Source organism: Cryptosporangium sp. NPDC051539, assembly GCF_044454545.1.
Taxonomy (GTDB): domain Bacteria; phylum Actinomycetota; class Actinomycetes; order Mycobacteriales; family Cryptosporangiaceae; genus Cryptosporangium.
In genome coordinates, this window is record NZ_JBITDV010000001.1 from 369697 (window position 1) to 596534 (window position 226838).

A 226838-nucleotide genomic window follows, 5' to 3' on the forward strand; every position below is an offset into this window, starting at 1 on the left:
AAGGGCCCGGACCGGCAGGGCCCGGACCGGCAGGGCCCGGACCGGCAGGGCCCGGACCGGCAGGGCCCGGACCGGCAGGGCCCGGACCGGCAGGGCCCGGACCGGCAGGGCACGCAGTGCCAGGCTGGGCGCGGCCGCGTTCCGGCGGTCGTCCCGGTCGGCGGCCGGGCCGTGACGCCGGCGCTCCTCGACGCGGATCCGGCTGCCTTCGACCTCGATCACCCGCCCGGTGACGTCCCCGGCGGTCACCGGCGACACGTTCCGCGGGTACCTCCGGCCGAACCCGTCGCCGGACGCGGCCGTGTCCGGGGCGAACACCTGACCGGTCATCCGGGTGCGCGCCGACGGCGCGAGCGTGTTAACCCTGACCCCGTACGGCGCGAACTCGGCCGCGGCCACCGGCTTCAGACCGGCGATCCCGGCCTTCGCCTCCGTGTGCCGGTACGCGCCCGCGTGGCGCCGCACGGCGAAATGCCTTTTCCGGTGGACGCGGATCACCGCGTCGCGGTCTTCCTCGGCGACGTTCCGCGGCAGGGCGGCGGCCTCGTGGTCGGCGAAGTCGGCGACGCCGGCACCGTCCGCGACCCCAGGCCCGTCCGCGACCCCAGGCCCGTCGGTCACGGCGTCGCCCTCGGCCGTGCGGATCGCCGCGGCCCTCTCCCGGGCGGGCGCGGACGAGTCGCCTCACCGGCGCCGGACGTCCCGGGGCCGGTGACGATCACGGTCGCGTCCTGGCGGGCCGGCTCCAGGGGGTGCTCGCGGCGCGGCCTCCGGCCGACGCCGGTGACGATCGCGACGCGTCCGTCGAGGACGCCTGTCATGTGGGTAGTTTACCAAGCAATCGCTAGGTTCGGAACGCCGCATGCCACTGACGACCCGCTCGTCGGCGCTCGATCGCGGTCGTCACCGAGGACGTTCCGGCCGGCCCGCCCGACCGGCATCCCGGCCCGGCGCTCTCCGACGGCGAGGAGTTCCTGAGGGCGCCGAGCCGCAGCCGCCCGGCGGGACGGCCGCGGACGGCGGGGTCGTGGAGAGCCGGCTCCCTGCTCGACGTGCCGGCCACCGGCCGGCGCCACAGCACGATGGGCGCGAGCCAGATCGACCGGTTCGGCAACCAGAACATCTCCCGGTTCAGCCCGGACCCCGGCCGCCCGGCGCGCCGGCTCATCGGCGTGCGGGCTCGGCGGCGTGCGGGCTCGGCGGCTCATCGGCGCGCGGGCTCGTCGGTGCCCCGCTCATCGCTGCCCGGGGCGCGCCCGGCAACACCGTCGGCCACCGCACCGGCGCCTGGGCCGCCCGGCACTCTCCGCGGGTGTACGTCGAGACCGTCGACGTGGTCTGCGGCGTCGGCCACGACCGGGCCCGGGCGCCGCCGGAGCTCGCGGCGGTTCCACGACCTCGGGGTGGTGACCACCGACCTGGCCGTCCTCGGCTACGACGCGGAGGGCCGGCCGCGGAACCGGAGCGTCATCGACCCCCGGGGCTGCGAGGTACGGGGACGAGCCGGGGCCCGGGGATCATCCGGGACGCGGGGATCAGGTCGTGAGGAGGCCGCCGTAGAGCATGGCGAGGTACTGGTCGGCGAGTTTGGACTGGGTGAGTTTGCCGTCGGGCTTGAACCAGCCGACCGACCCCCACACGCTGTCGCGGATGAACCGGTACGCGACACCCGGCACGAGGTCGGCCCGGAAGTCACCGGCCTCGACCCCGGCGCCCAGCACGCCGAGCCAGAGCGCGGTGATGTCCTGGCTGGTGCGCTGGACGAACGAGAAGTCGGGCAGGTGGGCCAGCAGCGCCGACTCGTTCTGGTACAGCGCCACCGCGTGCGGCCGCTCGGAGATCGTCGCGAACGAGAACCGGATCAGCCCGTCGAGCCGCTCGCGCGGCGACGCGGACCCCGCGACGATCTCCGCGAACGCCTCGTGCAGGCCGCCCATGAAGTCCCGCAGGATCTCGTCGAGCATCGCCTCTTTGGAGTCGAAGTGGTGGTAGAGGCTCCCGGACAGGATGCCCGCGGCGTCGCCGATGTCCCGCACCGTCGTGGTCGTGTAGCCCTTGGTGGCGAACAGCTCGGCGGCGATGCGCAACAGCTCGGTGCGGCGCCCCTGCGCCTTCGACGAGCTGGCGCGGCGCTTCGAGCGCGGCACGGACTCCGTGGTGGCCATGACTCAGTTTACCTATCAAGCAATTGCTCAGGGCGGTAGCCATGCGGACCGTCCCCGAGGTGCGCCTCCGCGGCGCCGGGCGGTACGCGGGTCAGGGACGACGTGCGGCGCGCTCTCCCACCCGGCATGGGCCGCGGGCCGAGCGTATCTGGCCGCGGGTGCACCGACGCGGACGGCCGGGTGAGCATCACCGGCCGCGTCGAGGAAGTGTTCATCGTCGGCGGGTTCACCGTGTACCCGGCGGCCGCCGAGGCCGTCCCCGGTGTCTGCCCGGGCCAGGCCGGCCGCGTGGACCTGGAACGCGTGGACCCAGAACGCGTGGCGTGGGGCGTCAGCTGTGGTCCTCGACGTACTCGTCCGGGTCCTTGTCGACGGCCTTGACGCCGTCGGCGTGTTTCGCCTCGTACGCGGCGAACGTGACCGCGATCCGGTGCCGGGTGTCGAGGCCGGCGTGGCGCCGGAAGTCGGCGAGGCCCTCGTGTTCCTCCTCGCCCATGTGCTCGTCGTTGGCCTCCCGGGCCGCGTTGACGCCCTTCCACCAGCCGTTCGAGCCGACCTCGTGCCGTCCGGCCTCGATGATGCCGTCGCGGATGTCGTTGTGGTCGCCGATCGCGTCCTTGGTCTCGTCGACCTCGTCGCCGCCGGTGTCGCCCTCGTTCGTGCGGCGCTGCCCGAGTTCGAGCAGCGCCGGGTAGAAGAAGAGTTCCTCGGCTTCGGCGTGGACCTCGAGCATCGCGGCGAGCCGCTCCCAGAGCGAGCCGAGCGTGCCGGTGTCGGCGGGGTCGACGTCGTCGAGCATCGCGAACAGGCGCCGCTGCTCGTGGTGGTCGCTGAGAATCAGTTCGGTGATGTCCACGGGTAGACCCTTCCCCGCGGAGGCCCGTGACATTCGTGGGTCCTCACATTCGGCGGGCCGGCCGGTCGAACGACGAGGCCGCGGCCGTGCTGTGTCCGAGCCCGGCGACCGTGCGGACGGACGTCAGCCGTCTGCCGGCCGAACTGGGCGCCCGGGACCGCGCGCAACTGGTCGTGCTCGCCGGTGAGACCAGCCTGGTCCGCGCGGGGCGGAGCGCGGCCCGCGGCCGTACGGGCGCGCAACGGGGATCGATGCACCGGGATTCTCGGAACAGGTCTAAATGGACCTTAAGGCAGTCAGATCGGTAGTTTGGCTTCGGATCCCACCACCGTAATCGGGCATAACGTCGTCGGATGCCCTACGTCTCCGCGCGCGAGCTTCCTCCCGACGGGTTCCGCGGCGGCCACCGCCGCCCGGCGCCGCGGACGGTCCGGAAAGCGCGGCGGGCCGGACTGGCCGGGCTGGTGGCCGTCGCGATCGCCGTCACCGTGGCCACGTTCACCCCGGGCTCGGCCCAGGCCGCCGGGCTCGCGGTGACGTACGCGCAGACCGCGCGCTGGAACACCGGGTACACCGGCACGTACACGGTGACGAACACCGGCTCGGAGGCCGTCGACCACTGGTCGCTGGCGTTCGAGCTGGCCCCGGGCGCGCACCTGCGCAGCGTCTGGAACGGCCGGGCGGCGGTACGCGGCACCCACGTGACGATCTCCGACGAGACCTGGAACGGGCGGCTCGCGCCGGACGCCTCGGTGGTGGTCGGATTCGTCGCCGAGGCCAGCGGGTCCGGGCAGGCGCCGCCCGCGCAGTGCACGATCAACGGTGTGACCTGCGGCAAACCGGCGGCCTCGGCGCTGCCCACGGCGACCCCGCCCCCGACCAGGGCCGTCGGGTCCGACGCGCTCCCGCCCGAACCGGCGCCCCCGGCCTCGGCGTCCGACGCGCCCCGGGAGGCCCCGGCGTCGTCCCCGGCGGCACCACCACCACCGCCCAGCCCGCGAGCGGACGGCCCGGCGTTCGCGCCCTACGTCGACGTGCTCCTGCACCCGCCGTTCGACCTGGCCGGGTCGGCGCAGAACACCGGCGTCCGCCGGTACACGCTCGGGTTCCTGGTCGCGGCCGACGGCTGCAACCCGAGCTGGGGTGGCGTCGTGCCGGTCGGCGATCCGGGCCTGGACGGCCGGATCCGCGAGTTCCGCGCCGCCGGCGGCGACGTCCGGATCGCGTTCGGCGGTGCGAACGGCCCGGAGCTCGCGACGGTCTGTCCCGACGCCGCATCACTGGCCGCGGCCTACCAGCGGGCCGTCGACGCGTACTCGGCGACGAGCGTCGACTTCGACGTCGAGGGCGGCGCACTCGCCGACACCACCGCGAACGACAAGCGGGCCGGGGCGATCGCGATTCTTCGGGAGACGGCGGCCGCACGCGGTACCTCGCTGGACGTCTCGGTGACCCTGCCCGCGCTCCCCCAGGGCCTCACCCAGTCCGGCGTCGACCTGCTCGCCGGAGCGGCCGACGCCGGGATCGGATTCGACGCGGTCAACCTGATGGCGATGGACTACGGCGACGCCGCCGCGCCCGGCCCGGACGGCCGGATGGGCCGGTTCGCGATCGACGCCGTGACCGCGGCCCAGGCGCAGGTCCGCAGCGTGTTCGGGCTTTCGGACGACGACGCCTGGCGGCTGCTCGCGGTGACGCCGATGATCGGCGTGAACGACGTCCCGGGCGAGGTGTTCACCCTCTCCGACGCCCGCGACGTGGCCGCGTTCGCCCGGGAGAAGAAGTTGGCCTGGTACGCGATGTGGTCGGCGACCAGGGACTTCCCCTGCGCCGACGGCCCGAAGGACACCGCCGGCCCGTCGTGCTCGAGCGTCGCGCAGTCGCCGTACGCGTTCACCCGGGCGTTCCTCGGGGAGTGACCGCACCCGGCGCGGGCGGTGGGTACCCGGTTCCCCGCCGTCCGATCGGGGACCGACACCGGCGCCCGCGGACCGCTACGCCCGGTGCACGACCGTGAGGGCCATCGACGTCACGACCGAGCGGAACGCGTCCGGGGGCGCGGGGTCGGTCGCGCCGCCGAGGTCGGTGACGACGTTGTGCGCGGCGTGCACCAGCAGCCGGGCGTCCGGGGTGGACAGCCCGGGCCGCACGCTCTCCAGGAGCCGGACCCACTGCTCGACCTGCTCGCGCTGGATGCGGCGCAGTTCGTGCCGGTCGCGGTCGGGCAGGTTGTTGTTCTCGGCGAGGTAGACCGCGACCAGGTCTCGGTGGTCGAACGTCAGCGCGACGAAGCCCTCGACCAGGCCGCGCAGCGCGGCCTGGTCGTCGTCGCCGGCGACGTCCAGCGAGGTGGCGGTGCTGGCCGCGACCCGGTCGGCGGCCCGGTGGTAGGCCGCGGCGAGCAGGTCGCTCTTGCCGGGGAAGTACCGGTACAGGCTGGAGGCGCGCAGGCCCGCGGCCCGGCCGATGTCCTCCATCCCGACCGCGTGGTAGCCGTGCTGGTGGAACAGCCGGATCGCGGTGGCCAGGACGATCTCGCGCCGCGAGTCGGGAGTGGCCGGACGGCTGCCCGCGCCGGTCGCGGGGCCGGCCGGTTCCGGAGGGTCGGCGCGGAGCAGGGCCCAGCCGGCCCGGCGCAGCAGATCGGTCGCGCGGGCGCGGGCCGCGGGCGCGCGGTGGGTCGACAGGCTCGCGATCGCGCTGAACGCCGCCCGGGTGAGCAGGCGCGCCTGGACCCGGTCCAGCTCCGGGCGCACGGCCCGCACCCGCTCGCCGACCCGGTCGATGAGCGCGGCGAGCCCGCGCCGGAACTCGGTGCGGTGCTCGGCGGTCAGGTACCGGTTCTCCCACTGGTAGAGGCCAGTGACCCGCCGTTGCTCCAGGCTGAGGACCGCAAGTGCCTCCAGCACCCGGTCGACCTGCTGCTCCGCGTCTCCCGTCCCGTTCAGCGCGGTGTCGACGGCCGTCCGCACGGACAGTCCGAGCTCGCGCGTGGCGTGGACGAGCATCGCGTACTTGTTCGGGAAGTGCCGGTAGATCGCCGGGCCGGTGATGCCGACGACGCCGGCGATCTCGTCCACTCCGACCCCGTGGTAGCCGCGTGCGCAGAACAGCTCGGCCGCCGCCAGGGCGATCTGAGCTTTCCGATTCTTCGGACGCTTCACAGGCGTCTGCCGCACCGCGTCCGTGTCGTCCTCCGGGCGTCGCGCGTGGTCGTCTGGACGCCTCGAAGTTACTCGCCGTCGACCGCGGGAGGGGAGACCGGCCCCGCACGAGCACGTCAGATCAGCGGGCGTCCTTTTTTGATGCGCTGCCGGACGTCCCACAGGAGGTAGTTGAAGGGAAAGGTCCGCAGCGCGGCCGGCTGGCGCCGGGACAGGGTCCCGATCGCGCGCATCAGGCAGTCGAAGCGCCGCTGGCGGCGCGCGTCCCAGTCCAGGCGCATCGCGTCCCGGAACTCCGGCGGGAGGAAGCCCGTGGTGACGAACGTGGTGAACGCGGTGAACGGCGCGGCGAGGGCGCACGGGAGATAGCTCAGCCGGACGACGTGCAGCAGGTGCTCGCGGATCGTGTCGTCGATGTCGACGTGGGCCAGCTCGGCGTCCCAGTACCGCTGGAACGCCTCGCGGTCGGCGGGCCACATCGATTCGCGGACCTGCAGCGTGGTGCCGAGCGCGCGCGAACGGCGGTAGATAGCGGCGGCTTCGGCCGCGGTCAGCCGGCCGCCGAGGGCCGTGTGGACGTCCTCGAAACCGCGGTAGAGGCAGGCGGCGACCCACAGCTGGAGCCGGGGGTCCATCGCTGAGTACCGCACCGGGCTGTCCGCGGTCGAGTACACCTGGCGGTGGGCCACGGTGACCGCGTCGCGGTAGGCGGCCTTGTCGTCCGGCGAGCCGAGCAGGGCCACGGCGAGGTACGAGAGCGTGGTCCGGGTCCGCTTGACCGGGTGGTCGAACAGGCGCCCGCTCTCGACCCGGCTCTCGGCGACGCCGTATCCGACGCCGGGCCGGGCCAGTTGCATGATCACGTTCGCACCGGCGGCCAGCAGGCCGACGCCGGTCACGATCACGCGCAGGTCGATCGCGGTGTCGTCCGTCGCGGACGTCATCGGCCCTCCTCCGGCTCGCTTCGCCGACTCGCTTCTCCGGGCGCTCGTCCGTCGTGAGAAGGCATTCGGGAAACTCTGGCTAGGTCTGTTATCAGATAGCTGACGTCCGGAGGTCAAGTTGGACACCGGGGCTGGAGGGCACTGGGCGGGCCCGCGACGCTGGCCCGGAGCCCCACAGGGCCCTGCTGCTATTCGTCCGCTCGCCTGGGGTCGGCCCGGTCGTGGCGGCGCGGCGGGCGGAGTTCACGTGCGGTCGTCGGGCTGCTCACCGCCGAAGCCCTGGTGTTCGCGCGGATCGAGGCGCACGCCGCGCGTCGAGGTCGCGGCCGAGCCGTGGTCGGCGGCGGTGCGCAGATCCTCACGTCCTGGCGCGGCCGGCAGCGGGACGGGCCCGCCGGCGTCCTGGTCGATCAGGGTGTCGCGATCGCCGGTGAGCGGCCCTTCGCTGTCGCCGGGCCACTGTGGATCCCCGCATCGGGAGCGGCAGGTGGCGGACACGTCAGGCGCCGCCACCCCACGGACCGCACGGATCTGGAACTACCTGCCCGGCGGCGTCGACGACGACGCGGCTGACCGTGCGGTGGGGCCAAGATCGTCGTCGGGCTTTCCCGAGAACCCGCCCTTTCCCGGGCCTCGGTGCCGCGAACAACGAGGCCGTGAAGATCTGGAATTGCCGGCCAAACCCACGGACCACCTGCGCAGCGGCTCGCGGCGCGGGTTTGACGCTCTGGACGTCGTCGAGCTCTGGACCTGATCGAGCCCGGTGCGCGCTCATGCCTGGGCGGTCGGGCGGATAACGATCTCGTTGACGTCGACCTCGGGCGGTTGACCGATCGCGTACGCGATCGCCCCTGCCACCGACTCCGGGGGGATCGCGATCCGGTCGCGGGCCGCGAGCAGGTCCGCGCGGACCTCCCGGTTGCTGGAGGCCTCGGCGAAGGGAGTGGCGACGAATCCCGGCGAGACCGTCGTCACGCGCACGTGCTCGCCGGCCTCCTGCCGGAGGCCCTCGGTCAGGACGCGGACTGCGGTCTTGGTCGCCGCGTACACCGCCATCGTCGGCACGATCCGGTAGGCGGCGGTCGACGCGACCGTGACGAAGTGCCCGCGGCCCTGGGCCCGGAAGACCGGCAACGCGGCGGCGATCCCGTGCAGTACGCCTTTCAGGTTGACGTCGATCATCGCGTCCCATTCGTCGACCCGGAGGTCGTCGAGCGGTGACACCGGTCCGATCCCGGCGTTGCTGATCAACACGTCGAGGCGCCCGTAGTGGGTCTGCGCGAGACGGACCAGGTTCGCGACGTCGTCGCGGCGGCGGACGTCGGTTTCGGCGTACACGGCGATGGCGTCGGCCGCGGCGGCGGGCTCGCCGGCGGTGGCGGCGGCCGCGGCGGTGGCGGGGCCGGCCGCGGCGAGGCTTTCCACGAGTGCCCGGAGGCGGTCGCCTCGTCGTGCCCCGAGGACCAGCCGGGCGCCGCGGGCGGCCAGCAGCCTCGCGGTGGCCTCGCCGATGCCGCTGCTCGCACCGGTGATCGCCACGACGGTGCCACTCATGTCTGTCGTCATCAGTTCCACTCCCTGACTAGGTACGTTCGACGCTAGGAAGGGAGGTGCTGCCGGGCCATGCGCGATCGTTCGCACTCTGTGCTGAATCGTCCGTTCCTCGACGACCTGGTCGCGAGCACGAGCGAGGCGACGCCGTCCGTGCTGCACGCCGACGGAGACTGGGCCCTGCGATTCGGTGGGGCGCGGCACGCGAAAGTCGTCGGTGTCGCCGCGGGCTCGTGCTGGATCAGCCCGGCGGGTACGCCGCCGGTCCGGGTCCGGGCTGGTGAGGCCTGGCTGCTGGCCGGCATCGACACCTACGTCGTGGCGAGCGACCCCGGTCTGGCGCCGGGCTCCGGGCCGGCGACGTTCACCGGCGCGGGCGCGGGCGTGCACCGGTACGACGTCCGCGGCGGAGGCGAGGAGCGCAGCGCACGCAACAGGGGCGGTGAGCGCGCCGGCCTCGGCGGGTCGGCTGAGACACGACTCGTCGGCGGTGCGTTCCGGCTCGACGACGGTCCCGGCGCCCGGATGCTGCTCCGCGCCCTGCCGGGCACCGCGCGCCTCGGCGCAGCGGCTCTCGGCACGCTCACGCTGATCGCGGCCGAGGCCGCCACGCCCGGCCCGGTCGGCACCGCCGTCCGACGGCACCTCGCCAAGGTCCTGTCCCTCCAGGCTCTGGGGACGCTCCTCCAGCCGTCGTCGGCGGCGGCCACCGACCCTGCGATCGACGCCGCCCTGGACGCGATGCATGGCCGGCCCGCGCACCGCTGGACGGTCGCGACGCTGGCGGCGGTCGCCGGAATGTCCCGCACGGTGTTCGCCGCGCGATTCGCCGCGGCCACCGGCGTCACGCCGATGGAGTATTTGCTTCGGCACCGCATACGGGGCGCGGAGACCGATCTCGCCGGCGGCCTGACCGTCTCCGCCGTAGCCCGGCGCTGGGGTTACGCCTCGGAGAGCGCGTTCAGTGCCGCCTTCAAGCGGACGACGGGAACGTCGCCGGCGGCATCCCGCGGCTAGGGCGCGGCGCGGACGAGCGACCGCAGCGCGGCCGAGGGCTCGTCAGCGCCCTCGGTCGGGGTCCGTCCGTGCGACGGCGCGATCTCCAGATCGTCCGTGCTCGGCGACCACTCGACCGCACCTCGGAATACGCGATCGTCCGCGGCTCGGCGACCTCGAATTGACAGGCCACGGCGCAACTCCGTGACGACCGGCTGAGCTCGTCGCGCACCGGGCGACGACCGGATCGTCACATCGTCGTCAGGGCCGGGTTGGCGACCTCGCTCACGACCCGGGCGAGGACCTCGTCGGCATGAACGTTGTCGATCTGGCAGCTTCCCGCGTTCCGGTGCCCGCCACCTCCGTGGCGGAGCATGACCGCCCCGATGTCAGTCGGCGACGATCGGTCGAGGATCGACTTGCCCACCGCGAGGACGGTGTTCATGCCGCCGCGCCCGGGCAGGACGTGCACCGAGATCCGGGCGTGCGGGAACAACGCGTAGACCATGAACCGGTTGCCCGCGTGGATGACGTTCTCCTCGCGGAAGTCCACGATGAGGACGTCGTCGACCATCCGCCCGACCCGGCGAAGCTGGTCGGTGAACGCGTTGGCTTGTTTGCGGTAGACGTCGACGCGCTCGGCGACGTCCGGCTGGGCCAGGATCTCGGCCGCGGTCGGACTTTCGGCGCACAGCGTGATGAGGCGCATCATCAGCTGGTAGTTCGAGATCCGGAAATGCCGGAAGCGACCGAGCCCGGTACGGCTGTCCATCAAGAAATTCAGCAGCGTCCAGCCCTGCGGGTAAAGAATCTCGGTGATGTCGTAGGCCCCGGAGTCGCCGGCGTCGACCGCGGCCAGCATCTCCTGCGAGACCTTCGGGAAACGGGACGCGCCGCCGAAGTAGTCGTAGACCACCCTCGCGGCCGACGGGGCATCCGGGCGGAGCACGTAGTTGCTCGCAGACGACCCGACGCGCAACGCCTCCGAATGGTGGTGGTCGAACACGAGGTGAGCGCGCGGCGAGTACGGCAGGTTCGTGAGAATGTCGCGATCGGTGATCTCGAGAAGCCCGTCCTGCACCGGCTTCGGGTGCACGAACACGATCTCGTCGACAAGGTTCAGCGAGCGTAGGAGAACAGCGCATACCAGGCCGTCGAAGTCGCTGCGGGTCACCAGGCGGTAGGTCATCGCTGTTCCTCGCTCGGCGCGGCTGAACGAACCGGTGTCTCGTTCGTTCATCGGCCGAACCAGCGCCGTCTGGAGGTGTTGCAGCGGTGCAATTCAGTTGTACCGCCCCAGTACGGTCGTTCCACACCACGCGGGGGTTCATCCTGTCTTTCCCGGCGTGTGGCCCACCGCAGGGAGGGTAGAAAGCACGGGCCCGAGCCTCTACGAGAAGGAGCACGATGGCCAACACCCGCGGTCACTGGGACCAGCTCCCGGGATGGACGCCGGACCCCGAAGACACCGCCGACGGCGCGGCCCCCGGCTTCGGCGGTTACCCCCACGCCGAGGACATCCCCGACCAACGTCCGGTCGACCCCGAGGACGCCGTCTTCGACGCCGGCCGCCCGGACGTCGAGGAATACCTCCCCATCTGACCCTGTCTGGCCGCGGGACGGCGACCACGGCGCGCTCCGTAGGCTGGAGGCCATGGCCGGGCCGAGCATCAACACCCTTGGGGAGTACCTCCGGGCGCGGCGAGAGCTCGTCGACCCGGCCGACGTCGGGTTGCGCGTCACCGGCGCGCGGCGCGCGCCCGGACTCCGCCGGGAAGAGGTCGCGACCCTCGCCGGCATCAGCGCCGACTACTACCTCCGACTGGAGCAGGGCCGCGACCGCAACCCGTCTCCGCAGGTCCTGCAGGCCCTCGCCCGCGTCTACCGGCTCGACGCGGCCGCTGCGCGATACCTGGTCAGCCTCAGCGCGGGCGCCAAGAGAGTGCCCGGCCACCCCCGGCCCGAGAACGTCCCGACCGGGATCCGGGCCCTGCTGGACTCGGTCGGCCTACCGGCCTTCGTCGAGAACAGGGCCTTCGACGTGCTGGCCGCGAACTGACTGGCGACGCCCTGTCGCCGCGAATGCGGCCGGGCCGCAACCGGCTGCGGGATGTCTTCCTCGACGAGGACGAACGCGCTCTTTTCCCCGACTGGAACCGCGAGACCGTCGTGATGGTCGCCGCGTTCCGCGCCTCCCTCGGTACCGATCTGGACGCTCCGCGAGTCACGTCGCTGGTCGACGAGATGTCGCAAGCGAGTGAGCGGTTCCGGGAGATCTGGGCGCGGCACGACGTGGTGGCATTGGCCGGTGGTGTGGCCGGCTGGGAACATCCGCAGCTCGGACCGCTGGAACTGCGCCGCGAGAAACTGGCGATCGGTGATTCGGACGGTCAACTGCTGGTGATCTACCACGCCGAGTCCGGGTCGGACTCGGCGCGCGCGCTGGACCTGCTGAAGTCGCGATCGGAACCTGCGCCGGCCTCGGACCCGGTCTCCAGCGGCGAGGCCGCGCTGACCGACTTCTGAGGCGTCCGAGTCGACGGAAGCCGTCCCGGTCTCCTGCCGACCGAGCCGTATGCAGGCATGCCGGTACCCAGGCCCACATCCTGCCGTGTGGGTCCGGTGACCGTGCCGCGGTCTCTCGCGCCAAGCCTCAGAAGGGTGGCGGGTCGTCGTCAGCTCCCGCGTCACCGAGGGGTGCCTCTACTCCGTCGACCGTGCCGACCGTAGCCGTCGCGAGCGGCGATTCCCGATCGGCCACGTCGTCGGCGTCGCCGCCCGGCCGCAGTTCGTCGTCGTCGACCTCGCGCGTGGGTGCTTCGACCGTGTACGTGTGGCCGGCCGGGCTCGTCCACGTGCAGGTCTTCCGCTCTGCGTCGGGCCTGACCTGCCACCCGCCTTCGTCCTTGGCGCGGTGGTGGCGGCGGCACAGCGGCACCAGGTTGTCCGCGCTGGTCGCCCCGCCGTCGATCCGCCGGACGTTGTGGTCGAGGTCGCACCGGTACGACGGCTGCGAGCAACCGGGGAACATACAGGTCGGATAGGTAGCGCGGATCAACGCGGCGAGCGGTGCCGGCGGCCGGTAGACGGTACGGCCGAGGTCGGTCACGACGCCCCGCCCATCGGCGAGCCATTTCTCCCAGTGCCCGTCACCGGCCAGCTCGCGTGCCACCGCCGGCGGGACCGGGCCGTAGCCGGTGAGGTCACCGGGCTCGTGCGTGCCGCCGAGCACGGTGCTCAGCGGCGCGACGAGAGCGACCCGGGGCGCAGCCGCCCGCTTGCCCATGATGATGCCGGCCACCGCTCCGGCCCACCGACGCGCGCGACTCTCGCCCTCCGGAGGAGTGTCGCCCTCGCCGGACTCCTCAGCCCACGTCGGATGATCCGCCGCCAGCATCCCGAGCTCCGACAGCGCGACGAGTGCGTCCGCGCGGCGCTGGTCGATCGTGCGTTTGTCGCCGTTGAACCGCGAGCGTCCGGCGAGTCGATCGAGTGTGGTCCGGACCCGGGCAGCGCCCTCGGCCGGGACGAACGCGCGGATTTCCATCATCGAATCGGGAAGCGGAATGAAGTCCACCCGCCGGCCGGTCCGGGCCCGGCGCCGACGCTTTTCCGCCCCGTCAGGGTCGGCCCTGATCACTTCGCGGCGAGCGCGTGTGCCGGTCTGCGCCGGGGTCCTCTTCCGCGCCGCGTCCAGCAGGCGACGCTCCGCCGCGGCCGCCGCTTCGTCGTCTTCGAGGGGCTCGAGGCCCTTGACGATCTCCGCTGCGTGCCGGTAGGTGATCTGGCCCTCGGCCAGCGCCCGGCCGGTCTGGAACCGGCGCGTCGCGAGTACCCGGGCCACCTCGATGCGGTCAGCCGCGCCCTGATCGGACATCCGCAGCGCCGAGGCGACTTCCTCGCGGCCCCAGTCTTCGATCTCGTCGGAACCGGCCCGGCCGTCCCCGGTCGGCTCGTGTCCGGCGATGTCGAGGATCACGGCGTTCATCCGCGCATCGACCCACGCCGCCAGCCGCTGCCAGGCCTTGGCGATCACGACCTGGGCCGCCACGTCGGGGAGCAACTCCGGTAGGACGACGCCGGCCGGATCGCTGCGCCGCGCCGGCGGCTGGGGACGCACCGCCTCCAGCGCGAACGCCAGCTCAGGACCGGGCCGCATGCCGGCGAGCGAGTCGAGATCCAGGGTGTCCTGCATGGCCCGGACGCTAGGGCGCTCGCCCAGCACCGAACCGGTCGTCCACAGCCTCGCCGGGCGTCCGATCGAATTGTGGACGACGGCCCTCGGCGCCATGCCCAGCCCACGGCGGCCGACCTTCACGGCGTCCGCCAAAACCCAGAAGCCGACCACCGTGCGCGGCGAATCCGCATCGGTCAGTGGCACGAGCGGGGTCGTGGACCTGGAATTTATCCTCGGCCGCCACGGCACCGTCCGGGCCGAACGCGAGGAAAAGAGTCACAAAGCTCGCCGATTCCTATATTTGATATCGTGATGCCCGACTTTCCGGCCGGAAGGATCCCTATGACGAGGCCCGCCCCCGCCGGCTCACCGGGGCGGAGCCGTGCCGCCGGGCGCCCGACCCCGCTGGCCCGACCCCAGCTGTCCGAGGAGGTCGTGGTCTACCTCCGTGACCTGATCATGTCCGGCGAGCTCCGCCCCGGAGAGTTCATCCGGCTCGAGGACGTCGCGGCCACCCTCGGCGTCAGCATCACCCCGGTCCGGGAAGCGCTGCTGACGCTCCGCGGCGAGGACATGGTCGAGCTGGAGCACCGCCGCGGCTACCGGGTCGCGCCGCTCTCCCGCCAGGACGTCGAGGACATCTTCGCCCTACAAGCGCACGTCGCCGGCCGGCTCGCCGGCCGCGCGGCCTCCCAGATCAGCGACGACGAACTCGACGACCTGCGCGCCCAGCACGAGGCCCTGCGCGGCGTGACCGACCCCGCCGACGTCGAGCAGCGCGAGTTCGACTTCCACCGCACACTCAACCGGATCGCGAACGCCCGCAAGCTCTCCTGGTTCCTGCACACCGCTACCCGATACACCCCGGCCCGGCTCTACTCGTCCGACCAGGACTGGCAGACGTCAATGGTCACCGCGCACGACGAGCTGATCGCCGCGTTCGCCGCGCGCGACGGCGCCCGGGCGACCGACGTCATGACCCGCCACTTCGCCGACGGCGCCGAGCAGCTCAAGGCGCACCTCGACGGCATCGGTTTCTGGGCCGACCGGTAACACCGCTCAGCCCCTGACCTGCCGGAACCGGAACAGACGCCACGTCCTCGTCACCGCGCGAGGCGACCGGTCGAAGCGCGTCCGGTGTTCCGGCGGGAGCTCCCCGCGACGCAAGGCCCCCGCACCACGGAAAGCACCCCCACGAAACCCCGCCCCCGGACCCGGGCGCCCCCCTTTCGTGCCCTCCCCCTTGCCCGCGAATCCCCCCGCTCGTAACGTCCATCTCGATAGCGGAACACCGTGTTCTATTATCGAACAGGAGCCGCCACATGGCGACGAAGCCGTTCGCGTCCTCCGCCGACCTCGGCGTCAAGGAACAGACCCTGGAAGTGCTCGCCGACGGCGTCTACGCCCTGACCGCCGACGGCGACCCGAACGTCGGGGCGATCGAGGGCGAGGACTTCCTCGTCTGCTTCGAGGCCCTCGCCACGCCGGTCGCGGCCCGCCGCTGGCTCGCCCGGCTGCGCGAGCACACCGACAAACCGGTCCGGTACCTGGTGCTCTCCCACTACCACGCGGTCCGCGTCCTGGGCGCGAGCGCGTTCGACGCCGAGGTCATCGTCAGCTCCAGGCCCACCAGGGCGCTGATCGCCGAGCGCGGTCAGCAGGACTGGGAGAGCGAGTTCGGACGCATGCCGCGCCTCTTCGAGGAACCCGACTCGATCCCCGGCCTTACCTGGCCGACCGTCACGTTCACCGACACGATGACGATCGATCTGGGCGGCGATCGGGGCTCCCTGGAGCTCAGGTACCTCGGCCGGGGCCACACCGAGGGCGACATCGTCGCCTGGCTCCCCCGCCCCGAAATCCTCTTCGCCGGCGACCTGGTCGAGTCCCAGGCCGCGCTCTACACCGGCGACGCGTTCCACTTCGACTGGGCGTCCGGCACCCTCGACGCGGTCAAGGCCCTCGGCGCCCGGCAACTCGTCGGTGGCCGCGGCGCGATCACCCGCGACCACTCCGGGACCCGGGCGGCGATCGAGCAGACCCGCGACTTCCTGCTCACCATGCAGCGCACGGTCGGCGACGCCCACCGCGCCGGCGCCGGCGTCAAGGCCGCCTTCGCGGCGACCCACGAAGCCCTGGCCCCGGCCTACGGCCGTTGGCCGATCTTCGAGCACTGCCTCCCGTTCGACGTCCAGCGCCTCTGGGACGAACTCGACGGCATCGAGCGCCCGGTGATCTGGACCGCCGCGCGCGACCGCGAGGTCTGGGACGAACTCCAAGGCGCATGATCGCGGTCATCGGCGCCGGTCCCGTCGGCCAGACCGCGGCGCTGCTGCTGGCCCGCTGGGGCCTGCCGGTCGTCGTCCTGGACGGACGCCCGGGACGCGACGCCGTGGGCAGCAAGGCCATCTGCCAGCAGCGCGACGTGCTGGACGTCTGGGACTCCGTCGGCGTCGGCCGGGCCGTCGCCGACCGGGGCGTCACCTGGACCATGGCCCGCACGTTCCACCGAGACCGGGAGTTGTTCAGCGTCGGCTTCGCCGACCGGGGCCGGTCGGTGTTCCCGCCGTTCGTCAACGTCTCCCAGTGCGAAACCGAGACCCTTCTGGACGCCGCGATCGCGGACCAGCCCCTGATCGACGTCCGCTGGGGGCACCGCGTCACCGGGCTCGACCAGGACGACGACGGGGTCACGCTGACCACCGGCACCGGCCAGGACCTACGCGCCGACTACGTGGTCGCCGCCCCCGGCGCCCGCGGGGACGTCGTCCGCCGGGAACTGGGCGTCACGTTCGACGGCGAGTCCTTCGACGACTGCTTTCTGATCTGTGACCTGCGGACCGACCTCCCGGGCTGGGAGACCGAGCGGCGGTTCTACTTCGACCCGGTGTGGAATCCGGGCCGTCAGGTGCTGATCCACCCCTGCCCGGACTCGACGTACCGGATCGACTGGCAGGTTCCTCCGGATTTCGACCTGGACGCGGAGGAGGCGTCGGGCGGGCTGGACCGGCGGGTCCGGCAGGTGATCGGCGACCGGCCGTACGAGCTCGTGTGGAGATCGGTGTACCGGTTCTCGTCGCGGGTCGCCGACCGGATGCGGATCGGCCGGGTGCTGCTGGCCGGCGACGGCGCGCACCTGGTGTCGCCGTTCGGCGCGCGCGGCCTGAACTCCGGGGTGCTCGACGCGGAGAACGCCGCCTGGAAGATCGCCTACGTGGCCCGCGACACCGCCCCGGACGGCCTTCTGGATTCGTATCACGACGAACGGCACGCGGCGGCTCTCGAGAACCTGGAGGTCACCGGCGCGACGATGCGCTTCCTGGTGCCCGGCACCGACACGGAGGCCCGGCACCGCCGGGAGATCCTGCGCCGCGCGGTCACCGATCCGGCGGCCCGTGCCCAGGTCGACTCCGGACGGCTCGCGGAGCCGTTCTGGTACGTCGACTCCCCGCTCACCACCCCGGACGAGCGGCGTCCGTTCCCCGGCCGCCCGACGCGCGGGGACGTGCCGGTCCCCGCTCCCGGGATCCTCGTCCCGGACTGCCCGGTGACCGTCCCCGGCCGTCCGGACGTCACCCGCCTGCGACAGCTGGCCCGCGAAGGAGTGACGGTCCTGCGCGGCACCGCCACCGACGTCCCGGACGTCGAGGCCTACCGCTTCGACGTCCTCGATCCGACGCCGACGCTGCGGGAGGCGCTGGGGGCACGCGACGACGAGTACTGGGTGCTGCGCCCGGACGCCCACGTCGCCGCCGTGCTCACCCGGGCCGGCGACGTCGCGCCGGCCATCGCGCGGCTTCTGGGAGGCCGTCGCCCGGTTTCGAGGAGGTTCGGATGACCTACTACCGGCAGGTGGGCAGCGTCCCGCCGAAGCGGCACACCCAGCACCGCCGTCCCGACGGGGGCCTGTACGCCGAGGAACTCATGGGCGAGGAGGGCTTCTCGTCGGACTCGTCGCTGCTCTACCACGCCGGGATCCCGTCGGCGATCGTCGACGCCCGCCCGTGGACGCCGCCCGGGCCGGAGCTGACGCCGAACATCCCGCTGGTGCCGCGGCACCTGAGGCTGCACGAGCTGGCGTTCGCGCCGGACGCCGACGCGGTCACCGGCCGCAGGCTGGTGCTCGGCAACGCCGACGTGCGGATCTCCTACGCGGTGTCCGGCGTCCCGTCGCCGTACTACCGCAACGCCGTGGGCGACGAGTGCGTGTTCGTCGAGCGGGGCGCGGCGGTCGTCGAGACCGTGTTCGGTGCGCTGGCCGTCGGTGCCGGGGACTACGTGGTCCTGCCGCGCGCGACGACGCACCGCTGGGTGCCGTCCGGTGACGAGCCGCTGCGCACGTACGCGATCGAGGCGTCCTCGCACATCACACCGCCGAAGCGCTACCGGTCGACGCACGGGCAGTTCCTGGAGCACGCCCCGTACTGCGAGCGCGACCTGCGCGGGCCGGTGAGCCCGCTGGTCGAGGACGGCACCGACGTCGAGGTGTACGTCCGGCACCGTGGCGGCGGCACGATCCACGTGGTGCCGCGGCACCCGTTCGACGTCGTCGGGTGGGACGGGTGCCTGTACCCGTACGCGTTCAACGTCGCGGACTTCGAGCCGATCACCGGCCGGGTCCACCAGCCGCCGCCGGTGCACCAGGTCTTCGAGGGGAACAACTTCGTGATCTGCAACTTCGTGCCGCGCAAGGTCGACTACCACCCGCTGGCGATCCCGGTGCCGTACTACCACGCGAACGTCGACTCGGACGAGGTCATGTTCTACGTCGACGGTGACTACGAGGCGCGCAAGGGTTCCGGCATCGGCCGGGGCTCGATCTCCCTGCACCCCGGCGGGCACTCGCACGGCCCGCAGCCGGGGGCGGTCGAGAGCAGTCTGGGCGCGGAGTTCTTCGACGAGACCGCGGTGATGGTCGACACGTTCCGCCCGCTGGACCTCGGGGAGGCCGGGCTGGCCGCCGACGACGGCCGCTACGCCTGGTCCTGGTCCGGCCGGGGCCCGGAGAAGTGACGATCCACGAGCCAGAGTCTCGACCTCCACTCGGCGGTGAGGCTCAGGTGCCCGCAGCGGATAACCGTCCCGCGCGGGCGGCGGCATGACGAGAGGAGCGAATGTCCCGATGGCCGAGGAGAGCGCGCCGGCGTCGCAGACGCTGGACCGGGGCATCCGCCTCCTGGAGTACCTGGTCCAGGTCGGGACCCCGGCGCCGATCGCCGACCTCTGCGCCCACCTCGGCGTGCACCGGTCGATCGTCTACCGGCTGCTGCGGACGCTGGAGGACCACCGCCTGGTCGAGCGCGACCCGGCCGGGCGGTACCGGCCCGGCACCGGTATCGCCGGGCTCGCCCGGGGCGTCCGCAACGACCTGCGGACCGCGGCGCTCCCCCAGCTCGACGCGCTCGCCGCCGAGCTGGGCATGACCGCGTTCGTCGTCGTGCGGGCCGGCGACGAGGCGGTCACCGTCACCAGCGTCGAGCCTCAGGACACGGCCGCGCACGTCGCCTACCGGCCCGGGACCCGTCATCCGGTCGATCGCGGCGCGCCGGGCCTGGCGCTGCTCGTGCCCGACCCGCCGTCGCCGTCGGACCGTCCGGAGCTGGCCGAGGCCCGCCGGGCCGGCTGGGCCACGTCGCACGGCGAGGTGATCCGGGGGTTGAGTTCGGTCGCCGCCCCGGTGCGCGGTCCGGACGGCCGGGCCCGTGCGGCCCTGGCCGTCGTGTATGTCGACGACGACGTGGACGTCGAACGGATCGGCCGACGGCTGACCGACGCCGCCGGGAAGGTCGCGGCCGCGCTCAGCTAGCGGCGGGTTTCCAGCCGATCGCGGGCGCGACGTGCTCGGCGATCGTCGCCAGCATCCGGGCGTTGTAGGCGACGCCGAGCTGGTTCGGCACCGTGAACAGGACGTAGTCGGCCTCCTGGACGGCCTGGTCCTGGGCCAGGTCGGCGGCGATCACGTCCGGCTCGCCCGCGTACGTGCGGCCGAAGCGGGCCCGGACGCCGTCGAGGACACCGACCTGGTCGCCGTCACCGGAGTCGCCGAAGTACGTCCGGTCGATGTCCTCGGTGATCGGCAGCACGCTGCGCGACACCGACACCAGCGGCGGACGGTCCCAGCCGTGCCCGTCCCACGCCTCGCGGTACTGGCGGATCTGCTCGGCCTGGAGCTGGTCGAACGGCACCCCGGTGTCTTCGGTCAGCAGCGTCGAGCTCTGCAGGTTCATCCCGAGCGACGCCGCCCAGACCGCGGTCGCGCGGCTGCCCGCGCCCCACCAGACGCGGTCGGCGAGGCCCTCGGAGCGAGGCTGGATCGGCAGCCCGGCCCGGACGCCGGAGCGGGCCGGGTCGGTGGTCGCGACCGCCGCGCCCTGGATCGCGGCCAGGAACAGTTCGGTCTTCGAGCGGGCGAGGTCGGCCGTCGTCGTCCCCTCGGGGGCGCGGTAGCCGAACGACTCGGCGCCGTTCAGTGCGGTCTCCGGTGAGCCCCGGCTGACGCCGAGCTGGAGGCGTCCGCGGCTGATCAGGTCGGTCGCGGCGGCTTCCTCGGCCAGGTACAGGGGGTTCTCGTACCGCATGTCGATCACGCCGGTGCCCATCTCGATCGCCGACGTGCGGGCGGCGATGGCCGCGAGCAGCGGGAACGGCGACGCCAGCTGACGCTCGAAGTGGTGGACCCGGACGAACGCGCCGTCGATGCCGATGTCTTCGGCGGCCTGGGCGAGGTCGATGGTCTGGTGCAGGGCGTCGGCGGCCGACCGGGTCTGCGACCCGGTGACGTCACGCCAGTGCCCGAAGCTGAGGAACCCGATCTTTTTCGTCATGACGCCCGCAACAATAGTTGATCAGTCAACAATCCCGGTGAAGGACCAGCCGCTCCACCGGGTGACGCCGATCTCGATGACCGGGCCGTCCGGACGCTGCGCCCGGTACTGCGGATACTTCGCGACGAGCCCGTCGAGGCCGTCACCGGCAGCCGCGGCGTCCACCACCCGGGCGGTGCCGTCGGCGCGCGCCCACCAGAGCCGGGCCCAGTCGTCGTCGTAGTGGTCGGCCAGCACCGAGACGTGCGGGTTCGCCGCGACGTTGCGCAGCCGCCTGAGGTTGGTATGGCGCTTCGGTTTCGCGTCGACCGCGATCACGATCGCGTCGCCGCGCACCGCGAACGTGGCCGGCACCACGTGCGGCACTCCGTCGGCGTCCGCCGTCGCCAGCCGGACGACCCGCGCGCCGGTCAGCCGCCGCCGGGCCTCGGCCTCCGAAAGCTGCATCACGCCATCCTCGGCCCGGCCCACACCCTTGTCGAGGCAACCCTCGCCGCAGCAGCCCCGCCGGGGCCGGTACTCAGCCGTCGCCGGGCTCGCGGAGCGTCACCCGGCCGCGCCCGGCGCGCCAGCGGTAGGAGCTCCAGGACGTCGGCGCGCCCAGCGGACCGCCGTCGTTCAGGGCCGTGCGGTAGTGCCCTTCGCGGGCGGACAGCAACTCCAGCGCGCGGTGCCCGGCCGGCGTCCGCGGGTCGCGCACCCCGCTCCGGGTGGTCGGCACGACCTCGGACAGCCACTGCGTCAGCATCGTCAGCGCCGCGGTGCCGCCCACCAGTAACGCCAGGCAGGCGGTGCCCGCGGCCAGCGCGCCCGACGCGGTCCGGTGCGCCAGCGCGTCGAAGACGACGACCGCCAGCCCGCCCAGCAGCACGGACGAGAGCGCGACGGTCCCGAGCACGACCAGCGTCGACCCCGGGCCGCGGTGCGACGCCCGGTAGCGCAGGCGCCGGGTCAGCAGGCCCGCGCGGCGCAATTCGCCCCACGCCGCCCGTACCTCGGCGCTCCGCGCCACGGCCGCCCGCACCCCGGCACCCCCGGCGCCCCCGAGGCCCACGCCACCCGCGGCGCGCTCCGGGCCGCCGGCGAGCAGCGCGACCGCGACCGGCGGCGGGTCCGTGGCCAGCCAGGCGCGGGCGCGGTCGTCGGCCGCGGAGGCGGGCGTGAACCACATCGGCGGGTCCTCAGTCGTCACCGGCGAATTGCAGCACGCCGGACGCGCGTTCCCGGCCGCCGGACCCGATGTTCACCGAGCCGTCGCCCGGTGGCACTCCCCGGGTCAGATCCGCGCCGTGCGGCGGCTACGCACCGCGAGCAGACCGTCGGCGAGCGTGGTCAGGGCCAGGTCCGGGTTGGCCGCCGCGAGCCGGTCGAGGATCGGCGGCGGGACCGAGCCGAGGCCCGCGTGGGCACCGACGACGGCACCGGCCATCGCCGCGATCGTGTCGGTGTCGCCGCCGAGCGAGGCCGCGTGCCGGCAGGCGTCCCACAGATGGCCGGGGTGCAGGGAGGCCACCGCGAGGGCCGCCGGAACCGCCTCCTGAGTGGCGAGCCCGGTGCCGACGAGCCGGGCGATCAGGTCCGGCGCGTCCGCCCGGCCGGCGACCAGGCCGCGGGCCCAGACGATGCGGTCGGCCACGTCGGCGCCGGGGGCGTAGGAGCCGCGGGACGCGCCCAGGCGGGCCGCGGCCACGGCCAGGTCCAGCGACTCCGGCAGCGCGGACCCGGCGATTCCCGCGCTCACCGCGGCCGCGATCGCCGCCGCACCGGCGATCGCGATTCCGGTGTGGTGGGTCGCGCGGCTCGCCTGCTCGACGGCGTCCACCAGGCGCGACAGCGGTTCGGGGGGCACGCCGACGCCGACCGGCGCGATCCGCATCGCGGCACCGTTGGTGTCGCCGGTGCGGCCGGTCTCCTCCGGTGGCACACCGGAGGAGAGCGACACCAGCGCCCGGCGCGTCGACGGGCCGAGCAGGTCCAGCGACCCGGCCCGTCGCATCCGGTCCTCCCAGGCGAGGAGCGCCTCGGCGAACCGGAGCGGGTCGACGGACCCGTCGCCGGAGACGAACAGCGAACCGAGGATCACCGCCTGGTCGGTGTCGTCGGTGACCCGCCCGGCCGGCAGCCCGCGGCTGATCTCGTTCTCCGGCGGACCGGGGTGCAGAGCGTCGAGGACGTCGCCGTACCGGGCGCGGATCGCGGACCGGGGCAGGTTCTGCGTCGGCATCCCGAGCGCGTCACCGAGCGCGAGCCCGGTGAGCGCGCCCAGGGCCCGGCCCACGGGATCTACAGGTACGGGTCGAGCAGGACGCGGTCGGCGGCGCTGAGGCGCTCCGACGCAGTCGCCCGCTGGTGCCAGTACGGGTAGAGCAGCGGCGGGCGGCTGACCTCCTCGAGCTGCGCCACCTCCTCCGCGCTCAGCGTCAGCGACGCCGCGGCCAGGTTGTCGGCCAGCTGCTCCTCGGTGCGCGCGCCGACGATCAGCGACGTCACCGCCGGACGGGTGAGCAGCCAGGCCAGCGCGACCCGCGCCGGGGACGCCCCGTGCCCGTCGGCGATCTTGCGCAGCAGGTCGATCGTCGCGAACAGCCGGTCGGGCGCGTCGATCGGCGGCTCGCTCCACTCGGTGAGCTGCCGGGTCCCGGCCGGGCCCTCGACCTGGCCGTCCGCGCCGCGGCTGAACTTGCCCGACAGCAGGCCGCCGGCCAGCGGGCTCCAGACCAGCACGCCGAGGCCCTGGTCGACGGCCGCGGGAAGCAGTTCGTTCTCGGCGTCCCGGCACTGCAGCGAGTAGTAGATCTGTTCGCTCGAGAAGCGCGGCAGCCGCTCGCGCTCGGCGACCCCGAGGGCCTTCAGCAGCTGCCAGCCGGCGTAGTTGCTGACCCCGACGTAGCGGACCTTGCCCTGCTGGACGAGCGTCTCGAGCGCGCCGAGCGTCTCCTCCAGGCGGGTGTGACCGTCCCACTCGTGGACCTGGTACAGGTCGATGTAGTCGGTCTTCAACCGGCGGAGGCTGGCCTCGGCGGCGCGCAGCACGTGGTGCCGCGACAGGCCCGCGTCGTTCGGGCCCTCGGCCATCGGGAACCGGACCTTCGTGGCGACCAGCCAGTCGTCCCGGCTGTCCCGGAGGGCTTCCCCGACGATTTCCTCGGACGCCCCGGCCGAGTACACATCCGCGGTGTCGACGAGGTTCACGCCGTGGTCGCGGCAGAGGTCGAGCTGCCGCTGGGCGGTCTGCACGTCGGTGGTGCCGACGTTGGCGAAGTTCCCGGAACCGCCGAACGTCATCGTGCCCATCGTCATCGTCGAGACCCGCAGGCCCGAGGTGCCCAGTTGGCGGTACTCCATGTTCCCCACTCTCTCGAGGTACTGACATGAAGAGCATTACCCGTTACGGCGAGACTATGAATGCTTGATAGTCCCGTGGAATTGCGCGAGAGTTCCGGCGTGACCGCTGATCCCCTCTCCGATGCGCTCGCGCTCGTCCGTGCCCGCTGCGTCATCACGGGCGGGTTCATCGCGTCCGGCGACTGGTCGGTCCGCTTCCGGCCGAGCGCCGCGCTGAAGCTGAAGGGTCTCGTCCGCGGTCGGTGCTGGCTGCTCGCGGCCGGACGTCCGCCGCGGTTGCTGACGAAAGGCAACGTCGCGACGTTCAACCGCGTCGAGTCGTTCGTCCTCTGCAGCGATCCGGCGATCCCGCCGGTTGAGGAGCCGGAGGCGCTCCGGCCGGGCCCCGGCCCGCTGGACCGTTTCGGCGCCCCGCACGACCGAAACGACCGGGCCGACGAGACGGAGCAGGCGGTTGTCGCGATCGGCGGGCACATCGACCTGGATCGCAGCGGCGACGAACTCTTGCTGTCGGTCCTGCCGAGGCTCACCGTGCTGGCCGGTGAATCAGCCGAGGCCGACGAGGTGATGCGGCTGCTGGAGCAGTTGCTGGAGGAGCGGTCGGCGCCCCGGCCGGGGTCGAACTTCGCGGCCGATCAGTACGCGCAGTTGCTGCTGCTCCAGGTGTTGCGGGCGGTGCTGGAACACGGGAGTTCGTCCCGGCCGGGGTGGCTGACCGTGCTCGCCGACCCGGACCTGCGGCCCGCGCTGACGCTGATGCACACCGACCCGGGCCGGGCCTGGGGGCTGGACGAGCTGGCCCGGGCGTCGGCGATGTCGCGGAGCCGGTTCGCGACCCGGTTCAAGCAGGTGTCGGGGCAGCCGCCGGTCGCCTACCTGACGCGGTGGCGGATCCGGCTGGCCGAGCGGGCGCTGCGGGAGACCGACACGACGGTGGCGGCGCTGGCGTCGGAACTCGGTTACGCGTCGGAGAGCTCGTTCAGCCACGCGTTCGCCCGCACCGTGGGGGTGTCGCCCGGCCGCTACCGCAGATCCGTCCGGACGCCCGCACCCGGCGGGGACCACCCGGTCAGCGAGGACCACGCGGTCAGCGGGGCCTACGCGGTCAGCGGGGCCTCGTAGCGGGTCCAGCCGCCGGCGCGGGTGCTCTTGCGGTGGTACATGGCCTGGTCACCGGCGCGGATGAGGTCGCGGACGCCCACCGGGCCGCCGGGTTCGGCGACCGCCACGCCGACGCTCACGCCGACCGTCACGGCCTGGCCCTCGACCTCGACCGGAGCGCCGATCGACGCGACGACCCGGTCGGCGGTCGCCTCGACCAGTGTCTGGTCGTCGACGCCGGTGAGCAGGATCGCGAACTCGTCGCCGCCGAGCCGCGCGACCGTGTCGGTGTCCCGGACGCAGGACCGCAGGCGCCCGGCGATCCGGCGCAGCAACTCGTCACCGGCGGGGTGCCCGTGGACGTCGTTGACCTGTTTGAACCCGTCGAGGTCGAGGAGCAGGAGGGCGACCGAGCCGGGCACGGCGGGCGCCCGCCCGGGCCGCGCGGCCGCGTCCGGGCGCAGCAGCGCCTCCTCCAGCCGCTCCTCCAGCAGGGCCCGGTTGGCCAGCGCGGTGAGCGGGTCGTGGTAGGCGCGGAACGTCAGCTCGGCGTTCAGGTCGAGCCGGTACAGGGCTTCGGCGACCCGGGAACCCCAGGTCGCGAGGCTGGTCCGGGTGTCGGCGGGCAGGCGGGCGTCGCCGGAGATGCCGAACACCCCCCGGTAGCGCCCACCGGCGCTGACCGGCACGACGAGCAGCCCGCCGGATGCGTGCGGGGCGCCGGTGACGTCCCGGATCTCGCCGATCTCCTCCGGGGTCAGGTAGGCCGGGTGGGGCGGGGCCAGCCGGGCGCGCAGGGCCGGCCGGAGCGCGTCGAGGTGAACCAGGCGCCCGACGTCCGCGGGCGGGGTGCCGTGCCCGGCGACGACCCGGAGGGGGCCGTGCGAGCCGGTCGCCCGCGGAAGCCGGTCGCCGTCGTCGTAGAGCGCGAACAGGACCCGGCGGTCGCCGGTGGTGTCGGCGAGGCCGGCCGCGGTCTGCACGGCGACCTCGGAGAGCGCGTCGCGGTCGGCGGCCGCCGCGAGGCGTTCGGAACCGGCGAGCTGCAGCCGCTCCCGGGCGAGCAGCCGGTCGTTCTGCTCCGCGATTCCGCGCAGCATCCGCATGAGCAGCGGCGCGACCAGGCCGAACACGATCGCGGCGCCGAGCTGGGCCGGGTCGGGCGGCCCGAGGCCGGACAGTCCCGCGGCCAGCCGGACGCCCGGCACGAGCTGGGCCAGCACGAGCCGGACCCGGAGTTCCCGGGCCGAGCCGTAGAAACTGCGGAACAGCAGTGCGCCGAAGTACGCGCCGCTGTCGGCGACGCTGTCCAGGACCAGGCCCGGCGCGGCGACGATCAGCCACTCGATCAGCTCGAGCCCGGGGGCGAAGCCGCCGCGCAGCCAGCCGAGGAGCCAGTAGCAGGCCAGCATCGCGAGCGCGGTCGCGAGTGCGGCCCGGCCCGCGTCGCTGCCGGCGTCGGACGTCAGCACCGCGGCGATGCTCACGCCGGTGCTGCACAGTGCCCAGACCAGGAAGATCCCTCGCAGGCGGGACACCATCCGCCCGTCCATGCGCCCGCCTCCTCCGCTCTCCCCCCTGTCGGCGGCGGGCCGGGGCAGCTGAGTCAATCGGCGCCGGCGGCGGGGAGCCTCAGGCCCGCCAGGACGTGAGGACGCGCTCGATCCGGGAGCGGATCCGGTCGCGGGCCTCGCGGCGGGGCACGCCCGCCATCAGCAGCGAGTCGTAGTCGGTGTCGAGGTGGCGTACGGACGCGACGACCGCGAGCGTCACCGCCTGCGGATCGAAGACCTTCGCGGCGGCCGAGCGCCCGACCCGGCCGCTGCTGCGCTCTCCGGCGTGCCGGGCGATCAGCGTGGCCCGCTCCGGCGGGCATCCCGGGAACAGCCGCCGGATCTCGTCCGCCATCACCGCGGTGTACGTCTCGTCCGCGGCCGCGCGCCGCACCTCGTCGCGCTCACGGCGGCGCTCCCGGACCTCGGAGTCGGCGAAGCACTGCTCCTCGGCGCGGCCGAGCGCCGCCTCCTCTACCAGGATCCCCTGCCGCTCGTAGCGCTTCCGGCGCCGGTTGAACGTCACCACGACGGCCGAGAGCCCGCTCTCCTTCTTAGCCCGCCGGGACAGCGCGGCGTTCCCGGCGGGCAGGTACGCGAGGTGATCCAGGTCGGCGCAGGCCAGGCACAGCGTGTCGTCCCCCTCGGTCACGAAGAACCCCGCCGGGCCGCCGCAGCCCGTGCAGGTCCGGGGCTCGTCGGCGACGTGGGCGACGAGGTCGGGCGCGGCCCGGGCCCGTTCGGTGAGCGTCGCCCGGCGGGCCTCGGTGAGACCCGGCGCCAGCCACTGCACCCGGAACGCCTGCTCGACCGCGTCGCTGCCGTCGCGCGTGAACCGCAGCGTGCGGCGGTCCCGGCTCGCGGCCGTGTAGGTGGCGTCCGCCGGTGACAGGCCGCTGCGCTGCGCCCATTCGCGCAGCGCGGTCACCGCGTCCACGAGCTTCGCGGCGTCGACCGCCGTCGTGTCCTCCAGGGCGCCGACCCGCCCTTGTTTCCACGTGTCGACCTGCGCGCTCTTCACCCAGCGCAGGCCCACGACGACGTCGATCGGCGTCACGACCTTGCGGGTGGCCAGCGTCCGCCCGGCGACGTCGGCCACCCGCCGCGAGAGCCCCGCCATCAGCGAGCGAACCGATCCGCCGCCCGGCCGGCGACCCCGGCCGCGTGACACCGGCATCCCCCGTCGACCGGCCCGGGCCCCGGGGACGCCACCGCCGGGTCCGCGGCTCCGACGCCGGCCGCCCCGCTTGTCCGGCCCGACGGCACAACAGCAGCCGTGACGGTCGACGCGGTAACGCCGGTGACCAGAGGTGAGGCCGCCATCGGGGGCGTCGCGCAGGGACACGACCGGCTCGCCACGCCAGGAATTCTGGCACAAACCCCGAAAGCCCCGACCGCCGGACGTCACCGGCCCGCCCCACGAGCGACACCGACAAGGTCCATTCCCCGGAATATCCTTCCACGGAACGCGCTTGTGCCAGTCATGACGACGACGATGCGCGCGGTCGTGCTCACCGAGCCCGGCCCGGTGGACCACCTCGAACTCCGGGACCTGCCGATCCCACCGGTCGCTCCGGGACACGTCCGGATCGCGGTGCGGGCGTTCGGCCTCAACCGCTCCGAACTGCACCTGCGGCTCGGCTACGCGGACGGGGCGCGGCTCCCGATCGTGCCCGGCATCGAGGCCGTCGGGGTGGTCGACGCCGCGCCCGGCAGCGACCTGCGGCCCGGCCGGCAGGTCGCCGCGCTGATGGGCGGCATGGGCCGCACCTACGACGGCGGCTACGCCGAGTACACGGTCGTGCCCCGCAGCCAGGTCGTCCCGTTCGAGTCCGCGCTGCCGTGGGACGTCCTCGGCGCCGTCCCGGAGACCCTGCAGACCGCGTACGGCTCCCTGACCGTCGGACTGAACCTGCGGAAAGGCCAGACGCTGCTGATCCGGGGCGGCACGTCGGCGCTCGGCTTCGCGACCGCGGCGCTGGCCCGCGATCTCGGCGCCACCGTGCTGGCCACGACCCGTCAGCGCGACCGGCTCGGCGTCCTGGCCTCGCACGGCGTCGACCATCCGATCCTCGACGACGGCGACGTCACCCGGCAGGTGCGCGGGATCGTCCCGGACGGCGTCGACGCGGCGCTCGAGCTGGTCGGGACGCCGACGCTGCCCGACACCCTGGCCGCCACCCGCGTGCACGGCACGGTGTGTTTCGCCGGCATGCTCTCCAACCGGTGGACGGTCCCGGACTTCTACCCGATCGACTACCTGCCGCGCGGCGTGCGGCTGTCCGCCTACGCCGGCGACGCCTCCGACCTGCCGGCCCCGGTGCTGCAGCGCGCACTCGACGACCTCGCCGGAGGGACGTTCGGACTGGGCCCGGTCCGCACCTACCGGATGGACCGGATCCGCGAGGCCCACCAGGCCCTGGAGGACAACACCGCCGCCGGCAAGATCGTCGTCCTCACGTCGTGAGCACGGTCCTCACGTCGTGAATTGGGTGCGCGTTCGGGCGGGTGGACGTCAGCCCCCGTACGCGCCCCAGCCGTGCACGCTCGTGATCTCGCCCCGGACGCTGACCCGGGGACGCTCCCGGTCGGGGTAGCGCGAACCGGTGTAGTGCGTCGCCAGCGCGTCGATGTCGGCCAGGTCGGCGTCGTCGGTCAGCGCGGAGACGACCAGTTGCAGCGCGACGTGCGATCCCCAGTCCGGGAAGTCCAGCACGTCCAGCGCGAAGCGCGGGTCACGCCGCAGGTGAGCGAGCCGCACCCGCCGGGCGTCGAGGTTGAGCAGGATCCGGCCGTCGTCTTCGAGCAGGAACCAGGTCGTGACGGCCACCGGGCGCCCGTCCTTCGCCAGCGTCGCCATGACGGCCGGTTTCGGCTGGGCCAGGAACGCCTTGACGGGGTCGCTGAGAACAAGGGTCACCGCGGGAGCCTAACAACCGCCGCCGCCCCTCCCGGCGGCCCGATCCCCCGCCGGTCACCCGGCCGCGGACCGGCCCGGAAGCCGGGCGCGGGACCGGTCCGGAAGCCGTCGGTCGCGGTGATCAGCGCGTCGAGGATGCCCGGCTCGTCGAACGCGTGCCCGGCGTCGCCGACCACCACGAACGTCGCTTCCGGCAGGGCCCGGTGCAGATCCCAAGCGGTGACGATCGGCGTGCAGAGGTCGTAGCGGCCCTGCACGATCACCGTCGGGACGTCCGCGAGCCGGCCGGCGTCGGCGATCAACTGGCCCTCGGTGAACCAGCCGCCGTGGCGGAAGTAGTGGTTCTCGATCCGGGCGAACGCGGTCGCGTACCGGGGGTCCTGGTAGCGCCGCACGAGCTCCGGGCGGGGCAGCAGCGTCAGGTTGCTCGCCTCCCACGTCGACCAGGCCACCGCCGCGGGCCCGTGGACGGCGGGATCGGGGTCGGAGAGCAACCGCCCGTAGGTCTCGACGAACCGGCCCGGGACCGCGCCCGGCGCCGCGGCGGCGTAGGGCTCCCACAGGTCGGGCACCAGCGTGGCCGCGGGTCCTTCGTAGAACCAGTCGATCTCGCTCCGGCGCAGCGTGAAGATGCCGCGCAGCACCAGCTCGGTCACCCGGGCCGGGTGCGTCTCGGCGTAGGCGAGCGCGAGGGTGGAGCCCCAGGACCCGCCGAACACCTGCCAGCGGTCGACGCCGAGGTGCTCGCGCAGCCGCTCGATGTCGGCGACCAGGTGCCACGTGGTGTTGGCACCGAGGTCGGCGTCGGGCTCGCTGACGTGCGGGACGCTGCGCCCGCACCCGCGCTGGTCGAACAGGATGATCCGGTAGTGCTCGGGGTCGAACAGCCGCCGGTGGTCCGGCGAGCACCCGCCGCCGGGGCCGCCGTGCAGGAACACGACCGGCTTGCCACCGGGCGCGCCGCACTCCTCCCAGTAGATCGAGTGGCCGTCGCCGACGTCGAGCAGGCCGGTCCGGCGGGGGTCCAGAGGAGGGTAAAAGGTGCGCACCGCCTCGAGACTAGCCAGCCGGCCGCTCAGAGCGGGAGGACGCAGGTCGGGGACCCTACCGCGGTGGGCTCTCCGGACGGCACCGGGACACCGTCGTCGAGGCGGAAGTACGTCAGCGTGTGGGAGCGTTCGTTGGCCACCACCAGGCCGCCGTCGAACAGCGCGAGGTCGCGGGGCCACGCGCCCCCGCAGGGCACCTCGGCCAGCGGCACCGCGGCGCCGGACGCGTCGACCCGGAACGCGGCGATCGTGTCCGCGCCCCGGTTCGCGAGATAGAGGTGGTCGCCGGAGCGGACGAGGCCGCTCGGCTGGTTGTGGCCGTCGGACGCGGTCGCCGGCACCGACGCGACGACCTCCCCGCCGGCCACGGTCAGCAGCGCGGAGCCGAGCTCGGCCGCGACGTACCGGCGTCCGTTCGGGTGCGTCACGACGTGCCGCGGGCCGGAGCCGGGCGGCAGGGCCGTCTCCCCCAGCCGCCGCAGCCGGCCGTCCTCGAGCCGGTAGTCGACGAGCCGGTCGGTGCCCAGGTCGACGACCGTGACCACGCCGTCGGCCCCGGGCACGATCTGGTGCGTGTGCGGGCCCTCCTGGCGTCCGGCGTCCGGCCCGGCGCCGGAGTGCCGCACCAGGTCGGTGGAGGATCCGATCACCCCGCCGGTCACCGGATGCACCGACACGCTGCCCGACCCGTAGTTCGCCGCGAGCAGGTAGCCGTCGATCAGCGCGAGGTGGCACGGCCAGGTGCCGCCGGTCGAGGCGGTCGACAGCGGCCGCAGGTCGTCGGCGGCGAACGACGACACCGTGCCCGCGCCCTCGTTCACCGCGTACAGGACGGGGCCGGACGCGATCACGTAGGACGGGGACGGGGTCGCCACGGTCCGGCCGCCGGGCAGCATCAGCAATCCGTCTCCGGCGCCGCCCATGTCCGCGGTGTACGTGCCGACGACCAGCCCGGTCATGTGCGCTCCTCCGAAAGGACGATCATCGCCGCGTCGCGCTCCCGGTCCCACCGGACCGGCAGCCCGGCCGTGGTCAGGTGCGCCCCCGAGTACTCGGCGTCGCCGTCACGATAGATCGCGCCGGCGCGCAGGCCGCGCAGCGGGAGCCGCACGTCGCGGCCGGGCACCGCGCCGAACCCGTCCGAGCGGCCGGTGTTCCAGGCCAGCACCACCGTGCGCGGCCCCAGCGTGTACTGCACGGCGCACCGGTCGGCGTCCGGTGACCCGATCCGGTGCACGGTGCCGCCGGTGATCACGTCGCGGACGCCGAGGTAGCGGGCGATCCACCGCCGGGCGGTGTCGCGCTGCGACGGTGACCACGAGGCGATGTCGGCCCCGATTCCCAGCACCCCGGCGCAGGCGAGCACGAACCGGAAGTCCAGCGACCGCGGCCGGGTGTCGAACAGCCCGGGGGCGTCGGTGACCCACGAGCTCATCAGGTGCGGCGCGTGCGCGGCGAGGAACCCGTGCTGGATCCGCAGCCGGTCCATCGGCGCGGTGTTGTCCGACGGCCACAGCACGTCGGTCCGGGCCGCCATCGCGAGGTCGGCCCGCGCTCCGCCGGCCGCGCAGCCCTCGACCCGCACGCCCGGATGCGCGGAGCGCAGGTGGTCCAGGATCCGGTACAGCGCGGCCACGTGCCGGCCGTCGGCCGACGGCGACTCCGCCTCGGTCCGCGGCCGGTTGAAGTCCCACTTGAGGTAGTCGATCGGGTAGGACGAGAGCAGCGAGCCGAGCGTGGACCGGACGAACTCCTCCACGTCGGGGCGCCCGAGGTCGAGCAGGTACTGGTGGCGGATCGTGGTCTGCGGGCGTCCGTCGATCCGGTACACCCAGTCCGGGTGCTCCGCGTAGAGCGCCGACGCCGGGTTCACCATCTCGGGCTCCACCCAGAGCCCGAAACCCAGGCCCTTGGCCCGTACCGCCTCGACGAACGCGCCGAAGCCGTCCGGGAACTTCGCCGGGTCCGGCGACCAGTCGCCGAGGCCGCCGGTGTCGTCGGTGCGCCCGGTGAACCATCCGTCGTCCACGACGAACGTCTCCACGCCGAGGTCCGCGGCGACGTCCGCGAGCGCCAGCTGGCCGGCGGCGGTCACGTCGAACGTCGTCGCTTCCCAGGAGTTGTAGACGACCGTCGCCGGTCCGGGGCGCGCCGCGCGGCGCTCGTGGTCGTGCCAGGCCCGGGCGAGGCCGTCGATGCCCTCACCGCTGAACGCGCCCGCGGCCACCGGGGAGGTGAGGGTCTCGCCGGGTGCGAGCGTGATCGGCCCGTCGGACAGCCGGCGGCCGGCCCGCACGCGGGTGGTACCGGCCGCGTCGGCCTCGGCCGTGATCTCCCACGACCCGCTCCAGGCGATCTGGACGCCCCAGGTGGCGGCGTCGTCGAGGCGGTCCTGCACGGCCAGGTAGGGCGAGAACTGGTGACCGGTGACGCCCTGGGCGCTGCCGATCGCGAACCGCCCGCGCGGCAGGTCGAGCGTCGCCGCGGTGAACTCCTGTGCCCACTGGCCGTGCAGGTAGTGCAGGCGGGCGCCGTGCGGCGTCGGCACCGGGAAACCGGCCGACCCGAACGCGGACAGCGCCACCGGTGCGGTCCCGTCGTGGTGCAGCGTGACCCACCGCTCGACGACGTCGGTCCCGGGCGCGAACCGGTAGCACTGCTGCGACCGCAGGCCGGTCAGCGTGTCCGCGAACGTGACCCGCAGGCCGTCGCCGGACTCGGCGGAGACGAACTCCCAGCGCAGGCCGGACGCGTGCAGGTCGGCGCCGAGGAACGGGCGCAGCCCGTCGGTGGCGTACTCGACCGGGGCGACGTCGCCGGGCGTCAGGTACTGGAGCCTGCCGTGCCACGCGAGCGGCGACGGTCCCCGGGAGATCCCGTGCGGGCCCCAGGAGTGCAGCTCGAGCCACTCGCGGGACGCGGTCACCGTGTACTCCGTGGTGGCCCCGGTGAGCGTCCAGCGGCTCATGCCAGGAATTCCGCGTTGAGCCGGCGCTGCAACGACACGTCGTTCCACATCGGGTGCTGCGGGGCGGCGTTGGAACAGACGATCGTGCCGAGGGCACCGAGCTCGCGGCTGCGGCGGACGGCGTGGGCGCAGATCTCCGCGCCGACCGGGCCCTCCTCGAACGTGCCGTGCAGCGGGGTGTAGCCGACCCAGCCCTCGCCGAAGACCAGCGGGACGTCCCGGGACCGCGCCAGGTCGGCCGCGGCGTCCAGCCAGAGGTCCAGCACGGCGCGCATCGCGACCCGGTGCTCGCCGTACCGGTCGTAGAGCCAGCGGTCCCACTTGTCCGGATCGCACCAGTCGTGGGTGTAGAGCTCGCGCGGCTGCATGACCGTGGCCTCGAGCGACCACCGGCGGCCGGGCGCGGGCTGCCACTCCTCCAGCGGGGGCGCCCCCGCGCGGAGCAGTTCGGCGTAGGCCCGCTCCTGCGGATACGGCCGGGACACGTCCCGCAGCGCGAACTCGTCGACCAGTTGGCCGAGCACCCCGTAGACGTAGGGGTGGAAGACCGCGACCTCGATGTTGCGCGGGACACCGCGGAGCTGCTCGATCGGCACGTGGGCGATGTTGACCGTGCACGGGACGGCCGGCTGGCGTTCCTTGAACCGGGTGATGCCCCGTTCCAGGGCGTCGCGGATCCCGAGCAGCGACCCGAACGTCCCGCCCTCGGTGAGCCCGCTGTACTGGACCTCGTTGTGCAGTTCGATGAACGCGACCCGATCGTCCAGGCCCTCGGCGCGCAGCAGGTCGATCAGGTCGGCGTGGGCGTCGGCCAGGGCCGACGGCCGGTCGGCGACCGGGACGGCCCGCAGCGCGCGGTGCCACGAGGGATCACCGGCGAACGACGGGCTCTGCTGGTATTCCCAGCTCGACACGATGACCCGCACGTCGTGGCGGGCCGCGGCCCGGAAGAACGCCAGCAGGTGCGCGCGGCCGTCCAGCGTGGTGGTGGCTTTCACGTCGTACCAGCGGGTGCGCTGGCCGTACTCGCCGCCGAACGACGTGAACGTCAGCGCGGACGTGTCCAGACCGGACCGGAACAGCAGGAACGGCATCGCGCAGATCCGCACGGTGTTGTAGCCGCGGTCGACGGCGGCCGCGAACGCCGCGTCCAGGTCCGCGAACGGCTCCCCCGGCCCGGTGCGGGTGTACCAGGTGAAGTCCCACAGCGTGAGGGCCAGCGTCATTTGTTCGCCCCTACCAGCAGACCGGACACGAAGTGCCTCTGGAACGTGAAGAACACGATCGCGGTCGGCACGGCGGCCAGCACGGACGCCGCCGCGACGACGTTCCACTGGCTCACGTAACCGCCCTGGAGGTTGAGCAGCGCCGCCGTGACCGGCAGTTTCGCCTCGGTGCGCAGCACGGTGATGGCCCAGATCAGGTCGTTGAAGATCCAGGTCGTGGCCAGGGCCGCCAGCGCGGCCAGCGACGGGCGGCAGAGCGGCATCACGATCCGCGCGTAGATCTGCACCGGCCCGGCCCCGTCGATGCGGGCCGCCTCGGTGAGCTCACCCGGCAGCGACCGCATGAACCCGTACAGCACGAACGTGTAGAACCCGAGGCCGAATCCGACGTGGATCAGCACCAGCCCGGTCAGCGTGTCGTAGAGGCCGATCGACTCGGTGATGCGGGAGACCGGGATCAGCAGGATCTGCGGTGGCAGCAGGTTGCCCGCCAGCATCGTCAGCAGGATCGCCCGCCGTCCGGGGATCGCGTACCGGCTCAGCGCGTACGCGGCCATCGACGCCAGCCACAGCGTGAGCACGACCGCGGGCACCGTGATCTTGATGCTCGTCCAGAGCGAGCGGGTCATCCCGCCGGTGCCCAGCGCGGTCCCGAAACCGTCCAGCGAGAAGCTGTGCGGCAGCGCGGCGGTGCCGTGCGCGGCGATGTCGTCGAACGTCCGCAGCGCCAGGACGAGGACGAACACCATCGGCGCGATCCACAGCAGCGTGATCGGGGCCATCACCGCGTGGAAGAGCCATCCGCGCCGGCGTCGGCGGCGCGGAGCGGGCTCGGCCGCCGCCGGCGAGGCCGGCGCGGCCACCAGGGTGGCGGTCATGCCGCGGCCTCCTCACGCGTCGCGCGGACCAGGTACGTGATGATGAAGACCAGGGCCAGCACGAAGATCACCACGGCGATCGCGGACGCGTAGCCGAGGTTCAGGAACTTGAAGCCCTGCTGGAACATGTACGTGCTGAGCAGCTCCGACGAGTGGTATGGGCCGCCCCCGGTCATCGCCCAGACGATGTCGAACGTCCGCAGCGAGTCGATGACCGTCACCGCGAACACGACGGTGTTGACGCCCCGCAGCTGCGGCCAGGTGACGAACCGGAACCGCTGCCACGCGGTCGCGCCGTCCACGGCGGAGGCGTCGTCCAGCGTCGGGTCGGTGCCTTTCAAGCCGGCCAGGTAGAGCACCATCACGTACCCGACCTGCCGCCAGACCGCGGCGACCAGCACCGCGTACAGGGCGGTGTCGGGGTTCGCCAGCCACTGTTTCTCCCACGAGCCGAGCCCGACGGAACCGAGCAGCGTGTTGATCGACCCGTCGGGCTGGTACTGCACCCGCCAGAACAGGCCGGTCACCGCGAGCGAGAACACCATCGGCAGGTAGATCGCGCTGCGGTAGAGCCCGACGCCGCGCCGCGGCCGGTTCAGCGCCAGGGCCAGGGCCAGCCCGCCCAGCACCGAGAGCCCGCCGAAGCCGACCGCCCAGATCACGTTGTTCTTCAGCGCGCCGGTGAACACGTCGTCGCCGAACAGCTGGGTGTAGTTGTCCAGGCCGACCGGCTGGGCCGCGCCCAGCCCGTTCCAGGTGGTGAACGACAGGTAGAAGCTGTTGAGCGCCGGCCAGAACACCATCCCGATCTCGACCACCGCCGGGACGGCGAGGAACACCCAGACGACGGCCGGGATCCGGCGCGGGCGCCGGCGGACCGCTACCGCCGTCACGACCCCAGGACCTTCTTCGCCGACGCCTGCCACTCGGCCAGGATCGCGTTGACGTCACCGGGCTTGTCGAGGAACTTCGTCAGCGCGGTGTCGGCGGTGGTCTGCAGTTCGTCGCTGGAGTCCCGGTTGAAGAACTGGGTGATCTCCTTCGTCTCGTTCAGGTGCGTGATGCCCTTCTGCACGAGCGGCGAGAACTTGCTGGTGTCGACCTCGGTCGAGGTCGGCAGGTTCGACGACTTCGCCCGCTCGATGAATTGCTGCTGCTGCTTCGCGCCGGCCAGGTAGGCCAGCAGGTCCAGCGTGCCGGACTTGTTGCGGGTCTTCGCGGCCGCGAAGTAGCCGTCGGTCGGCGCCTCCTCGGCCACCGGCACCGACGTGTTGATCGCCGGCACCCGGAAGAAGTCGATGTCGTCGACGGTGTCCTGCGGCACCGAGCTGGTGAGGAACGCGCCGATCAGGTACATGCCGGCCTTCTTGTTCACCAGCGGGGTGATCGCGTCCTGGTAGGAGTACGAGCGGCCCTTGGGGTCGAGGTACTCGATCAGCTGCCGGTAGTGGTCCATGACCTGCTTGACCTCGGGCGAGTCGAACGAGTGCTTCCCGGCGAGGAGCTCGCGGTGGAACGTCGCGCCGTTGATCCGCAGGTTGAGGTAGTCGAACCAGCCGGACGCCATCCAGGCCGTCGAACCGGTGCCCATCGTCAGCGGGTAGACGCCTTTGCTCTTGATCGTCTTGCAGACCGCGATGAACTCGTCCCACGTGGTCGGCACCTGCACGCCCCACTCGGCGAACGCGGACTTGCGGTAGAAGACGCCCCACCAGTAGTAGTTCGTCGGCACGAAGATCTGCTTGCCGTCGGCGGCGGTGGAGAGTTCTTTGAGCGCGGGCGAGAACTTGGCGCAGGCGCCGTCGCCGGTCCACATCGAGGAGACGTCGAGCAGGAAGCCCTTGCTCGCGTAGTCGCGGGCGACCGACCCGGCGTACCAGGTCAGCACGTCCGGCGGGTTCGCCGAGTTGAGGTACGTCGGCAGCTGCGCGCGGAACGTCTCGATCGCGATCGTGTTGAGCGTGACCTTCTGCTTCGTGTAGCCGTCGACGACCTGCGTCAGGGCGGCCTTGGGGTCCGCGTCGGACTGCGAGTTCTGGAGCGTCAGCGTGCTCGAACTGCCACCGCCGCTGGAGTCGCTCCCGGTCGCGCAGCTCGCGAGGAGAGCGGCGGCACCGAGGCCTCCGACACCGGCCAGGAATCCTCTGCGGCTGACTGCGGTGGTAGCCATGTGAACCCTCCGGGGGGACGAGAGTCAGCCGCGGCGTCTTCGGCGACGCCGCGTTGCCGAAAGGTTGCCCGCCGATGGCAGGGCTGTCAATATATCTTCGTAATTAATGGTTAGTTCGACACGGAGGGGCGCCCATGGGCGAACGTTTCGCCGGGAGAACGGCCGTCGTCACCGGCGCCGCCGGAGGGATCGGTGCGGCGTGCGCGGTCCGGCTCGCCTCCGAGGGCGCCTCGGTCGTGCTGACCGACGTGCGGCCGGCCGAGGAGGTCGCGGCCGCGATCCGCGCGCAGGGCGGCCGCGCCACCGCGATGGTCGCCGACGTGTCCGACGAGGACGACTGGCAGCGCGTCGCCGCCGCCTCCGGCCCGGTGGACGTCCTGGTCAGCAACGCCTGCCTGGTGGACGTGAAGCCCGCGCACGAGACGAGCCGGGAATCCTGGGACCGGCAGCTGGCGGTGTCGCTGACCGGATCGTTCCTCGGCGTGAAGGCGCTGCTGCCGGCACTGCGGTCGGCCGTGCTCATGTCGTCCGTGCACGCGCTGGTGGGGCTGCCCGGGCGTCCCGCGTACGCGGCGAGCAAGGGGGCGCTGGTCTCTCTCGGGCGTCAGCTGGCGGTCGAGTACGGTCCGTCGCTGCGGGTGAACGTCGTGCTGCCGGGGCCGATCCTCACCGGCGCGTGGTCCGGCCTGAGCGAGACCGACCGGGAGCGCAGCGCCGCGGCCACGGTCGCCGGCCGGCTGGGCGACCCGGCCGAGGTGGCCGCCGCGGTCGCGTTCCTGGCCAGCGACGACGCCGGCTACGTCACCGGGACGACGCTGCTCGTGGACGGCGGCTGGTCCGCTACTCGCCACTCCTCATGAGGGGGCGAACTTCTTGACGAACGGGAGACCTCACCGGATGCAGCAGTACGTGGCGCGCGGAGTACACGGCCAGACGGTCGAGGTACTCGCCCAGCGCATCCTGACCGGGCAACTCCCGGAGGGTTCGACACTCGACATCGGCGCGCTGCAGACCGAGTTCGACGTGAGCCTCACCGTGCTGCGCGAGGCGCTGCGCGTGCTGGCCGCCAAAGGCATGGTCGACGCGCGCCCCAAACGCGGCACGTTCGTCCGCCCGCGGGGCGACTGGAGCCTGCTCGACCCGGACGTCCTGCGGTGGCAGTTCTCCCGCCAGGCCCGGCCCGGACTGTTCGCGGACCTGCACGAGGTGCGCAGCATCGTGGAGCCGGGAGCAGCCGGGCTCGCGGCCGAACGGGCCACCGGCGAGGACCTGGCGGCACTCGACGCCGCGCTCGGCGCGATGGCCGCGGCCGGCGTGGACGCGGGCGCCGCGGTCGACGCGGACCTCGCGTTCCACCGCGCGCTGCTCGCCGCCACCCACAACGAGCTGCTGCAGCGCATGGAAGTGCTGATCGAGACCGGGCTGGCCGAGCGCGACCGGATGGTGCACGGCCACGGGCCGGGCGACCCGGTACCGGCGCACCGGGCGGTCGTCGACGCGATCCGCGCGCACGACTCGATGGCGGCCGCGGACGCGATGGGACGCCTGCTGGAGAAGGCGATCGAGGACGTGGCGGCGCTGGAGGCGGCGGCGGATGAAGATCGTTAGCGTCGAGACGTTCCTGGTCGCGCCACGCTGGCTGTTCTGCCGGATCGGCACCGACGAGGGCCTGGCCGGCTGGGGCGAACCGGTCGTCGAAGGGCGGGCCGAGGTCGTGCGCGCGGCCGTCGACGTGCTCGCCGAGTACCTGCTGGGCGAGGACCCGTTACGGATCGAACAGCACTGGCAGGTCCTGACCAAGGGCGGGTTCTACCGCGGCGGCCCGGTTCTCTCCAGCGCGGTCGCCGGGATCGACCAGGCACTCTGGGACATCGCCGGGCAGGCCTACGACGCCCCGGTGCACGCGCTGCTCGGCGGCGCCGTCCGCGACCGGGTGCGCGTGTACGCGTGGGTCGGCGGGGACTCCGCGGGCGAGATCACCGACGCGGTGACCGCGCACGTCGAGGCCGGGATGACCGCGGTGAAGATGAACGCGAGCGGTGTGCTGTCGCCGGTGCCGACACGGGCCGAACTGGCCGGCGTCGTGTCCCGGGTGACCGCCGCGCGGGAGGCCCTCGGCGACTCCCTCGACGTCGCGGTCGACCTGCACGGGCGGGCCACGTTCCCGGCGGCGCGGATGATCCTGCCCGCACTGGCCGACCTGCACCCGCTGCTGGTGGAGGAGCCGCTGCTGCCGGAGCACTCCGACCGCCTGGCCGAACTGGTGGCGTGCTCCGCGGTGCCGGTCGCGACCGGCGAGCGCCTGTACGGGCGGGCCGACTTCCTCCCGGCGCTGCGGGCCGGGGTGAGCGTCGTGCAGCCGGACCTGTCGCACGCCGGCGGGATCTCGGAGGTGCGGCGGATCGCGTCGCTGGCCGAGTCCCACGGCGCGCTGTTCGCGCCGCACTGCCCGCTCGGTCCGATCTCGCTGGCCGCGAGCCTGCAGACCGCGCTGGCCACGCCGAACTTCCTGATCCAGGAACAGAGCATGGGCATCCACTACAACGTGGGCGCGGACCTGCTCGACTACCTGGCCGATCCGGAGCCGCTGCGGATCATCGACGGGCACATCGGGCGGCTGTCGGGGCCCGGGCTCGGCATCACGGTGGACGAGGCGGCGGTCCGGCGGGCCGACCGGGCCGGGCACGCCTGGCGCAACCCGGTGTGGCGGCACGCGGACGGATCGTTCGCGGAGTGGTGAGCGTCGGGACCGATCCGGCCCACGGCGGCCGGTGGACGTCGCTGACGTCCCGGGGACGGGAGTGGCTGTGGCGCCGGGAGGACCCGGCGCGGCACTCGGTGCGCCCCGGGGACGCCTTCGTGGACGTGGGCGGCGTCGAGGAGTGCCTGCCGACGATCCGGGGGGTGCCGGACCACGGGGACGTGTGGTCACGGCCGTGGGCGGCCGGGACGCACGGCGAGGAGTTCGTGCGGACCGGGCAGTTCCGGCTGGGCCGCACGATCCGGCGGCGCGGCGACCGGGCCGAGGTCGCCTACGAACTGGCGGCGCGGCCGGGGTTCCGGTTCGTCTGGGCCGCGCACGCGCTGCTGGACGTGTCGCCGTCGGCGCGGCTGGAGGTGCCGGCCGGGACACCGGTCCGGGTGTACGACCGGTCACCGGAGGTCGAGCGCGGGTACTGGCCCGACGGGCTGGATCGGCTGGGACCCGACGACGGGACGGCGGCCGGGGCGATCGTGGAGTGCGGGACGGCCCGGGTCGTCGACGGGACGGACACGCTCGCGTTCGAGGTCCGGGCGCCGGGCCAGCCGGTGTCGGTGGCGCTGTGGCGGAACCTGCGCGGGTGGCCGGAGGAGAATCCGTACCGGTCGATCGGCGTCGAGCCGATGCTCGGGCGGGTGTTCGACCTGGCGTCGGCCGGGCCGGGCGAGGCCGCGACGGTGGGGGATGCGGGGGTGTGCCGGTGGCGGGTGACGATCTCGTGACCCCGTTCGACGTCGTGTGCGTCGGCGAGTCGATGGCGCTGGTGGCGCCGGACCCGCCCGGGCCGCTGGCCGCGGGCGGGCCGATGCGGCTCGACGTGGCCGGGGCGGAGTCGACCGTGGCGTGCTATCTCGCGCTGCTCGGAGCGCGGACGGCCTGGGCCGGCGCGGTCGGGGCCGACCCGCTCGGGGACCTGGTCCGGACCCGGATCGCCGCCTACGGCGTCGACGTGTCGCACGTCGTCGTGGATCCGGGCGCGCCGACCGGCGTGTTTTTCAAGGACCCCGGCCCGGACGGCACGACCGTGCACTACTACCGCGCCGGATCGGCGGCCTCCCGGCAAGGCCCGCGGACGCTCCCGGCGGCCCGGATCGTGCACCTGTCCGGCATCACGCCCGCGCTCTCGGCGTCCTGCGCGGCGCTGGCCGACGCGGTGCTGGCCGCCCCGGACGCCCTCCACAGCTTCGACGTGAACTACCGGCCCGGGCTGTGGCCGGCCGGGGAAGCCGCACCGGTGCTGGCCGCACTGGCCGACCGGGCCGACGTCGTCTTCGTCGGCCTGGACGAGGCCCGGGCGCTCTGGGGCGTCCACTCCCCCGGCGACGTCCGCGCGCTGCTGCCGTCCCCACGGACCGTCGTCGTCAAGGACGCCGCCCACGGCGCCCACGCGCTGCCCCGCGCGGCCGGGACGCCCGCCGCGGCGGGGACGCCCGCCACGGCCGGGACGTCCGCCACGGCCAGGACGCCCGCCGCGGCCGGGACGGACGGACCGGCCGGGACCGCCCGGGACGTCGTGTTCGTGCCGGCGCCCCCCGTCGACGTCGTCGAGCCCGTCGGGGCGGGCGACGCGTTCGCCGCCGGGTACCTGCACGGGCTGCTGCGCGGCGCCCCGGAAGCCGCGCGCCTCGCGTGGGGGCACCGGGTGGCCGCCGCCGCGCTCCGCGTCCCCACCGATGTCCCGCCGCCCGGCACGACGCTCCTGGAAGGCACCCGATGACGCTCTCGCTCGACCCGTTCCTCGGCCGCACCCGGATCATGGCGATCCTGCGCGGGCTGCCCGCGGACGAGACGGTCGCGCTGGCCGAAAGGCTGTGGGACGCCGGGGTCACCGCGCTCGAGGTGCCGATCTCCCGGCCCGGAGCCGTCGACGCGCTGCGCGCCACGGTGGACGCCGCCGACCGGCGCGGGCTGGTCGTGGGCGCCGGCACCGTGACCACCCCGGACCTCGCCCGCACCGCCGCCGAGGCCGGCGCCCGCTACACGGTCGCGCCCGGACTCGACCTGACCGTGCTGGCCGCGAGCCTGCACGCCGGGCTCCCGCACCTGCCGGGCGTCGGCACCGCGAGCGAGGTGCAGCGGGCCACCGCGGCCGGGTGCCGCTGGGTGAAGGCCTTCCCCGCCGGCCCGCTCGGCCCGGGCTGGGCGAGCGCGCTGCACGGCCCGTTCCCGGACGTCCAGATCGTGGCGACCGGAGGCCTGACGCCCGCGGACGTCCCCACCTACCTGGAGAACGGCGCCGCCGTGGTGGCGCTGGGCTCGGCCCTCGCCGACCCCGGTTCGGCCGACGCGCTGCGGCCCTACCTCCGGCGACACTGACCCGCACTGATACAGTACAGACGTACTGTTCGGCCCGGGCGGGCCTCCGGGTTACTCCCCGTCACCCGCCCTTAGGCTGGCGGAGTCGGACGAACGCGGCGGCGAAGGAGCGGAGTGCCTGGTGACTGACTCGACGATCATCTACACCCACACGGACGAGGCGCCGGCACTGGCCACGTACTCGTTCCTGCCGGTGATCCAGGCGTACGCGTCGAAGGCCGGGGTCGCGGTGGAACTGCGCGACATCTCGCTGGCCGGCCGCCTCCTCGCGGTCTTCCCGGAGTACCTGGGCGAGGACCAGCGGGTCCCCGACTCCCTCACCGAGCTCGGCGAGCTGGCCAAGACGCCCGGGGCCAACATCATCAAGCTGCCGAACGTCTCCGCGTCGATCCCGCAGCTCAAGGCCGCGGTCGCCGAGCTGCAGGCGCTCGGCTTCGCGCTCCCGGACTACCCCGACGAGCCGAAGACCGACGAGGAGCGCGACGTCCGCGCGCGGTACGACAAGGTCAAGGGCTCGGCGGTGAACCCGGTCCTGCGCGAGGGCAACTCCGACCGGCGCGCGCCGGCCTCGGTGAAGGCCTACGCGAAGGCCCACCCGCACCGGATGGGCGCGTGGTCCACCGAGTCGAAGACCGCCGTCGCGACGATGGGCGCCGACGACTTCCGGTCGACCGAGAAGTCCGTGGTCATCGAGTCCGACGGTGCGCTGCGCATCGAACTGGTCGGCGACGACGGCACCACGACCGTGCTGAAGGAGAGCGTCCCGGTCGGCGCCGGTGAGGTCGTCGACGCGTCGGTGATGCGGGTCGGCGCGCTGCGGGAGTTCCTGACCGCACAGATCGCCACCGCCAAGGCCGACGGCGTGCTGTTCAGCGTGCACCTCAAGGCCACGATGATGAAGGTGTCCGACCCGATCGTGTTCGGCCACGTCGTCCGGGCGTTCTTCCCGGAGACGTTCGCGAAGTACGGCGCCGCGCTCGCGGCCGCCGGACTCAGCCCGAACGACGGTCTCGGCGGCCTCTACAAGGGCCTCGAGGCGCTGCCCGAGGGCACCGAGATCCGCGCGTCGTTCGACGCCGAACTGGCCGCCGGCCCGGCGCTGGCGATGGTCGACTCCGACAAGGGCATCACGAACCTGCACGTTCCGTCGGACGTCATCGTCGACGCGTCGATGCCGGCGATGATCCGCACGTCGGGCCACATGTGGGGGCCGGACGGCAACGAGCACGACACGCTCGCGGTGCTGCCCGACTCCAGCTACGCCGGGGTCTACCAGGCCGTGATCGACGACTGCCGGGTCAACGGGGCGTTCGACCCGTCGACGATGGGCTCGGTACCGAACGTCGGGCTGATGGCGCAGAAGGCCGAGGAGTACGGCAGCCACGACAAGACGTTCGAGATCCCGGCCACCGGGATCGTGCGGCTCGTCGACGACCGCGGCACCACGGTCCTGGAGCAGGCCGTCTCCGCCGGTGACATCTTCCGGGCCTGCCAGACGAAGGACGCGCCGATCCGCGACTGGGTGAAGCTGGCCGTCACCCGGGCCCGGGCGACCGGCGACCCGGCCGTGTTCTGGCTGGACGCCGGCCGGGCGCACGACGCGAACCTGATCGCGAAGATCGAGCAGTACCTGCCCGAGCACGACACCGACGGCCTGCGGATCGAGATCCTCGCGCCGGTGGACGCCACCGTCCTGTCGGTGGAGCGGATCCGCAGGGGCGAGAACACGATCTCGGTCACCGGCAACGTGCTGCGCGACTACCTGACCGACCTGTTCCCGATCCTCGAGCTGGGCACCAGCGCCAAGATGCTGTCGGTCGTGCCGCTGATGGCCGGGGGCGGGCTGTTCGAGACCGGCGCGGGCGGCTCGGCGCCGAAGCACGTCCAGCAGCTGGTCAAGGAGAACTACCTGCGCTGGGACTCGCTCGGCGAGTTCTTCGCGCTGGCCGCGAGCTTCGAGCACCTGGCCCAGTCGACCGGGAACGCCCGGGCCCAGGTGCTGGCCGACACGCTCGACCGGGCCACCGCGACGTTCCTCGAGGAGGACAAGTCGCCGACCCGCCGGGTGGGCGGGATCGACAACCGGGGCTCGCACTTCTTCCTGTCGCTCTACTGGGCGCAGGAACTGGCGAAGCAGACCGCCGACGCCGACCTGGCGGCGGTCTTCACCCCGCTGGCCCGCACGCTCGAGAGCGGCGAGAAGGCGATCGTCGACGAGCTGATCGCGGTCCAGGGCCGGCCCGCCGACATCGGGGGCTACTACCAGCCCGACGCCGCCAAGGCCGCCGCGGTCATGCGTCCGTCGGAGACCTGGAACGCGGCGCTCGCCGGGTTCTGAGCCGGTCCTGAGCCGGTCCTGGGCCTCAGGCGTCCCGCGGTGCTCCGGCGCCGCGGGACGCGGGGGTCGTCCACAGCCGCACGACCGGATCCATCCCGCCGGTCGCCAGCAGCCGCCCGTCCGGGCGGAACGCGCAACTGAACACCGCCTCGCCCGTCCGGACGAGCGCGATCTGCCGCCCGGTCCCCCGGTCCCACCACCGCACGGTCCCGTCGTGGCCGCCCGACACCAGGTAGCGCCCGTCCGGGCTGAACGCCAGCGCGCCGATCGTCCCCTCGTGCCCGGTCAGCGGCGCACCGGCCGGGTGGTTGCCCGGGACGTCCCACAAGCGCACCAGGCCGTCCAGGCTCCCCGCGGCGACCAGCCGCCCGTCCGGGCTGAACGCGAGGCACGTCCCGGTGCCCAGGTGGTTCCCGGTGTGCATCCGGAGAAACAGGCCGGTGCGCAGATCCCACAGCCGCGTGCAGGGATCCATTCCGCCGGCCGCCGCGAACCGTCCGTCCGGGCTGAGCGCGAGCGCGCTGAGATGCGGAAAGCCGTCGACGATCGGCCCGGCGACCCGCCGGCCGGTCGTGGTGTCCCAGACCGACAACCGGTCGTCCTGGCCGCCGGTGGCCAGGTAGGTGGCGTCCCGGTCGAAGACGGCCGAGTACAGGGAACCTCCGCAGGAGTGCGGCGGCCCGGCCTCGCGCGGGTTCTCCGGGTCGGTCACGTCCCAGCGGCACAGCGACCCGTCCCAGCCCACCCCCAGCAGGCGGCGGCCGTCCGGTGTGAACGCCACCGCACCGACGCTGGTGCCGCACCCCTGCAGCGGCGGCCCGACGAGGCGGGTCGCGGCCGCGTCGAACAGTCGCACCGTGGCGTCGTTGTCGCCGGCGGCGAGCATCCGCCCGTCGGGGCTGAACGCCAGCCGCACGGCCGCGGCGTGACCTCCGGCCAACGCCCAGGTGTCCGGCGCCCAGGCATCCGGGGCCTGGGTGCCCGGGAGCTGGGTGCCCGGGAGCTGGGTGCCCGGGGCCCGGGCGTCCGGCGCGGTGAGTCCGCGGAGCTCGTCCACGAAGCGGGCACCCGGCAGGCGGCCGCCGGTCACGTCCTCGCGGTGCAGCGACACCAGCTGCAGCGGCACCCGGCACGGCGCCAGCATCAGCGGCAGGATCCGTTTGCCCCGCTCCAGGGCGTAGTGGAGCTCGTTCTTCACCCACGCCGACGACACCGCGTCCGGGCTCAGCACGACGACGAACGCCGCACACGCGTCGATCCGGTCCTGGAGTTCGTCCGGGAACGCGTCCCCGACCGCGAGATCGAAGTCCCACCAGGCCGCGACGCCCGCGGCCGCGAGGAGCGCGGCGAGCTTCTCCACGTACGGCCGGTCGCGACGGCTGTAGCTGAGGAACACCGACCGGTCCACACGCACCAGTCTGCCCGAGCCGTCACGCGTCCCGTCCGTCGCGCTGCCCGCGGAGCGCGGACGGTCGCGGCCGCGCGACCGCTGAGCGCGGACGGTCGCGCGGCCCCGCGGCCGCGCGACCGCTGAGGTGGCCGCTCGGCAGCGGGGACCGGCCGATCCGGCCGAGCGGTAGCGTGCCTCGCGTGAAGCGCGTCCTCCCCCTCGGCGTGGCGATCGTCGCGTTCGTCCTGACCGTCGTCGTCCTCCGGGTCGTCGTGTTCGACCGCGACACCCCGCCGATCCCGGGCATCCGCGCGACCGCGGAACTCGGCCCGCTCCGGCAGCACCCGCTGGTCAACGGGCGCGACAACGGCCAGAGCGCCCGGTACGGCGACACGTCGATCTGGGTGTTCGGCGACACCGTGCTGCGCGAGCCGTGGCGGTTCCTGTCCAGCACCGGCGCGGCCACGTCCGACCTGAGAGCCCGCGACGGGATCACGATCACCTCGCCCGACGTCTTCGCGGACCCCGTCGGCGACCCGGTCGACCTGCTGCCGCTGCGGCCCCCGGAGACCCGGTTCACGAAGGCCCACGCCAAGGGGTCCTGCCGCCCGGAGACCGACGGCTACTGCGCGGTCCTGATCGGACTCTGGCCGGGGGCGATCGTCGCCGACCCGGCCCGCCGCCGCGTGCTGGTGTTCTACGCGAAGCTCTGCCGCGGAGGACCGGAGGGCTCACGCTGTTCCGGGCCGCTCGGGCACGGGCTCGGCACCGGCGTCGCCGCGATCGACATGACCACCAGGAAGGTCACCCGGCTGACCGCCACCGGTACGCGCACGCTGAGCAGCGTCGAAGGTCCCGATCCGACGTTGTTCTTCCCCGGGTCCACGCCCTGGACCGCGGCCGCCACGCTGGTCGGCGACGACCTCTACGTCTACGGCGACTGCGACGCCCGCTGCCACGTGGCCCGGGTGCCCGTAGCCTCGGTCGCCGACCGGTCGGCCTGGCGGTTCTGGGCCGGCGACGACCGCTGGGCCGCCGACGAGGGCGGCGCGGCCGCGAACCTGTCCGGGGGCTCGGCCGGCAACAGCGTGATCCACGTGCCCGCGCTCGACGCGTGGCTCAACGTCTACCTGCCGAAGCTGAGCAACACGCTGACCGGGCAGGTCGGGTCGTCGCCGTCGGGGCCGTGGTCGCGGCCGTTCGCGATCGCCGAGACCGACAGCGCGGGCGGCGGCGCGAACTACGCCGGGTTCGCGCACCCGGAGTTCGCCGAGAAGGACGGCCGGGTCCAGTACTTCAGCTACTACCAGGCGAAGACCTACCAGCAGAGAATCATCCGGGTGGAGTTCGACTGACCTCAGGAGCCGCCCGTGATCGCCGGACGCGCGGAACAGCTTCGCCGGATCGAGCACGTGGTGGCGGCCGGTGGGGCGCTGGTCGTGCACGGCGAGGCCGGGATCGGCAAGAGCACGCTGCTGGACTCGGTGGCGGCCCGGGCGTCCGGGCACACCGTGCTGCGGGCCTGCGGCGCCGAGACCGAGGCCGACCTGGCCTTCTCGGCGCTGACCGACCTGCTGGGGCCGGTGCTGCCCGACTGCGCGGCGCTGCCCGAGCCGCAGGCCGCGGCGGTACGCGGTGCGCTGGCCTCCGGCCCGCCCGGGCCCGGCGACCGGCTCACGGTCTGCGTCGCGGCCCTCGGGCTGTTGCGGGCCGCCGCGCTCCGGCGTCCCGTGCTGGCTCTGGTGGACGACGTGCAGTGGGTCGACGCGTCCTCGCGGGAGTGCGTCGAGTACGTGGCCCGGCGGGCCGGTGCGGGCGTCGCGGTGATCGTGGCGGCCCGGGACCCGTGGTACGAACGGGCCCGGGACGGGCTCCCGGAGCTGACGGTCGGGCCGGTGAGCGGGGGCGCCGCCCTCGACATCCTGCGCGAGCGGGCGCCGGACCTGGCGTCGCCGGTCGCGGCCGCGGTGGCCAGGGCGGCAGCCGGGAACCCGCTCGCCCTCGTCGAATTGCCGTCGACGCTGACCGCGGCCCAGCGGACCGGCGCCGACGCGCTCGACCTGCCGTTCGCGCCGGGGCGCCGGCTGCTGCGGGTGTTCGCCGACCGGGTCGACGCGTTGCGGCCGGCCGCGTACCGGGCCGCGCTGGTGGCGGCCGCGTACGCGGGGAGCGACCTGCGGACGATCGAGGCCGCCTGCGCGCGCGCCGGGACGTCGGCCGACCACCTCGACGCGGCCGAGGCCCGGGACGTCGTGCGGGTGCACGACGGGCGGGTGACGTTCACCCATCCGCTGGTGCGGGGGCTGGTGTACCGGCGGGCCCCGGCGTCGCTGCGGCGGCAGTCGCACGCGGTGCTGGCCGCGGTCCTCGACTCCGACCAGCGGGCGTGGCACCTGGCCTCGGCCGCCGTCGGCCCCGACGAGGAGGCCGCGTCGGCGCTCGATGCGGTCGCCGCCAGGGCCGTCGCCCGGCGCGCCTACGCCGCCGCGTCCGCCGCCGCCGCCCGCGCCGCCGACCTGACCGCCCCCACCCCCGGCGCGACCGGCCCACCGCACGGGGCCGGCCCGGCACACGGGACCGGCCCGGCACACGGGGCCGGGCCGGACGCCGCGGGCCTGCGGCGCGGGCGGCTGTACGTCGCCGCGCAGGCCGCGGCCGCCGCCGGCCGGGCCGACCGGGCGCTGGCGCTGCTGGCCCGGGCCGGTTCCGGCCACGACGTCCGGGTGGACCACCTGTACGGCCGGTTGCTGGTCTGGCGGGGACGGGCCGCGGAGGCGACGCCGCTGCTCGTGGCACACGCCCGCCGCTGCCCGGATCCCGCGGTGGCCGCCGCGATGTACGCCGACGCCGCCGTCGGCGCCACGACGATCACCGCCCACCGCACCGCCGAACGCCACGCGCGCCGGGCCGCCGCGCTGATCCCGGCCACCGCCGACCGGGAACTGCGCGGGCCGGTGCTGGCCACGTTCGCGTGGACGCTCGCCCTGCGCGGCCAGGCCCGCGAATCGCGGGCCGTGCTCGAGCGCGCCGACGAACTCGCCGCCGGCCTCGACCCGCTCGGCCCGAACGGGCCCTGGCTGCACCTGCTGCTGCGGACCCGCCTCTCGCTCACCGACTACGAACTCGCCCGCACCGCCGCCCGCGACTGGGCCGACCGGGCCCGCGACGCCGCCGCGCTCACCACGCTCGGCGGCGCCACCCTGGTCCTCGCCGACGCCGGTTTCCGCCTCGGCGACTGGCGCGCCGCCGACGCCGCGGCCCGCGAAACCCTCGAGGTCGCGCACGACGCCGGTCAGCCCGCCCTGATCGGCTACGCCCACACGATCCGGGCCCGCATCCTGGCCGCCCGCGGCGACGACGACGCGAGCCGCGACGCCGTCGCGGCCGCCCTGACCGTGGCCCGCGACCAGAACATCACGACCGGCCTGATCCATGCCCACGCCGCCGCGGGCTTCCGGGAACTCAGCGCCGACCGCCCGGCCGGCGCCGCCGACGCCCTCGTGCTGGTCGAACGGGAGGTCACCGGGTCCGGCTCCCGCGAACCCACGCTCGTCCCGTGGGCCGCCGACCTGGTCGAGGCCTCCGTCCGCCTCGGTCGCCGCGACGACGCCCGCCGCGTCGCCCGCACGCTGCGCGCGGCGGCCAGGGTGACCCGCAGCGCGCCCGCGCTCGCCGCCTCGGCCCGGTGCCACGGCCTGCTCACCGACCATTTCGACGGCGCGTTCGCCCGGGCCCTGGCCTACGACCGGGCGCGCCCGGTGCCGTTCGAGCGGGCCCGCACGCTGCTGGCGTCCGGACGGCGCCTGCACCGGGCCCGCCGCCGCACCGAGGCCCGCGTCCACCTCCGGGAGGCCCTGGCCGGGTTCCGCGCCCTCGGGGCGGATGCCTGGACCGCGCAGACCGAGGCCGAACTCCGGGCGGCCGGCGCCCGCCGCCGCGCCCCGGCGAGCGACGCGCTCACCCCGCAGGAACTGCGGGTCGCCGACGCCGCCGCGCAGGGCCACTCGACCCGCGACATCGCCGCGGCCCTGTTCCTCTCCCCGAAGACCATCGACTACCACCTGCGCCACATCTACCGGAAACTCGGCGTCCATTCGCGAGCCCACCTGGCCGCGGTCTTAAGAACCAGGTCTTTCCCCGGTGACCAGCAACCAGCGCTTTCCTACCGTTTCCCTGGTCAGAACACGAACGGGGAGACACGAACCATGAGCGACATCGTCATCAAGGACCACTCGTTCACCGCGAGCGGCATCACCTATTTCCGCGACAACATCTACTCGATCGAGATGGGCTCCTACGGCAAGAAGCACGACGTGGCCCTGAGCCCGAAGGCCTACCTGGAGGTGCAGAACCGGATCCAGCGCGACGTCCTGAAGCCCTACCTGCGCTACGGCAACTACGTGACGATCGACTGGGAGAAGCAGAGCTCTTCGGAGGTCAACGCCCAGGGGAAATTCACGTACTTCACGGCGTCGGCGTCCGGCGGGCTGACCGCCGACTACACGAAGGCGAAGTCCGAGCACCTCCGCCTGGTCTACTTCCGCATCGACAACGGGTCGATGGAGAAGATGCTCAACCAGGACGCCGACGGCTGCCGCAAGTACCTGCGCGACGAGGGCGGCGACGGCCGGGTGGTCTGCGGGTTGTGGATCGCCACCGACCACACGGTCGCCGAGACCGTCGACGCGGCCTACAAGGGCAACGGCAGCGTCTCGGTGAGCGTCGGGGCAGCCGGCCTCGACGTGTCGGCGACGGCCACGACCGGCACGAAGAAGACCGTCACGATGACCGTCGGCCCCGGGGCGTTCGCGTACCTGCTGGCCAAGGTCACCGACTGGGACTCCGACGACAAGGTCGGGACGGTCAGGGACGACAAGCACGGGCTCTCCTGAGCCGGTGCGGCCGGGCCCGCCGGCTCAGGCGGGCCCGGCCGCCGTTCGTGCTACCGCTCGCGCAGGATCCCGTCCTCGTCCGCGGCGTCGGCGAGTTCCCCGAACTCCCGGTTCCCCAGCTCCAGGCTGCTCTGGACGTCGGGCAGCGCGGCCGGCACGACCCGGAACGCCCGGCCCGGCTCGGCGTCCAGATCGACCACCAGTACCGGCTGCTCGGGACTGGCGAGCGTCACGGTGTCGGCGAGGAACGCGAACGACCGCTCCGGGTCGGCGCCGAGCTGCGCCTCCAGGTCCTCCGGGGTCGTCCCGTCGAACGACGGGTCGCTGACGACCCGGAGCTCGGAATCGGACGCGACCACGGCGACCAGCGCGTTCCACGCCACCGGATCGGTGTAGTCGGCCCGGATCAGCAGCGTCTTGTCCACAGGTAGCTCAGCCACGCCGACACCGTACAGGGGCGCCGGGCGCGGCCTTGCGTTAGAGCGCGCTCGAAGTCCTACCGTGGCCGCATGAACGAACGGACGCTGTGGAACGACGGGCCGCGCGTGGGCGCGATCGGGCTCGGCTGCATGGGCATGACCTGGGCCTACGGCACGGACCCGGACTCCGACGACCCGGCCGCGGTGATCGCCGGCGCGCTCGGCCTCGGCGTCACGCTGATCGACACCTCCGACGTCTACGGCCCGTTCACGAACGAGGAATTGGTCGGCCGGGCCCTCGCCGGGCGCCGCGACGAGGTGACGCTCGCGACCAAGGGCGGCCTGGTCGCGAACCTCCTCCCCGACGGCACGCCCGACCCGACCCGCCTCCCGTACCCGGACGGCAGCCCCGGTCACCTGCGGGACGCGATCGACGCCTCGCTGCGCCGCCTCGGGGTCGAGCACATCGACCTGTATTACCTGCACCGGCCCGACCCGGCCACCCCGGTCGAAGACAGCATCGGCGTGCTGGCCGACGCGGTGCGGGCGGGCAAGATCGGCGCGATCGGGGTGTCGGAGTTCAGCGTCGAGCAGCTCGACCGGGCGCAGGCCGTGCACCCGATCAGCGCGGTCCAGTCGGAGCTGTCGCTCTGGACCCGCGACCACCTGACGACGACGCTGCCGTGGTGCGTGGCGCACGGTGCCGGGTTCGTGCCGTTCTCGCCGCTCGGGCGGGGTTTCCTCACCGGGGCGTTCCGGGAGGCGGCGTTCGCCCCCGACGACTTCCGGGCGCGCAACCCGCGATTCCGGCCGGAGAATCTGGCGGCGAACCTGGCGATCGTCGACGCGGTCGAGGCCGTCGCGGCGAAGTACGACGCGACCGCCGCGCAGGCCGCGCTGGCCTGGGTGCTGGCGCAGGGCGAGCAGGTCGTGCCGATCCCGGGTACCCGGCGGCTCTCCCGGCTCGCGGAGAACGCGGGCGCCGCCGCGCTGCAGTTGCGTCCGGAGGATCTCGCGTCGCTCGACGCGCTTCCCGCCCCGGCCGGCGCACGCTACTGACGGTCAACGAACCGTATTAAAAGCATCTGAAGCAGAGACGTAACACCCTTCTCATGAGTCACGGTACGTAGGCATTTTTGGTGCCCACTTTGGAGGACTCATGTCACGAAAGGGTGGACGGCGCGCGCTGCGCGCCGCACTCGCCCTCGCCGGAGCGACCGCTCTGGCGCTCGGCGTCGCACCCGGGGCCGCGCTGGCCACGCAGGCCGGCCCGGGCGGCAGCCCCGGCCACGGGCACGGGCACGGCGGCTCGTTCACGCTGCCGGCCGGTGCCCCGACCCCGGGTGACGGTTACCGCATCCAAGCCGCGTACAAAGTCGTGAGCGGCGTCCAGACCTACAAGTGCCTCGACACCGGGGTGTGGGACACCGCGTCCACGCCGGAGGCACAGCTCGCGCAGTACGACGGCCGCGGCCGGATCCACCACTACGCCGGACCGCGCTGGACCGCCCGCGACGGTTCGACGCTGCTCGGCGCGGTCGCGACGAAGGTGCCGCAGACCGGCACGATCCCGTGGCTGCTGCTCACCACGACGCTCGAGAAGGGCAAGCCCCGTCAGGAGCTCAGCCGGGTCACGCACATCAGCCGGGTCAACACGACCGGAGGTGTCGGACCGACGGGGGCCTGCACCCCGGGCCAGACGCAGTCGGTGAAGTACGGCGCCGACTACGTGTTCTGGGTGCCGAAGGCCTGAGTTCCGCGCGCTGAGGGTCCTCCCGGACACCACCGGGAGGGCCCTTCGTCGTGCGGGACGGGCACGCTGCTCCGACGCCACCGCGGGATATCGTGAGTCCAGTGACACCAGTGAGCCCGACGACGCCGAAGAGCCCGACGACGCCGGCGGGCCCCGTGCGCATCGCCCCCGCCGATTCCGCCGACGCCGGCGCACTCGCCGCGCTCGTCAACGACGTCTACCGGGTCGCCGAGGAGGGGCTGTGGCCGCCCGGCACGACCCGCACGTCCACCGACGAGATCGCGGCACTGACCGCCGCCGGTGAGCTGCTGGTGGCGTCCCTCGACGGCGAGATCGCCGGCGTGGTCCGCGTCCGGACCCTCGACGAGGGCACCGGGGAGTTCGGGATGCTGGCGGGCTCACGGACGCACCGCGGGGCCGGGGTCGGCACCGCGCTGATCCGGGCCGCCGAGGAGCGGGCCCGCGACGCGGGCCGGACCACCATGCAACTGGAGATCCTGGTCCCGCGCGACTGGGCCCACCCCTCGAAGGAGTTCCTCCGGGCCTGGTACGGCCGGCTGGGCTACCGGCACCGGCGCAACGAGCCGCTCGCGCTCACGTACCCGCACCTGGCGCCGCTGCTCGCGACGCCCTGCGACCTGACCGTCTGGTCCAAGCCGCTCTAGTCCTCGTCCTTCTCGGCCTTGCGGCTCATCGCGAGTTCGAGCGCGACCACGCCCGCGAGGATCAGCAGGTCGTCCTGACCGGCCAGGACGTTCACCGCGTAGGTGTCGCGGATCCGGAACCAGCGTTTGGAGACCACCGCGATGCCCTGGCCGCCGCGCTCGATCACGAACTCGCGGTCGATCAGGTTGCCGGTCATCTCCAGGTCGTCCGGCCCGGGGACGTCGATCGTGAACTTCTCCCGGAACGGCGTGAACAGCTTCTTCTTCACCTCGGCGGCTTTCTCGCCGCCGATCCGGATCTCGTAGGTCGGGCGCAGCGAGACCAGGTGCCGGTGCACCGACGCGACCTCGTTGCCCGACAGATCCTCGATGACCGTGCGGTTGCGCAGGCTGAGGACCTTGCCGTCGACGTGCAGGACCTTGTTGCCGTGTTCGTCGGTGATGTCGTAGTCATCGCCGATGTCGAAGAACCGCTCCTTGATCAGGTACATGGCCCCATGGTCGACCCCCGGCGCCAGTCGCTCGCGGGCGGCCCGTGATCACGTGCCGGCGGGCGCCGGCCGCCGGGACCGGCGCCGGCCGCGGCCTGGCGCGGGCCGCGGCCTGGCGCGGGCCGCGGCCTGGCGCGGGCCGCGGCCTGGACGTACTCGACGCGGCCGCCGCGACGGGTTAGTTTGGCCGTGGCGCGCAGGGCGCCTCCGGTCCGCGGGCAGGGCTCAGCCCACCTGTGCGGCACGGCTGTGCACTCTCCGAGCCTCCTTTCGAGCCCGGCGACGCGGACCGCGGGCGTACCGAGAGGAGGTCGGCATGCCGACCGTCACGCTCCCCAGCGACCCCGGCCTCGAGCACCTGCGCAAACTCGCGCGGCGCCTGCAGCGCGCGGTCCGCACCGGCGACGAGCACGGGCTCGCGCTGGTGACCGCGCACCACCCGGACGGCGCCCCGGCCCACCCGGCCGGCTTCAAGCTCTCCGCCGCCCAGCTCGTCGTCGCCCGCGCCCACGGCTTCCCCAGCTGGCCGGCGGTGGTGCGCTACTTCGAGGTCGTCGGCGCGTACCGCTGGGACCCGGCCGAGCCGGCCACCGACGAGGAACCGGCCGGCCGGTTCCTGCGGCTGGCCTGCCTCACCTACAGCGCCGAGGACGGCCCCGCCCGCTGGGAGGCCGCCGGGAGGCTCCTGGCCGACCACCCGGAGGTCACCGGCACCCCCTGGGGAGCGGCCGCCGCGGCCGACCTCCCGGCGATGACCCGGCTGCTCGACGCGGATCCCGGCCACGCGACCCGCCCCGGCGGCCCCTACGGCTGGTGTCCGCTGTTCTACCTGGCGTACTCACGGCTCGGTCCGGCCGACGACGCCCCGGCCGTCGCCGCGCTGCTCCTCGACGCCGGCGCCGACCCCGGCGAGGGTTACCTCTGGCACGGCCTGCCGACCCCGTTCACGGTCCTCACCGGCGTCTTCGGCGAGGGCGAACAGGGCCCGGTGCACCAGCCGCGCCATCCGCGGAGCCTCGCGCTGGCCCGTCTGCTGCTCGACGCGGGCGCCGACCCCAACGACGCCCAGACGCTCTACAACCGCCAGTTCCGCGCCGACGACGACTTCCTCGAGATCCTGCTCGACCACGGCCTCGGCACCGGCGACGGCGGTCGCTGGCGCCGCCGGCTCGGCGACGCCACCGACACCCCGGTCGAGATGCTGCGCAAGCTGCTGATCTGGGCCGCCGTCCACGGCCAGGCCGAGCGGGCGGCGCGGCTGGTCCGCGCCGGACTGGACCCGGACTTCCGGGACCGCGACGGCCGCACGCCGGCCGAACTTGCCCTGCGCAACGGCTACCCCGCCCTCGCCGCCGCCCTGGGCGGCGCCCCGGACGCCGACCCGGTCACGTCCTGGGTCGGCGCCGCGCTGGCCGTCGATCCGTCCACCCTGGACGCTCTGGAGGCGGCCGACCCCGCGCTGCCCGAACGGGTCCGCGCCGAGCTGCCCGGCCTGGTGGTCTGGGCCTCGGCGAGCCGCGGCGCCCCCGCCGTCGACCTGCTGCTCGACCGCGGTTTCGACGTCAACGCCCGCGGACGCGCCGACGGTCCCACGCCCGCCGACTGGGAGACCGCACTGCACGCCGCGGCCGGCGACAACCACATCGCGCTCATCGAGCACCTGCTGGCCCGGGGCGCCGACCCGGCGGCCCGCGACGCCCGCTTCGACGCCACGCCGCTGGACTGGGCCCGCCACTTCGGCCACACCGAGGCGATCGCGCTGCTCGAACGGGCGTGAGCCGTCACCCCGCTCCGGCCAGTACCAGCACGCCGAGCGCGGCCAGCGCGAGCAGCAGCGCGACCGTCAGCCCCACCGCGAACCGGCGCAGCCGCTCGAGCGTGGCGGTGTTGGCGGTCGCCTGCGTGCGCAGGTCGCCCAGCGACAGCGTCGCGATGTCGATCCGCTCCCGCAGCTGGTCGGTGCCGGACGCGGTCGTCCGCACCAGATCGCCGACCTGCGAACTGAGCCGGGACCGGTCGGCCCGGTCGTCGCCGAGCAACTCGTCGAGCGTCCGCAGCCGGACGTCGAGCGCGGCGATCGTCTCGCGCAGTTCGGCGCCGAACGGTGCCAGCGTCGGTTCGACGGCGCGTTTCGTGATGTCGGTGACGGCGTCGCTGAGCAACGTCACGGTCTCCTGGTGAACGTCCCGGGTGGTGGTCAACTGTCCCCTCCGCTACAGGTTCGGGCTACGGCGTCCAGGCGCTGGAGCCAGAGCGACGCGCGATCGCGTCCCTCGGTGGCTCCGGCGCCCTCGTGCGGCGCGGAGATCCCCCCGGTCGCCGCGGCGACCTCCGCGTCGAGTTCGTCGGCGAGACGGGCCAGCTCCGCGTCGAGCTCGCCGACGAACGCGTCGACGGTGGTGGTGACGGCCCGGCGTCCGCGTTCGCGGGCGGACGGCCACTCGGTGCCGAGTCGCAGCCACTCCTCGTCGGGTGCGGTCCGCCACCGCCGGGGATCCACCAGCGCCCGCCAGCCGCGGCTGGCGTCCGGCGTTCCCCCGGCCGGGGGCAGGGGCAGCGCGAACGGCGTCCCGTCGGGCACCGGCTCGGGCACGCGGAGGGTCCCGCGCGGGATCCGGACCGACAGTTCGCGACCGACCGTCGCGCACGCCTCGGCGAGCGCCATCCCCGAGCGGTGGTTGAGGTCCTCGAGCGCGGCGGTCAGCCGCTCCCGCGCCTCCGCGGACCCGCGCCGCTCCCCGAACACCACCTCGTCCACCGGCGCGATCGCGTCGTCGACGACCGCGGCGGCGCGGCTGCGCAGCCACGGCTCGCCCCACCCGGCCGTGCGCAGCGCGCCGCGGACGTCCGCCAGCGTCACCGCGTCGGCCCGGAGCGCGCCGGCCCGGGCCACCCGGCCGCGCTCGCCCTCGGCGACCCGGTCGACCCGGCGGCCGTGCCGGTCCGCGACCTCGGACACGATCGCCCTGGCCCGGTCGATCAGGGCCGCGAGGCCGGTCTGCCGGGCCGAGAGCACCGCCTGCCGCAGGTCGTCGGCGAACGCCCGGAACTCGTCGTCCGGCGCCGTGACGACCTCGGTGAAGTAGATCGGCGGCAGCGCCGCCCCGGGCGCGGTCAGCCCCCGGGCGACGCTCTGCCTGATCCGTTCCGCGTGCGCACCGGCCGGCCCCTTCTTCGTCAGCACGACGTAGGTGCGGGCCCCGGTCCGGCTGTTGCGCAGGAACGCGAGGTTCGCCTCGTCCTCCCGGCCGGCCGGTTTCGTTCCGTCGATGCAGTACACGACGACGCTCGGGTTCCCCTCCCGCACGGCCCGCCGGACGTCGGCCCGATGCCGGACGACCGGCGCGTCGGTGCCCGGGGTGTCGACGATCGTGACGTGCTCCAGCAGCGGGCACGGTTCGCCGAACTCCAGCGTGCCGATCCGCAGCGCCAGCGCCGGGTCGCGGGCGACGTCGGCGAGCGCGCGTTCGCGGTCGGCGGTGCCCGGCCAGCGGCCGGGCGTGCTGGCGAACCGGTGCACGGTCACCTCGGCCGGCACCGACGGGTCGGTGATCCGCGGCCGGTCCGGGCTCGGCGCCAGGTAGGCGTGCCCGTGCGGCGAGCCGTTGACGTCCAGCATCGTCCAGAGGCGCTTGAGCGCGGCCGGTCCGTCGATCCCGGCCGGCGTCGGCGTCAGCGGGACGAACTCGCAGTCGCGGGCCGCGACCGCGCGGTCGCGCAGCCACCGTTCGATCGCCCGCACGTTCTCCAGGTGGACGCGAACCTGGTGCGGTTCGGCGCCGGGCGAGAGCAGCCGCAGCGTGACGGCCTCGCGCCAGGTCACGCCGACGTCCGGCCGGGCGGCGTGGCGCAGGCGGGTGACCACGGAGGTGGTCGCGTGCGCCGCGACCGGTAGCACCGGCGCGCCGACCAGCGCGTTGATCAGCGTGGACTTCCCGGCCGAGGCCGGACCGAGCACCACGACACCGGGCCGCTCGGCCAGCACCGCCGACCGCACCGCCGAGAGTGCTTCGCGCTCCGGTTCCGACGTTCCCAGCGAGGCGTCCGCCAGCGCGTTGTCGAGCAGCGCGACCAGATCGTCCCCGGTCCGGGAGTAGTGGGTCCCGAACTCCGCCCCCACCACCGTGGACGGCCCGGCGTGCGGCGACTCGGCCGTGGACGGCTCGGCGTCGTCCGTCCGGGCTTCCGCGTCGTAGGCCTCGGCCAGCGCGGCCGCGTCGCGGTCGATGGCGGCCCGGAGGTCGGCGACCGGGCTCACCTCGGCGGCCAGCAGGGCGACCCGGCCCAGGTGGTCGTCCAGGTCGATCACGGCCGGGCCGTCGCGTTCGACCGCCAGCAGGTCCGCCAGCACGTGCAGCGACCCGATCCAGTCCGGGTGCCTGGCCATCACCGCCATCGTCCGCCGCCGGGTGTACTCGGCGCCGACGGTCTCCCGGCTCCGCGCCGCCGCCGCGCTCAGCGTCGCGGCCCACCGCTCCGGCAGCGTGTGCGCGCGCAACGCCGCCACGCACCGGCGCAGCAACTCCAGCTCGGGCGCGTCCGGCCCCAGCCGGGACACGACCAGCGGCACGACCGCCCCCGGCGCCGGCACTTCGCCGACCCCGGGCGGCCCGCCCGCGGCCTCCGCCTCGCGCCGGTTCTCCAGCAGCACCGACGGCACGTGCCGCAGGGCCTCCAGCGCGTGGACGTCGAGCTCGGTCGCCCCGCGCCGGGGCAGCACGTACAGCACGCCCGCGCCCTCCCGGCGGGCCTCGTCCAGCGTCGCGCCGCCGAGCTCACCGGCGTCCGCGAGCCCCGGGGTGTCGACGAGCGACAGCCCCCACTCGTCGAGCAGCCGGGCCGGTGCGACCGCCCGTACCCGGCGCAGCTGCGCCCGCCCGGCGAAGTCCGCGAAGCCGGGCGGTACCTGCTCCCAGGTGTCGCCGACGGCGAGCCACAACACCGGCTCCGGCCCGTACACCCACTCGACCGGCACCGGGGTCCCCCGCCCCGGGCGCGGTGCCAGTCCGGGGAACAGACCGGCCACGTCGGCGAGGATGCGCGCGGCCAGTACCGTCTTTCCGGAGTCCACCGGTCCCACCAGCACCAGGGTGAACTCGGGGACGGTGCCGAGCCGGATCCGCTGGCCGATCCGGTCGGCGGCGTCGTAGGCCGCCCGGACCGCAGCCGGAAGCAGTGCGATCGAAGCCAGGTCGGGGTCAGTGGCGACAGTGGAGGGGGCGGTCACGCTTGGCGAGTGTAGAGCAGGTATGCCCCATATAAGCGCAATTGGACGGTATGTGCTGAACTTGCCTCACACCACGCTCTCCTGGCGACGGGAGCTCGTGTTGATCATCGCGTTTCTCGTTCCTTACGACCTGATCCGGATGGCCGCCGGCAGCGACCGCGGCGTCGGGATCCGGCACGCCCGCGACGTCCTCGGGCTCGAGCACCACCTGGGCCTGGACGTCGAAGCGTCGCTCAACCGGGCGCTCGCCGCGGCGCCCGGTCCCGAGATCGCCGCCGGGTTCTGGTACGCCGGGCTGCACTACCTGGTCACCCCGCTGGTGCTGCTCGTCCTCTACCGCACGGCGCCGCACCGCTACCAGCGGATGCGTCTCGCGCTGATGATCGCGACCGCGGTCGCGCTCGCCGGCTACCTGCTGTTCCCCACCGCGCCGCCGCGTTTCCTGCCCGGTTACGCCGACACGATGGTCGCCACCGCCGACGTCGGCTGGTGGACCACCAACGCGTCCGCCGGTCTCAACGAGCTCGCCGCGATGCCGTCGATGCACGTCGGCTGGGCGCTCTGGTGTGCGCTGGTGCTGAGCAGCCTCACCCGCAGGCTCTGGCTCAAGGTGCTCGCGTTCGCGTATCCGGTCACGACGACGCTGGTCGTGGTCGCGACCGCCAACCACTGGGTGCTCGACGCCGTCGCCGGCGCCGCGCTGGTGCTCGGGGCGTGGCGGGCCGTCGTCCCCGCGCCCCACCCCGAGCGGCAGCCCGCCTACGTGGCGATGTCCGGATAGGGCAGCGTGAGGTGCGACATCCGGGCGGCGTAGGCCTTCACGTACTCGAGCGGTTCGTGGTCGTGCTCGAACAGCGCGATGAACAGCGTCAGGGTCAGGAACGGGTGGGCACCCATCTCGAACAGCTTGACGTGGTCCCGGGCGACGAGCGCTTCACGCTCGTCGTCGGCGAACGCCAGCCAGGTCGACTTCTCCCCGGCCACGCAGTTCAGGATCTCGTTGGCCTTCTCGGTCTCCCACCAGGCGACCGTGCCGGCCGGGTCGTCCCGGTAGCGCTGCACCAGGTCGGGGTCCCGGTCGATCGTGTAGAGGAACTTGTTCACCAGGTACTTGCTCACAGCGAAGACCCACCCTTCGGGTACCAGGTGAAGTACGCCTCCATCGTGTGGAACAGGTCGACGGTCTCGGTGTAGTCGGCCTTGGCACCCTCGCCGGCCACGCCCATCATCAGCATGAAGTCCATGAACCCGTGGGTGGCGTTGCCCGGCTTGTGCAGGCTGTCGAGCGTCACCTCGGAGAGGGCACCCTCGATGTCGCCGGACGCGATCCACTCGACCGCCTTGCGGTCGAACTCCGGGTCCGGCCCGGTCGGGCCGAACTGCCGCGGACCGCCGAGCTCCAGCGACAGGTGACCGGTGCCGATCACCGCGACGCGCTGGTTGCCCGGCATCGACTCGACCAGCTCCCGGATCGTCCGGCCGAGCTGGACGAACCGCTTCGGCTGCGGCAGCGGCGGCGCGAAGATGTTCGTGTAGATCGGGACGATCGGCAGGTCGGCCTGCGGGCGCAGCGTGATGATCGGGCACGTGACGCTGTGGTCGATCCGCAGTTCGTTGCTGAACGCCAGGTCGAAGCCCGCGTCCAGGCCCTCGCGCAGGATGTGCGCGGAGAACGCCTCGTCGCCGGCGAGCCGCATCCGGGGCAGGCCGAATTCGCGTTCCTCGTTGTACCAGTTCGCGTCGTAGACCGGCGCCTTGCCGACCAGGAACTGGGGCATGTTGTCCAGCCAGAACTGGTGGAAATGGTCGGAGCCGACCATCACCAGCACGTCCGGACGCGCCCGGGTCAGCGTCTCGCGGAAGTTCTCGATCTTGCTGATCCACTCCGCGGCGAACGGCGGGCGTTCCTCCTCGGGCGCGGTGCTGGTCTTGTAGTAGAACGGATGGTGGGTGGACGCGATCACCGCGACCAGCTCAGCCATGGGCACCTCCGTACGGGTCTGGATCAACGGATCGATTATTGAGGTCCACGGACAGGAAGATCTCGTCGGCCACCGGGTGACGGAGCTCCTCGGCCAACTGTCCGATCAGGCCGGCCGTGCGCGCGAGCAGCGCGAACCCGCGCAGCAGCTCCAGCGGAAGGCCGAGGTCGGCCAGGGCCGCGCCGCACACACCGGCGCCGTTGAGCGGCAGCGTCCGGCCCAGGATCTCCGGGTGCACCCGGCCGATGGCCGCGAACAGGGAGAGGTGCGGGCCGTAGAGGCCCTCTTCCGCGGCGATCGCGAACAGCCGGGGTGTCCGCGGGTCGCCGTCCTTGTGCACGTGGTGCCCGAGTCCGGGCACGAACTTCTTCTCGGCCCGCTGCGCGGCCACCACCTCCCGGGCCACCGCGTCCCAGCCGGCGTCGTCCGCCGGCCGGTGTTCCAGGCCTTCGAGGACGCCGTGGAGGAAGCGTCCGCAGTCCTCGGTGACGCCCAGGAAGCGCGAGCCGCCGCCGAGCAGGCCGGCGGCGAGCGCGCCCTGGACCGAGTCCGGCGCGCCCAGATACGTCAGCCGGGTGACGATCGCGGTCGGGGTGAAGCCGTGGTCGGCGAGCGCGGCCAGCACGGCCTCGAACACCCGGGTCTCGCCCGTGCTCGGGCGCCGCTGGGTGGCCAGCCAGAACGCGAGCTCACCGAACCCGACGTGGCCCATCACGTCGTCGGCCAGGCTCTGCCCGAGCAGCGTGATCTCGTGCCGCGACGACGCGCCGAGCGCGGTCGGGTAGACCGGCCGGTCGATCTGCTCGCGGCTCTCCGGCGCGCGGTCGGTCTCAGTCACGCCCAGCCTCCGTTCCGTTCGTCGCCCCGGTGGCGGCAGTGGCGGCAGTGGCGGCGGTCGCGGGGGCCGCGGGGGCCGCGCCCGGGTGCCCGGCCGCGCCCGTGGCCAGCCAGTGGCGGATCTCGGCGCCGTGCTGATCGAGTGCCGGTGGCGCCGACCGGTAGGTCGGCGGCGTCAGCGAGAAGCCGATCGGGTTGCGCACGGTGGGGACGCCGCCGACCTCGACCACCGGCTGCAAGCCGAGGCGCTCGGCCAGTTCGACACCCCCCTGCACGGTGTTGATCGGGCCGCACGGGAGGCCGGCCTCGGTCAGTATCGCGAACCAGTCCTGGGCACTCTTCGCCGACAGGGCCTCGAGCAGCAGCGGACGCAGTTCCTCGCGGTTCTCGTTGCGCCGGCCGATCGTGTCGAAGCGGGGGTCGTCGGCCCACTCCGGGTGACCGAGGACCTCGGCGAGCCGCCGGAACTGCCCGTTGTTGCCCGCGACGACGATCAGCTCGCCGTCGCCGGTCTGCAGTGGCTCGTAGGGGAACAGGCTCAGGTGCGCGTTGCCCATCCGGGTGGGGACCACGCCACCGGCGACGTACGCGGAGGTCTGGTTCACCAGCGTGCTCAGCGCCGTCGAGAGCAGGTTCGTCTCGATGTGCTGTCCCTCGCCGGTCTCGTCGCGGTGGTGCAGCGCGGCCAGGATGCCGATCACCGACTGCAGGCCGGTCATCACGTCGAACACCGAGATCCCGGCCCGGAACGGCGGGCCGTCCGGCGAGCCGGTCAGGCTCATCAGACCGGACATGCCCTGCACCAGCAGGTCGTAGCCGGGCAGTTTCGCTCCGCCCTCGGCACCGAAACCGCTGATCGAGCAGTAGATCGTGCGCTCGTTGCGTCCTCTCACGGCCTCGTAGTCGAGGCCGAAACGGGCCAGCCCGCCGGGCTTGAAGTTCTGGATGAACACGTCGGCCCTGGCCGACAGCGCGTGGGCCACAGACAGGTCGTCGGCGTCCTTCAGATCGAGCGCGATCGACCGCTTGTTGCGGTTCACGGCCAGGTAATACGTGCCCACGTCGTCCCGCCGCGGCGGGACCCAGCCCCGGGTGTCGTCACCCGCCGGGCCTTCGACCTTGATCACCTCGGCGCCGAGATCGGCCAGCAGCATCGTCGCGTACGGCCCGGCGAGCACGCGGGAGAAGTCCGCGACCACGATTCCGGACAACGGGCCTTCCGACACTGCCATCACTCTCCTGACCGCTCTACGGACAACTGTCCGCTACTCTCGCTCGCAGGCGTGGGGGTGTCAAGAAACCGCGGAGTCCCGCTCGAGTTCGACGTGCGGCCTCGACTGCCAGAGCGCCCACTCGGCACTGACATCGCCCGCCGTGCGCAACAGCTTCGGAAGATGCCGATCGAGAAGTGTCTCGAGCGACGTCTCGGCCGCGTGCACGGTGACGTTCATCGCCGCCCGCACCCGCCCGGAACCGTCCCGGACCGGCGCGGCCACCGACCGGATGCCCGGTGCGAGCTCCTCGTCGGCCAGCGCCCACCCGCGGGCCCGCACCTCGGTCAGCTCGGCGGCCAGCGCACCCCGGCCCTTGCCGAGGTAGGGCGGCAGCCCCGAGCGGCTGGGCTCGTCGAGCACCCGCGCGGCCTCGGCCGGCTCCAGACCGGCGAGCAGCACCTTGCCCTGGGACGTCTGCGCAGCCGGGAACCGGGTGCCGATGTCGACCCGCAGCGTGATGATCTTCGGCACCGAGACCCGGGCCACGTAGACGATGTCCGACCCGTCGAGCTGGGCCATCGACGAGGACTCACCGGTGGCCGCGACCAGCCGTTCCAGGTGCGGGCGGGCGATGTCCCACAGCCCCTGCGAGCTGATGTAGGCCAGGCCGAGCGACAGCACCTTCGGCGTCAGCGCGAACCCGCCGCCGGTGACGAGGACGTACCCCATCTCCTCGAGCGTGAGCAGCAGGCGCCGGGCCGTGGGGCGGGCCAGGTCGGTCGCGGCGGCGACCTCGCTCAGCGACATGACCGGCCGCCGGGCGTCGAACGCCGCCAGCACGTCGAGGCCGCGGGCCAGCGCCTCGACGAAGTCCGGACCGGTACCGCGGTTTGCCATCTACCGAACGTACCAGTGTCCGCTGTGCGGACGGGGCAGGTGGCCGGAACTTATCTCTGTAAGGAGCCGATGACCGCGCCCGCGCCGATGCTCAGGGCGGCCAGCAGCGCCAGTCCGGCCAGCAGCAGGAGCAGCGTCCGCCGGCTCGGTCCGTCGTCCGCGTGTTCGGCCCAGACCGCGATCCGGCGCTGCACCTCGTCCGTGGAGAGCAGTTCCGACGGGCCGGACGGGTACCGGGGCGCGCCGTCGCGGTCGGGCGCCGCGTGGCGGCCCGTCCGGCCGCCGTCAGCGGCGGGGCCGGGAGCGGAGGCTTCCGCCCGGCGGGCGGACCGGGAACCGGGAGCGGTCCGGCTCGCGACCGTCACGTCCGACCGTCCGGCCCGGCCGGAGGCGGACGCCGCCGCCAGGACGTCGTCCTCCACCCGCAGCGGGCACTCCGCCCGGCTCAGCCATCCGGGCCCGAGTTCGGCCGAGGCCGCGGACGCCAGCGCCACCGCGAACTCCTTGGCGGACGCGATCCGCTCGGTCACGTCGCGCCGCAGCGCCCGGCCGATCACCTCGGCGAACCGGGGTGGCATCCCGACCGGGATCGGCGCCGACACGAAGAGCTGCTGGTGCAGCATCTCGGCGATCGGGAGGTTCTCCGGGAACGGTGGCTGCCCGCTCAGCAGGTGGTAGGCGACCCCGCCCAGCGCGTACACGTCGGACGCCGGGCGTACCGGCTGGCCGAGGATCTGCTCCGGGGCCGCGTAGCCCGGAGTGCCGACCAGCGAGCCGCTGGTCACGACGCTGCCCTCGTAGATCTTGGCCAGCCCGAAGTCGGTGACCTTGGCCGCGCCGTCCTCGGCGAACAGCACGTTGTCGGGCTTCACGTCGCGGTGGACGATGCCGCGGCCGTGGGCGGCGTGCAGCGCGTCGGCGATCGAGAGCGTGATCGCGCAGGCGGTCTCCGGACGCATCCGGACGTCGAGCCGGTCGCTGAGCGTCCCGCCCGGACAGTGTTCGAGCACCAGCAGGCAGAGGCCCTCGTGATCGGCGTAGTCGTGCACCCGGACCACGTGCGGGTGATCGAACGCGGCCATGACCTGCGCCTCGGCGAGGAATCGCCGCTCGACCGAGGGTTCCGGCATCGTGAGGACCTTGATCGCGACCCGGCGGCCCAGCGACCGGTGGCGCCCTTCCAGGACCAGACCGAAGGCACCCTGGCCGAACTCCCGGCCCACCTCGTACGACGGGAGCGCGGCGGCGATCTTCGAGCGGTCCACGAGCACCCGCAAGCTCTAGCACACCGCCGCCGCGTTTATTGAACGCGGTCTGTCGTACTCCGATGGTTCAATCTCCCCGTGACGGTCTTGGACGATACAGAGGCATCCGCACCGCCGCGGCAGCGCCGCGGCTGGCCGTTCGCCGCGCTCATCGCGGTCGGCGTCCTCGTGTTCCTGGTCGGCGGGGCCGGTGGCTCCTACCAGGGCAAACTCAGCGAGGTACAGAAGAACGACAACGCGTCGTACCTGCCCGAGTCGGCGGAATCGACAAAGGCCGGAAACGAGGCGGCGAAGTTCACGCCGATCGAGAACCTCCCCGGCTTCGTGGTCTTCCACCGCGACGCGGGCCTGCGGCCCGACGACAAGACCGCGATCCAGTCCGTCGCGACGAAGGCCCGCACGCTTCCGGGCGTGGACGCGACGGGCGTCACGGCGCCGGAGTACTCCGACGACGGGAAGACGGCCGCGCTCTACGTGCCGCTGGTGGCCACCGAGAACGGCACGTCGCTGAACGGCGACGAGCTGCTCGAGCACGAGAAACGGGTGCTCTCCACCGCGCGCGACGCCGCACCCGACGGGCTCGCGGTGCACTCCGCCGGGCCGGGCGGGCTGCTGATCGCGTTCATCGACGCGTTCTCCGGGCTCGACAGCACGCTGCTGCTCACCGCGGTCGTCGTCATCTTCGTGATCCTGCTGCTGGTCTACCGGTCGCTCGTCCTGCCGTTCCTGCCGCTGATCTCGGCCGGGCTCGCGCTCGGCCTGTCCTCGCTGGTCATCTACTACCTGGCCGACGCCGGCACGCTGACGCTCACCGGGCAGAGCCAGGGCATCCTGTCGGTACTCGTACTGGGCGCCGGTACCGACTACGCGCTGCTGCTGATCGCCCGCTACCGGGAAGAACTGCACGAGTACCCACCGGTCGACGCGATGATCGCGGCCTGGAAGGCGTCGCTGCCGGCGATCGCCGCATCGGCCGCGACGGTCACGATCGGGCTGCTCTGCCTGAGCTTCTCCGAGCTCAACTCGAACAAGAGCCTCGGCCCGGTGTCGGCGATCGGCATCGTCTGCACGCTGCTGGTGATGACGACGTTCCTGCCGCTGGCGCTGGTGCTCGTGCCGAAGCTGTGGTTCTGGCCGATCCCGCAGCTGCTCGCGTACGTCGTGCCGCGGTTGCGGCGCGCCCGGCCCGAGGGCGCCCGGGGCGTCCTCTGGACGCTCGACGGCTCCTGGGTGTTCTGGCCCCGGATCCCCCGCCGCGACCACCAGAGCGACATCGCGTCGCACGGGTTCTGGGGCCGCGTGTCCCGGTTCGTCGGCGGCCACGACCGGGCGGCCTGGGCCGGCGCGGTCGTCCTGCTGCTGATCTGCCTGCTCGGCCTGGGCGCGCTCAAGACCGACGGGCTCACCACGGCCGAGGGCTTCACGTCCAAGCCCGACGCGGTGACCGGTCAGGAGCTCTACGACGAGAACTTCGACAAGGGCGCCGGCGCGCCGGCGGTGATCGTCGCGAACGCCGGCTCCGCCGACGCGGTGATCGCCGCCGCCCGCGGCGTCGACGGGGTGTCCCGCGCGGCGGACGCGGTCTGCGTCCAGCCCGACTACGCGAAGCTGGCCGAGGCGGCGAAGTCGGCGGCACCGTCCGACGGCGGTGCCCCGCCCGCGCCCGGATGCGTGCCGGCCCAGTTGCAGGTCGCGCCGATCGACGGCCGCACGGTCATCAACGCGACGCTGGCCGACTCCTACGACACCCCCGCCGCCTACCAGACCGTCAAGCGGCTGCGGACCGCCGTCCACGCCGTCCCCGGTGCGGACGCCCAGGTCGGCGGCGCCTCCGCGGCCAACCTCGACGTGTCGACGGCATCCGTGCACGATCGCAACCTGATCATCCCGATCGTGCTGCTGGTCATCTTCGTCATCCTGGCCGGGCTGTTCCGCGCGCTGATCGCGCCGCTCCTGCTGATCGGCACCGTCGTGCTCTCGTTCACCGCGACGCTCGGCGTCTGCGGGTTCGCGTTCGAGCACGTCTTCGGATTCGCCGGCGCCGACCAGTCGTTCCCGCTGTTCGCGTTCGTCTTCCTGGTCGCGCTCGGCATCGACTACAACATCTTCCTGATGACGCGCGTCCGCGAGGAGACGCTCCAGTTCGGCACCCGCGAGGGAGTCCTGCGCGGCCTGGCCGTCACCGGCGGCGTCATCACCTCGGCCGGCGTCGTCCTGGCCGCGACCTTCGTCGTGCTCGGCGTCCTCCCGCTCGTGTTCCTGGCCGAAATCGGCTTCGCCGTCGCGTTCGGCGTCCTGCTCGACACGATCATCGTCCGCAGCGTCCTGGTGCCGGCCCTCGGCCACGACATCGGCCGCTTCATCTGGTGGCCGTCCAAACTCGCCCGCGCCGATCCGTAGCGGCGCCGGGGTGCGGCGACGGTGCACCGCCGGCCCGAGTCGCACCGGCACCGCTGAAGGGGACGCCGGTCCCGACGGTCCCCGCGGTGCTGCGGGGTCGGCCTGCGCCGGCCGCGCCACGCCGGCCGGCCGGTGCCCGCGACGCCGACCGAGCCACGTCGACCGCGTTCGCGGCGAACCGAGCCTCCAGGGCGAGCAACCCCCTGCGGCGGGCGCGGTCACGGCGGTGTGAGCCTGAGCCCGTGGCGGCGACGGCCTGTGCGCTGAGCTGGGCTCCGCCCGAATCGGAGACACGCGCCCAGCGCTGTCCCACCGGTCCCGCCCCGGCGGCTTCCCTGACTCCGCGCGCCGGCCGGGCCGGAGCATCCTCGCGCCCCGGCGACCGGCCCACCGCCGCCCCCGAGTGTGACTCCTGAGGCGGCCGGGAATTTCGTTACGCCTGACGTCGAACCAGTTGACGTATCAACCCGTCTGGGTGAGCGGGGCCGTACATCGGCGCACGACACTCGGCGGAGGACGCAGGTGCGAAAGAGATGGACCATCGGATTGGTCGTCGGGGCAGCAGCCGCGGTGATCACCGGAACGACGCTGGTGGGCGTGTCCGCCGCCAGTGACACGGCGGCGGGCAAGAGCTCGCCCGCAACGATCGTCTGCCCGGACGTCCGCACCGCGCTGCCGGCCGTACCGGCCCGCGCGAAGGACGAGGTGGAGCGCAACCTCACGCTCCTGGGAACCCAGATCGACGAAGCCAACAAGCGCCTGGCGAGTTCGCAGGGGCAGGGCGGCAAGAACTTCGTCCAGAACGCGATTCTCGGCCCGCTGGCCGACAAGCGGAAGTCCACGATCGACCGGATCGCGATCGCGATCGGGCGCGCAGCGCCCACGCCGGCCCTCGACGCGCAGAAACTCGCCACCTGCCAGGTGCAGGCGGCCGCCACCACCGCGGCGCCGTCGTCCTCCGCGGCCCCCTCCGCCTCCGCCTCGGGGGGGCACGACCACGCCCAGACGGGTCCGGTCGCCTCCGACTTCATCGCGATCCGCAAGGTGCCGGTCACCCGCGACACCGTGGCCCGGACCACCCGCCGGGGCTCCGCCGGGGTGTTCAGCGCACGCTGCGGCAACAACGAGAACGGGCACTTCAACTCCGACAACGTCATCGTCGCGCCGGGCGTCGGCAACGGCGCCCACCACCTGCACGACTACGTGGGGAACACCACGACGTCGTTCAAGTCGACCGACGACAGCCTGGCCCGCAGCGGGACCACCTGCCGTGACCGCGGCGACAAGTCCACCTACTACTGGCCGGTCACCCGCGACATCACGAAAAAGAAGAACCAGAAGCGTGTGGCGGGCGAGCTCAAGGAGGACCTCAACGTCGGCAAGGTGCTGCGCCCGACCGTGAAGATCCAGTACTCCGGCAACCCGTTCTCCAAGGTCGTCGCGATGCCGCGCTTCCTGCGGGTACTCACCGGCGACGCGAAGGCGTTCACGAACGGCGGCGGCAACGCCCACGCGAAGTTCACCTGCAGCGGGTTCACGAACCGGATCAGCACCGACAAGTACACGCTCTGCCCGGACGGCCGCGGCTTCACCAGGATCGCCGAGTTCCCGAGCTGCTGGGACGGCAAGAACGTCGACAGCTCGAACCACCGGACGCACATCGTCTTCCCGGACGCGCGGGGCAAGTGCCCGGCCGGAACCAAGGCCGTGCCGAAGCTGACGATCACGCTGACCTACAACGTGCCGACCGGCCCGTCGTTCGCCATCGACGGCTTCCCCGAGCAGCAGCACAAGCCGATCAACGAGCACAACGACTTCATCAACGTGATGTCGAACTCGTCGATGCGCTTCGTCGTCGACTGCATCAACCGGGGCCGCCGCTGCTCGTAGGGGTCCGGGGCCGTTGCCACCAGACGGAGAGGGCCACGCCGGCGAACACCAGCACGGTGCCGGCGAGCACGAACCAGACCGTGATCTCGACCTTCTTCTTCCGAAGACCGATCTCGCTGGGCAGATCACCGAGGACGTCGGCCAACTGGTCGGCGTCCTCGGCTTTGAAGTACCGGCCGCCGGTCAGGTCCGCGACCGACTTGAGCGCGGCCTCGTCGATCTGCTGGACGCGACGCCCGCCGCCGCGCGAGCCGCCGCCGAAGTTGCCGCCCCAGTTGCCGGTGGTGGCGTCGCCGCTGATCTGGTCGGCGGTGCACACCATCGGCGCCGGCAGGGTGGTGCCGAACCCGATCGTGTAGACGCGCACCCGGCGGGCCGCGGCCTGCTCGGCGGCGGTCACCGGGTCGACGCCCTGGGTGTTCGAGCCGTCGGTCAGCACGACGATCGTGTCCGGCTCGTAGTCGCCCAACGGTGTCTGCCCGTCCCCCGGCGTGGGGCTGCCCGGGGTGCTCCCCCCGCCGGACAGGTCGATACCGCTCGCCATCACGTCCGGGTTGATCTCGGCGATCGCGTCGATCGCGGTGAGGATCGCCTGCCCGATCGCGGTGCCGCGGGCGGTCTTGAGCGAGTCGATCGCGCTGAGCAGCGCCTTCTGATCGGTGGTCGGCGCGACCAGCAGCCCGGCGATGCCAGAGAACGCGACCAGCCCGATCTTCGTCCCGTTGTCCTGCGACCGGATGAACCGGCGGGCGGCCTCGCTGGCCACCGCGAGCCGGTTCGGGTCGATGTCGGTGCTGCACATCGAGCCGGAGACGTCGATCGCCAGCAGGATCGACGAGTCGTTCGTCGGCACCTGCACCGATGCCTCCGGGCGCGTGAGCCCGGCCGCCAGGGGTAACAGGCCGAGCAGGAACAGCAGCACCGGGATCCGCCGGCGCCACGCCGACCGGCCCGGGAGCGCGGCCCGGATCAGGGCGACGCTCGACACCTGCAGCGCCGTACGCCGCCGGCGCCGGGCGAACCACCACCGTGCGGCCAGGAGCAGCGGCACGGCCAGCAGCGCGAGCAGCGCCCACGGCCAGTGCACCGACATCAGACGATCCTTCCGTGCCAGCGGGACATCAGCAGCGCACCGGCCACCAGGAGCACCAGCCCGGCCCCCGCGAACGGCGCGGTGAGCTCGAGTGCCTCCTTCTTGCCGGTCAGCCGCAGATCGATCGAGCGGGTGGAGTCGGCCAGCCCGTCGGCGTCGTTCGCTTTCCGGTACTTCCCGCCGGTCGTCCGCGCGATCGCGGTGAGCTGCTGCTCGTTCAGCGCGGTGGCGAGCTGGTACCCGTCGACCTCGACCGTGGTGCCTTTCGCGGTGCCGACCCCGACGGTCTGGATGTGGACGCCGGCCGCCGCGGCCAGCGCGGTCGCGGTCTCCACGTCGACGCCGCCGTTCTCCTCCCCGTCCGAGAACAGCACGATCGACGCCGACGGCCAATAGCCCAGGTCGTCGGTGATCGGCGCGGCCGGATCCGCGGGCAGGCTCACCGGCCGCCCGATGATCGAGCTGAGCGACGCCAGGATCGCCTGTCCGAGCGAGGTGCCGCCGGTGCCGCCGACCCGCTTGATCGCGGCCAGGGCGGTGTCGTGGTCGTCGGTCGGTTCCTGGGTCTGCAACGCCTGGTCGCCGAACACGACGACGCCGATGTCGATGCTGTCGGGCTGGTGCTCGACGAACGACGTCGCGGCCTGGCGGGCTGCGGCCAGCCGGTTCGGCTTCAGATCGGTGGCCTGCATGCTGTTCGACGCGTCGAAGACCAGGATCACGGTGCCGGCCACCCGCGGGACCGTCACCTGCGCGGACGGGCGGGCCAGCCCGAACAGCAGCAACGGCAGCGCGGCCAGCGACAGCGCGTAGGGCAGGTGGCGGCGCAGCGCCGCACGCCTCCCGGAGGAGGCCGGCCCCGAACCGGCCAGCCCGGCCGCGGCCAGCGCGGCCGACCGCTGCCGCGCGAGCACCACGTACCCGCCGATCGCCAGGGCCGTCAGCACGGCGGCGAGCGCGGCCACGACCGGGTAGTCCAGGCTCACCGGCGCCTCCGTGATTCCCGCACCAGCTGGACGAGCGAGGCCAGGACGTCGACCTCGGTGCTGATCCGGTGTTCGGTGACCGCCGCCGTCCGCATCCCGGCCGCGATGTCGTCCTCCCGGGACGCCACCTGGGCCCGCAGGCGGCGCCGCAGCAGCGGGTCGCTGGTGTCGACCAGCACCTGCTCGCCGGTCTCGGCGTCCTCCACCAGGATCAGCCCGACGTCCGGCAGTTCCAGCTCGACCGGGTCGACGATCCGCAGCACGACGACCTCGTGGCGGTGCGAGAGCATCGTCAGGGGCCGGTCCCAGCCCGGGTCACCGATGAAGTCGGAGACGACGAACACCAGGCTGCGCCGCTGCGACGTCGTCGACGCGGCCAGCCGCAGCATCGCGCCGAGGTCGGTGGTGGCACCCCGGGCCGCCGCCGAGACGCGCGTCAGCTCCTTCGCCATCCGCAGCACCTGGTTGCGGCCGGTCCGCGGCGGGATGACCGTCGACGACGCGTTGTCGTACAGGATGGCCCCGACCCGGTTGCCGCCCTGGGCCAGCAGCCGGGCCAGCGCGACGGTCAGCTCGGTGCCGACCGGCCCCTTCGCCGCGCCGAACCGCATCGACGCCGACCGGTCGACGACCATCCACGCGGTCAGCTCGCGGTCTTCGGTGTACTGGCGCACGAACGGCTCGTCCAGCCGCGCGGTCACGTTCCAGTCGATGTGCCGGACGTCGTCGTCCGGGGTGTACTGACGCAGGTCGGTGAAGTCGATCCCGGCGCCGCGCCACACCGTGCGGTACGCACCCTGCAGCCGGCCGTCGACCCGGCGGTGCAACTGCCACTCGAGCCGCCGGAGCAACCGGTCGGGTGCGCTGGTCACGGCTGCCCGACCGGCTCCGGTACCCGCAGCGCCGCCAGGATCTTCCCGAGCACGTGGTCGGCCGTGACGTCGTCGGAGAGCGCCTCGTACGAGAGCACCAGGCGGTGGCGCAGCACGTCGAGCGCCAGGTCGGTGAGGTCCTCCGGGACCGCGTAGTCGCGGCCGCGCAGGTACGCCAGCGCCCGCGCGCCGAGCACCATGCTGATCGACGCCCGCGGGCTGGCCCCGAACGTCACGTATTTCGCCAGGTCCGCGAGACCGACCGAGGCGGGGTTGCGCGACGCCGCCGCGACCTGCACCGCGTACTCGATCAGCGCGGGGTCGACGTAGACCCGGTCGGCGGCCTGCTGCATCTCGACCAGTTGTTCGGGGTCGATGATCTCCTGGATCGCCGGCGTGCCGGTCAGCGCCCGTTCGACGACGACGAACTCCTCGGTCGCGCTCGGGTAGCCGACCAGGACCTTCATCATGAACCGGTCGACCTGGGCCTCGGGCAGCGGATAGGTGCCCTCGGACTCGATCGGGTTCTGCGTCGCCATCACCAGGAACGGCTCGGGCACCCGGTGGGTCTCCCGGCCGATCGTCACCTGGTGCTCCTGCATCACCTCGAGCAGCGCGCTCTGCACCTTGGCCGGTGCGCGGTTGATCTCGTCGGCCAGCAGCAGGTTCGTGAACACCGGGCCGAGCGAGACCTGGAACTCGCCGGTCGGCTGGTGGTAGACCCGGGTGCCGAGGATGTCGGCCGGGACCAGGTCGGGGGTGAACTGCACCCGGTGGAACTGGCCGCCGATCGCTTCCGCGAGCGACTTCACCGCGAGCGTCTTGGCCAGCCCGGGGACGCCTTCGACGAGGACGTGCCCGCGGGCCAGCAGCGCGACGAGCAACCGCTCGAGCAGCACGTCCTGGCCGACGATCGTCTTCTTGACCTCGTAGACGACCTGCTCGGCCGGTCCGGCCTCGCTCGGCGCCGACGACCCGTTCCACTGCGCGCTCATGGGTTCATCCTTCTCATAACGGCGGGACCCGCCCGTCACCCTCACTGGCACCCACCGCCGCGCCGATCGGCACGGCGAAGCCGACGCCGATGAACGTGCCGGCATCGGTCGGGTTCAGGAGCGCGACGACGATGCCGACGACCTGACCGGCGTCGTTGATCAGCGGCCCGCCGGAGCTGCCCGGGTTGACCGCGGCGTCGAACTGGATCAGGCCTTTCAGGGGCGCCGCCCCGCTGCGGGGCACGTTGCGGTTCAGCCCCGACACGACGCCGCTGGTCGTCGTGTCGGTCAGGCCGAGCGGGTTGCCGATCGCGACGACGTCGTCGCCGACCGCCGGGGTCGCGCCGAGTGCCGCCGGGACGATGAGGTCGGGCGGCGTCGCGGGCGTGAGCGCGGCGATGTCCAGCGCGGCGGACGAGGTCGCCACCGTCGCGGCCGAGCGCGTCCCGTCGGCGAACGTCAGCAGGATCGTGCCGGCCCCCTCGACGACGTGGAACGCGGTGAGCACGGTGCCGTCGGCGTTGGCGATCACGCCGGTGCCGAGCGCGGCCGACGACCGCGTGCGGCGGCTGTGGTCGACGTCCGAGGAGCCGCCGCTGGCCTGGATCAGCACGACCGAGGGCGCGACGGCCTGGTAGACCTGCGCGGGCGTCAGCGGCCCGGACGGCGACGGTGAGGGCGACGGGCGCGCGACCGGCGCCGCGGGATCAGCTCCCCGGAGGACGACGAACGCGGTCAGCCCCAGCGCCCATAACACGGCCAGCACGAGGAGCACGCGGCGTCCCCACGGACGACGCCGCCTCTCCGAGTCGCGCTCCTCCGTCACCTGCCGATCGTAGGCAGATGATGGTGGACTCTCCTCTCCTTCCGGGTTCAGAGTTGCCTGTACGGGTGGCCAGAATCTGCCATAACTTCACTTCCCCGCCGCCCGCACCACCCGAACCGCCCAGCTCACCCGCCTCCCGCGGCGGACGAGACCAAACGATTCGTCCCGGGCTCGGCGCGGGCTCTTCCGCGATAGTACGTTCGGATGTCAGCATGTCCGAACAAGCGTGAGTGCTCGACGAGGAGACCCCATGACGCCACCGTCCTCCGACCGCATCGCCGGCGCCCCGATCTCCTGGGGCGTGTGCGAGGTCCCCGGCTGGGGCTTCCAGTTCCCGGCGGAGCGCGTCCTCGACGAGATGCGGTCGGTCGGCCTCACCGCGGCCGAATTCGGCCCGGCCGGGTTCCTCCCGGACGACGGCGCGGAGCGCCGCGCCTGCTTAGCGCGGTACGGCCTGACCGCGGTCGGGGGCTTCCTCCCGGTTCTCCTGCACGACGCCGGTCACGACCCGCTTCCCGAGGCGGACGCCTACCTGAGCGACGCCCTGGCCGCAGGCGGACGAGTCCTGGTGCTGGCGGCCGGCACCGGCGTCGACGGTTACGACGACCGCCCGGTCCTGGACGACGCGCAGTGGGCCACGCTGCTGGGCAACCTCGACCGGATCTGCGCGCACGCCGGTGAGCGCGGCGCGACGGCCGTCCTGCACCCGCACATGGGCACGATGGTCGAGAACGCCGACGAGGTGCAGCGGGTCCTGGCCGGTTCGTCCGTGCAGCTCTGCGTCGACACCGGCCACCTGGTCGCGGCCGGCGCCGACCCGGTGGCGATCACCGCCGCGGCCCCGGAACGGGTCGGCCACGTGCACCTCAAGGACGTCGACGCCGGGCTGGCCGCGCGGGTGCGGGCCGGTGAGCTGTCGTTCTCGGCCGCGGTGGCCGCCGGGCTGTTCCGCGTCCTGGGCACCGGTTCGGTCGACATCGCCGCGATGATCGCCACGCTCGAGGGCGCCGGGTACCAGGGCTGGTACGTCCTGGAGCAGGACCTCAAGCTCGAGCAGGGCGAACCGGCCGCCCCCGGCCCGATCACCGACGTCCGGGCGTCGTACGAGTACGTGCTGAAAGCGCTCGGATGAGCGTGGTCACGGCCGGCGACGTCGGCCGGATCGCGCGGCTGCGCCTCACCGAGCCCGGCCGGATCGCCGAGCTGTTCGCGGCCCGGAAGCGGCCGTCCGGGCCGCTCGGCGACACCGGGCGGCTGTTCCTGATCGCCGCCGACCACCCGGCCCGCGGCGCGCTGGCGGCCGGCCGGGACCGCACCGCGATGGGCAACCGCGCCGACCTGCTCGACCGGATCGTCCGCGCGCTCGGCCGGCCGGGTGTGAACGGGTTTCTCGGCACCGCCGACGTCATCGAGGACCTGCTGGTGCTCGGCGCGCTCGACGGCAAGGTCGTGTTCGGCTCGATGAACCGCGGCGGGCTGGCCGGCAGCGCGTTCGAGGTCGACGACCGGTTCACCGGCTACGACGCCGAGGGAATCGCGTCCGCCGGGCTCGACGGCGGCAAGATGCTGCTGCGCATCGACCCCGACGACCCGCTGACCGCCGGTGCGCTGGAGAGCAGCGCGCACGCGGTGCGCGCCCTGTCCGGACGGCGGCTGATCGCGATGGTGGAGCCGTTCCTGGCCGGCCGCCCCCACACCCCCGCCGGACGGCTCGCGAACGACCTCTCGACCGGCGCGGTCGTGCGTTCGGCCGTGATCGCCGCCGGGCTCGGCTCCACGTCGGCCTACACCTGGCTGAAATTGCCGGTCACCGACGACATGGAGCCGGTGCTGGCCGCCACGACGCTGCCGGTGCTGCTGCTCGGCGGCGAGGTCGGCACCGATCAGCGGGCCCAGTTCGCGACCTGGGCGACAGCCCTGGCCCACCCGGCCGTCGCCGGGATGGCCGTCGGCCGGTCGCTGCTGTTCCCACCCGACGGCGACGTGGAGTCCGCCGTCGACGCGACCGCGGAGATGCTGGAGGTACGGCAGTGACCGTTCGAGTGGGTGTCATCGGAGCCGGCGCGATGGGTGCCGGCCACGCGACCACGATCGCCACGAGTGTCCCGGGCGCGCGGGTCGTCGCGATCCACGACCCCGATCCCGGGCGCGCGACGGCGGTCGCCGGGCCGCTGGAGGCCCGCACCACACCCACCGCGCCGGACCTGATCGGCGCCGACGACGTCGACGCGGTGATCGTCGCGTCGCCGGACTTCACCCACGCCGACCTCGTGCTCGCGTGCCTCGCCGCCGGGAAGCCGGTGCTGTGCGAGAAGCCGCTGGCCGAGACCGCGGCCGACGCCCGGAAGATCGTCGAGGCCGAGCTGGCCACCGGGCGGCGGCTGGTGCAGGTCGGGTTCATGCGCCGTTACGACCCCGGCTACGTCGAGCTGAAGAACGTGCTCGCGGCCGGAGTGCCGGGTGAGCCGCTGATCGTGCACAACGTCCACCGGAATCCGGTCAACCACACCAGCGTCAGCGACGCGCAGATCGTGATCGGGTCGATGATCCACGAGCTCGACGTCGTCCCGTGGCTGCTGGACTCCGAGGTCACGACGATCCGGATCGAGTCGCCCCGGGCGTCCGGCCTCCGGGACCCGCAGCTGGCCTGGCTGCACCTGGCCTCCGGGGCGATGGCGACGATCGAGGTGTTCGTCAACGCCGGGTACGGCTACGACGTGCGCTGCGAGATCGTGGGATCCCGGGGCACCGCGCGGCTGCCGGCCCGCCCGGGCGTCGTCACGCACACGAACGGGGTCGCCGGCACGCCGGTGCGCGGCGACTTCGTCGCGCACTTCGCGGACGCCTACCGGGCCGAGCTCACCCACTGGGCGGCGGCGGTCGCGGCGGGCACCACCGACGGCCCCAGCGCCTGGGACGGCTACGTCGCCAACGCGGTCGCCGAAGCCGGCGTCGCGTCCCTGGCCGGCGGCCGGACCGAGCCGGTGGCGGCCGGCGACCGCCCGGGCCTCTACCGCTAGGAGGCCAGCGCCCGCAGGTGGGCCACCGTCCAGCGGCGGTCGAACAGCGTGGGGTCGCCGGCGTCCTCGGCGCGCAGGGCCTCGATGACCCGGACGTAGGAGTCGAGGTCCAGGACGCGGAGGAACTCCAGCAGTTCGGCGGCCTCACCGGTCGCGGGCGCGACCGCGGCCACGTACCGGTCGTAGAGGTCGACGACCTGCTGCACCATCGCGAGGTGCCGGGCACCCGGGTCGACGCTCGGGAAGTTCGTCGCGGCGAAGTCCTCGGTGAACACGATCGGCTCCACCGCCAGCGCGCCCGGCCCGTACTTCTGCGCGAGGTGGATCAGCAGTTCGACGTCGAACGTCTCGTTGAACGACGACATCTCGCCGAGCACCGGCGCCAGCGCCCCGGCGTCGAACGCCTTGAACCCGGCCTGGGTGTCGAGCACGTGCGCGAGGTCCGGGATCAGCGTCGCCCGCACGAAGTGCCGGAACAGCACGATCAGCTTGTCGGGCTTGTCGCCGGTGCTATGCGGCTCGACCGACGGCCCGTCCGGCTTCACCAGCACCGCGCCGTCCATTCCGTATCGCTGCCCGAGCGCGCCGGCCGAACCGCCGAGGACGGCCGAGGCCATCGCGCCCACCTGGGCGAGGTTCGAGGACAGGTCCGCGTCCGTGTAGAGAACGACGTGCCGGACGTCGTGCGGCGAGCCGCCGCGGACCGCGGTGGCCAGCGCGGCCAGGATCGAGCCGCCCTTCCGGGACTGGTCGGTCGACGTCAGCGCGTCGAACGCCGGGCTGACCGGGAACTTCCCGCCGATCAGGTCGGCCAGCCGGATCACCGACACACTGCGGTGACCGGCAGACGGGTAGCCCTCCCCGGCGATGATCGCGGTCATCACGTCGGCGCTGGACGGCTCGTCCGGGCACCCGTCGTCGCAGGCCAGGATGCTCCAGGTGACGCCGGGCAGCCCGGCGGTGAGCCAGTCGAGCTGCCGCACCTTGGCGCGGACGAAGTCCTCGCCGTGCGGGTGCTCCGAGCGCGGGACGATCCGGCCGGTCTCGCCGTACATCGCGAACACGACGGTCAGGTGCACCGGCTCGCCGGCCGCGGCCAGCCGGGCGCGCGACCGCGCCGCCGCCCCGGCCTCCGCGGCGACCGCGGGGCCGTTCCCGTCGGCCGCGGTGTCGTCCGTGAGCAGGCGCGAGGCGAGCGCGAGCACGGCCTCGTTCTGGTCCGAATCGGTCAGGTCGCGCACCGGCGCCGAAGTCTGCTCCATGGTGTGTGGATCGTAGGGCCTCGGCCCGCGGCGAGTGTTCCCGGTGTGGCGGGTGAGGAGTGACAGGGTGTATCCCTAGGGTGGGCACCATGCCCGGCATGCTCAGCCCGACGAAGACCCGGTCCGCGCTCCGCACGTCGGCGCGCGCCGGCCTGGATCTGCTGCTCGTCCTCCTGACGGCCGCGGTGGCCCTGTGGCTGCTGGGCAAGGCCTGGTCGATCGTCTGGCCGCTCGTGATCGCGCTGCTGCTGACGACGCTCACCTGGCCACCGGCCCGGTTCCTGCGCAACCACGGGTGGAAGCCCGCGGCGGCCGCCACGCTCGTCACGGTCGTCTTCCTGCTGCTGGGGGCCGGCGTCGTCGTGCTGATCGCGGTGCCGGTCGCCTCCGAATCGCCGAACCTCGCGACCGGGGTCGCCGACGGAATCCAGCGGCTGCGCGAGTGGGTCGCGGGCCCCCCGCTCAACATCGACGACAGCCAGGTCACGAACGCGCTGAACAGCGTCACCGGCCGGATCAAGGAGAGCGCGGGCACGATCGCGACCACGGCCGTCACCGGCGTGAGCACGGTGGTCAACGGGGTCGTCACTCTCGTGCTGGCGCTGTTCCTGATGTTCTTCTTCCTCAAGGACGGGCCGCGGTTCCTGCCCTGGCTGACCCGCCAGCTCCCCGGCCGGTACGCCACCGACGTGCCGATCGTGGCGTCCAGGAGCTGGGCGACGCTCGGCGCGTTCGTCCGCTCGCAGGCGTTCGTCGGCATGCTCGACGCGGTCTTCATCGGGCTCGGGCTGTGGATCGTCGGCGTGCCGCTGGTGCTGCCGCTGGCCGTGCTGACGTTCGTCGCCGCGTTCGTGCCGATCGTCGGGGCGCTGTTCGCGGGGTTCGTCGCGGTGCTGATCGCGCTGGTGTCGAACGGCTTCACCGACGCGCTGATCGTGCTGGCGATCATCATCGTCGTGCAGCAGCTCGAGGGGAACGTCTTCCAGCCCATGGTGCAGAGCCGGGGCCTCGGGCTGCACGCGGCGGTGGTGCTGCTCGCGGTGACGCTCGGCGGCAGCCTGGCCGGCATCGTCGGCAGCCTGCTCGCCGTGCCGGTGGCCGCCGTGGTCGCGGTGATCTGGAACTACGTCCGGGAGCAACTGTCCGATCCGGAGGAAATTCTTACTGAAGCGATCCCGGAGACCGCTGAGCAGGCCGAGTGACAAAACCGAGCAACCGTTTGCTCATTTCCGGACAATTGACATCATCTTATAAACGTCTATAACAGGACAGCACCCTCGAGGTAACGACGCCTCGAGTACTCCCGAAGGAGCTGTGCATGTCCCTCCCTTTCCGGCGGATCACCGCCGCCGCAGTATTCGTCCTCGCCGGTGGAACGTCGGCGTTCGTGATGGCGTCACCCGCCTATGCCGGCACCGTGACCGTCAACTACTCCTGCGAAGTCCCTCTCACCGGAACGCTCACCGGTGACGTCGACGTCACGATCACCGCGCCCGCGACCGCGGCCGTCGGCGACACCGTCGAGATCACCGTCCAGACCGGACCGGCGCCGTTCACGGCTCCGATCGACCTGGAGGCGGGCTCGGTGACACCGAGCATCGAGGTGACGGTCGGCGGGGCCCAGACCGGCAGCGTCACCGCGCAGGGCGCGCCGAACGCCGAACCGGTGCCGGCGAACACCCCGATCACGCCCGCTCCGATGACCGGCTCGCTCGCACTCACCAGCGCCGGGCAGGTCGACCTCTCCCCCGGGCCGATCACCGCGACCGCGGTCACGATCTTCGGCACGTTCGCGATCCCGTGCACACCCACGTCGACGCCGCCGGTCGCGGCGTCCATCCAGGTCAGCTGAGCGACAACCGTCGGAGGCGGCGGCCACCACCCTCGACGCGTCCGGGGTGAGGGTCGCCGCCGCGATCTGCGGGCCGACCCGCGACACCCGCATCCTGTGGGCGGCTACGACGCGATCCACTACTACGGACGGTCGATGCGCCGGGCCCACGACGCCGGTCCGGAGACGTTCGACCGGCTCTCCGGGCAGTTCTTCGATTCCTGGCCGTCAGCGGCCGACGAAGCCGGCGAGCACGTCGGTGAACAGGTCGGGGCTCTCGAGCTGGGGCAGGTGGCCGGTTTTCGGCAGGACCTCGAACCGCGCGCCGGGGATCGCGTCGGCGTAGGCGCGGCCGTACTCCGGGCTGACGATGCGGTCGGCGTCGCCCCAGACCACGAGCGTCGGCACGCCGATGGCCGGAAGCCGGTCGCGCAGCGTGGCGTCCACCATGGAGGGCGCGTACAGGGTGAGCGCCGCCCGGTTGCCGGCCATCGCGGCCCTGGCCGCGGGCGGGAGCACGGACGGGTCGATCCGGAACCGGTCCGGGTCGTGGTAGCTCAGGTCGGCGAGCTCCGGCAGCGTCAGGCCGAAGGTGCCGGCGACCGGGTGGCCGGGCACCTCGAGACCGACCGCGTCCACCAGGACCAGCCGGTCGACGCGGGGCGACCGGCGGATGCCGATCTCGGCCGCGATCCAGCCACCGATCGAGTTGCCGACCACGGTCACGCCGGTGAGGTCGAGCGCGTCGAGCAGCGAGACGTAGACGTCGGCGAGGCCACCGACCGTGGTGAGGGAATCCGGGCGGGGCGTGCCGTCGAAGCCGGGGTGGGTCGGCGTGATCACCCGGTAGGGGTGCCCGGCCGCGAGCCGGTCGGCATAGTCGGTGACCGACATCGGCCCGGCGCCGCCGTGCAGCAACAGCACCGGCGCACCGGCGCCCCGTTCCGAGTACGTGGGGGTATCCATATAAGGAACCTTAGATAAGGATGCTGATATAAGCAACCTGATACGCTGTCGGACATGACGCGATCCCTGGCCGAGGTGGGTCTGTCGGTGAAACGGCTGCAGATGCACCATCACCGCAGCGCGAACGCCGCCCTCGCTCCCCTGGACATCAGCATCGTCCAGTGGGACGCGCTGCGGCACCTGAGCCAGAACCCGGACGCGTCGCTGCACGACCTGGCGCAGCTGACGTTCCAGACCGATCAGTCGTTCGGCACTCTCGCCGGCCGGCTCCTCGACCGCGGCCTCATCGAGCGCGTCCCCGGCCCGGGCCGGGCCGTCCGCCACCGGCTGACCCCGCACGGCGAGCAGGTGCGGGAGGCCGGTCAGGCGCTCCTGAACGAGGTGCTGGAGCGGACGTTCCGCGTACTCGGGCCGTCGGAGCTGGAGATCTTCGACGGGTTCCTGCTCCGTCTGCTGAACGGCACCGGCGCCTGAGCGCCGGTGCCGCCGATCTCAGACCTTGACCGGTTCCCGGTCGGCCCGGTCCTCCTCGAGCTGCTGGTGCAGCTTCTCTCCTTCGATGTCGACGTTCGGCAGCAGGCGGTCGAGCCAGCGCGGCAACCACCACGCCGCCCGGCCGAACAGCGAGATCACGGCGGGCACGATCGTCATCCGCATGACGAACGCGTCCACGGCGACGCCGAGCGCGAGCGCGAACCCGATCGCTTTGATCGTCGGGTCGTCGATCAGGACGAAACCCGCGAACACGCTGGTCATGATCAGCGCCGCGGCGGTGACCACGCGGGCGCCGTGCCCGGTGCCGCTGACCGTCGCCTCGTGCGCCGACGCCCCGTGCGTGAAGTCCTCCCGCATCCGGGACACCAGGAACACTTCGTAGTCCATCGCCAGGCCGAACAGGATGCCGATCAGGATGATCGGCAGGAAGCTCACCAGCGGTCCCGGCGTCTGGACGCCGACCAGGCTCGCCAGGTGCCCTTCCTGGAAGATCCAGACCGTGATGCCGAACGTCGTCCCGACCGTGAGCAGGAAGCCCAGCGCGGCCTTGAGCGGCACCAGGATCGACCGGAACACGAGCATCAGCAGCAGCACCGAGAGCCCCACGACCAGCGCGAGGTAGATCGGCAGCGCGTCGGACAGCTTCTCCGACACGTCGATGCCGACCGCGGTCTGGCCGGTCAGCGAGACGTCCGCGCCGTCGATGCTCGCGGTCTTGGCCCGGACGTCGTGGACGAGCGTCTCGGTGCTGGCCGCGGTCGGGCCGTCCTTCGGGATGATCGCGAGCAGCGCGGTGCGCTCGTCCGAGCTGAAGTTCGGCTGGGTGATCGCGACCAGGTTCGGCGTACCGGCGAGCACCTGGCTGACCTGCTGCACGGCGATGGCCGTCGTCTGCGGCGAGTCGGTCGAGACGACCAGCGCGAGCCGCCCGTTGGCGCCCGGGCCGAAGCCCTGGGTGATCAGGTCGGCGGCGGCCCGCTCCGGAGTGCCGGGAACGGCGTGGGTGGCGTCCGGGAGCGAGAGGCGCATGCCCGCTGCGGGGACCGCCAGCAGGCCGAGGCCCAGCACCCCGACGACGAGGACCGGGATCCGCGCCTTGATGATCCACCGCGCCCACCGGAACCCGAACGGCTCGGCCGGGGATGCCTCGTGCTTTCCCGGGCCTTCGCTGTCGGCTTCGGCCACGGCGTCCGACGCGTGCCTGGGCCCGTCCGCGGCCGCGGGCGTCCCGGAAGTGGCGGACGCGGGAGACGCGGGAGACGCGGGAGAGGCAGCGGCCTCGCGGCGGGCCTTGCGGGGCAGCACCCGCAGGCCGGCGAACCCGAGGAGTGCGGGCAGGAGCGTGATCGCGACCAGCACCGCGACCGCGACCGTCCCGGCCGCGGCGAGGCCCATGGCCGAGAGGAACGGGATGTTGACGACCGTGAGCCCGGCCAGCGCGATGATCACCGTGATCCCGGCGAACACCACCGCCGACCCGGCGGTGCCGACGGATCGCGCCGCGGCCTCCTCCGGGTCCACCCCGTCGGCCAGGTGCTGGCGGTGCCGGGACGTGATGAACAGCGAGTAGTCGATGCCGACCGCGAGCCCCAGCATCAGCGCGAGGATCGGCGCGGTGCTGTTCAGCGAGATCACGCCGGACAGGGCGTACAGACCGGCCATCCCGGCCCCGACGCCGATCAGCGCGTTGAGCATCGTCATGCCTGCGGCGACCAGCGACCCGAACGTCACCAGGAGGACGACCAGCGCGACCGCGACACCGATGGCCTCCGACCCGCCGATCTCCGGCGGGGAGTTCATCACCTCGCCGCCGTGCTCGACCTGCAGCACGTCGCGCTGGGACTCGCCGGCCTGCTCGTAGGCCGTGCGCTGCGCCGCGGTGATGTCGTCGACCGGGTCGCGGAACTGCACCTGGATCAGCGCGTACCGGCCGTCCCGGGACAGCGACTTCGCGGTGAACGGATCGACCGCCCCGAGGACGCCCGGCACCTGCGACGCCTCCCGCACGACCTGCCCGACCGCGGCCGCCATGTTCGGGTCGGCGAGCGTGTCACCGGCGGGCGCCGCGACGACGATCGTCCCGGTGGCGCCGCTGGCCTCCGGGAACTCGTGCTTCAACGCGTCCAGCGCCCGCTGCGACTCGGTGCCGGGCAGTGCGAAGTCGCTGGTGGTCCTGCCCATGAACGCGGCCGCCGCGCCCCCGAGCGCGACCAGGAGTATCAGCCAGAGGATCACGACCAGCCGTCGGCGGCGGAACGAGCCGCGGCCGAGGCGGTAGAGCAACGTTGCCAATGTCTGTCCTAGGTGCAGAGGCGTCGAGTGGCGCGCTCGGGGTGTCCGGACACGCCTCGTCCACCGCTCATCCTGCCTTGCCGATCGGCAAGCAGCTAGCCGGTCGGCTAGTGGGATGGGTTACAGCCGGGATCGCGTCAGCCCGGCGGCGTCACGAACGAGAACCGCGCCACCTGCGGAACCCACTCCGCGAACCGGTGCGCCGGCGCGTTCCCGTAACGCGGGTGCGCTGCGAGCCAGCGGCGGACGACGCCGTCCTCGGGATCCGCGCCGACCAGCTGGTCGAGGGTGCCGTCGATCGGCACCGAGCGGCACCCGGCGACGACTCTCCCGGCGGTTCCGGGCTGCCCGGTGACGACCGCGAGCAGGAACGCGACGACCTCGTGGTCACCGATGTCGCCGCGCCGGTGGTCGAACTCGTCCGGGTCCTTCGCCCAGGCCTTCAGCAATCGGTACGTGTTCACGAACCGTTTGACCGTGCGCGGTGTCGTCCCGATCAACGGCGCGACGGCCGACATCGCGATCGCCTCCGGCTCGGTGATCGTGAGGACGACGGCCGGCAGCTCCCGGCGGGACCGGCGCGCGGGCCTCAGCCAGGCCGACGTCTGCTCCGAGGTCAGGCTGAGGGGCACGCTGACCGGTGGCGGAAGCGTCGTCAGGTGATCGGACCCGCGGAGCGCGGACTGGCCCGGATGCGCCGGCGCCGGGCGGACCGGCGCGGCCGGCGCGGTCTCCAGCGGCACGGTCGCCCGCGGCGCGGTGGCCTCGGGCACCGGCTGTCCGGTGAGTCCGGTGATCATCCGGCGGACCAGCCCTTCGTCCAGCGGTACCAGCCGCACCGGGATCTGAATGATCTTCTCCAGGTAGTCCGACGGCGTCGCGCCCCCGGCGTCGCCGAGCAACTGGTGGTACTTGATCCGCAGCGACCGGTCGAGCCAATGCGTGTCCACCGCGAGAAGCACCACGAACATCGGGAAGTTGAAGAGCAGGTGCACCGCTTCGAGCACCTGCACGACCTTCTCGGCCGCGCACCGGTCCAGGTCGTCGATCGCGATGACGACCCGCCGGCCGGTGCGAGCGAACACCGCGTCCACCTCGTCGAACCGTTCCCGGGTCCGGGTCACCAGGCTGAGCTGCTCGCGGTACTCGGTGACCGACGACAGCCGCCCGAGGATCGCACCCGGGTCCGATTCCGCCTGTTCCTCGATCCGCACGGCCTCCGCGGCCAGTCGCACCGCCTCGGTATCCGCAGCCCGCCGCGCCTCGAGCAGGTCGTCGTGGCGGGCCGCCGCGGCCCGGAGCGCCTCCGCACTCGTGCGATCGAAGAACCGGCCGGCGGCGGCCATCCCGCTCCGGCCGAACTCCCGGACGTCGGACGCCTGGGCACGCACGTCGCGGAAGCGGACGACCGCCCCGGCGACGATGCCGAGCACGGCGGTCCCGGCGCTCGCGATCGTGGCCAGCCGGCCCGACCAGCCGGCCAGGATCGCCGTACCGATCAGGAGCGCGAGCAGAAGCACTCCCCCGCCGGTCACCCACGCGACGAGCCGCTGCCGTTTCAGCCGGCCACGCGCGTCGTCGACGGCCTGCGCCGCGGGCTGCACCTGTGTCGCGATGCGCGTGGCCTCGGCCCGCGCCTCGGCGGCTCGCCGCTGCGCGTCGCGGACCTCAGGCAGTTCGTCCCTCTTCTCCGGCGCGATCCGGCGCAGCACCTGGTGCACCAGGCTGGCCCAGAGGTTGGTCTCGGCATAGTGCCAGGCGTTGAACGAGATCACGTCGACCGTGTCCACGTACCCGGGGTCACCGCCGCCGACGAGGTCGTCGAGTTGCGCGAGAATGCGGCCGAGGACGAACGTCTTGCCGGAGCCCCACCCGCCGAACAGCCCCACGGCCAGCGGTGGGCGGAGATCCGCCGACGCGATCAGACCGGCCAGCGCCAGTGCGTCCCGCTCGGCGTCGAGCAGGTCGTCACCGCCGGTTGCGTCCGGCTCGTACCCGGCGATGCCCCGGGACGTCGACCGGGACGACGTCACCGGCCAGACCCGAACCTCCCGTCCGGACCCGACGGCCACGCGATGTCCGTCCAGGTCGGACGCGAGCGCGTCGACCGGCCGGTCCTCGGTGCGGACCACGGCCATCGGCGGTTGCCCGGGGCGGCCGAGCGTCAGCCGGTCGTCCTCACCGGCCTCCGCCAGCGCGACCAGTTTTCCCAGCGACAGCACCGCGTAGGGGCCCTCCGGCCAGAGCAGCGTCCCGATCGTCGCGGCCGGGCTGTCTGCCACGGCCCCGGCCGACCGGAGGTCTTCGGCCAGCGTGCTCACCAGGCGGCCCTGCTCACCGTCGACGATCAGGCCGCGTCGGCCCGATCCGTCGGCTGCGAGGACCTGCACCGGGCCCGGTGCCCGGAAGATCGGTTCGGGCTCCGGCCGGTCGGGGCCCCACCAGCGGACGACGCCGTCCGGACCGCCGAGCCAGGCCGGCAGGCCCGCGGAGAGCGCTCCGCTCGTCACGCCGGTCACCCGGCCGAGCACCGAGGCGGTCGCCACGTCGACGATCTCCGCCGCGTCCGCGTCCAGCCGCAGGGCCAGGATGCCGGTGCGGCTCCAGCCGAGCGAGACGACGGCCCCGTCGACCGGCCCGACGCGGCGCGGGCGGTCGTCGGCGCCGACTACGTAGACCACACCGCCGGCCAGCGCGGCGAGACGAGAACCGTCCGGCGAGAATGCGAGGTGGCTCGCCTCGGCCGGCAGCGTCGCCGTCCATTCGGGCGGCGCGCCCAGCGCCAACGCCAGCAACGGCTGGTCCTCGGCCAGGTCGCGGCCGACCGGGCCGAGGACGGTATCCCAGGCCCAAGTCCGCTGCGTGATCGGAGACTCGTTCAGCCAGGCCACGCTTGCGTACAGGGATGTGGGGTGCACGTCGCCGGACCGGAGGATCCCCTCGACGACGCCCTCCCGGAGCAGCGGCCATCCCACGCCCGGATCCAGCGCGAGCCCGAAGACCAGCTCGGGCAGCCCGATCAGCCCCGGGCCCGGGCACCGGCGCCCCACCTCGTCGAGATGGTCGTCGAGGGATCCGGACGTGCCGGCCGCGGCGAGATCCTCCAGCCCGGGACCGGCGTCGGGCCCGCCCAGCGCCCGGATCACGGCGGCCACGAGCGCCCCCGTGGTCATCGGCGCCCCGTCGTCCGGAAGCGCGGAGGCCAGTTCGGCGGTGACCCGCGACGCCGGGCCGGCGGCCGCGGCGAGTTCCTCCACGACCGGACCGACCAGCTCCAGGACGGCCCGGTCGAGGACGTGGATCCGGAGCTCCGACCGGGGACTCGCGGTGCCGCGGAAACCGGTGATCACCGCCCGCACCGAGTCCGCGGGATCGAGCCCACCGGCGCCGCTGCCCAGCAACGGGATCGCGACCACGGCGCCGGGCACGAGCGCGTGCAGACCGATTCGCCCCGCCGCCTCCCGGACGACGTCCATGGTCTCGGAACGCTCGGAGGACAGGGGCCGCACCGTCATCGCGAACAGGACGGTCGTCGCACCGGCCCGGCTGCGCACGGGAACCACGGCACCGGGCGCGAACGGGCCCATCGGCGGATCGACCGCGAGCCGCAGGACCGCGCTGCGCACCGAGACGACCATGTCCCCGTCCACGGAGCACGGAGCGACCAGGTAGGGGGCATCGCTGGCGAAGACGTCACCGAGGACGAGTGTCACCGTCGGGCCGCGATCGGGCGCCACGGGCTCGGACACGTCACCTCCGGCTCCGATTCGGACTGCGCGTCACCGGGACCGTAACGCGGGCGATCAGGCGGGCGGGATCCCTCAGCCGTCCAGGGCGCGGAGGGCCTGGCGGAGGATGTCGGGGGTGCGCTGGGGCTCCTCGGCCTCGATGAAGAGCTGCGCCACCGCGGCCGAGTACAGGTCGAGGTCTTCCTGCTTGTCGAGGTACTGGGCGTTGGTCAGGTGCTCGAGGTACACCACATCGGACAAATCGTGGTCGGCGAACCGGAGAATGCTGAACGCCCCGCCGGCCGCGGTGTGGCCGCCGGCCCCGAACGGGACGACCTGGAGCTGGACGTTCGGCAGCGCGGTCGCGGTCAGCAGCGCCTCGATCTGGGCGCGCAGCACGGCCGGGCCGCCGATCGGACGGTGCAGCACGGCTTCGTCGATCACCGCCCAGAGCCGGGGCGGATCCGGACGGTTCAGGATCCGCGCCCGGGCCACGCGCAGCGCGACCCGCCGGTCGATCTTCGCCGGGCTGGTCTTCTCGTGGGCCAGGGCGATGACCGCCCGGGCGTAGTCGGCGGTTTGCAGCAGGCCCGGGACGAACTGGACCTCGTAGGTGCGGATCAGCTCGGCCGCCTGCTCGAGGTCGAGGTAGTGCAGGAACCAGGGGCTGATGACGTCGCTGTACTCGTGCCACCAGCCGTGCGCGTTGGCCTCGCGCATCAGCGCGAGCAACTCGTCGTGCTCGGCATCGCTGACGCCGTAGAGGCGCAGCAGATCGGCGACGTCACGCTCCTTGAAACCGACACGCCCGAGCTCGAGGCGGCTGATCTTCGATTCCGAGCTGCGGATCGAATCCCCCGCCTGCGCGCGGGTGAAGCCGCGAGCCTCGCGGAGACCCCGCAGACGAGCACCGAGCTGCAGCCTTCGCGCAGTCGGCCCGCCGTTCGGTTCCGGTGAACTCATCGGCGCGAGCATAGACCCCCCGGCGGACCGCTCCGCCGTTCCCCCATTGTGGACAACCTGGTGACCCCACGGACGATAATGCGGGCATGACCGAGGAATCCAGCGCGCCGATCGACGACAAGATCGACATCAGCGTTCCGCAGTCGGCCCGGATCTGGAACTACTGGCTCGGCGGCAAGGACCACTTCGCGATCGATCGGGCGGCCGGCGACGAGGTGCTGGCCAAGATTCCCGACATCGCGCTCGGCGCCAAGGGTGAACGCGCGTTCCTGAAACGGGTCGTGCGGTACCTGGTGCGAGACGCCGGTATCACCCAGTTCCTCGACGTCGGTACCGGTCTGCCGACCGCGGACAACACGCACGAGGTCGCCCAGGCCCTCGACCCGTCCAGCCGGGTCGTGTACGTCGACAACGACCCACTGGTCATGGTGCACGCGCGGGCGTTGCTCGTCAGCACCCCGGAGGGGGCCAGCGACTACGTCGAGGCCGATCTGCGCGACACGGAGACGATCCTCGCCGCGGCGAGGGAGACGCTCGACCTCGGCCGGCCGATCGGTCTGATGCTGCTCGGCGTCGTCAACCACCTGATGGACGACGACGAGGCGTACGCCGCCGTCGGACGCCTGGTCGCGGCACTGCCCCCGGGGAGCCACCTGGTGCTGACCCACTCGACGGCCGAGATCCACGGCGAGCCGATGCTGCAGGTGATGCGGGAGACGACCGAGCGCGGGGGGACGCCGATCCGGGCGCGGACCCGGCCGGAGATCGAGCGGTTCTTCGACGGTGTCGAGCTGCTGGAGCCCGGGGTCGTGTCGTGCTCGCGCTGGCGTCCGGACTCCGGTGGCGAGCCCGACGTCTACCTGTTCGCGGGTGTGGGCCGGATCGGCTGACGCGTGTCCGGCCGCCCGCCGCGCACCGCCGCCCTCGCCGCCGCGGCGGTCGTTCTCGCCGGGGGCTGCACCGGCGCTTCCGACCGGCCGGCGCCCGGCCCGAGCCCGCCGGCCCCGGCGCCGGGCGTCGTCGACCGGTGTACGTCCGGCGCCGGGGTCGACGGGCTGCAGTCGCGGCAGGGGGCCGGCGACGGGGCCACGCTGTGGGCCCTGTTCTTCCCGACGGCGCCCCAGCTGCACGCGGGCACCGAGATCAAGATCGTCTGGCGGATGACCGGTGCCGGCCCGCTCACGATGACCGCCGCCGGCCCGGGCGGCCGGGTCAGCGGGCGGCTCGGGGGCCCGGCGCGTCGGGGCGGTCGGAGTCCAGCCGGAAGGCGAGCACGGCCAGGTAGAGCTCGGTCAGCGCCCGGGTGCTGGTCAGGCGGCGTCCGGTCAGGGCCTCGATGCGGTGGGCACGCTTGAGCACGGTATTGCGGTGGCAGTACAGGCGCCGGGCGGCGGCCGAGAACGAGCCGTCGGCGTCGACCAGCGCCTCCAGTGTGCTCAGGTACAGCTCCTGTTCGGACGGCCGGAGCGTGAGCAGCCCGCCCAGCGTGTGCCGCACCAGCACGTCCGAGACGTCGGGCGCGCCCGCCACCAGCGCGTGCGGCAGGCGGTCGGTGACGCGGACCAGCCCTGAGTACGACGCCGGGAGCGTCCGGAGCGTCAGGGCGGCCAGGCGGTGGGCGCCGGGCACCTCGTCGAAACCGTCGATCAGCGGCGAGACCGTCGCCTGTCCGGGCAGCCCCTCCCGCAGCGCCGCCTCCACCGCGTCGACGCCCGCCGCGCTCTCCAGCGCGACCAGCCCGGAGTCGCGGGCGCCGTGCGTCACCCACGCCGACCGGAATCCGGCCGCGCGCAGGAGCGCCTCCGGCGTGACCCCCGCCTCCGCGACCGCGGGCTCCGGCAGCGCGCCCCCGGGCGGGACGGTCCCCGGCACGGCCGGCCACGGAATCGCTCCGAGCGCCGCCGGCCCGCCGGACGTCTCGCCCGGCGGCGCCGGCACCACCGCCTCCACCGGCGCGGCGCCGAGCGTCGCGATCACCACCAGGAGCGGGCCCCGGCCCGGAATACCGAGCACTTCCTCGGCCTCGGCCGCCGCGGCCTGGGTCGACGGCCGGCGCTCCAGCAGACCCGACAGCACCATGTCGCGGCGGCGCCTCGTCGTGCGCGCCAGCCGGTCCTGTTCCTCCCGGTAGGCCTTCGCGACCAGCGTCGACACCCGGTCGAGCGCGTCCCAGACGACGACCGCCTCCCCCAGCAACCGGCGGACGCACTCGTCGCCGGCGAGCGTCGCCTCGCGCACCAGGCCCTGCCAGATCGCCCGCGCGCACAGCCGGAAGCTGTGCAGCAGCCACTCCAGCGGCAACCCCTGGGTCGCGCGCTGCCGCCCGGTCTCGCGCAGCGCGAGTGCCCGCTCCTCACCGTCGTGGCCGGTCGGATCGGCGAGCTCGCCCAGCATCTGGTGCAGGCTCACCGAGCAGACGTCACGCAGGCCGGCGGCGGTCAGCGCGCTCACCGCGCGGTAGTCCGGCATCGCGTCGACGACGTGCCGGAAGACCGTGGCGGTCAGCGTCGGCAGCGAACGGGCGCGCAGCCGGGCGGCCAGCGCGTGCACGCCCGGTCCGACCGGCACCGAAGCCAGGTCGGCCGCCGCTGCCATGACGGCGGAGCGTACGGGATCGTCCCGGTTCGGCCCAGCTTCCGGCTCCACTGAGTGAAATCGGGACGACAGTGTGCAGTCTGCACACCCCGGGCGGGACCGAAGAGTGCTGTTGACACCGATTGCGACGCGTTCGCCGATCGGGGAAGTCGGACGCGCACACACTGTGCCCGCCACCTCTCCGGTACAGGGAGGATCGCTCGTGTTGACCGTCGACGACGTCCAGGTGTCTTACGGCGGTGCGGTCCAGGCCCTCCGCGGAGTGTCGCTGACCGTGCCGGACGGCGCGGTCGTCGCCGTGCTGGGCAGCAACGGGGCCGGGAAGACCACGCTGCTCAGAGCGATCTCGGGCACGTTGCGCCGCCAGAGCGGCCGCATCGACGCCGGAACCGTGCGGCTCGGCGACCGCGACCTCGCCGGCGCCGATCCGGCCACGATCGTCCGCCTCGGCGTCGTCCACGTGCCCGAAGGGAGACGGATCTTCGGACGTCTCACCGTCGAGGAGAACCTCCGGGCCGGTGGCCTCGGCAACCACGACCGGGCGGCGAAAGCCGCGGCGCGGGAGCGGGTGCACGACCTGTTCCCGGTCCTGAGGGAGAGGCGGACGCAACGCGGCACGCTGCTGTCGGGCGGGGAGCAGCAGATGCTCGCGATCGGCCGGGCGCTGATGGCCGGGCCGAAAGTGCTGCTGCTCGACGAGCCCTCGCTCGGGCTGGCGCCACGGGTCATCGGGCAGATCGGCGAGGTGATCACCGAGATCAACCGGCAGGGCACGTCGGTACTGCTGATCGAGCAGAACGCGACGATGGCGCTGCGGGTCGCCGACCGGGCGTACGTGCTGGACGTCGGCCGGGTGTCGCTGTCGGGCGACGCCGCCGACCTGGCCCGCAGCGACCAGGTCCAGCACCTGTACCTGGGCGGTGCGAGCGGAAGCGCGGACACCGTCGGCGCCGCCCCGGCCACCGGCGACGCGCCGCGGCGCACGCTCTCCCGGTGGGTCGGATGAGCGCCCCCGACGCGGAAACCGCGGTCCGGGACGACATTCCGGCACTCGAGGTCGACGGGGTCACGGTCCGGTTCGGAGCGGTCACCGCGCTGTCCGACGTGTCGTTCACGGTCGCACCGGGTTCGCTGCACGCGGTGATCGGGCCCAACGGGGCCGGGAAGTCGACGTTGTTCAACGTGCTGTCCGGGGTCTACCGCGCGGCCGGCGGCCAGGTCCGCTTCGGCGACGCCCGGCTGGACCGGATGCGCCCGTTCCGGATCGCCGGGGTCGGCGTGGCCCGCACGTTCCAGAACCTCGCGCTCTCCGGCCGCCAGTCCGTCGCCGACAACCTCACGCTCGGACGCCACCACCTGACCCGGACCGGGTTCCTCTCGGCCGGCCTGCGGCTCCCCCGCGCCACCCGCGAGTACCGCCGCCACGCCGCACGCGTGGCCGAGATCGCCGAGTTCCTCGACCTCGGCGACAAGCTGCACCGGCCGGTCGAGGGCCTCTCCTACGGCGACCGCAAGCGCGTCGAGACCGCCCGGGCGCTCTGCACCGAACCGAAGATCCTGCTGCTCGACGAACCGGTCGCGGGCATGAACGCCGACGAGACCCGCCGGATGGCCGAGACGATCGGCGCGATCCGCACCGCGCTCGGCATTTCGATCGTCCTGGTCGAACACGACATGGGAATGGTGATGTCGCTCGCCGACCGCGTCACGGTCCTCGACTTCGGCCGCCGGATCGCCGACGGCACCCCGACCGAGATCCAGAACGACCCCGAGGTCATCCGCGCATACCTAGGCTCCGGCGACCCGGAGGGGGAGGCATGAGCCAGTTCCTCTCGCTCGTCCTCAACGGCATCTCGCTCGGCACGATGTACGGGCTGATCGCGCTGGGTTTCGTGATCATCTTCAAGGCCAGCGGCGTCGTCAGCTTCACGCACGGCTCGCTGCTGCTGGTCGGCGCCTACGCGATCGTCCGGTTCTGCGACCCGTGGGGGTTCTGGCTCGGGACGTTGGCCGGGATCGCCACGACCGCGCTGGTGGCGGTGCTGATCGAGCGCCTGGTCATCAACCGGCTCCGCGGCGCCGCCGACATCAGCCTCGCGGTCGTGACGATCGGCGTCGACATCATCCTGCTCACCGACATGGTGCGCCGGATCGGCTCGGACATCCTCAACGTGCCGCATCCCTGGGGGGCGAGAGTCCTGCGGCTGGGTGACGTCGGCATCAGCATGAACCGGGCGCTGGCGATCGCCGTCGCCGTCGTCCTCATCAGTTTGTTCTTCGTGGCGTTCACGTACTCGGACTGGGGCGTCGCGATGCGCGCGGCGGCCGAGGACGGCGAGGCGGCCGCGCTGATGGGGATCCGGCAGGGACGGGTCTCGCTGATCGCCTGGCTGATCGCCGGTGTGCTGGCCGCGGTCGCGGCGCTGTTCCTGGTCGGCGCGCCGACGCCGGGGGTGAGCCCGGCCGTCTACGGGGTCGCGCTCGGCGCGATCCCGGCCGCGATCCTCGGCGGGCTCGACTCCACCGGCGGCGCGCTGGTGGGCGGCCTGCTGATCGGAATCGCCGAGGCGCTCGCGGCCGGCTACCAGGACCAGCTGCTGTTCCTCGGCCGCGGGTTCGGCGGCGTCGTGCCCTACCTGGTGATGATCATCGTGCTGCTGATCCGTCCCTCCGGACTGTTCGGCACCCGGGAGCTGTCCCGTGTCTAGGACCCGGCTGATCGCCGTCGGGGCCGTCCTCGCCGTGCTGCTGATCCTTCCGTTCTACGTGGACGAATTCTGGCTGCGCACCGGTTTCGCGATCTTCGGCGCGGCGATCGGTGCGCTCGGACTGAATCTGCTGGTCGGGACCGCGGGGCAGCTCTCGCTCGCGCACTCGTTCTTCCTGGCGGTCGGGGCGATCGGCTACACCGTGGTCACGGATTCGCCGAGCACGGTGCGCGCCGGCGAGCTGGCCGGGTGGCATTGGCCGCCGTTGCTGGGCATGATCGTCGGGGTGCTGCTGGCCGGGCTGGCCGGGCTGGCGTTCAGCCCGATCGCAGCCCGGCTGCGCGGCATCTACCTCGGTGTCGCCTCGCTGGCCCTGGTGTTCATCGGGCAGCACGTGCTGAACAGCTGGACGTCGGTGACCGGGGGGTTCAACGGTCGTTCGGTGCCCGACTTCGCGGTGTTCGGGCTGCAGTTCTCGGACACGCCGGCGTTGAACGTCCTCGGGATTCCGTTCCGGGAGGCCGAGAAGCTCTGGTACCTCGGGTTGGTGCTGCTGGTCGGAGCGTTCTGGTTCGGGCGCAACCTGCTGCGCAGCCGGCCCGGGTTCGCGCTGCAGACGCTGCGGGACTCGGAGGTCGCGGCATCGGTCGCCGGGGTCGACGTGCAGCGGTACAAGGCCGGGATCTTCCTGCTGAGCTCGGCGTACGCGGGGCTGTCCGGGGTGATGTACGCCTTATCGATCGGGAGCATCGCGCCGGAGTCGTTCGGCCTGTTCGTGTCGATCCAGTACCTGGCGATGATCGTGCTGGGCGGCTTGGGATCGCTCGGCGGCGCGATCGCCGGGGCCGCGTTCGTGACCGCGCTGCCGCTGGTGCTGCAGCGGTACGCGGACGCGCTGCCGCTGGTGTCGGGCGCCGGTGGGGACGGGCTCGCGGCCGGGGAGGCGGCCCGCTACCTGTACGGCCTGGCGATCGTCCTCGTCGTGCTCTTCCAGCCCACCGGCCTGGCCGGGCTGGCCCATCGCCTGAGCCGCGTCCGCCTTCCCGGTACCGGTCGCACCGGCGGTCGCACCGGCGGCGGGGCCGCGGCCCGCGCGCCCGCGCCCGACGGAAAAGCCCGCGCCGCCGGTGGCACCGACGGCAGTGGAAGTCCCGATCCAGCCGGAAGTTCAACGCAAGGGGGTACCGCCCGATGAAGCGCTCCGCCCTCCTCCGGGTCGCCGCGGCCGTCACCGCGATGCTGCTCGGCGTCACCGTCAGCACCGCCTGCAGCAGCAAGGCCGACACCGGGTCCAAGGGCTCCGGCGACGTCTCGACCGACATCGGCATCAGCGGCGACACGATCACGCTCGGCGTCCTGACCGACCTCACCGGCGTCTTCGCCGCGCTGGGCAAGGACATCACGAACGGCAACGCGCTCTACTGGAAGAGCCACAAGGTCTGCGACAAGTACGCGGTCAAACTCGACGTCCAGGACACCGGGTACGTACCGCAGCAGGGCGTGCAGCTCTACAGCTCGATCAAGTCCGACATCCTCGCCATGCAGCAGACGATCGGGTCGCCGATCAACGCGGCGCTGGCCAAGGACTACGAGGCCGACAAGATCGTGAACTTCCCGTCGGCCTGGGGCAAGACACTGACCGACATCCCCGGCACCGGTGTGCCCGGCGCCACCTACGACATCGAGATGGCCAACGGCTACGACTACCTGTTCTCCAAGGGCCTGATCAAGGAGGGCGACACCGTCGGGCACATCTACTTCGAGGGTGAGTACGGCGAGACCGGCCTGGCCGGGACGAAGTTCGTCGCGGGCAAGAAGAATCTGAAGGTCGTCGAGGCCCAGATCAAGGCGACCGACCAGGACATGAGTTCCCAGGTCAGCCAGTTCAAGGCCCGGGGCGTGAAGGCGATCGTCCTGACGGTCGCGCCGGGCCAGACCGCGTCGGTGGCCGCGGCCGCGCAGGCGCTGGGGCTGGACGTGCCGATCCTCGGCAGCAACCCGGTGTTCGCGCCCGCGCTGCTGCAGGGCCCGAGCGGCCCGTGGCTGAAAACGCACCTGTACGTGGCCGCGCCCGTCTCCGGGTTCGACAAGCATCCGGACGTCTACGACGCCTACGCGAAGGCGTTCCCGGACGCGAAGAACCCCAGCCTGGGCGTGATCCTCGGCTACGGCATCTCCGAGATCATGCGCCAGGTGCTCGACGCCGCCTGCAAGGACGGGAATCTCACCCGCCAGGGCGTCCTGGACGCGTTCAACGGCCTGAAGTCCGTCGACACCCAGGGCCTGCTGGTGCCGATCCAGAGCTTCACCCTGCACAAGTCGCCGAGCACGCAGAGCTTCATCCTCCGCCCGGCGGACGTGAAGGGCGGCGCGAAGATCGTCGAGGACGCCTTCGAGGGCGCGTTCGCGAAGGAACTGGCGGCTCAGTGAGCTGAGTTGACGATCGGCGGCGAGTAGCCCGAGGGCTTGTCGCCGATCGTCAGGCCGGGGCTCACCAGGGACGACTGGTACTCCGGCGTGAACATCGTGTACGGCCGGGCCAGTGCGGGCGCGCTCGCCTCGTCCAGGCGCCTGCGGGCGTCGGCCGGTAGCTCGAAGTCGAGCGCGGCGAGGTTCGTGCCGAGTTGCTCGGGGCTGCTCGCACCGAGGATGACCGACGCGACGCCGGGCTGCGTGGCGACCCAGTTGATCGCCGTCTGCACCACGCTGCGCCCGAGGTCGGCGGCGACGCTCTCCACGGCGTCGATGACCGCCCACTCGGCGTCCGTGATCGGCGATCCGGTGCCCGGGAGCGCCAGGCGCCCGGGACCGCGCGGCCCGTCGGCGGAGCGGCGGTACTTGCCGGTGAGCAGGCCGCCACCGATCGGGCTCCAGGCGGTGAGGCTCAGGCCCAGGGCCTGCGCCATCGCCGGGAACTCGGCCTCGACCCCACGGTTGACCAGCGAGTACGGCAACTGGACGGTGACCATCGGGCTGAGCGCGTGCGCTTCGGCGTAACTCTGGGCGCGGGCGGCGTACCAGGCCGGGACGTCCGACAGCCCGGCGTAGCGGATCGTGCCCGCCCTGACCAGGTCGTCGAGCGTCCGGACGACCTCCTCGGCCGGGGTGATCCGGTCCCACGTGTGCAGCAGGTAGAGGTCGAGGTAGTCGGTGTCGAGGCGGCGCAGCGAGTCCTCGACCGCGCGGATCAGGTGCTTGCGCCCGTTGCCGCTCGCGTTGGGGTTCGCCGGGTCGGTGGTGTTGGTGAACTTGCTGGTGAGGACCAGGCGGTCGCGGACGCCGGCCTTCGCGATCAGGCGGCCGAGGATCCGTTCGCTCTGGCCGGCGGTGTAGAAGTCGGCGGTGTCGACGAAGTTCCCGCCGGAGTCGAGGTAGCGGTGGAAGATCGCGGCGGCCTCGTCCTCGGTCTTGCCGTAGGGGGCGTGGAACCCGTCGACGCCGAAGTTCATCGTCCCGAGCGCCAGCCGGCTGACGCGGAGCCCGGACCGGCCGAGCAGGTAGTAGTCGTTCATGGCCCCATCGTTCGCCGCGGAAAATGGACCGGCAAGTCCAGTCGGCCCGCGGCCTCCCGCGCCACGCCCCGGCGAGCCCGGCCGAACACCCCGCCCGACAGCGGCCCGGCCCCGGCCGGTGCGACGGCGGGGGCGGCACACCCGGCAGGGGCGGCCACACCCGGCAGGGGGCGGCACACCCGGCGGGGGCGCGGCAACAGCAGCGCGGCCAGGATGGCCCGGGGCGGAACCTCGGCCCCGGGCACCCATAGCCCACGGCGGGTCGCCCGCGGCGCAGGAAGGAGCGCGGGCGCCGCCACGCACCGCCCGCGCCCCTCCGGACGGGTTCGCACCGCCCGCGCCCCTCCGGACGGGTTCACGGCGCCCGCGCCCCCTCCGGACGGGTTCGCAGCGCCCGCGCTCCTTCGGGCGGGTTCCTAGTAGAGGTCGAAGTCGTCGACGCGCAGGACCCAGGTGCCGCGGTAGCGCCAGTCGCCGGGTCCGTAGCGGAAGTTGTTCCAACCGGCCCACCCGAAGCGGGTGTAGTCGCAGCTGAAGTCGTCCCACCAGCCGCGGATCACGCCGAGGTAGCCGGCCCGCTGGCACTCGAGGTAGCCGCCGTAGAAGTTCGAGACGCGGTCGCCGTAGCGGGCGCCGCGCGTCCAGCCCCAGCCTCCGGACGAATCCCAGCCGCCGCCGCGGTGGTAGCTGCTGCCGCGGTGCCAGTCGGAGCCGCCGCGCCAGGTCCAGCCGTCGGAGGAGAAGTCTCCGCGCTGGTAGTGGCGGCCGCGGTACCAGTCGGCGACCACGCGTTCACCGCGCTCGGTCCGGCGGACGTGGTTCCGCCGGTTGTCGTTGTCCCGGCCGTCGCGGTCGTTGTCGGCGCGACCGCTCCCGCGGCCGTTGTCGTTGTCGCCCTTCCGGCCGCCGTTGTCATTCTTGCCGCCGTTGTCCTCGTTCCGGCCCGGCCGACCGCCGTCCCGGCCCCCACCCTGCTGCTGCCCCTGACCCTGCTGACCCTGACCCTGACCCTGGTCCCGGCCCTGCTGGCCCTGACCCTGCTGACTTTGGCCCTGGTCCCGGCCCTGCTGGCCCTGGCCCTGCTGCCCCTGCCGCGGCCCGGGCGGCGGCGGCTGCTGCGACTGCCCCTGCTGCGACTGCTGCCCCTGCCGGGCCCCCTGCTGGGACGCCTGCCCCTGCTGAGACCCCTGCCCCTGCGACGAACCCTGGCCCTGCGACCCCTGCCCCCACTGGGACCCCTGGCCGTCGCGGCGGCCACCGCCGTTGTCGCCGCCCTGCGTCTCGCCGCCGGACGCGTCCCCACGCCTCTCCGGAGCCGGCGGCGGCACGGCCGGCGCGGGCGGGGCGGCCGGCACGGCCATCGGGCCATCGGGCTGCGGCGGGTCGGCCACGGCGGGCGTCGAGACCAGGAAACTACTCCCGGCCGCCAACGCCACAGCCGCGACGGTCAGCCGCACTGAACGGGCTTGCCTACTCATGTCGTCTCCGATCTCCGAAACCAGACATTTCGGATACGACCAGGCCAGCCCACCCGCACGGAACCCGCCGTGCCGACCATCAACTCATCGACACCCCGATAAGCACCGTTCCGTCGAACTTTCTGACCAAAAGTACGAGACGCGCATAGTTGCACAAAACACTCAGTAGCGAGTCGCATCCTCCAGCAGCGGCGGGTACACGCTCGAGGACGTGCCGTCGACCGTCGCGCCCGCGAACTGCAGCATCGCCCCGGTGGCCTGGTTCAGGTCGTAGGGATAGTTCAGCTGCGGCCGCGACACCGCGGTCAGAGCGTCCACCTGGTCGGCGGACAGCTGCACGTCGAACGCGGTCAGGTTCGACACCAGGTGCTCCAACCGGCGCGGACCGAGAATCGGCGCGGTCACCCCCGGACGGGCACTCAACCAGGCGAGCGCGACCGCGGACGGACTCGCCCCGACCTCGGAGGCGATCGCGGCCAGCACGTCGATGACCTCGTGCTGGGCCTCGCTCGGCCCGCCGGTGATCGCGCCGCGCTTGGAGTCCCCGATCCCGGAGCGGGTGTACTTCCCGGTCAGGAACCCGCCGGCCAGCGGGCTCCACGGCATGATCCCCATTCCGCCGTCCAGGGCCAGCGGGACGAGTTCGCCCTCCACCGTCCGCGCGAGCAGGGAGTACTCGACCTGCAGCGCGATGACCGGCGCCCACGACCGCAACCGCGCGATCGTCTCCGCCTGGGCGGTGTACCAGGCCGGGGTGTTCGAGAACCCGACGTAGCGGATCGTGCCCGCCGAGACCAGGTCGTCGAGCGTGCGGAGGGTCTCGTCGATCGGGGTGTGCCGGTCGAAGTTGTGCAGCCAGTACACGTCCAGGTAGTCGGTCTTCAGCCGGCGCAGCGACTGCTCGAGCTGCGCGCGAATCGCAGTCCGCCCGGCGCCGCCGCCGTTCGGGTCGCCCGGGAACAGGTTCCCGAAGAACTTCGTCGCGAGCACCGTGCGCTCCCGCAGCCCCGGCCGGGCGGCGAAGAAGTCGCCCAGGATCGCCTCCGAGTGCCCGTTCGTGTAGAAGTTCGCGGTGTCGACGAAGTTGCCGCCGCGCTCGAGGTACGTGGTGAGGATCCGCTCGGACTCCTCCACGCTCGCGCCCCAGCCACCGGCCAGGCCGAAGTTCATCGCACCGAGCGCGAACGGGCTGACGCGCAGACCGGACCGGCCGAGCGTGCGGTAGGAATCGAGTGACATGTTCGTGCTCCCTGTCGTCGGAGTGGCAACTCCAGAAGACCATCGCGAGCAGCTACTCAGGTACGCCGAACCGACCTCATCCTTGCCTGATCCTGCCATGATGGCGGGATGCCCCTCGAAGAACTCCGACGGCTCGTCGCCCGGCACGCCCGTCCCGACGGCACCACCCCACTGGACGGCGTCCTCCTCTCGAAGGTCAGCCGATCGGAGCGTCCGGCCAGCTCGACGTCGGGCACCGTCCTCGCGGTGATCGTCCAGGGCGCGAAGCGGCTGGCCCTCGGCGACCGGGTCTACGAGTACCGCGCCGGCCAGTACCTGGTCGCCTCCGTCGACCTTCCGGTCACCGGTCACTTCACCGAGGCGTCGGAGGCCGAACCGGCGCTCGGTGTCGGTCTGGTGCTGCGTCCGCCGGCGATCGCCGCGCTGCTTTCCGAGACTCCGCCCGCGCCTGCCGTACCGGCCCCGTCCGGCATCGCCGTCAACACGGCCTCCGACGACCTTCTGGACGCTCTGGTGAGGCTCGTCCGCCTGATCGAGCGCCCGGCCGATCGGGCGGTGCTCGCACCGATGATCGAGCGCGAGATCCTCTGGCGGCTGATCTGCTCGGACGGCACCGTGCGCCAGCTCGGGCTGGCCGACAGCAACCTCACCCGGGTCGGCCGGGCCGTCCACTGGGTGCGCGCGCATCCCGCCGAGCCGTTCCGGGTCGAAGACCTCGCGCGCCGCGCCGGGATGAGCGTCTCGGCGTTCCACCGCAACTTCCGGGCCGTGACCGCGCTGAGCCCGATCCAGTTCCAGAAGCAGATCCGGCTGCAGGAGGCGCGGCTGCGCCTGGCCGTCCGCCCGGCCGACGTCGCCCGGGCCGGACGGGAGGTGGGGTACGAGAGCGCGTCGCAGTTCAGCCGCGACTACCGCCGCCACTTCGGCGTCCCGCCCAGCCAGGACGTGCTGGGCCGGCCCGAGCCGGTGCGGCTGGTGCCCTGACTAGGGTCGGGGTCATGCGCGACATCGGTACCGGCCCGGCTCTGGGCGAGGGATTGGGCCTCGGCCTGGCGGCCCTCGGCCGTCCGGCCTACCTCAACGGCGGGCGTGATCGCGACCTGGGCTCCGATCGTTCGGTGGACGCCATGCGGCGCCGCACCGCGACCGTGCTCGACGCCGCCTACGCCGGTGGGGTGCGGTACTTCGACGCCGCCCGTTCGTACGGGCGGGCCGAGGAGTTCCTGGCCGTCTGGCTGGCCGCGCGGCCGGCCGTCGACGACGTGGTGATCGGGTCGAAGTGGGGCTACACGTACGTCGGCGAGTGGCGGTCGGAGGCGCCGGTGCACGAGGTCAAGGACCACTCGGTCGAGGCCTACCGGCGGCAGGTCGCCGAGACCCGGGCGCTGCTCGGCGATCGGCTGACCGCGTATCTGATCCATTCGGTGACGCCGGAGAGCCCGGCGCTCGGCGACCCGGCGCTGCTGCGCGAGCTGGCTCAGCTGCGCTCGCAGAGCGTCCGCATAGGGCTTTCGACCTCGGGACCGGCGCAGGCGGAGACCATCCGGCGGGCGATCGGTCTCACCGTGGACGGGGAGCCGTTGTTCACCGTCGTGCAGTCCACCTGGAACCTGCTGGAGACGTCGGCGGGGCCGGCACTGGCGGAGGCGGCGGACGCCGGGACGGCGGTGATCGTGAAGGAGACGCTGGCGAACGGGCGGCTGACGCCGGACGAGGCTCCCGGGCCGGTGGCGGGCGCCGCGCGGGAGCTAGGGATCCCGGTCGACGAGCTGGCGCTGGCCGTGGCGCTGGCCCAGCCGTGGGCGGCCCGGGTGCTCACCGGCGCGGTGACCGTCGGCCAGATCGACCGCAACCTGCACGCGGCCGGGCTGGACCTGCCCGCGGGCGCGGGCGACGGCCTGGCCGAGGCCCCGGCGGAGTACTGGGCCGGGCGCTCCCGCCGAGCCTGGGCGTAGAGCTAGGCGGCTTCGGGGCGGAACGCGGCACGGTCAGGGCCGCCGTGGCGGGTGACGGCCGCGAACAGGTGCTCCACGTCGGTGAAGTAGCCGCCGTCGACCAGGTAACCGTGGTGGGTGAGCTTGAGCCGCGGCACACCGTCGAGCAGCGCCGTGTCAATGCGCCACTTCCCGCAGCATTCGCACCTCACGTGGGTGATCGTTACTCGCCCGGCGGCCGCCGCCCTCCACCTGAGGATCGGTGTTTCGGCTGCTCGCGGGCGTTGCCTGCGGCGCCGCACCGGACGGATCGTCCGCCGCCTCGCGGCTGTGCGCGTACGACACCAGCGCACCGACGAGTAACGCGAGCGCGATGCAGACCGCCGCGACCCGGGTCAGCGTCTGCACCCGCGGGATCGCCGCGATCCGCCGCACCCGGTCGACCGCCCGGCGCACCGGCGTGTCGCGCCGCCCGCGGTCGGGCGCGAGCCCGGCCGCCGCCCCGGACGCCAGCACCACCCGGACCCGGTCGACGACCGCCGGCGGCGGGACCAGCAGCGGGGTGCCGCGCAGCAGCCGGTCGGCCGGGATCAGGTCGCCGGTGCGCACCCGGCAGATCGGGCAGTCCTGCGCGTGGCGCGCGACCTGGCGGCGGCGGCGCTCGGACGGCCGCCGGTCCCAGCGGGCCAGCACCGCGGTCAGGTCGGCGCAGGGCGGTAGCGCCGCGAGCGCCCGGACGGCCGTGCGGGCATCCTCGAACCGAGCCTCGACCTGGCGGATCCGGCCGTTCGCCTGCGCCGGGACCAGTCCGCTCGCGGCGACCAACTCGTCGCGCGACAACTCGCCCGCCACCTCGAGCCACCAGAGTGCGAGCAGTTCGCGGTCGTCGGCGCCGATCCAGCGGATCGCCTCACCCGCCTCGGCGCGCTGCTCGGGACCGGCGCCGGTGTGGGCGCCGAGGAGCATGGCCGGGCTGTCGGCGTGCCGCCCGGTGGTCACCTCGTCCTGACCGGCGGCCCAGACGAACCGCAGCGCGGTGCCGCACAGCCACGGCCGGTAGACCGCGGGCTCCCCCAGGCCGGGCATGCCCGCGGCCACCAGCGCCATGGTTCTGGCCACGAGTTCGGGCACGTCCGCGCGCGGGCTCGCCGCCCGCACCATGAGCGTGTACACGAGCGGCAGAGACTCGGAAACGAGTCGCTCCGCCGCCCCCCGGTCGCCGTCATGGGCGGCGGCTACGAGGTCGTAGCTCGGGAACGGCACAGAAGCCACGTGGGTAACTCCATGGGGTCACGGATTGCCACAGAGGACACTCCGGTAACAGGACTATGCCCTCTACTCAACCGGTTGTGCGAGCGCACGCCAAGCGGGTCGGCGGAATTGATGGCGGAGCGATCTCGCGGGGCCGCGAGCGGAGGCCTCGAAAGGTCGCGCCCGAAGGGCCGGAGGGGCGGCGGCCGGGGGCCGGAGGGGGCGCACCCGTCGGAGGCGAAGGGGCCGCCTACGATCGGTTGACGTGCCGATTTCTTCGCAATCCCACGAGTCGCCCGTGCACCTGCGCGCGGCCGGCGTTTCGCTCGTCCTGGACGTGAACGGGCCGGTGCCCACCGTGCTCCACTGGGGCGCCGACCTCGGTGACGTCGACGCCGGCGACCTGCGGGCCCTGCTCGCGACCGAGGCGACCGAGATCCCGCACAACGCCCCCGACGTGCCCCGGCGGCTGACGCTGGTGCCGACCGAGCGGGACCTGTGGTCGGGAACGCCCGGTTTCGCCGGTCACCTGAACGGGACCCGGACGACACCGCGGCCGGTCCTGCGCGCGCCGGTACGGGTCGCCGGCTCCGGCGTCGAGGTGTTGCTCGCCGACGAGGTCACCGGTCTGGAGCTGGACCTGCAGGTGACGCTGTCGCCGTCCGGGCTCGTGTTCGTGCAGCACACCGTGCGGCGCCCGGACGCAGACCCGGACGCCGACGCCGCGCAGCCGTTCGACGTCGGCGGGGTGCGTGCGTTGATGCCGATCCCGGCGCGCGCCGCCGAGATCCTCGACTTCACCGGACGCTGGGCCCGGGAGCGTCAGCCGCAGCGGCTGCCGGTCGTCGACGGGGCGCACCAGCGTGACCTGCGCCGCGGGAAGCCCGGACCGGGCTCGCCGTACCTGACCGTGGTCGGGACGCCGGGGTTCGCGAACCGGCACGGCGAGGTGTGGGGTCTGCACCTGGCCTGGAGCGGCGACACGTCGTGGTCGGTCGAGCGGTATCCGGAGGGTGCGGGCGTGTTCTCGTCCGTGCTCGGCGGGGGTGAGCTGCTGCGGGCGGGCGAGGTGCGCCTGGAGCCGGGCGCGGTCTACCGGTCGCCGGTGGCGATGTTCGCGTATTCCGAGCGCGGGCTGGACGGGCTGGCGGACCGGTTCCACGAATACCTGCGGGCCCGGCCGTCGCACCCGGCGCGTCCCCGGCCGGTGATCGTCAACACCTGGGAGGCGGTGTACTTCGACCACCGCCTCGAGACGCTGACGGAGCTGGCCGACCGGGCTGCCGAGGTCGGCGTCGAGCGGTTCGTGCTGGACGACGGCTGGTTCCTCGGCCGCCGCAACGACACGACCGCGCTCGGCGACTGGACCGTCGACCCGGCGACGTGGCCGTCGGGCCTGGGGCCGCTGGCCGAGCACGTGCGCAGCCGGGGGCTGGAATTCGGGCTCTGGTTCGAGCCCGAGATGGTCTCGCTCGACTCGGATCTGGCGCGCGAGCACCCGGACTGGATCCTGGCCCCGTCGCCGGTCGGACCGCCGTCCCGGTCGCAGTACGTGCTGAACGTGGCGCACCCGGACGCGTTCGAGTACCTGCTGAACGCGATCAGCGCGCTGGTCTCGGAGTACGAGATCGCGTACCTCAAGTGGGACCACAACCGGGAGATCCACGAGGGGATCTCCCGGGTCACCGGGCGACCGGGCGTCTCGGCCCAGACGCACGCGTTGTACGCGCTGATGGACGCGCTGCGCGAGCGGCACCCGGGGCTGGAGATCGAGTCGTGCTCGTCCGGCGGGGGCCGCGTGGACCTCGGGATCCTGGACCGCACCGACCGGGTGTGGGCATCGGACTGCATCGACCCGGTCGAGCGGGTGCTGATCGACCGCTGGACGATGCAGCTGCTGCCGCCGGAGCTCGTCGGCATGCACGTCGGGGCGCCCCGGGCCCACACCACCGGCCGCGAGACCGACCTGCCGTTCCGGATGGCGTCGGCGCTGCTCGGGCACGTCGGGATCGAGTGGAACCTGATCCAGCGGAGCCCGGAGGAGCTCGCGGTCGTCAAGACGTGGATCGACTTCCACAAGAGCATCCGGCCGCTGATCGCGTCCGGGACCGTGGTGCACGGTGAGTCGCCGGACCCGGCGCTCAGCCTGAGCGGGGTGGTGTCGCCGGAGCGGGCGGTCTACGTCTGGTCCCGGACCGTGACGTCACCGCCGACGCAGGCCGGGCGGGTGCTGCTACCGGGGCTGGAGCCGTCGGTGAAGTACCGGGTGCGGGTGGTGAGCGAGCTCGGCGAGCCGCGGTTCAGCGCGCGCGCCGGGACGCCGTGGGTCGGCGGTGCGCCGGTGGAGATGTCGGGCGGAGTGCTCGGGGCGGTGGGGCTCGTGATGCCGACGCTCGAGCCGCAGCAGGCGCTGGTGCTGGAGCTGACCGCGGTCGGCTGAGGTCGGCTATCGTGCCGATATGCGCCTTATGCGGGTTATCGGCACGGTGTGGGTGGGTGCGGTGGTGACCGCCGCCGCGGCCCCGGCCGCGGCGGCGTCCCCCGTCCCGCCCCCGACCCCCGTCTCGGCTCCGGCTCCTGCTCCGGCCGCGGAGCGGGCGTCGGGGCCGGCCGCGGAGCGGGCTGACGTCATCGCTCAGGTGCGGACGCCCGTCGGCGACAGCGACGAGCACCGGCCGACCGAGAACTACGGCGGGATCCCGCTGGTCACGGTCTACGCCGACGGGCGGGTGATCACCCGCGTCAACCACCAGATGGCCGGCTGGTACCCACTCTTCCCGGATCTCCGCGAGCGCCAGGTCTCCCCCCGCGACGCCCGGCGCCTGGCCCGTTCGCTGCGCCGGGCCCTCGACGCCGACCTCGGAGACCCGGAGCCCCGGCCGTTCGCCACGAGGTTCACGGCCACGACCGGCGGCACCGTCCGCACCGTCGCGGTCGACGACTTCGACGACGTCTACTCCCGCTATCCCCGCACGCACGGCCTCACCGCCACCCAGCAGGACAACCAGGCGCATCTCCGGGCCGTGGTCGCGCAACTCTTCGACCTGCCGGGCACCCTCGGAGCCCGCGCCGTCGGCCCCGACCACCCGTACCGCCCGGCCGCGGTCGCCGCGATCAACATCCGCCAGGACGTCGCGAAGGACTACTACGAGAACCGGCCCCTGGTCAGCGCACTCGTCACCTACCGGGGCGCCCCGCTGCCGGGCCGGCCGATCGGCCACAGCGCGTACTCGTGCGCGCTCACGACCGGGCCGGACGTCGCGACGATGGTCACCGAGGGCACCAACGACACCATCTGGCGGGGCGGTGGCGGCCGCTACTACCAGATCGAATTCCGTCCCCTGCTCCCGCACGAATCCACCTGCGGAGCAATCCTGTCCTGACCGCACCCGCCCCGGCTGGTCTAATCGGGTCCATGGCGAAATCTGGCGTGGTGCGTGGGGTGGGGCAGGCTGCGCTGGGGGCGGTGTTGCTCACAGCGGGAGCGTCACACCTGACCGTGGCGCGGGAAGAGTTCCGAGCCCAGGTGCCCGACTGGTTCCCGGCCGACCCCGACACGGTCGTCCTCGCGTCGGGGATCGTCGAACTGGCACTGGGTACCGCGCTGCTGACCACCTGGCGCCAGCCGGCCCGCAAGCGCCTCGGGACGCTGGTCGCCGGGTTCTTCGTCGCGGTGTTCCCGGGCAACATCGCGCAGTACACCGGCCACAAGGACGGCTTCGGCCTGGACAGCGACCGGAAGCGAGCACTCCGCCTCCTGGGCCAGCCCGCCCTGGTGGCCTGGGCCCGGGCCGCCACGCGCCCTGCCCCCTGACCCGGGGCCTGACCCGGGGCCTGACCCGGGGCCTGACCCGGGGCCTGGGCCGGGGCCGGGGCTAGATCGCCCGGGCGACCACGGCTCGGACGGCCTCGCCGGCGAGCGTGTAGAGCACCGACACGTCTCCCGCCGCGGGCGAGGCCTCGGTCGGGCTCAGGACGCGGACGACGTCCGCTCCGACCGCGTCCGGTACCGGCGTCACTCGCACCGTCGTGTCCTCGGTGTCGCTCTCGGACTGCGCCTGCGGCACGGCCTTGCCGTGCACCAGCGCGAGCAACAGTTCCCGGAACACCGGGTCGTGCGGTGCGTCGTACGCGTACCGCGTCCCGAGCACGCCGTGCTCCATCGTCCCGATCAGCGCGTCGTCCGCACCGGGGAGCGGCGCGCTCCGGTACGTCATCGGCACGAAGTAGCTCGCGGTTTCCGGCCCGCGCACGTCGACGACGACCATGAGTTCGACCCCGACCTCACCGGCCGGGTCGTCCAGCCGGAAGCCGCCGCCCTTGACCAGCTCCGGTGCCCCGGCCCCGCCGTACCAGGGCCGCGACGGCAGCCAGCCCGCCAGCAACTCGAGCTTGGTGGGCACCAGCGTCGTCTCGTGGATCGTCGACATGGTCCGTCGTCTCCTCGTCCGCCGTTACGCGCGCGCCGCGTTCGCGGCTACCGCCCCCACGATTCGCGGCCACACCCCCGGGGGCAAATCGTGCCCCATCCCCTCGATCAGCTCCAGCCGCGCCCCCGGTATCGCCGCCGCCGTCGCCCGCCCGCCGGACACGGCACACATCCGGTCGGCCGTTCCGTGCACGACGACCGTGGGCACCGACACGCGCCGCAGCGCCTCGGTCCGGTCCCCGGCCGCCCGCACGGCCCGATGCTGACGGCGGCGCCCACCCCGAGCGTCCCCGTCTCGTTCGTAGGCGAGCCGGTTCGCCCCCCGTAGCTCCTCGACGTCGTGCGGGAACCCGGTCGAGCCGACCGACCGGAAGACCCGCACCCGCCGCTCGACCGCTTCCTCCACCGTGCGCGGCCGCCGGGAGAGCGCGTGCCGGAGCACCCGCCAGGACGTCCCGCCCACCCCGCGGCGCCCGGTCGTCGACATCAGCGACGCCAGCGACCGCACCCGCTCCGGGTGCTCCACCGCGAGCACCTGCGCGATCATGCCGCCCATCGACGCCCCGACGACGTGCGCCGAGCCGATCCCGAGCACGTCCAGCAATCCGGCGGTGTCACCGGCCAGGTCCGACAGCGTGTAGCGGGCACCGGGCAGATGCGTCGACCGGCCGGCGTCCCGGTTGTCGAACCGGATGACCCGGTAGCCGGCGTCGGCGAGCGACCGGCACAGTCCGTCCGGCCAGTGCACCAGCTGGAAACCCAGCCCCATCACGAGCACCATCGGCTCGGCCGCCGGATCACCCAGCGCCGACCAGCAGATCCGCAGATCACCGACGGACGCGAGCTCTTCCATGCTGCGAGACCGTACTGGTCACCGCGTCCGCGCGACAGCGAGTATCCCGGCCGGGTCCCGCTTTACGTGGGCTTGATCGGCGTGTTCTGCGCGGCGGCCAGCCACCACCCGCCGTCGCGCTCCACCAGCACGTACAGCGCCATCTCCGAGAACCCGCCCTCGAGGAGCGCCCGCCGCCGGATCTGCGTGACGATCACGCCGGGCGCGATCGCCTGCACCGCCACGACCTCGAAGACCGAGGCCGGCGCGCCCTGCGCCGGTGCCTCCGGATCCGGCGCGTGTTTCACCGCGTCCATCAAGCGGTGGTGGACGCTGTTCAGCGGGGCGTATCCGGCCAGCACGAGGCCGTAGGGGCTGCCCCACAGCACGTCGTCGGCGAACCAGCGGTCGTACTCGTCGGCGTCCGTCGTGTCGCCGCCCCGTTGGAGCGTGGCGGCGAACTCGTGGGCCACGGCCGAAGCGGTGGCCTCGGCGGAGGGGTCGGCAAGAGTGGGTCGCGTCATGCCGCAGACGCTAGGACCTCAACCCGGCTTGAGATCAAGGCTTGCGGGCCACCGCACCCAGCAGCGAGCACTCGCCCTCGGTGAGGTCCTTGTAGACGTCGGTCTCCTCCGGCCGCCACCGGTTCACGACCTGCAGGCCCGGCTCGACCTTCTCCAGCCCGGTGAAGAACCGCTCGATCTCCGCCCGGGGCCGCGGCCGCAGGACGCTGCCGCGGCGCGCGAAGTCCTTCTCGATCTCGTGCCACTCCGGCCGGAACTCGTCGGTGATCTGCGACAGCGCCAGGTACGACCCGGACGGCAACTGGTCGATGACCTTCGCGACGACCGCGTGCGGATCCTCGTCGTCCTTGAGGTGGTGGGTCACCGCGATCAGCAGAAGCCCGACCGGCTTCGAGAAGTCGAGGATCTCGGCGGCCTGGGTGAGGATCGTCTCCGGCTCGCGCAGGTCGGCCTCGATGTAGGTCGTCGGGCCGGTGCCGGGCTCGCTCGTGAGCAGCGCGCGGGCGTGCGCGGCCACGATCGGGTCGTTGTCGGTGTAGACGATCCGGCTCCCGGGCGCGATCGCGTGCGCGGTCTCGTGCACGTTCGGGCTGGTCGGTAACCCGGTACCGATGTCGACGAACTGCCGGATCCCGGCGTCGCGAGTGAGGAACGTGACCGCCCGGCGGAGGAACTCGCGGTTGGACCGCGCGGTCGTCCGCGTCCCCTCGTTCACCTTCAGCGCCGCCTCGGCGAACTCCCGATCGGAGGCGAAGTTGGTGTTGCCGCCCAGCAGGTAGTCGTACACCCGCGCGGGGTGGGGACGTTCCGGGTGCAACTCCACCGGCGGACGGTCGGGTAGGTCGGTCATCCACTCATTGCTGGCCACTGTGGAATCCTAAGGGTGTCTGGTTTCGATCGGGAAGGCGCGTCGCCGGGTCGGCCGCGCGGCCTCGGCCCGGACGATTCGCTGGAAACTGGAACACTCGGTGTGACTCGGCGCCGGGCACGCGGCGGCGTGGCGCAGCGAGTCGCTCAGCGCGGTGAGCTCGGCGACCGTCCGGTCGAGTTCGTCGGCGCGCGCGGTGAGCATCTCGCGGTCGAGGCTTCCGGATCCGCCCGGCAGCAAGCGGACGATCTGGTCGAGCGTGAAGCCGGCCGCGCGGACCAGGCCGATCAGCGCGAGCCGCGCCGGCACCGACTCGTCGTACTGGCGGCGCAGGCCGTGCCGCCCGGTCGACGCGATCAGGCCCTTTTCCTCGTAGTACCGCAGCGTCGAGGGCGGCAGCCCGGCCCGACGGGCCACGTCCGCGATGTCCACGCCGCCTCCTTGACTTCAAGCCGTCTTGAAGTGGAACGGTGTCACCGGAGACCGGGGACCGCAAACCGACAGGAGTCCTGATGCCCGTCGAGGAAAGCCAGACCGCCCGCTGGAACGGCCGGGCCGGAACGGCCTGGGTGGCGAGCCGCGCGCTCACCGACGACCTTCTCCGGCCGATGGAGAACGCGCTGGTGGACGCCGTGACGGCGGCCGGAGCGCGGGACGTGCTCGACGTCGGCTGCGGCACCGGGGGCACGACCGTCGCGCTCGCCCGGCACGCCCGCTGCGTCGGGCTCGACCTGTCCGAGCAGATGGTGGCCGCCGCACGCGAGCGGGCCGCGGAGGACGGCTCCACGGCGACGTTCCTCTGCGCCGACGCCCAGACGCACCCGTTCACGCCGGGAGAGTTCGACGCGATCGTGTCCCGGTTCGGCGTGATGTTCTTCCCCGAGCCCCCCGTCGCGTTCGCCAACCTGCACCGGGCCGCCCGGCCGGGTGCGGCGCTGCGGTGCGTCGTCTGGCGCGGCGGGGAGGAGAACCCGTTCATGCTGGTGCCCGAACAGGCCGCCGCGCCGGTGGTTCCCGGCCTTGCGACGAGTCCGCCGGGCAGCGCGGGCCGGTTCAGCTTCGCCGGCCCGGCGGTCGTCCACCGGGCTCTGGACGCGAGCTGGCACGACGTCGACCTGGTGCCGCTCGACCTGGAGTGCCGGATGCCGGAGTCGGCGCTGGTCGGCTACTTCACGAACTTCGGCGCGCTGGCCCAGGTCTGGACCGACCTCGACGAGCACACCCGCGCCACCGCGGTGAGCACGGTCCGGGCCGCGTTCGACCCGTTCGTCCACGGCGACGAGGTCCGCTACACCGCCGCCTGCTGGATGATCACCGCGCGGGCCTAGTGGGCCTAGTGGGCCTAGTGGGCCTAGTGGGCCCAGTGGGCCCAGTGGGCCGTCGGCCTAGCTAGTGCCGCCGCCGGGCTCGAGCGACACGATCCGGTCGAGCCACAGGTCGAGCAGGCCCGCCTCGGCCGGTGCCAGCGCGTCGGTGCCGGTGACCTGCAGCTGCGACCGGAGCCGGCGCGCCGCCGCGCGGGCCGGGGGCTCGCCGTCGGCGATCGGCACCGGCGCGGTGAGCACCGCGCTGAAGACCGCGTCGCGCATCCGCACCGACAGGGCCGGATCGTCGAACAGGTCGGGCTGGGCGATGCGGTTCAGCGCCACCCCGACGTTCGCCGACAGGATCAGCTGCGCGGCCACCGCCGGTTCGGTGCGCAGCGCGCCGACCGCCGCGCAGCGCACGAGCTGGGCCTCGAGCAGCCCGAAGATGCGCTGCCTGGCCACCGAGTGCGCGCGCGGCCGCGGGGCGAACATCAGCTGGTAGAGCGCCGGGTTGGCGCGCGCGAACTCCATGTGCTGGTCCCACCCGGCCCGCAGGTCGGCGATCGGATCCCCGCTCGCCGGTTGCGCGGCCTTCAGCGCCGCGTACCGCTCGAAGCCCGCGTCGGCGACCGCGTCGAGCAGGCCGCGCTTGTCGCCGAACAGGCGGTAGAGCACCGGCTGGCTGACGCCCACGGCCTCGCACACGGCCCGGGTGGCGACGTCCTGGTCGTCGGACGAGACCAACTGCTGCTCCGCCGCCGCGATCATCGTCGCGCGCAGGGCCGTCTCCACTGTCTCGGTGCTCACGAAATCAATGATACGCAGAATCCTTGTCATTGCTACGGATCCTGCTAGAGTCGTTCCGTAACAGCGATACGGGCACTCCGTATCGACGATTTGGAGGAGCGAGACATGAGCGTCGCCATCGTCACCGGAGGTTCGCGTGGCATCGGCCGGTCGGTCGCCACGACCCTCGCGTCGCAGGGCGCCGCGGTCGTCGTCAGCTATGCCGGGCGCACCGACGCCGCGAACGAGGTCGTCGAAGAGATCACCGCGTCCGGCGGGCGCGCGGTCGCGGTACAGGGCGACATCGCCGACGAGACCGCGGTCGCCGCGCTGTTCGACACGGCCGAGAAAGAGTTCGGCGGCGTCGACGTCGTCGTCAACGCGGCCGGCCGGATGGCCCTCTCCACGGTCGTCGATCTCGATCTCGACGATCTGGACGCGATGCACCGCACGAACATCCGGGGCGCGTTCGTCGTGGCCAGGGAAGCCGCGCGCCGGCTGCGAGACGGCGGATCGATCGTCCTGTTCTCCACCTCGGTCGTCGGCCTGCAGTTCCCGACCTACGCCGGCTACACCGCCAGCAAGGGTGCGATCGAGTCGATGACGCTGATCCTCGCGCGCGAGTTGCGCGGGCGGAACATCACGGTGAACACGGTCGCTCCCGGCCCGACCGCGACCGACCTGTTCCTCGACGGCAAGGACGAGGCGACGATCGAGCACCTCGCGAAGCAGCCGCCGCTGGAGCGCCTCGGTCAGCCGCGCGACATCGCGAACGTCGTCGCGTTCCTGGCCGGCGAGGCGGGCCACTGGGTCAACGGCCAGGTAGTCCGCGCCAACGGCGGAATCATCTAGTCCGCCCCCGCGGCGGACTCATCCCGGAGGAGAGACCATGCCTTTCGCGAACCTGAAGGTCCCGGCCGACACGCTGACGCCGGAGTCCAAGAAGAAACTGATCGACGCCGTCACCGACGCCTACGCAGACGTGTACGGCGAACGCGCCCGGGCGAACACCCTCGTGCTGATCGACGAGGTGCCCGAGGGAGGCTGGGGCCTCGGCGGCACGGTCCTCACCGCCGAGATGCTCGGCCGCAGCTGAGCGACGAGGGCCGACCGTCCGCGGGCGCGCGTCAGCGCTAGCCGAGCGGCTAGGGCGGGCGTTGACGATCGGTCGCGGGTCCTCCTACCATTGCGCACGAGCTGGGAGGACTCGTGACAAGCACCGTGACCCGCGACGGACGGCAACGGGTCATCGACGCCGCCCTCGCCCAGTTCGCGAAGTTCGGCGTCGAGGGCACCTCCCTGCAGCGGATCGCCGACGCGATGGGCGTCACCAAGGCTGCGGTGTACTACCACTTCAAGACCAAGGACGAGATCGTCCTGGCCGTGGTGCTGCCCGCCGTCGAGCAGCTCGTCACGACGCTCGGCGAGGCCGAGACCCGGCGCGGCCGGGCCGCACGGGCGCGCGCGTTCCTGGAGGCGTTCGTCGACATGGTGATCGGCCATCGCGACCTGCTGACCCTCCTGTACGACGACGTCGCCGTGCTGCGCGTCGTGCGAGATCACCAGCCCGACTTCGACCGGATCTCCGATCGCATCACCGCGGTGCTGGTAGGGCCGGACGCCGGGCCGGCCGAGGAGGTGTCGGCCGCGGTGGCGCTCACCGGCATCGTGGCCGCGGCTGCCAGTCCTCAGTTCGCGGCGCTGACCGACGAGGAACTCGGCGCCCACCTGCTCGACGCCGGCCTCCGCCAGATCGCCCCCCGCCGACGCCGCGCCGACCAGGGTTCCGACTAGCGCCGACCCGTCCCCGGGCCCCGCCAGGGACAGGACGGCCCAGGCAGGACGGCCCCAGGAGGGGCGGGCCCAAACAGAGCGGCCGCAGGCAGAGCGGCCGCAGGCAGGACGGCCCAGGCAGGACGGCCCCAGGAGGGGCCCTCGCCACAGCACGATTCTCGTCCCAGCGCGGCCCCGCCCCAGCCGGGGAACCGCCCCAGCCGGGGAACCGCTCGGGCGACCCGCTCACCGGGGTGCCGCGGTGCGTCGGCCGCCGAGACGCCGGTCGCGGCCCCGGCCCCGGCCCCCGCCGCCGCGGGTCCGCGGCAGGTCGCACCGTCGCGGGCTACGTCCGGGCGGCCAGGGCCGCGACGAAGCACACGAACGCGACGACCGCGGCGGCGGAGCGGGCCACGTCGAGGCGCTCCCAGCGCAGCACGGTCTCGCGCCAGTTCGCGGGCGGGGCGTCGTCGCGCCAGTCGATGACCTGCATGTTGATCGGCACCGTGCCGAGGAACGAGATCAGCACGAACGCGGCCAGCGCCGCCGCACCACCCCACCGGAAGCCGCTGCCGGCACCACCCACGGTGACCAGCACCACCACCGCGAGCGCCACGGCCGGGAGCATCAGACCGGGCACCACCACCCGCAGTCTCCGGACCAGTGCGACCCGGGCCCGGATGTGCGACCGGTCGTCCAGACTCCGCAACGCCGGCTGCACGCCGTACCGAACGATGAATTCTTCGCCGGCGAGAAGGCCCAAAAGAACAAGACCGAGGATCTGCATGAAACTTACGGTAGCAAGAAAACTTCAGTCACTGTAGGTTTACCTCCGTGGAAACCGTCGACTGGCAGCCCGGCCTGCGGGAGCGGAAGAAGCGGGCGATGCGAGCGCGGCTGACGTCGACCGCGACGCGGATGTTTCTCGAACGCGGCTTCGACGCGGTCCGCGTGGCCGAGATCGCCGACGCGTGCGAGGTCTCCGAGAAGACCGTGTTCAACTACTTCCCCACCAAGGAAGCCCTGCTTCTCGACCGGTTCGACGACACGCTCACGTCGCTGCGGGCCGCGCTGTCGACTCCGGACGCCACGGTGCTGGACGCCGCCCTCACGGTGCTGACCGCGGAACTAGCCGCGCTCGACGGCTGGCTCCGCAGCCAGGACGACGTGGCGCACGCGGTCGAGCAGACCCGCCGGTTCCGCGAACTGTCGGTCAGCACGCCGGGCCTGCGCGCGTACCGGCACGACATGACCGAGCGTCTCATCGCCACGGTCGCCGCGTTCCTGGCCGCCCGCCGGGGCGCCGGCGCCGACTCCCCCGAACCGACGATCGCCGCGATCGCGGTCGTCGGCCTCTGGCGGGTGCAGGCCGACAGCCTCACCCGTCAGTTCGCCACCGGAAGCCCCGCCTCGGGTCTGCGTACCGCCGTGGCCGCGGACGTCGACCGCGCCGCCGCGCTGCTCGCCCCGATGCTCGAGGCGGCCCGCCCGGCCCCGGATTCCGGGCCCGCCGCCGAGTGATTTTCCCGGCGGCGATCGGCCTGGTAGCGTTCCGTGCGCTGCGACCGATCGAGGAGGTGAGTCCCGTGACCGTTGATGGACGTGGGTGCTCATCCTGCTCGTCGCGGCTGGCCGGCTGACCTGAGTGTCGCCGGGAGCACCCGTCACCCGTGGTGCTTCCGAAAGGCGACAACCATGAACTTCACCGCCGAGACATCGTCGAACGGTGTCCTCGAACGCGACTTCCTGCTCCACGAGATCCCCGGCGTGCACTGGTCGGCCCCGAACCAGCCCGCCACAGACCAGCCCGCCGCAATCCAGCCCGCCGCAATCCAGCCCGCTACAGACCGGCCCGCCGCAGAGCGGCCGCTCGTGCTGCTGGCCCACGGCGGTGGCCAGCACAAACGTGCCCCGGGTGTGGTCGCCCGGGCCCAGCGGCTGGTCGCCTCCGGTTTCGACGCCGTCTCGCTCGACGCTCCCGGGCACGGCGGCCGGCCGCGCACCGAGTCCGACGAGCGCGACATCGCGCTGATGCGGGCCGCGATGCAGGCCGGCGAGCCGGTCGGCGAAATCGTCTCGCGGTTCAACGGTGACATCGCGGAACGGGCCGTGCCGGAGTGGCGCGCGGTCCTGGACGCGATCGGTCCCCGGCACCCCGTGGGCTTCTTCGGCCTCGCACTGGGCACCGCGATCGGCGTGCCGCTGGTGGCCGCCGAACCGCGGATCTCCGCCGCGGTGCTCGGCGTCTTCTGGGGCGAGTCGCTGATCGGGACCGCGCAGAAGATCACGGTCCCGATCGAGTTCCTGCACCAGTGGGACGACGAGCACATCACCCGCGAGTCGGGGCTCTCGCTGTTCGACGCGTTCGCGTCGACGGAGAAGACCCTGCACGCGAACTCCGGCGCCCACCTGGAGGTGCCGAGGTTCGAGGTCGACAGCACGGTGGCGTTCTTCCGCCGCCACCTGCGGTAACCGGCGCCCGCCGCGCGGTCGCCTACCCGGCCGCGCGGCGGTTCACGGCCAGGACCGCGAGCCAGAGCCAGCCGGCCGACACGCACGACCGCTGCCACAGGCCGGCCGCGTCCACCCACGGCGACGTGCCGCTGAAGCCCATCGTCGCGAACGCGAACAGCACCACGAACGCGAGGCCGCTGACCGCCGAGTACACCGCCATCCGGGGCGCCCGGCGGCGGGCGAACACGACCGCCGCGGTCAGCATCGCGATCGCCAGCGCGGCGAACCCCGGCAGCGAGAACACCAGGTCGTGGACCTGCCCGTGCCAGGTAACCGGGCTCGCCGCCGTCGGGTAACCCCCCACCGGATCGGTCCGGAACGCGCCCGCTCCGAGCAGACCGACACCCCAGACGCCGATCAGGACCGGCAGCGCCCGTGCGCCCGGCCCGGGCCGCAGACTGCGACGCAGCCCCACCGCGAACACCAGCACGAGGACCCCGGCCACCAGGAAATTGAGGATCTGCTCCCAGCCCTGCGGCCCGAGCGAGAGCGAACTCGCCGGGTGGCGCACGGCCGAGTAACCGTGCCCGCGCAGTACACCTTCGACGAGGTACGCGAGCGTGAAGAGCGGACCGGCGATCAGGCCCGCGGTGAGAAGTCGGTCGGGGCGGGAGGGAGGCCGCTCGGGCATCGCGGCGGCTACGCGAGTCAACACCGTCATGCCGTCAACCGTAGTTGACGACCCGACGGGCGTCAACCACAGTTGACGACCTCTGTTCCCGAACGGACACGCCGTGTGTCGCTGCCCTGATCGAACGCCGCGCCGATCCGCGCGAACCTAAGAACTACAAGGCCCGGAGCGCGTCCCCCACCGCTCTCCGGGCCTTGCCCCGTCCACGGTCGCGAGAGGACCAGGCGACGTCGTCGACCGCGAGCCAGGGCGCCGCGGCCAGCGCGGCCGGAGTCAGACCGGCGAACAAGCGTGCGTCGCGATGCAGGTGGGACTGGTCGGTGTAGCCGCCGCCGGCGGCGACCGCGGCGGGCGGGAGCCCGGCGGCCAGGCGGTGGGCGGCGACGTCGAACCGGATCAGCTGGGCGGCCCGCTTGGGCGAGAGACCGATCTGCGCACGGAACCGTGACCAGAGCCGCTGGCGCCCCCACCCCGTCTGCGCCGCCAGCTCGTCGATCCGCGTCCGGCCGCCGCCGGCCACCAGGGCCCGCCAGGCGAACGCGACTTCCGGGTCGACGGCCCGTCCGCGTTCCGCGCGGCTGCCCAGGACGTCGGAAACGATCGCGAACCGTTCCTCCCAGGAGCCCGCCAGCCGCAGCCGCCCGTGAACGCGCGCGGCCTCTCGTCCCCAGAGGTCGTCGAGGCCCACGACCGCGCCGGACAGGTCCGACGCGCCACCCAGCACCGCGTGCGCGACGACCGGCGACAGCCGGATCTGCAGGCATTCGACGTCGCGGCCACCACCGCGCAGCGTGCCCGGCGCCATCCCGGCGACCAACGCGCCACTGCGCTGACCACCGTCGTGGTCGATCTGCAGGCCCTCGCCGAGGTCGACGATCACGGTCACGGCCGGATACGGGATCACCTGCAGCTCGACCGCGCCGGCGGCACGCTCCCGGAACCCGGCCACCCGGACGCCCGCCACCCCGGCGGCCGACGGCGTCGCGATGTCCCAGATGGCGGCCGCGGCCCGCAGCGACTCAGCAGCGCCCATGTGTCCAGGCTACGAGCCGGCTCCACCGGCCCGGCGACATTCGTCCAATACCGGGCCCCCGGCCCCGCCGGACGCTGGCGCCAGTCAACGAAGGAGCCCGCATGTCGATCGACCCGTTCACCCCGGCCCTCGAGCTCGCCGCCGCGATCCGCCGTAAGGAGGTGAGCCCGGTCGAGGTCGCCGAGTCCTGCCTCGAACGCATCGACGCGCTCGACCCCCGGCTCAACGCGTTCTGCCACCGTGCCGACGACGACGTCCGCAAAGCCGCGTCCGCCGCCGCCGACGCCGTCGTCCGGGCCGCGTCCCCCGAGGAACTTCCGCCGTTCCACGGCGTCCCGCTGCCGATCAAGGACCTGGTGAACGTGGAGGGCTGGCCGACGACGTACGGGTCGGCCGCCGTGAGCGGTGCGCCGGCGGCGCACTCGGACCCGGTCGTCCGGAGGTTCCTGGACGCGGGTTTCGTACTGCTCGGGAAGACGACGACGTCGGAATTCGGCGCGGTGCCGTTCACCGAGAGCCCGGCGCTGGGGATCTCGCGCAACCCGTGGGACCCCGACCGCACGCCGGGCGGGTCCTCGAGCGGCGCCGGGGTCGCGGTGGCCGCGGGCCTGGCGCCGATCGCGCACGCCGAGGACGGTGGCGGATCGATCCGCGTCCCGGCCTCCTGCACCGGCCTGGTCGGCCTCAAGCCGACGCGCGGACGGATCGCGAGCGAGGTCGTCCTCGTCGAGGGTTTCGCCACCAGCGGCGTCGTGACCCGGACGGTCGCCGACACGGCCGCCGCCCTCGACGTCCTGGTCCGCCACGACCCGGCGGCCTGGTGGTCGCCTCCGACCCCGTCGGGGTCCTTCCTCCATTCGCTGCGGACGCCTGCCCCGCGCGGTCTGCGGGTGGGGACGCTGGCCGAGTCGCCGATCGACGGGATCACCGTGGATCCGGCCTGCGTGTCCGCGGTGGACGCGACCCGGCGCGCGCTCGAGTCGGCCGGCCACCACCTGGTGGACGCCGAGCTGCCGCTGCCGCCCGCGGAAGAACTGCTCGGGGCGTTCACGACGGTCTGGAACGTCGGTGCGGCCGGGGTACCGCTGGCGGATCCGGAGCGGGTCGAGCCGCACAACCGGGTCCTGCGCGAAGAGGCCCGTGCGACCGACTCCTGGACGTTCGCCGAGGCCGTGCTGAACACGCAGGCGTTCTCCCGCCGGATCGTCGAGGGGTTCGTGGCCGGGTTCGACCTGCTGGTCACGCCGACGATGGCGTGCCTGCCGCCCGCGGTCGGGTTCTGGCGGGCCGGGGTGGAGGGGTCGCCGCTGATGGCGCTGCTGAACAGCTACCCGCTGGCGGTGTTCACGTCGATCTTCAACGTGACCGGGTTGCCGGCGATCTCGGTGCCGGTCGGGTTCGACGAGGCGACCGGGTTGCCGGTGGGCGTGCAGATCGTCGCCGCGCCCTGGCGGGAGGACCTGCTGCTCCAGGTCGCGCGGGCGCTGGAGCTCGCGCTGCCGTGGAGTGGCCGGCGCCCGCGGGTGGGTGGGCACCCGGCCTGATCCGACCGGCGTCAGGACGACCGTTCGAACGTGAGGTCGAAGTCCTTGCGCCAGGTCTCACCCTCGTCCTCGGACGCCTCCCAGCGTCCGAGGACGCGGTCCTTCTCGACGTCGGCGAGGAAGCGCTGGTACATGTCCGGGTCCTCGCGGGAGAGCGTCCAGTGGTCGCCGTCGAAGCGCATCGCGAACTCCCGGCACACCCCGCGATCATCCTCGTAGAGCGCGACGAACGTGTCGTTCGCGTCGCTGCGCCCGAGGACGAACGTCATCCCCGGGCTCTCGCCGCGGCCGGGCAGCACCGTGCGCATGATCAGCATCGACTCCCCCAGCCGCGCGATCGACGTGGTGCCCAGCACCACCGTGCCGGGGTCGAAGAACCACGCGTCCGACAGCGTCGTCGCCCATTCGCCGATCAGTCCGTCGAGCTTCGCCAGTTCGAGGTTTCGCATCTCTGCTCCGTTCGGTCGGGCCCGAAGGTCTGGTACCCGCCGGCCGAGCGGTTCGATCGCCGCTCCGCGCCGACACTGTCGGACATTGTGGACCCGCACGCCGCGGCCCGGGGCGACCGGCGGACGACGGGTTCCACCGCACCAGGACGGGCCCGCCGGGCCGGGACCGATACCGGACGGCTTCCGCCCGGTATAAAGGGACGATGACCCGGCCGACCGCCCGTGTGCTCGCGCTCCTGGAAGTGCTCCAGCGCGGCGGCACCCGCACGGCCGCCGACCTCGCCGGTCAGCTCGGCGTCGACGAGCGCACGATCCGCCGGTACGTCGAGCACCTGATCGACCTCGACATCCCGGTCCGGGCGGAACGGGGCCGCCACGGCGGGTTCCGGCTCGCGCCCGGCTACCGGATGCCACCGCTGATGCTCACCGACGAGGAAGCCCTCGCCGTGCTGCTCGGGCTGCTCGCGGGTCGGCGGGCCGGGCTGGTCGCGGCGTCCGCGGCAGCGATGGAGAGCGCGGCCGCGAAGGTGCAGCGGGTGCTCCCCCGCGCGCTCGGCGCGCGCCTCGACGCGCTGCGCGACACGCTCGGCTTCACCGCACCGGCCCGGTCCGCGGTCACCCCGGAAACCGACGTCCTGCTGACACTCGCCCAGGCCGCGCGCGATCGGCATCCGGTCGCGCTCACGTACACCCGCCACGACGGCCGGGCGAGCGAGCGGACCGTGCGGCCGTACGGGATCGTCGCCCACCGCGGCCGCTGGTACCTCACCGGCGACGACGGCGCGAGCGGCGAGGTCCGCACGTTCCGGCTCGACCGGATCCGCGGCACGACGGTGCTGACCGGTGACTTCGACGTCCCGCCCGGGTTCGATCCGGCCGCCCGGGTGCTCACCGGCATCGCCGGGGCGCCCCACCGGCACGCGGTGTCGGTGCTGGTCGAAGCGTCCGCCGACGACCTGCGCGCGCCGAGCATCAGCACGGTCGAACCGGTCGGCCCGGACCGCGTCCGGCTGCGGTTCTCCGCCGAGGACCTCAGCTGGGTTCCCGGCCTCCTCGCCGGGCTGAACCGCCCGTTCGTGATCGAGTCTCCCGACGCACTCCGCGACGAGGTCCGCGCGCTGGCCGGACGTCTCACCGGCTACGCCGGGAAGTAGGTCCCCAGCTCGGCGCGGCGAGTGAGCGTCAGCTTCTGGAACACGTGGGTCAGGTGCGTCTCGACCGTGCGGCGGGTCACGTAGAGGTGCTGCGCGATCTCCCGGTTGCTGTGCCCACCGGCCGCGAGCACGGCCACCCGGTGCTCGGCCGCGGTCAGCGCGTCCACCCCCGACCGTGCGGCGCGCCGCGGACGGGCACCGGCGGCGTGCAGTTCTTCGCGGGCGCGGCGCCCGAGGCGGCGCAGCCCGAGCTCCTCGGCCAGGGCCAGCGCGACGCCGAGCGGCTCCCGGGCGGCGGCCCGCCGGTTGGCGCGGCGCCGGGCCGCCCCGAGCGCGACCAGCGCACGCACGTACTCCAGCCGGTGCGGCGCCGGGCCGAGCACGTCCACCGCCTGCTCCAGCAGCCCGACCGCGTCCTCCGCGCTCACCGTCGCGGCCAGCGCGCGCAGACCGGCGCCGAGCGGCTCGGGCAGGCCGACCCGCCCGGCCAGCTCCAGGTGCTCCTCGGCGAGGCGACGGGCGGCGGCCCGATCGTCCAGATCGAGCAGTGCCGCACTGTCGCAGACGCGCCACGCGACCAGGGACGGATGCTGGATCCCCAGCTCGCGCCACGCGGCGGCAGCGGCCGTCAGGTCGGCGTGGGCCTCCTGGGGCCGCCGTTCGGCCAGGCGCAGCCGAGCCCGGCTCTCCAGCAGCAGCGGGGAGGCCAGCGCCCCGGCCGGAGGCGCGACGTCGTCCAGGCCCCCGGCTCGCATCGCGTCCGCGGCCTCGGCCGGCTCGTCGCGCTCGACGAGTGCGTCGACCAGCGGGAACAGCGACCAGATCAGGGCCTGCGGCGGACTGATCCGGAGCTTGAAGTCGAACGCGAGCCGGGCATCGGCTTCCGCCTCGCGGGCCTTGCCCTGCCGCAGCAGCGTGATCGCCCGGAGGAACCCGGCGTGCACGAGCGCGATCATCCAGCCCCGCGGCCGGGCGATGTCGATCAGCGTGCCGCACCGGTGCTCGACCGTGGCCAGGTCGCCGCACGCGATCAGGCAGAACCCCAGGCAGGTGCCGATCAGCGAGTCGGGCACGGTGTCGAGTGCGCCGCTGCGCAGCGCGCGGTCGAGCAGGGCCTGCGCCTCCGCGGCCGGCCGGGCCTCGTTGATCAGCTTCCAGGCGGCCAGCACGTCCCAGAGTGGTGGGCGGTCCGCGGAGCGGTGCAGGCGGGCGTAGGCCTCGCCGACGGTGTCGGCCTGCATCATCGCGTCGCAGACCAGTTCTGCCTCCAGCAGATCCACCAATTCCCGGGGGATGTCGGACCGCGGCTCCAATCCGGTCCGGCACAGGCGCGCGGCGTCGTCGAAGTAGCCGTCCAGGCCCAGTGCGCGACCACCCGCCAGCGCGATCCGGGCCCGCTGCTCGCCGGTCGCGGCGAGTTCCACGGCTTTCGTGAGCAGCGCCGGAGCCTCGGCGTGCAGGTCGACGGAGAGAACCAGCCCGAGGCGGCAGCGGACGTCGGCCTCGTCGCACGCGTCCGGCGGCGGCTCGGCCAGTGCCCGGCGCAGGAAGAACGCCGCGCTGTCGAGGGCACCCCGGCGGCCGGCCCGGTCGGCGGCGTCGCAGAGGGTGGACACGGTCGCGGGATCGGCCGCCGCGTCGGTGCGCAGGAGGTGCAGAGCGATCGTCTCGGTGTCGCCCCGCTCGGCGGCCAGCACCCGGGCCGCCCGGGCATGCGCTCCGGCGCGCTCCCCGGCCGGCATCCCGTCGTAGAGCGCACCGGCCACCAGCGGATGAGCCAGCGCGTAGTCGCCGCCGGCCCGATCGAGCAGCCCGGCGGCCTGGAGACGGTCGGCGAGCCGGGCGGCCACGGTGGCGTCCACCCCGGCCAGCGCGCGGGCGTGCCGCAGCGGCGCCGCCCGGCCGAGCACCGCGAACGACCGCGCCAGCTCGGCCGACCCGGACGGCAGGCGCGACAGCTGCCGTTCGACGACCCGCCCGACCTGCTCGGCGCCGAACGCGCCCAGCCGTGCGGCCAGGTCGTCGTCGGGCTCGGCCCGCTCGGCGGCGACCTGGTCGAGCAGCGCGCCGAGCAGGAACGGGTTGCCCGCGCTGGCCGCGTGGCAGGCCGGAGCGAACCCCGGCGTGGCGGTGGGCAGCCGCGCCGCGACCATCGCCTCGACCGCGGCCGGCCCCAGCGGACGCGGGCGCACCGGGGCCTCGGCGGCCGCGGCGAGCAGTTCGGCCAGCAGGTCGGGCTCGGCGGGCGGCTCCCCGGCCCGGACCGCGCACAGGATGCCCAGCCGCACCGCCGGGAGCTGCCGGGCCAGCTGCCCCAGCCAGCGCAGCGACGGAGCGTCGGCCCAGTGCACGTCGTCGATGACCAGCAACGTCGGCCCGCGCTCGGCGAGGCCGCAGGCGAGCCAGGTCAGGCCGTGCGCGGCCGCGTACATCGCGTCACCGGCCAGCGACGGCTCGGCGCCGTCGGCGTCGGCGTCGAGCGCGCGGCGCGCGAGCGCGGCCGCGCCGGTCGCGAGTCCGGCCCACTCGGGGCCGGTCCGGACCGGCGCGAACAGCTGCCGGGCGATACCCCAGCCCGCGTCGTGCTCGAGCGGCCCGCCCCAGGCGGTCAGTACCCGGACGCCGTCCGCGCCGGCGACCGCGGAGAGCAGGCTCGACTTGCCGATCCCGGCCGGGCCCTCGACGACGATCACGCGCCCGGATCCGCGGCACACCTCGTCGAGCTGGCGGCCGAGTGCGGCCAGCTCCGCATCACGGTGCAGCAGCGTGCGAGGCACGCCCAGACCGTAGGCCGTACCGCGCGCCACCGGTAGCTCGTAGCGGGAAGCGGACAGTGGCCGAAACCTCGTGGTGGCCACCACGATTCGCCCGGGTACCACGAACCCCGATCCTCGATCGCATGACGACCTACGCCTTAGGACACACCCACGACGAGTACGAGCGCCTGCGGATCCAGGCGCGCCGCTGGGAGGCCGCCACCGGGCGGGTCCTCGACGCGGTCGGCCTCGCGCCCGGCGCCCGCTGCCTCGACGCGGGCTGCGGCCCGGGCGAGACGATGCGGTTGATGGCCCAGCGGGTCGGGCCGTCCGGCGCGGTGCTCGGCGTCGACAAGGACGCCGCCCTGCTGGGCCGGACGCGGGAAATGCTGCACGACGCCGGCCACCGCCACTGCGACGTCCGGGTGCACGACCTCGCCGGCCCGGACCCGCTTCCGGACGGACCGTTCGACCTGGTGTACGCGCGGCTGCTGCTGTTCCACCTGCCCGAACGGGCCGACGTGGTCAAGCGCCTCTGGGAGGCGGTGGCGCCGGGCGGGCACCTGGTGGTGCACGACTACGACCTGAGCGCGGTCAGCACCCACCCGATGCTCGACGACTTCGACGAGATGGGCCGGATCATCGGCGAGACGTTCGCGGTCGCGGGCTGCGACACCCGGGTCGGGTCGGCGCTGCCGTCGCTGATCCGGCAGGCCGGTGCCGGCGAACCCGACGGGAGCGACGTCGCCGGGCTGCTGGAGCCTCTGGCCGACGCGAGGGACTTCCTGGAGGCGACGTTCCGGAGCCTGCTGCCGCTGGCGCTGGTCCGGGGCGTCACGACCGACCGCGAGGCCGAGTACCTGCTGGACGCGCTCGATCGGGACGCCGCCCGCTACCCCGACCGGCCGGTGCTGATGCCGCTGCTGATCGGCGCCTGGAAACGGAAGTGACGCTGCGGGCCGGGCGGCGCCGGGCTCGCGTTCATGGCCACTCCGAACTACGTCGTCCTGATCCGTCGGGGCGCGGCGGCCACGCCGTGGGGATTCGCAGCCGTCGCGGACCCGCTCTACCCGGTACTCGGCAACAGCGCGGTCGTGGTCGTCATGCGGGCGGGGCGCCCTCGTCCTAGCGGTTGTCGCGCGTCGCCCGATCAGCGGCTGTCGCGGGCCGGGCACTCCTCGTAAAGTGCCTGCATTTCCGGCTTCGGGGGGCACGGTCATGCCGCTGGTGCGTAGGCTGCTCAGCCCGGCCGGGTTGCTGCTGGCGCTGCTCTGTTTCGGACTGCCGTTCGTGACCGTGTCGTGCGAGTCGCCGATGGGGTCGGTGTCGACGAACGTCTCCGGCGCCGCGGTCGTGGTGGACGCCCGGCCCGACGTCGAGGGGACGGGGATCTTCGTCGGCGCCGGGTCGGGCTCGGACGTGGACCCGTCGTCGCCCGACGTGTCCACGACGAACCGGGTCAAGGGCGGGCTGGCGCGGCTGTTCGTCGCCGGAAGCGTGGTGCTGACGCTGGTGGCGTTCGGGTTGAGCTGGGTGCCCAGGTCGCGGTGGTGGCCGGCGGGCGCCGCGGTGGCGTGCGTGGGCGCGATCGGCCTGCTGGCGATCGGGGTGTCGGCGTTGCGTGCGGCGCTGATCGGCGTGCTGGGGGAATCGCTCTCGTCGCTGGGCGAGTCGTACGCGCGGGCGGCCGCCCGGGACATGGTCCACGTCCGGTTCGGCCCGTGGGTGGTGGCCGCCCTCCTCGCCGCCGCCGCGACCGCCCTGGCCGCCGAGGCCGTCCGCCGGCGTCCCCTCCCTCGCGCCGCCGCCCCACCCCCCGGTGGGCCACCGCCGGCCGGGTTCAGCCGAGGCTGAGCTGGTCCAGCAGGAACGCCTCGGCCCGCACGCCCTTCGGGAACATCTCGAGCGACACGCTCTCGTCGATGCCGTGCCAGCGGCTCGACGGGTCACCCACGCCGGTCACCAGTACGGCCGCGCCGGGGAAGGTGCGGGCGAACTCCGCGATGAACGGGATCGACCCGCCGATCCCCGACTCCACCACCGCGTTGCCGTACGCCTCCGCGAACGCGGCCCGCGCCGCGTCGTAGGCCCACCCGCTGGAGTCCAGGCTGAACGGCTCGGCCATCCCCGAGTGCGGCCGCACGTCGACCTGCGCACCCCACGGCACGTGCGAGCGCAGGTGCCCGGACAGGAGCTCCCGTGCCGTCGCCGCGTCTTCGCCCGGCGCGATCCGCAGGCTCACCGCCGCCCGGGCCCGCGGCAGCAGTACGTTCGAGGACGCCGCGACCGACGGTGCGTCGATGCCCAGCACCGCGATCGCCGGCGCCTGCCAGGCCCGCTCGGCGACCGTGCCCGACCCCAGCAGGCCGACGCCGTCGAGCAGCCCGGCCTCGGACCGGAACGTCTCCTCCGGAAGGTCGACGGCGGCCGCGTCGGTGCCCTGGTTGCGCCGCAGCCCGGCGACCGCGACCTCGCCCTTCTCGTCGTGCAGGCTCGCCAGCGTGTGGCAGAGCGCGGTCAGCGCGTCGCCGATCGGGCCGCCGTAGACCCCGGAGTGCACCGGGTTCTCCAGCATCGAGACCTCGACCACCACGTCCACCAGCCCGCGCAGGCTGGTCGTCAGCCCCGGCACGTCGACGCTCGGATTCGCCGCGTCCGCGATCACGATCACGTCGGCGGCGAGCAGCGCCCGGTGCTCGCGCAGCAGCGCGAGCAGGGTCGGGGAACCCGACTCCTCCTCGCCCTCGATGAACAGCGTGACGCCGACCGGTGGACGGCCCTCGTAGGCGCGGAGCACCGCCAGGTGCGTCATCACCCCGGCCTTGTCGTCGGCCGCGCCGCGGCCGTAGATCCGGCCGTCGCGCTCGGTCGGCTCGAACGGCGCCGAGGTCCAGAGCGCCGGGTCACCGGTCGGCTGCACGTCGTGGTGCGCGTACAGCAGGACCGTCGGCCGGCCCTCCGGCGCGGGCCACCGTGCGACGACCGCGGGCGCGCCGCCGTCGGCGCGCAGGATCTGCACGCTCTCCGGCCCGAGTGCCCCGGCCAGCTCCGCGACCAGCGCCGCGCTCGCCTCGGTGTCGGCGGCGTGCGCCGGGTCGGCCCAGATGCTGGGGATGCGGACGAGACGCTCGAGGTCGGCGCGGGCTCCGGGGACCACGGCGTCGACCGCTGCGGCGATGGCTTCTCGGGACATGCCCCCGATCCTAGTCAGCGCCCGTCTTCCGGCATTCCGGGCGGGAAGACCACGCCCTCGTGCAGCACGAAGCAGCTGTAGGGCTCGTCCTCGAGCGTGTGGACGACCGCGTAGACGTCGTTGGCGCGCCGGGAGAACTCGTGGCGCCGGACGACGCCGTACTCGAGCGGCACCGGGTGGCCGGCGCGGGCCAGGCCGAGGTCACGCCCGTGGGCAGGACGTGCCCTCGTTCAGGCAGGCCACCACGCGCGCCATCGACGGCGACGACATCACGTTCACGTAGTCGGCGTGGTCGCTGATCGGCCGGTGCAGCTGGTCCGGGAACGAGTCGACCGCGTACGACGTCCCGGCCGGGACGTCGTAGGTCAGCGTGTAGGTCAGCTTCGGGATCGCGACCGTCCCGCGCGGGCACACGCCGTCCGCCGACGGGAAGACCACGTGGGCCCGGTGGCTCGCGCTGTCCAGGCTCGCCGCGTCCCAGCAGCTCGGGAACTCCAGGATCCGGGTCAGTCCCCGCCCGCCCGGGCACAGCGGATACTTCTCGCTGCTGACCCGGTCGGTGAACCCCCGGCAGGTGAACCGCGCGTGGGCGTTGCCGCCGCCGTTCGTGTAGGCCTTGGCGTCGCCGGCGATCACCCGCAGGAAGCGCGGCGGCGCCACGACCTTCGTCCGGGGGTTGCCGGAGAACGTGATCGACACCTGCGGCCGCAGCACGCGCCCGGTGTTGCGGTCGGCCGCCGACTCCCCGGCACGGAGCGCGTCGGTGCCGGTCCGGTCGCGCAGCACCGGCCAGAAATACGCCGACCGGTCCGTCCGGTCCCGGCAGGTCGTGGTCGCAGAGGCCAGGCTCAGATCGGTCGAGCCCGCGGACGTCGTCGTGTTCCCGACGTAGTCGTGCAGGTGGTGCGATCCGTTCCGGATGCCCGGGGTGACGATCATGTTGTCCGGGTTGTAGTGGCCGTTCTCGTTGTTCCCGCAGCTCACGCCGTACGTGCGCACCGGCGGCTCGGCCGCCGCCGGGGGGACGGCGGAGATCGCGACGTAGTCACTCCCGGCCGGCCCGGTCGCCGGGTGCGACGGATGCGACGGGTGGTGCACCGGTTCCGCTCTACTTCCGATGAGGACGACGCCCAGCGCGGCACCGCCGGCCATGGCCAGAACCGCCACCAGCGCGACGATGCCCACCAGCCCTCTCTCCGACACGCTCTCCAGCATCGGTCGTCGCCCGGCCCGTCGCAGCGAATTCCCCACTCTCCGGCCGGCCGCCGGGACTTACTCCACAAAGGTCCCTCGCCCGCGCGGCGGCGCGGGATTCTCCTGTGGCCGCTGCGGGGAATGTCGGGGCGGTGGAGTAAGAAGGCACCCGTAAGTGCCCAGGGTTCGCGGGAGGTCCGGTTGCCGACGACGAGCGACGCGGATCCGCGCGCCGGCGCCGGTCACCGGCCCGCGCCCGGGCGCCGTCGACGCGACGAGGAACCGACCATGCACCTGCAGGAGATCACGCCCGCGAACTACGAGGCGGCGTTCGAGGTGCAGGTACGGCCCGATCAGGAAGACCTCGTCGATTCGGTGGTGAAGTCGCTGGCCGAGGCCTGGGTGTACCACCGGTACGCCTGGCCGCGGCTGATCTGCGACGGCGACGAGGTCGTCGGGTTCCTGATGGCGTTCTTCGACATCCCGTGGAGCCCCGAGCGCGATCCGCACGACCGGCGTTCGGGATTGTGGCGACTGAACATCGCGGCCGAGCAGCAGGGCCGGGGCTACGGCCGGTTCGCCGTCGAAGCCGTCTGCGACGAGGTCTACCGGCGCGGCGGCAGCCAGGCCTACGTCACCTGGAAGCCCCGCCCCGGCGGGCCCGAACCGTTCTACCTCCGCCTGGGCTTCCGCCCCACCGGCGAGACCAGCGACGGCGAAACCGTCGCCGTCCGCGACATCTGATCGTGTGACGCCGGGTCGCTCCACCGTGCCGGGGACGAGCGTGGAACCCCTACGGCTTCCTGCGGGCCGGCCCGGCCAGTACCTGGATCTCGGTGAAACCGAGCAGCCCCCAGGGCCCGTTCTCGACGCCGATGCCGCTCGATTTGTGCCCGCCGAACGGCAGATCGGGCCGGACGGCGGTGCCGTGCGAGTTCACGGTCACCTGCCCGGCGTCCAACTCGGTGGCGATCGCGGCCGCGGCGTCCGGATCGTCCGACCAGACCGAGGCCGTGAGGCCGTAGGTGGTGCGGTTCGCGCGGGCGACCGCGTCGGCGACGTCGTCGTAGACGAGGACCGGCAGGGCCGGACCGAACTGCTCCTCCTCGACGATACGGGCACCGTCTGACAGACCGGTCAGGATCGTCGGGGCGAAGAAGTACCCCGGCCGGTCCAGCGGCGCGCCGCCCGCGGCCACCGTCGCGCCCTGGGCGATCGCCTCCGACACCAGCCCGGAGACGCGCTCGAACTGCATCTTGTTGTTGATCGGACCGAGTTCCACACCCTCGACCGTGCCCTCGTCGACGTGGACGGTCCGGGCCAGGTCGGCGAGCGCGTCGACCAGGTCGTCGTGCTGGTCGCGGTGCACGTAGAGCCGTTTGGCGGCCAGGCAGACCTGGCCGTTGTTCATGAAACCGCTCCAGAAGATCGAGCGCGCCAGCTTCTGGATCGGCGCGTCCGGCAGCACGATCGCCGGGTCGTTCCCGCCGAGTTCGAGCGTGACCCGCTTCAGGTCACCCGCGGCCGCGACCGCGACCTTCCTCCCGGTCGCGGTGCTCCCGGTGAAACTGATCTTGCGGACGAGAGGGTGCGCGGTCAGGCTCGCGCCCAGCGGGTCCGGCCCGCTCACCACGTTGAGGACGCCCGGCGGCAGGACTGCGCGCAGGATCTCCCCGAGCGCGAGCGTGGCCAGCGGCGTGTACGGCGAGGGCTTCAGGACGACGGTGTTGCCCGCCCGCAGCGCCGGCGCGATCTTCCACATGGCCAGCGTCAGCGGGAAGTTCCACGGCGTGATCGCGCCGACCACGCCGAGCGGCCGCCGGTGCACCTCCGCGTAGCCGCGGTCGTCGTCGCGGACGATCTCCGGGGCGAGTTCGAGCCCCGCGTAGTAGCGCAGCCACGCCGACACCGCGTACGTCTCGGCGACGGCCTCCTTGAGCGGCTTGCCCTGCTCGGTGGTGAGGATCGCGGCCAGACCGTCGCGGGACCTGTCGACGGCGTCGGCGGCCGCGAGGAGGGCCTGCCGGCGCCCGCCCTCGTCCCGGCGCCAGGTTCCGTAGGCCGCATCGGCCGCGCGGACCGCGGCGTCGAGCTGGTCTTCCGAGACCGCCGGAGCCTCGGCGAACGTGGTCCCGGTGGCCGGGTTGATCACCCCGAAGTGCTCTGCGGTCTCGACCGCGGCGCCGTCGGTCGGCCCTTCCCCCGTTGTCGGTGACCGTGCTCCAAGTGACGGGGATGGCGTCGGAGGCGGGTCCGGTGCCGGTCGCAGTGAGTCTGCACTCGTCCCGGGAGGCGGCACACGCGGCGCTGCGGGAGCTGACTCGACTGCACCAGACGCACTCCGGCCGATTGCGGATGGGTCCGGCGTCCTGGTGGATGTGGCCGCGCATGGTCGACTCTCACCGGCCGATCGGCCGCGACGAGTCCGGCAGTATCGCTCCGGTGGCGTCGTAACGCCGAAGCAGGAGCACGACCGGCCGCGCTGCCGACGGTGTGTCCCGTACAGCAGAACTGCTGTAGATAATGCTTGATGTTGGGTTTCTGCTCTTAGCCAGGAAGCTCCGGCGGAGGGCTCGTGGTCCGGCGGGACCGTCCTCGACGGGGCAGCGGGGTGACATCCTCCTGGAGCATCGACGTGATGCTGTCTGCCACATATTCAGGAACGTCACCCTTGAGCGCGTCGATAGCGCGGCGCTCGCGGCGCTCGCGGCTCTGAGTACGGATCCACTCAAGCGCGACCGTCGCGAGGTGTTTCATGACCAGCGCCACCAACACGGGAGTGCCTACGTGTAGCAACGCTGAGGAGATGTCTGCGGCCACCAGCCCGGAGCCCTTCTCGCTCTCGGACTAGTCGAGCCGGGCACACGAACTCAGCCCGACCAGTCCCAATGCACGACTGATCAAGCTGAGTCCGCCAGCATCGGGCTCAGGAAGCCAAACTCGCAGGGGCCACCGCTGCACTCCCCGGGCCCTCGCAGGATCAACTCATTTCGTACTGGCGAAAGAGCTTGGGTAATCCAACGAGGCGGGCGACCACTACCACTTGCGATCGGCCCAATTGGTCAATCGGTCAAGGGCCGTTATCACGATCAAGGTAAGTCTAAGGCCGTTGGCAACTGGGAGCAACGGCTGGTCGGTCTTGCAGTGACGGTCCGTGCTCTGCCGCGCGGCCGAGCGGCTTTCGCTGCCGCCCGGGTCCGGGGCGGTGTGCCCGCCGGGCCGTGCCGCGCGCTAGCAGCGGCAGGCCCGAAGCGGGCGCACCGCAGACCCGGCCCGAGGGTGCGGCGGCGGAACAGCCGGCGGCGGCCGTAGGCCGCCCTTGCACAAGTAAATGAACTTCAATCGGCTCCGCTTACGCGGGCGCCTGCGGCGCGAGATTTTCGAGGACTGAGCCATGAGCGATGAGGCGGGATCGGATCGGCCGATCTGGGAAGTCGCGGGGATGCCACGCGAGACATTCGAGGGGATTTTCGCGTGGGGGCGGTCGGGGAAGCTGGGGGCGTTGCACGATCAGGTGCGCGGGGTCGGCGGCTGTGCGCGTCCGGTGCATCTGGCGGGGGCGGCTCGCGCAAAGAGATTGTGCCGATGCGGCAGTTGTTCACCACGCGCATCGTGCTGCGGGTCGATGAACTGGGGCAGGCCGATCTGGTTCTCGGTGGCGGCGCGACGGCCCGGGGTGCGCACGCGCATCTGATCCCGGCTGACGAGTCGACGGGTGCAGGGATCGGCTACGTCAACGGGGACGACCGGGCTACCCCGATCCGGGTCCGGGCCGGTTACACGTCCGACTCCGACATCGACTGGATGTGCCTGACCTACGCCCCGGCCATCACCGGGCCGTAAGCGGGGGCACGTTCGCTGGGCCGGTGGCGCCGCTCGCACAAGGCGGGCACGACTCGCGCGCGTCCAACGGCGCGGCCGGCGCAGCGAACCCCCATTCCGCGGTGACCTCACCGCCCATTCCCAGACAGGAGAAAGGACCATGTCATGCTCGGATTCGGCAGTGCCGACGATCCGTTGTTCACCGCTGCTGACACTGATGGGGCGGCGCTGCCGACGCTGCGGCCCCGCTTCCACCCCGACGACACCGACCCTCGCCATGACGACGGCGCAGACGATGACGGCCGGACCGAACAGGCATCCGGTCGCGGTCGTGATCGCCGGACGGCTCGCCGGTCGCTACGCCTCAAGCTCGGCGCCGTCGGTCTCGTCCTGGTGCTGATCCTTGCCGCGTTCGGCCTCGCGGGCGGACTGCTGCGGCCTGACCCTCCGCCCGATCGGCCGGACCTGCGGGTCATGACCTGGTGGTGGGACGCGTTCGACACGTTCCCCGAACCACTCGGGTCCGGCCCATGGAAGCAGTCGGTGTGTGACGGCGACACCGGCAACGCACAGAAGGCCGTCGACGCCGAGATACGGCGGCAGACGACCGAGTGGCCCCCGGCTGAGTTCGTGGTGTCCGTCGAGTCCACGGACCTGACGTACACCACGACCGGTGAGGACACCGCCGAGGTGCGGTTCACCTCGATCACGGAGTTCTACCCGCGCGGGGAAGACGGGTTCGACTTCTGGGCCGCGCCGGATCAGGACTGGACCGTGACCACGAAGCGAGACGGCGATCAGTGGTGCGTGCATCGGATCGCGGTCACGTATCGGGCGGGTTTCGACCCGGCAGAACAGACCCCCACCTACGGCGGGGGCGGTCTCATCGGCAACGGCGGTGACTCGTCGGGTGAGGCCGGAGACGACGACACGATCGGAGGTGGCATCCAAGGAGAAGCACACCGCTGACCCATCACAACGGATCGCCGCGAAAGGAGTTGGTGGCGGCTAACCGGTGGCTGGTTCCTTCGTCTGACGGGGAACCGGCCATCGGCGTGTTCGGGTCGGCTAGTCGGCGAGTGCGCGGTAGATCGCAGCGACCGAAGACATAGAACGGATGGTTCCGTCGGCGAGCATCGCGGGCAGGCTGGCGCGCGGCACGAGGATGGTCTTGAGTCCGGCAGCCTGCTCCATCGAGTCCAGCGTGGGTGTGGATCGTTCGACCGCGCCGGTACCGGTGAACGCGTGCACCATGTTCGTGTTTTTACTGGAGTCGTCGTAGAAGGCGCCGACCGCGTGTAGCCCGTCGCGGCAGACGTATCCGGTTTCCTCGACTAGTTCACGAGCGGCTGCCTCGGCGGGGTCTTCCTCGGGGGTGAAGCCTCCGCCGGGCAGTTCGGTGGTTCGGCTACCGGCGCCGTGCTTGTACTGCGTGACGAGGATGGCTTGATCGTCGGTCGTGAAAGCAAGCACGAGAGCGACGTGTGGGCGGACAGCCAGGAAGTAGTCCGTCTGGCTGCCGTCGGGGAGCTCGACCCGGTCGCGGCGGATGGTGGCCCATCGGCTCGGGAACGCGATGTCACTGTCTAGGACACGCCAGGGTGCGTTCATCGGGGATGTGCTCCGGGGTCGGCCGGTCCGGTAGTTGCGACGCCCTGAGGGTCGGGTTCGACGGTGATGGCGTGCAGTCCGGCGGCGGGCAGCATGGCCGTGACGGTATCGGCTGCGCCCGGCTGGCAGAGGACAAGCCACGCCGCGCCGGTTCCGCCTCCGCCGCACGGCTTGGCGGCCAGCACGCCCGGCAACGCGTGCAGCTTCTCTTCCACACGGGTGTCGACTACGGCCGGATGCAACGCGCGCTGAAGCTGCCGGACGGCGTGCAGGTGCTCGGCCAGTGCGGGGAGGTCGCCACAGGTGAGGGTGGCGGCAATGGGGGCGGCTAGCTCGTTGAGGCGGCGGAGCGCGGTACGGATCGCGCCGTCGTCCTGTTGGCGTTGGGCGATGACGTCGACCAGATTTCCGGAATCCCGGGTTCCGCCGGGATGCGCGAGAACAAAAGCACTGGTCAGGGCGGGGGCAAGGGTGATCCGCGCGCCAACCGCCGGCTGTTGCCCTGGGCCGATCTGCCACAGGTGACAACCGCCGTGAGCTGCGGCGTACTGGTCCTGACGGCCTCCCGCGATACCGGCCGACCTCTCGGCGGCTGCGGCGAGTTCGGCCAGCGCATCGCGGCTCACCTCGTATCCGCTGTAGCGGGCGCACACGGCGGTGACGGCCACACCCTGAGCGGCAGAGGTACCTAGACCGGTTCCGGGCGGCACGGGTAGCGACACGTCGATCTGGACGGCGTCGACTTTGAGACGGCCCGCGATCTCGGTTACGACGTCAGCGAGCACGGGTGGCGCCTCCGACCTCCCGCCGTCGACCGTGACCCGTACACCCGGCTGCGGGGACGGCCGGATGCGCGCACGGGCGCGGTGACCGATCGCGAGGTTGACGATCAGCGACGGTTCCCGGTCGACGGCGGGAGAGCAGTCGGTGTAGGCGCCGGTGAGGTCGCCTCGCACGGACGCGGACGCCTCGGCGGCCCACTCCGTTTCGGTGTCCGGCATCCGCCGGTCAGACGGTGGCCAGCGTGGGCGGGCGCAGTAGCGTCCCGAGACCGAATTTCCGGCGGGCGTCCTGAAGCGCAAAGAACCGATCCATGTCGTCGGACAGTCCCCACTCGGTCACCATTCGGGACGAGAAATGACCGTCGTACCGGAAGTCCCGGCGCTCCAATTCGTGATGACTCCACACGTTGACGATGTAATCGTCGGCGCCGATCTCGGTGCATAGGTCGTAGGTCGCGGCGACGGAATCGGCGTCGGAATCGGGACCGCCGAGAAGCACGTACACGCTGAGACGTATTCCGCGTTCCTGGATCATCTGTGCCGCACGCAGGCACTCATCGCGGTTCTGCTTCTTCTCCATCGCGGCGAGCGTGCGATCGTCGCCGGATTCCACACCGAGTTTGACTTGTACGACTCCGAGCTCCGCGAGGGCGTCCAACCGGTCGGGTGTGATGGATTTGACGCTGACCTCGCACGTGTATTGCTTCGCCATTCCGCGAAGCGCGGCGGCGAGTTCGCGGACACGTCGGGCGCGTAGCGGAAGGATCGCGTCTCCGAAGTCGATCAGTGAGGCGCGGCGCGCGGCGATGTCGGCGGCGACCCGATCCGGCGGCACGGGCCGGTAGGTCAGATCGCGGGCTAGGCAGAACGTGCACGAGTAGACACACCCGAAGGCCGTCATCACCACGTCATCACGGACGTCGGCGGGCTGCATCTCCAGCGACGGCAACAGGAACAGGTCATGCGGGCTGGGTGCGATCACACCTCGGGCGTCCGGCGCAACGGCGTCCACGATCGACGGTGAGGGACCGCCGGGCAAGATAGTGGTAAACGCGTCAACGAACCGGTGCGGTACTGCGGTGTAGAACGGCCCGACTCCGACCGTGCGGATACCTAAGCGCATCAGCCGGCGGGACAGCTCAGCGGAGATGTAGGCGTTTCCGGAATCGACCCACGGCGTCACCGTGTCGGCGGCGGAAATGACAACAGCGTCCGGCCGGAAGGAACAGATGCGCTCTACCGTCTCGTCGTAGATAGCGGCGTCACCTTCGGCGGCGGCGGCCACGTATCGGAAGTTGTCGAACAACTGGCGCCACGGAATATAGGTTTCCGCGCCCGTGGCGTCGGCGTTGAGAACGATCGGGGAATGACCGGCGCGAGTGAGGTAGCTCGCGTGATAGCAGAGTTCCAGCGGAAGGCGGTCATTGTGTGAACCGGCGATCCGCAGATACGGAGGCTGAACGAGTAACACGTTCTGCGAGGGAATAGACGCGGTGATGGGCATTCATCATCCCTTCCGGGGCGGCTACCGAGGTCATCGGATTACCGCCTGCTACTACGCGATTGCTTTAGGTTACCGACACTGTCTGCTGAATACTTCCGGATCGACAGACACCGGGCTGCCAGCGTCCAGCGGGCGTTCCAATTCCTCACCGGACGCTGGCAGCCTTTTGTCAGCGACCCACCGGGAAGGGCCGCCTTCCCGCCGCCGGTTCCGGGCGGACGGCAGGAAGCTGATAGCGACGCATGTAGGCATCGCGGGGTGGAGGGGCGTAGCGCGCTGCCAGCGCGACCACCAACTAATCGCGGTGGCAGCCCGCTACAGCAGCCCCGGGGGCGAAGACCCTATCCTTCTATTCGCCCTCGACCGGATTCGGGCCGCTCTTCGGTCGCGGGGTCCAGCCAGCGACAGAAGCGTGTGTGCCGCTACCCGTGCTGCATGGCGGATTGCTTCGGGCCTGGGGTGAACCACGAGAAGCCGGGATCAGCGGTTCGTGCGTCGGGGCTGGGCATCGTTTCGGTCCTGACCGCGATGAGCGCGAATCCGGGTATGCGGCGGGGTAGAGGCGGCGGCGGCCATGCGGGCGGCTGGCAGATACCGGGGGGCTGGGTGGAGTTGACTCGGGCGACGCCGCGCCATCCGTTACGCAAGAGGGTTGAAGTGGTGGTCACGGCTGGGTACCGCCTTCCGGGTCGGGTTCGGGGCGGCGGAGGATGCCGACTCCGCCGTAGAAGAGGTGCGCGAGGGCTGAGAGCGTGGGGTCCGCGCGGTGCGCGGGGGTGTCCCATCGGGCGATCGGGACGGCGCGGGGCTCGGGCTGATCGCTGAGTAAGCCGCCGGGAAGGATCTGGTAGCCCTCGAACAGGGCGGTGATCTCGTCGGTCGTGCGGAAGATGTAGGGGTAGTCGCCCTCGCGGTGGAGGCGCGTGACGGGCTCGGTCTGCGACGGGGTGAGGTCGTAAGCGGTGGGATGCGCGATCACCAGTGCGGATCCGGGCACGCACTCGGCCCGGTAGGCGGCGAGCAGACGGCGCGGGCTGTCGGCCTCGGACACGTGCTGAAACACGTTGGTCGCCAGGATCGCGAGAGGCTGGGAGGGGTCGAACAGGTCGGCGAATTCCTGGCTGCCGAACACGCCTTCGGGTTTGGTCACGTTGGCGTGCAACGCGAGGGCGCTGGCGGTCGTCCCGATCCGTTCGCGGGACCGTTCGCAGACCACCTCGTCGTGGTCGACGTAGAGGATGCGCGCGTCCGGGTCGGCATCGGTGATCACGTTGTGCAGCGGCCGTTTCCAGACCGGGACGCCTGATCCGAGGTCGAGGAACTGGCGGATGCCCCGGGAGAGCAGGTGCAGGACGGCGAGGTGCCGGAACTGCGTGTTGGCCTTCGCGTCCTGGCGAAGCCGGGGAAGGTGAATCAAAAGCTTGTTGAACATGATCCGGTCGTCAGGGCGGTTGGTTCCACCGTTCAGGCAGTCCCACACCAGTCCAGGTCGCGGGAGCTCGGGCGCGGTGTCGCGGAGATAGCGGGAACGCGGATTGGTATGCACGGCGAGGTCTCCGGAACGAGGGGGTTCAGACGGTCGGGGGGTCGTCCTGCTTCTCGTGCACGTCGTCGGGGTGATGACCGTTGTTCGCAGTGACCCGCTGGCCCGGGTGCGCGTCGCACGGAATGCCGGAGACCGGGATCGGCGACGGGACGGTGTTAAGGCGCTGCATCGCCCACTCATGGGTGTCGCACGGCCACGGGTCCTGGTCGTCCGCACAGACCTTCACCAGGAGCTTCTGCGGGTTGGGGCCCGACGCCCACAATGTCAACGGCTGGTGCATCTGCAACGCAACGACGGCCAGGCTGAACTCAACGTGTTCCGTGCGCTCGGGAGTCAGAGACACGGCGCGGCTCCGTCTAGCCAAAAGACCTCGCCACCGGCGGCTCGTACCCATGCTGCACTGGCGCTGCGCATGCCCTTGTCCGTGCCTGCACGAAGCACGACTCGGCGCGCTCGGCCGACCAGAAGCGCCGCGAGACATCGATCGAATCCCGTTCCGAGGTTCCCGCCCGCCAACGGCCCAGTGTCCTGGTACACGGCGTTGACCGTGCCCATCCCGTTCTGCGCGGCGAAGTCGCGCACAGCAGCCTCAAGCGATGCCGATTCGGCCGGCCGTGGCGCGCCGAGATATGCGACGACTCCGGGCCTGTCCAAGGGTTCGTGCGGTGACAAGAAATCCGCGGTGAACATCGCGGCTCCCTTCCTCGACCAGTGGGCGTGTCACTCCGGGTTCGGAGTGCGGTGGGCCTACTCGGGAACGTCGCCGTCAGCGAGAATCCGCTAAGGTCGCGCGAAGCAAAGTGCGTCCGCGAACGATGGTGGCACGCACATTCGTAAAACGCAATGTGCGTCTCTGGGTCGACCGGGGCCTAACATTGCCGCATGGCCTTATGCGGCAGACTGACGCCCATGGCTCAGCGTCCAAGTCCCACGGTCCGGAGGCGCCGACTCGCCGAGCAACTCCGCAGGCTCCGCAAGGCCGCCGGGATCTCGCTGGAGGACGCCGCCGAGCACCTCGACATCTCGCACTCCGCGCTGTCGCGCATCGAGACCGGTCAGGCAACAGCAAGGACGGCGTACGTCGACACCCTCGCGCGTCTGTACGGAGTAGATGATCGCCAGCGAGAGGCGTTGGTGCGGCTCGCGCGCGAGGCACGGCAACGTGGCTGGTGGCACCCCTACAACGACGTATTGAACGATCAGTACGCGGCGTACATCAGCTTCGAGACCGAGGCCGTCTCGATCCGCACGTACGAACCGCAGACGGTTCCGGGACTGCTCCAGACGGAGGCTTACGCCCGCGCGCTCGTGACAGCGCAGCTACCTGAAGCGAGCGCGGATCAAGTCGACAAGCGCGTGCAGTTGCGAATGGAACGGCAAGCGCGGGTGCGCAGCGATGACCCGCTGCGACTATGGGTAATCCTGGGGGAACCCGTGCTCCGCTATCAGGTGGGCGGCCTCGATGCCATGAGGCAACAGCTCGAACATCTGCTGGAAGTCGGCGAGCGACCGCACACCACGATCCAAGTCTTGCCGTACTCGGCGGGCGCCCACCCTGGGATGGGCGGACCGTTCGTGATCCTCGGGTTCGAAGACAGCGCGGACGTGGTCTACCTGGAGAATCTCACATCCAGCGTCTACCTGGAGGCCGACTCGGAGGTTGCGCAGTATACGCTGACTTACGAGCACCTTCGTGCCGCCGCCAACAACCGCGAGCAGTCCGGACAGTTGATCCAGCGGGCACTTCGGGAGCTGAAATAGATCCACGAGAGGAGGCCGGTATGGCTGCGTTAGACCGCACCGTGTGGCGCAAGAGCAGCCGAAGCCAGGCCAACGGCAACTGCGTGGAAGTCGCGCGATCGCTCCAAAGCGTCAAGGTGCGCGACTCCAAAGACCCAGAAGGTACGTGGCTGACCATCCCTGAAGCGGCTTGGGCGAGCTTCCTGGGAGGCATCAAGAGCGGTCAGTTCGACTGACCCGAAGGCCAGGGTCGGACGCATGTAGAACCCACGTCGCCCAGACCGCTCATGGCCGGTGGTCGCGGGGGCGTATCGCGGCCGTAGAAAGAGCCGGCGAAGCCGTCCGCAATTCGCTTGTGGTTCTGATCTGCGAAAACGTGGCCGCGCCGCTGGGTGGTGCGAGGGTGGGGGCGGCGCGGCCGACCCCCACCTGTCACTCTGTGTAGCGAACCCTGTTCCTGCTTCCAGCGAGTTCGTACGCGGAAGTCTTTATCGGTTTAGAACATTTTTTGAGCCGCTGCTGTAGCAGCCGCTCATGACGTCCAGCCTCCGGAAGGTGTGGTCGGGGTGTGTTCCCCGTGTGCCACCAGCGTCGCGCCGATCGCCCGGGGCCTCGATCGCCGCGGCGACGGGCCGGGCGTTCAGCTCCGAACAGTCCGGGCGCCCCGGGGCCGGGAGTCGGCGCCCGCCTCGGCGTCGGCGCGAACGCGCGCCTCAGCCACCCCCCGTCGTGGCTGCACCGTCGTGGCCGCGCCGACCCACCTGTCTGGGCTTGTTATTTTGTGCCCGCGCACGCGACCAGCCTCGCCCGGCCGCGTGCGCACCACCGAACGTCCCGGGCCGTCAGGTCAAGGCATCCATTCGTGCCACGTCGCCCGGTGCGCGTCGAGCCACCTCTTCGCCGCCTGATCCGGCGTCCTCTTCCCCACCGTCAGGTCCCGCGCCACCGCGTTCTGGTCGTCGTCGGTCCACGTGAAGTTCTTGATCAGCTCCGCCGCGGGGCTGCCCGAGTCGACGAACGCCTTGCGGCCGACTTTGTCCAGGTCGTACGGCTGGTAGTCGCACGCGACGGCTTTCGGGTCGGCGTCGCAACCGGGCTTGTACGTCGGCAGCGCGACGTGCACGAGCTTGATCTCCGACAGCAACCACTGCGGCGCGTAGAAGTAGCCGAGCAGCGGCGTGCGGTTCTTCTGGGCGTCGCGGAACGCGGCGATCAGCTTGTCCTCGCTCCCGGCGTGGACGACGGTGTAGTCGAGCTTCAGGTTCCGGATCAGCGCGGCGTCGTTCGTGACGAACGACGGGTCACCGTCGAGGAACTGGCCTTTGCCGCCCGACTGATCGGTGCGGAACAGGTCCGCGTACTTGTTGAGGTTCCTCCAGTTCGTGACGTCCGGATACTGCGAACCCATCCACGGCGGCACGTACCAGCCGATCACACCCTTGTTGCCGGTCAGCCCGAGCTCCACCGCGACCTTCGTGTCGTCGATGTACCGCTTCCTCTCGGCGTCGTGGCCCCAGGTCTCCAGGATCACGTCGACGCCGCCGTTCGCGAGACCCTCCCAGGACGCGGCCTCGGTGAGGTCCTTCGCCACGACCGTGCAGCCGAGCTGCTGTCGTAGCAGGTAGCTCACGACCGCGACGTTCGCGGCGTATCCCACCCACGGGTTGACCGCGATCTTCACGGTTCCGCACCGGGCCGACGGGACCCCCGGCGGCGGGGTCACGGCGGTCTGCGCGCCGCACCCGGCCACCAGCATCAGCACGCACCACGCCGCGACCACCCGCCTCACCACGTCGACCCCGCCCGCTGCTTCGTGAGCTGCTGCATCAGCACTTCCTCCGTGAGCGCCACCAGGACGTTCTTCACCGATTCGCGGTACCGGGCGTCGCACTCGACGAGCCGGACGTCCGGGTCGACGCCGAGCGCCTCGCGCACCTCGTGCAGAGCGAAACGGCGGGTCGTGTCGAAGACGTTGACGCCGATCACGAACGGGAGGTCCCGCTCCTCGAAGTAGTCGATCGTGTTGAAGCAGTCCTCGACCCGCCGGGTGTCGACCAGCACGATCGCGCCGAGGGCACCGTCGACCAGGTCGTCCCAGAGGAACGCGAAGCGGTCCTGGCCCGGCGTGCCGAACAGGTAGAGCAGCAGCGACTCGTCGAGGGTGATCCGTCCGAAGTCGAGGGCGACGGTCGTGGTCGTCTTCCCCGAGACACCGGAGAGGTCGTCGATCCCGATCGACCGTTCGGTCATCTCGGCTTCGGTGATCAGCGGCTCGATCTCGGAGATCGCGCTGACGAAAGTGGTCTTGCCGACGCCGAATCCGCCGCCGACGACGATCTTGACGGCGATCGGTGGTGCGGCCGGCTCGCTAGAGCGCCCGAACACGGTCCCTGATCCTTTCGATCAATTCCGGCGCGAAGTCGGAAAGCGGCTCGTCGATCCGGAGGTATCCCTCGGTGACGAGATCGGCGACGATCACCCGGACGACCGCGAGCGGCGCCCGGAGCGCCGCGGACAGGTCCGCGATCGAGCGCGGGGCCTGGCAGAGCTCGACGATCCGCCGCGACTCGAATCGCAGCGGCGCCGCGAGCGAACCGACGGTGGCGTGCAGCTGCGTCTCGATCCGCAGCCCGTCGTGCCGGGGCCGGGTCCGTCCACCGGTGAGCATGAACGGCCGGACGACCGGGTCCTCGTCGGGCTCCGCGGGGCGGATCGGCTCGGGACGGGGATCCGGACCCCACCGCGGATGGCTCATCGCGGTAAGTGCTGCCGTGACTCCGCGATCAGAGCCGGGGTCAGCAGCGCACCGAACCGGTCGGTGAGCAGCGAGATCTCGTAGCCGACCAGCCCCAGGTCACTGTCTCCCCCGGCGACCACACCCAGGCAGCTCCCGCCGTCGATCACCGACACCAGCAGGAACCCCCGGCGCATCTCGATCATGATCAGCTTCAGCCCGTCGAAGTCGTATCGCCGCGACGCGCTGCGGGCGATGCTCGCCAGGCTGGAGACGATCGCCGCCAGCTGGTCGGCCTCGGCCCGGGTGAGCCCGTCGGACGCGGCGATCAGCAGCCCGTCCGACGACACCGCCACCGCGTCACGCACGCCGTCGGTCTGGTGCACGAAGTTGCCCAGCAGCCAGTTGAATTGGTGGCGGTCGGCCGACGTGTCAACGCTCACGGAGGTTTCCTCCATCGGGAGAGGTGCTGCTGCCGCGGTGGACGCCGTCGCGGAACGCGGCGAGACGGGCCCGCAGGGCGTCCGGTGACTCGTTCAGCAGGGCCGGGCGTTCACCCGCCGGCGGTGCGGTGATCGTCGGATGCGGCCCGGTGGCCGTGGTCGCCCGCCGTCCGCGGGGCGTCCGTTTGCGCAGGCCGTTCGTCGTCCGTTCGACGGCCTCGTCGATCGGATCGACGGTGTGGAGGTCGACGCCGAGCGACGACGGCGCCTTCCGCGTGTCGTACGCCGGGCCCTCGGGACGGCCCGGCCGCTGCGCCGGCACCGAGACGGCCCCGGCGACGACCACCGAGTCGACGGTCACCGGAGCCTCCCGCCGCAGCGCCGGCGGCGGGCGCAGGTCGTCCGACCCGGGCCGCGGCAGTTGCAGGCGGCGGCCGAGCGCCGACGCGTCGGCCGCCGTCAGCGCCGGAGCCTCGGTCAGCATGCTCGGCGGGAGCGTGATCCGGGCCGTCACGCCGGTGACCGGCGACGCCGCCAGCTGCACCTCGATCCCCATGTCGGCGGCCAGCCGGCCGACCACGTAGTGGCCGAGGAACCGGGCGGGCGCGGTGAGGAAGTCACCCTCGCCGCGCAGCCGCTGATTGGCCCGGTCGATCTCGGTGGGGTTGAGGCCGATGCCCTGGTCGAACACCGCGATCAGGTACCCGTCACCGAGCCGGCGGCCGTGGATCTCGACGTTCTCGTCCGGCGGGGAGAACGACAGGCCGTTCTCGATCAGCTCGGCGAGCATGTGCGCGATACCGCTGACCACCGACCCCGCGACCAGGACGTCGTCCACCCGGCGCAGCGTCACCCGGCGGTACTCCTCGACCTCGGACACCGCGGCCCGGATCACGTCGGCGACCGGCAGCGGCTGCGACCACTGCCGCGGGCTGGCCGCGCCGACCAGCACCAGCAGGCTCTCGGCGTTGCGTCGCATGCGGGTGGCGAGGTGGTCGAGCTCGAACAGGTTCGCGAGCCCGGCCGGGTCGGACTCCTCCCGCTCGAGCCGGGTGATGAAGCCCAGCTGCCGTCGCAGCAGGTTCTGGTTGCGGCGGCCGAGGTTGGCCAGCGATTCGGCGCTGGTGCGCCGCAGCCGGGCCTGCTCGGTCGCCAGCGAGTAGGCGGTCGCCTGGACCCGGTCGAACGCGTCGGCGACCTGCCGGACCTCGTCCGTCGCTCCCCTCGGCACGACGACCGGTGGTGGTGCGGGCGCGTCGTCGCCGGCCGCGGTCCGGCGGACCGCCTCCGGCAGCTGACGTCCGGCCAGCCGGTTGGCCTCACCGGCCAGCGCGGCCAGCGGCCGTGCGATCGATCTCGACGCGCGGAACGCCAGGTAGACCGATCCGACGACGCTCAGCAGCACGGCCACGAGCAGAACCGCCATCCGGACGGTGGCCTGGTTCTGCAGCACCTCGGCCCGGGCCCGGATCACCGAGCCGACGTGTTGCTGCAGGTCGAGCATGTCGTCGAGGACGGTCGTGAGCGCGGATTGCCAGGACTGCGGGTTGACCTGGAGCGGCCGCCCGTCGCCGGCGTCGAGGGCCACCGCCTCGAAGTACGTGGCCTCGCGTGCGGCACCGGTGTCGAGCAGGTAGGCCATCGAGGTGCGGGCGTCTTCGGACGCGTAGCGGGTGAACGTCTCGAGCGCCGCGTCCTTCGCCGAGCGCGCCGTCACGAACTGCAGGAACTCGCCTTTTCCGAACCCGCTGGCCGAGAACACGCCGTTGAGGAACGCGCGCTCCCGGGCCGTCGCCTCCTTCACGTCGGCCAGCGCCTGGAGGGCGGCCACGTTGCGGCGCAGCTCCGCGTCCGCCGAACTGTCCAGGCCGAAGTCGACGCGGCTGAGCTCGGCGACGCGCGCGGTGTAGAACGCGAACGCGGGTGCCCGGGTCCCGCCGCCGGTATCGACGCCGGCCCGCACCCCGGCGAGCCCTTCGAGCGACCGGACCGCGTCGGCCACCCGGTCGTCGACCGTGCCCCCGTCGTCCACCAGCTTCTCGACCGCGGTGCGCTGCTCGTCGACCCGGTCGCGGACGCGAGTCAGTTCGGCGCGGAACCCGGCGTTGCCGCCGAGGAGGCCGGCCGTGACGCCGCGCTCGGTCTGCAATTCCTGGACCAGGTCCTGCACCGCGAGGTCCAGCGTGACCGCCCGGGCGGTCGCGGCGGCCGAGCGGTAGTTGCCGACCTGGATCGCGGCGATGACGAGGAGCAGCACCAGCGCGGCGACGACCGGCAGGGCGAGGGTCCGGACGATGCGCCGCCCGATCGTGCTGCCGGACCGGCCGGCCGGTTCGGCCAGCTCTGCGGGGTCGGCCCTGCGCACGGACGATCAGCTCCTTCGGAGGCCGACGACTGCTGGTCCCGCCGATGGTGATCAGCGGACACGCGCGGAGGGATACCGCTGCGAATTAGAAACGGTTCACGCGTATCGCTCGCCGAACATTGGCCCCTTTTCGACCCTCAGTCAACACCCTCCCCAAAGGATTTACCGGCGGGCAACCTCGCGCGTTTGCGCAGCTCATACCGTCCGCACCCGAATTAGCGGATAGTTCCTCTCTCGCCGAGAGCTTCTAGTGCAATGTGGACGCTACCGCGCGAATAGCCGCGAGTAGGTCGTCGCCGTCCGGGGTCCCGGCCGGGTCGGCGAGCCAGATCGCCGCCAGCCCCGAGAGCAGGGCCTGGTACAGCGCACCCACCCGCGCCTCCTCGCCCTCGGGCGCGCCACCGAACATCTCGGTCAGGCCGAGCCGGGCCTCGCGGTGCGCCTCACCGAACAGCGCGCGCAGGTCGGGCTGGGCCAGCACCTCGAACTGGACCCGCCACAGCGACGGGTTGGCGGCGAACGACTCGACGACCCGGTTCCAGAGCGCGGCGAAGCGTTTCGCCGGGTCGTCGTGGACCGGCGCGCTCGCGAGCCTCCGGGAGAGGTCGTCGCCCCACTCCTCGAGCGCCTGGCGGAGGGCGGCCTGCAGCAGCGCCTCCTTGGAGCCGTAGTGGTAGCCGATCGCGGCCAGGCTGACCCCCGCCGCGGTGGCGACGTCGCGGGCGGTGGTGCGCGCGTACCCCTTGTCCTCCAGGCAGCGCTTGGCGGCGCCCAGGAGGTCTTCGCGGTTTCCCATGCCGAGGAGCCTACACATCCGTCTTGCACAGGCGTCTTACACGATCGTACTATCAGCGCATGACTTCTTCGGTTCTCGTCGTCGGTGGCAGCATCGCCGGCACCACGCTGGCCTACTGGCTGCGGCGCAACGGTTTCTCGGTCACCGTCGCCGAGCGCGCGTCCGCGCTCCGCGACGGCGGCTACAAGGTGGACATCCGCGGCGCGGCGCTGCCGGTGGTCGAGCGGATGGGCATCCTCGACGAGCTGCGGAGCTTACGGACCGAGGTGCGCTCGGGCACAGTCGTCGACGCCACCGGCAAGCGGGTGGCCGCCATGGACGGTGACACGTTCGGCGGGCGCGCCCACGGCGACGCCGAGGTGCTGCGCGGAGACCTGACCCGGCTCCTGTACCACCTCACGAAAGACGACGTGGAGTACCGCTTCGGCGAGGCGATCACCGCGCTCGACGGCAACCGGGCCACGTTCAGCAGCGGCCGGACGTCGTCGTACGACCTGGTGATCGGCGCCGACGGCGTGCACTCGACGACCCGCGCGCTCGCGTTCGGCCCGGAGGAGAACTACCTGCACGACCTGGGCTACCGGATCGCGATCGCGTCGGTGCCGAACGACCTCGGGCTCGACCGCGAGGAGGTCACCTACGTGGGCCCCGGCCGCACGACGCTCGTCTACAGCACGACGCGGGACTCGTCCGCGAAGGCGATGTTCCTGTACGAGGCGCCGGCTCGGCCCGCGTCGCTGCGCGACGTCTACGCCGGCGAGGGCTGGGAGGTGCCGCGGCTGCTCGATGCGGTCGACGCCTCGGACGACCTCTACTCGGACGTCATGACGCAGGTGACGATGGACCGCTGGTCGGCCGGGCCGGTCGCGCTGGTGGGCGACGCGGCGTACTGCGCGTCACCGGCGTCCGGGCAGGGCACGAGCCTGGCGCTGGTCGGGGCCTACGTACTGGCCGGAGAGCTGGCGTCCGGAGGCGGCTTCGAGGCCTACGAACGCCGGATGCGCCCGTTCGTCGAGCGCAACCAGAAGCTCGGGCCGGCGAACGTCAAACGGATGGTACTGAAGACGCCGCGGCAGGTGCGCGGCTCGATGCGGATGCTCGCGGTGATCGACAAGCTGCCGCTGAAGGACCGGCTGCTGGCCGCCGCGATGGCGCCGCTGCACAAGGCCGCCGGGGCGATCGACCTGCCGTCCTACGCACCCACCGGTCGGCCGCCCCGGCCTGTCGGCTAGCCGACTACCGTCCACTGTGCGCATTTCTGCATAGTTGAACGCTCACCGAGCCCGTTGACTGGCGCCGTCCGCAGTCCCTGCTCGGAAGAGAGACTCGATGAAAGTCGTTCGACTCCTCGCACTACTCGCCCTGACGCTCGGTGCGCTCGTCGCGCTGCCGGCCGCACCGGCGTCGGCCGCGATCAGCGGAATCCACGACCTCCAGGACACCGTGATCGGCCCGAAGGGCCAGAAGGTCCGGAGCCGGCAGATCCCGTGCCCGACCGGCGAAACGCTCGTGGCGGCCGGCGCGGGCGATGCCGACCTGACGAGCCTGGGCGGGAACGCCTCCGGCTTCCAGCACATCCGCGCCGCCGGCCTGATCACCGGCGATACGCCGAACAACGTCCTGTCCACCACCACCACCTGCGCACCGACGTCGCAGCTTCCGGCCGACACGACCGTCTCCACGGTCACCATCACGTCGCCCTCGACCGGCATCCGCACCGGCTTCGCCCCGTGCAAACTCGGTCAGGTGGCGTTCGGTGGGGGTGGCTACTTCGTCCAACCGGCCGGTCTCTCCACGTCGATCACGGCAAATCGCCTGATCGGGAGTGCTCCGGCTGAGGACGGATCGGGCTGGAAGGTCACCGGGGCCACACCGACCGCGTCGGACGTCCTGGTGGTCCGCACGCTCTGCGGCACGCTCAACTCGGTGCAGCCGGCGGCCACCACGGTGGCCCCGACCAACGGCACCGCCAGTCGCACCGCCACGTGCCCGACCGCCCGGGTTCCGCTGAGCGGCGGCGTCTACCTCGAGAACAAGAACGGAGGGGACTCGGCGTCCGGGATCCTCACGAGCTCGCGACGGGTCGCCAACGGCTGGTCCGGTTCCGCGAGGAACCTGGCCAGTGACGACCGGATGGTCGTCCGGGTCCGGTGCGTGTGATCTGAGCACGGGCCGGGCGGGGGCCGCCATACCCCCGCCCGGCCCGCCCGGGTACCGTCCTCATCGGAGGATGCGCGATGCGACCGATGACCGGGAAGACCTGCTTGGTGACCGGCGCCACCAGCGGGATCGGCCTGGAGACCGCGCGCGGTCTGGCCGACCGCGGCGCGCGCGTGATCGTCGTCGGCCGCGACGAGACCCGCACCGAGGCGGTCCGCCGGGAGCTCGGTGCCGACCACGGTTTCACCGCCGACCTCACCGACTTCGACCAGGTGCGCCGGCTGGCGGCCGAGGTCGGGAAGAACTACGACCGGCTCGACGTCCTGGTGAACAACGCCGGCGTGCTGGCCACGGGGCGTCGCGTGACCGCGGACGGGCACGAGACGACGTTCGCGACCAACCACCTCGGGCCGTTCCTGCTCACGACCCTGCTCCAGGATCTGCTGGAGCGCAGCGCGCCGGCCCGTGTCGTCACGGTCGCGTCGGCGGCGCACCGGCAGGTCCGCCGGATCCCCTGGGACGACCTCGCCGCGGGCACCGGCGCCGCCGCCAGGCAGGCCTATCCGCTCTCCAAGCTCGCGAACGTCCTGTTCACCCGCGAGCTGGCACGCCGCCTGAACGGCACCGGCGTCACCGCGAACTGCGTGCACCCGGGAGTGGCCCGGACGTCGCTGGGCCGGGACGTCAACGGGGTGTTCGGCGCGGTGGTGAACGTGGGGCTGCGGTTCGTGCCCGGTCCGACGGCGGGCGCCCGCACGTCGGTGTACGTGGCGAGCGCGCCGGAGGTCGGCGACGTCACCGGCGCCTACTTCGTCCAGAGCCGCCCGGTGACGCCCAGCGTCCTGGCCCGCGACGACCGGGCCGCCGCCCGCCTGTGGACGCTCAGCGAGCAGCTCACCCGCGCACCGCGATAAATGCCGGCCACCGCGGGCTCGCGCGCCCGTTCCGAGCACCGGGAACGGCCGAGCCTGGTGTGATGGGCAGGTGCTGATCACTTTCGACGCCGAGCTGTGGATCTGGGACGCCCGTCGCGACGAGACCTGGACGTTCGTCAGCCTGCCGGGTGATCCGTCGGAGCAGATCCGCCACCGCTTCGCCGGGCAGCGGCGCGGCTTCGGCGCGGTCCGGGTCCGCGCCACGGTCGGCGGCAGCAGCTGGAAGACGTCGATCTTCCCGGACGCGCAGCGCGGCGCGTACGTGCTGCCGGTCAAGAAGGCGGTCCGCACGGCCGAAGACCTCGACGCCGGCGACACCGTCGCCGTCACCGTCGAGGTCCTCGACTTCTAGGACTATCGGCTACCCGAGCCGGGTATTCCGCGAAGCACTGGTCGGAAAGGACATGCCGTGGCGCGTCTTGGTGAACCGTCCCATCGCCGTGTACCGCCGTGGAACCGCATCCTCGTGATCGGGGTGGTCCTCGTCGCGGTGATCTTCGCGTTATGGGCCCTCACGACCGGGGCGATCCGGTTCTTCGGTGACGACGACCCCCCGGCGGCGACCCGCACCATCCAGCCCACCCAGGGCGACCCGAAACCCGTCACCGACGGCGACCTGCAGATGCAGCTGCGCTCGCTGAAGTCGTCCGGGCCGCGCACGCTCACCGCGACCGTGTCGGTCCGCAACCGCACGGCCGCGTTCGTCTCGTTCTACGGCGAGAGCCAGGAACTCGTCAGCACCGAGAGCCGCACGGTCGCCGGCCAGGTCTCGCTCACCTCGCTCGAACCGCACGAGGCCACCACCGTCGACCTCGTCTTCACCGTGCCCGAGGGCTTCCACGCCGCCCAGCTGCAGCTGCACGCCGCCCCCGGCACGGCCGGCGTCCCGATCAAGCTGGATTAGTACTTGCAGCGCAGCACCGCCATGCTGTGCGCGGGCACCGGGATCTCGCTGTCGGCCTTCAGCTCGGCCGCCCGGTCCGGGGCCGCGGCGAGCAGCGGATCGGCGGTGTCGGCTGCCACCTCCCAGGCCCGCCCGTACTCCTCGCCCGGCAGCGTGCAGGTCAGTGCCGTCTCCGACGGGTTGAACAACAGCAGGAACGAGTCGTCGGCGATCGGCTCGCCCAGGGCGTCGGACTCGTGGATCCCCTGGCCGTTGAGGTAGACGACGATCGCCCGGGCGCCGTCCGAGCCCCAGTCGTCGGCCTCCATCGGCCGGCCGTCCGTGCGCAGCCAGGCGATGTCCTCCAGGCCGGTGTCCCCCACCGGCTGCCCGGAGAAGAACCGCCGGCGGCGGAACAGCGGGTGCTCGGCCCGCAGCCGGATCAGCGACGCGGCGAACCGGGTCAGCACCTCGTTGTTCCGGGCGTCCTCCCAGTCCACCCACGACAGCTCGCTGTCCTGGCAGTAGACGTTGTTGTTGCCCTGCTGGGTGCGTCCCAGTTCGTCGCCGTGCGAGATCATCGGGACGCCCTGCGACAGCAGCAGCGTCGCCAGGAAGTTGCGTTTCTGCTGCTCACGGAGGCCGACGACGTCCGGGTCGTCGGTGGCGCCCTCGACCCCGGAGTTCCACGACCGGTTGTGGCTCTCGCCGTCGTTGTTGTCTTCGCCGTTGGCCTCGTTGTGCTTCTCGTTGTAGGAGACCAGGTCGGTGAGCGTGAACCCGTCGTGGGCGGTGACGAAGTTGATCGACGCGATCGGCCGCCGTCCGTCGATCTCGTAGAGGTCCGACGAGCCGGCGAAGCGGGACGCGAAGTCGCCGAGCGTCCCGGGCTCGCCGCGCCAGAAGTCGCGTACGGTGTCGCGGTACTTGCCGTTCCACTCGGTCCACAGCGGCGGGAAGCCACCGACCTGGTACCCGCCGTCGCCGACGTCCCAGGGCTCGGCGATGAGCTTCACCTGGCTGACGATCGGGTCCTGGTTGACCAGGTCGAAGAACGCCGCCAGCCGGTCCACCGAGTGGAACTCCCTGGCCAGCGCCGACGCGAGGTCGAAGCGGAACCCGTCCACGTGCATCTCGGTGACCCAGTACCGCAGCGAGTCCATGATCAGCCGGAGCGACTCGTGGTGCCGCACGTTGAGGCTGTTCCCGGTGCCGGTCGTGTCGTAGTAGTGCTGCCGGTCGCCGTCGACCAGGCGGTAGTAGGCCGCGTTGTCGATGCCCTTGAAACTGAGCGTCGGACCCAGGTGGTTGCCCTCGGCGGTGTGGTTGTAGACGACGTCGAGGATGACCTCGATCCCGGCGCGGTGCAGCGCCTTCACCATCGACTTGAATTCCTGCACCTGACCGCCGTGGCCGCTGAACGAGGCGTAGCCGTTGTGCGGGGCGAAGAAGCCGATCGTGTTGTAGCCCCAGTAGTTCGAGAGGCCGCGCTCGAGCAGCCCGCTGTCGTGCACGAACTGGTGGATCGGCATCAGCTCGACCGCGGTCACCCCGAGGCCGCGCAGGTACTCGATCATCACCGGGTGGGCCAGCCCCGAGTACGTCCCCCGGACGTCCGCCGGGATCCGCGGGTGCTGGGCCGTCATGCCCTTGACGTGCGCCTCGTAGATCACGGTCTCGTGGTACGGGATGCGCAGCGGCCGGTCGCTGGCCCAGTCGAAGAACGGGTTGATCACGACCGAGTACATCGCGGCCGCCGCCGAGTCGGCGTCGTTGAACGAGGCCGGGTCGCCGAAGTCGTACGAGAACAGCTCCTGGCCCCAGCGGTACTCCCCGTCGATCGCTTTCGCGTACGGGTCGAGCAGCAGCTTGTTCGGGTTGCAGCGCAGGCCGGCGGACGGGTCGTAGGGCCCGTGCACCCGGTAGCCGTACTTCTGCCCGGGAACGATCCGGGGCAGGTACCCGTGCCAGACGAGTGCTTCCCGTTCCGGCAGGTCGATCCGGGTTTCGGTGCCGTCGTCGTCGAACAGACACAGCTCGACGCGCTCGGCAGCCTCGGAGAACAACGCGAAGTTGGTGCCTCCCCCGTCGTACGAAGCGCCGAGGGGATAGGGAGAACCGGGCCAGATGGTCACGCGCCAACGGCTTCCCACGAACACCGGGGATTAACCACCCGAACTTCGGTACTCTTCGGTACCGAAGAGTACCGACCCGCCGTCCCGAGGAGCGACATGTCCGGACGCATCGCCGGGGCCGCCGGGCTCCTCCACGGCCTGGCGTCGGTGCTCAACACCGCGAACGCGCTCCGCTCGTACACCGGACCGCGCCGCGCGGCCATCCCCTCGTTCGCCGCCGGCGCGCTCACGTCCGAGCTGCCGCTCGCGGCCGCGGTCACGACGCTGCTGCCGCAACTCGGCCTCGCCGCGGCCGGCGGCCTGCGCAGCCGCACCGGCCGGGCCGGCCTCGCGCTCTCGCTGGCCGCCGCGGCCGGGCTGGTGGCGGTCGCCCGCGCGTCCGACGAGGCTCCCGCGATCCTCGACGACGCGCTCACCGGCACCCTCGGCCTCGACTACCGCAGCCGGGTGCGGCACCCGGTCCGGCCGGGCCCCGACGCACCGCTCGGCCCGCGGCCGGGCGTCGTACGCACGTTCCAGGTCCGGCGGCGCTACGCGCTCGACGTCGACATCCCGTACGGCCCCGCCGGCCTCCGTAACCATCTGGACGTCTGGCGGCGCGCGGACCTGCCGCTGGACGGGGCCGCGCCGGTACTGGTGCAGGTGCACGGCGGGGCCTGGACCGTCGGCAACAAGCGCGAACAGGCGTTACCGCTGCTCAGCCACCTCACCGAGCGGGGCTGGGTGTGCGTGTCGGTCAACTACCGGCTCGGTCCCCGCGCGACCTGGCCGGACATGATCGTCGACGTCAAGCGGGCGGTGGCCTGGGTCAAGGAGAACATCGCCGAGTTCGGCGGCGACCCGGGCTTCGTCGCGATCACCGGGGGCTCGGCCGGCGGCCACCTCGTCGCGCTGCACGCGCTCACCGCGCCGGACCGGCGCTGGCAGCCCGGGTTCGAGGACGTCGACACCTCGGTGGCGGCCGCCGTCCCGTTCTACGGCGTCTACGACTGGACCGACCCCGCCGACGCCGGGCTGGTCCGGCTGATCGAGCGGGCCGTGATCAAGCGGAGCCTCGCCGACGCCCCGGACGAGTACCGGAGCGCCTCGCCCCGGTTCGCGATCCGGCCCGACGCGCCCCCGTTCTTCGTCCTGCACGGGACGAACGACTCGCTGGTGCCGGTGGCCACCGCCCGCGAGTTCGCGAGCGAGCTCCGGGCGGTGTCGACGTCGCCGGTCGCCTACGCGGAGTTCCCCGGTGCCCAGCACGCGTTCGAGATCTTCAGCTCACCGAGGGCCCACGCCTGCGCCGAGGCCGTCGAACGCTTCCTCGGCGTCGTGTACGGAGCCCACGACTCCGGGCGCGCGTCCGCGCTCCCCCTCCCGGATTGAGAGCAGGCTGGTCAACCGCCTGACACCGACCTCCGACACAGGGTGAAACCCGCCGCAAGACTTGATCTATTCAAGAAAAGGCGGCTATGTTCATCCGGTGACGTCCGACTTCGCAGCTCAGCTGCGGGGGGCCTCGCTCCGCGTGACCCGGCCTCGTCTGGCCGTGCTCGGCGTGCTGCGCGACCACCCGCACATCGACACCGACACGGTGATCGCGCTGGCCCGTGCGGAGCACCCGACGATCTCGCACCAGGCGGTCTACGACGTGCTCCGCGCGTTGACCGACGCCGGCCTGATCCGGCGCATCCAGCCGGCCGGTGCCACCGCCCGGTACGAGACCCGGGTGGGAGACAACCACCACCACGTCGTGTGCCGCGCGTGCGGTGCGATCGAAGACGTCGACTGCGCCGTCGGCGACGCCCCCTGCCTGACCGCCTCCGACAACCATGGTTTTGTGGTCGACGAGGCGGAAGTCGCCTATTGGGGCTTCTGCCCCGACTGTGCGACGCATCGCATTGCCCAGTGATCCGCTGTTGGGAAGGAAGCAGATGAGTTCCCCAGAAGGTGCCGGCGGCTGCCCGGTCGACCACGGACAGCACGGCGGTAGTGAGAGCGAGAACCCGGCGCTCAAGGCGCCGACCCCGCACGGGCACCGTCCGCGCTCGAACAAGGACTGGTGGCCCAACCAGCTCGACCTCTCGGTCCTGCACGCCCACTCGTCCAAGGGCAACCCGCTGGGCGAGGACTTCAGCTACGCGGCCGAGTTCGCGAAGCTGGACGTCGACGCGCTGAAGCAGGACATCATCCAGACCCTCACCACGTCGCAGGACTGGTGGCCGGCCGACTTCGGTCACTACGGCGGCCTGATGATCCGGCTGAGCTGGCACGCCGCGGGCACCTACCGCATCGGCGACGGCCGCGGCGGTGCCGGCGACGGTGCGCAGCGGTTCGCGCCGCTCAACAGCTGGCCCGACAACGGCAACCTCGACAAGGCCCGCCGCCTGCTCTGGCCGGTCAAGCAGAAGTACGGCCAGAAGATCTCCTGGGCCGACCTGCTGGTGCTGGCCGGCAACGTCGCGCTCGAGTCGATGGGCTTCAGGACGTACGGCTTCGGCTTCGGCCGCGTCGACGTCTGGGAGCCCGAGGAGATCATCTGGGGCCAGGAGGACGACTGGCTGGGCGAGGCCCGCTACGTGGGCGACTCGGAGATGGTCGCCGACCTCGGCGCCACCGAGATGGGCCTCATCTACGTCAACCCCGAGGGCCCGCGCGGCAGCGGTGACTTCAACGCCGCCGGTGCGTTCATCCGGGAGACGTTCGGCCGGATGGCGATGAACGACGAGGAGACCGTCGCGCTCATCGCCGGCGGCCACACGTTCGGCAAGACCCACGGCGCCGGCGACCCCGCCCAGGTGGGCCCGGAGCCCGAGGGCGCGCCGATCGAGGCCCAGGGCCTGGGCTGGCTGAGCAGCCACGGCACCGGCAAGGGCGGCGACACGATCACGTCCGGCCTCGAGCTGACCTGGACCGACAAGCCGACCGAGTGGAGCAACCGCTTCTTCGAGATCCTCTTCGGCTACGAGTGGGAGCTCAGCACCAGCCCGGCCGGCGCCAAGCAGTACGTCGCCAAGGACGCCGAGGCGATCATCCCGGACCCCTTCGATCCGTCGAAGAAGCACCTGCCGACGATGCTCACCACCGACCTGGCGCTGCGCTTCGACCCGATCTACGGACCGATCTCGAAGCGGTTCCTGGAGAACCCGGACGAGTTCGCGCTGGCGTTCGCCAAGGCCTGGTACAAGCTGCTGCACCGTGACATGGGCCCGGTCAGCCGCTTCCTCGGCCCCTGGGTCGCCGAGCCGCAGCTCTGGCAGGACCCGGTGCCGGCCGCCGAGGGCACCGCGGTCAGCGACGCCGACGTGGCGTCGCTCAAGAGCTCGGTGCTCGACTCCGGCCTGAGCGCCTCGCAGCTCGTGCAGACCGCGTGGGCGTCGGCCGCGAGCTACCGCTCCACCGACAAGCGCGGTGGCGCCAACGGTGCCCGCCTGCGGCTCGAGCCGCAGCGCAGCTGGGCCGTGAACGACGGCACCAGCGCGGTCATCGAGAAGCTCGAGGGCATCCGGAGCGAGTTCAACGCCGCCGGTGGCGCTCAGGTCTCGCTCGCCGACCTGATCGTGCTGGCCGGTTCGGCCGCGATCGAGAAGGCCGCCAAGGACGGCGGGGTCGACGTCACCGTGCCGTTCCACGCGGGCCGCACCGACGCCACGCAGGAGCAGACCGACACCGAGTCGTTCGCGGTGCTCGAGCCGCGCGCCGACGGGTTCCGCAACTACCTGCGGTCGGGTGAGAAGCTGCGTCCCGAGGAGCTGCTCGTCGACCGCGCGTACCTGCTGAACCTGACCGCGCCGGAGCTGACCGTGCTGGTCGGCGGCTTGCGGGCGCTCGGCAACAACGCGGGCGGCACCGCGCACGGCGTGCTCACCGACAAGCCGGGCGTGCTCACCAACGACTTCTTCGCCAACCTGCTCGCGCCCGGCGCGGAGTGGAAGGCCTCGTCGGAGGAGAACGTCTACGAGATCCGGGACGCCGCCAGCGGTGAGGTGAAGTGGACCGCGACCGCGGTCGACCTCGTCTTCGGGTCGAACTCGCAGCTGCGGGCGCTGGCCGAGGTCTACGCCAGCGACGACGCCCGCGACAAGTTCGTCGCGGACTTCGTCGCCGCGTGGACGAAGGTCATGGAGCTCGACCGGTTCGACCTGGTCTGACCCGTCCGACCCGCCTCACCGAACGAGCCCGGCCGATCCGGCCGGGCTCGTTCGCGTTCACTCCGACGTGTAGGTCGACTCGCCGTGGTCCTCCCGGTCCTGGAGCTCCGCGATCAGCTTCTCGGCCCCGGCCTCGTCGAGATCGTCCGGCAGGACCTCACCGAGTTCGCTGGACAGATCGTCCAGCCGGGCACGCTCGTCGTCGGTCTCGGGTTCGCTCATGGCGCGCAAGGTACCCCATCCGGTGCCGGCGGCCCCCCGGCCCGGACGGCCCGGACGGCCCGCCTCAGTCGGCCAGGGCCTCGGCCAGGTCGTCCCGGAAAGCGCGCTCACTCGCGGTGACGGTCTCGCCGCCGAGGCCGAGCAGTCCCCCGGTCGACGCCGCCCCGACCACGCTCTCGGCGATCTCGACCAGCCAGTGCTTGTAGGTCTCCGCGTCCGCCCGCTCGGCCTTGGTGACCAGCAGCGCGTTCGCCTCGGCGGCCCGGCCGACCACGTCCTGCGCGTACGCGACCGGGTCGGCGGGTGCGATGACCGGCGGCTCCTCGCCGAGGTCGGGATCACCGGCCCGGGCGACGATCTGCCTCGCGATCTCGGCCACGAGCGGGCTGGCGGAGCCTCGTCCGTCGGAGATCGCGACGACCCCCGCCTCGGCCTCGGCGCGGGTCTTGCGGGCGCTGTCGGGGCTCGCCGCGCTGGCCGCGACCAGCACGGACTGCGGCAAGCCGACGAGCAGTCCCCATTCCGGGTCGGTGAAGCCCCAGGTCGCGTACAGCGGCAGTTCAGCGTCGGGTGTCTGGTCGGTCACGGGCACATCCTCGTCCATCGGTTCACGTAGGTGTGCTCCTACCCCGCGGTGAGCGTCGCCGACACCTCCGCCGCGTCGCCTGCCCGGTTCGGTCCCTACCCCAGGGGGCTTGCCCGGCGGGCCTTTCCGGAGTCCTATTAGCCGCGTGGGGGAACTGGCGTGGGAGACCGGCGAGAACGGCTCCGTCACGCTGATCCGCCTGTCCGGCTTCCTCGGCCTCCGCGGCGTGCCCGCCGTCCGCGGTGTGCTGCTCAAGTGCCTGGCCGACTTCCCGGCCGGGGTCGTCGTCGATCTGTCCGGCCTCTCGGTCCGGCAGCCGGTGCTCCTCACCGTGTTCCCGGCCGTGCTGGAGCGCACCGCCAGCTGGCCGGCCGTCCCGCTGGCGCTCGCCGCCCCGAGCGACTCGGTGGCGGCAGGGCTCGGGCGTACGTCGGTGCCGATGCTCGTCCCGGTGCATCCCTCCGTCGAGGCCGCCACCGACGCCGTGCGCGACGGCGGTCGCATGCCACGCGTCCGCCTCCACCTGCGGCCGACCGACTCGGCGGCCGCGCGGGCCCGAGCCTTGGTCGCGGACGCCTGCACGGCCTGGGGGCTGGACCGCGTCCGGAACGAGGCGATGGTGGTCGCGACCGAGCTGGCCGACAACGCGGCGCGCCACGCCCGGACGGAGTTCACCGTGACGGTCCTCTACCGCGAGCCGATGCTGCACCTCGCGGTGCGTGACCGCGCTCACGAGCCCGCGCGCCTGCGGCCCGTCGAGCTCGCGTCCGGCCTGCCCGGGAAGGGTCTGCGCCTGGTGGACGAGTTCGCCACCGGCTGGGGCACGCTGCCCACCCCGGACGGCAAGACGACCTGGGCCGTCATCCGCGTCAGCTGACGTTCGCGGGCGGGCTCCGGAGCGCCGGTGACTCGACCGACAAGGCGGGCGTCACGCCGCCCGCCTCGAGCACCCGGCGGACGAACGGCGGCGGATCCCAGACCGAGAACCACCGCCCGTGTGCGCTCGCGTGCCCGGCCGCGCGGTTGAGGCAACGCAGGCCGGCCGCACCGAAGAACGTCACCGCGGACAGATCGACGGTGATGACGTCGATCGACGGGTCGGTACCGGGCCGGACGAGCAGGTCGGCGAGCCACTCGGCGTTCTCGGCGTCGACCGCGCCCCGCATGACGAACCGTGCGCACCGGTAGCGCAACGTGCGGCGTACGGCGAGCACGCCGCCGTCCAGGAAAACCAGCTCGTCCGAGTGCGTCGTCGACCGCTGGGTGCTCCGGACTCCCACGGTGCGTGCCTCCTGCCCGCGATCCCGGGCGGCGCCCACCGCGGATTCCGCTCACTGTCCGTCTGCGCTGGAATCACTCTAACGAGGGAGTTACCTACGGCGTTGCCCCGTTGGCGTCCAGTGGCGTGCGGAACCTCGTCAGAACAAGCGGAGCGTCTCGATCGGGTCGGGCTGAACCGCGACAGGCCGGGGAAGCGGCTCCAGCGCGGGGACCCTCGTCCGGACGTCCGCGTGGAAGCGGCGGGCGAGTTCCGGGGCGTCCGCGTTGTCGGGCGTGTGGACGAAAACCGTCGGCGAACGGCCCTCACGCAGCCAGGCGGCGACGGTCTCGGCCCAGGGCTGCCAGCCGGAGACGGTCCGGGCCGGATCGTCACGCCCGAGGTACCGGACGATCGGCCGGTCGGTGAGCGCGGTCGCCCGCCGGGCCACCCGGGGCTTCTTGGTCCAGGCGTCGCGCTCGGCGTCGCTGCCGGGTGGCGTCCGGAAGAATTCGGTCGTGTCGAACGGGATCCACTCGGCGCCGGACGCGGTGAGCACCTGCTCCAGGGCGCCGGCTGCCGTCACGTCCTCGAAGAAAGACGGGTGCCGGACCTCGACCGCGTACCGGAAGGAGCGCGGCAGCCGGCGCAGGAAGGCGCCGAGCGCCGGGACGTCGGCGGGCGCGAAGGCGCTGGGCAGCTGGACCCAGAGGGCCCAGGCGCGGGAGCCGAGCGGCTCGACCGCGTCCAGGAACGCACGCACGTCCTTCTCGACGCCGGAGAAGCGGCGGTCGTGGGTGACGGTCCGCGGGAACTTCGGGACGAAACGGAATTCCGGGCCGACCTGATCGGCCCAGGACCGCGCGGTCACGGGCGACGGGGTCGCGTAGAACGTGGTGTTGCCCTCGACCGCGTCACACGAGCCGGCGTAGGCCCGGAGGCGATCCGCGGCCGGCACCGAGTGCCACGGCCACGCCTTGTGGGTCCACATCGCGCACCCGACCGCCAACCGCACGGACCTACCCTAACCGCGTCACGGACCCGGACGATCGGCCGAGTCCGTGACGTACCGGGGTCAGCGGGCGAGTTCGCGCTCGACGGCGGCCGACAGGCGCTCGTCTCCGGGGTCGAGGTTGGGCGCGAAACGGCCGACCACCTCGCCGTCCTTGGAGACCAGGAACTTCTCGAAGTTCCAGAGGATCTCGGGCTCGTCGTTCGTGGCGATGCCGAAGCCCTGGAGCCGCTCGCGTTGCTTCTCGGGCTCGCCCTCGGCGTGCGGCGCGGCCGACGTGAGCTCGCGGTAGAGCGGGTGCTTGTCGTCGCCGGTCACGGCGATCTTCGAGAACATCGGGAACTGGACGTCGAACGTGCTGGCGCAGAACTGGGCGATCTCTTCGTCGGTGCCCGGCTCCTGGCCCAGGAAGTCGTTGGCGGGGAAGCCCAGCACCGAGAAACCCTGGTCGCGGAACTGCTCGTGGAGCTTCTCGAGGCCCTCGTACTGCGGGGTGAGACCGCACTTCGAGGCGACGTTGACGACGAGCAGGACCTGGCCGGAGTACGCGCCTAAGTTCGTCTGCCCGCCGGTGATCGTCCGCAGCGGAATGTCCTGGATAGCGCTCATTTTCGCCTCGCCGTGTACGCCGGAAGGACGCCACCGCGCCCTGACCGGAACCCTATCCATGGGGCAGGGTGTTGCCTCGTGGCGTGGCTCACATCGAAGCGGCTGTCAGCGGTGTTCGGCGTCGGCGAGTTCCGGGCGCTGTGGGCGGCGGAGCTGCTGTCGCTCGGGGGCGACCAGCTCGCGCGGGTCGCGGTGGCGGTGCTCGTCTACGGGCGGACGGGGTCGGCGGCGTGGGCGGCGTTCGCCTACGCGCTGACGTTCCTGCCCGCGCTCGTGGGCGGAGCGTTGTTGTCGTGGCCCGCCGACCGGTACCGGCGGCGGGCCGTGCTGGTGGCGGCCGACCTGGTGCGGGCGGCCGGGGTCGCCGGGATGGCGGTGCCGGGGGTGCCGCTGTGGGTGTTGTGCGTCCTGCTCACCGGCGTGGTGCTGGTGGGGGCGCCGTTCACGGCGGCGCAGGGGGCGTTGCTGCCGGAGGTGCTGCCCGGGGAGTTGTACCAGCGGGGCCTGGCGATCCGTCAGGTGACGAGCCAGACCGTGCAGCTGGCCGGTTTCGGGGCCGGCGGGCTGCTCGCCGCGGCCAGCCCCTCGGTGGCGCTGCTGATCGATGCGGTCACGTTCCTCGCCTCGGCCGCGATCATCCGCGCCGGTGTCGCCGACCGCCCGCGCCCGGCCGCCGCCCCGTCGGCCGGAGCCGACCCGCCTACGGCGACCGACCCGTCCAGCGCGACCGACCCGCCTACGGCGACCGACCCGTCCAGCGCGACCGAGCCGCCCACCGCGACCGACGCAGGCGCGGCGGCGGAGACGGAGACGAGCGGGGCGGGCGGGCGGGCCGTCGTCCGGGTGTTCGGCGATCCTCGGCGGCGGGTGCTCGTGCTGCTGGCCTGGACCGTCGGGTGGTACGTCGTGCCGGAGGCGCTGGCGGCGCCCTACGCGGCCTCGCTCGGCACCGGGCCCGCGTCCGTCGGGCTGCTGATGGCGGCGGACCCGCTCGGGAGCGTGGTCGGGGCCTGGGCGTTCGTGCGGTTCGTGCCGGACGACGTCCGGGACGGCCTGATCGGGGTGCTCGCCGTGGCGGCCGGGCTGCCGCTGATCGCCTGCGTCCTCGGCCCCGGGTTACCGGCCACGCTCGCCCTCTGGGCGCTCTCCGGCTCCGCGAGCACCGCGTACCTGCTCCAGGCGCAAGCCACGTTCGTCCGCTCCACCCCCGCGAGCGAACGCGGGCGCGCGATCGGATTCGCCGCGTCGGGACTGGTCGCCGCTCAGGGGGTCGCCGTGCTGAGCGGTGGCGTCCTCGCCGGTCTGATGACTCCGCCGCAGGCAGTGGCGGCTGCCGGCGGGATCGGTGCCGCGTGCGCCGCGATCGGTGCACTGGCCTGGAGACGCGTCCTCACCAATTCTTGTTGCGCACGGTGATCACCCCCTGCCGTCGTCATCGGGATCCTAATTGCACGGCCACACCAGCGCCATCTGGCTGACGTCGCACGACGGCCTCCCGGCGGTATCCGACGCCGAGGCCAGGATCGTGGCCCGCCCACCGGCCGCGCTCGGCGAGAACTGCGTGAACAGCTGCCAGTCGTCCGCCCGGGTCTCCCCCGGGAAACTCACCGCGTGGTCGAGCGACACCGCGTTCCACTCCCGGGCCAGCGTCCGTTCGTGCCCGACCGGAACACCGTGCCGGGCCACCACGGCCGCCATCAGCATCAGATCACTGGCGTACGCCAGCCCGGCCCGGTGGAACAGCGGATCGTCCGGCAGCGGCGCGCACCGCATCCAGACGTGCACCCGGCCGTCCTCGAACGCGCCCGCGACCCGGACGTCGACCGCCGAGAACCCGTCCCAGAACTCGCCCAGCCCTCCGTCGTCGACGGCCAGCTCGGCCAGCGACGGGCTGGACGACGGACCCGGCACCGCCGCCGGCGCGCTCGTGTGCGAGATCCCGCCGGGCCGGTCGGCGCTCGCCGACACCGTCGACCGGCACAGCTCCCGCGCGTCCTGGCGGACGCTCACCTCCAGCACCGACACCCGCCGCCCGTCCCGCAGCGGGGTCACGTCGAGTTCGACCGGCTTCCCGACCACGCCGGCGCGCAGGAACGTCGTCCGGATCGAGTGGACGGCCCGGTCGCCGGGCAGGGTCCGCCCCGCCGCCACGATCGACTGCCCGACGAGCGCCCCGCCGAACGGCTGCGGCAGCGCCACCGTGTCGCTCTCGCCGCGGAACCGGCCGCCACCCAGCGGTGTCACGTCGAGCAGGCCGGCGAGCGTCATGCCGCCTTCCGGCGCGGCGGCAGCGGGAAGAACCCGCTGGTGCGCGCCGCGTACTCCTCGTAGGCGGCACCGCGGCGCCTGCGCATGCCCTTCTCCAGCAGCGCCTTGCCGCTGAACCGGAGCAGCAGCAGTGTCATGACGACCGGGGAGAACACCGTGACGAGACCGGCCGGGTGTCCGAGGGCCATCAGCCACAGACCGAACCAGACCGTGGCGTCCCCGAAGTAGTTCGGGTGGCGGGTCCAGGCCCACAGGCCGCGGTCCATGATCCGGCCCTCGTTGGCCGGGTCCTTCTTGAACGCGGCGAGCTGCGCGTCGCCGACCGCCTCGAAGAGGAAGCCGATCGCCCAGACCGCCACCCCGATCCGGCCGAACACGCCGAACGCGCCGTCTTCGTACATCGCGAGCTGCACCGGGATCGAGACGATCACCAGCAGCACGCCCTGCAGGCCGTAGATCTTCCGGATCAGGAACCCGACCTTCGACCCGGTCTGGTGGCGCATCAGCGCCGTGTAGCGCTTGTCCTCGCCGTGGCCCCGGTTCCGGTTGCCGATGTAGACGCCCAGCCGCAGGCCCCAGACCGCGGTGAGCGCCAGCACGACCAGACGCCCGAGATCGTCCCCGGACCCGATCGACGCCAGGTAGCTGACCGCGGCCATCAGCACGAACCCCGGGCCCCAGAAGATGTCGATGATCGACTGGTTGCCGATCCGGATCGCGACCGCCATGATCACGCCGAAATAGACGACGGCCGCGACGGCGCACAGCACCACGTTGAGCGCGAAGCCGGTCCAGTTCACGGGATCAGCTCCGCGGCGAAGTCCTGGAACGCGGCCTGGGCTTCGGGGTAGGTGTGCTGTTTCCCGCCGCGGCTCGCCGCGATCGCGGCGGCCAGGTCGGTGGTGCCGTCGAACCGGACGGTGCCGCCTTCGACCGAGTCCGCGACCCGGATCCCTCCGGCCGCGGCGACGATCACCTGTCCGTTGATCTCCGACCCGGGGTCGAGCAGCGCGCTCACCAGGGGCGCGACCGCCTCGGCGCGCATCAGGCCGGCGTAGCGCGGATCCATTCCCTCCGAGGTCATCTGCGTCGTCGCGTACGGCAGCACGACGTTCGTCCGGACGCCACGCCGCGCACCCTCGACGGCCGCGGTCCGCCCGAGCGCGATCACCGCGCCCTTGCTCGCCGCGTAGGCCGACACCGTCGGCTCGCCGTGCAGGCCCGCGGTGGACGCGACCAGCACGATCCGGCCGTACCCGGCGCCGCGCATGACCCGGGACGCGGCCGCGGCGACCAGCGCGGTGCCGACCACGTTGACGGCCAGCACCTCCTGGAGGTTCTCCGGGCTGGTGCGGTGGAAGATCTGCGGGCGGCTGATCGCGGCGCTGGTCACCAGGCCGTCGAGGCGTCCCCAGCGTTCCAGGGCCGTGGCCACCAGCCGGTCGGCGGTGGCCGGGTCCTCGACCGCGCCGTGGTCGGCGACCGCCTCGCCGCCGGCGGCCTCGATCTCCCGCACGACGTGATCGGCCGGACCGCGGCCCGCGTCGTCCACGACCCGGTTCCGGTTGTTGACGACGACCCGCGCACCGCGCGCCGCCGCGTCGAGAGCGAAGGCCCGCCCGAGCCCCTTGCCGCCTCCGGTCACGAGGACGACCCGCCCGGCGAGGCCGCCCGGGCCCGCGGCGGTCACGCGGGGAGCCGCTCGATCAGCACGGCGACGCCGAGCCCGGCGGCGCCGGAGACCGCGGCGACGCCGTAGCGGCCGTCCCGGTCCTCCAGCGCCTCGACGCAGCTTCCGACCAGGATCGCCCCGGTCGCGCCGAACGCGTGACCCATCGCCATCGTGCCCCCGTGGGGGTTCAGCCGGTCCGGCCCGGCGTCCAGATCACGGCGGAACCGCAGGCAGAGGGCGGAGAACGCCTCGGCGAACTCGAACACGTCGATGTCGGCGGGGCGCAGCCCGGCGCGGGCGATCACCTCCTCCACCGCGCTCTGACCGGCGGTGAGCATGACGACCGGGTTCACCGCCGTCGTCGCGGCCGCGACGATCCGGGCCCGCGGTCGCAGGCCCGCCCGCTCCGCCGCCGACGCATCGCCGATCAGCAGCAACGCGGCCGCGTCCGCCATCGCCGGTGACGTACCGACCGTGTGCAGATGGTCGATGTGGTCGACGCCCGGGTACGCCCCGAGCGCGATCGCGTCCTGCCCGCTCTCGCCCAGCGCCGCGAACGCCGGCGGCAACCCGGCCAGCGTCTCCAGCGTGGTCTGCGGCCGGACCAACTCGTCGTGGTCCAGCAGGACCACCTCGCGGTCGCCGCCGTCCGGACGGGCCGCCCGGTCGTGGTCGTGGCCCGGAAGGCCCGCGCCGGCGGTCACCGGCACCAGCGACCTCGCGAACGCCCCCCGCTCCCGCGCGGCCGCGGCTTTCTGCTGGGTCTCCAGGCCGTAGGCATCGAGCTCCTCGCGGCCGAACTCCTCGATCGTCGCGTTCAGGTCGGCGGCGATGCCCATGTGCACCGCACCGATGCGCCGGATCGTCTCCGCGTCGGTCCAGAGCGGGCCGCGGTCGGCGAACATCGGCACCCGGGACACGCTCTCGACCCCACCGGCGACCGCCAGCCGGAGATCCCCGGCCCGGACCCGGGCGGCGGTCTGCCCGACCGCGTCGATGCCCGAGGCGCAGAAACGGTTGATCGTCGCGCCCGGTACCCGATCGCCCCACTGCGCGAGCAGCGTCGCGGTCCGGGCCAGGTCAGCGCCCTGCTCGTCGACCTGCGACGCGCAGCCGAGGACGACGTCCTCGACCTGTTCGACGTCGAGGCTCGTGCGGCGGGCCAGCTCGCGCTGCAGTCCGACGACGAGACCGACGGCGCTCTCGCCACGGAGAGCGCCCTTCGCGGACGCCTTGCCGCGCGGCGTGCGGACGTAGTCGAGTACCAGGGCGTTGCCAGACATCGGTGTCTCCTCATCGCGCCGAGGAAAGAAAATTTCACAGCTTCAAGCGGGAGATACTCTGCTAGTTGTAGCTTAGGTGCAAGCCCCGCGGAAGGAGAACGCGCTCATGACCACCAACGACGTCTGGGTACTGGGCGGATACCAGAGCGACTTCGCCCGGAACCTCACGCGCGAGGGCGGCGATTTGGCCGACCTCACCCGTGAGGTCGTCGACGGCACGCTGGACGCCGCCGGCCTGAGCGGTGAACAGATCGGCGTGGTGCACGTCGGCAACGCGTTCGGCGAGCTGTTCGCCGGCCAGGGCCACCTCGGCGCGATGCCGGCCACGGTCCGCGACGACCTCTGGGAGACCCCGTCGTCCCGGCACGAGGCCGCTTGCGCGTCCGGCAGCATCGCGGTCCTCTCGGCCATGTCCGACCTCCGGGCCGGAAACTACGACAGCGCGCTCGTCGTCGGGGTCGAACTCGAAAAGACCGTGCCCGGCGACACGGCCGCGCAGCACCTGGGCACCGCGGCCTGGACCGGCCACGAGGGTGACGGGGTCAAGTTCCTGTGGCCGCACATGTTCAGCCTGGTCGCCGACGAGTACGCCGACCGCTACGGCCTGGACGAGACGCACCTGCGGGCGATCGCCGAGCTGAACTTCGCCAACGCCCGCCGCAATCCCCACGCGCAGACCCGGGGCTGGGACGTGCCCGCGCTGACCGCTGACGACGCCGTGAATCCTCCGGTCGAGGGCCGCGTCCGCCGGTTCGACTGCAGCCAGATCACCGACGGCGGCGCCGGCGTCGTCCTGGTGACGGACGAGTACCTGCGCCGCAACCCGCGGCTGCGCCCGTGGGCGCGGATCCTCGGATGGGGCCACCGGACCGTGGGCCTGCCGTTGCGGCAGAAGCTGGACAAGTCGCAGGGCAACCCGTACGTCCTCCCCCACCTGCGCCGTGCGGTGCAGGACGCGTTCGGCCGGGCCGGGATCGAGCTCGACCAGCTCGACGGCCTGGAGACGCACGACTGCTTCACCCCCAGCGAGTACCTCGCGATCGATCACATCGGGCTCACCGATCCCGGCGAGTCGTGGAAGGCGATCGAGAACGGCGACATCGCGATCGGCGGCCGGCTCCCGATCAACCCGAGCGGCGGGCTGATCGGTGGCGGCCACCCGGTCGGCGCGTCCGGCGTGCGGATGCTGCTCGACGCCACCCGGCAGGTGTCCGGCAACGCCGGCGAGTACCAGGTCGAGGGCGCGAAGACGTTCGGCACGCTGAACTTCGGCGGCAGCACCGCCACCACCGTGAGTTTCGTCGTCGGCCAGGGGGCCGCGGTATGAGCGTCGACATCGTGGGCCGGATGCTGTCCACGCTCCCGGAGGACGACGACCACCCGTACCGCACCGGGCCGTGGCGTCCGCAGACGAACGAGTGGAGCGCGGACGACCTCGAGGTCGTCGAGGGCGAGGTGCCGACCGACCTCGACGGGGTCTACCTGCGCAACACCGAGAACCCCCTGCACCCGTCGGTGAAGAACTACCACCCGTTCGACGGCGACGGGATGGTGCACGTCGTCGGCTTCCGGGACGGGAAGACGTTCTACCGCAACCGGTTCGTCCGGACCGACGGGCTGCTCGCCGAGAGCGAGGCCGGGGCCTCGCTCTGGGCCGGTATCTCGGAGAACCCCGCGCTGGCCCGCCGCGACGACGGCTGGGGCGCGCGCGGCCGGATGAAGGACGCGTCGAGCACCGACGTCGTCGTGCACCGCGGGACGGCACTGACCAGCTTCTACCAGTGCGGCGACCTGTACCGGGTCGACCCGTACAGCGCGGACACCCGGGGCAAGGAGGACTGGGGCGGCCGGTTCCCGTTCGAGTGGGGCGTCTCGGCCCACCCGAAGGTCGACGACCGCACCGGTGAGCTGCTGTTCTTCAACTACGGCAAGGAAGCGCCGTACCTGCACTACGGCGTGGTCGACGAGAACAACGCGCTGGTGCACTACGTCGACGTGCCGCTGCCCGGGCCGCGGCTGCCGCACGACATGGCGTTCACCGAGAACTACGCGATCCTCAACGACTTCCCGCTGTTCTGGGACGCGGCCGCGCTGGAGCGCGGGGTCCACGTACCGCGCTTCCACCGGGACGTACCGTCGCGGTTCGCGGTGATCCCCCGACGGGGGTCCTCCGAGGCGATCAGGTGGTTCGAAGCCTCACCGACGTACGTCCTGCATTTCACGAACGCCTACGAGGACGGCCACGAGATCGTCCTGGACGGATTCTTCCAGGGCGACCCGGAGCCGGCCGACAACGGCATGGGCGACAAGTGGCAGCGCGCGTTCCGGTTCCTCGCGCTCGACCGCATGCAGTCCCGGCTGCACCGCTGGCGGCTCGACCTGGTGACCGGCGCGATGAAGGAGGAGCAGCTCTCCGACCGGGTCACCGAGTTCGGGATGATCAACGGTGCCCACCTGGGCCGGAACTACCGGTACGCCTGGGCCGCGACCGGCAAGCCGTCGTGGTTCCTGTTCGACGGGCTGGTCCGCCACGACCTGCTGACCGGCGCCGAGGAGCACCTGTCGTTCGGGGACGGCGTGTACGGGTCGGAGACCGCGATGGCGCCCCGCGTGGGCTCGTCCGGCGAGGACGACGGATACCTGATCACGCTGACCACCGACATGGTGGAGAACGCGTCGTACTGCCTGGTCCTGGACGCCTCACGCATTACCGATGGCCCAGTTTGCAAGCTCAAACTGCCCGAGCGAATTTCCAGCGGGACGCACTCGACGTGGGCCGCCGGGGCGGAGCTGCGGCGCTGGCACAATGCAGAGTCCGCAGCGGCGGCTATCGGCCTATAACCCCCAGAATCGAGCACCCATGAGCGACGAGCAGCCCACCGAACTCGAAGCCGGAGGCACCAACGCCGTCGGCAAGATGCTCGGGCTGCTCGGCGACGAATGGACGTTGCTGCTGATCCAGCAGGCGCTGCAGGGCGTCACCCGATACGGGCAGTTCAAGAACGCGCTGCCGATCAGCAACGCGGTACTGACCGCGCGGCTGAACCTGCTGACCGAGCAGGGCCTGCTGCGGCGCAACGTCTACCAGTCGAACCCGATGCGGGCGGAGTACCTGACGACCACCCGCAGCCGGTCGCTGTGGCCGTTCCTGATCGCGATCTGGGAGTGGGAGCGGCAGTGGGTGCCCGCCCACGACCTGCCGCTGATGGTCCACACGGTGTGCGAGCGGGAGTTCCACCCGGTGCTCTCGTGCACGTCGTGCGGCAAACCGGCCGCGGCGCGCGAGATCGGCGTCGAGTGGGGTCCGAGCGGGACGTGGGAGCGGTCGGTGCCGGCCGCGTCGACCCGGCGGCGCTGGGACTCCGAGCCGGTCAGCGGCGTGGCCGGGCTGTTCCCCGACACGATGACGATCCTGGGCAACCGCTGGGCGTCGGCGCTGATGGGTGCGGCGTTCCGGGGCGTCACCCGGTTCACCGACTTCGAGAAGGCGCTCGGGGCCCCGCCCACGCTGGTCGCCGACCGGATCCGGGCGTTCGTCGCGATCGACGTCCTGGTCGCGACGCAGAACCACAAACGTCCCGACTGGGTCGAGTACCGCCTGACCGAGAAGGGCCGGGCGTTCTTCCCGGTCGTGGCCACCGCCTTGGCGTGGAGCCAGCACTGGTTCCGATCCCCCGAGGGCCCGGCGCTGATCGAGACGCACCAGCAGTGCGGTTCGCCGTTCGAGCCGCAGTTCCGGTGCGATCAGTGCAACGCGGTCGTGCACCGGCGCGACATCCGGGTCGTTCCCCCCACTGACTGAGTCTCAAGGGAGAGACCATGAGTACAGCCATCTCCCCTGTTGCTGACGCCGTCGCACGGGCTTCGAGCCTGGCCGACCTGATCCGGAACACCCCTCCCGACGCCCCCGCCGTGGTCGGCGACGGACGCAACGTCACCCACGGCGCGCTCGACCGCCGGTCGAGCGCGCTGGCCGCCGGCCTGGTGGCCGCCGGGCTGCAGCCCGGCGACCGGGTCGCCTACCTGGCGCGGAACGCGACCGAGTACTGGGAGCTGTTCTTCGCGTGCGCGAAGTCCGGCCTCGTGGTCGTGCCGTTGAATTTCCGGCTGGCCGGCCCCGAGGTCGAATGGGTCCTGGGGGACGCCGCGCCGGCGGCGCTCGTCGTCGAACCGGAGCTCGTGGGCCTGGTGCCGGCCGGAGCCGTACCGGGACCGGTGCTCGTCACGGGTGCGTCCTACGAGGAGTTCGTCGCGGCCGCGCCGGGCGAGGACCCGCACCGCGACAGCACCGGCGACGACCTGTTCTGCCTGATGTACTCGTCCGGCACCACCGGGCGCCCGAAGGGCGTCACCACGACCGTCGCCGGGTTCCTCTGGGCGGTCGACGCGTTCGGCCGGCAGTTCGACGTGTCGGCCGCGTCGGTGAGCCTCGTACCGACGCCGTACTACCACATCGCGGCCGGGGGCTGGTCGCTCATCGCGCTGGCCGTCGGCGGGCGGATCGTCCAGTTCACCGAGGTCACGCCGGCCGGGATGATCGGCGCGATCGTCGGGCACCGGGCCACCCACGTGATCATGGTGCCCACCGTGATGCAGCTGTTCATCTCCTCGCCCGAGGCCTCGTCCGCGGACTACTCGAGCGTCGAATGGGTCGTGTACGGCGGGTCGCCGATCTCGGAGTCGGTGATGGTCGGCGCGCAGCGCGTGTTCGGCGCGAAGCTCGCCCAGAGCTACGGGCTCACCGAGACGATCGGCGTCACGACGCTGCTCGGCGCGGACGACCACGTGGTCGGCGCCGGCAGCAGGCTGCTGTCGGCCGGCCGGGCCGTGCCCGGCGTCGACGTGGCGGTGTTCGACCCGGCGACCGGCACGGTGCGGCCGGACGGCGAGGTCGGCGAGGTCGTCACCCGCGGGCCCCAGGTCACCAAGGGGTACTGGCAGCGGCCGGACGAAGCGTCGGCGTCGTACTGGCCCGGAGGGTGGTTCCGCACCGGGGACGCGGGCTACCTGGACGCGGACGGGTACCTGTTCCTGAAGGACCGGATCAAGGACATGATCTCCTCCGGTGGCGAGAACGTGTACCCGGCCGAGGTCGAGAACGCGATCATGTCCCACCCGGACGTCCTGGAGGCCGCGGTGATCGGCGCCCCGTCGGAGAGGTGGGGAGAAACGCCGCTGGCGGTCGTCGTCCCCCGTCCCGGTGCCGTGCTGGATCCGGCCGCGGTGATCGCGCACTGCCGGGAGCGGCTCGCGCACTACAAGTGCCCGACCGCGGTGGAGCTCGTCGCCGCGCTCCCCCGGAATCCGTCGGGGAAGGTGCTGAAGCGGCAATTGCGGGAACCCTATTGGGCCGGGCGGGAGCGGGCGATCTCATGATCATTCTGCGGCAGGTCGTGCTCGGCGTACCGGACGCCGACGTGGCCGGGAAACAGCTCCGGGAGGCGTTCGGGCTGGCGCCGGGCTTCGCGGATCCGATCCTGGAAGACATCGGGATGGCCGACGAGACGATCCGGGTCGGCGCCGAGGCGCACCTGGAGGTCGTCGCGCCCCTGCGCGAGGACACGTCGATCGCGGCGTGGCTGCGCAAGGGCGGCGGGGGCGGCGGTTACGCGTTGTCGATCCAGGTCTCGTCGGTGCAGGCGTACGTCGACCGGGCCACCCGCGAGGGCGTCCGGGTCGCGGCGGACCTGGAGGTCTACGGCCACCGGGTCGTGCAGCTGCACCCCGGCGACATGGGGCTGCTGATCGAGCTGGACGAGATCGCGGATCCGGAGGTCTGGTTCTGGGATTCGATCCCCCGGGTCGAGCCGCCGGCACCACTCGTGGACGACGTCCGGGCGGTCACCGTCGAGAACCCGGACCCGGTGGCCCAGGCCGCACGCTGGGGTGTGGTCTTCGGGGCGGACACCGCGTCCGGGACCCTGGCCCTGGGGTCCCGGACGGTGCACTTCGCGTCCGGCCCGCGCACGATGCTCTCGGCGGTGGAGCTGCGGGCCGTGGGCGCACCCCCGGAGCCGCTCGACGTCGGCGGCGTCCGCTTCACGTTCAGCTGAGCGTGTAGACGCTCACCACGACGCGGTCGTCGAGGACCCGGGAACTCGTCAGGCCGAGGGTGTGGCGTGTCTCGGTGGCGCCGAACAGGGGTTTGCCGCCGCCGAGCACGACCGGGTGCGTCGCCACGTGGTACTCGTCGATCAGGCCCATCCCGGTGAGAGAGGCCGCGAGCCCGGAGCCGCCGGTGAGCAGCACGTCCTTCCCGGAGCGGGCGGCCACGTCGCGGACCTTCTCGGCGGTGATCACCGCCGACGTCCACTCGTCGCCGGCGTAGCTGCGCGACACCACGACTTTCGGCGTCGCCCGCCAGAACGGCGCGAACGCGCGCGTGTGCGGGTCGTCGTCGAGCTCCTCGGCCCGGGGCCAGAAGCCCACCATCATCTCCCAGACCGGGCGTCCGAACAGCAGCGTGCCGGTGCGCCGGTCGAGGGCCTCGGAGTAGGCCGAGAGCTCCGGTCCCATTGTCGGCCAGTCGAACTCGCCCTTGGGCCCGTTGATGAATCCGTCGACCGAGGCGTGCACCCAGTAGATGACCTTGCCCATGATTCGTCTCCTCAGATCGGCTTCGTGCCCACTGGTCGGAGCCGATCCGGCGTTCTCGACATCCGGGCCCGCAGCGCCCCGAGTTCGTCCTCCGACAGGCCGTTGGCGCGCAGGAAGCCGGCCGCGTCCAGCGAGGTGATCGTCGAGGTGAGCGAATCCTTGATCGTGCTGCCGTGCTGCGCGACCCTGGCCTCGGTGCGCCCGAGCAGGTCGTGGACGCCGAGCGCGGCGTACACGTCGTTCATCCGGTCGTAGGTCAGCAGGTAGTCGGCGATGATCTCGTCCGGCGTCGCCCCGGCCAGCGCGAGCAGCACCAGGGCCAGGAGCCCGGTGCGGTCCTTGCCCCCGGCGCAGTGGAACGCCACGCCCCCGGGCACGGCCGCGGCGATCTCCCGCACGGCCGTCACGACCGGTTCCGGGTGCTCGGCCAGCAGTGCCGGGAAGTACAGCGGCGTCGCCAGGTTGTCGATCGGGACCCACCGCTCGTAGAACGGCGTGCCGACCGGGTCGAGCGGCACCCGCACGGTGGTGAGCCCGGCCGGCCGCGGGGCCAGGTCCGGCTCGCACTCGTCGGCCGCGCGCAGGTCGAGGATCGTGCGGACGCCGTGGTCCCAGAGTGCCCGCCAGCCGGCTGCGGTGAGCTGGGTCGGCGCCTCCAACCGGACCAGCGCCCCTGGCCGGACGGACCCCAGGCCGCCGAGGTCACGGACGTTGACGCATCCGTCCCAGGCGAGCTCCCGCCCGCTCAACCGTGAAGACATCCGCTCATTCTGGCCGCCCACTCCACCCGCCGCTTCGTTTCCCCCCGCTCGGTGTGCCGACCGGCTGTGGGGAACGCCTCCCCCGAGGGCCGGGTGCCCGGGAAAATTGCGTGGGCGGGACGTGCGCGATACGCAGAGTACTGGCAAGCTGTCGACAGTTCCGGGTACCCGACGTTCTCGTCCTTCTCGCGGTGGTGGTACCTCTATGTACACGGGTGACCGTTTGCCCGGACTCGGCGGCCGCGGTGACGGGCCGCGGTCCGGACTCCCGGACGCGCGGAGGGCGGCGCGGTGACCGCGGAGGTCCGCCACCAGACCCGCGGGTTCGACCACGCCGCGCTGATCGTCGACTCCGACGACTCGATCGAGCAGTTGCTGGCCCCGGTGCTCCGGCGGCACGCCGCCGAGGGCTCGGCCGTTTTGATGGTCGTCGGCCCGCACACCGAGCGGACGCTGCGCCGCGCACTGGGCCCGGCGGCGTCCGGGCTGGAGTGGGGCTCGCCGGACGCGTTCTACCAGCGGCTCGGCTTCGCGTTCTCGGGCTTCCGCCGGTACTTGCAGGAGCAGTACGCGGCCGGCCGGTCCGTGCACGTCGTCGCCGAGCCGGACGTCGCGACCGATCTGGACGCTCCGATCGACCGGGTCGCGGCGTACCTGAGCTACGAGGCGATCTGCAACGACGCCTTGGCCCCCTACGGCTGCCCGGTGACGTGCCTCTGGGACAGCCGGCGTCATCCCACGCTGGTGATCGAGAACGTCCGGGCCATCCACGACCACGAACTCACCCGCGACGGACGGCAGCCCAACCGCGGGTTCGTGCCGACGAGCGAGTACCTCCACGGCCGGGCCCACGTCACGATGCCGCCGGTGCCGGACGCCACCGATCAGGACCTGGGGGTGTCCGGTCTGGACGACCTGCCGGGCTGCCGGTTCGCGATCGGCTCGTGGGCGGTGTCGCAGGGCTTCGCCGGGCTGGCCGCCGAACAGGTCACGTCGGCCACGAACGAGATCGTGACCAACGGTCTGTGCCACGGCGCGGCGCCGGTCCGTGTCCGGGCCTGGCACCACGGCACCACGCTCGTCGTCCAGGCCGACGACGCCGGGGGCCGGCCGATCCCGGCCGACGCCGGGTACCGGCCACCGGTGAGGCCGGGAGACGGGATGGGGCTGTGGGTCGCCCGCCAGTTCGCGGACGTCCTGCTCACGCACACGCTGGGCGGCCGGACGTCGGTCCGGCTCTACTTCCCGTACGCGATCACCCACAAGGGCATGGACGTCCGGGCACGCTAGGGTGCGACCGCGCTCCAATCGGCGAAGCCCGACGGGTCGTGCCGCCCGACGCTCGCGTGCTCGAACAGCCCCCAGCCGACCGCGCCGTCGCAGGTCGCCCTGGCGGCATGGTCGACGACGCCCCAGGGGATGCGTCCGGCGACCGCGGGGTCGGTCAGGTCGTAGCGGTCGGCCCGCGAGAACTCCCGGCCGTGCCAGGTGCCGTGGCTCCAGTCCGGGTCACCGCCGTAGCCGGCCCCGACGTGCAGCGGCACGCCGACCAGCGACTCCACCTCGACGACGAGCGGCTTGCCGTCCGGCGTCGTGCAGTGCAGGCGAGCGCCGGTCGGGATCCGGGTCCCGCTCCGGTAGGTGATGTCGATCCGCGGCCAGCCCAGTTGCTCGACCCGCCCGTCCGGGAACACCCGGCTGGCGTCGTTGAGCGTCCGGTACCCGTCCGGGCTCTCCTGGACGATCACGATCAGCGCGAAATCGTCGAACCGCAGCGGCACGTACAGCCACCAGAAGCCCTGCTGGCCGGGGTCGGCCGGTTTGCCGGCCGGGGGCGCCTCGCCGGACGGCCGGATGCCCCAGGAGCGGTCCCGGGTACCGAGCCAGGTGTCCGGATCGACGGTGAGGTCGGTGCCGTCGACGGCGAGTTGCCCGCTCCACGTGCCGACCTGGGCGAACCGGCTGGCGTCCAGCGTGACCGCGGGGCCGCTGAGCATCAGATGGGGCTGTTCCATGACCGCCGGGAACGAGCCTTCCCAGGTCAGGTCGAATCCCACGCCGAGGTCGGCGGCGTCGCAGATCACCCGGATCCGCTGCAGCGCGTCGACGACCTCGACCCGGTACGGGCCGACGCGCTGGTCGAGGCCGCGGACGTCCAGCGCGTCCGAGAACTTCACCGAGTACTGAATGTCGCCCCGGCGCACCAGCGCGTACGCATCGATCACGCCGAGGCTCGGGTAGGTGCCCAGGCCGGTGATCAGGAACGTGTCACCGGTCCGGTCGTGGGCGTTGAAGTAGCTGCGGTCGTAGAAGTTGCGGTCGCTGGTCGCGGCACGCGCGATCGGCAGCGGTGCCTGGTGGATCGGGTACTCGTCCAGCGGCGTCGGCTTCACGGGGCACCGCCGTCGAGCATCCGGCGGAGCTGGCGGTGGAACAGGACGTACTCGTCCGGCGTGGGGGGCACGGTGTCCTCTCCGAAGTGGATCGACCGGCGTTTGATCCGGGCCATCACGATCGCGTGTCGCAGGGCGGCGAACATGAGGTAGAAGTCGAGGTTCGTGACGCTGTGCCCGCTGGCCTCGGCGTAGGTGGCAGCGGCGTCGTCCGGGCGGAACATGCCGGGTATGCCGGGCGCCTCGAACATCTCGGCGATGTCCTGGAAGAAGCGGTGCAGGAAGATCATCCATCCGAGGTCGACCTCACGCGGGCCGAGCGCGCACATCTCCCAGTCGAGGACGGCGATCGGCCGGAACCCGTCGTAGATGATGTTGCCGGGCCGGGCGTCGCCCCAGCACAGGACGGTCTCGCCGGGCTCGTCGGGCCAGTGGGCCTCGAGCCAGCCGAACGCCTCCTCGATGATCGGGATCCGGATGCCGTCACCGGCCAGCGCCCACTCGTAGTAGTAGCGCTGCTCCTCGACGAGGGCCCGCAGGGGGTCGTCACCGGCTTCCGCGGCGAGGTTCGGCAGGTGCTCGCCCGGGTTGCTCAGGGTGTGGACCCCGGCCAGCGCCCGGATCGCGCCGTCCTGGAGCTCGCGCTGCCGGGCGGGGCCGGCGTCCATGATCCAGCCGCCGAAGACGTACGGCGGGTTGTCGACCGGGACCCGGCCGCCGTCGATCCGGTCCATGACGATGAACGGGACGCCCAGCGCGTCCGGGGACTCCTCGATCCAGCGCAGCCGGGGCACCGGGACGTCGGTGTGCGCGGCGACCGCGCTGATCACGTCGTACTGCCGGCGCAGGTCGTACCGGGGGAACACCGGGTACGAGGTGGCGTCCGGGGGCAGCCGGGCGACGAGCCCGGCCCGGACGGCGTGACCGTCTTCCCGCCAGGCCGCGTCGAACAGCAGCGAGATGCTGGAGAGCCCGTTTCCGTCGGGCCGGGTCACCTCCCCGACCTCGACCGGTCCCCCGGTCTTCGCCGCCAGCCAGCCGGTGAGCCGGCGGCGTAAGTCGACCAGGTCGGTCACCGTGGTCGTGATCTTGGTTGCTTCCCGGCCCGGCTCGGCCTCGGGGTCGTTCAGTTCAGCCACCGTACGCCTCCCGCCATTGGAACGCGTTCTCGTTTCGGCGGAATCTAGAGGCGCACGCCCGAGCCGGTCAAGGCTTGCGGATCGACGCGAGCGTGCGCTCGACCTCCCAGTAGGCGCGCATCAGCTCGATGCGCCCGGAGCCGTCGAGCCGGTAGACGCTCACCAGTTCGGTGTCGGCCAGCGTGCCGTCGTCGAGCTCGGTGCTGAACGTCGCGACGTTCGCACAGTGGACGCTGTTGGCGAACGAGTCGTGCACGGTGAAGTGGAACCGCTTCACCGGCGCGATCACGGTGTCCCAGAACGCGCCGATGCCGTGGGCGCCGCGGTGGCCCTTGCCCTCGGGATCGAAAAACGACGGGCCCACCGGGTCTTCCAGCAGCGCATCGTCGGTGAACAGCCGCAGCCACTCGTCCTTGGCCTTGCGGCCGACCGCGTCGTAGGAACGCTGCGAGGCCGCCCGCGCCGGATTTTCGCCGTCCGGCGCATTCCAGGTGATGAACTCGGACTCGATCATCGCTGCACTATAACCGGTTCTATTTACTCGGACGGCCATCTCGCGGGGTTATCGTCCGACCATGACGATTCGCCTGGGCTACCAGATTCCGAATTTCACCTACGCGGGCATCCCGAACGAACGGCTGTTCGAGACGGTGGTCGCGCAGGCCCGCGAGGCCGAGGCGTCGGGGTTCGACACCGTGCTGGTGATGGACCACTTCTACCAACTGCCGGGCCTCGGGACGCCCGACAACCCGATGCTGGAGGCCTACACCGCGCTGGCGGGCATCGCCGCCAGCACCTCGACGATCCAGGTGTCGACGCTGGTCACCGGCAACACGTACCGGAACCCGCCGATGCTGGCGAAGACCGTCACGACGCTCGACCTGGTGTCGAAGGGACGCGCGATCCTCGGCATCGGGGCCGGCTGGTTCGAGCGCGAGCACGACGACTTCGGGTACGAGTTCGGGACGTTCACCGACCGGTTCGAGAAACTCGAGGAGGCGCTGAACATCATCGCGCCGATGCTGCGGGGCGAGAACCCCACGTTCTCCGGCAAGTGGTACTCGGTCCGGAACGCGATGAACAACCCGCGGCTGCGGCCGACGATCCCGATCATGCTCGGCGGGTCGGGCGAGAAGAAGACGTTCCGGCTCGCGGCGCTGTTCGCCGACCACATGAACATCATCTGCGCTCCGGCCGACCTGCCCCGGAAGGTCGCCGCGCTGCGCGAGCGGTGCGAGGAGGCCGGGCGTGACCCGTCGACGCTGGCGACCAGCTTTCTGACGTCGGTGCTGCTCGGTGAGACCGAGGCCGACGTCAAGGGCGTGCTCGACGGGCTGCCGGAGGCGGCCAGGGCCCGGGCGATCGCCGGGACGCCGGAGCAGGTCGCGGAGATGCTGCAGGAGCGCGTGCTCGATCAGGGCATCACCGGGCTGACGATCAACATGCCGATGAACGGCCACCGGCCGGGCATCGTCACGCTGGCCGGCGAAGCGCTGAAGCCTCTGGTGTCGTAGCACTACCGTGCGGGCCATGCGAGCCGCACTGGGAGTCGTGGTGGTGTGCTGTGCGCTGACCGGGTGCACCGGCGACCCGTCACCGGCACCGTCCGGGCCTCCGTCCCCGCCGGCGCCGGTGACCCCGCCGGCACCGGCTCTGCCGTCCGGGGCGGTCGCGCTGGACTGCAGCGCTCCGATCGACACCCTCGCGGAACCGCCGGCGGGCTACACCACCGCGGCCGGCGTGATCGCGCTGGCCGACCGCGAACCGGTGGGGCTCTCCGCGTCGGCGCCGCTCGATCCGCACCACCGGTTCGGCAAGACCGGCCTGCTCGTCCGCGCCGGCCGCACGGCGACCCTGAGCGTCGGGCCGGAGGCGGCGATCAGCTGGGGCAACACCGGCTCCGAGTGGACCAGGACGCTGTACGTCCCGGTCTGCCCGCAACCGGCCGGCGCGCACGGGCCGTGGCTGGCCTACCCCGGCGGCTACTCGGTGGACGCGCCGGCCTGCCTGCCGGTCGTGATCAACGGCGTCACGCTGCGGATCCCGCTCGGCCGGCCCTGCTGAGCCGCCACCGCCTCGCGCGGCGCGTCACCTACGCCCGCCTCGTCACCTACGCCTGCCTCGGGGCCGGCGCCGCGGCCCGGCCGGTCACGTGGTCGCCGGCCGTGCGCGGAAGGCGCAGCGCGCCCGCGGCGGGCACCAGCATCAGCGCCGCGAGCAGCGCGAACGCCACCCGGAACGGGGCCGACGACCCGTCGGCGACGAGGCCCCCGAGTCGCACCAGCAGGGCCGCCACCGCCACGCCGAGACCGGTACCGAGCTCGTGCAGCGTCGACAGCAGCGTGTTGGCGTGGTTGAGCTCCGACGGGCCGACGTCGGCGAACGCCACGCTGTTGTACGCGGTGAATCCGGTCGACCTGGCGACCCCGCCGAGCAGCAGCAACAACAGCGTCACCGGGATCGGCAGGGCCGGCGTCAGCAGTGCCAGGCCGGCCAGGCACGCCACCCCGACCGCGATCGACACCAGCAGCACGGTCCGGATCCCGAACCGCTGCATCAGCGGCGTCGTCGCCGGTTTGATCCCGACGTTGCCGACGAACAGCGCCATCAGCGCCAGCCCGGCCCCGGTCGCCGACCATCCGAACCCGATCTGGAAGAACAACGGCAGCAGGAACGGGATCGCGGTGATCAGCGCCCGGTACACCGCCCCGCTGACCGCGGTCGTCCGGAACGTCCGTACGCGCAGTGTCCGCAGGTCGACCAGCGGGTTCGCCGCCCGCAGCAGGTGACGCCCGGCCGCCGCCAGCCCGGCGACGGTCACGACCAGCGCGATCACCACCACCGGCCCGAACCCCGAGCGCACGCTCTCCGCCGCCACCACCAGCCCGGCCACGCCGGCCGCGGTGAGCACGAACCCGGTCCGGTCCAGCGGCCCCGGCGCGTCCTCCTCGGTCAGCGACGGCACCAGCCGGAACCCGACCGTGAGCGCGGCCAGCCCGAGCGGCACGTTGATCACGAAGATCCACCGCCAGGACGCGTACTCGGCCAGCGCCCCGCCGACCAGCGGCGCCACCACGGGCGCCAGCAACGCGGGCCACGTGAGGTACGCGATCGCCCGCACGAGATCGCGCTTGGGCGTCGTCCGCAGGATCATCAGACGGCCGACCGGGACCATCAGCGCCCCGCCCACGCCCTGCAGGACGCGGGTCGCGGTGAGCGATGCGAGGCCGGGCGCGAGCGCACAGCCGGCGGACGCGGCCGAGAAGACCAGCAACGCGGTCAGGAAGACCGGGCGGACGCCGTAGCGGCGGGCCAGCCACCCGCTGACCGGGATCAGCACGCCGAGCGTGAGCGCGTACGCGGTGATCGCGACGTTCACGTCGACCGCGTCGACGCCGAACTCGGCGGCGATCGCCGGTGCGGCCGGTGCGATCACCGTGACGTCGAGGATCTCCATGAAGTAGGCGGCCGCGACCAGCAGCGCCAGCCTTCGTTCTATGGCGCGCCTACCTCGACGAGCACCTTGCCCACGGCGCCGTTCGCGACCGCGTCGTGCGCGTCGCCGGTCTGCTCCAGCGCGTACCGCCGGATCGGCAGGCCGTGCTCCTCGCCGACCGGCAGCGCGCCGTCCTCGAGCGCACGGGTGAGGTCTTCGGCGGCGGCGTCGAGCGCGGGCTGCCCGACCGTGTAGAGCAGCAGGAACTGGTAGCGGACGTTGGTCGCGAAGTGCCCGGCGACGTCGAGCGTCACCCCGGCGCCGCCGTCGTTCGCGTAGACCGCGACCACGCCGTGGTTGGCGAGCACGGCCTGGTTGAGCGACGCGTTCCGCGACGGCGACACCTCGACGACCTGGTGGACGCCGCCGGGCGCGATCGTCCGGATCGCGGCGGCCGCGTCGTCCTCCCGGTAGTTGACCACGTGGTGCGCACCGGCGGCGGTGGCCAGCGCGGCCTTCTCCGTGCCGCTGATCGTCGTGATCACGGTCGCGCCGGCCCAGCGGGCGAGCTGGATCGCCGCGTGGCCGACCGCTCCGGCGCCACCCGCGACCAGGACCGTACGTCCGTCGAGGGCACCGGGCGCGAGGCGCGACGGCCCGTCTTCGGCGACCGTGAGGGCCCGGTGGGCGGTCATCGCCGGGACGCCGAGGCTCGCGCCGACTTCGAAGCTCGCGCCGTCGGGGAGTTTCACGACCCGCTCGGCCGGGAGCACGGTGTACTCCTGCGCGGTGCCGGTCGGACGCTGGTGGGCCGACAGGTACGTCCAGACCCGGTCGCCGGGGGCGAGCCGGTCGACGCCGGGGCCGACCGCGTCGACGACGCCGGAGCCGTCCTGGTTCGGGACGATCTCGCCGGTGACCGGAGCGCCCCGGCGGGCGCTCGCCCCAGCCCGGGACTTCCAGTCCGTCGGGTTGACACCGGAGAACACCACCCGGACGCGGACCTCGCCCGGCCCCGGTTCCGCGACCTCCCGCTCGACCAGTCGCAGGACGTCGGGACCACCGGTTTCGCTGTAGACCACTGCGCGCATGGACTCCAGTCTGCCTCCGCTCAGGTGAGCGGGACGACGGCGGGGGCCGGGGTGATCCGGGCGCGAACCGCTCCCAGCCGCTCGACCTCCACCGTGACCTCGTCACCGGGACGCAGCCAGGGATAGGCGTCCTCGCCGTGCAGGGACGAGAGCTCCAGCAGGCACCCGGTGCCGACCGTGCCGCTGCCGACCACGTCCCCCGGCCGCAGGCGGGTGCCGCGGGAGGCGTAGGCCAGCATCTGGCCGAACGACCAGTGCAGGTCGGACCAGCTGCCGCCGCCGTGGGCGGTGCCGTTGACCGAGGCCGACATCCGCAGCGCGTACCCGTTCCCGGCCCGGCGGTCGGCGAGCTCGTCCGGCGTCACCAGGAACGGGCCGAGAGACGTGGCCCCGTCCTTGCCCTTGGCCGGGCCGAGCCCCGCGCCGGACTCCTGCCGCTGGACGTCACGCGCGCTCCAGTCGACCAGGATCGTGTACCCGGCGATGCGGTCCTCGGCCTCGGACGGGGTCAGGTCGGAACCGGGCCGGCCGACGACGGCCGCGACCTCGACCTCGTAGTCGAACCGGGCCGAGCCCGGGGAGACCGGCACGTCGTCGTGGGGCCCGCGGATCGCGGCCGGGTTGCTGAAGTAGAAGACCGGCTGCTCGTACCAGACCGGGTTGACGGACCGCCCGAACGCGGCGGACGCGTTGCGCGCGTGTTCCTCGAACGAGAGGAAGTCGCGCACCGACGGCGGCTGCGGGATCGGTGCGCGCAGATCGGCCGCGGCGAGCGGCAGGGTCTCGGCCGGGGCCGAGCGGGCTCGCCCGGCGGCGGCGCCGAGATCGCCGAGCAGGTCGAGCAGGGGTTCGTCGAGGCCGTGGACGAGGTCGTCGACGACCAGACCGGCCCGGTCGGCGGGCCCGTAGGTGATCCAGCGCATGTGTGTCGTCTCCTCACGCCGAGCTCCGACCCTACGTTCGGCTTCCTCCGGGCCACGCCGCACCCCTACCATTCCCTCTAGAACACGTTCTAATTGTGGAGAGGGTGCACATGAGGCACGGCGTCGTGCTGTTCGCCAGTGACCGGGGAATCCGCCCCGCCGACGCGGCCCGGGCCGCCGAAGACGCCGGGTTCGAGACGTTCTACGTGCCCGAGCACACCCACATCCCGGTCCGCCGGGAAGCCCCTCACCCGGGCACCGGCGGCGCCGCGCTCCCCGACGACAGGTACTCCCGCACGCTCGACCCGTGGGTCGCGCTCGCCACCGCGGCCCAGGCCACCAGCCGCATCCGCCTGGCGACGGCGGTCGCACTCCCGGTCGAGTCCGACCCGATCACGCTGGCCAAGACGATCGCGACGCTCGACCACCTCTCCGGCGGCCGGGTCACGCTCGGCGCCGGGTTCGGCTGGAACACCGACGAATTGGCCGATCACCGCGTCGACGCGAAGCGGCGCCGGGGCGTCCTGCGCGAGTACGTCGAGGCGATGCGGGCGCTCTGGACCCAGGAGGTCGCCGAGTACCAGGGTGACCACGTCTCGTTCGGCCCGTCGTGGGCCTACCCGAAGCCGGTGCAGCCGCACGTCCCGCTGATCATCGGCGCGGGCGGCGGCCCGAAGACGTTCGCCTGGATCGCCCGCACAGCCGACGGCTGGATGACCACGCCGACCGAGACCGGTCTGCACGCCCGGGCCGACGAGCTGCGCGAGGCCTGGGCCGCGGCCGGGCGCGGGGGCCGGCCCCAGATCCACGTGCTGGCGACCACGAAGCCGAGCCCGGAACTGCTGGAGTCGTGGGAGTCCGCCGGGGTCACCGACGCGATCTGGGGCCTGCCCGATCGCACCCCCGACGAGGTCGTCGCGTCCCTGCACCGCCAAGCCGCCCGGTTGGGCCTGACCCCGGTGGGCTGAGCCGCTCCGCCGGCCCGGACGTCCACCGTGCGCTCGCCGGTCGCGCGCAACGGTCCGACCGACGCCTCCTGGGTCTCAAGCTCGGGGCGACGGTTAGAGATCCAGCTCCAGAGTGGCGGTCTCACTGCGCGAAACGCAGCACATCACCGCGCCGGTCCGCTCGTCGTCGGTCAGGTACTCGTCGCGGTGCAGGGGCGTCCCGGCCAGCACCGGGACCCGGCACTCGCCGCAGATGCCCTGCCGGCACAGGTTCGGGACGTCGATCCCGGCCGCGCGCAGCGCATCGAGCAGGCTCGTGCCCGGCGGCACGACGACGTCCCGGGCCGAGCGGGCCAGCCGCGCGACGAACTCCCGGCCCGGGTCGAGCTCGGCGGCGACAAAACGCTCCAGGTGCAGGCGGGACGGCGGCCACCCGGCGGTGGCCGCCTCGGTGAGCACCCGGTCGAGCAGCGGACCCGGTCCGCAGACGTACAGATGGGTGCCGAGCGGCTGGTCGCGCAGCGCGCCGGTGAGCGCGGCCCCGAACGCGTCCCGGTCGGTGACCCGGTGCAGCCGCGGCCCGAGCAGATCCGACAGCTCGTCCGCGAACGCACCGGCGTCCGGGCGGTGGACGTAGAGCAGTTCGACGTCGCGGCCCCAGCGGGCGGCGTCCCGGGCGTGCGCCACCATCGGGGTGATCCCGATGCCACCGGCGATCAGCAGATGCTTGCGGGCGGTGGCCACCGGCGCGAACGCGCACCGGGGCGGCGACGCGGCGAGCCGGTCGCCGGGCCGCAGGCCGTGCAGGTACGCCGAGCCGCCGGACCGGCGCAGCACGGCGATCGAGTAGGTGTCGAACCCGGCGTTCGTCAGCGAGTACGCGTTGCGGACCGGCCCGCACTCCACGACCAGGTGGCTCCCGGGCGGGTGCGGGGGCAGCGGGCGCCCGTCCGCGGCGGCCAGCGTGATCTCGCGGATCCCGGCCGCGATCCCGGTGCCGGCCCGGACGACGAGGTCGAGCACGGTCACGCGAGCGACCCCAGGTACGCGGCCCGCCGCCGGGACAGGTGGTGCCCAACCACCAGCGCCCGCCCGCAGCCCGAACACCGCACCGAAGGCCCGTCGGTCGGCGTCGTCGCACCGCAGTGCGGGCACCAGACCCGCCGCCACCGGTCGTCGGTGACCACCGCGGTCACCTCGGCCGGGACCGCGCCGCCGTCGATCGCGACCGCCCGGGCCCGCAGCACGTCCGCTTCCGGGCCGGCCACCAGCAACCGCCACCCGACGCGGGCCCCGCGCACCTGCCCGGCCAGCGCGGCCGGACCGTCGTCCGCTCCGGGCGGGCCGTGCCAGGCCCAGAGCGGGCGGCCGAGTTCTCGCAACCGCTCGATCCACTTCGCGGCGGCCGCGGCGCCGGCCTCGCCGAACGCCACGACGGCGTAGGCCGTGCCGCTCTCGTCGATCACGCTCGAACGATAGCCGTCAGTTCGGCTCCGAGGACGACGTCAGCAGCCGGAAGAAGCGCCGCCGCCCCACCGTGGTCTCCGCCTCCTCCGTCGCCACCAGCGCCGCCGCCACCACCTCGGCCTGCACCGAGGCCGCCACCTGCGGCTGCGCCACCGAAGCCAGAGGAGCCACCGGAACCGCTTGGGCCACCGGAACCGCTTGGGCCACCGGAACCGCTTGGGCCACCGGAACCGCCGTGACCGCCGGGTCGACGGCCGGCGGGCCGCCCCGCATCAGGTGCTCGATCCGGGCCGCGAGCTCCTTCGGCGAGAACGGCTTGGCCAGGAAGTCGTTCACCCCCGAGTTGAAGCTCTCGCCGATGTACTGCGGCTGGCTGTGCGAGGTCACCATGATCACCGGCACGTCCGCCGTGCTCCGGTCGGCCCGCAGCAGCCGGACCACGTCGAGCCCGGAGAGCCCCTGCATCTGCATGTCGAGCACGACGACGTCCGGCACTTTCCGCCGCACCTCGATGAGCGCCGCCGCCCCGTCCTCCGTCGCGGTCACCTCGTGTCCGGCCCGGGAGAGCTTCTCGGTGATCATCGCCCGGATATCCGGGTCGTCCTCCGCGATGACGATAGCGCCCATCTGTTCCTCCGGATCCGAGCTGAGCGGTTTCCACCGTTTGGGCAGCATATATGGGGGTCGGTCGCCTGCACCCGAGCCGCACCCGGGCAGTAGCCGGGCGGGCACCGCGTCCACCCGATGAGGGAGCCGGAAGACGACCATCAGCACGCGGGGGCGAGCACATGATCGATGCGGACACCAGCCGTGCGCACGCGTCCCACTGGACGATCGGGCGACTGCTCGCGCTCGGCTACGTGCTGGCGATGCTGGCGTCCGCCGTGCTCGGGGGCAGCGCCTACGTCCGGATCGGGACGATGACCCGCGACCAGGCGTCCGTCGAACACACCTACCAGGTCGTCGACCAGATCTCGGACCTGATGTCGCACCTGCAGGCCGCGGAACGCGGTCAGCGGGGCTACCTCCTCACCGGCCGCGACTCCTATCTGCAGCCGTACCGCGAGAGCCGGCGCGCCGTCGGGTCCTCGATGACTGCCCTGACCGCGCTGACCAGCGGCGAAGCCGAGCAGCAGCGCGCGCTGGCACAGCTGCGCCCAGTGGTGGCGGACAAGCTCGACGAGTTGGCGGACACGATCCGGCTGCGCTCCGCCGACAGTTTCGGGGCCGCCCAGCGGGTGGTCCTCACCGGTCGCGGCGCCGACGACATGACCACGATCCAGTCACTGCTCACCCGGATGGACCGGCACGCCCGCGCCGAGCTCGCCGCGAGCCGGCACGCCGGTGCCGCGCGGGCCGCCGCGACCCAGCGGGTCCTGCTCTGGGGCTCCGTGTTCGCCGCGCTGCTGATCGGGGCCGGCGCCTGGTGGATCACCCGGTCGGTGACCGGTCCGGTCCGCCGCATCACGATCGCCGCCGAGCAGCTCACCGCGGGCCACCTCGACCAGCGGGTCGAGGCGTCCGGCCCGATCGAGCTGCGGCGCGCCGCCGCGGCGATCAACGCGTCGGTCGATGCGATCACCGCCGCCCGCGACGAGGCCATCGCGGCCACCGCGGCCAAGTCCGCGTTCCTCGCGACGATGAGCCACGAGATCCGGACGCCGATGAACGCGGTCATCGGCATGACCGGCCTGCTCCTGGACACCGAGCTGAAGGGCTCGCAGCGCCGGCTGGCCGAGACCGTCCGCGACAGCGGTGAGTCGCTGCTCGCGATCATCAACGACATTCTCGACTTCTCGAAGATCGAGGCCGGCGAGCTCGAGCTCGAGGACACCAACTTCGACCTGCAGGACTGCCTGGACAGCGCGCTGAGCCTGGTCGCGCTGCCGGCCCAGGCCAAGGGCCTGGAGCTGGTCGGCTCGATCGCCGACGACTGCCCGACGTTCCTGCTCGGCGACGTCACCCGGATCCGTCAGGTGCTGGTCAACCTGCTGTCCAACGCGGTGAAGTTCACCGACCGCGGCGAGATCTCGGTCAGCGTGAGGCAGGGCACCGAGGGCCTCGACTTCGTCGTGCGCGACACCGGCATCGGCATCCCCGCCGACCGGATGGACCGGCTGTTCCGTGAGTTCAGCCAGGTCGACGCGTCCACGACCCGCGAGTACGGCGGTACCGGCCTCGGCCTGGCGATCAGCCGGCGGCTGGCCGGCGCCATGGGCGGCGACCTCCGCGTCGAGAGCACGGTCGGCGTCGGCACCACGTTCACGTTCCGTGCGCCGCTCACCGCGCACACGGACCGCCGTGCGGCCGCGGCCGGGCCGTCGGCCGACCTCGCCGGCCGGTCGGTGCTGATCGTCGACGACAACGCGTCCAGCCGGCGGCTGCTCGCGGCTCAGCTCACCTCGTGGGGCCTGAGCTGGTCGGAAGCCGACTCGGCGGACGCCGCCCTGACTGCGCTGAGCAGCGGGATCGCCTACGACCTGGCGCTGATCGACGCGCACCTGGCTCCCGAAGGCGTCGACGGTGCCGAGCTGGCCCGGCAGATGCGGGCGCTGCCGGCCGGGCGCGAGCTGCCGCTGGTGCTCCTGGCCGGTGCGGGCGACCGGCCCGCGGCCACCGACGGGGACCTGTTCCGGGCCGTGCTGGCCAAGCCGCTGCGGCCGTCGGCCGTGCGCGGGACGCTCGACCAGCTGCTCTCGCCGGAGGGTTCGGCCCTACCGCCCGCCCGCCGGGCGTCCGACGCGGCCGCGGTGCCGGTGGCCGCGCGGCGCCTGCGGGTGCTGCTCGCCGAGGACAACCCGATCAACCAGCAGGTCGCGCAGCTCATCGTGGAGAAGCTCGGCCACCGGATCGACACGGTCGGCAACGGCCAGGAGGCGGTGGAGGCGCTCGCCCGGACGTCGTACGACGCCGTGCTGATGGACATCCAGATGCCGGTGCTCGACGGGCTGGAGGCGACCCGGCGGATCCGTGCCGAGGTGCCGGCCGATCGTCAGCCGCACATCATCGCGATGACCGCGAGCGTACTGGTCGAGGACCAGGCCGCCTGCCGGGCCGCGGGCATGGACTCGTACCTGCCCAAGCCGGTCCGCGCCGCCGACCTCGCCGCCATGCTGGCCGGGGTGGCCGGGGTGGCCGGGGCACCCGGGGACACCGCCGGAGTGGCCGGGGACACCGCCGGGGTGGCCGGGGCGGCCGGGGCGGCCGGCGACGCCGCGGTTCCGGCCGGTCCGCCGGCCCCCGGGCTCGCCGCCGGCGCGGCCGACGAGGACGTCGTGGCCGCCAACGGCGCGGACATGCGGGGACGCACCGAGGACCTGCTGGACGAGGACTCCGACGACGACGAGCGGGCGATGATCGCCCGGCTGTTCAGCTCGTTCGTCGATCGGCTGCCCGGCGTGCTCACGCGCCTGGACGAGGAACTGGCCGACCTCACCGCGACCGCCGCCACCGCGCACAGCCTGAAAGGCATGGCGTCCAACATCGGCGCGTCCCGGCTGGCGGGCGTCAGCGGTGCGATCGAGACGGCGGCCCGCAACGGCGGGGCACCGGGCGCCGCACAGCTCGCGGACCTGCACCGGGAGGCGGACCTCGCCGCCCGCGCGGCCCTCACCGTCGGCGCCGAACTCGCGCCGTCAGCCGTGGCGGTCTGACGCGCGCCGTCCGGCCCGGTGCCGGTCGCGCCGGGCCGGGCCGGGGCCGATCGCGGCCGGGCCGGGGCCGGGCCGGGGCCGGGCCGGGTCGTAGCATCGGGTCCATGCGGGTCGGGGTGGTGGGCGCGGGCATCGTGGGGCTGGCGATCGCGCGGCTGCTCGCGCGGCGCGGCGCGGACGTCGTCGTGTTCGAGAAGGAGACCGACGTGTCCCGGCACCAGACCGGGCACAACTCGGGCGTGGTGCACTCGGGTCTCTACTACACGCCGGGATCGTTGAAGGCGACGCTCTGCCGCCGCGGTGTCTCGCTCCTGAAGGACTTCTGCGCCTCCCACGACCTGGAGTACGACGAGATCGGGAAGGTCGTCGTCGCCCGGGACGAGACCGAGCTCGACCGGCTCGCGAACATCGAGGCCCGGGCCCACGCGAACGGGGTGCCGGGGGTCCGCCGGCTGGACGCCGGCGCGCTGCGCGAGCTCGAACCGAACGTCGTCGGCGTCGCCGCACTGCACTCCCCCACGACCGCGATCGTCGACTTCGTGGCGGTCGCGCGGGCGATGGCGTCCGACGTGCGCGCCGCCGGCGGTGAGGTGCGGCTCGCGGCGCCGGTGACGCGGATCCGGCCGGCCGGCGACCGGATCCGGGTCAGGGCGGGGACCACCGAGACGACGCTGGACCGGCTGGTGATCTGCGCCGGGCTGCAGTCGGACGTGGTCGCCGCCCTGGCCGGCGACGACCCCGGCCCGGCGATCGTGCCGTTCCGGGGTGAGTACTACCGGCTCACCCGCCCGGACGTCGTCCGCGGGCTCGTCTACCCGGTACCCGACCCGGCCCATCCGTTCCTCGGGGTGCACGTCACCCCGCGCATCGGCGGTGCGGTCGACGTCGGCCCGAACGCGGTACTGGCAACCGCGCGCGAGGGCTACCGCAGGCGGGACGTCAACGTGCCGGAGTTCGCGCGCACGCTGCGGTGGCCCGGTTTCCGGCGGCTCGCGGGCCGGCACTGGCGGGCCGGTGTGCACGAGATCCGCGGCTCGCTGTCGAAGAACGCGTTCGCCGCTGCGGCCCGTGACTACGTCCCGTCGCTGCGCGCCGCCGACCTCGTGCCGGCGCCGGCCGGGGTCCGCGCGCAGGCCGTCGACGCGGACGGGTCACTCGTCGACGACTTCCGGATCAGCACGCTCGGTCCGATCACCGCGGTCCGGAACGCGCCCTCACCGGCGGCGACGTCGTCGCTGGCGATCGCCGAGCACGTCGTCGGGCTGACCGTGCCCGATCAGTGAGATCGGCGGCGCCCGGCGTAGGCCGGCAACGCGGGCTCGTCGGCCAGCTTGCGGGTGCCGCCGAGCATCGAGCGCCGCACCAGCGCATTGCTCAGCATCGTGTTGCGCAGCCACAGCCCGTGCCTGGTCCGCGGGGCCAGGAACCGGCCCGGCTGCGCGTTCTTCTGCCAGCGGCCCGCGTACGGGCGCATCCGCCGCTCGTACGCCGTCAGCGCGGCGCCGAGGTCTCCGCCGGCCGCGGCCAGCTCCCCGGCCAGCACGTACGCCCCCACGATCCCGGTACCGACGCCCATCCCGCCCAGCGTGACGCCCCAGGCGGCGTCCCCCGGCAATGCCGTTCGGCCGGACGTCCAGGACGGCACCGAGACGCGGGCGATCGAGTCGAAGTAGATCTCCGGCGCGCCGTCGAGGCCGGCGAGCATCTCGGGAACGTGCCAGCCGAGGCCGGCGTAGGTGTCGGCGATCAGCCCCCGCGGGTCGTGGAACGGAATCTCCCGCGGCGCGCGGAACACCGCGAGCGCGATCGCGCGCACCTCGATCGCCAGGTCGACCCGGCCGGGCCGCTGGGCCAGCGCCGGCTCCAGGACGTCGACGCGGTTCGTCGTCAGGAGGAACGCGACGCCGGCGTCGTCCGACAGACCGTCGAGGGCCTCGAGGACCGCGAACAGGAGCGGCTGCGACCCGGGGTAGTGGTCGCGGTCCTCCGCGACCAGGTCGCAGTCTTCGAGGACCACCAGCGCGGGCAGCGGGGCCCACGCCATCTGCGCGGCCTCGGAAACGTACTGGATCGACGGCCCGGCGAGCAGCACCACGGTCAGGCCGGGCAGGGCACCCAGCAGGAACCGGACCGTGTGCGTCTTGCCGGTGCCGGGCGGCCCGTGCAGCAGCAGACCGCGCTTGAGGTGCTGACCGGCGGCGCGGAGCTTCTCCCGGTGCTCGGCGTCAGCCTGGACGCCACCCCGTCACCCGACCGCGCGGGTCGGTGCCGAGATGCTCCTGGAGCGGCGGGATCGGCGCGGTGCCGTCGGGCTGGCGGACCCGACGCTCCGCGTGCACGACCCACGCGGCCGGTCCGCGGACGCGCGCGTCCGCGGACCGGTGGGTGACCGCCGCCGGCGCGGCAGCGGTCAGCCGACCTCGGCGCGGAGCGTCGCCGCGGCCCGGGCCATCGCGCGCATCTTGCCGTCGGCGGACTCGCGGGGCAGGTACTTCATGCCGCAGTCGGTCGAGATCACGATCCGCTCCGGCGGGGCGTACGCGAACGCCCGCCGCACCCGATCCGCCACGACCTCGGAGGACTCCACGTCCGGGGTCGACAAGTCGATGACCCCGAGGATGATCGTCTTCCCGGCGAGGTCGGCGAGCACGCCGAGGTCGAGCTTCGACTGCGCGGTCTCGATCGAGATCTGATCGGCCGCGCACGCCGCCAGCTCGGGCAGGAACGAATACCCGGCCGGGCGCTCGTGCACCAGGGCCGCGTAGCCGAAGCACAGGTGCACCGCGGTGGTGCCTTCGACGCCCTCCAGTGCCCGGTTCAGGGCCTTCACCCCGAAGGCCCGGGCCTGATCGGGACGCGCCTGCAGCCACGGCTCGTCGATCTGGACGATGTCGGCGCCCGCCGCGTGCAGGTCCTTGATCTCGGCGTTCACCGCGGCCGCGTAATCCATCGCGGCGGCCTCGGCGTCGGCGTAGTGGTCGTTCTGCGCCTGCTGCGACATCGTGAACGGGCCGGGCACCGTCATCTTGACGGTCTTGCGGGTGTGAGCCCGCAGAAAACGCACGTCGTCGACCTGGATCGGCCGCTGCCTGCGGATGTCCCCGGCGATCCGCGGCACCGGGTACGGCTCGCCGTTCCGGTTGATCGTCGTGCCCGGGTTGTCGATGTCGACACCGTCGAGCGCGGTCGCGAAGTGGTTCGAGTAGCTCTCCCGGCGCATCTCGCCGTCGGTGACGATGTCGAGCCCGGCCTCCTCCTGAGCGCGGATCGCGACCCGGGTGGCGTCGTCCTGCGCCTCGGTGAGGTGATCGGGGTCGACGCGCCACAGCTCCTTGGCCCGGACCCGGGGAGGCATGCGCCCGGCCAGCTTGGACCGGTCGATCAGCCAGTCCGGCTGCGGCAGACTTCCCACCACTGACGTCGCAAGGAGCATCCTTCGAACCTATACCGCCCCCGGCGACGGCCCGCGTTCGGCCACGGTGGCCGCGCCCCTCACGAAGTGGGAGCCCGCGTCGCCAGTGACTCCTCCACGAGCCCCGGCGGGGCCGCGTCCAGCATCGCCAGGATCGACTCGGCCAGCTGCCGCGCCGCCGCCGGATCCAGCTCCACCGCCACCCGCGCCGCCGCGCCCTGCGACGGGTTCCGGAAGTCGATGTTCAGCGTGTGGGCCTGCGGCGCCGACACCGGGTGGTCGAAGTAGACGGTCGCGTCGGTGAGCGGGAACCACCCCTCCCGGCCCTTTCCGGCCCCACTGATCGCCAGCGTCGCGGTCTCGTACGTGCACATGCTCAGGCCCCCAGGTGCGTGCCGTAGAACTTCCAGATCTGCTTCCACCCGTCGACCGCCGCCTCCGGCCGGTACGACGGACGGTCCACCGCGAAGAACGCGTGCCCGGCGTTGTCGTAGCGGTGGAACTCGAACGGCTTCCCGGCCTCGGTGAGCGCCTTCTCGAGCTCGTCGACGTGCTCCGGCGTCGGGTACTTGTCTTCGTTGCCGAACAGCCCGAGCAGCGGGCACCGCAACTCCGGGGCCCGCTGCACGAGCGGCGTCATCCGCAGCGGGAACCCGTCCGGCGGCGTCCCCACGACGAACGCGCCGTAACAGTCGACCGCCGCGTCGACGTCGACCTCCAGCGCGGCCAGGAACGACTGGCGCCCGCCGGAGCAGTACCCGATCGTGCCGACCTTGCCGTTCGAGCCGGGCAGCCCGCGCAGGTAGGCGGCCGCGGCAGCGACGTCGCCGACGAGCCGGTCGTCCGGGACGCCACCGCTCGCGCGGGCCGCGGCCGCGGCGTCGTCCGGGTCGGCGCCGGGCGCCTCGCGGCTGTACAGGTTCGGGCAGATCGCGGTGTAGCCGTTGGCCGCGAACGTCCGGGTGATCTCTTTGCTCGGTGCGTCGTAGCCGGGCATGTGGTGGATGACCACCACACTGCCGCGCGGGCCGTCGTCCTCCGGCCGCGCCAGGTAGGCCTCGATCTCGTCGCCGGAAGCGCCGGTGATACGCACGGTTGCCGCGCGCAGGTCGCCGATCATGAGAGTCCCTCTCTGTTCAGTTTGCCCGTTCAACTACTTACTCCTGTCGCACCCGCAGCCCAAGTCGACGTTTTTACGTAACTCCGTAATACTGGAGTCATGGACGATCTCGCTGCGAGGATGGCCACGATCGAGCAGCGCGTCGCCGCCCTGGAAGGTTCACCCGCCCCGGCGCCCGAAGGCACGTTCTGGGCCCTCGACGGGCTCAAGGAGCGCACCGAGGGCGCCGGCGCCGTCCTGTACACCGGCACGGTGGGCCTCCCCACCGGCGAGCGGTACGACTGGCAGTACGGCACTCCGGTCGACACGCTGCTCGGCACCGACTGGTCCGCCTTCGCCGAGCGGCTCGCCGCCCTCGGTCACCCGGTCCGCCTCCGGCTGCTGCACCGCGTCCTCGAGGGTGCCCGCAGCACGGCCGAGCTCGCCGCGGACGACGAGCTCGGCACGACCGGGCAGCTCTACCACCACCTGCGTCAGCTGACCGCGGCCGGCTGGCTCGTCTCCGCGGGCCGGGGCCGGTACCGGGTGCCCGCCGAGCGGGTGGTTCCGCTCCTCGCGATCCTGGCGGGGGTACGCCCGTGAAGTACGTCGTCGCCACGCGGCCGCGATCGTCGACGCCGCGAAAACCGCGCGCGTGGGCGACGGCCGGGGCGACGTCCACTACTCGAACTTCGGCATGGCCCTGCTCGGGCAGGCACTGGCCGCCCGTACCGGCACGCCGTACCCGCAGCTGGTCACCGACCGGATCCTGCGTCCGCCCGGGATGACCTCGTCCTCGGCAACACCGATCGCGACGCGGACGCAGTTGCGCTGCCAGTCCGCGTCAGTGGCCCGGGCGGCGAGGAGGTTTCCACTGGTCGGCCACCGCGGCGAGCACGTCGGGCCCGGGCGCGCTCCCCGGCAACGGGGCCGCGTCCGGCGTCGCCCGGAGGCCGTCGAGCATCATCACCAGGTACCGGCGCCACAACTGGGGGTCGACGAACTCCGAGTATTCGAGCACCGACCCGAGCATGAACTGGATCATCGCCAGGTCACCACCGCGGACCCCCGGCCGCAACGCCCCCGCCGCCCGGGCCCGCACCACCAGCGCCTCCAGCAACGGCTCCAGCCGGGCCCGCGCCGCCTCCACCCGCTCGTGCCCGTAGGCCCGGCTGAAGATCACGTCACGCAACCCGCGATCGGCCGCCATCGCCTCGGCCGACCGCTCCGCGAACCGCCACACGCCGTCCGACGGGGCCTCCGCCTGCAACGCCTCGGCCGCCCATCGCACCATCTCGTCGAGCCGCTCGGAGAACAGAGCCTCGACGAGCATCTCCCGGCTCGGGAAGCGCCGGTACAGCGTCCCGACGCCGAGGCCGGCGTGGTGGGCGATGTCGTCGAGCGTCACGTCGACGCCCCGGGCGGCGAACACTTCCCGGGCGGCAGCCAGGATCCGCTGCCGGTTGCGCTCGGCGTCCCGCCGGAGCGGACGCCCCGGTACGACGTCCCCGCCGTGCGACATGGCGACACGATACCGAGATCCGGTCTCCGGTTCGCGGCGAAACCGCCGACTTGCATGGTCATACAGAGTTCTGCATATACTTAACTCGTGTCCAAGGTGCTGACCTCCCTCCCTGTTGGCGAACGTGTCGGGATCGCCTTCTCCGGCGGCCTCGATACGTCGGTGGCCGTTGCGTGGATGCGCGAGAAAGGTGCCGTTCCGTGCACCTACACCGCCGATATCGGGCAGTACGACGAGCCCGACATCGCGTCGGTGCCGGGTCGCGCCGGTCAGTACGGCGCGGAGATCGCCCGCCTGGTCGACGGCCGCGAGGCGCTGGTCGAGGAGGGCCTGGCCGCGCTCGCCTGCGGTGCGTTCCACATCCGCTCCGGCGGCCGTGCGTACTTCAACACCACCCCGCTCGGCCGCGCGGTGACCGGCACGCTGCTGGTCCGCGCGATGCTCGACGACGCCGTGCAGATCTGGGGCGACGGCAGCACGTTCAAGGGCAACGACATCGAGCGGTTCTACCGGTACGGCCTGCTCGCGAACCCGTCGCTGCGCATCTACAAGCCGTGGCTCGACGCCGACTTCGTCTCCGAGCTCGGCGGGCGGACCGAGATGTCGCAGTGGCTGCTCGCCCGCGACCTCCCGTACCGGTCGAGCGTCGAGAAGGCGTACTCGACCGACGCCAACATCTGGGGCGCGACGCACGAGGCCAAGTCGCTGGAGCGTCTCGATCAGGGCATCGAGATCGTCGAGCCCATCATGGGCGTCAAGTTCTGGGACGCCGACGTCGAGATCGCGCCCGAGGACGTCACGATCGGCTTCGTCCAGGGCCGGCCGATGACGATCAACGGCAAGGAGTTCGCCTCCGCCGTCGACCTGGTCCTCGAGGCCAACGCGATCGGCGGACGCCACGGCCTCGGCATGTCCGACCAGATCGAGAACCGGATCATCGAGGCCAAGAGCCGCGGGATCTACGAGGCGCCGGGCATGGCGCTGCTGCACACGGCGTACGAGCGGCTGGTCAACGCGATCCACAACGAGGACACGCTGGCCAGCTACCACACCGAGGGCCGTCGCCTCGGCCGGCTGATGTACGAGGGCCGGTGGCTCGACCCGCAGGCGCTGATGCTGCGCGAGTCGCTGCAGCGCTGGGTCGGCTCCGCGGTGACCGGTGAGGTGACGCTGCGGCTGCGCCGGGGCGAGGACTACACGATCCTCGACACCGCCGGTGCGGGCTTCAGCTATCACCCGGACAAGCTCTCGATGGAGCGCACCGAAGACGCCGCGTTCGGCCCGGTCGACCGGATCGGCCAGCTGACGATGCGCAACCTCGACATCGCCGACTCCCGCGCGCGCCTGGAGCAATACGTCAGCCTCGGCATCGTCGGCACGAACCCGGCCGCTCCGATGCTGACCGGCGCGGCCCAGGCGGCCTCCACCGGCCTGATCGGAGCGATGACCGAGGGTGGCGCCGAAGCGATCGCCGCCCCCGGCGAACGCACCGCCATCCCCACCCACGACGAACTGCTCGACCACGCCGCCATGGACTCCGGCACGGACTGACCACGGGCGCGACGCGCGTGCCGTCGGCGGTCGGTCTCCGAACCCCGCGCCGGACTGGGCTAGCGCTCCGGCGGCTTTCGGCCGGTCAGCGCGACTCGTACGCCCCGATGTCCGGCCCCCGCCCGACCGGCCGCGCCGACCCGGCGAAGTCGGTCGCCGGCGCGTTCGACCCCGCGTCGATCGCCGGCGACCCGGCCCGCAGCCGCACGTCCCCGCTCGCCGCGTCCACGAACAGCGGGTTCGCTGTGACGTTCCGCTGCAACGTGAACCCGCTGATACTGCTCAGCGAGTTCTCGTAGGCGATGTTGTCGCGCGCCACCGACCCGCTCACCGAGCCGCTCGTCACCCGGATCGCCGCCCGCCCGTTCGCGTAGATCGTGTTGAAGAAGACCTGGACGTCGGAGTAGCTCCCGATCCAGAAGTCGACACCGCCGCCCGGATTGCCCCAGATCACATTGTTGTAGATGTCGACGTTGCTCGCGGTCCCGCCGGACTCGACCGCGAGCCCGATCCCGGCCTTCGACGACCCCCGCGCGTCGTAGATCCGGTTCGCGGAGATCTTCACGTCGCTCGCCCCGTCGACGTAGATGTTCGGACCGTTGTTCCGGTACACGTCGTTCCGGGTGATCGTGCCGTCGCGCGTCCCGTTCTTGACGTCGATGCCCTCTTCGTCGTTGTCGTAGACGTCGTTGTTCGTGATCGTGAAGTCGGAGAAATTGAACAACGTCAGGGCCTCGTTGGCCGCCGCGCCGATGTCGCCGCCGGCCGCGGCGCTGTTGTTGCCGTGGATCCGGTTGCACTCGATCCGCGCGCCGCTGCCGTCGCCGATCAGGATCCCGCCGTCGGACGAGCCCGCGATCTCGCTGTTGCGGATCGTGAGGTCACTGGCCTGACCGGCGTAGATGCCGTGCCGCCGGGAATTCTTCACGGTGAGACCGGAGAGCGTGACGCGCTGCCGGTCGTCGGCCGTGATGAGCCCCCGCGTCGACGAGGACGTCGACGGCAGCGTGTCCTGACCGTCGATCGTCACGGTCTGCCCGGCTTTGGCCCGCAGCGTCAGGCCGTTGGTCGTGATGTCCACGACCTCGTGGTACGTCCCGCCGGCGATCTCGATCACGTCCCCGGCCGAGGCCGCGCTCACCGCGGCCTGGATCGTCGCGTACCGCCCGCCGTTCCCGACCGTCCGCGTCGCCGGGCCGGAGTCGGCCGGGCACCCCGTCGGCCGGGCCGCGGACCTCGTCGGCGACGGTGACCGTCCGGCCCCCGGCTCCGGCACGTCCATCGGTTGCGCCCTTTTTGATGACGCCTGCGTGCTGGGCAGCGTCTGCGGGATGCCGTCGGTGCCCGGACCCCCCGGCGAACCGACGTCGCGGACCGAGAGCGCGGATGCGATCCCGAACCCCAGCAACACGGCGACGACCAGGACCGGCCAGAGCCGTCTGCCCCACGTCGATCGCCGTCGGTGACGCCGGCTCACTGCACTCCCCTCCCCGGGCCCGTGACCTCTGATGATAGAGAGGCGTGACACCGCAGGCGGTTCTGGTGGTCCTTCGGGGCAATTCGGGCTCGGGAAAAACGACGGTCGCGCACGAACTCCGCCGCGGCCAGCGGCCTCCCCCGGAACGGCCGCGAGCGGGATCACCTTCCGCTCGCGCACGGCAGGTGATCAGGGCACCACGGTGACAGGCCACTTGCCGGCTTTGACCAGGCGCACCGCGAGCGAGCCGACCCAGCGGTGCCCCGCGTGCGCCGACGCCCCGACCACGAGCGCGTCGGCGCGCTCCTCGGTCGCGATCCGGCACAGCTCGGTGTACGGGTCTCCCCGCACGGCCAGGAACTGCACCGGAACCCCCGCCCACGCCGCCGCCGACTCGATCTCGGCCCGGACCTCGGCGATCGACTGCTCGACCGCCTCCTCCGCGACCTGCACCGCCTCCGCAGACATCGACGCCAGCGCCGGACGCGACGCCACGTACACCACCAGGAAGTCGGCGTGCTGCCGCCGGGCCAGACCGGCCGCGTACGCACCCGCCCGCACGGACGTCGGACTACCGTCCACACCGGCCACGACCAGACTGGGCCCGTCACCACGCTGGGGCCGATCACCCCGCCGGGGCCCGGAACGTTCAGCCACGTCCTCACTATGCCGCAGCGCCGAGCCGCTGATACGCCCGACCCGGGTAACCGTCGACCTGCGCTCTGTCAGGATGGGTCCGGGGTGGGGAGGGGTCGCCGTGCGCATTCAGCCGCGTACCGAAATCATCCAGGTCTGGCAGGCACTCGCGCGCCACACGTACGCCAACGGGGTCTGGGAGTGGGGCGGCGCCGAGGGGCAGGACTCACTGAGCGACGCCGAGCAACTGCTCTGCCTGATGTACCCGGCGCAACAGCTCGACGGACTGCGCATCACCCGGCCGGATCGCACCGCCCCGGACGTCGGTAAGGCACTCGACGTGTTCGGCGACCGCGCGACCATCCCGACGAAACTGATCAGTGTGCTGCTGGAATATCTGCGGACGTACCGGGCGGCGGACGGGTCCCCCACGTTCTCCGCCCCCGAGCACCTCGACGCCCCCGAGCACCTCGACGCCCCCGAGCACCTGGACGCCCCCGAGCACCTGGACGCCGCCCTGCCGGTGACCGACGCCCAACGGACGCTCGACGTCAGCCCCTCGTACTCGGTGTCGTTGTCTCTCGCGCTCTCGGCCCTGAGCTTCGTCCGGGTGTTCCGCCGCGAGAGCAAGGAAGTCGGCGAGATCGCGGAGGAGCTGGAGATCCTGGCCCAGGCCCGCTTGACCGCGGCGATGGTCGGACTCCTGCGCAGCTTCGTGATCGAGGTGTTCGACGTCGACTCGCCGGAGGCACAGAAGCTGTGCGCGATGGTGAACCAGGCCCAGCTGCCCTACGGGGCGGTAGCGGCCGGACTGCAGAACGCGCTTTCCGAAGTCCGCGCCGGCCTGCGCGACCTGACGATCGGGTCCGGCCGCGGCATCCATCTCGCCAATCCGAAGGTGCTTTTTTCTTGCGGCTGGACCTGGGGAGTCACCGCCGACGCCCCGGAGGTCGACGTCGCGCCGCCCTGGGATCGGCAGGAACAACCGGCGGGAATCGCCGCGGGCTCGCCGCATCCGTACTTCACCCGGCTGGCGTGCGCGGGCATCGCCGACCTGACCTCCGAGCAGACGCGGGTGTCCGGCCTGCTCGAAGACGAGCAGCAACGCATCGCCGCGGCGCTGCAACTGCGCCTGGAACTCGCCCGCAGCTACTGGGGAACGCTCGCGATGTACGACCGCGGGCGCTGGCCGGTCGAGGACCAGCCCTGGCGCTTGCCGACCGGAGAATCTGGCGACCACGTGACGCTGTGGGTGATTCGGCTGGCCGGAAGCGCGTTGGAGGCCCAGCCCCATCCGCTCAAGACCGAGCGTCGGTTCACCGCGTTGCTCCGTGACTTCGCCAGCAGGACCCGGGTACCGGACCGTCTCGACGATCCGGACGCCCCACCGCCGGTGTACAGGCAGCACCATCTGGACCTGCCGGGTAGTGACACCGCCGGACCGGCGCTCCGGTGGCCGATCGAGCTGGGTCCGAGCCTGATGAAGGCCGCCCTGACGAGCGCGGCCACGACCAGTTCCGGGGACGACCGGGAATCGCTGCTGGCACTGGCCGAGACGATCTGGGATCGCCTGGCCGCGAAGCGGCGGTTCTCGAACGGGCTCTGGCGCTCGCTGTCGGCAGCAGGCTCCGACCAGCCGTCGTGGTCCACCACGGAGCAGATCGTGGAATGCCTCGTCGTGATGGCCGAGGTCGCCGCGACGCGTCCACCGGTCAGCGAACTTCTGACCTCGCTCGCGCGGGATCTCCTCCACGAGGCCACGCACACGCTCGACCGCGTGCTGCTCGATCCTCGGTCCGGCGGCACCGGCGCGCCGACCGACACCGCGGCCCTGGGCTTACTCCTCGCCCGGGCCCGCGACGCGCTCGAAGACGAGCCCGGACTGACTCTGACGCTCGCCCAGGACGTCCTGCGTGACCTTCACCGGCTCCGGCCTCCGCCCGACCGGTAGTCGAGCAGGTACACGCCACGGTCGCCGGCCGCACAGATGCGGTCCCGCATCGGGTCCCAGGCGACCGCCTCCAGAGCACCCTCCACCCGGATCCCGGCCGCACAGACACCGCTCCCCATGTCCCAGACCCTGAGCATCGCGTCATGCCCCACCGAAGCGACCCACCGTCCGGTCCGATCAGCGGCGCAGGCGGTTACCCAGTTGCCCAGCCGCGCCACGGGTTCCGGCTGTCCGGTCAGGGCGTCCCAGCGCATCACCGTCCCGTCGCGACTGGTGGTGACGGCCCACCGACCGGCCGGATCGAGCGCGCACCCGGTCACCACGTCGTCGTGCCCGGTCCACACGCGCAACGGCTCGCCGGATCCGACGTCCCAGAACCGCACGGTCCGGTCCGCACCGACACTGACGATCTGCGTGCCGTCCGCGCTGATGACACAGCTGCTCACCGGAGCCTCGTGACCGTTCAGAGTCGCAATGAGCTTCCCGTTCCGCGACTCCCAGCGGCGGACGGTCCAATCGTCTCCGACGGTCGCGAACCACGTGCCGTCGGGCGACACCGCACACCCGCTCACCCGGCTGGCGTGGCCGGTGGCGACGGCCAGTGCCCGTCCGGTCGCCGGATCCCAGACGCGCGCGGTCCCGTCCTCGCTCACCGACACGAGCCAGTCTCCGCCCGGTGCGATCGCGCAGGACGTCACCTGCGCTTCGTGGCCGGTCAGCCTGGTACGGACCGAAGCCGATCCGACGTGCCACAGTTCGACGGCCGAGTCCTCGCCCGCGCCGGCGAGCCACGCCCCGTCCGGAGCGATGGCGCATCCGCTGACCCCACCGGACCGGCCCGCGACGGCGCCGTCCAACGTGCCGGTCGCGGGTTCCCAGAGACGGACGGTGCCGTCCTCCCCCGACGACGCGAGCCAGCGCCCGTCCGCCGACACGGCGCACCCGGTCACGCCACCGGCATGACCGGCCAGCACCGATCTGATCTCGGCCGTCTCCACGTCCCATATGCGGATCCGGCTGTCCTGACCTCCGGAAGCCACCCACCGGCCGTCGGGGGCCAGCGCACAGGACATCACGCCACCCGCGTGTGCGGTGAGAGTCTTCCGCGGGCCGTCGGCGTCACCGATCGGCCAGAGGTGCACGGTCCCGTCGTGGCTGGACGACACTCCCCATCGACCGTCGGCAGCGATCGCGCAGCCGGTGATCCCGCTCGTGTGCTCCCGGCGGACGCTGTACTCGACGGCCGCCGACGGGTTCCACACCCGGATCGTCTCGTCGTTCCCGGCCGAGACGAGCGTCGAGCCGTCCGCCGGTACGGCGCACGCGGTCACCGGATCGACGTGACCCCGGAGCTCGGCGAGCCGGTTGCCGTCCGGGACGGACGCCACGCAGATCACTCCGCGATGGGTCCCCGCCGCGATCCACTCGCCCCCGCCGCCGACCGTGCACGCCAGTACGGTTCCGCAACCGTCCAGCCGGATCGACGACCGGAGTTCCCCGCTCACCACGTCCCAGACCCGCAGTACGCGATCCCGGCCGCCGGTCACGAGCCAGGTCCCGTCCGGTGCGGCCGCGCAGCAGGTGGCGACACCGCGATGACCGTCGAGCGCGAACCGCTCCGACCCGGACGGCATGTCCCAGATGCGGACGATCCCGTCGTCGCCGGTGGACGCCAGCCAGCTCCCGTCCGGAGAGAACACGCAGGCGGTCGCCCGGCCGGTGTGGCCGGAGAGCACCCGCCGCAGCGCGGCATCGGGCCGGTCGGGAACCGGCCATCGGGCCTCCAGACCGGGACGGAGCTCGAATGGCGCCGATGCCAGGTAGTCCACGAGCAGTGGGTCGCCGACCAGCCGGGACCGCAACGTGTCGACGGCCGCCGAGCGCGGGTCACTGGGCGCGAGCAGGTGTGCGGTGCGGCCGAGTGCCCTGGCGAGCGCCCGCGAGATCGCGGTGTCGGCCGTGGTCAGGTCGTACTCCACCGCCGCCGGGCCGCGCAGGACGAGTTTCGCCGCGATCCACCGCCAGTCGGAGGCCACTGAGGCAGCTTCGTCCCCGCTGTCCGCGTCGGTCAGATGGTCGATCAGGTGATCCCACAGATAGAGCTGCGTCTCCGGCAGCCTCCACCAGGCCACACCCCCGTCTTCGGTACCCGCGGACGCGGCCGCTGCCTCCCGCAGGGCCCGGTTGGTGCGCAGGAGACCGCCCGGTCCGGCCACCCGGCGGACGTAGGCGCGGATGACGTCGTGGAGCCGCAGGGCTCTGGCCTCGGCATCCGAGCGGTACCCGGCGACGAGCGACCGCCCGGCCAGCCTCCAGCAGAGGCGTTGGATCGCCGCCGGCGACAGTCCGGCGGTGCGGCCCCAGAGCAGGGTGAGGACGTCGAGCGGGATGTCGGCGTCCTCCGGGAAGATCGCGAGCTCGATGAAGCGGTCGCGCTCGCCGTCTTCGAGCGACGCCAGGCTCGCCTCGACCGTGGCCCGCACCGCCCGCCTCCGCCCGGCTTCGGTATCGAGCATCGCGGTAGCCGGGCCGTCGGTGGCCAGCCCCCGGGCCAGCTCGTCGGCGAACGCCTGCGGATCGGACGCGTATTCAGCGGCCTGCTCGATCGCGCCACTGACCAGCGACAGCAGGAGGGGCCAGCGTCCGGTCAGGCCCAGCAGCTGGTCGACGGTCGAGTCGTCCAGTGCGGGAAGCCCGCCGGTGAGGAGTTGCTGTGCCTCGGCCCGGTCCATCCTGTCGACCCGGATCGGCTGCACCCCGCGGGGCAGGATCCGAGGCAGCCGCGTCGTCACCAGCCGCGTGCATTCGCCGCCGCCGGCCAAGAACGGCTGCAACTGCTCCTCGGTCCAGACATCGTCGAGGACGAGCAACGTGGCGGGGCGCGCGTCGAGCAACTCACCGAGCACCAGGCCGGCCTGTTCGGGGTCCGTGAATGCGCGGGGGCCACCCAGCCGCACCACGACGTTGGACACCTTCTCCGCGAGCTGCGCGCCAGTGAGCTGTTCGCCCAGCGTCACCCACAGGATCCCTCCGGGAAACCGCTCGCGGACCTCCGGCTGGGCGCAGACCATCTGGGCCAGGGTCGTCTTCCCGAAACCTCCCGTGCCGTACACCGCGGTGACGGCTACCGTGCCCGGCGGATCGTTGACGAGTGCGGCGAGCAGTCCGTCGACCAACACCGGCCGATCCACCGCCGGGGCAGTGAGAGCGGGAACCTGATACGGCGCGGGGCCGGCCGGCTCGTCCCGATCGGCTTCGACGAGTGCCTGGTAGATCCGCACCTCGAGCTCGTCCGGCGTCCGGAACGTCGACACCACCCGCTCGCGGCGAGCCAACGCGCGGAACGCGCGCTGCGGCTCGTCGATCTCCGACGCGTCGTCGAGGAGGAACATCAACCTCGGCCGGTCGCCGGCGACGCTGAACTCGAGGCCGACGTAGGACTGCGCGTCGCTCCCGGGAACGACTGATCCGTAGCGGTTACCCAGGAGCCCGACGTACAGGTCGCATGATCGGACGATACGGGTGCATTCCTCCGCCGGAGGGCGGCCCGAGCTGGCGAAGTACTTCATCGCGACGGGCGCGTCCCCCGCCCGGTTGATCGCATCCGTCGCGGCCTGGACGAACGACCGCCCCTCGACGCCGGCCACCGCCAGCTCACTCGTGTACGAGAGAAACACCCGTCGTGGCGCTCGCTGCCGCACCCCTCGCCCCCCGCGATTCGGCCCCACCCCGAATTGTGCCGCCCAGGGCCCCGGCACGGAGCCGATCGGACCCGGCTGCCGATCGGACCCGGCTGCCGGCCGGAGCCGGCGGCCGGGTGCTTCCGGTCAGTGCTCGTGGACGACGATCCCGCGGAGGTTCTTGCCGTTCAGGAGGTCCTCGTAGCCCTGGTTGACCTCGTCCAGGCGGTAGGTCCGCGTGATGATCTCGTCGAGCTTGATCTTGCCGTCCTGGTACAGGCCGAGAATGCGCGGAATGTCGACCGTCGGGTTACAGTCGCCGAACAGGCTGCCGCGCAGCTGCTTGCGGAACAGCGTCATGATCGTGCCGGGCAGCTGGATGTTGATCTCGTCCAGCTTGTTCAGCGCGGTCAGCACGACGATGCCCGCCTTGCCGACGATGTTGAACCCGTCCCCGACGTTCTCGGACGAGAGCAGGCCCGGCGTGAGGATCGCCGAATCCGCCATCTGGCCGCCGGTCAGCGCCCAGACCGTCTCCGTCGCTTCGCCGACGCTCGCGAACGCGTGCGTCGCACCGAGTTCGAGGGCCTTCGAGCGCTTCGGCTCCAGCGGGTCGACCGCGATCACGTGTTTCGCACCCGCGATGGCCGCACCCTGCACCGCGTTGATGCCGATCCCGCCGATGCCGACGACGACGACCGTGTCGCCCGGCTTCACCTCGGCGGTGTTCACCGCCGACCCGAAGCCGGTCGGGACGCCGCACCCGACCAGCACGGCCTTGTCGAGCGGCAGCGAGTCGTCGACCTTGACCACCGAGCTCTGGTGGATGACGCCGTACTGGCTGAACGTGCCGAGCAGGCACATCGCGCCGTACTCGCCGGTCCGGCCGGTGATCGGGAACCGGCCGCCGGGCAGCGAGCCCTCGAGCAGGGTCGCGCCGAGGTCGCAGATCGACTGCTGGCCGTTCGCGCAGTAGCGGCACACGCCGCAGTTCGGAATGAACGAGCAGACCACCCGGTCGCCGGGCTTGACCCGGGTGACCCCCGGCCCGATCTCTTCGATCACGCCCGCGCCCTCGTGGCCGAGGACCATCGGCAAGCGCGCCTCGAGGTCGCCGTGCGCGATATGGACGTCGGAATGGCACAGCCCCGCGTACAGGTACCGGATGAGGACTTCGCCGGCCTGGGGCTTGGAAAGTTCGACTTCTTCGATCTCGATCGGTTTGCCGGGCTCGTAGACGACTGCCGCCTGCGTCTTCATATGGGCACTCCTCGCTCCGCGTCGAGCTGGATACCACCCAGGGTGTCAGACCTACCCGCCCTGCGCCGCCGTTCCCCGACCCGAGGCGATCCGGGGCTCGGGCCCGGCGGAGTCGCCGGCGCCGGCCCTGTCCGCGGTGGCTCCGACCGCGCGGTGGACCGGGCCGTCCTGGACCTGCACCGACGGACGATCCACAGTAAACCCGGCTGCTCGCCAGAGTGACCGCGTGCACCCCGTCCCGTACCCACCGACGTCGTACGAACCTTTCCGGGCCCGTCCGGATTCACGCGGTTCGGGCCCCTCCCGGCCACCGTTCGCCGGAACTGTCTGGGCGGCACTCGGCACTCTCGGACTGCTGGTCACCGCGACGGCAGGAGCCGCCGTCACGGTGCTGCTCTACACCAGCGGGCACGGCTGGTCGGTGAATGCTCCGGTCCCGGTGGGATTGACCGGGCTGACCACGCTGGCCTGTGGTGGCCTGCTGACGAGCGTGGTGCTGCTCGGCGGCGGGCACGACGCGGGACGGTCGGCGACCGTGTGGCTGGCCGGCGCCGCGGTGCCGTGGACGCTGGGGGCCGCGGTCCTCTACGGCTTCTACGCGTTCGACGACTTCTTCGCCGGCGGGGTCCGCCTGGCGGCGCTGCTGGGCGTCGCCGGCGCCACGGTCGCGGTGGTCGCTCTCCCGGCCGCCGCGATCCTCCTGGGGCGGTCCGCCGCCCGTTACCCGCCGACCGGTGGCATCGGCGGCGCACCCGGACCGCCCGCGGTCCTCCGTGCCGCACCGGGCCGGTTCCGGACCGCACTGGGCGTGGTCGTCGCCGCCGACTTCGGCCTCGTCGTGGCGTGGCCGCCGAGGGTCGGCACCGACGACGTCACCTGGGGATGGGCCGTCGTGGAGGTCGTCGTCCTTCTGCTCGTCCACGGCGTCCCGCTGGCCCTGGCCGGCGTCGGGGCCACGTCGGCCCGCGCCGGGCGGCGCGGCGGGGCGGTGGCCGCCCGGGCGTTCGGTGCGGTGTGCCTGCTCGTACTGCCGATCACGGCGTTCTACGCACTGATCCTCCCGGTCGAACCCGATCCGGACGCCACCGAGGCCGCGGTGTTCAGCGCACTGATGCTCGGGTTCGCGGGCGGCGCCGGGCTGGTCCTCACCGGCCTGGCCGCGCTCGCGGATCCCGGCTCCGAGCAGCACTACCGGGCCGCGGGCACGCGGAGCGTTCCGTCGATGCGGCCGGGGACGGCGCCGTAGTCGTCCCGACGCCTCCCCCGCGCCGTACGCGGGGGCTCCCGGTGGCGGCCTCCGGGCGATCGGATCTCTTGCGGCCGGCGATTACCGTCGGACGGGCACGGCCTAGGGTCGCGTGACGCCGGGGGTGGCTGATGGGTGCGGTTTCGGTCGAACGGATCGCACGCACCCGTCGTACGCTGCTGCTGATCGTCGGCGTGGTCGCGTCGTCGCTGGTGCTGGTGGCCGCGATCATCAGCCTCGGATTCCTCGCGATGTCGCTGGTGTCCAACGTCGAAAGCCCGGCGGACTGGCGCCGTCTCGCCGACGTCGGACAGGCATTCGGAGTCCTCGACAGCCTGCTCTCCGGGCTGGCCTTCGTCGCGCTCCTGGTCACACTCGGAATTCAGTTCCGCGAGTTACGACTTCAGCAATCAGAGCTGCGTGAACAGCGGGAAGCCGTCGAACGGTCCCATTCCGAGTTGCGTCGCAGTGCCGAGGCCAACATGCGGATGCTCCATTTCGAACTCACCCGGATGAGCATCGACGACAGTTCGCTCGCCGATGTGTGGCCGCACCCGCCGGAGGCCTCGGACGCCGGTCGACGGCGCCAGTTCATCTACGCGAATTTGATCTATCAGCACCTCACGCTGGGTTTGACAATGGCCGGAGCACCCGACGACGTGGTGCGCGGGCAATTACGCCATCTGTTCGGGAGCCCGGCGATGCGGGCCTATTGGCGCGCCGCGGCGGTGGAGCGGGCCGCGTTGCTGGCCCCCGACGGCGAGGAGATGCGGATCGCCCGGCTCGGCGACGAGGTCTGCGCAGAGCTCGAGACCCCGGTGCCGTGAGCCCGGTGCTGTGAGCGCGCCGGGGCGCGGGCCGGAGTGGACGCCGGCCCGCGCTTCAGCGGCTCAGGCTGCGGAAATGTCGGCGAACGCTCTCATCACCACCACCCGCGGCAGCAGGACGACCCGCTCGTGGGCGGCACAACCGGCGTCGACGGGCAACTGCCCGGCCGCCTCGATCGTGACGTCCCGGCCGACCGCGAGGAAGTCACCGTCGGCGAGTTCGAAGATGTTCGGGCACATCTGCGACGAGTAGCACCGACCGGCCGGTGCCGAGGCTCCGAGCCTCCGGACTATTTGCACTATCCCCTCCACGACTTTCCGGACCACGGGTGTCGGGAATTCGGTCTCATTGCTGCGCTGCCCCATTTCGTCCGTGCGCGCGTTACTGGCGCGCCGGGCTCTAGCGAACTCGTACCGCCGAGCCGAGGCAAGGCAACCGGACACTCTCGATCGAGTCGGCCCGAATCCGTTACGCTGTCGGACAACGTCGGACAGTTTCGGAATGCGTCGGACCGGGCCGGACGCTGCCGGACGTAGGTAAATCTCAGGGGAGCATGCGTGGGGGACGACCCGGATCCACGAGGTGTGTCCACGATATCCGAACTCGCGATCGCACTACGCGTGCTGCGAGTACATGCGGGAAACCCGTCATTGCGGTCGATGGAAAACCGCGCGTCGAAACTCGGCTGCTCGCTCCGCAAGAGCACGGCGGGTGATGCACAAAGCGGTCACCACCTCCCCAAGCGGGAGGTGGTGGAGGCGTTCGTCGAGGTGTGCGGCGTCGAGCCCGGCCGGCGCCGGGAGTGGGTCCGGGCCTGGACCCGGGCCGCGCTGCACGCCCAGGGTCTCCGCACGTCACCGGCGGAGACGGCGGTACCGACCGGACCGGACGAAACGGCGGCAGTCGTGGCCCGGCCACCGGCCGTGCTGGCTGCACCCCTCGTGCCGCCGGAGCCCGCCCTCGTCATCGAGAGCATCGCGATCATCCGGCCGGAGCGGAGCGCGCAGAACCTCGCCGCCCTGCCCGCCGACCACGCCGCGGCCGTGCTGGCCCGATTGGAGCCGGCCCAGGCGGGCGAGCTCCTGTCGGCGATGCCGCTGGATTTCGCCCGGCAGATCCTGGACATCGTCCGGGTCGGGGTGACGATCTCCTGGATCGGACACATGCAGCCGGTGGCCGCGGCGCGAATCGTCGTGGAGATGCCCCGCTCGATGGCGGCGACCGTACTGACGAGGAAGGACGCGGCCGGCTGGGCGGCCGAGCTGCTCCTGTTCGTCGAGCCGATGGTGGTCACCGAGATTCTGGCCGTGATACCGCCCAAGTTCGCCCGGGAGATCCTCACGGCCATGCCTCCGGAGGCGGCCGCTCAGCTGACGTCGTCGCTGCCGGTGTACCGTGCCGCCGGGATTCTCCGCGCGGCCGAGCCCGATTCGGCCGCGACGCTCGTGGACGCGATGCCGGCACCGTTCGCCGCCGCCGCGGTGGCCGAGATGCCTCCCGACGAGAAGGCGCGGGATCTGCTCGGCGGGCTCGATCCGGTGCACCGCGGCGAGATCCTGACCGAGATGAACCCCACCGAGGCGGCCGCACACATCGGGGGCCTTCCACCGGCTTCGGCCGCGGAGGCGATCGCCAGTATTTCGCCGGGCCGCTTCCGGGCGATCTTCGACGCGATGTCGGCCGCCGACGCGGCGCGGATTCTGGTCGCGGCGCCGCCCGAACAAGGGGTCGCCACGCTGGCTAGTCTTCCCGCCGATCGCATCCAGCAGGTGATCGAGCTCCTCCCGCGGGCGCGCTCGTCCGCGCTGATGGAGGTCGCCCCGACGGCGTGGGCGGCGGGCGCGCTCGTGCCCAAGCTCCACGACGGGCAGGCCGCCGAGATCCTGATGGAACTGACGCCGCAGCGGGCCGGCGACTTCCTGTTCCGGATGCCGCTGAGCCGGGCGTCGGCGATCGTCATGCGCATCGAACCGGCCCGGCTGGCGCTCATGCTCGGTGCGCTCGGCGCGCGAGAGTCCGGCGCTCTGCTCACCCAATTGCCGCGCACGCCGTCGATCATCGAGGCCGCCCGCGGGATGGCGCCCGCCGTGCTCGCCGAGGTGCTGCAGCACATGCCGCCCGAGAGCTCGGCCCGGCTGCTGCTGTCGATCCAGCCCGAGCCCGACCTGATCAGGTCCGACGCCGAACTCGGGCCCGGCCGGCCCGCGGGGGTCCAGGCCCTGGCCCGCATGCCGCCTCCCGGCGTGGCGGCACTCTGCGCCCACATGCCGGTCGCCCACGTCACGATGCTCGTCGCGGCCTTGCCCGGTGACCATGCCGCGGACGTCATCGCGCTCCTGCCGTCCGAGTTCTCGGCCCGGATACTGCACGATCTCCCGGCCGGGAACGCGGCCGCGTCACTCCTCATCGCCCGCCGGGCCGCGCTGGCGACCGCCAAGCTCACGGACGTCCGGGTACGGAAATCGGACGTCGGCTGAGGCGGGTGCAACGTCCGAGGTCCCGCGGCACCGGCTGCTCGGCTCATCCGGGAGGCCGGCGCGCCACCATCGATCGCAGGACGTCGGACAGCCCCCGCCTGCGGTGCCGTCCCCGGGTGCGTACCACTCGCTCGACGGGCCGGTAGAAGTCCGGATGGTCGTACGGTCGTCGCATGGCGGTGCCTCCGTGGTCTCGTCGTGTGAGTCCCACGGTGACGCCGACCGCCCGAGCGCACCGTCCGCTACCGAACGCTGGCTCTGTCGGTAATCGGGCGGCACTGCACCAGCGTCGTCCGGGTGGCCGTGGCCACCACGTCGCCGTGCTGGTTGCGGCCGGTGTGGACGAACGTGACGAGCCCTTCGCCCGGCCGGCTGCGGGACTCGCGCTTCCCGGTCACCACGGTCTCGGCGTAGAGCGTGTCCCCGTGGAACATCGGCTTCGGGAACGCCACGTCGCTGAAGCCCAGGTTCGCCACGATCGTCCCCTGGGTGAGCTGCGCCACCGACAACCCGACCAGCGTCGAGAGCGTGCACATCGAGTTCACCAGCCGCTGCCCGAACGCGGTGCCGGCCGCGTACGCCGCGTCCAGGTGCAGCGCCTGGGTGTTCATCGTCAGCGTCGTGAACAGCACGTTGTCGGCCTCGGTGATCGTCCGGCCGGGGCGGTGCTCGTAGACGACGCCGGTCTCGAACTCCTCGAACCAGAGCCCCCGCTGCACCACCCGCTTCACAGGCCGACCTCGCGCGCGATGAGCATGAGCTGCACCTCGGTGGTGCCCTCGCCGATCTCCAGGATCTTGCTGTCCCGGTAGTGGCGGGCCACCGCGTACTCGTTCATGAAGCCGTAGCCGCCGTGGATCTGCGTCGCGTCGCGGGCGTTGTCCATCGCGGCCTCGCTGGCGACCATCTTCGCGATCGACGCCTCCTTCTTGAACGGCTTCCCGGCCAGCATGCGCGCCGCCGCGTCGTAGTAGGCCACCCGCGCGGTGTGGGCCCGCGCCTCCATCCGGGCGATCTTGAACGCGACCGCCTGGTGACGCCCGATCGCCTGCCCGAACGCGACCCGCTCGGACGCGTACTTCACGCTCTCGTCGACACAGCCCTGCGCCGCCCCGACCGCCAGCGCGGCGATCGCGATCCGGCCCTCGTCGAGGATCCGCAGGAAGTTCGCGTACCCGCGTCCGCGCTCGCCCAGCAGGTTCTCGGCCGGCACCCGGACGTCGTCGAACGAGAGCGGGTGGGTGTCGGAGGCGTTCCAGCCGACCTTGTCGTACGCCGGTTCGGCGCGGAACCCCGGCGTCGAGGCCGGCACCAGGATCGTCGAGATCTCCTTCTTGCCCGACGCCGCCGTGCCGGTCACCGCGGTGACCGTGACCAGCCGGGTGATGTCGGTGCCGGAGTTCGTGATGAACTGCTTCGACCCGTTGACCACCCAGTACCCGCCGTCGAGCCGGGCCGTGGTGCGGGTACCGGACGCGTCGCTGCCCGCGCCGGCCTCGGTCAGCCCGAACGCGGCGAGCGCCTGCCCGCTGGTGAGTTGCGGCAGCCACTCCTTCTTCTGCGCCTCGTTGCCGAACCGGTAGACCGGCATCGCGCCGAGCGAGACGCCGGCCTCGAGCGTGATCGCGACGCTCTGGTCGACCTTCCCCAGTTCTTCGAGCGCCAGACACAGCCCGAAGTAGTCGCCGCCCTGGCCGCCGTACTCCTCCGGGAACGGCAGGCCGAACAGCCCCATCGACGCCATGCCGGCGACCACCTCGTACGGGAACGTGTGCGCGGCGTCGTGCTGCGCCGAGACCGGCGCGACGACGTCGCGCGCGAACTCCCGGACGGACAGCGCGAGATCCCGGTAATCGTCGGAAAAGAGGTCCATCGCCGTCCGCCCCAATCACTCGTTCAGTTCGGTTAGTCGCTGTTAACTGAGTACAGGGTAGCGCCCAGCGCCATCGCCCGGAGCACGTCCCGGGCCCGGGCACCGCCCACGCTGTGCGGCGTCGAGTTGAGCAGCCCGAACACCGCGTGCGCGGCCACCCGGGCGTCCTCCTCGGCCAGCGCCGGGCGCACCCCGCGCAGCACCGCCACCCACAGCTCGACGTACGTGCGCTGCGTCTGCCGGACCCGGTGCAGCGCATCGGCGGGCAGGCTGGCCAGGTCACGGTCGTGGATCCGGATCAGCTCCGGCTCGGCCAGCGCGAAGTCCAGATGGAAGTCGACCAGCCCGCGCAACGCCGCCTCCGGCGAGGGCGCGGCCACGACCACGGCGTGGCCGCCGCGCAGCAATCGGTCGCTGATGCCGACCAGCAGCTCGACCAGCAACGCTTCCTTGTTCGGGAAGTGCCGGTAGACCGCCGGACCGCTGATGCCTACCGCAGCTCCGAGATCTTCCAGCCGGACGCCGGTGAAGCCCCGCTCGGCGATCAGCACCGCACCCGCACGCACCAGCTGGCGCCGCCGATCGGCCTTCTGCGCGCTGCGCACTCCCATGTTAAGGGAGGTTAACTCAACTCCAGATGATCACGGTACGGGTGTGACGGCGATCGAGCCGGAAGCCGGCCGGCAGGGCCGCGTCCGGCGTGGTGAGCGGATGGACCTCGATCCGGGCCGGCGGGCCGTTCCGCCGCTCCCGGGCCCAGACCCGGTGGGCCCGGGCGAACTCGTCGGCGAGGTCGGCGGCGTCCGGGCCGTGAGCGGTGACCCGCAGGTCGGCGCCACCCTCGGGGTACTGCCGCCAGGACCGGTAGGCGACGGTCCCGCCGCGGGTGATCGCGGGCGTGCCACCGCCGGGCCAGGTCGGGTTCACCCGGCCGCGCTCGATCGCCGCCGGGTCCGCGACCAGCACGCAGAAGCCGGGCAGCGTCGTGGCCAGCCACAGATCGAGGTGCTCGACGAACGGTTCGGTGCCGACCCGGACGCCGGTGTCGACGTCGGCGCGGGGGCCGTTCAGCGCCGCGACCAGCGCCAGGGCGTCGGCGCGCTGGCCGTCGTCGAGTCGCAGCTGGACGCCCTCGGCCAGCGGTACGCGGTGCTCGCGGTGCTCACCCGTGCCTTGCATCGGCACGAACCCGCACAGCTCGTAACCGGTGCTGATCAGCGTCCCCGTCGTCGCGGTGAAAGCGACCGAGCGGGTCAGGCCGCACATCCGCAGCGGGACCACCAGGCGCCCGCCCTCACGCAACTGGCCCACCCAGGCGGGCGGGACGTCGGCGGCCTCGACCGTGACGATGATCCGGTCGAACGGCGCGCGGTCGGCCGCACCGAACTCGCCGTCGGCGAACCGGACCTCGACGTCCTCGTACCCGGCCGAGCGGAGGCGTTCGGACGCCCGGGAGACCACCGACGGATCGACGTCGAGCGTCGTGACCTGCCCGGACGGTCCGACGAGCTCGCGCAGCAGCGCCGCGTTGTAGCCGCCGGAGCCGATCTCCAGCACCCGGTGGCCGGGCCGGACCGCGAGCTGGGTGAGCATCATCGCGACGATCGACGGCGCCGAGACCGAGCTGATCGCGGTGCCGCCGGGGTCGCGTTTGGTGACGATCGCGGTGTGCACGTCGTGGGCGGCCTCGAGCGAGGCACCCGGCGTGAAGTGCGCCCGGGAGACGAGCAGCAGCGCGTCGCGCACCGCCGGATCGAGCACGACTCCGGCCCGGGCGCCCCAGCCGTCCAGGTCCCCCACCATTCGGCGGCGCAGCGCGGCTTCGGTCCCCCCGTCGGACGTCGGCATGGGGTCAGTGTGGACCGTCACGTCGTTCACACGCAGCCCTTATCCGGCGTGCCGCTCCAGCAAACGCGCCGCGTCGGCGACGAATCCGGCGATCTGCCCGGCCGCCGCACCGCCGTCGAGGGTGGGGTTGTAGATGCAGACGCTCAGCCCGCCGCAGCCGCCGATCTCGAGCAGGTCCTCGGTGAGCGTCTCGAGCTGGGACCAGGAGAGACCGCCCGGCTGCGGGTAGTCCACGGCGGGAAGCGCCTCGGTGCTCAGCACGTCGAGGTCGACGTGCAGCCACCAGTGCCGGGTCTGGGCGACCAGCGCCGCGGCCAGGTCGTACGCGACGGTGAGCCCGCCGGGCGCGGCCAGCCGCCGGCCGTCCAGTGCCTCGACCCGGCCGGCGATGCCGGGCTGACCGGCCTCGGCCAGCTCCCCGGCGTCGCGCGGGCCGAGCTGGACCAGATCGGCGGCACGCAGGCAGGGCAGCATCGGGGCCAGCGCGGCCGGCGGGGTGGCCCAGCCGAGCGCCAGCGCGATCTCGCTGTCGGCGGCCTCGCCGGTGGTGGAGCGGTGCGGGTCCCAGGCGTCCTCGTGCCCGTCGACGAAGACCAGCCCGGCGCCGTAGCCGCGGCTCTCCGCGGCGACCAGCCCGCCCAGCAGCACCGGGCAGTCGCCGCCCAGCACCACCGGCATCCGGTCGGCGCTCCAGGCCGCCAGCACCCGCTCCGAGACCGAGGCGACCATGCCGGCCAGCGACTCCTCCGCGGCCAGGCCGCTGGGCCCGCGGGACGGATCGGCGGCCGGGACGTCGGCCTCGACCACCCGTGCGCCGGGCAGCGCGGCGGCCAGCCCCGCGTCGAGCAGCGCCGCGGGGGCGAGGGCGACGCCGTCGGCCGCGCCGGACGAGTTGAACGGAACCGCGATCAGGTCCACTAGGTGGCGCCCTCCGTGAGATCGAACCAGAAGAACCCGTGACCGCTGAGCGTCACCGGGTAGGCGTCGGTGCCGATCACCGAGAACCGGGTGTGGCCGCTCATCTCGATCGGCTGCCGCCCGGCGAACTCGTCCAGCGTCAGGGCCGCCGCCTGCGCGTACTGCGAGAAGTTCGCCAGGCACAGCACCGCCGACGTCCGGGTGCGCCGCAGGTACGCCAGTACGGCCGCGTTGTGGCTGGCCACCGGCTCGAACGCGCCGATCGTCAGCGCCTCGCTCTTGCGCCGGGTCTGCACCAGCCCACGCACGGTCTTGAGCACCGACCGCCGCTCGACCCGCTGCGACTCCACGTTGACGACCGCCGGCGCGTAGGCCGGGTTGACGACGAGCGGGCTGGCCAGGTTGTCGGGCTCGGCGGTCGAGAACCCGGCGCCGCGGTCGGCGGTCCACTGCATCGGCGTCCGGATCGCCGCGCAGTCGGGCAGCGCGAGGTTCTCACCCATCCCGATCTCGTCGCCGTAGTAGAGCACCGGCGAGCCGGGCAGCGAGAGCAGCAGCGCCATGCAGAGCTCGAGCTGGCTGCGGTCGCCGTCGAGCAGCGGAGCCAGCCGCCGCCGGATGCCGGTGCCGGCCGCGGTCAGCATCCGCGGCGCCGGCGCGTACACGTCCCGCAGGTAGTCGCGGTCGTTCCCGTCGACGTTCTCCAGCGACAGGTCGTCGCCGTTGCGCAGGAAGCTGGCCCACTGGCAGTCGTCGCGGATCGCGGTGGTCTGCGACAACACCTCGGAGACCGGGTAGTGCGTCTCCTGCCGCATACCGAGGAAGATCCGCGGCATCAGCGACGTGTAGAGCACGACCCCGCACTCCGGACGCTCGGCGCTGCCGAAGTACTCGGCCGCGCCCGACGGCCACCGATCGGCCCAGCCCAGCAGCAACCGGCCGGTGTAGTTCGTGTCGACCTCGCGGCGCAGCCGGTGCAGGTACGCGTGGGTCTCTTCCAGGCCCTCGCCCGCGGTGCCGATCCGCTCGTACAGGTACGGGGCGGTGACCAGGCGGAACCCGTCGACGCCCCGGTCGAGCCAGTACCGCAGGATGTCGATCATCGCCTGCTGCACGGCGTCGGAATCGAAGTTCAGGTCCGGTTCGCAGTCGGCGAACCGGTGCCAGTAGTACTGACCGCGGACGCGGTCGAGGGTCCAGTGGTCGTCCGCGTCGGCCGACGGCTCCGAGGCCGCGCGCCAGACGTAGTAGTCGCCGTAGCGACCGGTAGGGTCGCGGCGGGACTCCTGGAACCAGCGGTGCTGCCGGCTGGTGTGGTTGAGGACGAGGTCGAGCATCACGCGGATGCCGCGCCGGTGCGCGGCGGTGACGAAGGCGAGGAACTCGTCGAGCGTGCCGAGGTCGGGGTGGACGCGCAGGAAGTCGCTGGCGTCGTGCCCGTCGTCCTCCAGCGGCGAGTCGTAGATCGGCGTCAGCAGCAGCGTGCCGACGCCGAGCCATTGCAAGTAGTCGAGGCGCTCGGTGAGGCCGACGAAGTCGCCGATGCCGTCGCCGTTGCCGTCGGCGAAACTGCGGACGCGGACCTCGTAGAAGATCGTCCGGCGGTGCCAGTCGGGATCCGGCGGCAGTTCGGGGGCGACCGGGCCCTCGTCGGAACCGTGCTGCTGCGCGTACCGGCCCGCGAGCCGCTGGCTGGCCGCGTGGGCGACCCGCTGGTCGGGATCGTTGCGCAGGCGGGACAGCAGATCCTCGGCGATCGACTGCTGGCTCGGCTGCTCGGAGGAGATCCAGTGCCCGAGCTCGTCGACCGCGAGCAGACGGGCGGCCGGCCACTGGTGCTTGACCAGCGCCGCGACCTCTGGCGGCAGCGCCTGGGCGGTGATCGGCGACTTCGCCAGGAACAGGTCGCTGGTGAGCACACCGCGCATCTGCGGGGTCTGTTTGGTGGTGCGCAGCACGTGGCAGGCGTGGTTGAACGCCTCCCGGACGCTGATCCAGCCGTTCTCGTCGACGTCGGCCGCGCCGGACTCGAGCCCGCCGAAAAACGCTCCGGCGAACGCCGACGGGCCGACGTGGGCCGGGTGCTCGTCGCCTTCGTGGGCGCGCTCGTACCGGCTGGCGGTGAGGATCAGGATGCGGCTGTCGCCGCGGCGCTGGCGGAGCTCGCCCTCGAACGCGCCGGCGTGGCAGCAGTCGAGCACCGTGACGATGCGGCTGGCCTTGCACGCCTCGAACGTCTGGGCGAGGTAGTCGGCGGGCATCGCGGTGGGCAGCAGCAGATCGGGGTCGGTGTCGATCGCGCACAGATAGAGACGCCGGGTGTCGGGGTCGATCTTGCCGTGCGAGGAAATGTAGACGAACAGGAAATCGTCGGGCTGCGCGGATTTGAAGAACGCGAACAGCGCACGCTGCATCGACGCGACGTCCCGGTCTTCCAGCACTTCGACGTGATCGAAGCGGCCGAGATCGGGATTCTCCAGAACGCGCTTGGCGAGTTGCGCGTCGTTGGTCGGCGATTCCAGGTCCGGCAGCCCCCGGTGCCGGTACTTGCCGTTCGCGAGGACGAGTGCGCGCCGGATTCCCGGCCCGAACGGATCGTCAGTCGCCAACGACGGTTTCCTGGCCGGCGATAACGCCATTCCCGGCATAGGCGGAATCGGCGAGCAGGATCGCTTCTACTTCGCGGCGTGAGTAGCCTTTCGCGCGAAGCGTCCGCCCTTTTGTCGTGCGCTCCACCGAAACGCCCTTGTTCTTGTGACGTTCCAGCCACGCGACGAGAATTATCGCCACCGGCCGGACGACCGTCGCCCCGACGACGGCAGCCAGGCCGACGTAGACCCCGACGTCGTCCACCCCGCGGCTCGGACGCACCGACGCGGTTTGTGGCACCGGGCTGACCTGCACCTCTGCGAGTTCCGACAACTCGTCTTGCAGCTCGTGCAAAGCCTCACGCAGATCCTCGTCGTGTTCCGACGCCGCCCCGGACAGTGTGATAGTGAACTGGACCCCATCCATGGGTCCATCTTGGCCCATCCCGCAAGCGCGTGGGCGTCGTTATTCCGACGTTGCTTTCGCGGGGGTCCGGAAATTCTTCGTGGCCCGATGCACCAGGAGAACGAACGCCAGCGAACCCAGACTCAGCAACAACTGCGAGCGGGTGTCCGACCCCACCGCCATCGATCCGAGCACGACCAGGATCGCGACGATCACGACGCCGGTGAGCACCGGATATCCCCACATCTTCACCGGCAGTTCGTCGTCCGGCGTGCGGCGGCGCAACACCAGTTGCGCGAGGCAGATGAACAGGTACACGAACAGGATGACCGCGCCGGACGAGTTCAGCAGGAACAGGAACACCGTGTCGGGCGAGAGGTAGGCCGCGATCACGCACAGGAAGCCGATCACGGTCGAGACCAGGATCGCGGCCACCGGGACGCCGCGGCCGCTCAGCCGGGTGAGTCGCTGCGGCGCCTCGCGCCGGGCGGCCAGCACGAAGACCATGCGCGACGCGGTGTAGAGGCCGGAGTTCAGGCAGGACAGCACCGCGGTCAGCACGACCGCGTTCATCAGGTCGGCCGCGCCGGGGATGCCCATCACCTCGAACGCGCTCACGTACGGCGACTCCCCCAGCTTCGTCGAGTCCCACGGCAGGATGACCGCGAGCAGGAACACCGACCCGACGTAGAACAGCGAGATCCGGACGACGACCGAGTTCGTGGCCTTCGCGATCGCGCGCGCCGGGTCCTGCGACTCGGCCGCGGCCACGGTCGCGATCTCCGCGCCGACCATCGAGAAGATGACGACGACGATCGACGAGAAGATCACGCCGGGCCCGTTCGGCAGGAACCCGCCGTGCTGGGTGAGGTTCGAGAAGTCGGCATCCCGTCCCGGCCAGAGCCCGAGCACGAAGCAGGCGCCCAGCGCCAGCATCGCGCAGATCGCGAACACCTTGATGCCGGCGAACCAGTACTCGAACTCGCCGTAGGAGCGCACCGAGAACAGGTTGGTGGCGGTCATCAGCAGCATCAGGCCGAGCGCCAGCGTCCACAGCGGCGCGTCGACCCAGCGGCGGAGGATCTCGGCTCCGGCGACCGCCTCGAAGCCCACCACGATCACCCAGAAGTACCAATACAGCCAGCCGACCGCGAAGCCGGCCCAGTCGCCGAGGGCCTCCCGCGCGTAGTCGGCGAAGCTCCCGGTGGACGGGTGCGCGGTCGCCATCTCGCCGAGCATCCGCATCACGAGCACGATCAGGACGCCGGTGGCCGCGTAGGTGAGGAACGCCGCCGGGCCGACGTCGTTGATCACCGCGCCCGAGCCGACGAACAGACCGGCGCCGATGACGCCGCCGATCGCGATCATCCGCAGATGCCGGGCCTGCAGGCCTTTGTGGAGCTCGGTCATCCGCGAGGGATACCCCGGCTGGAACCGGTTCTACCCCGCGTTGCGGAACTCCTGCGGGCTCACGCCGTGGACCCGCTTGAACGCGGCACTGAGCGCGAACGGCCCGGAGTACCCGACCTTGCGGGCGACGGCCGCCAGCGTGGCGTCGGGCTCGCGGAGCAGGTCGGCGGCCAGGGCCAGGCGCCACCCGGTCAGGAACGCCATCGGCGGCTCCCCCACCAGGTCGGTGAACCGCCGGGCCAGCGCGGCCCGGGACACTCCGGTCTTGCCGGCCAGCGACGCCACCGTCCACTGCGCGGCCGGGTCGCTCTGCAGCATCCGCACCGCCGGGCCCACGACCGGATCGCTGTGCGCGCGGTACCAGCCGGGCGCGCCCTCGTCCTGCCGGGCGAACCAGGTGCGTAGCGCGCCGATCACCAGCAGGTCGAGCAGCCGGTCGAGAACCGCGCTCTGCCCCGGCGCGTCCTTGACGATCTCGTCGGCGAGGAACCCGACCAGCGGGTTGTCCCAGCTGTCGTGCCGGATCACCAGCACCGGCGGCAGCGTCGCGAGCAGCCGGCTGCTCACCTCGCTCTGCATCTGGTACGTGCCGGTGAGCAGCTCGGTGCCGCCGGTCGCGTCGTTGCCCCAGGTGCGCACACCGAGCTCACCCGGGCGGGTCATCAGGTCGCTCATCGTGCCCAGCGGTGCGCCCTCCGGCGTCCGGCACTCCTGGCCGGGAAGGATGTGCACCTGCGGCGCGGTGTCCGGGTCGTCGGCGACGACGTAGTGGTCGGGGCCACGGAAGATCGCCACGTCGCCCTTCTCCAGACGAACGAGACCGCCGGACTCGGGCCGCACGCACGCGTCGCCGTTCACGATCGCGCAGACGGTCAGCGGCGACTCGTCCCGGATCAGCATCGACCAGGGCGCGGTCAGCAGCGAGCGGACGAGGAACGCGCCCCGGGCGCGGGGGCCGTCGAGCAGGCCGGCGAGAGTGTCCACGGGTCCATTAGACGCCTACGTATGCCGCAGCGGGTCCCGGCCATGGAATCGTCTCGGCGGGCGAGGTCTCCTGAGGTCATGAACATTCTCGTCACCGCAGGTCACGGAAAGACCGGCCGCCGCATCGTCTCCCGTCTCGCCGCGCGCGGCCTCCCCACCCGGGTCGGGTCCCGCAGCGCGAACCCGCCGTTCGACTGGTACGCGCCGTCGTCCTGGCCCGCCGCGCTCCGGGGCGTGGACGCCGTGTACGCCGCGTTCGTCCCCGATCTGGCCGTGCCGGACGCACCTCGGGCGATCGAGGCGTTCGTCGGGGAAGCGGCCCGGCAGGGCGTGCGGCGGATCGTGCTGCTGTCCGGCCGCGGCGAGGAGGAGGCCGAGCGCTGCGAAGACCTCGTGCGAGGGTCCGGGCTGCAGTGGACCGTCCTGCGCTGCAGCTGGTTCGCGCAGAACTTCAGCGAGGACTACCTGTTGGCCGACGTGCTGCGGGGCGTCGTCAGCGTGCCGGTCACGTCGGTAGGGGAACCGTTCGTCGACGCCGACGACATCGCGGACGTGGCGGTGGCGGCGCTCACCGAGTCCCGCCACGCCGGGCAGCTGTACGAGCTGACCGGTCCGCGCGCGCTGACGTTCGCGGAGGCGGCCGGGGAGATCGCGGCGGCCGTTGGGCGGCCGGTGGAGTTCCGGCCGGTGACGCTCGAGGACTACGCCGGGGCGCTGCGGGCCCTCCGGCTCCGGCTCTGGCTCCGGGAGGGCTCTGGCTCTGGGGCGCGCGGTTCAGAAGAACGTTGCCGTGCGTTCCCCCAGCAGCACCGCGCTGGCGTTCGCGCCCCGACGCGGCACCACCGGCCAGACCGACGTGTCGACGACCCGGAGCCCGGACACGCCCCGCACCCGGAGCGACTGGTCGACGACCGCGCCCGGGTCGGAGTCGGGCCCCATCCGGGCGCTCCCGGACAGGTGGAAGTTCGAGTTCAGATTCCGTCGCACCCACCGGTCCAGGGCCGCGTCGTCCTCCAGCGCCCGCGCGTCCGGTGCGGTGAGCGAGCCGACCCAGGGCTCCAGCGGCCCGGACGTCAGCAGTTCCACCGCGGTCCGGACCCCACCGCGCAGCCGGGCGCGGTCGTTCGCCGTGGTCAGGTACCGGTAGTGCAACTCCGGACCGGCACCCGGGTCGGCCGAGAGCAGCCGCAGGTGCCCGCGGCTCTCCGGACGCTGCAGCGCGACCATCAGGTTCAGGTCGCCTCGGTGGATCACTTGCCTCGCGACCCGCCGCACCGACATCACGCTCAGCGGAATCACGAACAGCAGCAGTTCGAGGTCTCCGGCCGGGTCGGCCCCGGAATCGAGGTTCAGCGCCACCTGCGCGGTGAGCGTCTCCGGGTCGAACGGAAGGTCGCGCTTCGCGGTGAACCCGACGTACACGTCGGGGTGGTCGGAGAAGTCCCGTCCCACCCCCGGCACGTCCGCGACCACGTCCAGCCCGACCGCCCGCAGGTCGTCGGCGGCGCCGATCCCCGACAGCATCAGCAGGTGCGGCGACTTCACCGACCCGGCCGAGAGCACCACCTCGTCGGCCCGGACCAGGTCGCCACCGGCCAGCACCCCGACCGCCCGGCCGTTCTCGATCACGACCCGGGACACCGGTGCGTTGCCCCGGACCGTGAGGTTCGGACGGTGCAGCACCGGCAGCAGGTGCGAGATCGCGGTGTTCACGCGGATCCCGTCCAGGAAATTGCCCGGGACCAGACCGGCTCCGGGTGCCTCGGCGCCGTTCTTGTCCTTCTCCTCCGGGTAGCCGGCCGCCAGGCAGGCGTCCAGAAATGCCACCGACAGCGGACTGACCGCCGCACCCTTCACGCGCTGCACCGGCAGCGGACCTTCGCTGCCGTGCAGGTCGCCGGCGAAGTCGAAGTCGTTCTCGGCCCGGACGAGGAACGGGAGGCACTCGTCGTACGACCAGCGGTCGTTCCCGAGCGCGACCCAGCCGGCGAAGTCCGCGGGCACCGGACGCAGGTAGTTCGCGCCGTTCATCGCACCGGACCCACCCATCACACGGCCCCGGGGGATCGTCCAGGGCAGGCCGGGGGTGAGGTACGCGGAGTGCGGCTCGTTGAAGGGGTTGCCCGGCAGCACCGCGGAGAGCGACGACACCCGCAGGAGCTCCTCCGGGAACTCCCCGGCCGAGCCGTAGACCGGGCCCGCCTCGAGCAGGAGGACCTGCCGGGAAGGGTCCTCCGAAAGCCGGGCCGCGAGCACGCACCCGGCCGTCCCGGCCCCCACGATCACGACGTCCACCAGGTCATTGTCCCCCGCGGCCGGCCGGGCCGCGACAGACAGTAGGCCGCGCCCGGAGCAGCGGACGCGGCGTACTGACACCCTGGGAGGTTCGTATATTGTATAAGTCTGGCCCCCGGTCGGGGGCGAATTTCCCTACACTCGAGGCTTCCCGTTCCAGTCGTGGACGAGATGCGCCCACCGGTCGGACACGGTCTGCTCGAGCCGGGCCAGGTCGCCGACGCTCAGGCCCTCGCCCTCCCGGCGGCCCGGCCCTTCCATCCCCGGCAGCAGCGCGTACAGCTCGTCGTTCGAGAGCCCGATCGACGCGAGCGCACCCGCGTCGCGCTCGGTGAGCAGGTAGTCGGGCAGGTCGGAGCGGGCGATCAGGACCGCCAGATCTTCCTCGCCCTCCTCCATCAGCAGGCCGATCAGACTGGCCTTGGCGACGCGCACGTCAGGCCGGCCGGCGGGTCGCGAGGAACAGCCCGTTGTCGCGCATGACGGTCTGGCACTCGTCCGGGCTGTAGTCGTAGTTCTGCAGGTCCTTGATGTAGGACGCGGGCTCCACCAGGCCCTCGACGTGCGGGTAGTCCGAGCCCATCAGGATGTGGTCGGCGCCCAGCAGTTCGAGCAGCGACTTGAGCTCGTCCTCGTAGAACGGCGAGACCCAGACGTGCCGCTTGAACGTTTCCCGCGGGTCTTCCGGGTAGAGGTGCGGCACCTGGCCGTAGGACTTCGTCAGCTTCTCGAACAGGTGGAACACCCAGTCCGACCCGACCTCGATCGACGCGACCCGCAGGTTCGGGAACCGGATGAACAGGCCGTGGGCGAGGTGCGACGCGATCGTGTCCTGCAGCGGGTTGGCCGAGACGAGGCCGCGGAACGCGTTGGCCCGGAACGCCTCGGTGAAGTCGTTCTCGCCCCAGTCTTTCAGGTACTTCGTGTAGGGCGACTCGCCGCCGTGGTAGAGCACGGTGATGCCGGAGTCGTTGGCCAGCTGCCAGAAGCCGTCGAACATCGTGTCGGCCGGTGCGCGGGACCCGGTGGCGGTCATCACCGGCCCGCCGACCATGACGACGAACCGCGCGTCGCGCTCCAGCGCCCACTCCAGCTCGCGCACCGCGTTCGCCGGATCCGACAGCGTGAGGTACGGCGCGGCGAAGATCCGCTCCTGGTAGGCGAATCCCCAGTCGTCGTGCATCCAGCGGTTGAACGCGCGGAACGCCGCGGTCATCGCCGGGAGGTCGTGGATCAGCGCCTGCTCCATGCCGACGCCGAGCGTCGGCAGCATGATGCAGCCCTGCATGCCCTGCTCGTCCATCAGCGCGAGCCGCGCGTCCCGGTCGCGGTACTCGGCGCGGATCGGCTTGAGCTCGCCGAACAGCGTGGTGACGTCGGCGCTCTTCGGGTTACGGCCCCGGAAGTACTCGTCCATGATTCCCGGATCGGCGACCGGGTCGAACGTGGGGTTCGGGATGAACTTGTTGAGCTTGCCGCCGACCAGCAGCCGCTGCCGACCGTTGATCGTGGCCCACTGCATCGTGCGCTTCTTGAACTCCGGCTCGATGTGCCGGGTGAACGCGTCCAGCGCCTCGTAGTAGTGGTTGTCGCAGTCGAACATGCGGAAGGGGAGCTCAGTCATCTCAGTGGTCCTTCGTCAGAGCCCGAGCACCCGGGCCGCGTTGCCGTACAGGAACTTCGGCCAGACCTCGTCCTTGAACGGGACGAGCGGCAGGTCCCGGAAGATCCGCTCCAGGGAGAGCCCCATCGGGAAGTAGCCCGCGTAGATCACCTTGTCTGCCCCGCGGGTGTTGGCGAAGTCCACGACGGCCTTCGGGTAGTACTTCGGCGCGAACGCCGACGTGGAGTAGTACAGGTTCGGCCACTTGAGCATGAGCTTGCAAGCCAGCTGTTCCCACGGCTCGCAGCCGTGCCGGGTGACGAAGACCAGGTCGGGGAAGTCGAACATCACCGTGTCGATCCGGGAGACCTCCTGCGGCGCGAACTTGAGCCGCGGCCCCGGCACACCGGCGCAGACGAAGATCGGGATGCCCAGCTCGACGCAGGTCGCGTAGATCGGATACATCTTCGGGTCGTCGATCGGCACCTGCGGGAACGTCCCGGACGGGAACGCCGAGGTCGCCCGGATGCCGAACTCCTCGTACTCCTGGCGCAGGGCACGGACGCTGCCGACGACGTCGTTCGGGTCGTTCACCGAGCCGGCCGCGATGAACCGGTCGGGGTGCTTCTTCAGCGCCAGCCGGGACGTCTCGTCGGCGACCCCGATCATGCCCCTCTCGATGCCGAACCGGTCCATCTCGTGCAGCGTGACGCTCACCGGGTCACTCGTCGGCAGGTCTTTCGGGACGTTCTTGAACATGTACTCGGCCGGGAACTCCGAGTCTTTCGACGACTGGTCCTTCGTCTGTTTCCGGATGAAGTCGTAGACGGCGAAGCCCTCGTGCGGGAAGCCGATCATCGTGTCGATCACGGGGGAACCGGCCGGGAAGGTCATGCCTCATTCTGAAACAGAATTCTAGTTCCGTCAAGACGATCACCGGCCGGGGCGGGCGGGCGGTACGGCCGGGTGACTCTCCCTTGCTGAGCTGGGCTTTCACCCCTCTGCCCCGGCCCGGCCGGCGCCGCGCTCGACCGGCAGAACCCCGGGCCCGCGCGGCGATCCGTGACCCCGGGACGTCGGGCGCCGTCCACGTGCGGCCCGGTCGGCGGGCATCGGGCCAGTCCCGCGACCGGCGCTCGCGGACGACGACGAGGCCGAGATCGGAGCGGTGGCGCGGCCGGGCCGCGCGGGCGATCGGCATGGCGACCGAGGCCCGCGCGCGCGGCCGGCCGCCCGGTCGGCCCTACTCCGGCGGGCGTTCCCACCAGTCCTCGGGTGCGGCCACCGGGGTGTCGCGCCGGAAGTCGTCCAGCGGTGACCGTGGCCGGGGAGCCTCCCACCGCTGCGCCACCGGCGGCCGGGGCGCGTCCGGCCGGGGCGCGTCCGGCCGGGGCGCGTCCGGCCGGGGCGCGGGGGGATCAGGATGGGGCCGCGCTCTCGCGTACGGCTGCGCCGGATACGGCTGCGGGGGTCCGGCGTGCGGCACGGGCGCGGCCGGGTGCAGCGGCGCGGTTGCGGGCGCGGGCCCGGGCGCGTACGTGGACGCGGCTCCGGGCGCGGGCGTGGGCGCGTCGGCCGGGGTGCGGCGCGCCTCGGGCGCGGCCGGCACGTCCAGCGGCGACGGGCCGCTCCGGCCGATCTTGGCGTAGACCTCCGGCCGGACCTCGCGCAGGAACAGCGCCCAGAACAGCCCGGCCGCGAACGGGATCCCGATCAGCGCCAGCACCAGCGCCGTCGACCCGCGGGTGTGCTCGGTGTCGAGCTCCGGCACGTGCGTCAGCCCGTACGCGACGATCAGGAACAGCGTCAGCGCCGAGAACCCGGCCGCGACGACCTGGCCCTCCCACCCGAAGAAACCGGCCTCGTCCGCCTCACCCCGCAGGAACCACGCCGCGGCCGACAGCGACGCCAGCGTCAGCATCGCGAACAACCCGAGCGTGCAGCCGATCAGCACCCACGGCTTCAGCGCACCCGACTCGTTCGACGCGACGAGCGCGACCAGCCCGCCGATCGTCGGGTGGATGACGTGCAGCAGGAACGGGCGCTTGCCCCGCGCGTCGGGCCGGATCAGCGCGGGCGGCAGCACACCGTCGCGGGCCAGTCCGGCCAGCTGCCGGACCAGCGCGCCCTGCAGCGCCGCGGTCGCCCCGAAGATGCCGGTCAGCAGCACGGCCATCAGCGCGTTGGTCACCAGTGCCGCGTGCGCCGGGCCGACGACCTGCGCGACCAGGGCCGGGAACAGCGCCGGGCCGGTCTGCTGCGCGATCAGCGGCGCATTCGCGGTCCCGGCCAGCGCGCTCACCGCGAGCGCACCGGCGACCGTGACGCACGTCGTCACGGTGTAGGAGACGTAGGTCGCGCGCGGGAGCGATCGCGCCGGATCCGCCAGCTCGGCGGTGTAGTTCGCGGCGGTCTCGGTGCCGCTCGACGCCATCAGCGCGAACACCAGCGTGACGCCGAACGAGCCGGTCAGCAGGCCGCCCGGTTCCAGGCTCTGGTACGACATCACGCCGCCGGCCGGTGACGAGAACGCCGCCACCAGCGTCACGACCAGCGTGATCAGCTGGATCGCGAGGATCACCGCGAACACCGGCAGCACCTGGCGGGCCCGGAACCGGCTGAGCAGCGCTCCGCCGGCCACGCAGATCACGATGCCGACGGGCAGCGGGACGTGCACGCCGAACAGGCTCTGCGCGAGGGCGTCCAGCACGCCGGCGAAGAAGCTGTAGAGACCGGCCACCAGGCCGAGGTACGCGACCAGGATGACGGCGGCGGCGGCGATCCCGGCCGGGCGCCCGAGGCCGTGGGCGACCTGGACGTACACACCGCCCGGGTGCCGCAACCGTCTGGCCATGCCGCTGTAGCCGAACACGAACCCGAGCAGGACGATCCCCGCGAGTGCGAAGACCAGGGGTGTGGACTCCACCTGACCGACCCGGTAGGTCTCGGGGACGGCCCCCCAGAGCAACGTGAGCGGCGTGTGGGTGACGAGCAGGAAGATCAGCAGGTGGCCGGTACGCAAGCGCCCGTCCACGACGGGTCTACTACCAGGAGAGGACACGACGGGAAGCCTTCCGCGCGGACACGCAAGGTTCACGTGCGGAGGATGGGAGAGAGCCGAAACTGGGATCGGACTCTAGTTACGCCCCGTCACACGGTCAACAGCCGAGGAGAACTCGTACTAACTTTTTCGCTCCAGAACGCGGAG

Annotated in this window: 210 protein-coding genes and 4 pseudogenes (1 of these 214 running past the window's edge); 90 read left to right on the forward strand and 124 right to left on the reverse strand. The window is 72.5% G+C overall.

The window, feature by feature from the left end; genetic code table 11:
- The 4 genes and pseudogenes from ACIBZJ_RS01805 to ACIBZJ_RS01820 all read right to left on the reverse strand — a co-directional run.
- Window positions 1-621 (reverse strand): annotated as a pseudogene (locus ACIBZJ_RS01805) (hypothetical protein); the annotation flags it as partial.
- Window positions 618-821, reverse strand: coding sequence for a hypothetical protein (locus ACIBZJ_RS01810; RefSeq protein WP_395924379.1), 204 nt, complete (start codon window positions 819-821; stop codon window positions 618-620). The pseudogene ACIBZJ_RS01805 and the gene ACIBZJ_RS01810, both read right to left, overlap by 4 nt.
- A 714-nt stretch (window positions 822-1535) precedes the next feature.
- Window positions 1536-2165, reverse strand: a complete 630-nt coding sequence (locus ACIBZJ_RS01815; protein WP_395924381.1) for a TetR/AcrR family transcriptional regulator — start codon at window positions 2163-2165, stop codon at window positions 1536-1538.
- A gap of 331 nt (window positions 2166-2496) precedes the next feature.
- Entirely contained in the window at window positions 2497-3021 is a 525-nt protein-coding gene (locus ACIBZJ_RS01820) for a hemerythrin domain-containing protein (RefSeq protein WP_395924383.1), read from the reverse strand.
- A 353-nt stretch (window positions 3022-3374) separates the two neighbouring features.
- Here ACIBZJ_RS01820 and ACIBZJ_RS01825 point away from each other — a divergent pair, with 353 nt between their 5' ends.
- Window positions 3375-4940 carry a cellulose binding domain-containing protein gene (locus ACIBZJ_RS01825; RefSeq protein WP_395924385.1) on the forward strand — a complete coding sequence of 522 codons (1566 nt, stop codon included), beginning with the start codon at window positions 3375-3377 and terminating at the stop codon, window positions 4938-4940.
- Window positions 4941-5015: 75 nt separating this feature from the next.
- Here ACIBZJ_RS01825 and ACIBZJ_RS01830 read toward each other — a convergent pair whose 3' ends face one another.
- The 4 genes from ACIBZJ_RS01830 to ACIBZJ_RS01845 all read right to left on the reverse strand — a co-directional run bounded on the left by ACIBZJ_RS01830 (window position 5016) and on the right by ACIBZJ_RS01845 (window position 8695).
- Window positions 5016-6200: a TetR/AcrR family transcriptional regulator gene (locus tag ACIBZJ_RS01830; protein ID WP_395924387.1), complete on the reverse strand. Its 1185-nt coding sequence runs from the start codon at window positions 6198-6200 to the stop codon at window positions 5016-5018.
- A gap of 101 nt (window positions 6201-6301) precedes the next feature.
- Entirely contained in the window at window positions 6302-7129 is an 828-nt protein-coding gene (locus tag ACIBZJ_RS01835) for an oxygenase MpaB family protein (RefSeq protein ID WP_395924389.1), read from the reverse strand.
- Between the two features lie 243 nt (window positions 7130-7372).
- The gene (locus ACIBZJ_RS01840; protein WP_395924391.1) at window positions 7373-7642 is read right to left on the reverse strand and encodes a hypothetical protein; all 270 of its coding nucleotides are present in this window, start codon (window positions 7640-7642) and stop codon (window positions 7373-7375) included.
- Between the two features lie 258 nt (window positions 7643-7900).
- Complete coding sequence (locus tag ACIBZJ_RS01845) at window positions 7901-8695, reverse strand: SDR family oxidoreductase (protein ID WP_395924393.1); 795 nt, start codon at window positions 8693-8695, stop codon at window positions 7901-7903.
- Between the two features lie 57 nt (window positions 8696-8752).
- Here ACIBZJ_RS01845 and ACIBZJ_RS01850 point away from each other — a divergent pair, with 57 nt between their 5' ends.
- Window positions 8753-9697, forward strand: coding sequence for an AraC family transcriptional regulator (locus tag ACIBZJ_RS01850; protein ID WP_395924395.1), 945 nt, complete (start codon window positions 8753-8755; stop codon window positions 9695-9697).
- A gap of 229 nt (window positions 9698-9926) precedes the next feature.
- Here ACIBZJ_RS01850 and ACIBZJ_RS01855 read toward each other — a convergent pair whose 3' ends face one another.
- On the reverse strand, window positions 9927-10865 hold the full coding sequence (locus tag ACIBZJ_RS01855) for an exopolyphosphatase (RefSeq protein ID WP_395924397.1): 939 nt from the start codon (window positions 10863-10865) through the stop codon (window positions 9927-9929).
- A 218-nt stretch (window positions 10866-11083) separates the two neighbouring features.
- On the opposite strand from ACIBZJ_RS01855, the gene ACIBZJ_RS01860 reads away from it, so the two are divergent.
- Together ACIBZJ_RS01860 and ACIBZJ_RS01865 are read left to right on the forward strand one after the other, a co-directional pair.
- The gene (locus tag ACIBZJ_RS01860) at window positions 11084-11278 is read left to right on the forward strand and encodes a hypothetical protein (RefSeq protein WP_395924399.1); all 195 of its coding nucleotides are present in this window, start codon (window positions 11084-11086) and stop codon (window positions 11276-11278) included.
- A gap of 52 nt (window positions 11279-11330) precedes the next feature.
- Window positions 11331-12202: pseudogene (locus tag ACIBZJ_RS01865) on the forward strand (helix-turn-helix domain-containing protein).
- 127 nt (window positions 12203-12329) lie between these two features.
- Here the strand turns inward: ACIBZJ_RS01865 and ACIBZJ_RS01870 are convergent.
- Window positions 12330-13871, reverse strand: coding sequence for a DUF222 domain-containing protein (locus ACIBZJ_RS01870; RefSeq protein ID WP_395924401.1), 1542 nt, complete (start codon window positions 13869-13871; stop codon window positions 12330-12332).
- Between ACIBZJ_RS01870 and ACIBZJ_RS01875 the strand changes: the two genes are divergently transcribed.
- The 6 genes from ACIBZJ_RS01875 (at window position 13870) to ACIBZJ_RS01900 (ending at window position 19659) form a co-directional block, all read left to right on the forward strand.
- Window positions 13870-14166, forward strand: a complete 297-nt coding sequence (locus tag ACIBZJ_RS01875; protein ID WP_395924403.1) for a hypothetical protein — start codon at window positions 13870-13872, stop codon at window positions 14164-14166. The genes ACIBZJ_RS01870 and ACIBZJ_RS01875 overlap by 2 nt on opposite strands.
- A 29-nt stretch (window positions 14167-14195) precedes the next feature.
- Window positions 14196-14906, forward strand: a complete 711-nt coding sequence (locus ACIBZJ_RS01880) for a GntR family transcriptional regulator (protein WP_395924405.1) — start codon at window positions 14196-14198, stop codon at window positions 14904-14906.
- A 269-nt stretch (window positions 14907-15175) separates the two neighbouring features.
- On the forward strand, window positions 15176-16141 hold the full coding sequence (locus ACIBZJ_RS01885) for an MBL fold metallo-hydrolase (RefSeq protein WP_395924407.1): 966 nt from the start codon (window positions 15176-15178) through the stop codon (window positions 16139-16141).
- Window positions 16138-17691 (forward strand): FAD-dependent monooxygenase, encoded by a 1554-nt coding sequence (locus ACIBZJ_RS01890; RefSeq protein WP_395924409.1) that lies wholly within the window; start codon window positions 16138-16140, stop codon window positions 17689-17691. The genes ACIBZJ_RS01885 and ACIBZJ_RS01890 overlap by 4 nt, the downstream gene beginning before the upstream one ends.
- Window positions 17688-18866 carry a homogentisate 1,2-dioxygenase gene (locus ACIBZJ_RS01895; protein WP_395924411.1) on the forward strand — a complete coding sequence of 393 codons (1179 nt, stop codon included), beginning with the start codon at window positions 17688-17690 and terminating at the stop codon, window positions 18864-18866. The genes ACIBZJ_RS01890 and ACIBZJ_RS01895 overlap by 4 nt, the downstream gene beginning before the upstream one ends.
- A 109-nt stretch (window positions 18867-18975) precedes the next feature.
- Entirely contained in the window at window positions 18976-19659 is a 684-nt protein-coding gene (locus ACIBZJ_RS01900; RefSeq protein WP_395924413.1) for an IclR family transcriptional regulator, read from the forward strand.
- On the opposite strand, the gene ACIBZJ_RS01905 is transcribed toward ACIBZJ_RS01900, so the two are convergent.
- The 5 genes from ACIBZJ_RS01905 to ACIBZJ_RS01925 form a co-directional block, all read right to left on the reverse strand.
- Window positions 19652-20677 (reverse strand): LLM class flavin-dependent oxidoreductase, encoded by a 1026-nt coding sequence (locus ACIBZJ_RS01905; protein ID WP_395924415.1) that lies wholly within the window; start codon window positions 20675-20677, stop codon window positions 19652-19654. The two genes, ACIBZJ_RS01900 and ACIBZJ_RS01905, sit on opposite strands and share 8 nt — an antisense overlap.
- Before the next feature lie 21 nt (window positions 20678-20698).
- On the reverse strand, window positions 20699-21124 hold the full coding sequence (locus tag ACIBZJ_RS01910) for a TIGR03668 family PPOX class F420-dependent oxidoreductase (protein ID WP_395924417.1): 426 nt from the start codon (window positions 21122-21124) through the stop codon (window positions 20699-20701).
- A gap of 73 nt (window positions 21125-21197) precedes the next feature.
- The gene (locus tag ACIBZJ_RS01915) at window positions 21198-21869 is read right to left on the reverse strand and encodes a hypothetical protein (protein ID WP_395924419.1); all 672 of its coding nucleotides are present in this window, start codon (window positions 21867-21869) and stop codon (window positions 21198-21200) included.
- A gap of 84 nt (window positions 21870-21953) precedes the next feature.
- Window positions 21954-22955 (reverse strand): ADP-ribosylglycohydrolase family protein, encoded by a 1002-nt coding sequence (locus tag ACIBZJ_RS01920; RefSeq protein WP_395924421.1) that lies wholly within the window; start codon window positions 22953-22955, stop codon window positions 21954-21956.
- A 5-nt stretch (window positions 22956-22960) separates the two neighbouring features.
- The gene (locus ACIBZJ_RS01925) at window positions 22961-24022 is read right to left on the reverse strand and encodes an aldo/keto reductase (RefSeq protein WP_395924423.1); all 1062 of its coding nucleotides are present in this window, start codon (window positions 24020-24022) and stop codon (window positions 22961-22963) included.
- 99 nt (window positions 24023-24121) lie between these two features.
- On the opposite strand from ACIBZJ_RS01925, the gene ACIBZJ_RS01930 reads away from it, so the two are divergent.
- Complete coding sequence (locus tag ACIBZJ_RS01930; RefSeq protein WP_395924425.1) at window positions 24122-25144, forward strand: AraC family transcriptional regulator; 1023 nt, start codon at window positions 24122-24124, stop codon at window positions 25142-25144.
- Here the strand turns inward: ACIBZJ_RS01930 and ACIBZJ_RS01935 are convergent.
- Both ACIBZJ_RS01935 and ACIBZJ_RS01940 read right to left on the reverse strand, forming a co-directional pair.
- The gene (locus ACIBZJ_RS01935; RefSeq protein WP_395924426.1) at window positions 25120-26676 is read right to left on the reverse strand and encodes a diguanylate cyclase domain-containing protein; all 1557 of its coding nucleotides are present in this window, start codon (window positions 26674-26676) and stop codon (window positions 25120-25122) included. The two genes, ACIBZJ_RS01930 and ACIBZJ_RS01935, sit on opposite strands and share 25 nt — an antisense overlap.
- 79 nt (window positions 26677-26755) lie before the next feature.
- Window positions 26756-27796: a DUF2293 domain-containing protein gene (locus tag ACIBZJ_RS01940; RefSeq protein ID WP_395924428.1), complete on the reverse strand. Its 1041-nt coding sequence runs from the start codon at window positions 27794-27796 to the stop codon at window positions 26756-26758.
- A gap of 375 nt (window positions 27797-28171) precedes the next feature.
- On the opposite strand from ACIBZJ_RS01940, the gene ACIBZJ_RS01945 reads away from it, so the two are divergent.
- Window positions 28172-29143, forward strand: a complete 972-nt coding sequence (locus ACIBZJ_RS01945; RefSeq protein WP_395925978.1) for an alcohol dehydrogenase catalytic domain-containing protein — start codon at window positions 28172-28174, stop codon at window positions 29141-29143.
- Window positions 29144-29191: 48 nt separating this feature from the next.
- Here ACIBZJ_RS01945 and ACIBZJ_RS01950 read toward each other — a convergent pair whose 3' ends face one another.
- Genes ACIBZJ_RS01950 through ACIBZJ_RS01985 form a run of 8 tightly spaced genes read right to left on the reverse strand, consistent with a single transcriptional unit; the run spans window position 29192 to window position 37887 of the window.
- Window positions 29192-29596, reverse strand: a complete 405-nt coding sequence (locus ACIBZJ_RS01950) for a pyridoxamine 5'-phosphate oxidase family protein (RefSeq protein WP_395924430.1) — start codon at window positions 29594-29596, stop codon at window positions 29192-29194.
- Entirely contained in the window at window positions 29593-30645 is a 1053-nt protein-coding gene (gene pip / locus ACIBZJ_RS01955) for a prolyl aminopeptidase (RefSeq protein ID WP_395924432.1), read from the reverse strand. The genes ACIBZJ_RS01950 and pip overlap by 4 nt, the downstream gene beginning before the upstream one ends.
- Before the next feature lie 26 nt (window positions 30646-30671).
- On the reverse strand, window positions 30672-31604 hold the full coding sequence (locus tag ACIBZJ_RS01960; RefSeq protein ID WP_395924434.1) for a lactonase family protein: 933 nt from the start codon (window positions 31602-31604) through the stop codon (window positions 30672-30674).
- Complete coding sequence (locus tag ACIBZJ_RS01965; protein WP_395924436.1) at window positions 31601-33613, reverse strand: alpha-galactosidase; 2013 nt, start codon at window positions 33611-33613, stop codon at window positions 31601-31603. The genes ACIBZJ_RS01960 and ACIBZJ_RS01965 overlap by 4 nt, the downstream gene beginning before the upstream one ends.
- The gene (locus tag ACIBZJ_RS01970; protein ID WP_395924438.1) at window positions 33610-34839 is read right to left on the reverse strand and encodes a cellulase-like family protein; all 1230 of its coding nucleotides are present in this window, start codon (window positions 34837-34839) and stop codon (window positions 33610-33612) included. The genes ACIBZJ_RS01965 and ACIBZJ_RS01970 overlap by 4 nt, the downstream gene beginning before the upstream one ends.
- Complete coding sequence (locus ACIBZJ_RS01975) at window positions 34836-35717, reverse strand: carbohydrate ABC transporter permease (RefSeq protein WP_395924440.1); 882 nt, start codon at window positions 35715-35717, stop codon at window positions 34836-34838. The genes ACIBZJ_RS01970 and ACIBZJ_RS01975 overlap by 4 nt, the downstream gene beginning before the upstream one ends.
- On the reverse strand, window positions 35714-36610 hold the full coding sequence (locus ACIBZJ_RS01980) for a carbohydrate ABC transporter permease (RefSeq protein ID WP_395924442.1): 897 nt from the start codon (window positions 36608-36610) through the stop codon (window positions 35714-35716). Before ACIBZJ_RS01980 ends, ACIBZJ_RS01975 begins: the two co-directional genes overlap by 4 nt.
- Window positions 36607-37887: an ABC transporter substrate-binding protein gene (locus ACIBZJ_RS01985; RefSeq protein WP_395924444.1), complete on the reverse strand. Its 1281-nt coding sequence runs from the start codon at window positions 37885-37887 to the stop codon at window positions 36607-36609. The genes ACIBZJ_RS01980 and ACIBZJ_RS01985 overlap by 4 nt, the downstream gene beginning before the upstream one ends.
- Before the next feature lie 134 nt (window positions 37888-38021).
- Here ACIBZJ_RS01985 and ACIBZJ_RS01990 point away from each other — a divergent pair, with 134 nt between their 5' ends.
- The 7 genes from ACIBZJ_RS01990 (at window position 38022) to ACIBZJ_RS02020 (ending at window position 45302) form a co-directional block, all read left to right on the forward strand.
- Window positions 38022-38747, forward strand: a complete 726-nt coding sequence (locus ACIBZJ_RS01990; RefSeq protein WP_395924446.1) for an SDR family NAD(P)-dependent oxidoreductase — start codon at window positions 38022-38024, stop codon at window positions 38745-38747.
- Window positions 38748-38784: 37 nt separating this feature from the next.
- Complete coding sequence (locus tag ACIBZJ_RS01995; RefSeq protein ID WP_395924448.1) at window positions 38785-39495, forward strand: FadR/GntR family transcriptional regulator; 711 nt, start codon at window positions 38785-38787, stop codon at window positions 39493-39495.
- On the forward strand, window positions 39482-40627 hold the full coding sequence (dgoD, locus tag ACIBZJ_RS02000; RefSeq protein ID WP_395924450.1) for a galactonate dehydratase: 1146 nt from the start codon (window positions 39482-39484) through the stop codon (window positions 40625-40627). The genes ACIBZJ_RS01995 and dgoD overlap by 14 nt, the downstream gene beginning before the upstream one ends.
- Complete coding sequence (locus ACIBZJ_RS02005) at window positions 40624-41370, forward strand: hypothetical protein (RefSeq protein ID WP_395924452.1); 747 nt, start codon at window positions 40624-40626, stop codon at window positions 41368-41370. Before dgoD ends, ACIBZJ_RS02005 begins: the two co-directional genes overlap by 4 nt.
- A complete protein-coding gene (locus ACIBZJ_RS02010; protein WP_395924454.1) occupies window positions 41349-42365 on the forward strand; it encodes a sugar kinase in 1017 nt (338 codons plus the stop codon). Before ACIBZJ_RS02005 ends, ACIBZJ_RS02010 begins: the two co-directional genes overlap by 22 nt.
- Window positions 42362-42964, forward strand: a complete 603-nt coding sequence (locus tag ACIBZJ_RS02015; protein WP_395924456.1) for a bifunctional 4-hydroxy-2-oxoglutarate aldolase/2-dehydro-3-deoxy-phosphogluconate aldolase — start codon at window positions 42362-42364, stop codon at window positions 42962-42964. The genes ACIBZJ_RS02010 and ACIBZJ_RS02015 overlap by 4 nt, the downstream gene beginning before the upstream one ends.
- Window positions 42965-43085: 121 nt before the next feature.
- Complete coding sequence (locus tag ACIBZJ_RS02020) at window positions 43086-45302, forward strand: NADP-dependent isocitrate dehydrogenase (RefSeq protein ID WP_395924458.1); 2217 nt, start codon at window positions 43086-43088, stop codon at window positions 45300-45302.
- A gap of 25 nt (window positions 45303-45327) precedes the next feature.
- Here ACIBZJ_RS02020 and ACIBZJ_RS02025 read toward each other — a convergent pair whose 3' ends face one another.
- A complete protein-coding gene (locus ACIBZJ_RS02025; protein WP_395924460.1) occupies window positions 45328-46710 on the reverse strand; it encodes a TIR domain-containing protein in 1383 nt (460 codons plus the stop codon).
- Between the two features lie 182 nt (window positions 46711-46892).
- On the opposite strand from ACIBZJ_RS02025, the gene ACIBZJ_RS02030 reads away from it, so the two are divergent.
- Window positions 46893-48047, forward strand: coding sequence for a DUF4185 domain-containing protein (locus tag ACIBZJ_RS02030; protein ID WP_395924462.1), 1155 nt, complete (start codon window positions 46893-46895; stop codon window positions 48045-48047).
- A gap of 15 nt (window positions 48048-48062) precedes the next feature.
- Complete coding sequence (locus ACIBZJ_RS02035) at window positions 48063-51584, forward strand: LuxR C-terminal-related transcriptional regulator (RefSeq protein ID WP_395924464.1); 3522 nt, start codon at window positions 48063-48065, stop codon at window positions 51582-51584.
- A 50-nt stretch (window positions 51585-51634) separates the two neighbouring features.
- Here the strand turns inward: ACIBZJ_RS02035 and ACIBZJ_RS02040 are convergent, their stop codons facing one another.
- Window positions 51635-52024, reverse strand: a complete 390-nt coding sequence (locus ACIBZJ_RS02040) for a DUF6924 domain-containing protein (RefSeq protein WP_395924466.1) — start codon at window positions 52022-52024, stop codon at window positions 51635-51637.
- A gap of 69 nt (window positions 52025-52093) precedes the next feature.
- Between ACIBZJ_RS02040 and ACIBZJ_RS02045 the strand changes: the two genes are divergently transcribed.
- From ACIBZJ_RS02045 to ACIBZJ_RS02055, 3 genes are all read left to right on the forward strand, one after another.
- Complete coding sequence (locus tag ACIBZJ_RS02045; protein WP_395924468.1) at window positions 52094-53062, forward strand: aldo/keto reductase; 969 nt, start codon at window positions 52094-52096, stop codon at window positions 53060-53062.
- Window positions 53063-53162: 100 nt separating this feature from the next.
- Window positions 53163-53756, forward strand: a complete 594-nt coding sequence (locus tag ACIBZJ_RS02050) for a DUF3455 domain-containing protein (protein ID WP_395924470.1) — start codon at window positions 53163-53165, stop codon at window positions 53754-53756.
- A gap of 101 nt (window positions 53757-53857) precedes the next feature.
- A complete protein-coding gene (locus ACIBZJ_RS02055; RefSeq protein ID WP_395924472.1) occupies window positions 53858-54421 on the forward strand; it encodes a GNAT family N-acetyltransferase in 564 nt (187 codons plus the stop codon).
- On the opposite strand, the gene ACIBZJ_RS02060 is transcribed toward ACIBZJ_RS02055, so the two are convergent.
- A complete protein-coding gene (locus ACIBZJ_RS02060; protein ID WP_395924474.1) occupies window positions 54418-54912 on the reverse strand; it encodes an LURP-one-related/scramblase family protein in 495 nt (164 codons plus the stop codon). The genes ACIBZJ_RS02055 and ACIBZJ_RS02060 overlap by 4 nt on opposite strands.
- A gap of 316 nt (window positions 54913-55228) precedes the next feature.
- On the opposite strand from ACIBZJ_RS02060, the gene ACIBZJ_RS02065 reads away from it, so the two are divergent.
- Window positions 55229-56689 carry an ankyrin repeat domain-containing protein gene (locus tag ACIBZJ_RS02065; protein ID WP_395924476.1) on the forward strand — a complete coding sequence of 487 codons (1461 nt, stop codon included), beginning with the start codon at window positions 55229-55231 and terminating at the stop codon, window positions 56687-56689.
- Between the two features lie 4 nt (window positions 56690-56693).
- On the opposite strand, the gene ACIBZJ_RS02070 is transcribed toward ACIBZJ_RS02065, so the two are convergent.
- Both ACIBZJ_RS02070 and ACIBZJ_RS02075 read right to left on the reverse strand, forming a co-directional pair.
- Window positions 56694-57113 (reverse strand): hypothetical protein, encoded by a 420-nt coding sequence (locus tag ACIBZJ_RS02070; RefSeq protein WP_395924478.1) that lies wholly within the window; start codon window positions 57111-57113, stop codon window positions 56694-56696.
- Entirely contained in the window at window positions 57110-60139 is a 3030-nt protein-coding gene (locus ACIBZJ_RS02075; RefSeq protein ID WP_395924480.1) for a dynamin family protein, read from the reverse strand. Before ACIBZJ_RS02075 ends, ACIBZJ_RS02070 begins: the two co-directional genes overlap by 4 nt.
- A 52-nt stretch (window positions 60140-60191) precedes the next feature.
- Here ACIBZJ_RS02075 and ACIBZJ_RS02080 point away from each other — a divergent pair, with 52 nt between their 5' ends.
- Window positions 60192-60920, forward strand: a complete 729-nt coding sequence (locus ACIBZJ_RS02080; RefSeq protein ID WP_395924482.1) for a phosphatase PAP2 family protein — start codon at window positions 60192-60194, stop codon at window positions 60918-60920.
- On the opposite strand, the gene ACIBZJ_RS02085 is transcribed toward ACIBZJ_RS02080, so the two are convergent.
- Genes ACIBZJ_RS02085 through ACIBZJ_RS02110 form a run of 6 tightly spaced genes read right to left on the reverse strand, consistent with a single transcriptional unit; the run spans window position 60899 to window position 66340 of the window.
- The gene (locus tag ACIBZJ_RS02085) at window positions 60899-61258 is read right to left on the reverse strand and encodes a hypothetical protein (protein WP_395924484.1); all 360 of its coding nucleotides are present in this window, start codon (window positions 61256-61258) and stop codon (window positions 60899-60901) included. The two genes, ACIBZJ_RS02080 and ACIBZJ_RS02085, sit on opposite strands and share 22 nt — an antisense overlap.
- Window positions 61255-62121, reverse strand: a complete 867-nt coding sequence (locus ACIBZJ_RS02090; RefSeq protein ID WP_395924486.1) for an extradiol ring-cleavage dioxygenase — start codon at window positions 62119-62121, stop codon at window positions 61255-61257. The genes ACIBZJ_RS02085 and ACIBZJ_RS02090 overlap by 4 nt, the downstream gene beginning before the upstream one ends.
- Window positions 62114-62920 carry a citryl-CoA lyase gene (locus ACIBZJ_RS02095; RefSeq protein ID WP_395925980.1) on the reverse strand — a complete coding sequence of 269 codons (807 nt, stop codon included), beginning with the start codon at window positions 62918-62920 and terminating at the stop codon, window positions 62114-62116. The genes ACIBZJ_RS02090 and ACIBZJ_RS02095 overlap by 8 nt, the downstream gene beginning before the upstream one ends.
- Window positions 62921-62951: 31 nt before the next feature.
- Window positions 62952-64190 carry a CaiB/BaiF CoA transferase family protein gene (locus ACIBZJ_RS02100; RefSeq protein ID WP_395924488.1) on the reverse strand — a complete coding sequence of 413 codons (1239 nt, stop codon included), beginning with the start codon at window positions 64188-64190 and terminating at the stop codon, window positions 62952-62954.
- A 60-nt stretch (window positions 64191-64250) separates the two neighbouring features.
- Window positions 64251-65069 carry an IclR family transcriptional regulator C-terminal domain-containing protein gene (locus ACIBZJ_RS02105; protein ID WP_395924490.1) on the reverse strand — a complete coding sequence of 273 codons (819 nt, stop codon included), beginning with the start codon at window positions 65067-65069 and terminating at the stop codon, window positions 64251-64253.
- A gap of 50 nt (window positions 65070-65119) precedes the next feature.
- Window positions 65120-66340, reverse strand: a complete 1221-nt coding sequence (locus ACIBZJ_RS02110; protein WP_395924492.1) for a serine/threonine-protein kinase — start codon at window positions 66338-66340, stop codon at window positions 65120-65122.
- Between the two features lie 72 nt (window positions 66341-66412).
- Between ACIBZJ_RS02110 and ACIBZJ_RS02115 the strand changes: the two genes are divergently transcribed.
- Together ACIBZJ_RS02115 and ACIBZJ_RS02120 are read left to right on the forward strand one after the other, a co-directional pair.
- The gene (locus ACIBZJ_RS02115) at window positions 66413-68734 is read left to right on the forward strand and encodes an MMPL family transporter (RefSeq protein ID WP_395924494.1); all 2322 of its coding nucleotides are present in this window, start codon (window positions 66413-66415) and stop codon (window positions 68732-68734) included.
- Between the two features lie 522 nt (window positions 68735-69256).
- A complete protein-coding gene (locus ACIBZJ_RS02120; RefSeq protein ID WP_395924496.1) occupies window positions 69257-70624 on the forward strand; it encodes a DUF1996 domain-containing protein in 1368 nt (455 codons plus the stop codon).
- Here ACIBZJ_RS02120 and ACIBZJ_RS02125 read toward each other — a convergent pair.
- From ACIBZJ_RS02125 to ACIBZJ_RS02145, 5 genes are read right to left on the reverse strand one after another with little or no spacing between them, the layout of a single operon-like run.
- Complete coding sequence (locus tag ACIBZJ_RS02125; RefSeq protein ID WP_395924498.1) at window positions 70599-71717, reverse strand: VWA domain-containing protein; 1119 nt, start codon at window positions 71715-71717, stop codon at window positions 70599-70601. The genes ACIBZJ_RS02120 and ACIBZJ_RS02125 overlap by 26 nt on opposite strands.
- Complete coding sequence (locus ACIBZJ_RS02130) at window positions 71717-72703, reverse strand: VWA domain-containing protein (protein ID WP_395924500.1); 987 nt, start codon at window positions 72701-72703, stop codon at window positions 71717-71719. Before ACIBZJ_RS02130 ends, ACIBZJ_RS02125 begins: the two co-directional genes overlap by 1 nt.
- Entirely contained in the window at window positions 72700-73575 is an 876-nt protein-coding gene (locus tag ACIBZJ_RS02135) for a DUF58 domain-containing protein (RefSeq protein WP_395924502.1), read from the reverse strand. Before ACIBZJ_RS02135 ends, ACIBZJ_RS02130 begins: the two co-directional genes overlap by 4 nt.
- Window positions 73572-74570: an AAA family ATPase gene (locus ACIBZJ_RS02140; protein ID WP_395924504.1), complete on the reverse strand. Its 999-nt coding sequence runs from the start codon at window positions 74568-74570 to the stop codon at window positions 73572-73574. The genes ACIBZJ_RS02135 and ACIBZJ_RS02140 overlap by 4 nt, the downstream gene beginning before the upstream one ends.
- Before the next feature lie 13 nt (window positions 74571-74583).
- The gene (locus tag ACIBZJ_RS02145; protein WP_395924506.1) at window positions 74584-75396 is read right to left on the reverse strand and encodes a S1C family serine protease; all 813 of its coding nucleotides are present in this window, start codon (window positions 75394-75396) and stop codon (window positions 74584-74586) included.
- A gap of 250 nt (window positions 75397-75646) precedes the next feature.
- Here ACIBZJ_RS02145 and ACIBZJ_RS02150 point away from each other — a divergent pair, with 250 nt between their 5' ends.
- Genes ACIBZJ_RS02150 through ACIBZJ_RS02160 form a run of 3 tightly spaced genes read left to right on the forward strand, consistent with a single transcriptional unit; the run spans window position 75647 to window position 78416 of the window.
- Complete coding sequence (locus ACIBZJ_RS02150; protein WP_395924508.1) at window positions 75647-76528, forward strand: TIM barrel protein; 882 nt, start codon at window positions 75647-75649, stop codon at window positions 76526-76528.
- Window positions 76525-77430, forward strand: coding sequence for a hypothetical protein (locus ACIBZJ_RS02155; protein ID WP_395924510.1), 906 nt, complete (start codon window positions 76525-76527; stop codon window positions 77428-77430). Before ACIBZJ_RS02150 ends, ACIBZJ_RS02155 begins: the two co-directional genes overlap by 4 nt.
- Window positions 77427-78416: a Gfo/Idh/MocA family oxidoreductase gene (locus ACIBZJ_RS02160; RefSeq protein ID WP_395924512.1), complete on the forward strand. Its 990-nt coding sequence runs from the start codon at window positions 77427-77429 to the stop codon at window positions 78414-78416. Before ACIBZJ_RS02155 ends, ACIBZJ_RS02160 begins: the two co-directional genes overlap by 4 nt.
- On the opposite strand, the gene ACIBZJ_RS02165 is transcribed toward ACIBZJ_RS02160, so the two are convergent.
- The gene (locus ACIBZJ_RS02165; protein ID WP_395924514.1) at window positions 78413-79678 is read right to left on the reverse strand and encodes a hypothetical protein; all 1266 of its coding nucleotides are present in this window, start codon (window positions 79676-79678) and stop codon (window positions 78413-78415) included. The genes ACIBZJ_RS02160 and ACIBZJ_RS02165 overlap by 4 nt on opposite strands.
- Window positions 79679-79767: 89 nt before the next feature.
- On the opposite strand from ACIBZJ_RS02165, the gene ACIBZJ_RS02170 reads away from it, so the two are divergent.
- Both ACIBZJ_RS02170 and ACIBZJ_RS02175 read left to right on the forward strand, forming a co-directional pair.
- Window positions 79768-80880 (forward strand): AI-2E family transporter, encoded by a 1113-nt coding sequence (locus tag ACIBZJ_RS02170; RefSeq protein ID WP_395924516.1) that lies wholly within the window; start codon window positions 79768-79770, stop codon window positions 80878-80880.
- A gap of 116 nt (window positions 80881-80996) precedes the next feature.
- Window positions 80997-81530, forward strand: coding sequence for a hypothetical protein (locus ACIBZJ_RS02175; RefSeq protein ID WP_395924518.1), 534 nt, complete (start codon window positions 80997-80999; stop codon window positions 81528-81530).
- Between the two features lie 207 nt (window positions 81531-81737).
- Here ACIBZJ_RS02175 and ACIBZJ_RS02180 read toward each other — a convergent pair whose 3' ends face one another.
- On the reverse strand, window positions 81738-82475 hold the full coding sequence (locus tag ACIBZJ_RS02180; RefSeq protein ID WP_395924520.1) for an alpha/beta fold hydrolase: 738 nt from the start codon (window positions 82473-82475) through the stop codon (window positions 81738-81740).
- Window positions 82476-82529: 54 nt separating this feature from the next.
- On the opposite strand from ACIBZJ_RS02180, the gene ACIBZJ_RS02185 reads away from it, so the two are divergent.
- A complete protein-coding gene (locus tag ACIBZJ_RS02185; RefSeq protein ID WP_395924522.1) occupies window positions 82530-82949 on the forward strand; it encodes a MarR family winged helix-turn-helix transcriptional regulator in 420 nt (139 codons plus the stop codon).
- An 18-nt stretch (window positions 82950-82967) separates the two neighbouring features.
- Here ACIBZJ_RS02185 and ACIBZJ_RS02190 read toward each other — a convergent pair whose 3' ends face one another.
- The 3 genes from ACIBZJ_RS02190 to ACIBZJ_RS02200 form a co-directional block, all read right to left on the reverse strand.
- The gene (locus ACIBZJ_RS02190; protein WP_395924524.1) at window positions 82968-85262 is read right to left on the reverse strand and encodes an MMPL family transporter; all 2295 of its coding nucleotides are present in this window, start codon (window positions 85260-85262) and stop codon (window positions 82968-82970) included.
- Between the two features lie 137 nt (window positions 85263-85399).
- Window positions 85400-89011 carry a P-loop NTPase fold protein gene (locus tag ACIBZJ_RS02195; RefSeq protein ID WP_395924526.1) on the reverse strand — a complete coding sequence of 1204 codons (3612 nt, stop codon included), beginning with the start codon at window positions 89009-89011 and terminating at the stop codon, window positions 85400-85402.
- Window positions 89012-89083: 72 nt separating this feature from the next.
- A complete protein-coding gene (locus ACIBZJ_RS02200) occupies window positions 89084-89953 on the reverse strand; it encodes a helix-turn-helix domain-containing protein (RefSeq protein WP_395924528.1) in 870 nt (289 codons plus the stop codon).
- Window positions 89954-90039: 86 nt separating this feature from the next.
- Between ACIBZJ_RS02200 and ACIBZJ_RS02205 the strand changes: the two genes are divergently transcribed.
- Window positions 90040-90843 (forward strand): SAM-dependent methyltransferase, encoded by an 804-nt coding sequence (locus ACIBZJ_RS02205; protein WP_395924530.1) that lies wholly within the window; start codon window positions 90040-90042, stop codon window positions 90841-90843.
- A 322-nt stretch (window positions 90844-91165) separates the two neighbouring features.
- Here ACIBZJ_RS02205 and ACIBZJ_RS02210 read toward each other — a convergent pair whose 3' ends face one another.
- The gene (locus ACIBZJ_RS02210) at window positions 91166-92548 is read right to left on the reverse strand and encodes a PucR family transcriptional regulator (RefSeq protein WP_395924532.1); all 1383 of its coding nucleotides are present in this window, start codon (window positions 92546-92548) and stop codon (window positions 91166-91168) included.
- A gap of 202 nt (window positions 92549-92750) precedes the next feature.
- Here ACIBZJ_RS02210 and ACIBZJ_RS02215 point away from each other — a divergent pair, with 202 nt between their 5' ends.
- The 5 genes from ACIBZJ_RS02215 to ACIBZJ_RS02235 are packed head-to-tail and all read left to right on the forward strand — an operon-like array spanning window position 92751 to window position 97686.
- Complete coding sequence (locus tag ACIBZJ_RS02215; RefSeq protein ID WP_395924534.1) at window positions 92751-93554, forward strand: ABC transporter ATP-binding protein; 804 nt, start codon at window positions 92751-92753, stop codon at window positions 93552-93554.
- The gene (locus ACIBZJ_RS02220) at window positions 93551-94369 is read left to right on the forward strand and encodes an ABC transporter ATP-binding protein (protein WP_395924536.1); all 819 of its coding nucleotides are present in this window, start codon (window positions 93551-93553) and stop codon (window positions 94367-94369) included. Before ACIBZJ_RS02215 ends, ACIBZJ_RS02220 begins: the two co-directional genes overlap by 4 nt.
- Window positions 94366-95256 carry a branched-chain amino acid ABC transporter permease gene (locus ACIBZJ_RS02225; protein WP_395924538.1) on the forward strand — a complete coding sequence of 297 codons (891 nt, stop codon included), beginning with the start codon at window positions 94366-94368 and terminating at the stop codon, window positions 95254-95256. Before ACIBZJ_RS02220 ends, ACIBZJ_RS02225 begins: the two co-directional genes overlap by 4 nt.
- Window positions 95249-96451, forward strand: coding sequence for a branched-chain amino acid ABC transporter permease (locus ACIBZJ_RS02230; protein ID WP_395924540.1), 1203 nt, complete (start codon window positions 95249-95251; stop codon window positions 96449-96451). The genes ACIBZJ_RS02225 and ACIBZJ_RS02230 overlap by 8 nt, the downstream gene beginning before the upstream one ends.
- Window positions 96448-97686 carry an ABC transporter substrate-binding protein gene (locus ACIBZJ_RS02235; protein ID WP_395924542.1) on the forward strand — a complete coding sequence of 413 codons (1239 nt, stop codon included), beginning with the start codon at window positions 96448-96450 and terminating at the stop codon, window positions 97684-97686. The genes ACIBZJ_RS02230 and ACIBZJ_RS02235 overlap by 4 nt, the downstream gene beginning before the upstream one ends.
- On the opposite strand, the gene ACIBZJ_RS02240 is transcribed toward ACIBZJ_RS02235, so the two are convergent.
- The 3 genes from ACIBZJ_RS02240 to ACIBZJ_RS02250 form a co-directional block, all read right to left on the reverse strand.
- The gene (locus ACIBZJ_RS02240) at window positions 97680-98768 is read right to left on the reverse strand and encodes an aldo/keto reductase (protein ID WP_395924544.1); all 1089 of its coding nucleotides are present in this window, start codon (window positions 98766-98768) and stop codon (window positions 97680-97682) included. The two genes, ACIBZJ_RS02235 and ACIBZJ_RS02240, sit on opposite strands and share 7 nt — an antisense overlap.
- 416 nt (window positions 98769-99184) lie before the next feature.
- Window positions 99185-100246 (reverse strand): hypothetical protein, encoded by a 1062-nt coding sequence (locus ACIBZJ_RS02245; RefSeq protein ID WP_395924546.1) that lies wholly within the window; start codon window positions 100244-100246, stop codon window positions 99185-99187.
- A 162-nt stretch (window positions 100247-100408) separates the two neighbouring features.
- Complete coding sequence (locus ACIBZJ_RS02250; protein ID WP_395924548.1) at window positions 100409-101485, reverse strand: aldo/keto reductase; 1077 nt, start codon at window positions 101483-101485, stop codon at window positions 100409-100411.
- A 108-nt stretch (window positions 101486-101593) separates the two neighbouring features.
- On the opposite strand from ACIBZJ_RS02250, the gene ACIBZJ_RS02255 reads away from it, so the two are divergent.
- Together ACIBZJ_RS02255 and ACIBZJ_RS02260 are read left to right on the forward strand one after the other, a co-directional pair.
- Window positions 101594-102469, forward strand: a complete 876-nt coding sequence (locus tag ACIBZJ_RS02255) for an AraC family transcriptional regulator N-terminal domain-containing protein (RefSeq protein ID WP_395924550.1) — start codon at window positions 101594-101596, stop codon at window positions 102467-102469.
- A gap of 14 nt (window positions 102470-102483) precedes the next feature.
- Window positions 102484-103440 carry an aldo/keto reductase gene (locus ACIBZJ_RS02260; RefSeq protein ID WP_395924552.1) on the forward strand — a complete coding sequence of 319 codons (957 nt, stop codon included), beginning with the start codon at window positions 102484-102486 and terminating at the stop codon, window positions 103438-103440.
- A gap of 2 nt (window positions 103441-103442) precedes the next feature.
- On the opposite strand, the gene ACIBZJ_RS02265 is transcribed toward ACIBZJ_RS02260, so the two are convergent.
- The gene (locus tag ACIBZJ_RS02265) at window positions 103443-103577 is read right to left on the reverse strand and encodes a hypothetical protein (protein WP_395924554.1); all 135 of its coding nucleotides are present in this window, start codon (window positions 103575-103577) and stop codon (window positions 103443-103445) included.
- A 19-nt stretch (window positions 103578-103596) separates the two neighbouring features.
- Window positions 103597-104691, reverse strand: a complete 1095-nt coding sequence (locus ACIBZJ_RS02270) for a hypothetical protein (protein WP_395924556.1) — start codon at window positions 104689-104691, stop codon at window positions 103597-103599.
- A 244-nt stretch (window positions 104692-104935) separates the two neighbouring features.
- Between ACIBZJ_RS02270 and ACIBZJ_RS02275 the strand changes: the two genes are divergently transcribed.
- The 3 genes from ACIBZJ_RS02275 to ACIBZJ_RS02285 are packed head-to-tail and all read left to right on the forward strand — an operon-like array spanning window position 104936 to window position 108484.
- The gene (locus tag ACIBZJ_RS02275) at window positions 104936-107110 is read left to right on the forward strand and encodes an alpha-galactosidase (RefSeq protein WP_395924558.1); all 2175 of its coding nucleotides are present in this window, start codon (window positions 104936-104938) and stop codon (window positions 107108-107110) included.
- Window positions 107111-107129: 19 nt separating this feature from the next.
- The gene (locus tag ACIBZJ_RS02280; RefSeq protein ID WP_395924560.1) at window positions 107130-108053 is read left to right on the forward strand and encodes a hypothetical protein; all 924 of its coding nucleotides are present in this window, start codon (window positions 107130-107132) and stop codon (window positions 108051-108053) included.
- A gap of 32 nt (window positions 108054-108085) precedes the next feature.
- A complete protein-coding gene (locus tag ACIBZJ_RS02285) occupies window positions 108086-108484 on the forward strand; it encodes a hypothetical protein (protein WP_395924562.1) in 399 nt (132 codons plus the stop codon).
- A 61-nt stretch (window positions 108485-108545) separates the two neighbouring features.
- Here ACIBZJ_RS02285 and ACIBZJ_RS02290 read toward each other — a convergent pair whose 3' ends face one another.
- From ACIBZJ_RS02290 to ACIBZJ_RS02310, 5 genes are all read right to left on the reverse strand, one after another.
- The gene (locus ACIBZJ_RS02290) at window positions 108546-109100 is read right to left on the reverse strand and encodes a 1,4-alpha-glucan branching protein (protein WP_395924564.1); all 555 of its coding nucleotides are present in this window, start codon (window positions 109098-109100) and stop codon (window positions 108546-108548) included.
- A 24-nt stretch (window positions 109101-109124) separates the two neighbouring features.
- Entirely contained in the window at window positions 109125-109952 is an 828-nt protein-coding gene (locus ACIBZJ_RS02295) for an alpha/beta fold hydrolase (RefSeq protein WP_395924566.1), read from the reverse strand.
- Between the two features lie 62 nt (window positions 109953-110014).
- Complete coding sequence (locus ACIBZJ_RS02300; RefSeq protein ID WP_395924568.1) at window positions 110015-110455, reverse strand: DUF4440 domain-containing protein; 441 nt, start codon at window positions 110453-110455, stop codon at window positions 110015-110017.
- A 34-nt stretch (window positions 110456-110489) separates the two neighbouring features.
- Complete coding sequence (locus ACIBZJ_RS02305) at window positions 110490-111323, reverse strand: SAM-dependent methyltransferase (RefSeq protein ID WP_395924570.1); 834 nt, start codon at window positions 111321-111323, stop codon at window positions 110490-110492.
- Between the two features lie 9 nt (window positions 111324-111332).
- On the reverse strand, window positions 111333-111755 hold the full coding sequence (locus tag ACIBZJ_RS02310) for a helix-turn-helix domain-containing protein (protein WP_395924572.1): 423 nt from the start codon (window positions 111753-111755) through the stop codon (window positions 111333-111335).
- A gap of 80 nt (window positions 111756-111835) precedes the next feature.
- Here ACIBZJ_RS02310 and ACIBZJ_RS02315 point away from each other — a divergent pair, with 80 nt between their 5' ends.
- Window positions 111836-112651, forward strand: a complete 816-nt coding sequence (locus tag ACIBZJ_RS02315; RefSeq protein WP_395924574.1) for a class I SAM-dependent methyltransferase — start codon at window positions 111836-111838, stop codon at window positions 112649-112651.
- A gap of 57 nt (window positions 112652-112708) precedes the next feature.
- On the opposite strand, the gene ACIBZJ_RS02320 is transcribed toward ACIBZJ_RS02315, so the two are convergent.
- A complete protein-coding gene (locus ACIBZJ_RS02320; protein ID WP_395924576.1) occupies window positions 112709-113437 on the reverse strand; it encodes a TetR/AcrR family transcriptional regulator in 729 nt (242 codons plus the stop codon).
- A gap of 105 nt (window positions 113438-113542) precedes the next feature.
- On the opposite strand from ACIBZJ_RS02320, the gene ACIBZJ_RS02325 reads away from it, so the two are divergent.
- The 3 genes from ACIBZJ_RS02325 (at window position 113543) to ACIBZJ_RS02335 (ending at window position 115210) form a co-directional block, all read left to right on the forward strand.
- A complete protein-coding gene (locus tag ACIBZJ_RS02325) occupies window positions 113543-114268 on the forward strand; it encodes an SDR family oxidoreductase (protein WP_395924578.1) in 726 nt (241 codons plus the stop codon).
- Window positions 114269-114305: 37 nt separating this feature from the next.
- The gene (locus tag ACIBZJ_RS02330) at window positions 114306-114512 is read left to right on the forward strand and encodes a 4-oxalocrotonate tautomerase family protein (protein ID WP_395924580.1); all 207 of its coding nucleotides are present in this window, start codon (window positions 114306-114308) and stop codon (window positions 114510-114512) included.
- 113 nt (window positions 114513-114625) lie between these two features.
- On the forward strand, window positions 114626-115210 hold the full coding sequence (locus tag ACIBZJ_RS02335; RefSeq protein ID WP_395924582.1) for a TetR/AcrR family transcriptional regulator: 585 nt from the start codon (window positions 114626-114628) through the stop codon (window positions 115208-115210).
- Window positions 115211-115535: 325 nt separating this feature from the next.
- On the opposite strand, the gene ACIBZJ_RS02340 is transcribed toward ACIBZJ_RS02335, so the two are convergent.
- Window positions 115536-115976 carry an anthrone oxygenase family protein gene (locus ACIBZJ_RS02340; protein WP_395924584.1) on the reverse strand — a complete coding sequence of 147 codons (441 nt, stop codon included), beginning with the start codon at window positions 115974-115976 and terminating at the stop codon, window positions 115536-115538.
- A gap of 47 nt (window positions 115977-116023) precedes the next feature.
- Here ACIBZJ_RS02340 and ACIBZJ_RS02345 point away from each other — a divergent pair, with 47 nt between their 5' ends.
- Both ACIBZJ_RS02345 and ACIBZJ_RS02350 read left to right on the forward strand, forming a co-directional pair.
- Window positions 116024-116710, forward strand: a complete 687-nt coding sequence (locus ACIBZJ_RS02345) for a TetR family transcriptional regulator (protein WP_395924586.1) — start codon at window positions 116024-116026, stop codon at window positions 116708-116710.
- 174 nt (window positions 116711-116884) lie between these two features.
- Window positions 116885-117661 (forward strand): alpha/beta hydrolase, encoded by a 777-nt coding sequence (locus ACIBZJ_RS02350; RefSeq protein WP_395924588.1) that lies wholly within the window; start codon window positions 116885-116887, stop codon window positions 117659-117661.
- Between the two features lie 22 nt (window positions 117662-117683).
- Here the strand turns inward: ACIBZJ_RS02350 and ACIBZJ_RS02355 are convergent, their stop codons facing one another.
- Both ACIBZJ_RS02355 and ACIBZJ_RS02360 read right to left on the reverse strand, forming a co-directional pair.
- Window positions 117684-118364, reverse strand: a complete 681-nt coding sequence (locus ACIBZJ_RS02355) for a DUF998 domain-containing protein (RefSeq protein WP_395924590.1) — start codon at window positions 118362-118364, stop codon at window positions 117684-117686.
- Window positions 118365-118488: 124 nt separating this feature from the next.
- Window positions 118489-119367: a helix-turn-helix domain-containing protein gene (locus ACIBZJ_RS02360; protein WP_395924592.1), complete on the reverse strand. Its 879-nt coding sequence runs from the start codon at window positions 119365-119367 to the stop codon at window positions 118489-118491.
- 101 nt (window positions 119368-119468) lie between these two features.
- On the opposite strand from ACIBZJ_RS02360, the gene ACIBZJ_RS02365 reads away from it, so the two are divergent.
- A complete protein-coding gene (locus ACIBZJ_RS02365; RefSeq protein WP_395924594.1) occupies window positions 119469-120911 on the forward strand; it encodes an amidase in 1443 nt (480 codons plus the stop codon).
- An 11-nt stretch (window positions 120912-120922) separates the two neighbouring features.
- Here the strand turns inward: ACIBZJ_RS02365 and ACIBZJ_RS02370 are convergent, their stop codons facing one another.
- Entirely contained in the window at window positions 120923-121360 is a 438-nt protein-coding gene (locus tag ACIBZJ_RS02370) for a hypothetical protein (RefSeq protein ID WP_395924596.1), read from the reverse strand.
- A gap of 203 nt (window positions 121361-121563) precedes the next feature.
- Between ACIBZJ_RS02370 and ACIBZJ_RS02375 the strand changes: the two genes are divergently transcribed.
- Window positions 121564-122514 carry a helix-turn-helix transcriptional regulator gene (locus ACIBZJ_RS02375; protein ID WP_395924598.1) on the forward strand — a complete coding sequence of 317 codons (951 nt, stop codon included), beginning with the start codon at window positions 121564-121566 and terminating at the stop codon, window positions 122512-122514.
- On the opposite strand, the gene ACIBZJ_RS02380 is transcribed toward ACIBZJ_RS02375, so the two are convergent.
- Window positions 122499-125291: an ATP-binding protein gene (locus ACIBZJ_RS02380; protein WP_395924600.1), complete on the reverse strand. Its 2793-nt coding sequence runs from the start codon at window positions 125289-125291 to the stop codon at window positions 122499-122501. The two genes, ACIBZJ_RS02375 and ACIBZJ_RS02380, sit on opposite strands and share 16 nt — an antisense overlap.
- Window positions 125292-125413: 122 nt before the next feature.
- Between ACIBZJ_RS02380 and ACIBZJ_RS02385 the strand changes: the two genes are divergently transcribed.
- Window positions 125414-126220, forward strand: coding sequence for a class I SAM-dependent methyltransferase (locus ACIBZJ_RS02385; RefSeq protein WP_395924602.1), 807 nt, complete (start codon window positions 125414-125416; stop codon window positions 126218-126220).
- Between the two features lie 268 nt (window positions 126221-126488).
- The gene (locus tag ACIBZJ_RS02390; RefSeq protein ID WP_395924604.1) at window positions 126489-127124 is read left to right on the forward strand and encodes a hypothetical protein; all 636 of its coding nucleotides are present in this window, start codon (window positions 126489-126491) and stop codon (window positions 127122-127124) included.
- On the opposite strand, the gene ACIBZJ_RS02395 is transcribed toward ACIBZJ_RS02390, so the two are convergent.
- The 3 genes from ACIBZJ_RS02395 to ACIBZJ_RS02405 are packed head-to-tail and all read right to left on the reverse strand — an operon-like array spanning window position 127111 to window position 129666.
- The gene (locus tag ACIBZJ_RS02395) at window positions 127111-128463 is read right to left on the reverse strand and encodes a M20/M25/M40 family metallo-hydrolase (RefSeq protein ID WP_395924606.1); all 1353 of its coding nucleotides are present in this window, start codon (window positions 128461-128463) and stop codon (window positions 127111-127113) included. The two genes, ACIBZJ_RS02390 and ACIBZJ_RS02395, sit on opposite strands and share 14 nt — an antisense overlap.
- A gap of 14 nt (window positions 128464-128477) precedes the next feature.
- The gene (locus ACIBZJ_RS02400; RefSeq protein ID WP_395924608.1) at window positions 128478-128636 is read right to left on the reverse strand and encodes an RbsD/FucU domain-containing protein; all 159 of its coding nucleotides are present in this window, start codon (window positions 128634-128636) and stop codon (window positions 128478-128480) included.
- 28 nt (window positions 128637-128664) lie between these two features.
- The gene (locus ACIBZJ_RS02405) at window positions 128665-129666 is read right to left on the reverse strand and encodes a DUF1996 domain-containing protein (protein ID WP_395924610.1); all 1002 of its coding nucleotides are present in this window, start codon (window positions 129664-129666) and stop codon (window positions 128665-128667) included.
- A 279-nt stretch (window positions 129667-129945) separates the two neighbouring features.
- Between ACIBZJ_RS02405 and ACIBZJ_RS02410 the strand changes: the two genes are divergently transcribed.
- Window positions 129946-130401 (forward strand): GNAT family N-acetyltransferase, encoded by a 456-nt coding sequence (locus tag ACIBZJ_RS02410; RefSeq protein WP_395924612.1) that lies wholly within the window; start codon window positions 129946-129948, stop codon window positions 130399-130401.
- A gap of 49 nt (window positions 130402-130450) precedes the next feature.
- Here ACIBZJ_RS02410 and ACIBZJ_RS02415 read toward each other — a convergent pair whose 3' ends face one another.
- A complete protein-coding gene (locus tag ACIBZJ_RS02415) occupies window positions 130451-131809 on the reverse strand; it encodes an aldehyde dehydrogenase family protein (RefSeq protein WP_395924614.1) in 1359 nt (452 codons plus the stop codon).
- Window positions 131810-133242: 1433 nt separating this feature from the next.
- Between ACIBZJ_RS02415 and ACIBZJ_RS02420 the strand changes: the two genes are divergently transcribed.
- Entirely contained in the window at window positions 133243-133500 is a 258-nt protein-coding gene (locus tag ACIBZJ_RS02420; RefSeq protein WP_395924616.1) for a hypothetical protein, read from the forward strand.
- 144 nt (window positions 133501-133644) lie between these two features.
- Window positions 133645-134448: a hypothetical protein gene (locus tag ACIBZJ_RS02425; RefSeq protein ID WP_395924618.1), complete on the forward strand. Its 804-nt coding sequence runs from the start codon at window positions 133645-133647 to the stop codon at window positions 134446-134448.
- Between the two features lie 99 nt (window positions 134449-134547).
- Here ACIBZJ_RS02425 and ACIBZJ_RS02430 read toward each other — a convergent pair whose 3' ends face one another.
- The 5 genes from ACIBZJ_RS02430 to ACIBZJ_RS02450 form a co-directional block, all read right to left on the reverse strand.
- Window positions 134548-135090, reverse strand: a complete 543-nt coding sequence (locus ACIBZJ_RS02430; protein ID WP_395924620.1) for an NUDIX hydrolase — start codon at window positions 135088-135090, stop codon at window positions 134548-134550.
- A complete protein-coding gene (locus ACIBZJ_RS02435; protein WP_395924622.1) occupies window positions 135087-135875 on the reverse strand; it encodes a hypothetical protein in 789 nt (262 codons plus the stop codon). Before ACIBZJ_RS02435 ends, ACIBZJ_RS02430 begins: the two co-directional genes overlap by 4 nt.
- A gap of 223 nt (window positions 135876-136098) precedes the next feature.
- A complete protein-coding gene (locus tag ACIBZJ_RS02440) occupies window positions 136099-137376 on the reverse strand; it encodes a B12-binding domain-containing radical SAM protein (RefSeq protein WP_395924624.1) in 1278 nt (425 codons plus the stop codon).
- 664 nt (window positions 137377-138040) lie between these two features.
- A complete protein-coding gene (locus ACIBZJ_RS02445; RefSeq protein WP_395924626.1) occupies window positions 138041-138922 on the reverse strand; it encodes an SAM-dependent methyltransferase in 882 nt (293 codons plus the stop codon).
- A 25-nt stretch (window positions 138923-138947) separates the two neighbouring features.
- Window positions 138948-139265 carry a hypothetical protein gene (locus ACIBZJ_RS02450; RefSeq protein ID WP_395924628.1) on the reverse strand — a complete coding sequence of 106 codons (318 nt, stop codon included), beginning with the start codon at window positions 139263-139265 and terminating at the stop codon, window positions 138948-138950.
- A 566-nt stretch (window positions 139266-139831) separates the two neighbouring features.
- Here ACIBZJ_RS02450 and ACIBZJ_RS02455 point away from each other — a divergent pair.
- On the forward strand, window positions 139832-140683 hold the full coding sequence (locus ACIBZJ_RS02455; RefSeq protein ID WP_395924630.1) for a helix-turn-helix domain-containing protein: 852 nt from the start codon (window positions 139832-139834) through the stop codon (window positions 140681-140683).
- 20 nt (window positions 140684-140703) lie between these two features.
- The gene (locus tag ACIBZJ_RS02460) at window positions 140704-140898 is read left to right on the forward strand and encodes a DUF397 domain-containing protein (RefSeq protein WP_395924632.1); all 195 of its coding nucleotides are present in this window, start codon (window positions 140704-140706) and stop codon (window positions 140896-140898) included.
- A gap of 611 nt (window positions 140899-141509) precedes the next feature.
- On the opposite strand, the gene ACIBZJ_RS02465 is transcribed toward ACIBZJ_RS02460, so the two are convergent.
- The 6 genes from ACIBZJ_RS02465 to ACIBZJ_RS02490 all read right to left on the reverse strand — a co-directional run bounded on the left by ACIBZJ_RS02465 (window position 141510) and on the right by ACIBZJ_RS02490 (window position 147000).
- Window positions 141510-142418, reverse strand: coding sequence for an ABC transporter substrate-binding protein (locus tag ACIBZJ_RS02465; RefSeq protein ID WP_395925982.1), 909 nt, complete (start codon window positions 142416-142418; stop codon window positions 141510-141512).
- A gap of 29 nt (window positions 142419-142447) precedes the next feature.
- A complete protein-coding gene (locus tag ACIBZJ_RS02470; protein WP_395924634.1) occupies window positions 142448-143047 on the reverse strand; it encodes a GTP-binding protein in 600 nt (199 codons plus the stop codon).
- Window positions 143031-143417, reverse strand: coding sequence for a DUF742 domain-containing protein (locus ACIBZJ_RS02475; RefSeq protein ID WP_395924636.1), 387 nt, complete (start codon window positions 143415-143417; stop codon window positions 143031-143033). The genes ACIBZJ_RS02470 and ACIBZJ_RS02475 overlap by 17 nt, the downstream gene beginning before the upstream one ends.
- On the reverse strand, window positions 143414-143839 hold the full coding sequence (locus ACIBZJ_RS02480) for a roadblock/LC7 domain-containing protein (protein WP_395924638.1): 426 nt from the start codon (window positions 143837-143839) through the stop codon (window positions 143414-143416). The genes ACIBZJ_RS02475 and ACIBZJ_RS02480 overlap by 4 nt, the downstream gene beginning before the upstream one ends.
- Window positions 143829-146204, reverse strand: coding sequence for a nitrate- and nitrite sensing domain-containing protein (locus ACIBZJ_RS02485; protein WP_395924640.1), 2376 nt, complete (start codon window positions 146202-146204; stop codon window positions 143829-143831). Before ACIBZJ_RS02485 ends, ACIBZJ_RS02480 begins: the two co-directional genes overlap by 11 nt.
- Before the next feature lie 247 nt (window positions 146205-146451).
- Window positions 146452-147000, reverse strand: coding sequence for a TetR/AcrR family transcriptional regulator (locus tag ACIBZJ_RS02490; protein ID WP_395924642.1), 549 nt, complete (start codon window positions 146998-147000; stop codon window positions 146452-146454).
- A gap of 59 nt (window positions 147001-147059) precedes the next feature.
- On the opposite strand from ACIBZJ_RS02490, the gene ACIBZJ_RS02495 reads away from it, so the two are divergent.
- The 5 genes from ACIBZJ_RS02495 to ACIBZJ_RS02515 all read left to right on the forward strand — a co-directional run bounded on the left by ACIBZJ_RS02495 (window position 147060) and on the right by ACIBZJ_RS02515 (window position 150999).
- Complete coding sequence (locus ACIBZJ_RS02495) at window positions 147060-148232, forward strand: FAD-dependent monooxygenase (RefSeq protein ID WP_395924644.1); 1173 nt, start codon at window positions 147060-147062, stop codon at window positions 148230-148232.
- 97 nt (window positions 148233-148329) lie between these two features.
- On the forward strand, window positions 148330-149160 hold the full coding sequence (locus tag ACIBZJ_RS02500; RefSeq protein WP_395924646.1) for a hypothetical protein: 831 nt from the start codon (window positions 148330-148332) through the stop codon (window positions 149158-149160).
- 77 nt (window positions 149161-149237) lie between these two features.
- Window positions 149238-150074, forward strand: a complete 837-nt coding sequence (locus ACIBZJ_RS02505; protein WP_395924648.1) for an SDR family oxidoreductase — start codon at window positions 149238-149240, stop codon at window positions 150072-150074.
- Window positions 150075-150144: 70 nt separating this feature from the next.
- A complete protein-coding gene (locus ACIBZJ_RS02510) occupies window positions 150145-150447 on the forward strand; it encodes a DUF1905 domain-containing protein (protein WP_395924650.1) in 303 nt (100 codons plus the stop codon).
- A gap of 114 nt (window positions 150448-150561) precedes the next feature.
- Window positions 150562-150999: a hypothetical protein gene (locus ACIBZJ_RS02515; RefSeq protein WP_395924652.1), complete on the forward strand. Its 438-nt coding sequence runs from the start codon at window positions 150562-150564 to the stop codon at window positions 150997-150999.
- Here the strand turns inward: ACIBZJ_RS02515 and glgX are convergent.
- A complete protein-coding gene (glgX, locus tag ACIBZJ_RS02520) occupies window positions 150996-153113 on the reverse strand; it encodes a glycogen debranching protein GlgX (RefSeq protein ID WP_395924654.1) in 2118 nt (705 codons plus the stop codon). The genes ACIBZJ_RS02515 and glgX overlap by 4 nt on opposite strands.
- 96 nt (window positions 153114-153209) lie before the next feature.
- Here glgX and ACIBZJ_RS02525 point away from each other — a divergent pair, with 96 nt between their 5' ends.
- From ACIBZJ_RS02525 to katG, 3 genes are all read left to right on the forward strand, one after another.
- Window positions 153210-154484: an alpha/beta hydrolase fold domain-containing protein gene (locus ACIBZJ_RS02525; RefSeq protein WP_395924656.1), complete on the forward strand. Its 1275-nt coding sequence runs from the start codon at window positions 153210-153212 to the stop codon at window positions 154482-154484.
- Between the two features lie 97 nt (window positions 154485-154581).
- Complete coding sequence (locus ACIBZJ_RS02530; RefSeq protein ID WP_395924658.1) at window positions 154582-155010, forward strand: Fur family transcriptional regulator; 429 nt, start codon at window positions 154582-154584, stop codon at window positions 155008-155010.
- Window positions 155011-155032: 22 nt separating this feature from the next.
- Window positions 155033-157249, forward strand: coding sequence for a catalase/peroxidase HPI (katG, locus tag ACIBZJ_RS02535; RefSeq protein ID WP_395924660.1), 2217 nt, complete (start codon window positions 155033-155035; stop codon window positions 157247-157249).
- A gap of 57 nt (window positions 157250-157306) precedes the next feature.
- On the opposite strand, the gene ACIBZJ_RS02540 is transcribed toward katG, so the two are convergent.
- Complete coding sequence (locus tag ACIBZJ_RS02540) at window positions 157307-157471, reverse strand: hypothetical protein (protein ID WP_395924662.1); 165 nt, start codon at window positions 157469-157471, stop codon at window positions 157307-157309.
- Between the two features lie 64 nt (window positions 157472-157535).
- Entirely contained in the window at window positions 157536-158057 is a 522-nt protein-coding gene (locus ACIBZJ_RS02545) for a hypothetical protein (RefSeq protein ID WP_395924664.1), read from the reverse strand.
- Window positions 158058-158202: 145 nt separating this feature from the next.
- Here ACIBZJ_RS02545 and ACIBZJ_RS02550 point away from each other — a divergent pair, with 145 nt between their 5' ends.
- Window positions 158203-158934 (forward strand): ATP-binding protein, encoded by a 732-nt coding sequence (locus ACIBZJ_RS02550; protein ID WP_395924666.1) that lies wholly within the window; start codon window positions 158203-158205, stop codon window positions 158932-158934.
- Here ACIBZJ_RS02550 and ACIBZJ_RS02555 read toward each other — a convergent pair.
- The 3 genes from ACIBZJ_RS02555 to ACIBZJ_RS02565 form a co-directional block, all read right to left on the reverse strand.
- Window positions 158927-159337 carry an STAS domain-containing protein gene (locus tag ACIBZJ_RS02555; RefSeq protein WP_395924668.1) on the reverse strand — a complete coding sequence of 137 codons (411 nt, stop codon included), beginning with the start codon at window positions 159335-159337 and terminating at the stop codon, window positions 158927-158929. The genes ACIBZJ_RS02550 and ACIBZJ_RS02555 overlap by 8 nt on opposite strands.
- A gap of 138 nt (window positions 159338-159475) precedes the next feature.
- Complete coding sequence (locus tag ACIBZJ_RS02560) at window positions 159476-160330, reverse strand: DUF72 domain-containing protein (RefSeq protein WP_395924670.1); 855 nt, start codon at window positions 160328-160330, stop codon at window positions 159476-159478.
- Window positions 160331-160390: 60 nt separating this feature from the next.
- The gene (locus ACIBZJ_RS02565) at window positions 160391-160936 is read right to left on the reverse strand and encodes a glutathione peroxidase (protein WP_395924672.1); all 546 of its coding nucleotides are present in this window, start codon (window positions 160934-160936) and stop codon (window positions 160391-160393) included.
- Between the two features lie 78 nt (window positions 160937-161014).
- Between ACIBZJ_RS02565 and ACIBZJ_RS02570 the strand changes: the two genes are divergently transcribed.
- On the forward strand, window positions 161015-162352 hold the full coding sequence (locus tag ACIBZJ_RS02570; RefSeq protein WP_395924674.1) for an MFS transporter: 1338 nt from the start codon (window positions 161015-161017) through the stop codon (window positions 162350-162352).
- A 27-nt stretch (window positions 162353-162379) separates the two neighbouring features.
- Here the strand turns inward: ACIBZJ_RS02570 and ACIBZJ_RS02575 are convergent, their stop codons facing one another.
- The 4 genes from ACIBZJ_RS02575 to ACIBZJ_RS02590 are packed head-to-tail and all read right to left on the reverse strand — an operon-like array spanning window position 162380 to window position 166159.
- Window positions 162380-163204 carry an acyl-CoA thioesterase gene (locus ACIBZJ_RS02575; protein WP_395924676.1) on the reverse strand — a complete coding sequence of 275 codons (825 nt, stop codon included), beginning with the start codon at window positions 163202-163204 and terminating at the stop codon, window positions 162380-162382.
- Window positions 163201-164004, reverse strand: coding sequence for a DUF1295 domain-containing protein (locus tag ACIBZJ_RS02580; RefSeq protein WP_395924678.1), 804 nt, complete (start codon window positions 164002-164004; stop codon window positions 163201-163203). Before ACIBZJ_RS02580 ends, ACIBZJ_RS02575 begins: the two co-directional genes overlap by 4 nt.
- Window positions 164001-164894 (reverse strand): SDR family NAD(P)-dependent oxidoreductase, encoded by an 894-nt coding sequence (locus ACIBZJ_RS02585; RefSeq protein WP_395924680.1) that lies wholly within the window; start codon window positions 164892-164894, stop codon window positions 164001-164003. Before ACIBZJ_RS02585 ends, ACIBZJ_RS02580 begins: the two co-directional genes overlap by 4 nt.
- Window positions 164891-166159, reverse strand: a complete 1269-nt coding sequence (locus ACIBZJ_RS02590; RefSeq protein ID WP_395924682.1) for an acetyl-CoA C-acyltransferase — start codon at window positions 166157-166159, stop codon at window positions 164891-164893. The genes ACIBZJ_RS02585 and ACIBZJ_RS02590 overlap by 4 nt, the downstream gene beginning before the upstream one ends.
- Before the next feature lie 106 nt (window positions 166160-166265).
- On the opposite strand from ACIBZJ_RS02590, the gene ACIBZJ_RS02595 reads away from it, so the two are divergent.
- Genes ACIBZJ_RS02595 through ACIBZJ_RS02615 form a run of 5 tightly spaced genes read left to right on the forward strand, consistent with a single transcriptional unit; the run spans window position 166266 to window position 172212 of the window.
- Entirely contained in the window at window positions 166266-167486 is a 1221-nt protein-coding gene (locus tag ACIBZJ_RS02595; RefSeq protein ID WP_395924684.1) for an acetyl-CoA acetyltransferase, read from the forward strand.
- Window positions 167483-169000, forward strand: coding sequence for a carotenoid oxygenase family protein (locus tag ACIBZJ_RS02600; protein ID WP_395924686.1), 1518 nt, complete (start codon window positions 167483-167485; stop codon window positions 168998-169000). The genes ACIBZJ_RS02595 and ACIBZJ_RS02600 overlap by 4 nt, the downstream gene beginning before the upstream one ends.
- Window positions 169001-169019: 19 nt before the next feature.
- Entirely contained in the window at window positions 169020-169961 is a 942-nt protein-coding gene (locus tag ACIBZJ_RS02605) for a winged helix-turn-helix transcriptional regulator (protein ID WP_395924688.1), read from the forward strand.
- A 17-nt stretch (window positions 169962-169978) separates the two neighbouring features.
- Entirely contained in the window at window positions 169979-171535 is a 1557-nt protein-coding gene (locus tag ACIBZJ_RS02610; RefSeq protein WP_395924690.1) for a long-chain-fatty-acid--CoA ligase, read from the forward strand.
- Complete coding sequence (locus ACIBZJ_RS02615; RefSeq protein WP_395924692.1) at window positions 171532-172212, forward strand: hypothetical protein; 681 nt, start codon at window positions 171532-171534, stop codon at window positions 172210-172212. The genes ACIBZJ_RS02610 and ACIBZJ_RS02615 overlap by 4 nt, the downstream gene beginning before the upstream one ends.
- On the opposite strand, the gene ACIBZJ_RS02620 is transcribed toward ACIBZJ_RS02615, so the two are convergent.
- Window positions 172205-172756, reverse strand: a complete 552-nt coding sequence (locus ACIBZJ_RS02620) for a dihydrofolate reductase family protein (protein WP_395924694.1) — start codon at window positions 172754-172756, stop codon at window positions 172205-172207. The two genes, ACIBZJ_RS02615 and ACIBZJ_RS02620, sit on opposite strands and share 8 nt — an antisense overlap.
- Before the next feature lie 11 nt (window positions 172757-172767).
- On the reverse strand, window positions 172768-173517 hold the full coding sequence (locus ACIBZJ_RS02625) for a tyrosine-protein phosphatase (RefSeq protein ID WP_395924696.1): 750 nt from the start codon (window positions 173515-173517) through the stop codon (window positions 172768-172770).
- Window positions 173518-173808: 291 nt separating this feature from the next.
- On the opposite strand from ACIBZJ_RS02625, the gene ACIBZJ_RS02630 reads away from it, so the two are divergent.
- A complete protein-coding gene (locus tag ACIBZJ_RS02630) occupies window positions 173809-174807 on the forward strand; it encodes an MEDS domain-containing protein (protein ID WP_395924698.1) in 999 nt (332 codons plus the stop codon).
- On the opposite strand, the gene ACIBZJ_RS02635 is transcribed toward ACIBZJ_RS02630, so the two are convergent.
- The 3 genes from ACIBZJ_RS02635 to ACIBZJ_RS02645 form a co-directional block, all read right to left on the reverse strand.
- Window positions 174804-175910, reverse strand: coding sequence for a hypothetical protein (locus tag ACIBZJ_RS02635; RefSeq protein WP_395924700.1), 1107 nt, complete (start codon window positions 175908-175910; stop codon window positions 174804-174806). The genes ACIBZJ_RS02630 and ACIBZJ_RS02635 overlap by 4 nt on opposite strands.
- The gene (locus tag ACIBZJ_RS02640; RefSeq protein ID WP_395924702.1) at window positions 175907-177049 is read right to left on the reverse strand and encodes a phosphotransferase family protein; all 1143 of its coding nucleotides are present in this window, start codon (window positions 177047-177049) and stop codon (window positions 175907-175909) included. Before ACIBZJ_RS02640 ends, ACIBZJ_RS02635 begins: the two co-directional genes overlap by 4 nt.
- A gap of 67 nt (window positions 177050-177116) precedes the next feature.
- Window positions 177117-177563: a nuclear transport factor 2 family protein gene (locus tag ACIBZJ_RS02645; protein ID WP_395924704.1), complete on the reverse strand. Its 447-nt coding sequence runs from the start codon at window positions 177561-177563 to the stop codon at window positions 177117-177119.
- Window positions 177564-177624: 61 nt separating this feature from the next.
- Here ACIBZJ_RS02645 and ACIBZJ_RS02650 point away from each other — a divergent pair, with 61 nt between their 5' ends.
- Both ACIBZJ_RS02650 and ACIBZJ_RS02655 read left to right on the forward strand, forming a co-directional pair.
- Window positions 177625-178563, forward strand: coding sequence for an LLM class F420-dependent oxidoreductase (locus ACIBZJ_RS02650; protein WP_395924706.1), 939 nt, complete (start codon window positions 177625-177627; stop codon window positions 178561-178563).
- A gap of 16 nt (window positions 178564-178579) precedes the next feature.
- Window positions 178580-179113, forward strand: coding sequence for a hypothetical protein (locus ACIBZJ_RS02655; protein WP_395924708.1), 534 nt, complete (start codon window positions 178580-178582; stop codon window positions 179111-179113).
- Between the two features lie 46 nt (window positions 179114-179159).
- Here the strand turns inward: ACIBZJ_RS02655 and ACIBZJ_RS02660 are convergent, their stop codons facing one another.
- From ACIBZJ_RS02660 to ACIBZJ_RS02670, 3 genes are read right to left on the reverse strand one after another with little or no spacing between them, the layout of a single operon-like run.
- A complete protein-coding gene (locus ACIBZJ_RS02660) occupies window positions 179160-180536 on the reverse strand; it encodes an MFS transporter (protein ID WP_395925984.1) in 1377 nt (458 codons plus the stop codon).
- Window positions 180537-180544: 8 nt separating this feature from the next.
- Complete coding sequence (locus ACIBZJ_RS02665) at window positions 180545-181576, reverse strand: NADPH:quinone reductase (protein WP_395924710.1); 1032 nt, start codon at window positions 181574-181576, stop codon at window positions 180545-180547.
- A 20-nt stretch (window positions 181577-181596) separates the two neighbouring features.
- Window positions 181597-182499: a fumarylacetoacetate hydrolase family protein gene (locus ACIBZJ_RS02670; protein ID WP_395924712.1), complete on the reverse strand. Its 903-nt coding sequence runs from the start codon at window positions 182497-182499 to the stop codon at window positions 181597-181599.
- A gap of 110 nt (window positions 182500-182609) precedes the next feature.
- On the opposite strand from ACIBZJ_RS02670, the gene ACIBZJ_RS02675 reads away from it, so the two are divergent.
- The gene (locus ACIBZJ_RS02675; protein ID WP_395924714.1) at window positions 182610-183467 is read left to right on the forward strand and encodes an LLM class F420-dependent oxidoreductase; all 858 of its coding nucleotides are present in this window, start codon (window positions 182610-182612) and stop codon (window positions 183465-183467) included.
- A gap of 93 nt (window positions 183468-183560) precedes the next feature.
- Here the strand turns inward: ACIBZJ_RS02675 and ACIBZJ_RS02680 are convergent, their stop codons facing one another.
- The 3 genes from ACIBZJ_RS02680 to ACIBZJ_RS02690 are packed head-to-tail and all read right to left on the reverse strand — an operon-like array spanning window position 183561 to window position 185540.
- The gene (locus tag ACIBZJ_RS02680; RefSeq protein WP_395924716.1) at window positions 183561-184475 is read right to left on the reverse strand and encodes a PDR/VanB family oxidoreductase; all 915 of its coding nucleotides are present in this window, start codon (window positions 184473-184475) and stop codon (window positions 183561-183563) included.
- A complete protein-coding gene (locus ACIBZJ_RS02685) occupies window positions 184472-184912 on the reverse strand; it encodes a dimethylamine monooxygenase subunit DmmA family protein (protein ID WP_395924718.1) in 441 nt (146 codons plus the stop codon). The genes ACIBZJ_RS02680 and ACIBZJ_RS02685 overlap by 4 nt, the downstream gene beginning before the upstream one ends.
- A 16-nt stretch (window positions 184913-184928) precedes the next feature.
- On the reverse strand, window positions 184929-185540 hold the full coding sequence (locus ACIBZJ_RS02690) for a response regulator transcription factor (protein WP_395924720.1): 612 nt from the start codon (window positions 185538-185540) through the stop codon (window positions 184929-184931).
- Between the two features lie 161 nt (window positions 185541-185701).
- On the opposite strand from ACIBZJ_RS02690, the gene ACIBZJ_RS02695 reads away from it, so the two are divergent.
- Both ACIBZJ_RS02695 and lhgO read left to right on the forward strand, forming a co-directional pair.
- A complete protein-coding gene (locus tag ACIBZJ_RS02695; RefSeq protein WP_395924722.1) occupies window positions 185702-188566 on the forward strand; it encodes a response regulator in 2865 nt (954 codons plus the stop codon).
- A 104-nt stretch (window positions 188567-188670) separates the two neighbouring features.
- Complete coding sequence (lhgO, locus tag ACIBZJ_RS02700; RefSeq protein ID WP_395924724.1) at window positions 188671-189849, forward strand: L-2-hydroxyglutarate oxidase; 1179 nt, start codon at window positions 188671-188673, stop codon at window positions 189847-189849.
- Here lhgO and ACIBZJ_RS02705 read toward each other — a convergent pair.
- The 4 genes from ACIBZJ_RS02705 to ACIBZJ_RS02720 form a co-directional block, all read right to left on the reverse strand.
- Window positions 189843-190739, reverse strand: a complete 897-nt coding sequence (locus tag ACIBZJ_RS02705; RefSeq protein WP_395925986.1) for an AAA family ATPase — start codon at window positions 190737-190739, stop codon at window positions 189843-189845. The two genes, lhgO and ACIBZJ_RS02705, sit on opposite strands and share 7 nt — an antisense overlap.
- Before the next feature lie 237 nt (window positions 190740-190976).
- Window positions 190977-191999 (reverse strand): uroporphyrinogen decarboxylase family protein, encoded by a 1023-nt coding sequence (locus ACIBZJ_RS02710; protein ID WP_395924726.1) that lies wholly within the window; start codon window positions 191997-191999, stop codon window positions 190977-190979.
- Between the two features lie 59 nt (window positions 192000-192058).
- Complete coding sequence (locus ACIBZJ_RS02715) at window positions 192059-192352, reverse strand: DUF6295 family protein (protein ID WP_395924728.1); 294 nt, start codon at window positions 192350-192352, stop codon at window positions 192059-192061.
- Window positions 192353-192354: 2 nt separating this feature from the next.
- Window positions 192355-193098, reverse strand: a complete 744-nt coding sequence (locus ACIBZJ_RS02720; RefSeq protein WP_395924730.1) for a dienelactone hydrolase family protein — start codon at window positions 193096-193098, stop codon at window positions 192355-192357.
- Window positions 193099-193197: 99 nt separating this feature from the next.
- Between ACIBZJ_RS02720 and ACIBZJ_RS02725 the strand changes: the two genes are divergently transcribed.
- Both ACIBZJ_RS02725 and ACIBZJ_RS02730 read left to right on the forward strand, forming a co-directional pair.
- A complete protein-coding gene (locus ACIBZJ_RS02725; protein WP_395924732.1) occupies window positions 193198-193680 on the forward strand; it encodes an ArsR/SmtB family transcription factor in 483 nt (160 codons plus the stop codon).
- 25 nt (window positions 193681-193705) lie between these two features.
- Window positions 193706-193870: pseudogene (locus ACIBZJ_RS02730) on the forward strand (serine hydrolase); the annotation flags it as partial.
- A 51-nt stretch (window positions 193871-193921) separates the two neighbouring features.
- On the opposite strand, the gene ACIBZJ_RS02735 reads toward ACIBZJ_RS02730, so the two are convergent.
- Window positions 193922-194599, reverse strand: coding sequence for a TetR/AcrR family transcriptional regulator (locus tag ACIBZJ_RS02735; RefSeq protein ID WP_395924734.1), 678 nt, complete (start codon window positions 194597-194599; stop codon window positions 193922-193924).
- Between the two features lie 87 nt (window positions 194600-194686).
- Between ACIBZJ_RS02735 and argG the strand changes: the two genes are divergently transcribed.
- On the forward strand, window positions 194687-196150 hold the full coding sequence (gene argG, locus ACIBZJ_RS02740) for an argininosuccinate synthase (protein ID WP_395924736.1): 1464 nt from the start codon (window positions 194687-194689) through the stop codon (window positions 196148-196150).
- An 85-nt stretch (window positions 196151-196235) separates the two neighbouring features.
- On the opposite strand, the gene ACIBZJ_RS02745 is transcribed toward argG, so the two are convergent.
- Window positions 196236-197231, reverse strand: a complete 996-nt coding sequence (locus ACIBZJ_RS02745) for a right-handed parallel beta-helix repeat-containing protein (RefSeq protein WP_395924738.1) — start codon at window positions 197229-197231, stop codon at window positions 196236-196238.
- Here ACIBZJ_RS02745 and ACIBZJ_RS02750 point away from each other — a divergent pair.
- A complete protein-coding gene (locus ACIBZJ_RS02750) occupies window positions 197224-197616 on the forward strand; it encodes a hypothetical protein (RefSeq protein WP_395924740.1) in 393 nt (130 codons plus the stop codon). The two genes, ACIBZJ_RS02745 and ACIBZJ_RS02750, sit on opposite strands and share 8 nt — an antisense overlap.
- A gap of 200 nt (window positions 197617-197816) precedes the next feature.
- Here the strand turns inward: ACIBZJ_RS02750 and ACIBZJ_RS02755 are convergent, their stop codons facing one another.
- Window positions 197817-198284 (reverse strand): universal stress protein, encoded by a 468-nt coding sequence (locus tag ACIBZJ_RS02755; RefSeq protein ID WP_395924742.1) that lies wholly within the window; start codon window positions 198282-198284, stop codon window positions 197817-197819.
- A 100-nt stretch (window positions 198285-198384) separates the two neighbouring features.
- Between ACIBZJ_RS02755 and ACIBZJ_RS02760 the strand changes: the two genes are divergently transcribed.
- On the forward strand, window positions 198385-200214 hold the full coding sequence (locus tag ACIBZJ_RS02760; RefSeq protein ID WP_395924744.1) for an SCO2524 family protein: 1830 nt from the start codon (window positions 198385-198387) through the stop codon (window positions 200212-200214).
- Here the strand turns inward: ACIBZJ_RS02760 and ACIBZJ_RS02765 are convergent.
- Window positions 200184-203891, reverse strand: coding sequence for an NB-ARC domain-containing protein (locus ACIBZJ_RS02765; RefSeq protein ID WP_395924746.1), 3708 nt, complete (start codon window positions 203889-203891; stop codon window positions 200184-200186). The two genes, ACIBZJ_RS02760 and ACIBZJ_RS02765, sit on opposite strands and share 31 nt — an antisense overlap.
- A 150-nt stretch (window positions 203892-204041) precedes the next feature.
- The gene (locus ACIBZJ_RS02770) at window positions 204042-205154 is read right to left on the reverse strand and encodes an NDMA-dependent alcohol dehydrogenase (RefSeq protein WP_395924748.1); all 1113 of its coding nucleotides are present in this window, start codon (window positions 205152-205154) and stop codon (window positions 204042-204044) included.
- 226 nt (window positions 205155-205380) lie between these two features.
- Here ACIBZJ_RS02770 and ACIBZJ_RS02775 point away from each other — a divergent pair, with 226 nt between their 5' ends.
- Window positions 205381-206400: a hypothetical protein gene (locus ACIBZJ_RS02775; protein ID WP_395924750.1), complete on the forward strand. Its 1020-nt coding sequence runs from the start codon at window positions 205381-205383 to the stop codon at window positions 206398-206400.
- Window positions 206401-206531: 131 nt separating this feature from the next.
- On the forward strand, window positions 206532-207227 hold the full coding sequence (locus ACIBZJ_RS02780; RefSeq protein ID WP_395924752.1) for a DUF6082 family protein: 696 nt from the start codon (window positions 206532-206534) through the stop codon (window positions 207225-207227).
- A 63-nt stretch (window positions 207228-207290) separates the two neighbouring features.
- On the opposite strand, the gene ACIBZJ_RS02785 is transcribed toward ACIBZJ_RS02780, so the two are convergent.
- Window positions 207291-207467, reverse strand: coding sequence for a hypothetical protein (locus tag ACIBZJ_RS02785; RefSeq protein ID WP_395924754.1), 177 nt, complete (start codon window positions 207465-207467; stop codon window positions 207291-207293).
- Window positions 207468-207887: 420 nt separating this feature from the next.
- Between ACIBZJ_RS02785 and ACIBZJ_RS02790 the strand changes: the two genes are divergently transcribed.
- On the forward strand, window positions 207888-209705 hold the full coding sequence (locus ACIBZJ_RS02790; protein ID WP_395924756.1) for a magnesium transporter MgtE N-terminal domain-containing protein: 1818 nt from the start codon (window positions 207888-207890) through the stop codon (window positions 209703-209705).
- A 242-nt stretch (window positions 209706-209947) separates the two neighbouring features.
- Here the strand turns inward: ACIBZJ_RS02790 and ACIBZJ_RS02795 are convergent, their stop codons facing one another.
- The 9 genes from ACIBZJ_RS02795 to ACIBZJ_RS02835 form a co-directional block, all read right to left on the reverse strand.
- Window positions 209948-210436, reverse strand: a complete 489-nt coding sequence (locus ACIBZJ_RS02795; protein WP_395924758.1) for a MaoC family dehydratase — start codon at window positions 210434-210436, stop codon at window positions 209948-209950.
- Window positions 210433-211578 (reverse strand): acyl-CoA dehydrogenase family protein, encoded by a 1146-nt coding sequence (locus tag ACIBZJ_RS02800; RefSeq protein WP_395924760.1) that lies wholly within the window; start codon window positions 211576-211578, stop codon window positions 210433-210435. Before ACIBZJ_RS02800 ends, ACIBZJ_RS02795 begins: the two co-directional genes overlap by 4 nt.
- Window positions 211579-211610: 32 nt before the next feature.
- The gene (locus ACIBZJ_RS02805) at window positions 211611-212189 is read right to left on the reverse strand and encodes a TetR/AcrR family transcriptional regulator (protein ID WP_395924762.1); all 579 of its coding nucleotides are present in this window, start codon (window positions 212187-212189) and stop codon (window positions 211611-211613) included.
- 16 nt (window positions 212190-212205) lie between these two features.
- Window positions 212206-213426, reverse strand: coding sequence for a methyltransferase, FxLD system (fxlM, locus tag ACIBZJ_RS02810; protein ID WP_395924764.1), 1221 nt, complete (start codon window positions 213424-213426; stop codon window positions 212206-212208).
- A gap of 39 nt (window positions 213427-213465) precedes the next feature.
- The gene (locus ACIBZJ_RS02815; RefSeq protein ID WP_395924767.1) at window positions 213466-214344 is read right to left on the reverse strand and encodes an arginase family protein; all 879 of its coding nucleotides are present in this window, start codon (window positions 214342-214344) and stop codon (window positions 213466-213468) included.
- A complete protein-coding gene (locus ACIBZJ_RS02820) occupies window positions 214344-216077 on the reverse strand; it encodes an alpha-amylase family glycosyl hydrolase (RefSeq protein ID WP_395925988.1) in 1734 nt (577 codons plus the stop codon). The genes ACIBZJ_RS02815 and ACIBZJ_RS02820 overlap by 1 nt, the downstream gene beginning before the upstream one ends.
- An 865-nt stretch (window positions 216078-216942) precedes the next feature.
- Window positions 216943-217359: a hypothetical protein gene (locus tag ACIBZJ_RS02825; protein ID WP_395924769.1), complete on the reverse strand. Its 417-nt coding sequence runs from the start codon at window positions 217357-217359 to the stop codon at window positions 216943-216945.
- A 39-nt stretch (window positions 217360-217398) separates the two neighbouring features.
- Window positions 217399-218748: an amino acid permease gene (locus ACIBZJ_RS02830; protein WP_395924770.1), complete on the reverse strand. Its 1350-nt coding sequence runs from the start codon at window positions 218746-218748 to the stop codon at window positions 217399-217401.
- A gap of 30 nt (window positions 218749-218778) precedes the next feature.
- Complete coding sequence (locus ACIBZJ_RS02835; RefSeq protein WP_395924772.1) at window positions 218779-219732, reverse strand: AraC family transcriptional regulator; 954 nt, start codon at window positions 219730-219732, stop codon at window positions 218779-218781.
- A 78-nt stretch (window positions 219733-219810) separates the two neighbouring features.
- Between ACIBZJ_RS02835 and ACIBZJ_RS02840 the strand changes: the two are divergent.
- Window positions 219811-220248 (forward strand): annotated as a pseudogene (locus ACIBZJ_RS02840) (SDR family oxidoreductase); the annotation flags it as partial.
- A gap of 258 nt (window positions 220249-220506) precedes the next feature.
- Here ACIBZJ_RS02840 and mftG read toward each other — a convergent pair.
- The 6 genes from mftG to ACIBZJ_RS02870 form a co-directional block, all read right to left on the reverse strand.
- Window positions 220507-222027: a mycofactocin system GMC family oxidoreductase MftG gene (mftG, locus tag ACIBZJ_RS02845; protein ID WP_395924774.1), complete on the reverse strand. Its 1521-nt coding sequence runs from the start codon at window positions 222025-222027 to the stop codon at window positions 220507-220509.
- A 135-nt stretch (window positions 222028-222162) separates the two neighbouring features.
- Window positions 222163-222462 carry a hypothetical protein gene (locus ACIBZJ_RS02850; RefSeq protein WP_395924776.1) on the reverse strand — a complete coding sequence of 100 codons (300 nt, stop codon included), beginning with the start codon at window positions 222460-222462 and terminating at the stop codon, window positions 222163-222165.
- 1 nt (window position 222463) lies between these two features.
- Entirely contained in the window at window positions 222464-223651 is a 1188-nt protein-coding gene (locus ACIBZJ_RS02855) for an amidohydrolase family protein (protein WP_395924778.1), read from the reverse strand.
- 15 nt (window positions 223652-223666) lie between these two features.
- A complete protein-coding gene (locus ACIBZJ_RS02860; protein ID WP_395924780.1) occupies window positions 223667-224524 on the reverse strand; it encodes an amidohydrolase family protein in 858 nt (285 codons plus the stop codon).
- 349 nt (window positions 224525-224873) lie between these two features.
- On the reverse strand, window positions 224874-226664 hold the full coding sequence (locus ACIBZJ_RS02865; protein WP_395924782.1) for an APC family permease: 1791 nt from the start codon (window positions 226662-226664) through the stop codon (window positions 224874-224876).
- Window positions 226665-226811: 147 nt separating this feature from the next.
- Window positions 226812-226838, reverse strand: the end of a protein-coding gene (locus ACIBZJ_RS02870) for a class I SAM-dependent methyltransferase (RefSeq protein WP_395924784.1). It continues 615 nt past the right edge of the window; only the last 27 of its 642 coding nucleotides appear in the window; the start codon falls outside the window, past its right edge; its stop codon occupies window positions 226812-226814.

Coding starts and splice junctions, on each gene's coding strand:
- ACIBZJ_RS01810 (WP_395924379.1), bottom strand. CDS start 821: ATGACAGGCGTCCTCGACGGACGCGTCGCGATCGTCACCGGCGTCGGC.
- ACIBZJ_RS01815 (WP_395924381.1), bottom strand. CDS start 2,165: ATGGCCACCACGGAGTCCGTGCCGCGCTCGAAGCGCCGCGCCAGCTCG.
- ACIBZJ_RS01825 (WP_395924385.1), top strand. CDS start 3,375: ATGCCCTACGTCTCCGCGCGCGAGCTTCCTCCCGACGGGTTCCGCGGC.
- ACIBZJ_RS01835 (WP_395924389.1), bottom strand. CDS start 7,129: ATGACGTCCGCGACGGACGACACCGCGATCGACCTGCGCGTGATCGTG.
- ACIBZJ_RS01845 (WP_395924393.1), bottom strand. CDS start 8,695: ATGACGACAGACATGAGTGGCACCGTCGTGGCGATCACCGGTGCGAGC.
- ACIBZJ_RS01850 (WP_395924395.1), top strand. CDS start 8,753: ATGCGCGATCGTTCGCACTCTGTGCTGAATCGTCCGTTCCTCGACGAC.
- ACIBZJ_RS01855 (WP_395924397.1), bottom strand. CDS start 10,865: ATGACCTACCGCCTGGTGACCCGCAGCGACTTCGACGGCCTGGTATGC.
- ACIBZJ_RS01860 (WP_395924399.1), top strand. CDS start 11,084: ATGGCCAACACCCGCGGTCACTGGGACCAGCTCCCGGGATGGACGCCG.
- ACIBZJ_RS01875 (WP_395924403.1), top strand. CDS start 13,870: ATGGCCCGGACGCTAGGGCGCTCGCCCAGCACCGAACCGGTCGTCCAC.
- ACIBZJ_RS01870 (WP_395924401.1), bottom strand. CDS start 13,871: ATGCAGGACACCCTGGATCTCGACTCGCTCGCCGGCATGCGGCCCGGT.
- ACIBZJ_RS01880 (WP_395924405.1), top strand. CDS start 14,196: ATGACGAGGCCCGCCCCCGCCGGCTCACCGGGGCGGAGCCGTGCCGCC.
- ACIBZJ_RS01885 (WP_395924407.1), top strand. CDS start 15,176: ATGGCGACGAAGCCGTTCGCGTCCTCCGCCGACCTCGGCGTCAAGGAA.
- ACIBZJ_RS01890 (WP_395924409.1), top strand. CDS start 16,138: ATGATCGCGGTCATCGGCGCCGGTCCCGTCGGCCAGACCGCGGCGCTG.
- ACIBZJ_RS01895 (WP_395924411.1), top strand. CDS start 17,688: ATGACCTACTACCGGCAGGTGGGCAGCGTCCCGCCGAAGCGGCACACC.
- ACIBZJ_RS01900 (WP_395924413.1), top strand. CDS start 18,976: ATGGCCGAGGAGAGCGCGCCGGCGTCGCAGACGCTGGACCGGGGCATC.
- ACIBZJ_RS01905 (WP_395924415.1), bottom strand. CDS start 20,677: ATGACGAAAAAGATCGGGTTCCTCAGCTTCGGGCACTGGCGTGACGTC.
- ACIBZJ_RS01910 (WP_395924417.1), bottom strand. CDS start 21,124: ATGCAGCTTTCGGAGGCCGAGGCCCGGCGGCGGCTGACCGGCGCGCGG.
- ACIBZJ_RS01925 (WP_395924423.1), bottom strand. CDS start 24,022: ATGGAGTACCGCCAACTGGGCACCTCGGGCCTGCGGGTCTCGACGATG.
- ACIBZJ_RS01935 (WP_395924426.1), bottom strand. CDS start 26,676: ATGGACGGGCGGATGGTGTCCCGCCTGCGAGGGATCTTCCTGGTCTGG.
- ACIBZJ_RS01940 (WP_395924428.1), bottom strand. CDS start 27,796: ATGGCGGGGCTCTCGCGGCGGGTGGCCGACGTCGCCGGGCGGACGCTG.
- ACIBZJ_RS01945 (WP_395925978.1), top strand. CDS start 28,172: ATGCGCGCGGTCGTGCTCACCGAGCCCGGCCCGGTGGACCACCTCGAA.
- ACIBZJ_RS01960 (WP_395924434.1), bottom strand. CDS start 31,604: ATGACCGGGCTGGTCGTCGGCACGTACACCGCGGACATGGGCGGCGCC.
- ACIBZJ_RS01965 (WP_395924436.1), bottom strand. CDS start 33,613: ATGAGCCGCTGGACGCTCACCGGGGCCACCACGGAGTACACGGTGACC.
- ACIBZJ_RS01970 (WP_395924438.1), bottom strand. CDS start 34,839: ATGACGCTGGCCCTCACGCTGTGGGACTTCACCTGGTACACCCGCACC.
- ACIBZJ_RS01975 (WP_395924440.1), bottom strand. CDS start 35,717: ATGACCGCCACCCTGGTGGCCGCGCCGGCCTCGCCGGCGGCGGCCGAG.
- ACIBZJ_RS01985 (WP_395924444.1), bottom strand. CDS start 37,887: ATGGCTACCACCGCAGTCAGCCGCAGAGGATTCCTGGCCGGTGTCGGA.
- ACIBZJ_RS01990 (WP_395924446.1), top strand. CDS start 38,022: ATGGGCGAACGTTTCGCCGGGAGAACGGCCGTCGTCACCGGCGCCGCC.
- ACIBZJ_RS01995 (WP_395924448.1), top strand. CDS start 38,785: ATGCAGCAGTACGTGGCGCGCGGAGTACACGGCCAGACGGTCGAGGTA.
- dgoD (WP_395924450.1), top strand. CDS start 39,482: ATGAAGATCGTTAGCGTCGAGACGTTCCTGGTCGCGCCACGCTGGCTG.
- ACIBZJ_RS02015 (WP_395924456.1), top strand. CDS start 42,362: ATGACGCTCTCGCTCGACCCGTTCCTCGGCCGCACCCGGATCATGGCG.
- ACIBZJ_RS02045 (WP_395924468.1), top strand. CDS start 52,094: ATGAACGAACGGACGCTGTGGAACGACGGGCCGCGCGTGGGCGCGATC.
- ACIBZJ_RS02050 (WP_395924470.1), top strand. CDS start 53,163: ATGTCACGAAAGGGTGGACGGCGCGCGCTGCGCGCCGCACTCGCCCTC.
- ACIBZJ_RS02060 (WP_395924474.1), bottom strand. CDS start 54,912: ATGTACCTGATCAAGGAGCGGTTCTTCGACATCGGCGATGACTACGAC.
- ACIBZJ_RS02065 (WP_395924476.1), top strand. CDS start 55,229: ATGCCGACCGTCACGCTCCCCAGCGACCCCGGCCTCGAGCACCTGCGC.
- ACIBZJ_RS02090 (WP_395924486.1), bottom strand. CDS start 62,121: ATGGCTGAGCTGGTCGCGGTGATCGCGTCCACCCACCATCCGTTCTAC.
- ACIBZJ_RS02100 (WP_395924488.1), bottom strand. CDS start 64,190: ATGGCAGTGTCGGAAGGCCCGTTGTCCGGAATCGTGGTCGCGGACTTC.
- ACIBZJ_RS02105 (WP_395924490.1), bottom strand. CDS start 65,069: ATGGCAAACCGCGGTACCGGTCCGGACTTCGTCGAGGCGCTGGCCCGC.
- ACIBZJ_RS02125 (WP_395924498.1), bottom strand. CDS start 71,717: ATGTCGGTGCACTGGCCGTGGGCGCTGCTCGCGCTGCTGGCCGTGCCG.
- ACIBZJ_RS02140 (WP_395924504.1), bottom strand. CDS start 74,570: ATGAGCGCGCAGTGGAACGGGTCGTCGGCGCCGAGCGAGGCCGGACCG.
- ACIBZJ_RS02150 (WP_395924508.1), top strand. CDS start 75,647: ATGACGCCACCGTCCTCCGACCGCATCGCCGGCGCCCCGATCTCCTGG.
- ACIBZJ_RS02155 (WP_395924510.1), top strand. CDS start 76,525: ATGAGCGTGGTCACGGCCGGCGACGTCGGCCGGATCGCGCGGCTGCGC.
- ACIBZJ_RS02165 (WP_395924514.1), bottom strand. CDS start 79,678: ATGGAGCAGACTTCGGCGCCGGTGCGCGACCTGACCGATTCGGACCAG.
- ACIBZJ_RS02170 (WP_395924516.1), top strand. CDS start 79,768: ATGCCCGGCATGCTCAGCCCGACGAAGACCCGGTCCGCGCTCCGCACG.
- ACIBZJ_RS02175 (WP_395924518.1), top strand. CDS start 80,997: ATGTCCCTCCCTTTCCGGCGGATCACCGCCGCCGCAGTATTCGTCCTC.
- ACIBZJ_RS02180 (WP_395924520.1), bottom strand. CDS start 82,475: ATGGATACCCCCACGTACTCGGAACGGGGCGCCGGTGCGCCGGTGCTG.
- ACIBZJ_RS02185 (WP_395924522.1), top strand. CDS start 82,530: ATGACGCGATCCCTGGCCGAGGTGGGTCTGTCGGTGAAACGGCTGCAG.
- ACIBZJ_RS02200 (WP_395924528.1), bottom strand. CDS start 89,953: ATGAGTTCACCGGAACCGAACGGCGGGCCGACTGCGCGAAGGCTGCAG.
- ACIBZJ_RS02205 (WP_395924530.1), top strand. CDS start 90,040: ATGACCGAGGAATCCAGCGCGCCGATCGACGACAAGATCGACATCAGC.
- ACIBZJ_RS02210 (WP_395924532.1), bottom strand. CDS start 92,548: ATGGCAGCGGCGGCCGACCTGGCTTCGGTGCCGGTCGGACCGGGCGTG.
- ACIBZJ_RS02220 (WP_395924536.1), top strand. CDS start 93,551: ATGAGCGCCCCCGACGCGGAAACCGCGGTCCGGGACGACATTCCGGCA.
- ACIBZJ_RS02225 (WP_395924538.1), top strand. CDS start 94,366: ATGAGCCAGTTCCTCTCGCTCGTCCTCAACGGCATCTCGCTCGGCACG.
- ACIBZJ_RS02235 (WP_395924542.1), top strand. CDS start 96,448: ATGAAGCGCTCCGCCCTCCTCCGGGTCGCCGCGGCCGTCACCGCGATG.
- ACIBZJ_RS02240 (WP_395924544.1), bottom strand. CDS start 98,768: ATGAACGACTACTACCTGCTCGGCCGGTCCGGGCTCCGCGTCAGCCGG.
- ACIBZJ_RS02245 (WP_395924546.1), bottom strand. CDS start 100,246: ATGAGTAGGCAAGCCCGTTCAGTGCGGCTGACCGTCGCGGCTGTGGCG.
- ACIBZJ_RS02250 (WP_395924548.1), bottom strand. CDS start 101,485: ATGTCACTCGATTCCTACCGCACGCTCGGCCGGTCCGGTCTGCGCGTC.
- ACIBZJ_RS02255 (WP_395924550.1), top strand. CDS start 101,594: ATGCCCCTCGAAGAACTCCGACGGCTCGTCGCCCGGCACGCCCGTCCC.
- ACIBZJ_RS02260 (WP_395924552.1), top strand. CDS start 102,484: ATGCGCGACATCGGTACCGGCCCGGCTCTGGGCGAGGGATTGGGCCTC.
- ACIBZJ_RS02280 (WP_395924560.1), top strand. CDS start 107,130: ATGCGCCTTATGCGGGTTATCGGCACGGTGTGGGTGGGTGCGGTGGTG.
- ACIBZJ_RS02285 (WP_395924562.1), top strand. CDS start 108,086: ATGGCGAAATCTGGCGTGGTGCGTGGGGTGGGGCAGGCTGCGCTGGGG.
- ACIBZJ_RS02290 (WP_395924564.1), bottom strand. CDS start 109,100: ATGTCGACGATCCACGAGACGACGCTGGTGCCCACCAAGCTCGAGTTG.
- ACIBZJ_RS02295 (WP_395924566.1), bottom strand. CDS start 109,952: ATGGAAGAGCTCGCGTCCGTCGGTGATCTGCGGATCTGCTGGTCGGCG.
- ACIBZJ_RS02300 (WP_395924568.1), bottom strand. CDS start 110,455: ATGACGCGACCCACTCTTGCCGACCCCTCCGCCGAGGCCACCGCTTCG.
- ACIBZJ_RS02315 (WP_395924574.1), top strand. CDS start 111,836: ATGCCCGTCGAGGAAAGCCAGACCGCCCGCTGGAACGGCCGGGCCGGA.
- ACIBZJ_RS02325 (WP_395924578.1), top strand. CDS start 113,543: ATGAGCGTCGCCATCGTCACCGGAGGTTCGCGTGGCATCGGCCGGTCG.
- ACIBZJ_RS02330 (WP_395924580.1), top strand. CDS start 114,306: ATGCCTTTCGCGAACCTGAAGGTCCCGGCCGACACGCTGACGCCGGAG.
- ACIBZJ_RS02340 (WP_395924584.1), bottom strand. CDS start 115,976: ATGCAGATCCTCGGTCTTGTTCTTTTGGGCCTTCTCGCCGGCGAAGAA.
- ACIBZJ_RS02350 (WP_395924588.1), top strand. CDS start 116,885: ATGAACTTCACCGCCGAGACATCGTCGAACGGTGTCCTCGAACGCGAC.
- ACIBZJ_RS02355 (WP_395924590.1), bottom strand. CDS start 118,364: ATGACGGTGTTGACTCGCGTAGCCGCCGCGATGCCCGAGCGGCCTCCC.
- ACIBZJ_RS02360 (WP_395924592.1), bottom strand. CDS start 119,367: ATGGGCGCTGCTGAGTCGCTGCGGGCCGCGGCCGCCATCTGGGACATC.
- ACIBZJ_RS02365 (WP_395924594.1), top strand. CDS start 119,469: ATGTCGATCGACCCGTTCACCCCGGCCCTCGAGCTCGCCGCCGCGATC.
- ACIBZJ_RS02370 (WP_395924596.1), bottom strand. CDS start 121,360: ATGCGAAACCTCGAACTGGCGAAGCTCGACGGACTGATCGGCGAATGG.
- ACIBZJ_RS02375 (WP_395924598.1), top strand. CDS start 121,564: ATGACCCGGCCGACCGCCCGTGTGCTCGCGCTCCTGGAAGTGCTCCAG.
- ACIBZJ_RS02385 (WP_395924602.1), top strand. CDS start 125,414: ATGACGACCTACGCCTTAGGACACACCCACGACGAGTACGAGCGCCTG.
- ACIBZJ_RS02390 (WP_395924604.1), top strand. CDS start 126,489: ATGCCGCTGGTGCGTAGGCTGCTCAGCCCGGCCGGGTTGCTGCTGGCG.
- ACIBZJ_RS02395 (WP_395924606.1), bottom strand. CDS start 128,463: ATGTCCCGAGAAGCCATCGCCGCAGCGGTCGACGCCGTGGTCCCCGGA.
- ACIBZJ_RS02410 (WP_395924612.1), top strand. CDS start 129,946: ATGCACCTGCAGGAGATCACGCCCGCGAACTACGAGGCGGCGTTCGAG.
- ACIBZJ_RS02420 (WP_395924616.1), top strand. CDS start 133,243: ATGCGGCAGTTGTTCACCACGCGCATCGTGCTGCGGGTCGATGAACTG.
- ACIBZJ_RS02425 (WP_395924618.1), top strand. CDS start 133,645: ATGCTCGGATTCGGCAGTGCCGACGATCCGTTGTTCACCGCTGCTGAC.
- ACIBZJ_RS02430 (WP_395924620.1), bottom strand. CDS start 135,090: ATGAACGCACCCTGGCGTGTCCTAGACAGTGACATCGCGTTCCCGAGC.
- ACIBZJ_RS02440 (WP_395924624.1), bottom strand. CDS start 137,376: ATGCCCATCACCGCGTCTATTCCCTCGCAGAACGTGTTACTCGTTCAG.
- ACIBZJ_RS02455 (WP_395924630.1), top strand. CDS start 139,832: ATGGCTCAGCGTCCAAGTCCCACGGTCCGGAGGCGCCGACTCGCCGAG.
- ACIBZJ_RS02460 (WP_395924632.1), top strand. CDS start 140,704: ATGGCTGCGTTAGACCGCACCGTGTGGCGCAAGAGCAGCCGAAGCCAG.
- ACIBZJ_RS02465 (WP_395925982.1), bottom strand. CDS start 142,418: ATGCTGGTGGCCGGGTGCGGCGCGCAGACCGCCGTGACCCCGCCGCCG.
- ACIBZJ_RS02475 (WP_395924636.1), bottom strand. CDS start 143,417: ATGAGCCATCCGCGGTGGGGTCCGGATCCCCGTCCCGAGCCGATCCGC.
- ACIBZJ_RS02490 (WP_395924642.1), bottom strand. CDS start 147,000: ATGGGAAACCGCGAAGACCTCCTGGGCGCCGCCAAGCGCTGCCTGGAG.
- ACIBZJ_RS02495 (WP_395924644.1), top strand. CDS start 147,060: ATGACTTCTTCGGTTCTCGTCGTCGGTGGCAGCATCGCCGGCACCACG.
- ACIBZJ_RS02500 (WP_395924646.1), top strand. CDS start 148,330: ATGAAAGTCGTTCGACTCCTCGCACTACTCGCCCTGACGCTCGGTGCG.
- ACIBZJ_RS02505 (WP_395924648.1), top strand. CDS start 149,238: ATGCGACCGATGACCGGGAAGACCTGCTTGGTGACCGGCGCCACCAGC.
- ACIBZJ_RS02525 (WP_395924656.1), top strand. CDS start 153,210: ATGTCCGGACGCATCGCCGGGGCCGCCGGGCTCCTCCACGGCCTGGCG.
- katG (WP_395924660.1), top strand. CDS start 155,033: ATGAGTTCCCCAGAAGGTGCCGGCGGCTGCCCGGTCGACCACGGACAG.
- ACIBZJ_RS02540 (WP_395924662.1), bottom strand. CDS start 157,471: ATGAGCGAACCCGAGACCGACGACGAGCGTGCCCGGCTGGACGATCTG.
- ACIBZJ_RS02565 (WP_395924672.1), bottom strand. CDS start 160,936: ATGAGCGCTATCCAGGACATTCCGCTGCGGACGATCACCGGCGGGCAG.
- ACIBZJ_RS02575 (WP_395924676.1), bottom strand. CDS start 163,204: ATGACGCTCGCCGGCCTGCTCGACGTGACACCGCTGGGTGGCGGCCGG.
- ACIBZJ_RS02590 (WP_395924682.1), bottom strand. CDS start 166,159: ATGTCTGGCAACGCCCTGGTACTCGACTACGTCCGCACGCCGCGCGGC.
- ACIBZJ_RS02595 (WP_395924684.1), top strand. CDS start 166,266: ATGACCACCAACGACGTCTGGGTACTGGGCGGATACCAGAGCGACTTC.
- ACIBZJ_RS02600 (WP_395924686.1), top strand. CDS start 167,483: ATGAGCGTCGACATCGTGGGCCGGATGCTGTCCACGCTCCCGGAGGAC.
- ACIBZJ_RS02605 (WP_395924688.1), top strand. CDS start 169,020: ATGAGCGACGAGCAGCCCACCGAACTCGAAGCCGGAGGCACCAACGCC.
- ACIBZJ_RS02610 (WP_395924690.1), top strand. CDS start 169,979: ATGAGTACAGCCATCTCCCCTGTTGCTGACGCCGTCGCACGGGCTTCG.
- ACIBZJ_RS02615 (WP_395924692.1), top strand. CDS start 171,532: ATGATCATTCTGCGGCAGGTCGTGCTCGGCGTACCGGACGCCGACGTG.
- ACIBZJ_RS02620 (WP_395924694.1), bottom strand. CDS start 172,756: ATGGGCAAGGTCATCTACTGGGTGCACGCCTCGGTCGACGGATTCATC.
- ACIBZJ_RS02625 (WP_395924696.1), bottom strand. CDS start 173,517: ATGTCTTCACGGTTGAGCGGGCGGGAGCTCGCCTGGGACGGATGCGTC.
- ACIBZJ_RS02645 (WP_395924704.1), bottom strand. CDS start 177,563: ATGATCGAGTCCGAGTTCATCACCTGGAATGCGCCGGACGGCGAAAAT.
- ACIBZJ_RS02650 (WP_395924706.1), top strand. CDS start 177,625: ATGACGATTCGCCTGGGCTACCAGATTCCGAATTTCACCTACGCGGGC.
- ACIBZJ_RS02655 (WP_395924708.1), top strand. CDS start 178,580: ATGCGAGCCGCACTGGGAGTCGTGGTGGTGTGCTGTGCGCTGACCGGG.
- ACIBZJ_RS02665 (WP_395924710.1), bottom strand. CDS start 181,576: ATGCGCGCAGTGGTCTACAGCGAAACCGGTGGTCCCGACGTCCTGCGA.
- ACIBZJ_RS02670 (WP_395924712.1), bottom strand. CDS start 182,499: ATGCGCTGGATCACCTACGGGCCCGCCGACCGGGCCGGTCTGGTCGTC.
- ACIBZJ_RS02675 (WP_395924714.1), top strand. CDS start 182,610: ATGAGGCACGGCGTCGTGCTGTTCGCCAGTGACCGGGGAATCCGCCCC.
- ACIBZJ_RS02690 (WP_395924720.1), bottom strand. CDS start 185,540: ATGGGCGCTATCGTCATCGCGGAGGACGACCCGGATATCCGGGCGATG.
- ACIBZJ_RS02695 (WP_395924722.1), top strand. CDS start 185,702: ATGATCGATGCGGACACCAGCCGTGCGCACGCGTCCCACTGGACGATC.
- lhgO (WP_395924724.1), top strand. CDS start 188,671: ATGCGGGTCGGGGTGGTGGGCGCGGGCATCGTGGGGCTGGCGATCGCG.
- ACIBZJ_RS02710 (WP_395924726.1), bottom strand. CDS start 191,999: ATGCTCCTTGCGACGTCAGTGGTGGGAAGTCTGCCGCAGCCGGACTGG.
- ACIBZJ_RS02715 (WP_395924728.1), bottom strand. CDS start 192,352: ATGTGCACGTACGAGACCGCGACGCTGGCGATCAGTGGGGCCGGAAAG.
- ACIBZJ_RS02720 (WP_395924730.1), bottom strand. CDS start 193,098: ATGATCGGCGACCTGCGCGCGGCAACCGTGCGTATCACCGGCGCTTCC.
- ACIBZJ_RS02725 (WP_395924732.1), top strand. CDS start 193,198: ATGGACGATCTCGCTGCGAGGATGGCCACGATCGAGCAGCGCGTCGCC.
- ACIBZJ_RS02735 (WP_395924734.1), bottom strand. CDS start 194,599: ATGTCGCACGGCGGGGACGTCGTACCGGGGCGTCCGCTCCGGCGGGAC.
- ACIBZJ_RS02750 (WP_395924740.1), top strand. CDS start 197,224: ATGTCCACGACCTCGTGGTACGTCCCGCCGGCGATCTCGATCACGTCC.
- ACIBZJ_RS02770 (WP_395924748.1), bottom strand. CDS start 205,154: ATGAAGACGCAGGCGGCAGTCGTCTACGAGCCCGGCAAACCGATCGAG.
- ACIBZJ_RS02780 (WP_395924752.1), top strand. CDS start 206,532: ATGGGTGCGGTTTCGGTCGAACGGATCGCACGCACCCGTCGTACGCTG.
- ACIBZJ_RS02785 (WP_395924754.1), bottom strand. CDS start 207,467: ATGTGCCCGAACATCTTCGAACTCGCCGACGGTGACTTCCTCGCGGTC.
- ACIBZJ_RS02790 (WP_395924756.1), top strand. CDS start 207,888: ATGGAAAACCGCGCGTCGAAACTCGGCTGCTCGCTCCGCAAGAGCACG.
- ACIBZJ_RS02800 (WP_395924760.1), bottom strand. CDS start 211,578: ATGGACCTCTTTTCCGACGATTACCGGGATCTCGCGCTGTCCGTCCGG.
- ACIBZJ_RS02805 (WP_395924762.1), bottom strand. CDS start 212,189: ATGGGAGTGCGCAGCGCGCAGAAGGCCGATCGGCGGCGCCAGCTGGTG.
- fxlM (WP_395924764.1), bottom strand. CDS start 213,426: ATGCCGACGTCCGACGGGGGGACCGAAGCCGCGCTGCGCCGCCGAATG.
- ACIBZJ_RS02825 (WP_395924769.1), bottom strand. CDS start 217,359: ATGGATGGGGTCCAGTTCACTATCACACTGTCCGGGGCGGCGTCGGAA.
- ACIBZJ_RS02830 (WP_395924770.1), bottom strand. CDS start 218,748: ATGACCGAGCTCCACAAAGGCCTGCAGGCCCGGCATCTGCGGATGATC.
- ACIBZJ_RS02855 (WP_395924778.1), bottom strand. CDS start 223,651: ATGACTGAGCTCCCCTTCCGCATGTTCGACTGCGACAACCACTACTAC.
- ACIBZJ_RS02860 (WP_395924780.1), bottom strand. CDS start 224,524: ATGACCTTCCCGGCCGGTTCCCCCGTGATCGACACGATGATCGGCTTC.